Source organism: Pseudomonas sp. MN1F (assembly GCF_009391885.1).
Classification (GTDB): domain Bacteria; phylum Pseudomonadota; class Gammaproteobacteria; order Pseudomonadales; family Pseudomonadaceae; genus Aquipseudomonas.
Genome location: NZ_VZII01000058.1, coordinates 1 through 219,760 on the forward strand (window position 1 = coordinate 1; position 219,760 = coordinate 219,760).

A 219,760-nucleotide genomic window follows, 5' to 3' on the forward strand; every position below is an offset into this window, starting at 1 on the left:
CTCACAGGCATGGCCACGTTGCAACAAATGTAGGAGCGAGCTTGCTCGCGATGCGCCGCGCGGGCGGCGCTCGATCTCACAGCCGCAGAAGATGTAAAGGCGTACACCTGCAAGCCCTCATACCCTCTCACACCCTTACTTGCAATTCCCCGCCTTGCGATACCCCGCCGCCAACGCCTCGGCCTCACTGCCAAACGCCACCTGGTTCTTCTGCGAAACCTGGCTGTACCCTGGGCAACCGCTGGCCAAATGATACACATGGCTATTGCGGTTACCGACCACCGCACCGCTCGCCGCAGTACTGGCCAGCGTCGGCTTGGCCGTCTCTTTCACCGCCGTCGTCGGCACCGCGGCAGCACCCTGCGGCGTATACCCCAGCGCCCACTTGCGCTCGCCGGTCACGAACGGGTTGTTGTGCCCCATGATCGCGGCAATGCGCTGGTCACGCTGCTTCTCCCAGGCCGTCACCGGATGCTGCTTGTCCCAGGCCATCAGCACCTGCTGCTGCTGGCGCGACATGCTCAGCTTGTAGCGATCGAACATGTAGAACGTGGTGCGTGCCACCAGCCCCTTGACCTCGTCGCGTGGCTCGGCGGTTTTCTGCTGGAAGTCGATCTTGGTAGCGCACTGGCCGTACTGCGGGGCACCGCCAGAAACCATGCCGTAGTTGAAGTTGCTGCGGTCACCGTTAACTTCGCCCACGGACGGGTAGAGGTTGAACAGGTCGGCTTCCATCGAACGGAAAGTCGGGTCGGTATCCACGCATTGTTCACGCCCGCCGTTCTGCCAGCACTGGCGCTGGTGGCCGAAGGTCCAGGCCGGGACGATGTGCTCCCACTCGGTACGCTCGGCGCGGGTCTGCAGCTTGCGGGTTTCGTAACCACAGGATTTCAGGTCGGCCCGGCCGCCGGACTTGCCGACCCAGGTCCACTTGCAGCCACAGTACAACTCGCCCATGGCGCTGTTGCCCTGGTCAAGGTAGATCTTCTGTTTGGCAACCACCTTGGCTTCGGTGAAGGTGGCGGGTGGGGTGGCGAAGGCAGCGGGGATGGCGGCGAAGGCGAGGGCGACGGCGCAAAGCAGTTTCTTCATGAAAATACGTCTTAGGCTTACAAAAAAACGCGATTATACGGCTTGAGCGATTCGATAGAAGAGATGAAAGGCTTGCGCTTGAGCGTTGCAGCGCTATCGTTTGCGGGTCAGGATTTTTATCGAGCGCGTTGTCATGCAAATTGCCCCGTCGCCTCTCAACGAGGCAGCCCGCCTGTGTTTCCTCGAGAGCCTGAACATTCTCGATACCCCAGCCGAGGAAACCTTCGACCGCATCACCCGGTTGGCCAGCGTGCTGCTCGATGTGCCCATGGCCCTGGTGTCGCTGGTCGACATGAATCGCCAGTGGTTCAAGTCGCGCCAGGGCATCGATGTGGCCGAGACCACGCGCGATATGGCGTTCTGTGCCCATGCCCTGCATGCCGAAGACATCCTGGTGATCCCGGATGCCAGCGCCGATCCGCGTTTCGAGGACAACCCGCTGGTGACCGCTGGGCCGCGCATCCGCTTCTATGCCGGTGTGCCGCTACGCTTTGCCGGCGAGCTGACCGTGGGCACCTTGTGTGTGCTGGACAGCCGGCCCCGCCAGGTGTCGGAAACCGAGTTGGCGCACCTGCGCGACCTGGCGCGAATCGTCGAGCGCGAGATGCTGCACCGCAGCCTGGCCATCGACTCGGGCAGCGCGGTGCAGCAGGCGGAGCAGGGCGCATTGGTGTCTTCCGAGGCGCGTTTTCACCGGGTGTTCGACAGTAGCCCGACGAGCAAGGCGCTGGTGGCTCTTGACGGGCGTATCCTCGAGCCCAACCGGGAATTTTGCCAGTTGCTGGGCAGGGCCAAGGAGTGGCTGGTGCTGACCCGGCTGGGCGAGCTGATCGACCCGCAGGACCTGGCCAAACTGGACGAGCCTTGGCAGCGAATCGTTGCCGGTGAGCAGGATTCGCTGGTCATCGAAGTACGGCTGGTCACCCCCGGCAATGGCGCGCTGTGGAGCGAGTTGAGCGTGTCGGCGCTGCGCAATGCGCGCGGTGTTACCGAGCAACTGGTCGTGTTCGTGCGCGATATCAGCGAACGCAAGCGCCGCCAGCAGCAACTGCAGCGCTACCAGGCGACCCTGGAGCAGCAGGTGGCGCAGCGCACCGAAGAGCTGGCACGCAGCCAGGAAACCCTGCAGGCCATTGCCGACAATATCCCGGTGCTGATCGCGCAGATCGGCACCAACCTCGAATACCGCTTCAATAATGCCGTGTACCGGCAGGTCTTCGGCGTCGAGCCGATCCAGCTCAAAGGCCGCAAGGTGCAGGATGTGCTGCCGGCGGACGTGTACCAGCAGCTGCTGCCTTGCTTCCACAAGGCGTTGGCTGGCGAGCGGGTGGAGGCTGACAACGTGCGTTACAGCCCCGATGACACGCGGATCTGGCACGCCTCCTATGTGCCTGATATCCGCAACGGCAAGGTGGAGGGCTTTTTCGTCATGTCGCTGGATGTGACCGAACGCAAGCGCAAGGAAAAGACCCTGCTCGACCAGGCCACGCTCGACCCGCTGACCGGGCTGCCCAACCGCGCGGCGTTGTATGGAGAGTTGGATTGCGCCCTGCAGCAGCGGGCTGCGTTTGCCTTGTTCTTCATCGACCTGGATGGCTTCAAGCAAGTCAACGACCAGCATGGCCACGAGGTGGGCGATGCCGTGCTGCAGGTTGCTGCGGGGCGCATGCTGGCGATCATGCGTGCGGACGACACGGTGGCCAGGCTGGCCGGTGACGAGTTTGTGGTCATCGCCCAGGCCGTGGCCAACCAGGCGTCAGCCCGGGATATCGCGCGCAAGCTGTGTGATGAGCTGTCGGCGCCGATTGCGGTGGAGGGTGTTGAAGTGGCCGTTGGCGCCAGTATCGGTGTCTACCTCAACCATTCCGGGCATGATCCGCAAACTGCCGAGGACGCCTTGGCGCTGGCCGACAAGGCCATGTACCAGGCCAAGCGCAGTGGGCGCAACCGCTTCAGTGTGGTGCCCGACCGCTAGAACCCCCAATACTGCAACCCCCACAACACCCCCATGCCAACCGCGAGGGTCAGCAGCGTACTGCGCGAGCGCCAGGCGACCAGCCCGGCGACAATCGCGGCCGGTATCTGCGGGTTGCTCCAGTCGACCCCAGGCTGGCCGGCCTTGAACACCACGGCCGGCAGCACCAGCGCGGCCAATACACTGGCCGGCACGTAGACCAGCGCACGGCGCAACAGCGGCGGAATGCGCAATGCACCGTAGAACTCGATGAACGACAGCCGTATCGCAAAGGTGCCCAGGCCAATCAGGGCGAAGGTGATCCAGGGGTTCAGGTCTATCATGGCGCCTCCGCTGTCACGCGTGCGCCCTTGCGCAGCTGTTCGATGCTCAGCCCGCTGACCACGCCGCCCAGCGAGGCGACCAGCAAGCCAAGGTTGTAGGGCAGGTCGTGTGCCAGCACGGCCAGCGCGCCGCCAACCACCGCTGCGCCCAGCATCGCCGGGTTACGAATGCTCGGCACCAGCAGCGCCAGGAACGACAGTGGAATGGCAAAGCCCAGCGACCAGGACTCCGGAATGCCGGCCCCCAGGTACACGCCGGCCAGCACCGCCAGGTTCCAGCCGAACCACATCGGCAAGGCGGTGCCCAGGTAGTAGGGAAAGGCAAATCGACCGAGGCCGCCGGCGCCGAATTTCAGGCTGCACAGGGCGAACGACTGGTCGGAAAGCAGGAAGGACAATGGCCAGGTCTTGCGCCGTGGCAGATCGCTCAGGTGCGGGGCCAGGGCTGCGCTGTACATCAGGAAGCGCAGGTTGATCACCAACGCGGTGACCACCATGGTCAGCGGTAACGCGCCGCTCTGCATCAGCTGCAGCACCACCATCTGCGCGGAGCCGGAATAGAACAGCAGGGTCATGCCCATCGCGTCGAGCGGCGACATGCCCACGCCGATGGCCGTAACCCCGGTAATCAGGCCGAACGGCAGCATGCCGGTGGTGAGTGGCAGAACTGCGCGGACACCCTCGGTGAATGCGTGCATCGCGCTTTTATAGTGCATGTGGGTTCCTTGAACATTCATCAGGCCCGCTCAGGGTAAAACCCGCCGGGCTGGGTAACAACGCAGATTTCCGAAATAACCCACGCGTGGCGGTTCATAGCGAAGCCTGTGCCAGCCGTGCAGGCCACAAAAATAGGACGTTGGGGCTATTCCGGTCGTCGGCCGCCAGGCATATGCTTGCCTGTCAGAGCAAGCACGTTGCCGCCTGCGGCAAACACAAGCACTGTCGGCAGCACCTTCATCGGGGCGCAGTTGCTGGACACCAGGGAGAGCGTCCATGAGTCAGGAAGCAATGCCGGCAGCTGCCGGCTTCAGTGAACAGCAGTTGGCCACGTTGTTCGGCTTGATCAGCGATGGTATCTGGGATTGGAATGCCAATACCGGCTACGTCTACCGCAATCCGGGCTGGTACGCCATGCTCGGCTACGAAAGCCATTCCATGGCCAACACCGTACTGACCTGGGAAAGCGTGATCCACCCCGAGGACTACCCACGGGTGATGGCGCACTTCGAGGCCTACATCAGCCAGCGCAACGAGCGCTATCTCATCGAGTACCGCTGCCGCTGCCACGATGGCAGTTACCTGTGGGTCGAGGACAGCGGCCATATCATCGACCGCAACGAAGACGGCTCGGTGGCGCGCATGCTCGGTGCGCACCGCAATATCGATGCGGGCAAGCGCCTGGTCGAGCAGCTGGAGCAGAAGAATCATTCGCTGGAAGCCCAGGTGGCCGAGCGCACCCGCGAGCTGTCGTGGGTCAACCAGCAGCTGCAGCGCCAGCTTGACGAGAACCGCATCCTCGCCGAACGCGACGCGCTCACGCGCATAGCCAATCGCTACCAGCTGGAGAAGACCTTGCAGCAGGAGTGCGAACGGGCCAAGCGCTTCCGCCAGCCGCTGGCGCTGATTGCCATGGACCTGGATGATTTCAAACCGATCAATGACCGCTATGGCCACGCTCGTGGCGATGCGGCGTTGATCCGGGTGGTCGAGAACCTGAGCACCAGCCTGCGTGAACTTGACTTGCTGGCGCGCTGGGGCGGCGACGAGTTCGTCATGGTGCTGCCGCAGACCACGCTGGGCGAGGCACTGGAGCTGGCGGGGCAGTTGCGCCGGGTGATGGAGCGCATGGAGCCGGTGGGCGATTGCCGCCTGACCATGAGCTATGGCGTGGTGCAGTGGCAGGCAGGAGAGGGCCAGGAGGATCTGCTGGCCCGGGCCGACCAGGCCTTGTACCGGGCAAAGGGCTCGGGGAAAAATGCTATTGCCGAGTGAATCGTTGCCTTGCGCCCGTCCGTAGGGGCGGCCTTGTGCCGTGAAGGGGATTTGGCGATCATGCCTGCGGCATGCTGACGTCTTCTAAAATTCACAGTCATGCCTGGAAGATTGCGGCCGATACAGCGGTTGCTGCAGTACGTCCCGATGATCCCTTCGAAGCGAGCACCATGCCCCCCATCTACTTGAATCTAGGTTGCGCCGATCACCCACGCCAGGGTTTTATCAATATCGACCTGGATGCCGTGGGCGCTGACGTGCAGTGGGCGCCGGGTCAGGCATTGCCGTGGGAACACGGTACGCTGGCAGGAATCTACAGCGCCCATTTTCTCCAGCGGCTGGGGCGCAACCAGGCTATCCGCCTGCTGCATGAATGCCGCCGGGCGCTGCAACCGGGTGGGGTAATCCGCCTGGTCTGCACTGACCTCGAAGCGTTGATCGACGATTACCTGAGCAACCGCGGCCACCCCGAGGCCCCGGGCATCGGTCGTGGCGAATGGCTGAACATGGGTATCCGCCAGCACGCCTGGACCTTCGACGCCGAAGAGCTGACGCGGATCTGCACGATGGTCGGCCTGGAACCGGTGGCCATCACCGAAGCGGGCGCCAGCAGCGATCCGCAACTGAGCGGGTTGGACGCTCCCATGCCGGGGCAACTGGTGCTGGAGTTCCGCAAGACGCCGCGCCAGCTGGCGGCGGATGCGCAGCCACTGGTCAGCATCGTCATGCCGACCTACAAGACCGAGCACCTGTACGACGCCTTGGGCAGCGCGCTGAACCAGACCTACCGCAACCTGGAAATCCTGGTGTGCGACGACTGCCCGACCGATGAAATCGAACGGATATGCGCCGACCTGAGCCAGCACGACCCGCGTGTGCGTTATGTGCGCAACCCGGATGCCGGCAAGGACATCGGCCGCCTGAACCACGTGCTCTGCCTGAACGAAGCGCGGGGCGAGTTCGTCAAGTTCCTCAACGACGACGACCTGCTGGACCTCGAGTGCGTGGAGCGGATGCTCGACAGCTTCCGCCGCTACCCGGACGTTACCCTGGTGACCTCCAAGCGCCAGCGCATCGACCAGTACGGTGAACCACTGGCCGATATCGCTGCGACCCAGGCCCCGGTGGCGGATGATTCGCTGATTGAAGGCCTGTCGCTGGGCACCGCGCTGATGCAGTCGCAGATCAACTTCGTCGGCGAACCAAGCACGGTGATGTTCCGTCGCGCCGACATGCTGGGCATTACCCCTGACTTCATGTCGGTCGACCAGCAACCCATTGCCTGGGCCTCGGACGTGGCGATCTTCCTCAACCTCGCCCTGCGCGGCAACACGGTCTACCTGATTCAGCCGCTGAGCAGTTTCCGCATCCACGGCGAGCAGTGCCAGGTGCTTTATGGCGCCGCTGCCCAAGGTGAATCCCGGCGCTGCTGGGCGATCATGCGCGACTTCTGGGCGCGGCATGAGTTCGACAAGGCAATCTAGACATGGCCAAGCATGCCCAAGCCCGTACGACATGGGAGCAGCCATCGGCAGCGTCCGCGCAAGCATTGCCAGCCAGCGACCGGCAAGCGGTTTACGTGACCCAGCCAGCGCTGCCTGAGCTGGACGCGTTCCTGCCCTACCTGCAGGAAATCTGGGACAGCCGCATGCTGACCAATGGCGGCACCATGCACCAGCGGCTCGAGGCGGCGCTGTGCGCGTACCTGGGCGTCGAACACATTTCGCTGTTCTGCAATGGCACCCAGGCATTGATCACCGCGCTGCAGGCGGCCGGGCTCAGCGGCGAGGTGATCACCACGCCGTACTCCTTCGTCGCCACTGCGCATTCATTGCTGTGGAACAACCTGACGCCGGTGTTCGTCGATATCGATCCGCACACCCTTAACCTCGACCCGGCGCGCATCGAAGCGGCCATCACCGAGAAGACCACGGCGATCCTGCCGGTACATTGCTACGGCCACCCGTGTGATGTCGAAGCGATACGCGCGATCGCCGAGCGCCACGGCCTGCAGGTGATCTACGACGCTGCCCATGCCTTCGGCGCACAGGATGCCGGCGGTAGCCTGCTGCGTCATGGCGACCTGGCGACCCTGAGTTTCCATGCGACCAAGGTGTTCAGCACTTTCGAGGGCGGCGCCATTGTCTGTCGCGACGCGGCGAGCAAACGGCGCATCGACCAGTTGAAGAACTTCGGCCTGTCTGCCGACGGCACCACCGTGGAGCTGACCGGCACCAATGGCAAACTCAGCGAAATTCATGCGGCGTTCGGCCTGCTGCAACTGCAAGGCCTGGACCAAGCACTGGAGAAACGCCGGCGCATCGACCAGCGTTACCGTGCCGGCCTTGCCGGCATTGCTGGCATCCGCTGCATTAGCGGGGTGGGCGAGGCGGTCGCCAACCATGCGTACTTCCCGATACTGGTGGGGCCCGAGTTCGGGCTCGGCCGCGACGCGCTGTTCGCCCACCTGGCAGCCCACAACATCCACGGCCGGCGGTATTTCCAGCCACTGATCAGCGGCCTGCCGATGTACCGCGAGTATCCGTCGGCCAGCCCGGCCAACCTGCCGGTGGCGCATCAGGTGGTGGAGCAGGTGATCTGCCTGCCGATCTATCCTGACCTCGACAATGCCACCGTCGACTTCATCATCGGCCTGATCGCCGGGGCCGCTGCATGAGCACAGTGGCGGTCATGCAGCCTTACCTGTTCCCCTACATTGGCTACTGGCAACTGTTGCAGGCCGCAGACCGCTTCGTGGTCTACGACGATGTGAACTACATCGTCCGCGGCTGGGTAAACCGCAACCGCATCCTGATCAACAAGGCGCCGGGCCTGATTACCTTGCCGTTGTTGCAGGCCTCGCAGAACCGCAAGATCAACCAGATCGACATTGCCCCCGCTGCCCAGTGGCAGCGGCGCATGCTGCGCTGTGTGGAGATGGCCTACCGCAAGGCGCCCTGTTTCGATCAGGTGTTCCCTGTCGTCGAGCGTATCCTGACGCATCAGGACACCAACCTGGCGGGTTTTCTGACTCATCAGATTCAGGTGCTGGCTGGCTTCATGGGCCAGAAGGTGCAGATCGTCAGTAGCAGCGAGGGCTATGGCAACGCCCAGCTCGCGGCTCAGGAGCGGATTGTGGACATCTGCCGCCAGGAAGGCGCGACCCGCTACATTAACGCCCAGGGTGGGCGTTCGCTGTACGAGCCAGCTGCGTTCGCCGAAGCCGGCATCGAGCTGCGCTTCATCGGCATGCGCCCGCTGCCCTATCAACAGCGCGGCGAAGGCTTCACCCCCTACCTGTCGATCATCGACGCCCTGATGGAAGTCGGCGCCGAGGGTGTCGGGCCGCACCTGGCGGCCTACGATTACCTCTGAGGTTCAGGCCTCGCAGACGACGTAGACGCTCGCGGTGAGGTCGGGGTACTTCATGCCCATCTTGTAGCAGCCGTCGAAGAACGCCTGGTCGATGATGCCGGCGCGCAAGGCGGCATCGAACTGGAAGTTGGCCATTGGCTTGAACAGGATGCCGCCACGCTGGGTTACCTGAAAGCCGGCCTGCAACGCTTCGTGCTCCAGCGTGTCGAGGCTGTAGGTACAGCGGTGGCCATGCTTGCGCTCGCCCTCGGTAACCGCTGCGTTGAAGTCGATCAGCCCCATGCCTACTGCAATTTGCCGTGACGCCGCATTGGCGTTGGGCACGACAATGAACAACCGGCCACCTGGCGCCAGCCACTCACGGACTTTCTGCAGCACCGGCAGTGGCTCGCTGAGGTGTTCGAGGGTGTGAATCAGGAAGATGTTGTCGAAATGCCGCTCAAGGTTGGCGTCCTCGAACTGCCCGAGGATGAAGGTTGCCCGTGTATCGGCCACGTTGCGGCGGGCGATCTCGATCAGGTCGGAGGCACCTTCGAGCACCGTCACATCATCGAAGACCTGCAGCAGCTTGCGGGTGAACTCACCGTGGTAGCAACCCATTTCCAGGGCATTGCCCGGGCGAAACTGCCCGCTCAGCGCCTTGATCATGTAGTCGCGGTGGATGTAGTCGAAATCATAGGCGTACAGGCGGTTTTCCGTGTCCTGGTACTCGGTGTTCAGGTCGCGTGACATGGTTAACCCTGGTTGGAGTGGTACATGCGCCTGGCCGGTGGCTGGTACCACTCGTCCAGGGTTGCGGGTACCCGTGCGTTGTAGCCGATGACCTGGCGCATCATCGGGTCCAGCTCAGGCCCCAGGTCATAACCCAGGGCGCGCGGGTAATCGAATTGCTGCTTCATGAATGGCTTGGAGAACATCGGCGTGACCGAGCGGCGTACCTGATCGGTCACGTTGCTGCCGCCAGCATGCCAGACATTGGAGTTGAACATCAGGATGCTGCCGGCCGGGGCGATTGCCTGTTCGGCATGTGCCTTGAAATAGTCGTCGGTCGGCTTGGCTTCGGCCTTGTGCGAGCCGGACAGCATCCAGGTCGCACCATTGTCGGCGGTGAAGTCGTCGAGCATCACCAACGTGTTCAGCAGCAGCGGCATGTCCCCGGAATAAGAGCGGATATCCCGGTGAACGCGCTGGGCGTAAGACTGGCTGGCGCGGGTATTGATGGCACCGCCATAGGAGTTGAGGATGAACTGGCCGGCGAAATAGCGCTCGATGAAGGCATAGATCGGGTAAGCCTTCAGGCACTCGAGAAAGCTGTCGAACTGCCCGATCAGGTGGTGCACCGTGTAGCTGGTGTCCTGATCGATGCCGTTCTTCACCTGGTAGTCGCGGCAGATGGCATAGGCCTTGTGAATGTCTTCGCGCATCTGCTCGACGATGGCCCGGGGGATGGCGTTCTCGAAAATCACCCAACCCTGTTCCGCCATGCGCAGGTCGAACGCCTCGGTGGAAATCATCGCTGCCTTACCTGATTGTGACGATGCATTTGGAAGGATACAGCTCGCATTTTTCCAGGGTGTATTCGGCAGGGCTGAACACTTCCTTGAAGGCCAGCGCCTCGCCTGGCGATTCGGCCCAGGTCAGTTCATCCATCAGCAGCACGCTGCCGCTGACCAAATGCGCCTTGATCGCCTTGAGTGCCGCCAGGGTTGGCTCGTACAGGCCCATGTCGAAGTAGGCGAAGGCGACGATGGCCGAGCCATTGGTCTTGAAGAATTCCGGTGCGGTCTGGCAGACGTCACCTGCTACCAGCTGATGCACACCGCGCTTGTGCCCGAGCACGTTGTTGCCTTCATGTACCTGCAGCAGTTCGTTCAGGTAGTCCTTGTAGCTGGCCTTGGTCGAGTATGAGTTTTCAACCCACACGCCGCTTTCCTTGCGGTCCTTGTCGCCCGGCGCGGAATAGCCTTCGAAGGTGTCGAAACCGACGATCTTGCGCTGCTTGTTGAACGGCTCGTACATGGCCCGCAGGTTTTCCAGCAACACCAGGTTGTGGCCGTACCAGGTACCGAATTCGCAGATCATGCCGGGGATATGCTTGAAGCGCTTGTACAGGTCGCTCAAGACGATGAACTTCACCAACACCGAGCTGCGGGTATACAGGCCGAGGTTGAACAGCACGTCATCGTCCGACAGCGGGCTGTTCAGGTACAGGTCGCGCAACTTGTCACGGAAGGCGTACTGCAGGTCCGATGCGGTGGATTCGAGTTTGTAGACGTCGTCTTGCAGTTGTTCGTTACTCATCATCACTCCACTGGGCCAGGCCGAAGCCGCTGGTCCCGAATCGGTTGCCGTTGTACAGCATGTAGGTATGCCCGTTGCTCTGGAAGATGAACGGATAGCAGGTCATCAGCGAGTCCCAGCCTTCGGCCGACGGGGCGATGCCCTCATCGTCATGGCGGGTCCAGGCGCGGCCGTCGGGCGACTCGGCGTAGCGGATACGGTAGGCGCCGGCGCCGTTGCGGTAGTCTTGCGATGCACGCGAGCAGTACCACATCTTGTAGACCCCGTTTTCCTTGATCACGCAAGGGCGGGAAAACGCTTCGGTGTCGAAACGCGATGGCAGGCATTGCTGCGGGAAGCGGGTGTATTCGAAGCCATCCCGGGATTCGGCGTACTTGATCACGTACAACGGCTCGTACTTGCCATCCACCTCCAGCCAGCGGGTGCCGGAGACGTACCACATCTTCCACAGGCCTTCATCGAACAGCACGGTGGGCGTCACGGCCAGGTAGGGCTCGGTGGCGGTGCGGTCCATGATCGGGCCTTCGAACAGTTTCTCGAAGTGCAGGCCGTCATCGTCCGAGACCGCCACGCCCATGGCATTGTGGTAGGGGACGGTCAGCCGCTGGTTCCAGCCGCTGTAGTACAGGTAGGTGCGGCCGTCTTTCTTCACCGCGTAGCTGGGCATCACGCCTTCGTCGTCGAAGGTGCCGGGGGCGCCGAAGCCCAGGCACGGCTCGCGGTGGCGGGCGACGACGATGCGCGGGTCGTGTTTGTCCAGGTCTACCGCGTAGCACAGGCTCTTGCCGGCGCTGTCACGGGTGGAGATGAACACCCGAATCACATCGTCCAGCACCAGCGCGGTGGGCACCTGGGCGTGGGAGCCGACCCAGTCGTGGTCGGGGTCGAAGGTTCTGCCGAGTTTTTTCCAGGCCATGCTCTACCTAAAAATCCAGTTCCTGGCTGCTTTTCACGGCGCGCGCGGGGGCGCCGACATAGAGCTGCCAAGGTTGAGTATCTTTCGAAATCAGCGCACCCATGGCGACGCAGGTACCTTCGCCGAGGGTGCAATTGTTGGTAATGGTGGCATTGACGCCGACCCAGACGTAGGGCTCGACCAGGCAATGCCCGGACAGCACCACGTGGGAGGCGAAGAACACATGGTCGCGAATTTCGCCATGGTGGCCGATATGGTTGCCGCTCCACAGCACCACGTTGTTGCCGATGGTGGTGAACGGCTGCAGCGTGTTGTCTTCGAGAATGAAGCAGTTTTCGCCGATGACGTTATCGTTCACCGTGGCATGCGGGCTGACATAGGAAATGAAGTCATAGCCCTTTTCCTTGCCCTGCAGGTACACCGACTCACGCAGGCGGTTCATCCTGCGCCCGGTCATGGGCGCGAACAGCCTGTAGCCGCTGCTTGGGAAGTAGTCCTGAAGGGTTTCGAACGGCACCACCGGCAGCCCTTCGAACATTCTCGACTCGGGCAGGTAGCGCTCGTTCACGGTAAAACCGACCACCTGCACCGAAGGGTCTTTCTTCAGGTAGTAGTGCGCCAGTTGGGCGGTGTCCAGCACCCCGAAAATGACAACTTTTTGCATCATGGCATCCAGGAGGTTCGAGGCTGAGTCAGGTCAAGCCGAGCCAAAGGTACGCTGTGTATACTGCCGCCCACGATAGCACCTCCGCTGGCGTAACTAAAAAGGGCACCGGGCCGATGGGAAAAATTCTTGACCGAAATCAAATCCGCTTTTACCGGGAGCAGGGTTACCTGGTCGCCGAGGATATTTTCGACCCGCTGCATCTGGATGAAACCCTTGCCCACTTCAACCTGGCCTTCGCCCAGCAGCTTGAGCGCCTGGCGCTGCCTGTCGCCGATGGCCCGCTCGTCGAAGCCCTGCACTGCAACATGGCCGTATTGCTGGGCGCGAATGTCGCGCTCTACCTGGCAACGCTGCGCATGTGCTCCAAACTGTATGGTGTCTACCGGTTGATGACCGCCGAGCGCCTGCGCGACGCGGCTGCCGACCTGGGTATTGTCACCCCGTTGTTCCAGACCACTCCTGTATTGCACCTGATGTCGAAGAAGCTGGTGATCCCGGGGGGCTACCAGGGCTTCGACGTGCACCAGGACTGGACCTCGGTGCAGGGCAGCCTGGACACCATCACCACCTGGATCCCGTTCATGGACATCGATCCGCAGTTGTTCACCATGGAAGTGATGCCCGGCAGTCATCTGCTGGGCCTGCTTAGCGGCGACCAGCAACAGCATGTGCTGCGGGTCGACCAAAAGCACTTCAAGGAAGATGACTTCGTTCCTGTCTGTGTCGGCAAGGGTGGCGTTTGCTTGATGTCGAACTTCACCATTCATCGGTCTTCTCGCGAAGGCGATGATCGACTGCGGATTTCCATCAGCGGGCGCTATGAAAATGCCAGCGAACCGACGTTCATCGAACGCGAGTACCCGTTCACCCAGCAGAAGAGCATGCAGCGCGGCCTGATCACCGAAAACTTCCCCAGCGTGGAGCAGGTGCGTGACGTGTATGCCGTTGCAGGCGAGGGATTCTGATCGTCGGTACGCGCGGGCTTTAAAGTTTCCTGCCGGCATGCCGATCACCAAGTCGCATGGGGCTGAACGAGTTCTGAAGGGGCAAGTATGAATCTTTATGTCAACCAGGTGAAAAACAAGCCGGACTACCGGGGCGCGCTGTTCAAGGGCGACATCTTCCTCGAGACCGGCCTTGGCAACGCACATCAACTGTGCGCCCTGGCCCGGCAGAGCATCACCGCCGCATTCGAAGGCGAAACCGAGCACCAGTCGCTGCACAAGATGATGCCGGTGGAGACCTTCGTCGAGCGCGTCACCGCGCTCAAGCGCCAGTTCACCAATGGCCCGGAGGCCAAGGCACTGATCCGCGATTTCATCCGCGAGATCGGCGCCGACCCGAAAGACTACATCTTCGACGTGCCGCGGGTGCGCGTGGTACCGAACTACGACTACCTGCATGCGGGCGTGAGCTATGCCTACAAACCGCACCGTGATACCTGGTATGGCAGCGTCGAAAGCCAGGTGAACACCTGGATGCCGGTGTACAGCATCGAGCCGGAACAGACCATGATGATCAACCCGGCGTATTTCGAGCGGCCGGTGCAGAACAGTTCGGCCCAGTGGAGCCTGAACGACTGGATCAACGTGCAGCGGCACAAGGCCTCGCAGAACATCACCGAGGAGACCCGGGTGCACCCGGTGCCGCTGGAAGACATCGACACCAGCGCCGAGCTGCGCGTGGCGGCCAACAGTGGCGAGATGCTGATCTTCTCCGGTGCCCACCTGCACGGCACCGTGGCCAACTTTACCGACAAGGTGCGCTTCAGCGTGGACTTCCGCCTGATCCACCTGCAAGACTTGCTGCACAAGCGCGGCGCGCCGAACGTCGACAACGGTTGTTTGGACGCAGAGGCCGGCTTCAAAGACTTTTTCAATGCCAGCGACTTTTCGCAATTCCAGGGAGTTAACCCATGACCAAGCGTCGTCTGACCGCTGCCGAGGTCGAGTACAACGAAAAGCGCGCCAGCGTGCTGAGCCGTGTCGATGCCCAATACGTGGCTGATGCACCGTTCCTGTTCGCCAACCGTATCGCCGTGACCGCTGCGCTGTCGCGCATCGAACTGTTCAAGATGGTCCAGGACATTCCCGGCGCCATCGTCGAGTGCGGTGTGTACAAAGGCAACTCGTTGATGCTGTACATGCAGCTGTCGATGATTCTCGAGCCTTATGCGATCAACCGTTCGATCATCGGTTTCGATACCTTCGGCGGCTTTGCCAGCATCGATGCCGAGCAGGACCCAGCCGACATCAACGAAAGCATGTTCTCCGACACCGACGAGACGCTGATCCAGGACATGATCGATGCCAACGACCTGATCCGTCCGGTCAACCGCATCCCGCGCTGCGAGATCGTCAAGGGCGATATCCTGGAAACCGTACCGGCCTTCGTCAAGACCCGTCCGGACCTGGTGGTGGCGATGCTGATTCTCGACACCGACCTGTACAAATCGACCAAGGTGGCGCTGGAAACCTTCCTGCCATACATGCCCAAGGGTGCGATCGTGGTGCTGGACGAAGTGGCCTACCGCAACTTCCCGGGCGAGACCCAGGCGCTGCGTGACGTGCTGGACCTGAACAAGGTCGAGCTCAAGCGCCTGCCGTTCGATTCGTCGGTGGGTTACTTCCGCGTCTGACGTGGCATAGCACCGAACGAAAAAAGACCCGCGGCGCCTGAGGCGCAGCGGGTCAAGTCGGCCTTGGCCGCTTCAGTGTCAGATATGCAGTGCGTGGCCCAGCGCGCGCAGTGCCGCCTCCTGCACCGCCTCGCCCAGCGTTGGGTGAGCGTGGATGGTGCCCGCCACATCTTCCAGCCGTGCGCCCATCTCCAGCGACTGGGCAAACGCCGTGGACAGTTCCGATACCGCCACGCCCACCGCCTGCCAGCCCACGATCAGGTGGTTGTCCCGCCGCGCCACCACCCGCACGAAACCGCTTTTCGATTCCAGGCTCATGGCCCGGCCATTGGCGGCGAACGGGAACTGCGCGACGATGCAGTCCAGCCCTTGCTGGCTGGCTTGCTCCGGCGTCTTGCCAGCGACCACGACCTCCGGGTCGGTGAAGCACACGGCGGCAATCGCCGCGGGTTCGAAGCGTCGGCTCTTGCCAGCGATGATTTCGGCCACCATCTCGCCCTGCGCCATGGCGCGGTGGGCAAGCATCGGTTCGCCCGCCACGTCACCGATGGCCCAGACATTGCGCATGCTGGTCTGGCAGCGCTCGTCAATGGCAATGGCGGCGCCGTTCATCTTCAGGTCCAGGCATTCCAGGTTGAAGCCGGTGGTGCGAGGCCGGCGGCCCACGGCCACCAGCACCCGGTCGGCTTCCAGGCGCAGCTGCCCACCCTGGCCATCGTTGGCCAGCAGGCAGCCGTTCTCGTAGCCTTCAACGCTGTGGCCTAGGTGCAGGGCGATGCCCAGCTTCTTCAGCGATTCGGCCACGGGCGCGGTCAGTTCGCTGTCATAGGTCGGCAGAATGCGCTCGCGCGCTTCCACCACGCTGACCTGCGCACCCAGCTTGCGGTAGGCGATGCCCAGTTCCAGGCCGATGTAACCGCCGCCCACCACTACCAGGTGCTTGGGCAGGGCCTTGGGCGCCAGGGCTTCGGTGGAGGAAATGACCGGCCCGCCGAGCGGCAGCATCGGCAGTTCGACGCTGCTCGAACCGGTGGCCAGCAGCAGGTGTTCGCACTGGATGCGCTGGCCGTCGACCTCGACCTGTTTGCCGTCGAGGACCTTCGCCCAGCCGTGGATGACCTTGACCCCGTGCTTCTTCAGCAAGGCGCCAACGCCGGTGGTCAGGCGGTCGACGATGCCGTCCTTCCAGGCCACGCTCTGGCCGATGTCCAGGCGCGGGGTGTCGACGCTGATGCCCAGTGGCGACTGCCCGGCGAAGCGTGCGGTCTGGTGGAACTGTTCGGCCACATGGATCAGCGCCTTGGACGGGATGCAGCCGATGTTCAGGCAGGTGCCGCCCAGCGCCTGGCCTTCGACCAGCACGGTGGGGATGCCCAGTTGCCCGGCGCGGATGGCGGCGACGTAGCCGCCAGGCCCGCCGCCGATGATCAGCAGGGTGGTGTCGATGGTCTGGGACATGCTCACTCCAGGAACAGGCAGGCAGGTTGTTCGAGCAGGCCACGCACGGCCTGGATGAACTGCGCGGCATCCATGCCATCGACCACCCGGTGGTCGAACGAGCTGGACAGGTTCATCATCTTGCGCACGACGATCTGGCCGTCGATCACCACCGGCCGCTCGACGATGCGGTTGACGCCGACGATCGCCACTTCCGGGGTGTTGACCACCGGGGTGCTGACGATGCCGCCCAAGGCGCCGAGGCTGGTCAGGGTGATGGTCGAGCCGCTCAGTTCTTCACGGCTGGCCTTGTTGGTCCGTGCGGCATTGGCCAGGCGCGCGATCTCGCTGGCATTGGCCCACAGGCTGGCGGCCTCGGCATGGCGCAGCACCGGCACCATCAGGCCGTTGTCACCCTGGGTGGCGATGCCCACGTGTACCGCGCCGTGGCGGGTGATGACCTGGGCTTCGTCGTCGTAGGTGGCGTTGATCTGCGGGAAGTCGCGCAAGGCCACGACCAGGGCGCGGACCAGGAACGGCAGCAGGGTCAACTTGCCACGCGTGTTGCCGTGCTTGGCATTGAGCTGCTGGCGCAGGGCCTCAACGGCGGTGACGTCGATCTCTTCCACGTAGCTGAAGTGCGCCACACGGCGCTTGGCGTCCTGCATGCGCTGGGCGATCTTGCGGCGCAGGCCGATCACCTGCACCTGCTCGCTGTCGGTGCGCTTGGCATAGCCACTCGGCACCTGGCCGGCAGGGCTGTGCGGCTTGCTCATGAAGGCGTCGAGGTCTTCATGCAGGATGCGCCCGGCCGGGCCGCTGCCATGCACGTAGCGCAGCTCGATGCCGGCATCCAGGGCGCGCTTGCGCACCGCCGGCGAGGCCAGCGGCTTGTCGCCCGGCTGGCGCGGCACGATCGGGGCTTCGGCGTGCTGCTCGGGGGCCTGGTAGGCCACCGGCTGTGGCGCTGGCGCTTCGGGCTTGGGCGCGACGGGCGCGCTGTGTACTTCCACGGGTTTGGCCTGTGTCACATCCACGTGGTTGCCGCTGCCTTCGACTTCGATGCGGATCAGCTCGCTGCCGACCGCCATCACTTCACCTGGCTGGCCACCCAGGGCCAGTACCTTGCCGCTGACCGGCGAAGGGATTTCCACGGTGGCCTTGTCGGTCATGACATCGGCCACCACCTGGTCCTCGGCGATCACGTCGCCGACCTTGACGAACCATTCCACCAACTCGACCTGCGCGATGCCTTCGCCAATGTCCGGCATCTTGATGACGTGCGTGCCCATTCAGACCTCCATGACCCGTTTCAATGCCGCGCCTACCCGCGAAGGGCCTGGGAAGTAAGCCCATTCCTGCGCGTGGGGGTAGGGGGTGTCCCAGCCGGTGACGCGCTCTATCGGCGCTTCGAGGTGATGGAAACAGTGCTCCTGCACCAGCGCCACCAGTTCGGCGCCGAAGCCGCAGGTGCGGGTGGCTTCATGCACGACCACGCAGCGGCCGGTCTTTTTCACCGAGGCGACGATGGTCTCCAGGTCCAGCGGCCAGAGGCTGCGCAGGTCGATCACTTCGGCGTCGACACCGCTCTCTTCGGCGGCCACCTGGGCCACGTAGACCGTGGTGCCGTAGGTCAGCACGGTGACATCGTTGCCCGGGCGGGTGATCGCGGCCTTGTCCAGCGGCACGGTGTAGTAACCGTCCGGCACGGCGCTTTGCGGGTGTTTCGACCAAGGCGTGACAGGGCGGTCGTGGTGGCCGTCGAACGGGCCGTTGTACAGGCGCTTGGGCTCAAGGAAGATCACCGGGTCGTCGCATTCGATCGAGGCGATCAGCAGGCCCTTGGCGTCATACGGGTTGGACGGCATCACCGTGCGCAGGCCGCAGACCTGGGTGAACATCGCCTCCGGGCTCTGGCTGTGGGTCTGGCCGCCGTAGATGCCGCCGCCGCAGGGCATGCGCAGGGTCAGCGGGGCGATGAACTCGCCGGCCGAGCGATAGCGCAGGCGGGCCATTTCCGAGACGATCTGGTCGGAGGCCGGGTAGAAGTAGTCGGCGAACTGGATTTCCACCACCGGGCGCAGGCCGTAGGCACCCATGCCCACGGCGGTGCCGACGATGCCGCTTTCCGAGATCGGGGCGTCGAACACCCGCGACTTGCCGTACTTGGTCTGCAGGCCCTCGGTGCAACGGAACACGCCGCCGAAGTAACCGACGTCCTGGCCGTAGATCACCACATTCTCGTCGCGCTCGAGCATGACATCCATGGCCGAGCGCAGGGCCTGGATCATGGTCAGTGTGCTGGTGGCCATGGCGGTTTCCGGATTGATGCTGTTGTTGTGATCGTTCATCTCAGACCCCCAGTTCCTGGCGCTGACGGCGCAGGTGGTCAGGCATTTCCTTGTACACATCCTCGAACATCGAGGCCGCGCTCGGGATGTGGCCGTTGGCCAGGGTGCCGTACTGTTCCGCTTCCTTCTGCGCGGCGATGACCGCGGCCTCGAACTCGGCGGTAGTGGCCTGGTGTTCTTCCTCGGACCAGTGGCCGATCTTGATCAGGTGCTGCTTCAGGCGGGCGATCGGGTCACCGAGCGGGAAGTGGCTCCAGTCATCGGCCGGGCGGTACTTGGACGGGTCGTCCGAAGTCGAGTGCGGGCCGGCGCGGTAGGTGACCCACTCGATCAGCGACGGGCCCAGGCCGCGACGGGCGCGTTCGGCGGCCCAGCGCGAGGCGGCGTACACGGCGACGAAGTCGTTGCCATCGACCCGCAACGAGGCGATGCCGCAACCCACGCCACGGCCGGCGAAGGTGGTCTGCTCACCACCGGCGATGGCCTGGAAGGTGGAGATCGCCCACTGGTTGTTGACCACGTTGAGGATCACCGGGGCGCGGTAGACGTGGGCGAAGGTGAGGGCGGTGTGGAAGTCCGACTCGGCGGTGGCACCGTCACCGATCCAGGCCGAGGCGATCTTGGTATCGCCCTTGATCGCCGAGGCCATGGCCCAGCCGACCGCCTGCACGAACTGGGTTGCCAGGTTGCCACTGATGGTGAAGAAACCAGCTTCGCGCACCGAATACATGATCGGCAGCTGGCGGCCCTTGAGCGGGTCGCGCTCGTTGGACAGCAGCTGGCAGATCATCTCGACCAGCGATACGTCGCGGGCCATCAGGATGCTCTGCTGGCGATAGGTGGGGAAGCACATGTCGGTGCGGTTGAGCGCCAGCGCCTGGGCGCTGCCGATGGCTTCCTCGCCCAGGCTCTGCATGTAGAAGGACATCTTCTTCTGGCGCTGGGCAACCACCATGCGGCTGTCGAAGATGCGCGTCTTGAGCATCGCGCGCATGCCTTGGCGGAGGATCTGCGGGTCGATGTCCTCGGCCCATGGGCCTTGGGCGTTGCCTTGCTCGTCGAGCACGCGGACCAGGCTGTAGGACAGGTCGGCGGTGTCGGCAGCGTCGACATCGATCGGGGGTTTACGGACTTGCCCAGCGTCGTTCAGGCGCAGGTAGGAAAAATCGGTCTGGCAGCCTGGCCGGCCGGTGGGCTCGGGCACATGCAAACGCAGGGGGGCGTACTCGTTCATGCTTTTTACGCTCGCTCGGATGTTGTTTTTGTGAGCTCTGAAGCGGCCGCCGCTGAGTACCGGCTTGTGACTGGTAGGTCAGCGTCATCTACATCTTAGTGGGAGGGCAGGAGAATTTTTCTCTCAAGTTGATTGCCTTTGTCTGACGGGGGAGATAAACATTCCGGATAAACACAAAAAACCGGTGAATTTGTCTCATGCGCAAGCTCGATCGTACCGATATCGGCATTCTCAATAGCCTCCAGGACAACGCCCGCATCACCAATGCGGAACTGGCGAGGTCGGTAAACCTGTCGCCGACGCCTTGCTTCAACCGGGTCAAGGCCATGGAGGAGTTGGGCGTGATCCGTCAGCAGGTGACCTTGCTGTCGCCGCAGGTGCTGGGGCTGGATGTGAATGTGTTCATCCATGTCAGCCTGGAGAAGCAGGTCGAGCAGGCGCTGCACCGCTTCGAGGAGGAGATCGCCGAGCGGCCTGAGGTGATGGAGTGCTACCTGATGACCGGTGACCCGGATTACCTGTTGCGGGTGCTGTTGCCGAGCATCCAGGCGCTGGAGCGGTTCCTCGATTACCTGACGCGGTTGCCGGGGGTGGCCAACATTCGGTCAAGCTTTGCCCTCAAGCAGGTGAGGTACAAGACCGCGTTGCCGTTGCCTGCCAACGGCATGACCTTGCGCGAATAGTTTTTACCCGCGAAGAGGCCGGCACAGGCAAAAACGAGGGTGCTTGATATTTTAAACACCCCAAGCCTATGTTGTTGTCAGCCTATAACAACAAGGACAAGCGTCATGACCACCGCCGCCCATCGCTCGCTGGCCGAGCTCCTCCAGGGCATCGACCAGATCGAATGCGTCACCCCCGACCTCAACGGCGTCCCGCGCGGCAAGGTGATGACCGCCGAAGGCTTCCTCGAAGGCCGCCGCCTGCAGATGGCCCGAGGGGTGTTGCTGCAATGCATCATGGGCGGCTACCCGCCGGCGCGTTTCTACGGCAGTGACGACGGGGACCTGGCGCTGGTCGCGGAGCCCGCGCAGATCCACCGCCTGCCGTGGAGCGAGGAGGGCCTGGCGCTGGCCATCTGTGACGCCAACGAGCTCGATGGGCGGCCTTCGGGGCTGTCCACGCGGGGGCAGCTCAAGGCCGTGATCGCCCGCTACGCTGCCCTTGGCCTGGCGCCGGTGGTGGCCACAGAGCTGGAGTTCTTCGTTTTTGCCCCCAACACCGACCCGCAGCAACCCTTCCTGCCCCCCGTTGGCAAGGATGGCCGCCGCGAGCTTGGCCATTCGGCATTCAGTGTCAGTTCCAACAATGGCCTGCGCCCGTTCTTCCAGGAGGTGTACCAGTGCATGGCAGCCTTGGGCCTGCCGCGTGACACCTTCATGCACGAAATGGGCGTGAGCCAGTTCGAGATCAATCTATTGCACGGCGACCCGCTGCTGCTGGCCGACCAGACCTTCCTGTTCAAGCACCTGCTCAAGGAAGTGGCGCTCAAACATGGCCTGAGCGTGGTGTGCATGGCCAAGCCGTTGGCGCACACCCCGGGCAGCTCCATGCACATTCACCAGAGCCTGGTGGACATCGCCAGCGGGCGCAACGTGTTCAGTGATGAACAAGGCCAGCCGACCGACACCTTCTACCACTTCATCGGTGGCCAGCAGGCGTGCATGGCCGACTTCACCGCGCTGTTCGCACCCAACGTCAACTCCTACCAGCGCCTGTGCCACCCTTACGCCTCACCGAACAATGCCTGCTGGTCCGAGGACAACCGCGCGGCCGGCCTGCGCATTCCGGCCAGTGCCCCGGTGGCGCGGCGGGTCGAGAACCGCCTGCCGGGTGCCGACGCCAACCCTTACCTGGCCATCGCTGCCAGCCTGGCCGCCGGCCTGCACGGTATCGCGCAGCGCCTGCAGCCCGCTCCGGCGATCCAGGGCGAATTCGAGGTGCCGGAACACCTGAGCCTGCCGTGCACCTTGCATGCGGCCCTCGAACGCCTCAAGCGCAGCGCCTTGGCGCGGGAACTGTTCGGCAGCGAGTTCATCGATGGCTACCTGGCCAGCAAGACCCTGGAACTGACGGACTTCTTCAACGAAATCACCCCCTGGGAGCGCCGCGTGCTGGCCGCACAGGCCTGATCGCGACACAATCGGCACTGGACGCGCCCCTGTCCGGCTATTTGTCTGGCAGGGGACTGCGCCGTGGCCATTTTGCTTTTATGCTTGCCAGCAAGCCAACGCCACCTGACCTGGGAGTTCGACGGGACGTATGCGAAACATCTGGAAGCCCTTTCAGTCGTTATATTTCGCCGCCTTGATGATGTTGATCGGCTCGGGCCTGCTCAGTACCTATCTGGCGCTGCGCCTGGCGGCCGATCATGTGGACAGTCTCTGGGTGGGTGCCCTGATGGCAGCCAACTATTTCGGCCTGGCGGTGGGCGGCAAGATCGGCCACCGGCTGATCGGTCGGGTCGGGCACATCCGGGCCTACGCCACGTGCGCCGGCATTGTCTGCGCGGCTGTGCTGGGGCATGGAATGACCAGTTGGCTGCCCGTATGGGTCGGGTTACGGATGATCGTCGGCCTGGGCATGATGTGCCAGTACATGGTCATCGAGAGCTGGCTCAACGAACAGGCCGAGGCGAAGTATCGGGGGGCGGTGTTCAGTGGCTACATGATCGCGTCCTACCTTGGCCTGGTACTCGGCCAACTGATTCTGGTAGTGCATCCGCAACTGGGTCCGGAACTGCTGATGCTGGTGGCCATGTGCTTCGCCCTGTGCCTGGTGCCGGTGGCGATGACCCGGCGCATCCACCCGGCGCCCCTGCGCCCGGCACCCATGGAGCCGAAGTTCTTCATCAAGCGGGTACCGCAGTCGCTCAGCACGGTGCTGGGTTCAGGCTTGATCGTCGGTTCGTTCTACGGCCTGGCGCCGCTGTACGCCTCCAGCCAGGGCATGTCGACCGAGCAGATCGGTCTGTTCATGGGCTGTTGCATCTTTGCCGGGCTGCTGGTGCAGTGGCCATTGGGCTGGTTGTCCGACCGCTACGACCGGGCGGTGCTGATCCGCAGCGTTGCGATAGGTCTGGCGCTGGCTTCGGCGCCACTGGCGATCCTGCCAAGTGTGCCGCTGGAGGTGCTGTTCGGTATCGGCTTCGTGATTTCGCTGCTGCAGTTCTGCCTCTACCCGCTGGCGGTGGCGTTTTCCAATGACCACGTAGAGAGCGAGCGGCGGGTGTCACTGACCGCCATGCTGCTGGTCACCTATGGCGTGGGTGCCTGTATCGGGCCGTTGGCGGCGGGGGTGCTGATGAAGGTGTTGGGCGCGCAGATGCTCTATGCCTTCTTTGCGTTCTTTGCCCTGGTGCTGGTGTGGCGCATCCGGCCGAAGGCGGTTACCGGGCTGCACCAGGTGCAGGATGCACCGTTGGGGCACGTGGCCATGCCGGCCGCCGGTTCGCCATTGTCGGCGGCGCTTGACCCGCGGGTGGATGAGCAGACCGTGCAGGAGGTCATGCAGGCGCCGGTGGCGGCTGAGGATACCGAGGATGATCAGAAGGCTGAGCCAGCCGCGGAGGCTCGGGCTGAGGATGAGGTCAGCAAGTCAGTTTGAGTCTGTGCCGGCCTCTTCGCGGGTTTACCCGCGAAGAGGCCGGCACAGGTTAACCACAAACAAAAACGCCACCCGATGGGTGGCGTTTTTTTTTGCAGGCGACTCAATAGTCGTCCTTGTCGAACCGCCGCGCTTCACGCTGCAGCTGGTAGACGAAGCTTTCGATCTTGCGTTGTGCCTGGCCATTGAGGTTATGAAAACGCACGCCGGCGAAGGTGGTGTTGATCCGCTCTTCATAGTGCAGGTGGCGCAGCTCGACCATGGTATCGACCAGGCCCAGCGGGTTGCTGGCCTTGAAGCGATCGTACACTTGGCCCAGTTGCAGGCGGTCCTCGACATTACCTTCAAAGCGCAGCTTGCAGCCGGTGGCGGAGATGTCCAGCAGCTTGCCGCGCAGGGCGCCGTTACCCTTGAGGTAGCCGCCGTCAAGAATGATGTCGACCAGTTGCGACAGCTTCAGCGCGGCGCGGAAGGCATTGCGGCGCTGGTGGTAGGTCATCTCTTCGGGCATCGCGCCACGGTAGCAGCGGTGGCCGTCGACTTCGCTGATCTTCAGTTCGTGGTTGCATTCCCAGGCGATGCGCACGCCGTCATGGAAGCCTTCGACGCGGAACGGTTCGCCGTTCTCGATGAATTTTTCGCCATCGCGCGGGATCATTTCGTCCAGCGCCAGGACATTGCTGTCACGGTCCACATGCACCACATAGCTCTGGAACCGCTGGCTGCGCTCATGGAAGGTGATGATCAGCGGATCATGGCTGTCTTGCAGCTGGCGCAGGTTGGCCGCGATCTCCAAGGGCGTGTTCAGCACCTTCGGCGGTTGCGGGGCATCGGTTTCATTGAACACGGGTTTTCAATCTCCAGGCAAAAACGACACACGCAAGTAACGGCATTTTGCCAGTATGTTCTGTGCCTTGATAGAAGTAATCACACTTGGCTGAGCGCCCGGGGCTTGGCAAGTGGAGAAGTGGTGCCACGGCTGTCATAGAGCGACGGTGCTTCACCGCCCTGGAGGATTCTGATCTGGTTGGCCGTGACGTGTTGTTGTACCTGGATGATCCGGCCATTGGTCTCGTTGACCCTCTGGCAGTCATTCATCAACTGGTTCAGTACATCCAGCTGCTGCAGGATCAGCTCGCCGTTGTCCGACTGCGCCGCCAATGCCTGCACCCCGGCGCGGTTGGCGCTGAGGCCAAGGCTGGTGAGCAGGTTGTTGCGGCGCATGCCTTGCTGCTCGAGCAGGACGATCAGCGACTGCTTGCGGGCCAGGATGCCCTCCAGCGGCGCCATGTCGCGACTGTGCAGGGCCATCGACTCCTGCTGGAGCAGGTCGAGCAGTTCCTGGGTCGGAGCGATGTCGTCTTCGATCAGTTGCAGCAAAGTGATGTCGTGCATGGCTAACTCTTGGCTTTACATAGCGTCCGTGAAGTCAGCGCGCCGAACGGTCAGCGCTGGGCTTCGAAATCGAGCAGTTTGCTGGCGACCCGGCCGGCATCGACCTGGTAGCTGCCGTCGGCGATCGCCTGCTTCAACTGCGCCACGCGGGCACTGTTGACGACGGGCTGGTCGCGCAGCTTGTCGCTGACCTGTTGCAACTGCTGAGCCTCTTGGCTGAGGTGTACCGTTTCTCCGCTGGTGCTGGCGCTGGCGCTTTTTGGCGCTTCTTGGGTTTCGCCGGTTTTCTCGGCGTTGCCGGACGTGGCGTTGCCACGAACGCCGCCCGTGATGGACGGAGAGTTATTCAAACGACTGAAGTCGATGACCATGATCAGAAACCTCTGGGTATTTGGACGCTTGCCTTGTTTTCGGCCAACCCGAAAGAAACTTTAGGCGTAAATGCATCGCTGCCTGTCAGCAAGCTCGCGAACCCGTGTTCTGACACAGTTTAGGAAAAGCGGTTCCTCACCGCCAGCGCAATCTACATGGCCACCTCGACCTGACCGGGGCCGGTCACCCGGGCTTTCACTACCCGCTGCGAATTGAGGTTGCGCACACGGATCTGTTCGCCCTGGCCACCCTTGGCCAAGGCTTCGCCAGGCATGCGCACGCTCAAGGGGCCGCTGCGCGCGGTGATCACCACATGGTCGCCCTTGCGCACCACTTCAGCTTGCTCCAGATGCTGCGGCGTGAGGACCTGGTCGAGCACCGTCGGGCGCAGCATCTTCATGCCTACCGCCTGGTCGAGGTCGGTGAGAAACCCCTGGGGCAGCGTGCCAACATCACGCTCGCGCAGGGCCACGTCGCCTTCGCCAACGACGTTTTCGCGCTTGAGCGGGCGGGTCACCACCACCACGTCGCGAAACAGCTTTACCGTCGCCGGCACGAAGATGGTCCACGGCGCGCTGCCGTCACAGCGTACCCGTACCGTCACCCGGCCCAGCGGTTGTGCCGGGCTTTCCAGCGAGGCATCCAGCGCCTGGCTGCACAGCGGCATGCGCAGGCGCGGGTCGAGCGGGTTGACCTGGATTTCGTAGCGCCCGGGGGTCTGGGTGGTGGCCAGGTAGTCCTCGACACTGAATTCAAGAAACCCTTGGGTGACACCGATAAGCTGTTCAGGCAAGGTAACCGCGTCCGCCAGCGTGCGAACGCCGGGTGCCAGCAGGCACAGCACGGCGAGCGTGCCGCTCAGCAGGTGTGTCAGTCGTCGGAAATTTGTCGTTTTCGTGTACATGGCGCTCAAAAAAGCAAAGCCCGTGCCGACTTGGTGACCACGTAGCACCAAAAAGGCAGAAAGCATAAGGAGTCAGGCATGGCGGGGGTAATGGATTCAGTCAACCAGCGCACACAGCTGGTTGGGCAGAATCGCCTGGAATTGCTGCTGTTCCGTCTCAACGGGGCGCAGCTTTACGGCATCAACGTGTTCAAGGTTCGCGAAGTGCTGCAGTGCCCGGAGCTGACCGTGCTGCCCAAGTCGCACCCGGTGGTGCGAGGCGTGGCCAACATTCGCGGGGCGACCATCCCGATTCTTGACCTGTCGATGGCGACCGGCCTGCCGGGGTTGCAGGAAGACACGCGCAACAGCTTCGTGATCATCACCGAGTACAACACCAAGACTCAGGGTTTTCTGGTGCACTCGGTGGAGCGCATCGTCAACATGAACTGGGAAGAGATTCATCCGCCACCCAAGGGTACGGGGCGCGACCATTACCTGACCGCCGTTACCCGGGTCGACAACCGCATGGTCGAGATCATCGACGTGGAGAAGGTGCTGGCCGAAGTGGCGCCGTCGTCCGAAACGGTGTCTGCCGGCGTGGTCGATGCCGAAGTGCAGGACAAGGCCACGCTGCTGCGGGTGCTGACCGTCGACGATTCGTCGGTGGCGCGCAAGCAGGTCAGCCGTTGCCTGCAGACGGTGGGGGTGGACGTGGTGGCGCTCAACGATGGTCGTCAGGCCCTGGACTACCTGCGCAAGCTGGTTGACGAGGGCAAGAAGCCGGAAGAAGAGTTCCTGATGATGATCTCCGACATTGAAATGCCGGAAATGGACGGCTATACGCTTACCGCAGAGATCCGCAGCGACCCGCGTATGCAAAAATTGCACATCTGCCTGCATACTTCGTTGTCCGGGGTATTCAACCAGGCGATGGTCAAGAAGGTCGGGGCAGATGATTTCCTGGCCAAGTTCAAACCGGACGATCTGGCCCAGCGCGTGGTCGACCGGATCAAGGCAACGCATTGAAGCAGCCGGGGGCATGCTCCCGGCACCAGCGATTTAAAAGAGGCGGCAGTAGTGTCTACGGGTAATTTGGAGTTCGAACAGTTCAGGGTCTTCCTGGAAAAAGCCTGTGGCATCCTGCTGGGCGAGAATAAGCAGTACCTGGTTTCCAGCCGTCTCAACAAGCTGATGGAGCAGCAGGGCATCAAGAGCCTGGGTGAGTTGGTGCAGCGCATCCAGACCCAGCCGCGGGGCGGCCTGCGCGAGCTGGTGGTGGATGCGATGACCACCAACGAGACCCTGTGGTTTCGCGATACCTACCCGTTTGAAGTGCTGAAGAACAAGGTCATTCCCGAGTTCATCAGGAACAACCCCGGGCAGCGCCTGCGCATGTGGTCGGCGGCCTGCTCGTCGGGTCAGGAACCGTATTCGATCTCGATGGCCATCGACGAGTTCGAGCGCAGCAACCTGGGCCAGTTGAAGATGGGTGCGCAGATCGTTGCCACCGACCTGTCCGGCTCGATGCTGACCAATTGCAAGACCGGTGAGTACGACAGCCTGGCGATTGCCCGTGGCCTGTCCCAGGAGCGCCTGCAGCGCTACTTCGACCCCAAGGCGCCGGGGCGCTGGGCGGTCAAGCCGGCAATCCGCAGCCGCGTCGAGTTCCGCTCGTTCAACCTGCTCGACAGCTATGCGAGCCTGGGCAAGTTCGACATCGTGTTCTGCCGCAATGTGCTGATCTACTTCTCGGCGCAGGTGAAGAAGGACATCCTGATGCGTATTCACAGCACCCTGAAGCCCGGGGGCTACCTGTTCCTCGGCGCTTCGGAAGCGCTGAACGGGTTGCCGGACCATTACCAGATGGTCCAGTGCAGCCCGGGGATCATCTACCAGGCCAAATGACCCGAGAGGCCGGCAGCGCAAGTTGCCGGCCTCTCTGTTTGCTGACGTCAATTTTTTGTTTTGCCGCTTTTGCCACCCGGCAATTGCCGCTTTCGCTTCGCCAGGCGGAAGCACTTTGCCGCTTTTCTGGCATCACGCCATCAGTCACCAGCGTCGCAGCCCAGTGTTTCCGGGCTTTCGGGAAAGTGGCACAGCCCTTGCTATACCTTGCTCAACGAAATTCCGGCCAACCTTCGAAGGTTTCCCTGACATGAGCATCAGTTTCGACAAGGCGCTTGGCATTCACGAAAAGGCACTGGGCTTCCGCGCCCAGCGCGCCGAAGTGCTGGCCAACAACATCGCCAACGCCGACACGCCCAACTACAAGGCGCGTGACATGGACTTCTCTTCGGTGCTCGCCGCCGAGAGCCAGAAGCAGCAAAGCGGCCGCTTCGCCATGGACCGCACCAACAGCCGGCACATCGAGGCCGAAGGCCTGGCGATGGCTGACGACACCGTGCAATACCGCGTGCCGACCCAGCCGTCGATCGACCAGAACACCGTGGACGCCCAGATCGAGCAATCGAACTACACGGAAAACGCCATCGGTTTCCAGGCCAGCTTCACCTTGCTCAACAGTAAATTCAAAGGGCTGGTTTCAGCCCTGCGCGGAGAGTAATTCATGTCCCTTTCCAGTGTTTTCAACATTGCCGGCAGCGGCATGAGCGCGCAGAACACCCGCCTCAACACCGTCGCCTCGAACATCGCCAACGCCGAAACCGTGTCGTCGAGCATCGACCAGACCTACCGTGCGCGCCACCCGGTGTTCGCCACCACCTTCCAGAACGCGCAAAGCGGCGTCAGCCAGTCGCTGTTCGAGGACCAGGGCGAAGCAGGGCAGGGCGTGCAGGTCAAGGGCATCGTCGAAGACCAGAGCAACCTGGAAGCGCGCTACGAGCCCAATCACCCGGCGGCGAACAAGGACGGCTACGTCTATTACCCGAACGTCAATGTGGTCGAGGAGATGGCTGACATGATCTCCGCCAGCCGTGCGTTCCAGACCAACGCCGAGCTGATGAACACCGCCAAGAACATGATGCAGAAAGTACTGACCCTGGGTCAGTGATAAGGAATCCAGACCATGGCAGTCGATAGCACCAGCGGTGTGAACCTCAACGACGTCATCGCGGCGTCAGGTGTCAGCTCCAGCACCAAGAAAGCCTCCACGACCAGCTCCGCGACCGGTGGCCAGGCCCTCGGCAAGGATGCGTTCCTGCAGTTGCTGGTCACCCAGATGCAGAACCAGAACCCGCTGGATCCGCAGGACAACAGCGAATTCGTTGCCCAGCTGGCGCAGTTCAGCAGCCTCGAAGGCATCACGTCGCTGAACGAATCGGTCAGTTCGATCACCAGCGCCATGGCTTCGTCGCAAGCGCTGCAGGCGTCTTCGCTGGTCGGTCGCTCAGTGATCGTGCAGAACGACAAGGCTGTGGTCGATACCACCAGCAGCTTCAACGCGCAGTTCGTCGTGCCTCAGGCCATCAGCGAAGCGAAGATCACCATCACCGACAAGGATGGCAACACCGTCAAGACCATCGAGTTGGGCGAGCAAGCGGCCGGTTACGGCGACTTCATCTGGGATGGCACCAATAACAAGGGCGAGAAAGTCGACCCGGGTACCTACACCTTCACTGCCACCAGCACGGTGGACGGCAAGGCGGTGCAGATGAATACCTTGCTGCCAGCCAAGGTCACCAGTGTCAGCTTCAACACCACCGGCGAGATGGTGCTGAACCTGGCGGGTGTGGGCAAGGTTTCGCTGTCCGACGTACAAACCATCGGTATCTAAGGCCGACAGAACGGCAAAAAGGAGCAACAGCATGTCTTTCAATATCGGCCTTAGCGGTCTGTACGCAGCCAACAAACAGCTGGACGTTACCGGCAACAACATTGCCAACGTCAATACCACGGGCTTCAAGTCCTCGCGCGCCGAATTCGCCGACGTGTACGCCGGTGCCAACCGTCTGGGCGTGGGCAAGAACCAGGTCGGCAACGGTGTGCGCCTGGCGGCGATCTCCCAGCAGTTCAGTCAGGGTGACGTCAACAACACCGGCAACGTGCTGGACATGGGCATCCAGGGCCAGGGCTTCTTCGTGCTGTCTGACAACGGCGCGCGCGTGTATACCCGTGCCGGCGCCTTCCAGAACAGCAAGGACAACTACGTGGTCACCTCGGACGGCCTGCGTCTGCAGGGCTATGCCGCCGACGAAAACGGCAACATCAAGCGCGGCGTGTTGACCGACCTGAAGATCGATACCTCGTCGCTCGCGCCGAAGGCCACCACCCTGATCGACCAGGGCATCAACCTGAACTCCGAAGCGACCATTATCCCGCTGCCAAGCGCCACGCCTGCCGGCCCGACCTTTGACCCGGCGGATGACACCACCTACACCAAGTCCTTCCCGACCAAGGTGTACGACAGCCAGGGCAACGAGCACACCATGGAGCAGTTCTACCGCAAGACCGGTACGAACCAGTGGACCATGTATACCCTGATCGATGGTCGCAACCCGATGGATCCGACTTCCACTGCGCCGCTGGAAGCGTCCATGACGTTCAACTCCGACGGTAGCGTGGCGTCCATGGCCACCGACCCGGCCAGCATCCCGGTAGGTGCCCCGGCAGGTGCCCAGTGGGATGTGACCAACAACACCTTCACCCTCAAGGGCTGGATCCCGGCCGCCAAGGATGCATCGGGCAACTGGGCCTCCAACGGTTCGGCGGAAAACACCGCCGGCATGCGCCTGTCGATGAACAGCACCAGCTCGTACAACACCGAGACTGCGCGCATGTCGCAGTCCCAGGACGGCTACGCCACCGGTATTCTGTCGAGCCTGTCGATCGACTCCACCGGCGTGATGTTCGCCAGCTTCAGCAACCAGCAGTCCCGCGCTATCGGTCAGGTGGCGCTGGCCAGCTTTGCCAACGAGCAAGGGCTGCAGCAGGTCGGTGGCACGCGCTGGACCGAGACCTATTCGTCGGGCATTCCGGGTATCGACTCGCCGAAAACCGGCACCCTGGGCAGCGTCGAGTCCAACTCGCTGGAGGCTTCGAACGTCAACCTGACCCAGGAGCTGGTCGAGCTGATCAAGGCGCAGAGCAACTACCAGGCCAACGCCAAGACCATCTCCACCGAAAGCACCATCATGCAGACCATCATCCAGATGACCTGATGGTCGCTGGCTGAGCGTGCGTGGACAGGCCCCTTTGCAGTGAAGGGGTCTGTCGTATCTGCAGGAGGGGTCATGAAAAGGCTGGTCATCACATTGCTTGCCGCTTTGTGCCTGTACCAGGCCCAGGCCGGCACTGCGCCCTGGTGGCGCTGGGAAAGCCAGGCGGATGGCCGGCTGGTGTGCTCGCAGTGGTCGCCGGGGGAGGGCTGGAGAAAGTTTGCCGGTCCGTTCAGCAATGGCGGTTGCCGCGAACCTTGATGGCCGGTACAGGATTGCCGCGATCGGCAAGCCAGCGCCGGATAACCGGCGGCACCTCAATGGCAAAACCCCGAAAAAGCCCGTATTCACGGGCTTTTTCATGAATTGAAAAAGTTGGTTCGGAACTTGCTTTAGAGCCTGCACAGCAACGGCGAGCGGCAAACGATCGTCAGTGCAGCGGAGGATGACTGTGGACAAGATGCTTTACGTGGCCATGACCGGCGCCAGCCAGAACGCGCTGGCGCAGAAGGCCCACGCCAACAACCTGGCGAACGTTTCCACCAATGGCTTCCAGCGCGACCTGGAGCAGGCGCGCTCGATGCCGGTGTTCGGTGACAGCTTTCCGTCACGGGCATTTGCCATGACCGAACGCCCGGCCACCGACTTCAGCGAAGGGCCGATGGTCGAGACCGGGCGTGACCTGGACGTGGCCGTCAGCGGCAAGGGCTTTATCGCCGTGCAGGCACCCGATGGCAGCGAAGCCTACGTGCGCACCGGCAGCCTGAACATCGACGCCCTCGGCGTGCTGCGTGCCGGCAACGGCATGCCGGTGATCGGCAACGGTGGCCCGATCGCCATTCCGCCAGAGCAGAAAGTCGAAGTCGGTGCCGACGGCACCATCAGCATCCGCTCGATGGGCGAAGACCCGCGGGTGATGGCCGAGGTCGACCGCATCAAGCTGGTCAACCCGGACATCAAGAGCATGACCAAGGGCCTGGACGGGCTGATCCACACCCAGAACGGCCAGCCGGCTGCCGCCGACGTCAATGTGCGGGTGGTGTCGGGCTTCCTTGAAGGCAGCAACGTCAACGCCGTGGAAGAAATGACTTCGGTGCTGGCGCTGTCTCGCCAGTTCGAGCTGCACGTGAAAATGATGAACGCGGCCAAGGAAGGCGATGAAGCCATGGCGCGTGTTTTGCAAATCGGCTAACCAACTTTGAACGGGTGCCGTAAAACAGGCGCACGAGGAGAATACTGATGCTTCCGGCTCTTTGGGTCGCTAAAACCGGCCTGTCCGCCCAGGACACCAACCTGACCGTCATTTCCAACAACCTGGCCAACGTCTCGACCACCGGCTTCAAGCGTGATCGTGCCGAGTTCGCCGACCTGCTGTACCAGATCAAGCGTCAGCCAGGCGCGCAGTCGACCCAGGACAGCGAGCTGCCGTCGGGCCTGCAGGTCGGTACCGGTGTGCGCATTGTCGGCACCCAGAAGAGCTTCCAGACCGGCAGCCTGCAGACCACCGAAAACCCGCTGGACATGGCGGTCAACGGCCGTGGCTTCTTCCAGGTGCTGCAGCCGGACGGCACCGTCTCGTACACCCGTGACGGTACCTTCCACCTGAACTCCGATGGCCAGATCGTCACTGCCCAGGGCTTTGCCCTGGAGCCGGCGATCGTGGTGCCGAACGACGCCCAGACCTTCACCGTCGGCCAGGACGGCACCGTGTCGATCACCACCGCCGGCAACCCGGCTGCACAGGTGATCGGTAACCTGCAGACCGCCGACTTCATCAACCCGGCCGGCCTGCAGGCGATCGGTGACAACCTGTTCCTGGAAACCGCTGCCAGTGGCGCGCCACAGGTCGGTACCCCAGGCCTGAACGGCTTCGGCACCACCCTGCAGCAGACCCTGGAAAACTCCAACGTCAGCACTGTTGAAGAGCTGGTGAACATGATCACCACCCAGCGTGCCTACGAGATGAACTCCAAGGTCATCTCCACCGCCGACCAGATGCTGTCGTTCGTCACTCAACAGCTCTGAAAGCCCTAGTGCAGGTTCTACTCCCGTTACACCGTGAGGTAAGTGTCATGAAACGTCTGTTGTCTGTATTCGCCCTGGGGGGGGCGGTTGTGTTGGCAGGTTGCGTCGCACCGACGCCCAAGCCGAACGACCCGTATTACGCGCCGGTTTTGCCGCGCACCCCGCTGCCGGCGGCAGCCAACAACGGTTCCATTTACCAGGCCGGTTTCGAGCAGGGCCTGTACACCGACCGCAAAGCGTTCCGCGTGGGTGACATCATCACCATCACCCTCAACGAACGCACTTCGGCGAGCAAGAACGCAGGTTCGCAGATCCAGAAGAACAGCAAGGCCGACATCGGCCTGACCTCGCTGTTCGGCTCCAACCCGAACACCAACAACCCGTTCGGCAGTGGCGACCTCTCGCTGGAAGCAGGTTACAGCGGTGACCGCACCACCAAGGGCGACAGCAAGGCCACCCAGGGCAACACCCTGACCGGCTCGGTCACCGTCACCGTGGCCGAGGTGCTGCCCAACGGCATCATCGCCGTGCGTGGCGAGAAGTGGATGACCCTGAACACCGGTGAAGAGCTGGTGCGTATCGCCGGCCTGATCCGTGCCGACGACATCGCCACCGACAACACCGTGCCGTCTACCCGCGTGGCCGACGCGCGCATCACCTATTCGGGCACCGGCTCGTTCGCCGATGCCAGCCAGCCAGGTTGGTTCGACCGCTTCTTCCTGAGCCCGCTTTGGCCCTTCTGAGTACGGATGAACATGTTCAACCTTAGGCAGCTGATTGCCGCGACCCTGCTCCTGTCCTGCGCGTTCGGTGCCCACGCCGAGCGCCTGAAGGACATTGCCAGCATCTCCGGCGTGCGTTCCAACCAGTTGATCGGCTATGGCCTGGTGGTGGGGCTCAACGGTACGGGTGACCAGACCACCCAGACCCCGTTCACCCTGCAGACCTTCAACAACATGCTGTCGCAGTTCGGCATCAAGGTGCCGGCCGGCTCCGGCAACGTGCAGTTGAAGAACGTCGCTGCGGTGTCGGTACATGCCGACCTGCCGGCGTTCGCCAAGCCGGGCCAGGTGGTGGACATCACCGTTTCGTCGATCGGCAACTCCAAGAGCCTGCGTGGCGGCAGCCTGCTGATGACCCCGCTCAAGGGTATCGACGGCAACGTCTACGCCATCGCCCAGGGTAACCTGGTGGTCGGCGGCTTCGATGCCGAAGGCCGTGACGGTTCCAAGATCACCGTCAACGTTCCGTCGGCAGGCCGTATTCCCGGCGGTGCCTCGGTCGAGCGCGCCGTGCCGAGCGGCTTCAACCAGGGCAACAGCCTGACCCTGAACCTCAACCGCCCGGACTTCACCACCGCCAAGCGCATCGTCGACAAGGTCAACGACCTGCTCGGCCCGGGTGTGGCCCAGGCCGTGGACGGCGGCTCGGTGCGGGTCACCGCGCCGATGGACCCAAGCCAGCGGGTCGATTACCTGTCGATCCTCGAGAACCTCGAGATCGACCCGGGCCAGGCCGTGGCCAAGGTCATCATCAACTCGCGTACCGGCACCATCGTCATCGGCCAGAACGTCAAGGTCTCGCCAGCGGCGGTGACCCACGGCAGCCTGACCGTGACCATCACCGAAGACCCGATCGTCAGCCAGCCGGGGCCATTCTCCAATGGCCAGACGGCGGTGGTTCCGCGTTCGCGGGTCAATGCCGAGCAGGAAGCCAAGCCGATGTTCAAGTTCGGCCCGGGGACTACGCTGGATGAGATCGTCCGCGCAGTGAACCAGGTGGGCGCGGCACCCGGCGACCTGATGGCCATCCTCGAAGCACTGAAGCAGGCCGGCGCCTTGCAAGCCGACCTGATCGTGATCTGAGGACGCTGCGGATGAATTCGAAAAGCCTGGTCTCCAGCCACGCCGACAGCGGTGCCTACACCGACCTCAATCGCCTGAGTTCGCTCAAGCACGGTGATCGCGACAGCGACGCCAACGTGCGCAAGGTGGCCCAGGAGTTCGAGTCGCTGTTCATCAGCGAGATGCTCAAGGCCTCGCGCAAGGCCAGCGACGTGCTGGCCGACGACAACCCGATGAACAGCGAGACGGTCAAGCAGTACCGCGACATGTACGACCAGCAGCTGGCCGTGAGCATGTCCCGCGAGGGGGGCGGTATCGGCCTGCAGGACGTGCTGGTGCGCCAGCTGTCGAAGAACAAGAGCACCCCGGTCAACACCAGCCCGTTCCCGCGTGTCGACGGCAACGCGCCGACGCTGTGGGGCAACAAGGTAGCCGACCCGGTGCAGGCCACCCAGGCCACGGCCACGCGCAACGACGTTGCCGCGCTCAACTCGCGGCGCCTGGCGCTGCCGGGCAAGCTCACCGACCGCTTGCTGGCCGGTATCGTGCCTTCGGCCACCAGCCCGGCCGCGGCCACCAATACCGCCGCCGTGCCGGCCCGTGACGGGCAGCAGGTGGCCAAGGCCATCGCCATCCCGGACAACGGCCTGCGCATCACCGGCCGCGCCGTGGCGCAGCCGCCGCTGGCGCCGAAGAAGGCCTTTGCCGACAGCGACGAATTCGTCGCCACCATGCTGCCGATGGCCGAACAGGCCGCCAAGCGCATTGGTGTCGACCCGCGTTACCTGGTGGCCCAGGCCGCCCTGGAAACCGGCTGGGGCAAGTCGGTCATGCGCAACAGTGATGGCAGCAGCAGCCACAACCTGTTCGGCATCAAGGCCAGCGGTAACTGGGACGGCGATTCGGCGCGGGCGATCACCAGCGAGTTCCGTGACGGCCAGTTCGTCAAGGAGACGGCGGCGTTCCGTTCCTACGATTCGTACCAGGACAGTTTCCACGACCTGGTAAGCCTGCTGCAGAGCAATTCGCGCTATCAAGATGCGGTGAAGTCGGCCGATAACCCAGAACAATTCGTGCGAGAACTGCAAAAGGCCGGGTACGCCACCGACCCGAACTACGCCAGCAAGATCTCGCAGATCGCAAGACAGATGAAGTCGTACGAGAGCTACGCAATGCTCGGTACCACAACGAAACTTTAAGGGTATGGAACCATGGCGAGTCTGATCAATATTGGCATGTCGGGACTGTCGGCCTCCCAGGCGGGGCTGCATACCACCGGCAACAACATCGCCAACGCCGATGTCGCCGGCTATTCCCGCCAGCAGAACGTCCAGCGAGCCAAGGGTTCGCTTCAGGAAGGCCAGGTGTTCATGGGCACCGGCACCACCCTGGGCGATGTGCGCCGGGTGTACAACGCCTTCCTGGATGCCCAGTTGCAGACCGCCACCTCGCTCAACAGCGACAGCACCGCCTACCTGAACCAGGTCACGCCGCTCAACAACTTGCTGTCCGACAGCAACACCGGTATCACCGGTGCGCTGACCAACTTCTTCTCCGCCCTGCAGAGCGCCGCCAACAAGCCGACCGAAGACGCTTCCCGTCAGCTGTTGCTGAGCAACGCCGAGGCCCTGGCCAGCCGCTTCAACAGCCTGTCTGCCCAGTTCAAGGAGCAGAACAGCAACATCAACGGCAACCTCAGCTCGATGACCTCGCGGATCAACGAGCTGACCTCCAGCATTGCGAAGTACAACGATCAGATTTCCAAGGTCTCGGCCAACAGCGGCCAGCCCAACGACCTGCTCGACCAGCGTAACGAGGCGGTGCGCCAGCTCAACGAGCTGGTGGGTGTGCAGACCGTCGAGCGTGACGGCAGTATTGACGTCTACCTGAAGAACGGCCAGTCGCTGGTGCTGGGCAAGACCACCAACAAGATGAGCGCCGAGCCAAGCGCCACCGACCCGACCCAGTTCTCGGTCAAGCTCGACCGTGGCAGCACCACCATGGATGTCACCAGCAGCATCAGCGGTGGCGAAATGGGCGGTCTGCTGCGTTACCGCAGCGACACGCTGGCACCTGCGATGAACGAGCTGGGGCGTATCGCGCTGGTGGTGTCGCAGCAGCTGAATTCGCAGCTCGGTCAGGGCATCGACAAGAACGGTGAGTTCGGTGCGGCGCTGTTTGGCGATATCAACAGCGCCAGCGCCATGTCCGCGCGCAGCACGCCGAAGGTTGGCAACACCGGCAGCGCCGCGCTGAACGTGGTCATCCGCGACACTGGCAAGCTGAGCACCAGCGACTACCAGGTGACCTTCGTCGGCCCTGGCACTGACAAGTACCAGGTCAAGAAGCTGCCAGACGGCACCGACATGGGCACCTACAGCACCAACGACGACCCGGCGCCGGTCATCGACGGTTTCAGCCTCGACCTCAAGAGCGGCACTGCGGCGGTGGGCGACAGTTTCAAGATCACCCCGACCCGCAATGCCTCGGCAGAGATCGGCGTGGTGCTCACCGACGCCAAGCGCCTGGCGCTGGCTGCGCCGCTGACCGCTACCTCGGGTGGCGGCAATATCGGTACCGGTGTGATCACCCAGCCCGTGCTGACCTCGGTACTGGATATCGCCGACCCGGCTCAACGCCAGGACCTGCAGACCGGCATCAAGTACTCCACGCCGGTGCGTCTGGTGTTTGGTGACGAAACCACCTCGCCGCAGAGCTACGAAGCCTTCGATGCCAAGGGCAACAGCATTGGCACAGGCACCTTCGTCCCGGGGCAGAGCAACACCCTGAAGTTCGATGTGCCGATGATCGACTCCGCGGGCAACCCGATCAATGACGCCAGTGGCAACCAGAAGTCGTTCAGCTTCGAGATGGACGTTGCCGGTGCACCCAAGGATGGCGACAGCTTCACCGTGTCGCTGACCGGCGCCGGTTCTTCGGACAACCGCAACGCGCTGTCCCTGCAGGAGCTGCAGACCAAGCAGACCATGGACATTGGTTCGACCAAGGGCATCAGCATCACCGATGCCTACGGCAAGCTGGTGGAAAACGTCGGGGCCCAGGCCAAGCAGGGCCAGATGGACACCCAGGCAACCGGCGTCATCCTGACCCAGGCAACCGGTGCCCGTGATTCGGTGTCCGGTGTGCAGCTGGATGAAGAAGCCGGCAACCTGGTCAAGTACCAGCAGTACTACACGGCGTCGTCGCAGATCATCAAGGCGGCGCAGGAAATCTTCAACACCCTGATCGCCGCGCTTTAAGGAGTCCTGACCCATGCGTATTTCCACGGCCCAGTTCTATGCTTCCAGCGCGGCAAACTACCAGCGCAACTATTCCAACGTGGTCAAGACCAACGAGGAAGCCAGTTCCTTCGTACGGGTCAACACTGCTGCCGACGACCCGGTAGGGGCAGCGCGCCTGTTGCAGCTGGGCAACCAGGCGGACATGCTGGCGCAGTACAAGACCAACGCCACCAACATCACCAACTCGCTGAACCAGACCGAGACCACGCTCAACTCGATCAACACGATCCTGACGCGGGTGAACGAGCTGGCGCTCGAATCGGGTAACGCCGGCTATACCGACACCGAGCGCAAGGCCAAGGCGGCCGAGCTGGGCCAGCTGGAAGACCAGTTGCTGAGCCTGATGAACAGCCGTGACGAGAACGGCCAGTACCTGTTCGCCGGCTCCAAGACCGACACGGCGCCATTCGTGCGCAATGCCGATGGCACTTATTCCTACCAGGGCGACCAGACCCAGCAGGAACTGCAGGTCGGTGACATGCTCAAGATGGCCGGCAACAGCTCCGGCTACAGCGTATTCGAGCAAGCCCTGAACACCAGCCGCACGTCCACGACCATGACCGCTCCACCGGTGGATGATGGCCGGGTGAAGCTGTCCAACGGCCAGGTGTCAGGCAGCGTCACCTACAACGACCGCTTCAGAAGTGGCCAGCCGTACACCATCACCATGCTCAGCAGCACCAAGTTCAGCATCACCGACAGCCTGGGCAACGACGTCACCGCCGAGGCTACCCAGGGTGGCAGCTTCGACCCCAATACTGCGGGTGGTTCGATGGTCAGCTTCCGTGGCGTAGACCTGCGCCTGAACATCAACCTGCAGGATGGCGACAACGCCGACGCCGTGGTGGCTGGCCATACCTTCACCCTGCAGAGCAAGCCGGACACCATCACTGCTACTCGCAGCCCGGGCAACCCGTCGAGCGCCCAGGTGTCGTCGATCAGTGTCACCGACCCGAGCAAGTACAAGGCCATGTTCCCGAGCGGGGGGGCGGTGATCAAGTTCACCAGCGCCACCGACTTCGAGCTGTACGCCCAGCCGCTGACCGCCGACAGCCGGCCGGTGGCCAGTGGCACCATGGCTGGCAACGTCGCCTCGGCCGCGGGCGTAGACTTCACCTTCAGCACCACCCCCCCGCAGCAGTCCGGTGACCAGTACATGGTCAATGTCGACAATCACCAGACCCAGAACGTGCTGGACAGCGTGGCCAAGCTGCGCACGGCCCTGAGTCAGCCGATCGATGGCGACAATGCTGCCTACCAGCAGCTGCGCGCCGACCTGGATTCGGCCATTGCCAACATTCAGAGCGGTCAGGACACCCTCAGCCGCGCCGTCACCGATATCGGTGCGCGAGGCAAGGCGCTGGAGATCCAGCAGAACACCAACGAAAGCCTTAGCATTGCCAACAGCACCACGCAGTCGTCGATCCGTGATTCCGACCCGGCCGAGGTGCTGATCCGCCTTACCCAGCAGAAGACCACGCTCGAAGCTTCCCAGCAAGCGTTCGCGCGCATCAGCCAACTGAGCCTGTTCAACGCATTGTGAGTGCGCCTGTTGCCGTCATCCTCCTCCTGACCGGGGGGAGGGGGCGGTGCGTTGTTTCAATCTGGTAGCGACTGTTCTGAATTCTCCGCGGGCAGTCACCTGTCGAGAGATTTCCTCGTGAGCCAAGCCCCCCTAGTCAGCCTCGTCATCCCCGCCTGCAACCCCGAGTTCTTCCGTGCCGCCCTGGTCGGTGCCCTGGCGCAGGATTACGACAACCTTGAAGTCATCGTCTGCGACGACAGTCGGGGCCCGCAGATCGAGGCGGTGGTCGAGGAGCTGCGCAGCCTTGCCCGCCACCCGCTGGTCTACGTGCGCAACCCGCAACCGCTGGGGTTTGCCGGCAATCTGCAGCAGGGGCTTGAGCAGAGCCAGGGGCAGTACATCAAGTTCCTCTGCGACGATGATCGCCTGATGGCCGATTGCGTTTCCAACCAGGTCCGACTGTTCGAAGCCCATGGCGATGTCAGCCTGGTCGCGGCCAGGCGCCAGCTGGTGGATGCCGAGGACCATATCCTGCCGCAGCGCCTTGAGACCAGCCCGGTCACCTTTGGCGACACCGTGTTCAATGGCGACGACCTGCTGGATTTCTTCGAGACCCGCCAGCTCAACTTCATCGGCGGGCTCAGCAGCGTGCTGCTGCGCGCCAGCGACCTGCGCGAGTTGCTGCCGGCGCTGGCGCCAGGCTTTGTGGCGCTGCTCGATTTCGTGCTGTTCGTGTGCCTGCTGCGTCGCGGGCACCTGGGGGTGACGGCCGGCGTGCACTGCATGGAACGGGTTCATCCCGACCAGTTGCGTCGCCAGAGCGACGTCAAGGCGGCAGCGGTCGGCGAGGCACAACACCTGCGCGACATGTTCGCGGCCCGCGTCGCCGAGCGCGAGCCATTCTCCGGCTGGGTGCGGGTGCAGATCCTTCGGGGGAATGAGGGGGACGCCCGGCGCAATTGGGAGAACATGTTCCTGGTCCACACCCTGCGCTGCCTGCAGGCGATCCAGGAATCCCATGTTGGTAGCGACAGCGACAGTTTCGCCGAGCTGTACGCCAAGTGGCTGGCCTGTCGCCAGGACCCCTTGGTGCTGGCGCGGCTGATGCGGCTGAGCGAGCACTGGCCGCGTCGCCCGCGCATCGTCCCCGTGGTGATCGACAGCGAAGGCGATGCCCTGGCCCTGCAAATGACACTGGACAGCATCGCCGGCCAGGCCTATGGCGCCGAGGCAACCCTGGTGCTCTCCACTGCGCGCCTTGCGGCTGACCCGGGCAGCCGGGTCGACAGCCAGCCGTTGCAGGCTGACTGGGCCATGCAATTGAACACGCTGGTCGCGCAGCGGGGCGCCGAGGATTGGGTCTACCTGCTGCGTGCCGGCGACCGGCTCAATGCCTTCAGCCTGATGCTGCTGGCCGAGCGGATCGTGTCACGGCCACAGATTGCCTGCTGTTATGGCGATGAAGGCGGCCTGCGCAACGAAGCGTCGGTGGAGCCGGTGTTCAAACCGGACTTCAACCTCGACCTGATGCGCGGCTACCCCTATACCGGTCGCATGCTGGCGTTTTCCTGCGAGGCTTTGCGCACGTTGGGTGGTTTTGCTGCCGGCTACCGCGAACTGGCGCCCCACGACCTGCTCTGGCGCCTGGTTGAAAGCCGCGGCCCGCAGACCATCGAGCACATTCCGGAAGTGCTGGGTGAAAGTGCGTTCAGTTACGCCGCCTGGCTGTCTTCGCCGGCAGTGATCGAGGAAAATCCACAGGTACTGGCGGCGCACCTGAAGCGTCTGGGTGTGGCCTATCGTCTGCACAACAGCGGCGGTGCGATCAATCAGATTCGCTACTTGCACGCCTCGCAGCCACTGGTAAGCCTGGTGCTCAGCGCCCAGGATCAATTGCCGGCGCTGGAGCGCTGCCTGGAAAGCGTGCTGCAGAACACTGCCTACGCACATTACGAAGTGCTCGTCGTCGACAATGCCAGCCAGGGCGCGGATACCCATGCCTGGCTGGCCGCACTGGAGCAGTTGGGCGGCGACAAGTTGCGGGTGCTGAGGCTGAACGAGGAAAGCAGCTTCGCTGCCGTGCAGAACCTGGCCGCGCACCATGCCCGGGGTGAATACTTGCTGATGCTGAGCCCGTTCACCATGGCTACCGAGCCGGACTGGCTCGACGCCTTGCTCAGCCATGGTCAGCGCCATGAAGTTGGCGCGGTTGGCGCCAAGTTGTGCAATGGCCACGGCCTGGTCGTCCATGCTGGTGGCGTGCTGGGCCTGCGTGGCGCGGTGGGCTCGCCGTTCGTCGGTGAGCCGATGGAGGCGGGTGGCTACATGCAGCGTCTGCAGGTGGCGCAGAACTACTCGGTGGTCGGTGCTGACTGCCTGCTGATACGCAAGCAGCTGTTCTTGGAACTGGGCGGTCTCAACGACAGTGTCTTCAGCCTTGCCTTCAGCGATGTCGACCTGGGGCTGCGCCTGGGGCAGGCAGGTTACCTCGTGGTCTGGGCGCCCGATGCGCGACTGATCCTTGATCCTCCAGCAGCGCCAGCGCCCGATCCGCAGCGCGAGGCTGAGCGTCAGGCACGGCTGGTGGAGCAGCATGATGCCTTCTTCCGAGCCTGGATGCCGGTTGTGGCGCGTGACCCGGCCTATAACGTGAATCTGTCGCTCAACGGCTCCAGCTTCTGTCTGGACCCTGGCCTCAAGGCCGCCTGGACGCCCTTTGTCAGCCGCCCGTTGCCGCATGTGCTGGCCTTGCCGATGAACAAGACCGCCGTCGGCCATTACCGGGTGATCCAGCCGGTGATGGAGTTGGAAAAGGCTGGCTGGGTGACCCAGCAACAGTACTTCGAGATTCCCACCAGCATCGAACTGGAGCGTTGCTCTCCGGACGTGGCGATTGTGCAGGGGCGTTATACCGAAGGCTTCGTCAAGGAGATCGAGCGGCTGAAGACGTTCTCCAAGGGCTTCTGCATCTACGAACTGGACGATTACGTGATTGATGTGCCGAAGAAGAACGGCCATCTCAAGCACACGCCAAAAGATCTGGAAAAATCGCTGCGCCGGGGGATCGAGCGTTGTGATCGGCTTGTGGTCTCGACCCAGGCCCTGGCTGATGCCTTGCATGACGCCCACAGTGATATCCGGGTGATGCCGAACATGCTTGCCGAGGAGCTCTGGACCCACTTGCGCAGCCAGCGCCGGACCTCGCGCAAACCGCGGGTGGGTTGGGGAGGGGGTACCAGCCACACCGGCGACCTGGAAGTGATTAGCGATGTGGTCAAGACCTTGGCGAACGAGGTCGAATGGGTGTTCTTCGGCATGTGCCCGCCGGCCTTGCGGCCCTACATCAGCGAGTTCCATCCGCCGGTGCCACTGGAGCTGTACCCGGCCAAGCTCGCCAGCCTGAACCTGGACCTGGCCTTGGCGCCGCTGGAGTATCACATCTTCAACGACTGCAAGAGCAACCTGCGCTTGCTGGAGTATGGGGCGTGCGGGTACCCGGTGATCGTCACCGACACCCGTGCCTACGAGGGCTACCTGCCGTGCACGCGAATCAAGACCAACTCGACGGCGGAGTGGCTGGATGCGATTCGCATGCATCTGGCCGACCCGGATGAAAGCTACCGCCTCGGTGACCGCTTGAAGCAGGAGGTGCTACGTGACTATGTGCTGCGCGAAGAGCATGTGCAGCATTGGTACAGCGGCTGGATGCCGAACTGAGCCAAGCTCGCGACGAAAAATGCCAGCTGGCGCGTTTCCTGCAAGCCCCCTGTCATATCGCCATAAATCGTGCAGTCACACGATGGGTGGCCGGTGACGAACAAGAGGGGACAACATGAAGGCGGTAATTCTGGCCGGTGGACTGGGCACACGTATAAGCGAAGAGTCCCATCTCAAGCCCAAGCCCATGATCGAGATTGGTGGAAAGCCAATTCTCTGGCACATCATGAAGCAGTACTCGGCCCACGGTATCCATGACTTCGTGATCTGCCTGGGCTACAAGGGCTATGCGATCAAGGATTTCTTCGCCAACTACTTCCTGCACACCTCGGACGTCACCTTCGACATGCGCGCCAACCGCATGGACGTGCACCAGAACTACAGCGAGCCATGGCGCGTCACCCTGGTCGACACCGGTGAAGAGACCATGACCGGTGGCCGCCTGCGCCGTGCCGCACGCTACCTGGAGGGCGAAAAAGCCTTCTGCTTCACCTATGGCGACGGCGTCTCGGACCTGAACATCGGCGCCCTGGTGGATTTCCATATGGCCCATGGCAAGCTCGCCACGGTGACCGCCGTGCAGCCCCCAGGGCGCTACGGCGCGCTGGAGCGCGACGGTGAGCAGGTGCGCGGGTTCGTCGAGAAACCCCGTGGCGATGGCGGCTGGATCAACGGCGGCTTCTTCGTGCTGTCGCCCAAGGTGATCGACTACATCGACGACGATCAGACGTCCTGGGAGTTCGAGCCGCTCGCCCGGCTGGCCGCAGCGGCGCAGCTCAATGCCTTCCAGCATGACGGCTTCTGGCACCCGATGGACACGCTGCGCGACAAGAACCACCTGGAGCAGCTCTGGCTAAGCGGGGAGGCACCATGGAAGCAGTGGGACTGAGCCCGGCATTCTGGCAGGGCAAGCGTGTCCTGCTGACCGGCCACACCGGCTTCAAGGGCAGCTGGCTGGCCCTTTGGCTGCGTGAACTGGGGGCGCAGGTCACAGGCTTTGCCCTGGACCCGGGAACCGAACCCAGCCTGTTCGAGCTGGCCCAGGTGGGCCGCGAGATCACCGATGTACGCGGTGACCTGCGCGACCTGGGCGCGCTGCTCGAAGCCGTGGCCGACGCGCAGCCTGAAATCGTCCTGCACCTGGCGGCGCAGCCGCTGGTGCGTGAGGCCTATCGCGACCCGCTGGGCACCTACTCCAGCAATGTCATGGGCACCCTCAACCTGCTGGAAGCCATACGCCAGGTCGGTGGCGTGCGCGCCTGCGTGCTGGTGACCACCGACAAGGTCTATGCCAACCAGGAATGGCCTTGGCCCTACCGCGAGAACGAAGCCCTTGGCGGGCACGACCCGTACAGCAGCAGCAAGGCCTGCTGCGAGTTGCTGGCGCAATCCTATGCCGCTTCGTTCTTCCCGGCAGTCAAACATGCCGAACACGGCCTGGCGATGGCGACCGCACGCGCCGGCAATGTGCTGGGCGGTGGCGACTTTGCTGCCGACCGGCTGATCCCGGACGTACTCAAGGCTTGGTCGGCGGGTACGCCTGTGACCCTGCGCTATCCGCAGGCCGTGCGCCCCTGGCAGCACGCCCTGGAGCCGCTGGCCGGTTACCTGCAACTGGCCGAGCGCCTGTATCGCCAAGGCCCGGCTTATGCGGGTGCCTGGAACTTCGGGCCCGGTGAACAGGACATGTGCAGCGTCGGCGAGGTGGTGGCGCATCTCGCCCGCCAGTGGCCGGCGGCGCCGGGCATGCAGGTCGAGCCGAGCGAGCTGCACGAAGCCGGCCTGCTGCGCCTGGACAGCTCGCGTGCGCGACAGCTGCTGGGCTGGCGCACGCGCTGGTCGCTGCACGATTGCCTCAAGCACACCCTGGACTGGCACCTGGCCTGGCAGCGCGGCGACAACATGCACGCGTTCACCCTTGGCCAGCTGAACCTGTACGCGGAGTTGTCGTGACTGATCTGCTGCTGCATGCCTTGCCCCTCGACGGTCTGTTCAGTGTCCAGCACAAGCGCCACGGCGATGCCCGCGGCCAGTTCGCCCGGCTGTTCTGCGAAACCAGCCTGGGGGCATTGGCGGCGCCGTTCCATGTGCGCCAGATCAACCATTCGCATACCGTCGGCCAAGGCAGCGTGCGCGGCCTGCACTACCAGCTCGGTGATGCGCCGGAAGCCAAGCTGATCACCTGCCTGCGCGGTGAGGTCTGGGATGTGGCAGTGGACCTGCGCCAGGGCTCGCCGACTTTTCTGCACTGGCACGCCGAGCACCTGCGGGCCGGCGACGGCCGCAGCCTGCTGATTCCGGCCGGCTTTGCCCACGGTTTTCAGGTGTTGAGCGACGAGGCCGAACTGCTCTACCTGCACAGCGCCGACTATGCCCCGGGTCGCGAGGGCGGGTTGTCGGTGCACGATCCAAGGCTGGCCATCACCTGGCCGCTGGCTGTCAAGAATCTGTCAGCCCGGGATGCCGAACATCCCTGGTTGGCCCCATCGTTCACCGGAGTCTGTCCATGAATTGCCGTGGCTGTGGTACCTGCCTGAGCCTGCCCCTGATCGACCTTGGCACCGCGCCGCCGTCCAACGCCTATCTGCGCGCCGAGCAACTGGCCGCGGCTGAAGCCTGGGTGCCGCTTAAGGTCGCGGTGTGCGAGCAGTGCTGGTTGGTGCAGACCGAGGACTACACCCGCGCCGATGCGCTGTTCGATGCCGACTACGCCTATTTCAGCTCCTACTCCAGCTCTTGGCTGGCCCATGCCCGCGAGTACGTGGCGCAGATGGTCGAGCGCTTCGGCCTGACCCCGCAAAGCCGGGTAGTGGAGATCGCCGCCAACGATGGTTACCTGCTGCAGTACGTGGCCGAACGCGGTATCCCCTGCCTGGGCGTGGAGCCCACCCGCAGCACCGCCCAGGCGGCGCGCGAAAAAGGGCTCGAAATCCGCGAGGTGTTCTTTGGCCAACAGGCTGCCGAGGCGCTTGCGGCCGAGGGCTGGTCGGCCGACCTGATGGCGGCCAACAACGTGCTGGCCCATGTACCGGACATCAACGACTTCCTGCGCGGTTTCGCCACCTTGCTCAAGGCCGATGGTGTCGCCACGTTCGAGTTCCCGCACTTGCTCTGCCTGATGGCCGAGCATCAGTTCGATACCCTGTACCACGAGCATTACTCCTACCTGTCGCTGACGGCGGTGAACACCCTGTGCCTGCGCAACGGCCTGGAAATCTTCGATGTCACCGAACTGCCGACCCATGGCGGCTCGCTGCGGGTGTTCGCACAGCGCGCTGGCGGCCCGCAGGTTCGACGCGCCAGTGTCGATGACCTGCTCGGCATCGAGGCGGGGGTGGGGGTGACCACGGCAGCGTTCTACAACACCCTGGCGCCGGCCGCCGAACGCATCAAGCACCAGCTGCTGCGCTTCCTGCTGCAGGCCAAGGCCGAAGGCAAGCGTGTGGTCGGCTACGGCGCGGCGGCCAAGGGCAACACGTTGTTCAACTATGCCGGGGTCAAGCCTGACCTGCTGGCCTGGGTGGCCGACGCCAACCCGCACAAACAAGGCAAGTTTCTGCCGGGCAGCCGCATTCCAGTGGTGGCCCCCGAGCGGCTGGCCATCGAGCAACCGGACTACGTGCTGGTGTTGCCCTGGAACCTGCTCAAGGAAGTCAGCGAGCAGCAGGCGCAGGTCCGTGAATGGGGCGGGCGCTTCGTCATCGCCGTGCCGGAGCTGACCGTCCTGTGAGCCGCATGAACGTGCTGGTTACCGGCGCCAGCGGTTTTGTTGGCCGGCACCTGGTCGGTGCGCTTCTGGCGCGCGGCCATCAGGTGCGTGCCGTTGCGCGCCACGTGGAAGCTGCCCAGGCGCTGCCGTGGTTCGATCAGGTCGAGTTCATCTGCGCCGATGTCCATGACCCGCAGCTGGACGTCGCTGCGCTGTGTGAAGGTATCGATGCGCTGGTGCACCTGGCCTGGCCCGGCTTGCCGAATTACCAGGGGTTGTTCCACTTCGAGCACAACCTGATGGCCGACTACCGGTTCATCCAGCGTGTGGTGCACGCGGGCGTTGCCCAGGTGCAGGTCACCGGCACCTGCCTGGAATACGGCCTGCAGGACGGCGCGCTGGGCGAGTCACTGGTCTGCCAGCCGGGCAACCCCTATGGCCTGGCCAAGCACAGCCTGCGCCTGTTCCTCGAAAGCCTGGCCCGGCAGCAGCCGTTTACCTTGCAATGGGTGCGGCTGTTCTACCTGTTCGGCGAAGGCCAGAACCGCAACAGCCTGCTGGCGGCGCTGGACGGCGCCATCGACGCCGGCCTGCCGCGTTTCGACATGTCGGGCGGTGAACAGCTGCGCGATTTCCTGCCCATCGAAACGGCCGCGGGTTACCTGGCCGGGCTGCTCGATCAGCGTGATTTCAGCGGCGTGGTCAATTGCTGCAGCGGTCAGCCGATAGCCGTACGCACCCTGGTCGAAGCGCATATCGCCAAGCGCGGCGCGCAGATCGCGTTGAACCTGGGGCATTACCCCTATCCGGCCCACGAACCCATGGCGTTCTGGGGCGATGCCCGCCGGCTGCGGGCGCTCTTGGGAGTAGCTTGTGATGAAGCATGAGTTGTACCGCGCCACCGGCTTGCCGGTGTTGCAGAACCGCACCTTTGCCGATGCGGCCTCGGCCCGCGCCTCGGCCAGTGCCGACATGCGCCTGGTGCAGGATGCTCGCACCGGCCTGGTCTACAACGACGCCTTCGACGCCGACCAGCTCAGCTATGACAGCGACTACCAGAACGAGCAGGGCCACTCGGCGCGCTTCCAGCGCCACCTGGACGACGTCGAAGGTGTGATCGCCCGGCATTTCAAAGGGCGCAGCCTGATCGAGGTGGGCTGCGGCAAAGGCTGGTTCTTCGAGCTGCTGCGCGAGCGTGGCTATGCCGTCACCGGCATCGACCCGGCGTACGAGGGCGACAACCCGGACGTGGTCAAGGCGCCGTTCACCCGTGAGCTCGATCGCCGGGCCGAGGGCATCGTGCTGCGCCATGTGCTTGAGCACATCCAGGACCCGGTCGCGTTCCTGGCCGCCATCGCCGACGCCAATGGCGGGGCCGGGCAGATCTACATCGAGGTGCCATGCCTGGACTGGATCATCGAGCACAAGGCCTGGTTCGACCTGTTCTACGAGCACGTCAACTACTTCCGCCTGGACGACCTGCGCCGCCTGTTCGGCACGGTCGCCGAGGCCGGGCACCTGTTCGATGGCCAGTACCTGTACGTCGTCGCCGACCTCGCCAGCCTGCGTACCACGCTGGAACCGGGGCCAACCCTGACCCTGCCGGCCGATTTCAGCGCCAGCCTGGAGCACGCCGTGGGCATCGTCCAGCGCGACGCCGGGCGCGGCTCGGCGATCTGGGGCGCGTCGTCCAAGGGCGTGATCTATTCGCTGTTCCTGCAACGCGCCGGCGCGCCGGTGGACCGGGTGATCGACATCAACCCGGCCAAGCAGGGCCGTTACCTGCCGCTCAGCGGCGCCCGGGTGAGCTCGCCGCAGGAGGCGCTGGACGCCTTGCCTGACGGTGCGCACCTGTTCGTGATGAATTCCAACTACCTCGATGAAATCCGCCGCATGACCGCTGGGCGCTTCACCTACCACGCCGTCGACAGCGCTGATTTCACACACCTGCCAACCGAGACCGCACAATGACCGACTCGCCGATCAAGGCCTTCGAAGCCGAATGCACCGCGCAAATCGCCGCCCAGGGTGAAGACCAGGCGCTGCAGCAAGTATCCCGTGACTTCTTCAACAAGTCCGCTGCGCACAAGTACACCTACCACTTCTCCTGGATGGGCCGGCCGATCATCCAGCTGCCCCAGGACATGATGGCCATGCAGGAGATCGTCTGGCAGGTCAAGCCGGACCTGATCATCGAGTGCGGCATCGCCCACGGCGGTTCGATCCTGTACTACGCATCCTTGCTGGAACTGCAGGGCCATGGCGAAGTGCTGGGCATCGACATCGACATCCGCCCGCACAACCGTGAGGCCATCGAGGCGCACCCGATGAGCAAGCGCGTGCGCATGATCGAAGGTTCGAGCATCGACGCCGGCATCGCCGCGCAGGTCAGGGCGCTTGCCGAAGGCAAGAAGGTCATCCTGGTGCTCGATTCCAACCACACCCACGACCACGTACTCAAGGAGTTGGAGCTGTACGCGCCGCTGGTGGCCGTGGGCAGCTACTGCGTGGTGATGGACACCGTGGTCGAAGACATGCCGGCCGATTTCTTCCCCGACCGCCCGTGGGGCCATGGCGACAACCCCAAGACCGCGGTCTGGGAATACCTCAAGGGCAACGACAGCTTCGAGATCGACTACCAGCTGCAGAACAAGCTGCTGGTCACCGTGGCACCGGACGGCTACCTGCGCCGGGTTCGCTGAGACACTCAACAACGGTTCGATTTCTTCGGCGGCAACGCCAATGGTGGTGAAGACTATGCAAGGCAATTTCTCGGCAGACCAGGCAGCCACGCTGCGCGAGCGGTTCACGCTGGTACTGATGACGCACAACCGGCCGGCGTTCCTGCAGCGCACGCTGCAGTACTACAGCGACTACCCGTGCTCGATCCTCGTGCTGGATTCCTCGACCGAATCGGCCGCGGCGATGGCAGCCGGGTACCCGGGCGTCGAGTACCTGCACCTGCCACAGTTTTCCTACCTGGGCTTCCAGGCCAAGCTGACCTATGGCGTGAACCGGGTGAGCACGCCGTTCATGGCCTTCGCCGCCGATGACGACTTCCTGCTGTTCGACGGGCTGAACCAGTCGCTGGACTTCCTTGAGGCCAACCCTGACTACGGCATATGCCATGGCTACTGCCTGAACTACCTGGCCGAAGCCACCCGGGTGAACTATTACCGGCGCAACAAGAAGGTCCGTGAAGACTACGACGCCCCGCGCGCCGAGCAGCGCCTGCTGGATTACATGGGCGAGTTCCTCCCGCCGTTTTTCGCCGTCACCCGTACTGCGCTGTTGCGCCAGTGGTTCGAGTTACTGCCCGAGGGCACCAGCTTCGAGTGGCAGGAAATCGGCCATGTGTATTTCCTGCTGACCAACGCCAAGGCGCGGGTGCTGCCGATCGCCTATGCCGTGCGTGAAACCAACTACGGTGTTTCCGAGCACAAGACCGAGGTCATTCATGTGCTGGCCTTCACCGACCCCAAGTCGGTGGCAGAGCGCGAACAGTTCGCCGACTTCCTCGCCGGCCTGCCGACCGCTATCGAGGGGCTGGACCATGCAGCACGGCGTCAGCTTGCCCTGGACAGCTTTGCCGCCATGGCCGAGGGCCTGTTCAAGGGCCGCGCGGTGACCCTGGACCTGGTCTGGGGGTCTGCCTGGAACGACCCGCTGAAGCCGCCGGTACGCACCTTCGAACCGAGCCAGTATGTCGAGATGCCGTTCTACAACCAGGCGTTCTTCGATCAGCTCACAGCGTTCGAATTCCTGATCCATGCCATGCCGGCTGGTCGCTTGCAGTTGCAGCAACTGGAACCGCTGCTGCTGCGCCAGGAGCAACTGTTGCAGGCGCATGTCAGCGACACCCCGGGCACCGTCGGCAGCCGCCTTTGGGCTGCCTTGGAGCACAACGCCTTCAACCGCGAGGTAGTGCGTCGCCTGGCCGTGCACCTGCGCGAGACCAATGAGATCGAACAGAGCGAGGCGCTGTTTGCCTGGCTGGCGCGCCTGGAAGGCGTGCTGAAGCAGAGCGGCCGCGAACTGCTCGGTAGCATGCAGTCGGGCCGCCTGCTCGACTGGCTGGAGGCGCGCAAGCCGGATGGCGCGGCAATGGCCGCGATCGACGAACACCTGGCGTTGCACCAGGGCGGCCCTCAGTTTGGCATCCTGCTGCTGGACCTGGACAACAACCAGGTCGCGCTGCAGGACACCTTCGACAGCCTGCTGGCCGGCCTTAGCAAGGCGTTCCGGATCATGGTCTTCACCACCGGTGAACCACCGATGGTCACTTCGTTGCACAACACCCTGCATTTCATCAAGGTCAGCCGCGAGGATTATGTCGAGCGTATCAACCAGCTCGCCCGGCAGTCTTCGTGCGAATGGCTGCTGCTGGCCGAGGCCGGTGACCGTTTCACCGCGACCGGTCTGTTGCGCGCCAGCCTCGAACTGCTCAACGCGCCGGATTGCCGTGCGGTCGCGGTCGACGAGATCCAGCAGCAGGCTGATGGCGCCTGGCGTGAACTGCTGCGTCCGGGGGTCAACCTGGACCTGCTGCAGACCAACCCCGCGCTGATGGCCCGCCATTGGTTGCTGCGTCGGGAGGTGCTGGTGGAGGCGGGTGGCTTCGACAAACAGTACGGCCAGGCGCTGGAGTTCGACCTGCTGCTGCGTCTGATCGAGCGTGGCGGCCTCAACGGCCTGGCCCACCTGGACGAGCCATTGCTGATTACCCCGGCACCGCAAGCCTCGGCCAGCGAGCATGCCCGCCAGGCCCTGATCCGGCACCTGACGAGCCGTGGCTACAAGGCCCAGGTCAGTACCCCGGTGGCAGGGACGTTGCGTATCGACTATCGGCATGTCGAGCGGCCGCTGGTGAGCATCCTGCTGCGCAGTCAGGACAACCTGGACGCGCTGCAGCGTTGCCTGAAGAGCATCCTGCAGCGCACCCGCTATGCCCGCTACGAGGTGCTGATCGCCGACAACGCCAGCCAGTCGCCGCAGCTGCTCGAATGGCTGGCGCAACAGCCGCAAGAGGGTGGCAAAGTGCGCGTGCTGCAAAGCGCCGAGCGCCTGAGCCCGGCGGCACTGTGCAACGCTGCCAGCGGCGAGGCCAAGGGCGACTACCTGGTATTGCTGGCATCGGATGCCGAAGTGGTCAATGCCAACTGGATCGAGGCACTGCTGAACCAGGCGCAGCGCCCGGAAGTTGGCGTGGTCGGTGCCAAGCTGCTGGATGCTGACGGCAAGCTCGCCCAGGCCGGCTTGCTGCTGGATGCCGATGCTGGCGTCACGCCTGCGTGCGCCGGTGAGGCGGGCAATGCGCCGGGCTACCTGAACTGCCTGGCCGTCGAGCAGAACCGCCCGGCAGTCTCGGCGAGCTGCCTGATGGTCCGCCGCGAGGTGTACCAGGCCCTGGAAGGCCTGGATGAAACCACCTTCGCCGAGGCCTTTGGCGATGTCGACCTGTGCCTGAAAGCAGCCGCAGCCGGTCTGCTGACGGTCTGGACCCCGCAGGTGCAGGTGATTCACTCCGGCCAGGTGGCCACGGACCCGGCGGCGCTGGCGGCGCTGCGCGCCAAATGGTCGGCGCAGTGGCCGGGTGCTGCTCTGGGCCAGGTACTGGCGCCGAGCAAGGCGGCGCTGGACTGGGTCGGGCTGATCGGCTGAAGCGGCGGGTTGCGGGGCTGGCCTGTATCTTGCTTCGAGCTGGGATACAACGCGCGCGAGTCAGAAATTTGTAGGCTGCGCGCCCGCCTGACCCTGCAACCGGGTGCCGTCGCCAGTCGATGGCGCTGCCCCTAGGATCGACGTATGTTCGACGACAAGTCCATTTTCACCTTCCGCACCAAGGGCCAGCCACCCGTCCTGCACACAGGGATGCTGGCGTGATTCCATATGCCCGACAGAGCATCGACCAGTCTGATATCAGTGCGGTCGTCGAGGTGTTGCAGTCCGACTGGTTGACCCAGGGGCCGCTGGTCGAGCGTTTCGAGCAGGCCATTGCCCAGCGCTGCGGTGCAGGCTACGCAGTGGCGGTGTGCAATGCTACCGCGGGTTTGCACCTGGCTTGCCTGGCTGCGGGGCTGGGGAGTGGTGACTGGCTGTGGACGTCTCCCATCAGTTTCGTCGCCTCGGCAAACTGTGGCCGTTACTGCGGGGCCAGCGTCGATTTCGTCGACATCGACCCGCGTACCTGGACCCTTGACGCCGAAGCGCTTGCGCTGAAACTCGAACAGGCCGCCCGACAAGGTCGCCTGCCCAAGGTAGTGGTCGCGGTGGCGTTCGCCGGGCAAAGCGCCGACATGCGTTCGATCAAGGCGTTGTCCCGCCAGTATGGTTTCACCTTGATCGAGGACGCTGCCCACGCGATCGGCGCGCGCTACGCAGGGGTGGAGGTCGGCAGTGGCGAGTTCGCCGACATGACGGTGTTCAGCTTTCACCCGGTGAAAATCATTACCTCGGCCGAAGGCGGCATGGTCCTCACCCACCGTGCCGACCTGGCCCAGCGCCTGCGCTTACTGCGCAGTCACGGGGTGACCCGCGACTCCGGCCAGATGACCGAAGAGAGCCATGGAGCCTGGTACTACCAGCAACTCGAACTGGGGTTCAACTACCGTATCACCGATCTGCAGGCAGCCTTGGGGCTTTCCCAGCTGGCGCGGTTGGATGATTTTCTTGATCGTCGTCGCGCGTTGGCGGCCCGCTACCGGACATTGCTCGCCGACCTGCCGTTAAGTCTTCAGGCACCTCAGCCGGAGGCAGAATCCGCCTGGCACCTGTTCGTGGTACGCCTGCAGGTCGATCGCATACGGCGCTCGCACCGGGAGGTCTTCGACGGGATGCGGACTGCTGGGGTCGGGGTCAATCTGCATTACATTCCCATCCACTTGCAGCCCTATTATCGCGAGCTGGGATTCAAGCCAGGGGACTTCCCGCTGGCCGAGGGCTATTACGCAGGCGCCTTGAGCCTGCCGATGTATCCGGGCCTGAGCGAGGCACAGCAGGATCATGTGGTCGACAGCCTGCGCGGGTTGCTGACATGACTGAGCGCAGGGAAAACAACGTCGCGATCATTCCGGCCCGTGGTGGCAGCAAACGGATCCCGAGCAAGAACCTCAAGAACTTTGCCGGGCTGCCGATCATTGTCCACTCGATTCGTGCGGCACTCGCCAGTGGCTTGTTCGATCAGGTGGTGGTCAGCACGGACGATGCGGATATCGAAGCGGTGGCTCGGGAGCATGGTGCGCAGGTGCCGTTTCGTCGCCCCGCGCACCTGGCTGACGACCATGCGACCACCCATGCGGTGGTCAGCCACGCCCTGGAGGTGCTGACCCGCCAGGGCCAGGTGCTGACCCATGCCTGTTGCATCTATGCCACTGCGCCTTTCCTGCAGCAGCGTTTCCTGCACGAGGGGCTGGCGCTGCTGCGCCAGCACCCTGAGCGCGCTTTCGCCTTTTCGGTGAGCGGTTTCGGCTTCCCTGTCCAGCGGGCGCTGACCCTGGATGCCGAGGGGGCGTTAGTGCCCCTGAATCCGCAGTTCCGCGAGACCCGCTCGCAGGACCTGGCGCCGGCCTACCAGGATGCCGGCCAGTTCTACTGGGGGCGGGTGGAGGCCTGGTTGCAGAACGAGGTCCTTTATTCCGAGCGCAGCTTGCCAGTGATCATCCCCCGGCACCTGGTGCAGGACATCGACACCGAGGACGACTGGCTGCGCGCGCAGTACCTGTACGCAGCGCTCAAGGCCGGAGGGGAGCTGGACTCATGAAGGTGCTGATCCGGGCTGACGCGTCCTCGTCCATCGGGATTGGTCACACGGCGCGTTGCCTGACATTGGCACAGGCGCTGCGTGCACAGGGGGCGCAGGTCAGTTTTGCCTGTTGCCTGCTTGACGGCCACCGCCGGGTTGCCATCGAGCAGGCGGGGTTCGAGGTCTTTGCCTGGCGGCAACCCAAGCATTTGCCGGGCATCGAGCACTGGGCGGCGGACATCGCCGCGCTGCGCGCCGTGTTGCCGGCGAATGCCGGGTTCGACTGGGTGATCGTCGATCATTACGCCCTGGATGCGCGCTGGGAGCAGGCTGCCCGGGCATTCGCCCGGCGTATCGCAGTGATCGATGACCTGGCCGACCGTGATCACGCGGCCGACCTGCTGCTGGATCAGAATTTCGGCGCCAGCGAGGCGCGTTACGCAACCCGCCTGACAGCGGCCTGTCGGCGTTTGCTGGGGCCACGCTATGCGCTGGTCCGGCCTGCCTTCCAGGGCCCGGCAATTACCCCGCCGCCGCAGGCGCGACGGGTGCTGGTCAGCTTTGGTGGTTTCGACGTGGCAGGCATGCTGCCGCGCACCTTGCAGGCGCTGGCCGGGCTGGAGGGGCTGCAGGTGACCTGCATCGCCGGGCTCGGCAGCGCCCAGGGCGAAGAGTTGGTCCGGCTGTGCGCCGGGCGGGAGGGCTGGGAGCTGCATGACTATGTCGATGACATGCCGGCGCGGATGGCGGCGGCAGACCTGTTCATCGGCGCCGCCGGCGGCACCACCTGGGAGCGCGCCGCGCTGGGCTTGCCGAGCCTGTGCGTGAGCGTGGCGGACAACCAGCGGGGCGCTGCCGAAGCCATGGCCCGGGCGGGCATGCACCTCTACCTGGGCGATGCCGAACAGGTCGACGTGCCGGCGCTGCGCCAGGCGATCGCCTTGCTGCTGGGTAATCAGGGGCTGCGCCAGAGTTTCGCCGAGCGCAGTCGTTCTCTCGTCGATGGCCGCGGTGCGCAGCGCGTGGCGGTGGCCCTGCTGGGCGAGCACCTGGTGCTGCGCCCGGCCCGTACTGAAGATGCACGGCTGTTGTTCGACGGGCGTGACGCGCCGGAAGTACGGCGTCGTTCGCAGCAGGGGCAAGCGCTGCACTGGCCCGAACATCAAGCCTGGCTGGCTGCGACCCTGGCCGACCGGCAGCGGCTGCTGTTGATCGCCGAGAGCGCCGACGGGCCGGTCGGCAGCGTGCGCTACGACCGCTTGCCGGGGCAGCGTGCACGGGTGTCGCTGTACCTCTTCGCGGGGCGTTTCGGGCTGGGCTGGGGCAGGGCGCTGCTCGCCCGGGGCGAGGCTTGTGCACGCCAGCGATGGCCGGACCTGCTGGCGATCGAGGCCCAGGTGCTACCGGACAATCAGGCGTCATTGCAATTATTCGCGGGTGCCGGTTTCGTGCAGTCGCCGTGCTCGTTCGAGCGGGTTTTCCAGGAGTAGCCCATGCACAGTTTCAACATCGGCCATCGCCTTGTCGGCGCGGACCAGCCACCGCTGGTGATCGCGGAGATGAGCGGCAATCACAACCAATCGCTGGCGCGCGCCCTGGAGATCGTCGAGGCTGCCGCTGCTGCCGGTGCCCATGCACTGAAGTTGCAGACCTACACCGCCGACACCATGACCCTGGATCTCGCCCATGGCGAGTTCTTCATCGCCGACCCGGACAGCCTCTGGCAGGGGTCGTCGCTCTACGCGCTTTACCAGAAGGCCCATACCCCCTGGGAATGGCATCGACCGATCTTCGAGCGGGCCCGTGAACTGGGCATGCTGGCGTTTTCCACGCCCTTTGACGAAACCTCGGTGGACTTCCTGGAAAGCCTGGATGTGCCGGCCTACAAGATCGCCAGCTTCGAGAACACCGACCTGCCGCTGATCCGCAAAGTGGCGGCCACCGGCAAGCCACTGATCATCTCCACGGGCATGGCCAGCCTGGCGGAACTCGAGCGCACCGTTCAGGCGGCGCGGGAGGCGGGGTGTCGCGACCTGGTGCTGCTCAAGTGCACCAGCACCTACCCGGCGAGCCCGCACAACAGCAACGTGCTGACCATCCCGCACATGCGCGAACTGTTCGGTTGCCAGGTCGGGTTGTCCGATCACTCGCTGGGTGTCGGTGTGGCCGTGGCAGCGGTGGCCCTGGGGGCTACGGTCGTGGAAAAGCACTTCACGCTCGACCGTAGCGAAGGTGGCGTGGATGCGGCGTTCTCCCTGGAGCCGGGGGAAATGGCCGCGCTGGTGCAGGAAACCGAGCGCGGTTGGCAGGCGCTGGGGCAGGTGCACTACGGCGCAACCCAGGCCGAGCAGGCTTCGCGACGCTTCCGTCGCTCGCTGTACGTGGTGCGCGACATGGCTGCCGGCGAGGTCTTCGACCGCAGCAATGTGCGCGCCATCCGTCCGGGCCTGGGGCTGGCGCCACGGCATCTCGATGCGGTACTAGGGCGCAAGGCCCGCCAGCCGCTCAAGCGTGGTACGGCACTGGACTGGTCGCTGCTCGACTGAGGCACGCCCCGATCGGGGTTTGCTTCCCAGAACGCGGGGCTACCAGCGCAAAGTCGAGGTGACGCATCTGGGCAAAATGTGCGATTGTCTCGAAATATTCGTGACCTATCGGTCAGAGCGGGCATCTCCCTCTGTAACCGTTAATGGGGCTGGCGCGCAAACCGTCGCTTGCCTGCTCCGCCTGCTGCCCGGTCCACCCGGCAGCAGATCCCGTTATTCTGGCGCTGCTCGAGTCATCCGGGCGGCGGTATCGAGCTGTTTTTTTTTGGGAAGCCATGATGATCGGCATTAAAAGCATCGCGAGCTATGTGCCCGCTTCCGGCCTGGACAACTATGTGCAAGGCGCGAAATTCGGCAAGGACGAAGAGTTCATGTTCGGCAAGATCGGCGCGAGCTTCCTGCCGCGCAAGGATGCTGAGCAGGAAACTTCCGATCTGTGCGTGGAGGCGGTCAACAACCTGTTCGCTGCCAACCCGCAACTCAAGCGCGAGTCGATCGATGCGCTGATCGTGGTTACCCAGAATGGCGACGAGGAAGGCCTGCCGCACACCGCAGCCATCGTCCAGCACAAGCTCGGCCTGCCGACCCACGTCGCGGCTTTCGACATTTCCCTGGGTTGCTCCGGCTACGTCTATGGCATCTATGCGCTCAAGGGCTTCATGGAGGCCACGGGCCTGAAGAACGGCCTGCTGGTGACGGCTGACCCGTATTCCAAGATCGTCAACCCCGAAGACCGCAATACCACCATGCTGTTCGGCGATGCCGCCACCGCCACCTGGATGGGTGAAGATGCCACCTGGCAGCTGGGCAAGTCGAAGTTCGGCACCGATGGCGCTGGCGCACCGCACCTCAAGGTGACCGATGGCGAGTTCTACATGAACGGCCGTCAGGTGTTCAATTTCGCCCTGATCAAGGTGCCGGCGCACCTGCATGAGCTGCTGGGCGAGTCGGGCCTGGAGAACAAGGATATCGATGCCTTCTGCATCCACCAGGGCAGCGCGGCGATCGTCGATGCCGTGGCGCGGCGCTTCGAGGAAGACCCGGAAAAATCCCAGGCCGACAAATTCGTCAAGGACATGCTGGAGACTGGCAATACCGTATCGTCCAGTGTTCCGCTGCTGTTGCAGAAGCACATGTTCGACGGCAGCTGGAAGCGTGTGGCCATCAGCGGCTTCGGCGTCGGCCTGTCGTGGGGCTCGGCGATTCTCTACAAGGCTGAATAACTGCCGCCATTAGGTTAACCTTCGGCGTTTCGCAGGTAAGGGAAGCTCAACCCATGAGCGAGTTTTTCCAGCGTAACGCGCAAGTGCTGCAGCGCCGCTGGCCGGCGCTGCTGGAGCGCCTGCAGGGCGAGGCAGGCGAGGCCCTCGAGGTCGATCTGGTGGAAGGCCTGGGGTCGACCCTGAGCGTCTCCGGCATCCAGCTCACCAGCCGCCACGACCGTCTCGCAGAAGCGCGCCTGCAGGCGCAGAGCCTGCCTGCAGACAGTTCCACACTTCACCTCTATGGCGCCGGCCTGGGCGATCTGCAGCGCGTGCTGCTGGAGCGGCCAGGGCTTGTACGGCTTCGCGTGTACCTGCTCAATGGCGCCCTGTTTCAGCTGGTGCTGCAACTGCTCGATCAGTCCGACTGGCTGGCCGACCCCCGGGTCGAGCTGGCCTACGCTGGCGACAGTGGGGAAATCGCCCTGCCGTTCTTCGCCTTGCCGTCGGAGCTGGTGCTGGCCGATGACTTCAATGCGAAGATTCGCGATCGGCTGATCAGCGAAGCTCACCTGGCAGACAACAACCGTGCCTTCGATGTGGCCGACCCGCGCCTGCAGCAGCTGCTTGAAGACAGCTTGCCGCTGCTGCGACAGGATCCTGATGTGGCTGGGCTGTTCGCGACCCAGGCGGGGCGTGACTGCTACGTGATTGCCACGGGGCCGAGCCTGGCCGGGCACCTGCCGGCCCTGGCAAGGGTTCGTGCGCAGGCCGAGCGGCCGCTGTTCATCTGCGTCGACACCGCATACCTGCCACTGCTGCGCGCTGGCATCCAGCCGGACATCGTGGTCAGCGTCGACCACAAGATCCGCATCCATCACTTGCCGCCGGATGATTCGGCGGCAACCACCCTGGTGTACATGCCGATGCTGGATGTCGAGTTGCTCGGCAGCTGGCGCGGGCCGCGCTACAGCGCCTATTCCGGCAGTGCGCTGTATGCCCAGGTGCGTGAAGCGATACCGCGTGCCGAACTGTTCGTGGGCGGCAGCGTGATTCACCCGGCGACGGACCTGGCGGTGAAGATGGGGGCCGGCACAATCACGCTGTTCGGTGCCGATTTCGCCTTTCCTGGCGACCGCACCCACACCGGCTGGGATGATGGGGTGCTCGGCCCGGTGGTCTCGGCAGCACGTCACTGGGTGCTGGATGGCAATGGCCAGCGTGTGCGTACCCAATTGAACTTCCGTGGTTATCTGATCGAACTGGAGCGCTTTATCGCGCAGCATCCCGAGGTGCGCTTCCATAACACCAGCCGGGCCGGCGCGCTGATCGCTGGCACCACCTACGACCCGGAGTTCTGCCCATGAATGCTGCCAGGCACTGTGCTGCGGCCCGCGAGTGCGCCGCGCTGTTCCGTCTGGGGCGGGATGTGCAGGGGGCGCTGCGCATGGTCGAGCTGTTCGACGGTGTGTTGTCGCTGGTCGAACCCCAGGCGGGGGCGGTGGTCCTTCAGGCCATGCTTGATGCGCAGCAACGCCAGGACTGGTTGGCACTGGCCGACTACCTCGAATACGAACTGCTGCACCTGATCGAACAGGCCCCTTTGCCCTGAAGTGTGACGAGCGTCACATTCCGCTTGCGGCTGTCGCGCCGCAGGGCAGGGCTGCAAGGCCCGGTTTGCAAGGGGTGGCGCGGTGATGGCATTTTTTTTTGGAAAACCCCTAAAGCAACTTGCAAACCTGACGATAACCATTACGAAGGTTCTCTAGGCCACACCCGGCGGACGCCAGGGCCGGAAGCCGCAGTATCCATCCAACGAGGAATTCGTCATGGCATTAACCGTAAACACCAACACCACTTCGCTGGGCGTGCAGAAGAACCTGAACAAAGCTTCCGACTCGCTGAGCACCTCGATGACCCGTCTGTCTTCCGGCCTGCGTATCAACAGCGCCAAAGACGACGCCGCCGGCCAGCAGATCGCCAACAAGCTGCAGACCATGGTCACCGGTACCACCGTTGCGATCAAGAACGCCAACGACGGTAACTCGATCACCCAGACCGCTGAAGGCGCGCTGTCGGAAATCACCAACATCCTGCAGCGTATGCGTGAACTGGCCCTGCAGGCACGTAACGACTCCAACGGCACCACTGAACGCGCAGCGCTGAACAAAGAATTCGCGGCCAAGTCGGACGAGATCACTCGTATCGCTTCGTCCACCACCTACGGCACCAGCAAGCAGCTGCTGAACGGTTCCGCTGGCACCATGGAGTTCCAGGTTGGCGCGATGACTGGCACCAGCCAGATCCTGAGCGTTACCATGACTTCGTCGTTCGCCGCTTCGACCCTGGCTGTCGGCACCGGCACCCTGGCGATCTCGGGTACTTCGGACTCCGCCGTTCACACCGCTGTTGACGGTGCCATCACCGCGATCGACGCCGCCCTGCAAACCGTTGACAACAAGAAGTCGGACCTGGGTGCCATCCAGAACCGCTTCCAGTCGACCATCAACAACCTGCAGAGCATGAACGAGAACTCGGCTGCCGCCATGGGCCGTGTTCAGGACACCGACTTCGCCGCAGAAACCGCTCAGCTGACCAAGCAGCAGACCCTGCAGCAAGCTTCGACCGCAGTTCTGGCCCAGGCCAACCAGCTGCCATCCGCCGTACTGAAGCTGCTTCAGTAATAGTGCGATGAAGTTCGGCGAGGGGGTGCATGCGCACTCTCTCGCTTTTTACTTTCAGAGGTGAAGTGCGATGGACATAAGCGTCAAGTCGAGCCCGTCGTATCAGATGTCATCGGTAGTCGCCAGCATCCAGAAGGATGACTCGGCTGACAAGGCCTCCGGGCAAGCCCGCAAGGCATCGCAGGAAGACGCTCCCAAGAGCGAGGTCGAGTTGCATTCGGCCGTCAAGGAAATACAGGATTTTGTCCAGTCGTTGCAGCGCAACCTGGAATTTTCGGTGGATGATTCCACCGGTACGTGGGTCGTCAAGGTCGTTGCCCGCGACAGCGGGGAAGTGATCCGACAGATTCCGTCGGAAACCGCGCTGGAGCTGGCTCGCAGCCTGCATGACGTCAATAGTCTGCTCTTCGATGAGAAAGCCTGACGGCCCGCAGGTCATTTGAACGGTTGCGCGGGTGTCGCTGAGGCATCCCGGTTTTTCGGCGTCAACCAGAAAAGGAGGATGTAATGGCAAGTCCAATTCTACCGAGTTTGGGGCTGGGTTCCGGTCTCGATACTACGGCCATTGTGAAGGCCCTGGTTAATGCTGAGAAAACCCCCAAGCAGGGGCAGCTCGATCGTCGCACGTCGGCAAACACGGCCTCGATCTCGGCGGTAGGTAGCCTGAAAAGTGCGCTGGCTGCCTACAAGACTGCGATGGACAAGCTCAATGACAGCGCCAACCCTGCGTTCATCGGTTCTGTGGCTGCCACTTCCAATGACAAGTATGTCAAGGCCACTGCCGGCAGCACGGCAGTCAACGGCAACTACTCGGTTCAGGTTTCGCAGCTGGCAACGGCCTCGCGTGTGGCCAGCCAGCGCTATACCGACAGCAGTTCGGTGGTATCCGCCAGTGGCGGTACGCTGACGCTTACCCAGAATGGTACCAGCCTCGATGTCACCATCCCGGCCAACGCCACGCTGCAGCAGACCCGCGACGCGATCAACGCCCAGGCCACGTCCAAGGGCTTTACTGCCAACATCGTCAACGACGGTACCGGTTCGCGCCTGGTGCTGAGCTCCGAGACCATGGGCAAGGATTCGGACATCACCGTTTCGGGCGTGTTGACCATCGATCCTTCGACACAGATGACCGATGCCGGAGGTGCTGGCCGCATCGGTGACCTGGCCATGGATGCCGAGTTCGACATCGACGGCATGAAGCTCACCAGCAAATCGAACAAGGTCGATAATGCTATCAGCGGCATGACCTTCGAGTTGCTGTCCAAGACCGAAGCCCTGTCGCCGGTGTCCATCACCGTCACAGCGAACACCGACGGCCTGAAGAAGTCGGTGCAGTCTTTCGTCGATGCCTACAACGCCCTGGTCGGCACCATCAACAACGTCAGTGTGTCGACCAAGGCTGCAGATGGCACCTGGAACACCCCGGCGCTGTCGGGTGACCCTGCAGTGCGCAGCATGCTGACGGCGCTGCGCAACGAGCTGGTGGTGCCGGGTAGCAATGGCTCAGGGCAGCTCAGCGTGCTCTCGCAGCTGGGTATCAACACCGTCCAGGGAACTGGCCTGCTGGAGTTCGACAGCACCAAGTTCACCAAGGCGATCAATGATCAGAAGCTGGGTGGCGAAGTCCAGAACCTGTTCAATGGTGATGGCGGCCTGCTCGATCGCATGAGCAAGGCCATGGAGCCGTTCTCTGCGACCGGTGGTGTGCTGGATGAGCGTAGCAAGTCGCTCGAAGCGACCAAGAAGAGCCTGAGCCTGGAGCAGAGCTCCCTGGATGCGCGCATCAAGGACCTGGAAGCCTCGCTGACCAAGAAGTACAACACCATGGACACCCTGGTGGGGCAGTTGAACTCGCAGCGAGACAGTGTGCTGTCGATCTTCGAAGCCATGTCCGCCCAGCAGAAGAACTCCTGACGGGGCGTGATGCATAGTGCGGGCACAGCCATGGCGCTGTGCTCCAGTGCCAAAAGCCCGACAGCGCGTGACGCTCTGTCGGGCTTTTTGTATTCTCCCTAAAGTTTTTTGACGCCGCGCCGATAGCCCGGTCATACAGCAACCCCGTAGTGACGAGGTACCCCATGAATCCAATGTTAGCCCTTCGGCAGTACCAGAAGATTGGCGCCCAGGCGCAGACCTCCGAGGCGAGCCCTTATCGTCTGGTGCAGATGTTGATGGAAGGCGGCCTGGACCGCATTGCGCAGGCCCATGGTGCGATGCAGCGCAAGGACATCGCCGGCAAGGGTATCGCCATCGGCAAGGCCATCGGCATCATCGGCGGGCTGCGTGAAGGCCTGGACCGCGACAACATGACCGACGAGCTCAACCGTCTCGACAGCCTCTATCTGTACATGACGCGCCGCCTGAGCGAGGCCAACATGCAGAACGATCCGGCAATCCTCGACGAGGTCAGGGACCTGCTGATCACTGTCAAGGAAGGCTGGGACGCGATCGGCGCGCAGTAGGGGGGTGTATGAGCAAGGTAATCGAGCGTATCGAGCAGACCCGTGACGAGTTGCTGGCGGCGTTGGCCAGTCGCGACTGGCAGGCGGTCGGCGAGCTTGACCTTGCGTGCCGTGTCTGTGTCGAGGATGTGCTGGCCGAAGCGCTCAGCAATGAGGCTGCGGTGCGTTCGAGTCTTGAGGGGTTGCTGGTGGTCTACGGGCAATTGATTGATGTTGCAAGCGGCGAGCGTCAATCAATAGTCGACGAGATGACACAAATCCGTCAGGCGAAAAGCGCGGCCAAGGTATACCATCTGTTCACTTGACCACAGATTCGCAAAAAGCCGTGCGCCATTAATTTGACTGCATGGGTTTTTTTGACTTTACTAGTGGCTGTTTTCGAAATTCAGACGTCCGAACACTGACCATTCAGTCGGAGATGTCGAGCATGCCCTGTGAGGGGCGCCGATATGACTAGGGAAGTTGCTATTGCATGTGGCGTGAAACCAAGATTCTCCTGATCGATGACGACAGCGCCCGCCGCCGCGATCTGGCGGTGGTTCTGAACTTTCTCGGCGAAGAAAACCTCCCATGCTCCAGCCAGGACTGGCAGCAGGCAGTAGGGAGCCTGTCTTCGAGTCGCGAAGTGCTCTGCGTGTTGATCGGTACCGTCAATGCTCCAGGCACTGTGCTTGGGTTGCTTAAGACAGTGGCTGGGTGGGATGAGTTCCTTCCGGTTCTGCTGATTGGCGAAATTTCTTCTGCGGACTTCCCGGAAGAGCTGCGCCGTCGGGTTCTGTCCAACCTCGAGATGCCGCCGAGCTACAGCCAGCTGCTCGATTCGCTGCACCGTGCCCAGGTCTACCGTGAAATGTACGACCAGGCCCGCGAGCGCGGTCGTCAGCGCGAGCCCAACCTGTTCCGCAGCCTGGTCGGCACCAGCCGTGCCATCCAGCACGTGCGGCAGATGATGCAGCAGGTGGCCGATACCGACGCCAGCGTGCTGATCCTCGGTGAGTCCGGCACTGGCAAGGAAGTGGTGGCGCGCAACCTGCACTACCATTCCAAGCGCCGCGAAGCGCCGTTCGTGCCGGTCAACTGCGGGGCGATCCCGGCCGAATTGCTGGAAAGCGAATTGTTCGGCCATGAGAAGGGCGCCTTTACCGGCGCGATCACCAGCCGTGCCGGGCGCTTCGAGCTGGCCAACGGCGGTACCCTGTTCCTCGACGAAATCGGCGACATGCCGCTGCCGATGCAGGTCAAGCTGCTGCGCGTGCTGCAGGAGCGCACCTTCGAGCGCGTGGGCAGCAACAAGACCCAGAGCATCGACGTGCGCATCATTGCGGCGACCCACAAGAACCTCGAAACCATGATCGAGGACGGGACGTTCCGCGAAGACCTGTATTACCGCCTCAATGTGTTCCCGATCGAGATGGCGCCATTGCGCGAGCGGGTGGAAGACATTCCGCTGCTGATGAACGAGCTGATCTCGCGCATGGAGCACGAGAAGCGCGGTTCGATCCGCTTCAACTCGGCGGCGATCATGTCGCTGTGCCGCCACGGCTGGCCGGGCAACGTCCGCGAGCTGGCCAACCTGGTCGAGCGCATGGCGATCATGCATCCGTACGGCGTGATCGGGGTGTCGGAGCTGCCGAAGAAGTTCCGCTACATCGATGATGAAGACGAGCATCTGGTCGACAGCCTGCGCAGCGACCTCGAAGAGCGCGTGGCAATCAATGGTCACACCCCGAACTTCAGCAACCATGCGATGTTGCCGCCAGAGGGGCTGGACCTCAAGGACTACCTGGGCAGCCTCGAGCAGGGCCTGATCCAGCAGGCGCTGGACGATGCCAACGGTATCGTTGCGCGCGCGGCTGAACGTTTGCGCATACGCCGGACCACCCTGGTCGAGAAGATGCGCAAGTACGGCATGAGTCGCCAGGGTGGTGAGGACCAGGCGGAAGACTGATTCCGCCTGTGCCGGCCTCTTCGCGCCGAACCGCCGCGAAGAGGCCGGGCTTGTAGAAGCAAATCCCCATCCCCGGCACGGCTATTGCTACACCGCTGGCACCACACCGTTTTTATGACGGTCAGCCACGCGAGAGAGCACGATGCCCCAGGCCGCCCACTTTTCCCGAGTCCCTGATCCGCAGGGGCGTACCCCGGTCGAACAGGAGAGTCGACAGGGGCTGGAGCAGGCATTCGCCCTGTTCGATCAGGTATCCAGCCAGCTCAACCAGTCCTACGGCATGCTCGAAGCCCGTGTCAGCGAGCTCAAGGGCGAGCTGGCGGTGGTCGGCCAGCAGCGCATGGTCGAGCTGAACGAGAAGGAGCGCCTGGCCAACCGCCTGCAGAACCTGCTCGACCTGTTGCCGGGCGGAGTGATCGTGATCGACGACCAAGGCCTGGTGCGTGAAGCCAATCCGGCAGCCTGCGAATTGCTCGGCGAGCCTCTGGTCGGCCAGCTGTGGCGCCAGGTCATCGCCCGCAGCTTCGCCCCGCGCAAGGACGACGGCCATGAAGTCTCGCTGCGTGATGGCCGACGCCTGTCCATTGCTACCCGCTCGCTGGACGCCGAACCTGGCCAGCTGGTGTTGCTCAACGACCTGACTGAAACCCGTCGCCTGCAGGATCAGCTGGCCCGGCATGAGCGCCTGTCTTCGCTGGGGCGCATGGTCGCCTCGCTGGCGCATCAGATCCGCACGCCGCTGTCGGCGGCCATGCTCTATGCCAGCCACCTGGCCGACAGCGAGCGTGAGCTTGCGCCAGAAACCCGCCAGCGCTTTGCCGCTAGCCTCAAGGAGCGCCTGCACGAACTGGAACACCAGGTGCGCGACATGCTGGTGTTTGCCCGTGGCGAGCTGCCGCTGGGGGATCGGCTGACCCCGAAGGGCCTGTTCCAGGCCCTCCAGCAAGCTGCCCAGCCCCATGTGCAAGGGCATGCGGTGCGCTGGCAGTGCGACAGCCATCTGGGTGAGTTGCTGTGCAATCGCGACACCCTGGTCGGTGCCTTGCTCAACCTGATCGAGAACGCCTTGCAGGCCAGTGACAGCCCGGCGCGGCTCAAGGTGCACCTGTTCCGTCGTGAATACACCCTGCACCTGAATATCAGCGATGCCGGCAGCGGTATCGATGCCGATCTGCTGGGACGCTTGGGTGAACCCTTCCTGACCACCAAGGCCACTGGCACCGGGCTTGGGCTGGCGGTGGTCAAGGCCGTGGTGCGTGCGCACCAGGGCAAGCTTCAGCTGCGCTCGAAAGTCGGGCGTGGCACCTGTGTAAAGGTTGAGCTGCCGCTGATCGACGGGCAGGCAGCGGAGGTCGTGTAATGGCAATCAAGGTGCTGCTGGTCGAGGATGACCGCGTTTTGCGCCAGGCGCTGGGCGATACCCTGGAGATCGGCGGGTTTGCCTTCGATGCGGTCGGCAGTGCCGAGGAGGCGCTGGAGGCAGTGCTGGGCGAGGCTTACAGCCTGGTGGTCAGCGACGTGAACATGCCGGGTATGGATGGGCATGAATTGCTGGCCCAACTGCGACGGCACCATCCACAGTTGCCGGTGTTGCTGATGACCGCCCACGCGGCCGTCGAGCGCGCCGTGGAGGCCATGCGCCAGGGGGCTGCGGATTACCTGGTCAAGCCGTTCGAGCCCAAGGCGTTGCTGAGCCTGGTCGAGCGCCACGCCGCCGGGCGCCTGACAGCGACCGACAACGAGGGGCCGGTGGCATGCGAGGCCGCCAGCCGGCACCTGCTGGAGTTGGCTGCGCGCGTGGCTCGCAGCGACTCGACCGTGCTCATCTCTGGTGAGTCGGGGACCGGCAAGGAAGTGCTGGCGCGCTATATCCATCAGCAGTCGCCGCGGGCGGCGCAGCCATTCGTGGCGATCAACTGTGCGGCGATTCCGGACAACATGCTCGAGGCCACGCTGTTCGGCCACGAAAAGGGGGCCTTCACCGGTGCCATCGCTGCCCAGGCCGGCAAGTTCGAGCAGGCTGAGGGCGGCACCTTGCTGCTCGACGAGATCTCCGAGATGCCCCTTGGCCTGCAGGCCAAGTTGTTGCGCGTGTTGCAGGAGCGTGAAGTGGAGCGGGTGGGTGGGCGTAAGCCGATCGCCCTGGACATCCGGGTGCTGGCTACCAGCAACCGCGACATGGCAGGTGAAGTGGCGGCGGGGCGCTTCCGTGAAGACCTGTACTACCGCCTTTCGGTATTCCCGCTGGCCTGGCAGCCGTTGCGCGAGCGTGCTGGCGATATCCTGCCGCTGGCCGAGCGCTTGCTGGCGCGCCACGTGGCGAAGATGAAGCACGCGCCGGTACGGCTGTCTGCCGAGGCGCGTGCCTGCCTGCAGGCGCATGCCTGGCCGGGCAACGTGCGCGAGCTGGACAACGCCTTGCAGCGGGCGTTGATCCTGCAGCAGGGCGGAGTGATTGAAGCGGCGGATTTCTGTCTGGCAGGCGCCATTCCATTGTCGGCAGGCGTGGTGGCCACTGTATCGCCACTGCCGGCGGATGTGGCGATGAACTCAGGTGGCTTGGGCGACGACATGCGTCGCCATGAGTTCCAGATGATCATCGACACCCTGCGCGCCGAGCGCGGTCGGCGCAAGGAAGCGGCCGAAAAACTGGGCATCAGCCCGCGTACCTTGCGCTATAAGCTCGCGCAGATGCGTGATGCCGGGCTCGATGTTGAAGCCAGCCTGTTCGGCTGAAACAGTCATTTATATCTTTGCGCTGCGTGCTGGCACATGAGTTGCTAGTTCAGGGCTATCCGCCGCATGAGTGTCAAAAAAATGCGGCCGCCGGAGAGAGAAGGTCATGAGCCAAGGTGTTGAATTCAATCGTCTGATGTTGGACATGCGGGCCATGCAGGCCGATGCCATGTCACTGCCCAAAACCACCGCTGCCCCCGAGCTGGCGCCTGGTCAAAGCAGCTTCGCCGACATGCTTGGCCAGGCCATCGGCAAGGTCAACCAGACCCAGCAGGCGTCGACCCAGCTCGCCAATGCCTTCGAGATCGGCAAGAGCGGCGTCGACCTGACTGACGTGATGATCGCCTCGCAGAAAGCCAGCGTGTCCATGCAGGCGTTGACTCAGGTACGCAACAAGCTGGTCCAGGCGTACCAGGACATCATGCAGATGCCGGTTTGAGGACGGAAGTAAGTCATGGCTGAAGCAGTCGTCGATAACGCCCCCGCCAAGAGCGGTGCGCCAGGTTCCAAGCCAGCGCGTTTCAACATGGCGTTCCTGGAAAACATCTCGCAGATGCCCATGCTGCGTCAGGTCGGCCTGCTGGTCGGGTTGGCGGCGAGCGTGGCGATCGGCTTCGCCGTGGTGCTGTGGTCGCAGCAGCCGGATTACCGGCCGCTGTACGGCAGCCTGGCCGGCATGGACACCAAGCAGGTCATGGACACCCTGGCCTCTGCCGATATTCCCTATCACGTCGAGCCCAACTCCGGTGCTCTGCTGGTCAAGGCCGACGACCTCTCCCGTGCGCGCCTGAAACTGGCGGCTGCCGGCGTGGCGCCGAGCGATGGCAATGTCGGCTTCGAACTGCTCGATAAGGAACAGGGGCTGGGCACCAGCCAGTTCATGGAAGCCACCCGTTATCGCCGCAGCCTGGAAGGCGAGCTGGCGCGAACCGTTTCCAGCCTGAACAACGTCAAGGCTGCGCGCGTGCACCTGGCGATCCCGAAAAGCTCGGTGTTCGTGCGTGACGAGCGCAAGCCAAGCGCTTCGGTGCTGGTCGAGCTGTACCCGGGCCGTTCGCTGGAAGCGGGCCAGGTCATGGCCATCGTCAACCTGGTCGCCACCAGTGTGCCCGAGCTGGACAAGTCGCAAGTCACCGTGGTCGACCAGCGCGGCAACCTGCTCTCCGAGCAGTTGCAGGACACCGCGCTGACCATGGCCGGCAAGCAGTTCGACTACAGCCGCCGCATGGAAGGCATGCTCACCCAGCGTGTGCATAACATCCTGCAGCCGGTGCTGGGCAATGATCGCTACAAGGCCGAGGTGTCCGCCGATCTGGACTTCAGTGCGGTCGAGTCGACCTCCGAGCAGTTCAACCCGGACCAGCCGGCGCTGCGCAGCGAGCAGGCGGTCAATGAGCAGCGCGCCAGCAGCCAGGGCCCGCAAGGTGTACCGGGTGCGCTGAGCAACCAGCCGCCAGGCCCGGCGTCGGCGCCGCAAACCACCGGGGGCGCAGCCGGGGCGGCCGCTGCCATCCAGCCTGGTCAGCCGCTGGTGGATGCCAATGGCCAGCAGATCATGGACCCGGCCACTGGCCAGCCGATGCTGGCGCCATACCCGTCGGACAAGCGTGAGCAGACCACCAAGAACTTCGAACTGGACCGCTCGATCAGCCACACCCGCCAGCAGCAAGGTCGCCTGACCCGCCTGTCGGTGGCGGTAGTGGTCGACGACCAGGTCAAGGTGGATGCCAATGGTGAAACCAGCCGTGCCCCATGGGGTGCCGAAGACCTGGCGCGCTTCACTCGCCTGGTGCAGGACGCTGTGGGCTTCGATGCCAGCCGTGGCGACAGTGTGACCGTGATCAACGTGCCGTTCGCCGCCGACCGTGGCGAAGAGATCGCCGATATCGCGTTCTACCAGCAACCGTGGTTCTGGGACATCGTCAAGCAGGTGCTGGGCGTGCTGTTCATCCTGGTGCTGGTGTTCGGTGTGCTGCGTCCGGTCCTCAACAACATCACCGGTGGCGGCAAGCAGGCTGCTACGGACAGCGACATGGAACTGGGCGGGATGATCGGTCTGGATGGCGAACTGGCCAGCGACCGTGTCAGCCTCGGTGGCCCGTCAAGCATTCTGTTGCCGAGCCCGACCGAGGGTTACGAAGCACAGCTCAACGCAATCAAAGGCCTGGTGGCCGAAGACCCGGGCCGCGTAGCCCAGGTCGTCAAAGAGTGGATCAACGCCGATGAGTGACAATCGAGCCATTACCGCCAAGCTGAGCCGTGTCGACAAGGCCGCGATCCTGCTGCTGTCGCTCGGTGAGACCGATGCTGCGCAAGTGCTGCGGCACATGGGCCCGAAGGAAGTGCAGCGGGTGGGTGTGGCGATGGCGCAGATGGGCACCGTGCACCGCGAGCAGGTCGAGCAGGTGATGAGCGAGTTCGTCGAGATTGTCGGCGACCAGACCAGCCTGGGCGTGGGCTCTGACGCCTACATCCGCAAGATGCTCAACCAGGCCCTGGGCGAGGACAAGGCCAACGGCCTGGTCGACCGCATCCTGCTCGGTGGCAACACCAGCGGCCTGGACAGCCTCAAGTGGATGGAGCCACGTGCCGTGGCCGATGTGATCCGTTACGAGCACCCGCAGATCCAGGCCATCGTGGTCGCCTACCTCGATCCCGACCAGGCCGGTGAAGTGCTGAGCAACTTCGACCACAAGGTGCGCCTGGACATCGTCCTGCGCGTGTCGTCGCTCAATACCGTGCAGCCGGCGGCGCTCAAGGAGCTGAACCAGATTCTCGAGAAGCAGTTCTCGGGCAACTCCAACGCCGCGCGCACCACCCTGGGCGGCATCAAGCGCGCCGCCGACATCATGAACTTCCTCGACAGCTCGGTGGAAGGTGCGCTGATGGACGCGATTCGCGAAATCGACAGCGACCTGTCGGAGCAGATCGAAGACTTGATGTTCGTCTTCAACAACCTGGCCGATGTCGACGACCGCGGCATCCAGGCGCTGCTGCGCGAAGTTTCATCCGACGTGCTGGTGGTGTCGCTCAAGGGCGCCGACGAGCGGGTCAAGGACAAGATCTTCAAGAACATGTCCAAGCGTGCGTCCGAACTGCTGCGTGATGACCTTGAGGCCAAGGGCCCGGTTCGCGTCAGCGACGTGGAGACGGCGCAGAAGGAAATCCTCACCATCGCCCGCCGCATGGCCGAGGCCGGCGAGATCGTGCTCGGCGGCAAGGGTGCCGAGGAAATGATTTAAGCGGCAAGCTTCAAGCTACAAGCGACAAGAAAAAGCAGCCCTTGCTTGGCCTGCTTTTTCTTGAGGCTTGCAGCTTGAAGCTTGCAGCTAGTCCAGCTTTCAACTGTAGGCTTGCTGATGCCCACCAAAGAATCCCATCCCAGCGACCTGATCCGTGCCCGCGACCTCGAGGGTGTCGATGTCTGGGCGCTGCCCAGCTTCGACCCGGAGCCTGAGCCAGAACCCGAGCCAGAGCCGCAAGTCATCGAGGAAGAAGTCGAGGAGGTGCCGCTGGAAGAAGTCCAGCCGCTGACCCTCGAAGAGCTCGAAGCGATCCGCCAGGAGGCCTACAACGAAGGCTTCGCCACCGGCGAGCGTGAGGGCTTCCACAGCACCCAGCTGAAGGTGCGCCAGGAGGCCGAAGAAGCGCTCGCTGTCAAGCTGGCCAGCCTGGAGCAGCTGATGGGGCATTTGCTGGAGCCGATCGCCGAGCAGGACACGCAGATCGAACGAAGCATGGTGCATCTGGTTGCGCACATGGCGCGCCAGGTTATCGGCCGTGAACTGCGCAGCGACTCCAGCCAGATCACCCAGGTGCTGCGCGAGGCGCTGAAGCTGCTGCCGATGGGCGCCGACAACATCCGCATCCACCTCAACCCGCAGGACTTCGAGCTGGCCAAGGCCCTGCGCGAACGCCATGAGGAGAGCTGGAAGCTGCTCGAAGACGAAGCCCTGCTGCCAGGCGGCTGCCGCATCGAGACGCTGCACAGCCGCATCGACGCGACCATGGAAACCCGCATCGAGAAAGCCGTGGCGCAACTGTTCGACCAACTGCACGATCAGGCCCTGCACCCGGCGGCAGCGGACCTGTCGGTTGAACTGGACGCCCGCGATGCGCCTTGACCGCACCAGCTTCGGCAAGCGCCTGGGCGGCTACGCCCAGGCGATCGAGCTGCCGGTGCAGCCGGTGGTCGAAGGCCGCCTGTTGCGCATGGTCGGCCTCACCCTTGAAGCCGAAGGTTTGCGCGCCGCAGTAGGCGGGCGTTGCCTGGTGATCAACGACGACAGCTACCACCCGGTGCAGGTCGAGGCCGAGGTGATGGGCTTTGCCGGCAACAAGGTCTTCCTGATGCCGGTGGGCAGCATTGCCGGCATCGCGCCGGGTGCGCGCGTGGTGCCGCTGGATGACAGTGGCCGCCTGCCCATGGGCATGAGCATGCTTGGCCGGGTGCTCGATGGTGCCGGGCGCGCCCTCGACGGCAAGGGCGGCATGCGTGCCGAAGACTGGGTGCCGATGGATGGCCCGGTCATCAACCCGCTCAACCGTGACCCGATCAGCAAGCCGCTGGACGTGGGCATTCGCAGCATCAACGGCCTGCTCACCGTCGGCCGCGGCCAGCGCCTGGGCCTGTTCGCCGGTACCGGTGTGGGTAAATCGGTGTTGCTGGGCATGATGACCCGCTTTACCGAAGCGGACATCATCGTGGTCGGCCTGATTGGTGAGCGGGGCCGCGAAGTCAAGGAATTCATCGAGCACATCCTCGGCGAAGAGGGGCTCAAGCGCTCGGTGGTGGTGGCATCGCCCGCTGACGATGCGCCACTGATGCGCTTGCGCGCCGCCATGTATTGCACGCGCATTGCCGAGTACTTCCGCGACAAGGGCAAGAACGTCCTGCTGCTGATGGACTCGCTGACCCGTTTCGCCCAGGCCCAGCGCGAAATTGCCCTGGCCATCGGCGAGCCGCCGGCCACGCGCGGCTACCCGCCTTCGGTGTTCGCCAAGCTGCCCAAGCTGGTGGAGCGCGCCGGTAACGGCGAGCCTGGCGGTGGCTCGATCACCGCGTTCTACACCGTGCTGTCCGAGGGCGACGACCAGCAGGACCCGATCGCCGACTCGGCGCGGGGCGTGCTTGACGGTCACTTCGTGCTGTCGCGGCGCCTGGCCGAGGAAGGCCATTATCCGGCCATCGACATCGAGGCCTCGATCAGCCGGGTCATGCCGCAGGTGGTGGATGCCGATCATCTGCGTCAGGCGCAGAAATTCAAGCAACTGTGGTCGCGCCTGTCGCAGAGCCGTGACCTGATCAGCGTTGGCGCCTATGTCGCCGGCGGCGATCCGGAAACCGACCTGGCCATTGCCTTGCAGCCGAGGCTGGTGGACTTCCTGCGCCAGGGCCTGGACGAGAATGTCGGCATGGGCCAGAGCCGCGACGAGCTGGGGGCGATCTTCACGCCTCCGGCCAAGGGCTGATATGCCATGAGCCAGCCCGGACGCGCCGCGCGCCTGGCCCCTGTGGTCAACATGGCCGAAGAGGCTGAGCGCAAGGCCGCGCAGCGTGTGGGGCACTTCCAGCAGCAGGTGGTTCAGGCCCAGGCCAAGCTGGCCGAGCTGGAATCGTTCCGCGAAGGGTACCAGGCGCAGTGGATCAATCGCGGCGGGCAGGGCGTGAATGGCAGCTGGCTGCTCAACTACCAGCGCTTCCTGGCCCAGCTGGAAACGGCCATGACCCAGCAGCGGCAAAGCCTGCTCTGGCATGAAAACAACCTGAAAAATGCCCGTGGTACCTGGCAGCAGGCCTATGCTCGGGTGGAAGGGCTGCGCAAGCTGGTGCAGCGCTACATGGACGAGGCGCGGCGGGCCGAAGACAAGCGCGAGCAGCGGTTGCTGGACGAATTGTCGCAGCGCTTGCCGCGGCAGGGGCATTTGTAGCCAGTGCTGGCCTTGATAGTCCTGCCACGGGCTGCTAAACCTTGAAGAGTTGCATTCGCCATCATCGAAGGAATCGCTAGCATGGCAGTCGAGACTGATTTTTCGCAGGACGGGAAAAAGCTCACGATCAAGGTCAAGGGGCGCTTCGATTTCGGCAAGCATCAGGAATTCCGTGATGCCTACGAACGCCAGCCTGACAGGCCCGACTCGGTGGTGGTCGACTTGAAGGAAGCCACCTATCTGGACAGCTCTGCGCTGGGCATGCTGCTGTTGCTGCGTGACCATGCCGGCGGTGACGACTCGGACGTGCGTGTGGTACATGCCAGCTCCGACGTGCGCAAGATCCTGGCCATTTCCAATTTCGAAAAACTGTTCGACATCAGTTGAGTGCCCCGATGCCGGCCGAACAGGCATTGACCGTACTGGTGGCCGAGGACAGTGCAGTCGACCGCATGCTGCTGGCGCAGATCGTCCGCCGCCAGGGCCATCATGTGTACACCGCAGAAAATGGCGAGCAGGCCGTGGCGCTGTTCGCCGAGAAGCGTCCGCAGCTGGTGTTGCTCGATGCCTTGATGCCGGTGATGGATGGATTCGAGGCGGCGCGGCAGATCAAGATACTGGCTGGCGAGGCGCTGGTGCCGATCATCTTCCTGACCTCGCTGAACGAGGAGGATGCCCTGGTGCGTTGCCTGGAGGCCGGGGGTGACGACTTCATGGCCAAGCCCTACAGTGCGGTGATCCTCGCTGCCAAGATCCGCGCCATGGACCGCCTGCGCCGCTTGCAGGCGACCGTGCTCGAGCAGCGGGACCAGATCACCCGTCACCATCACCACTTGCTCAACGAGCAACGAGTGGCCAAGGCGGTGTTCGACAAGGTCGCGCATTCCGGTTGCATCACGGCGCCGAACATCCGTTACTTGCAGTCACCCTATGCGCTGTTCAATGGCGACCTGCTGCTGGCAGCCTTCACGCCGTCCGGCGATATGCATGTGCTGCTGGGCGATTTCACCGGCCATGGCTTGCCAGCCGCAGTCGGCGCGATGCCGCTGGCGGAAGTGTTCTATGGCATGACCGCGAAGGGCTACGGCCTGGCACAGATGCTCCGCGAGATGAACGCCAAGCTCAAACGCATCCTGCCGGTGGACATGTTCTGCTGCGCGCTGCTGCTCAACCTGAGTGTGCAGCGCGGCGCGGTGGAAGTGTGGAATGGTGGCATGCCGGACGGCTACCGGCTGTCGGCCGACGGCGACGTGCTTGACTGCCTGGGTTCGCGTCACCTGCCGCTGGGGATCCTGGCGCCGGAGCGCTTCGATGACAGCACCGAAGTGTTGCCGCTGGCGGCGGGGGAGCGCCTGTTGCTGCTGTCCGATGGCGTGGTCGATACCGCGGACGAGCAGGAGCGCCTGTTCGGTGTCGAGCGCTTGCGCGAGGTGCTGGCCGCCAATCGTGACCCGGTGCAGCTGTTCGATGAGGTGATGCAGGCCCTGGCGCGTTTTGGCGGGCGACCTCGGGATGACATCAGTCTGTGCGACATTCGCATGTTCAGTGGCGAAGAGCGGGTGCCTGCGCCGACGCTGTATTCCGACAGTGGGCGCTCCAGCCCGCTGGACTGGGCGCTGGGGTTCGAATTGCGTGGCGAAAGCCTCAAGCGATTCAACCCGGTGCCTTATCTGGTGCAGTTGTTGCAGGAAATCCATGGTCTGCGGCCGCGCACTGGCGCCTTGCACAGCGTGCTCAGTGAGCTGTATTCCAATGCCCTGGAGCATGGTGTGCTGGGCCTTGATTCACAGCTCAAACGTGATGTGCAGGGTTTTGCCGACTACTATCAGGAACGGGCCCGGCGCCTGGTGACGTTGGTCGAAGGCTTCGTGCGCATCGACCTGAAGGTGGAACCCTTGGCGGCGGGCGGGCGTCTTACCATCGAGGTCCGCGACAGTGGCGCAGGGTTCGATGTGCAGCGTGTGTTGTCGCGTCCGTCCGTGGAGCAGGCGTTGAGCGGGCGCGGGTTGCACCTGGTGCAGCGGCTTGGCAGCCAGGCCCAGTGGTGCGAAGGCGGCCGCTGCGCGCGGGTGCTGTTCGATTGGTGATGTGTCTGGAGGGCCGCAGGGCGGCTCAGGCATAATCCGGCTTGATCAAGGAGTGAGCAAGTGACTGACATGCATATTGACCACAAGGTACTCAGCGACTTGCAGGAGGTCATGGAAGATGGCTACCTGCAACTGCTGGAAACCTTTCTGGAAGACTCCGAGCGGCGCCTGAGCCAGCTGCATGAGGCCAAGAGCGCCGATGAGCTCGGCATGGCCGCGCACAGCTTCAAGGGCAGCAGCAGCAACATGGGTGCTGTCGGCCTTGCGCAGTTGTGCCAGCAGCTGGAAGAGCGGGTGAGGGTGCGACCGCTGTATGGCATTGAAGACCTGATCAACCGCATCGACCAGGAATATCTGGAAGTGCAGTGCTTCTATCGTGGCGAGCATGAGCGCGTTTCGGCGAGCTGATGGCAAGTTGGCGCAACTTTTGCAGCTCTCTGGCCAGATGATATTCCAGTTTCTGGCGCGGAGACCGCTCAATGCCTGTCGCACCCAACCCTTTGTTGCAAGCCAACACCCTGAGCAAGCCGTCGAGCGCGGGTTCCTCGCGGGTGGACAAGCCACTGCAGCCGGCGGGTGGGCAGGGCGGCGGCTTCGATCAGGTCATGGCCGGGCAGGGGCGGGACAAGGCGCCCGTGCGCAACGACAAGGTGGCTCAGCCCGACCCGAAGGACAAACCCGAGGTAGCCCAGGGCGGCAAGAAGCAGGCTGCCGATAAACCGGCGGTTGCCGATGACGGCAACAAATTGCCAGCAGACGATACGGCGTCGGCCACTGCCGATACGGCGCCGCCCAGTGACTCGGGGTCGCTCGACGCCAGCCTGGTGGCGGGCCAGGTGACCGACGCGCAGCCTGGCGCGCAATTGCTGCAGGCCCAGGCCGAAGCGGTGGCGCCGGTGTTGCAAGCGGCTATCCAGCAGCCGCCGGTGGCAGCGGTTGCCGCGCCATTGCCGGGGCAGTCCGAGACTGACGCCGAGGCCTTCGATCCGGATGCCGATCCCTTGGCCAACCTGCCAACGTTGCGTCTGGCCCTGGAGCAGAGCGCCCAGGCCAAAGGCACGACGTCGGCGCATGCAGTGGAACCTGGCAAAGCCCAAGCCGATGATGGGCAGGCGGCCGTCAATCCGTTGGCGACCCTGGTCGACAGGGTCGAGGGCGAGGCAGGCAAGTCCGAGACCGGCGACAAGGCTTTCGGTGCCTTGCTCGAAGACGGGCTCAAGGACACCAAGAGCGCCAGCAGCGATACCCGTGTCGACGATTTCGCCAACCGCCTGGCCAGCCTGACCCAGGCCGTTACCGCCAAGACCGCCAATGCGTTGCCGGTCAGTGCCAATCCCTTGCATCAGCCATTGCAGATGAATCAGGGCGCCTGGGCCGAAGGCTTGGTCAACCGGGTCATGTACCTGTCCAGTCAGAACCTGAAGTCGGCGGATATCCAGTTGGAGCCGGCTGAGCTTGGGCGCCTTGATATCCGTGTCAATGTGGCGACCGACCAGTCCACCCAGATCACCTTCGTCAGTGGCCATGCTGGCGTGCGTGATGCGCTGGATAGCCAGGTGTATCGCCTGCGCGAGCTGTTCGCCCAGCAGGGGTTGGCACAGCCGGACGTGAATGTCGCCGACCAGTCGCGTCAGCAACAGCAGCAGGCGCAGCAGGAGGCCTCGCAGCTGTCCGGGGTAGCCGCGCGCCGGGCTCAAGGTGGTGAGGGCGAGCAGGGCGGGTCGGGCGACGTCTCCCGGGCTGTCGAGCAGCAGGTGGTTGTTGGCGACAGTGCCGTCGATTATTACGCCTGATGGGCCTGCCATGGGATTTTCAGCGCCTGTGAGGTCGAGCGCCGCGCGGGCGGCGCGCTATCTCACGGGCGGCACACCTCTCAAGCCAAACATGGCATAACACTTGCTCAAGCCACGTCATCCTCCTTTGAAACCCCGATGGACGACGGATTATTGGCATGGCGAAGAGCGACGCAGTGAAAGACCCCGCCGCAAAAGGCAAACTCAAGCTGATCCTGCTGCTGGTGCTGGCCCTGTTGCTGGCAGTCGGCCTGTCGGTGGGTGCCACCTGGTTCATCATGCACAAAAGTGAATCGGCACCCGCCCCCGAAGCGGCCGCAACCAACGTCAAGGCCCCAGCCATCTACGTGCCGCTGGCGCCCGCTTTCGTGGTCAACTTCAACCAGAACGGCCGCCAGCGCTACATGCAACTGAGCATCACCCTGCAAGGCCGCAGTCAGGCCGACCTGGACGCACTCTCGGTGCACATGCCGGTGATCCGCAACAACCTGGTGATGATGTTCTCCGGGCAGGGCTTCGACACCCTGACGGCCAGCTCGGTGGGCCAGGAAATGCTGCGTCAGAAAGCCACCGCGGTGGTTCAGGAAGTGGCGCAGAAGGAAGTCGGCAGGCCGGTGGTCGACCAGCTGCTGTTCACCAATTTCGTATTGCAGTAGGAGTCCGCAATGGCCGTACAGGACCTGCTGTCCCAGGATGAGATCGATGCCCTGTTGCATGGCGTCGACGATGGGCTGGTACAGACCGAGAGCGTTGCCGAGCCCGGCAGCATCAAAAGCTACGACCTGACCAGCCAGGATCGGATCGTGCGGGGTCGCATGCCGACCCTGGAAATGATCAACGAGCGTTTCGCCCGCTACACCCGCATCAGCATGTTCAACCTGCTGCGCCGCTCTGCGGACGTGGCGGTAGGTGGCGTGCAGGTGATGAAGTTCGGCGAGTACGTGCATTCGCTGTACGTACCGACCAGCCTCAACCTGGTCAAGATCAAGCCCCTGCGTGGCACTGCGCTGTTCATTCTCGATGCCAAGCTGGTGTTCAAGCTGGTGGACAACTTCTTTGGCGGTGACGGTCGTCACGCCAAGATCGAGGGCCGCGAATTCACCCCCACCGAGCTGCGCGTGGTGCGCATGGTGCTGGACCAGTGCTTCGTCGACCTCAAGGAAGCCTGGCAGGCGATCATGCCGGTCAACTTCGAGTACATGAACTCCGAGGTCAACCCGGCCATGGCCAACATCGTCGGCCCGAGCGAGGCGGTGGTGGTCTCCACCTTCCATATCGAACTGGACGGCGGTGGCGGCGACCTGCATGTGACCATGCCGTACTCGATGATCGAGCCGGTGCGGGAAATGCTCGATGCCGGCTTCCAGTCCGACCTCGACGACCAGGATGAGCGCTGGGTCAAGGCCCTGCGCGAGGACGTGCTGGACGTCTCCGTGCCGGTGACCGCCACCGTTGCCCGTCGCCAGCTGAAGCTGCGCGACATCCTGCACATGCAGGCCGGCGACGTGATCCCGGTGGAGCTGCCCGAGCACCTGGTACTGCGCGCCAATGGCGTGCCGTCGTTCAAGGCGCGCCTGGGCTCGCACAAGGGCAACCTGGCCCTGCAGATCATCGACCCGATCGAACGCCGCTGAACGCGTGCCGGTCGCTCTTTACGAATTGAATGCCTGTCGAGGACATCATGGCTAACGAAAACGAGATCACTTCCGCTGAAGACCAGGCCTTGGCCGATGAGTGGGCTGCGGCCCTGGAAGAAACCGGTGATGCCGGCCAGTCCGATATCGACGCACTGCTTGCCGGTGATAGCGGCAAGCCCGGTGCCGGTCGCCTGCCGATGGAAGAGTTCGCCAGCTCCCCGCGGCCGAACGAGATCGTCAGCCTTGAAGGCCCGAACCTGGATGTGATCCTGGACATTCCGGTGAGTATTTCCATGGAAGTGGGCAGTACCGAAATCAACATCCGCAACCTGCTGCAGCTCAACCAGGGCTCGGTGATCGAACTCGACCGCCTGGCCGGTGAACCGCTCGATGTGCTGGTCAACGGCACGCTGATCGCCCATGGCGAAGTGGTGGTGGTCAACGAGAAGTTCGGCATCCGCCTGACCGACGTGATCAGCCCCAGCGAACGTATCAAGAAGCTGCGCTGAGTGAAGGGTTTGATGCGGGCCGTGATGGCCCTGGCCACGCTGCTGGTCAGCGACCTGGCCATTGCCGCCGCCACGCCTGCAGCCAGCCCGGCTGCGGCGCCGACCGCTGCGCCCGGTAGCCTGGGCGGGCAGTTGGCGCAAATGGTGTTCGGCCTGTTGCTGGTGGTGGGCCTGATTTTCTTCCTGGCCTGGGCGCTGCGCCGCATGCAGGGCGCCACGCCCAAGGGCGGGCAGGTGATCGAGATCGTCGGCAGCCGCGCCATCGGCCCGCGTGACCGGCTGCTGCTGGTGCAGGTCGGCAAGGAGCAGATCCTCATCGGTCATACCCCAGGCAGCATCGAAACCCTGCATGTCATGGCCGAGCCCGTCGAAGTACCCGCCAACGCCCGCCAGGCGACGCCAGAATTTGCCCAGCGGCTGATGGAGCTGATGGGCAAGGATCAGAAGGACAAGAAGTGATGAGTGGCGCGCTGCGCATTTTGTTGAGCACCTTGTTGCCAATCGCGCTGCTGCTGGCTGCGCCGCTGGCCTTGGCCGCCGACCCGCTGTCGATCCCGGCGATTACCCTGTCCAACACCGCGGACGGGCAGCAGGAGTATTCGGTCAGCCTGCAAATTCTGCTGATCATGACGGCGCTGAGCTTCATCCCGGCGTTCGTCATCCTGATGACCAGCTTCACCCGCATCATCATCGTGTTCTCGATCCTGCGTCAGGCCCTGGGCCTGCAGCAGACACCCTCGAACCAGGTGCTGACCGGCATGGCGCTGTTCCTGACCCTGTTCATCATGGCGCCGGTGTTCGACCGGGTGAACCAGGATGCCCTGCAGCCGTACCTGAGCGAGAAGATGACCGCCCAGCAAGCCATCGAGAAGGCCCAGGGCCCGCTCAAGGACTTCATGCTAGCACAGACCCGGCAGAGCGACCTCGACCTGTTCATGCGCCTGTCCAAGCGCACCGACATCGCCAGCCCCGACCAGGTGCCGCTGACGATCCTGGTGCCGGCGTTCGTCACCTCGGAGTTGAAAACCGCGTTCCAGATCGGCTTCATGATCTTCATCCCGTTCCTGATCATCGACATGGTGGTGGCCAGTGTGCTGATGGCCATGGGTATGATGATGCTGTCGCCGCTGATCATCTCGCTGCCATTCAAGATCATGCTGTTCGTCCTGGTCGATGGCTGGGCTCTGATCATGGGCACCTTGGCCAGCAGTTTCGGCGGCGTCTGACGCCGCCTGGGAGAGCCCTCGCATGACACCTGAAGTCGCTGTCGACCTGTTCCGAGACGCGCTGTGGCTGACCACCCTGATGGTGGCCGTGCTGGTGGTGCCGAGCCTGCTGGTCGGGCTGATCGTGGCGATGTTCCAGGCCGCCACGCAGATCAACGAACAGACCTTGAGCTTCCTGCCGCGCCTGCTGGTGATGCTGGTCACGCTGATCGTCGCCGGGCCCTGGCTGGTGCAGAAGTTCATGGAGTACATCACCGGCCTGTACACCAGCATCCCGCAGCTGATCGGTTGAGCCTGCCATGCTGGAGCTGACCGACGCGCAGATCGGCACCTGGGTCGCCACCTTCATCCTGCCGCTGTTCCGGGTGACCGCAGTGCTGATGACCATGCCGATCTTCGGCACGCGCATGCTGCCGGCGCGCATCCGCCTGTACGTGGCGGTGGCCATCACCGTGGTGATCGTGCCGGCACTGCCGCCATTGCCTGAATTCGACCCGCTGAGCCTGCGTGGCCTGCTGCTGTGTGGCGAGCAGGTGATCGTCGGCGCATTGTTCGGTTTCTCCCTGCAGTTGCTGTTCCAGGCCTTCGTCATCGCCGGGCAGATCATTGCCGTGCAGATGGGCATGGCCTTCGCTTCGATGGTCGACCCGGCCAACGGGGTCAACGTGGCGGTCGTCAGCCAGTTCATGACCATGCTGGTGAGTGTGTTGTTCTTGCTGATGAACGGCCATCTGGTGGTGTTCGAGGTCATGACCGAGAGCTTCACCACGTTGCCGGTGGGCCACGCCCTGGTGGTCAATCACTTCTGGGAAATGGCTGGCCGCCTGGGGTGGGTGTTCGGTGCCGGCCTGTTGCTGATCCTGCCGGCGATCACCGCGCTGCTGGTGGTGAACATCGCCTTCGGCGTGATGACCCGCGCCGCGCCGCAACTGAACATCTTTTCCATCGGTTTCCCGCTGACCCTGGTGCTGGGCATGGGCATCTTCTGGATAGGCCTGGCCGATGTGCTTTCCCATTACCAGGCGTTGGCCAGTGAAGCGCTGCAATGGCTGCGTGAGCTGGCGAGGGCGCCCTGAGCATGGCAGAAAGCGAGAGCGGTCAGGACAAGACGGAAGACCCCACCGACAAGCGCAAGCGCGATGCGCGCGAAAAAGGTGAGATCGCCCGCTCCAAGGAGCTCAACACCGTTGCCTCGACCCTGGCCGGTGCCGGCGCGCTGCTGGCCTTCGGCGGCAACCTGGCGGAAACGTTGATGGCGCTGATGCGCATGAACTTCTCCCTGACTCGCGAAGTGCTGGTCGACGAGCGCTCGATGGGCATGTTCCTGCTGGCGTCGGGCAAGATGGCGATCTGGGCGGTGCAGCCGATTCTCATGCTGCTGTTCGTCATCGCCTTCGTGTCCCCCATTGCCCTTGGCGGGTTCATTTTCTCGGGCAGCCTGTTGCAACCAAAATTCAGCCGCATGAACCCATTGTCGGGTATCAAGCGGATGTTTTCGCTGAACTCGCTGACCGAATTGCTCAAGGCGATGGCCAAGTTCATGGTGATCCTAGTCGTGGCGCTGGTGGTGTTGGGCAATGATCGTCAGGCGCTGCTGGCCATTGCCAACGAGCCGCTGGAACAGGCGATCATCCACAGTGTTCAGGTGGTTGGCTGGAGTGCGTTGTGGATGGCTGCCGGGTTGCTGTTGATTGCTGCCGCGGACGTGCCGTTCCAGCTGTGGCAGACGCACAAGAAGTTGAAGATGACCAAGCAGGAGATCAAGGACGAATACAAGGACAGCGAAGGCAAGCCCGAGGTCAAGCAGCGCATTCGCCAGCTGCAGCGCGAGGTGTCGCAGCGGCGCATGATGGCTGCGGTGCCCGAGGCTGACGTGATCATCACCAACCCGACGCATTATGCCGTGGCCCTGCAATACGACCCGGAGAAGGGAGGCGTGGCGCCGTTGCTGGTGGCCAAGGGGACCGACTTCATTGCCTTGAAAATTCGCGAGATCGGCGTCGAGCACAAGATCCAGATCCTCGAATCGCCGGCCCTGGCGCGGGCGATCTACTACTCCACCGAGGTGGAAGGGGAGATCCCGGCGGGGCTTTACCTGGCCGTGGCGCAGGTGCTGGCCTACGTGTTCCAGATCCGCCAGTACCGCTCGGGTAAGGGCAAGCGGCCTGAGCCGCTCAAGGAAGACCTGCCGATTCCGCCTGATCTGCGCCGCGACAACTGATTCCAGCCTGTGCCGGCCTCTTCGCGGGTACAGGCAACATAAATCCTTAGCCGAGCAAAGTTGGAAGGCTTCTTGCAAAGCCACGCCCAAGCGCCCCTTGGGCGTCAAAGTTTTGCATCAAGAGGACTCGCGGTGGATCGCACTCAGTTAATCAGCAACGCCCGCAACAACCTGGCCGGGCTCGGCCGGGGCAACCTGGGCGTGCCGTTGCTGCTGCTGGTGATGTTGGCAATGATGATGTTGCCGATACCGCCGTTTCTGCTCGACGTGTTCTTCACCTTCAACATCGCCCTGTCGATCGTGGTCCTGCTGGTCTGCGTGTACGCCCTGCGCCCGCTCGACTTCGCCGCGTTCCCCACCATCCTGCTGGTGGCGACCTTGCTGCGCCTGGCGCTGAACGTGGCCTCCACGCGGGTGGTCATGCTCCATGGCCAGGAAGGTCACGGCGCTGCCGGTAAAGTGATCCAGGCCTTCGGTGAGGTGGTGATCGGCGGCAACTACGTCGTGGGTGCGGTGGTGTTCGCCATCCTCATGATCATCAACTTCGTGGTGGTCACCAAGGGCGCCGGGCGGATTTCCGAGGTGAGCGCGCGCTTCACCCTCGACGCCATGCCCGGCAAGCAGATGGCCATCGACGCCGACCTCAATGCCGGCCTGATCGACCAGGCCCAAGCCAAGGCGCGCCGCGCCGAGGTAGCCCAGGAGGCCGAGTTCTACGGTTCCATGGACGGTGCCAGCAAGTTCGTCCGCGGTGACGCCATCGCCGGCCTGCTGATCCTCTTCATCAACCTGATCGGCGGCATGCTGATCGGTATGCTGCAACACAACATGTCGTTCAGCGATGCGGGCAAGGTTTACGCCTTGCTGACCATCGGTGACGGTTTGGTGGCGCAATTGCCATCACTGCTGTTGTCCACTGCTGCCGCGATCATGGTCACCCGTGCCTCGGGCTCCGAGGACATGGGCAAGCTGATCAATCGCCAGATGTTCGACTCGCCCAAGGCGCTGGGTGTGTCTGCGGCGCTGATGATCATCATGGGCCTGGTGCCGGGCATGCCGCACTTTGCCTTCCTCAGCCTCGGCCTGCTGGCCGGTGGCGGTGCCTACCTGGTGTGGAAGAAGCAACAGAAGGCCAAGATCGAAGCGCAGAAGGAAGTGCAGCGCCAGCAGGACCTGCTGCCGTCGCCTCAGCGTGCGCAGGAAACCAAGGAGCTGGGCTGGGACGACGTCACACCGATCGACATGATCGGCCTGGAAGTCGGCTACCGGTTGATTCCGCTGGTCGACCGCAACCAGGGTGGCCAGCTGCTGGCGCGGATCAAGGGGGTGCGCAAGAAGCTGTCCCAGGACCTGGGCTTCCTCATGCCGACCGTGCATATCCGCGACAACCTCGACCTGCAGCCCAGCGCCTATCGCCTGACGCTGATGGGGGTGATCCTCGCCGAGGCCGATATCTACCCGGATCGCGAGCTTGCGATCAACCCTGGCCAGGTGTTCGGTGTGCTCAACGGCATCGCCGCGCGCGACCCGGCATTCGGCCTTGAGGCGGTGTGGATCGACGTCGGGCAGCGCGCTCAGGCGCAGTCGCTGGGTTACACCGTGGTCGACGCCAGTACCGTGGTTGCCACCCACCTCAACCAGATCCTGCAAAAGCACTGCCACGAGCTGATCGGCCACGAAGAGGTGCAGCAGCTGTTGCAGGTATTGTCCAAGGCTTCGCCTAAACTTGCAGAAGAACTGGTGCCCGGTGTCATTTCCTTGTCGGGGCTGCTCAAGGTCCTGCAAGCATTGTTGTCCGAGCAAGTGCCGGTGCGTGACATCCGCAGTATTGCCGAGGCCATCGCCAACAATGCCGGCAAGAGTCAAGATACCGCCGCGCTGGTGGCAGCAGTGCGCGTCGGATTGTGTCGTGCCATCGTCCAAAGCATTGTCGGCGTTGAGCCCGAGCTGCCTGTGATCACCCTTGAGCCAAGGTTGGAACAGATCTTGCTCAATAGTTTGCAAAGGGCCGGGCAAGGTCAGGAAGACGGTGTTCTTCTGGAACCGAGCATGGCCGAAAAGCTGCAGCGTTCGCTGATCGACGCCTGCCAGCGCCAGGAAATGCAAGGCCAGCCGGCCATTCTCCTGGTAGCTGGCCCGATCCGTGCCATGCTGTCGCGCTTCGGCCGCCTGGCTGTACCGAATTTGCATGTTCTGGCGTATCAGGAAATACCGGATAACAAGCAAGTCACCATCGTTGCCACAGTGGGCCCCAACGGCTGAGGTAGTGGGTTATGCAAGTCAAGCGTTTTTTCGCCGCCGATATGCGTCAGGCCATGAAGCTGGTTCGTGATGAGCTGGGCTCCGATGCCGCCATCATCGGCAACCGCCGCATCGCCGGCGGTGTCGAACTGACCGCCGCGCTGGACTACAAGCTGTCTGCGCTGGCCCCGCGGGTGCCCAACGCCGAACTGGAAGAAGAGCTGCGCAAGACCCAGTCGCGCATCGCCACTGCCCAGGCCGAGTTGGACAACCGCGCCGAGGCCAGCGAAGGCAACCGCCAATTGTTCGCCGGCCAGTCGTTGACCGCGGCCGAGCCATTGGTCGAGCCGCACGTCGACTTGCCGCCTCCAGCGCCTGCGCCTGCGCAGCCGGCTGTTGACCCGCGCCTGTTCGATGCCATGCGTTCGGAACTGTCGGGCCTGCGCGAGCTGCTTGAAGTGCAGCTCGGCTCGCTGGCCTGGAACCAGCTGCAGGGCAGCAAGCCGGCGCAGGCCAACCTCTGGCGTCGCCTGCAACGTATCGGCCTGTCCGGCCCGATCGCCCGCGAGCTGCTCGACCTGACCAGTGAAATCCAGGAGCCGCGCCAGGCCTGGCGCATGCTGCTGGCGCACCTGGCGCGAATGATCGACGTGCCACAGATCGAACCGATCGAAGAGGGCGGCGTGATCGCCATGGTCGGCCCGGCCGGCATGGGCAAGACCACCACCCTGGCCAAGCTGGCGGCACGCTATGTGCTCAAGTACGGCCCGCAGAACCTGGCCCTGGTGAGCATGGACAGTTTCCGCATCGGTGCCCAGGAGCAGCTCAAGACCTTGGGGCGCATCCTCAATGTGCCGGTTACCTATGTCGACCCGGGCCAGTCGCTGGCAGCAGCGCTGGAGCCGCTGCTGCGCAAGCGCGTGGTGCTGATCGATACTGCCGGCCTGCAGGCCAGTGACCCGGCCCTGCGCATGCAACTGGAAACCCTGGCCGGGCGTGGCATTGCCGCGAAGAACTACCTGGTGCTGGCCACCACCAGCCAGAAGCAGGTGCTGACGGCTGCCTATCACAGCTACAAGCGCTGCGGCCTGGCCGGCTGCATCCTGACCAAACTTGATGAAACGGCGAGCCTCGGCGATGTGCTGAGCCTGGCCATCAGTCATGAACTGCCCGTGGCCTACCTCACCGACGGCCCGCGCATTCCTGACGACCTGCACCTGCCGCGCCCGCACCAGCTGGTGACTCGCGCAGTCAACGTGCAGTTGCAGGACGAGCCCAGCGAAGAGGCGATGGCCGACATGTTCGCTGATCTCTACCACAATCCGCGACGTGCGGGTTGAGGGGCAAGCGTATGCAAAGTACCTACATTCCGGAGCTGGCTGTCGTGCGCTGCGCGTGGTCTGGGTCCAAGCGAGACAAGGTAAACAACGAACATGGGTAGCATGCATCCCGTACAGGTGATCGCCGTAACCGGTGGCAAAGGTGGCGTCGGCAAGACTAACGTTTCAGTGAACCTGTCACTGGCCTTGGCCGAACTTGGCCGCCGGGTGATGCTGCTGGACGCCGACCTCGGCTTGGCCAACGTCGATGTTTTGCTCGGGCTGACGCCCAAGCGCACCCTGGCCGATGTCATCGAGGGCCGCTGCGAACTGCGTGACGTGCTGTTGCAGGGGCCTGGCGGTGTGCGCATCGTGCCGGCCGCCTCCGGCACCCAGAGCATGGTGCACCTGGCCCCGGCCCAGCATGCCGGGCTGATCCAGGCCTTCAGCGAAATCGGCGACAACCTCGACGTGTTGGTGATCGACACGGCTGCGGGTATCGGTGACTCGGTAGTCAGTTTTGTCCGCGCCGCCCAGGAAGTGCTGCTGGTGGTGTGTGACGAGCCGACCTCGATCACCGACGCCTACGCGTTGATCAAGCTGCTCAACCGCGACTACGGCATGAACCGCTTCCGCGTGCTGGCCAACATGGCGCAGAGCCCGCAGGAAGGGCGCAACCTGTTCGCCAAGTTGACCAAGGTCACCGACCGCTTCCTTGACGTCGCCCTGCAATACGTCGGCGCTGTGCCCTACGACGAGAGCGTGCGCAAGGCGGTGCAGAAGCAGCGCGCAGTTTACGAAGCCTTCCCTCGCTCCAAGTGTGCCCTGGCCTTCAAGGCCATCGCACAGAAGGTCGACAGCTGGCCGCTGCCAGCCAACCCGCGCGGGCACCTTGAGTTCTTCGTCGAGCGCCTGGTGCAACCCACCAGCGCAGGACCCGTGCTATGAATGCGAGCGGTTTCAAGATGTACAGCAAGGCGTCGAAAGACGCCCAGTTCGAGCTGGTGGATCGCTACGCGCCGCTGGTCAAGCGCATTGCCTACCACCTGCTGGCACGCCTGCCGGCCAACATCCAGGTCGAAGACCTGATCCAGGCCGGCATGATCGGCCTGCTGGAAGTGGCCAACAAGTACGACGCCAGCAAGGGTGCCAGCTTCGAAACCTACGCCGGCATCCGCATCCGCGGGGCGATGCTCGACGAGGTCCGCAAGGGCGATTGGGCACCGCGTTCGGTGCACCGCAATACGCGCATGGTCAGTGATGCGATGCGCGCCGTGGAAGCAAGAACTGGCCGCGACGCTAAAGATCATGAAGTTGCTGCCGAACTCCAATTGAGTCTCGATGATTACTACGGGATCTTGAACGATACCTTGGGTAGCCGCCTGTTCAGTTTCGACGACCTGTTGCAGGACGGCGAACACGAAGGGCTGCACGAGGACGGCGCCAGTGGCCAGGTCGAGCCGTCGCGCGATCTGGAGGACGAGCGCTTCCAGGCTGCCCTGACCGATGCGATCGCCAACCTGCCGGAGCGTGAGCGCCTGGTGCTGGCGCTGTACTACGACGAAGAGCTGAACCTCAAGGAAATCGGTGAGGTGCTGGGGGTCAGCGAATCGCGTGTCAGCCAGTTGCACAGCCAGTGTGCCGCGCGCCTGCGCAGCCGCCTGGGGGAATGGCGGGCACGTTGAGCCCGGGGTCGTTGCAGTCGTTTTCCACGTTGTACCGAATTTGAATACGCGTGCTCGGGGCCGAGCGCGTTTGAGACTGCTTGGAGGTCTACTTGAACAAAGACATGAAAATCCTCATCGTTGACGACTTTTCGACGATGCGGCGGATCATCAAGAACCTGTTGCGTGACCTGGGCTTCACCAACACCGATGAAGCCGACGATGGCACCACCGCGCTGCCGATGCTCGAAAGCGGCCATTACGACTTCCTGGTGACCGACTGGAACATGCCGGGCATGTCCGGTATCGATTTGCTGCGCAAGGTGCGTGCCCACGATCGTCTGAAGACCATGCCGGTGCTGATGGTGACCGCCGAAGCCAAGCGCGACCAGATCATCGAAGCGGCCCAGGCCGGCGTCAATGGCTATGTGGTCAAGCCGTTCACCGCCCAGGTGCTCAAAGAAAAGATCGAGAAGATCTTCGAACGCGTCAACGGCTGAGTCACGTCAGGGGGGCGCCATGGAATCAACACAGACGTCTTTGGGGGAGTTCGAGTCGACCCTGAAGAAACATGCCGAGGAACTGGTCGAGAGCCTGGAACGGGGGCGTTTCGGTGAGGCGGTGCAGCTGATTCATCAGCTCAACCAGACCCGCGACCGTGGCCTGTACCAGGAAGTCGGCAAGCTCACGCGTGAACTGCACAGCGCGATCGTCAGCTTCCAGATCGACCCGCAGATGCCGCAGGCCGAGGAAGTCTCGCAGATTACCGATGCCACCGAGCGCCTGTCCTACGTGGTCAAGCTCACCGAGGGTGCCGCCAACCGCACCATGGACCTGGTGGAGGAGAGCACCCCGGTGCTCAACGACCTGGCAGCCGAGGCGCAAGGCCTGAGCGTCGACTGGCAGCGCTTCATGCGCCGCGAAGTCGCAGCGCCGGAGTTTCGCGAGCTGGTCAAGCGCGTCGACAGTTTCCTGACGCACAGCGCCGAGGGTAACCGCAAGGTCGCCGGCCACCTCAATGACATTTTGCTGGCTCAGGACTATCAGGACCTGACCGGCCAGGTGATCAAGCGCGTCACTGCGTTGGTCACCGAAGTAGAAAGCAATCTGCTCAAGCTCGTGCTGATGGCCAGTCAGGTCGACCGTTTTGCCGGTATCGAACATGACCACCAGCAGCTGCGCGCTGAAAAAGATCAAGAAAAACATCCGACTCGGGGTGAAGGTCCGCAGATTCATGCCGATAAGCGTGAAGACGTTGTGTCCGGTCAGGACGACGTCGACGATCTGCTGTCCAGCCTGGGTTTTTAAGGAGCACGTTTAATGAGCTTCGGCGCCGATGAAGAAATCCTTCAGGATTTCCTGGTAGAAGCCGGCGAAATTCTTGAGCAACTGTCCGAGCAACTGGTCGAGCTGGAAAGCCGGCCCGACGATGCCGACCTGCTCAATGCGATCTTTCGCGGTTTCCACACTGTAAAAGGGGGCGCCGGCTTCCTTCAGCTGAACGAGCTGGTGGAGTGCTGCCACATCGCCGAGAACGTGTTCGACATCCTGCGCAAAGGTGAGCGCCGGGTCGACGCGGAACTGATGGACGTGGTGCTTGAGGCACTGGATACGGTCAACAGCATGTTCGGCCAGGTGCGTGAGCGCACTGAAGTGACCGCGGCTACGCCGGAGCTGCTGGCAGCCCTGTCGCGCCTGGCGGAACCTGCCAGCGCCGATGCCCCGGCAGCCGTTGTCGAGGCCGCGCCGGAGCCTGTGGCCGCCGAGGCGGACATCACCGACACCGAGTTCGAACAGCTGCTCGACTCACTCGATGCAGTCAAGGCCGAAGCGGCCGCTGCCCAAGCGCAGATGCAGGGCGAGACCCTGGGCGGCGCGGGTGACGACATCACCGACGCCGAGTTCGAATCGCTGCTCGACCAGCTGCATGGCAAGGGCCAGTTCTCGCCCGAAGTGGCCGCCGTCGAAGCGCTGGCCGATGCCAGCGCGCCGGTGAGCGACGAGATCACCGACGAAGAATTCGAGTCGTTGCTGGACCAGTTGCACGGCAAGGGCACCTTCCAGGCCGATGCCTTGCCGGCGGCCAGCGCTGCAGTGCAAAGCGTTGTCGCACCCGCCAGCAGTGACGAGATCTCTGAGCACGAGTTTGAAGCGTTGCTCGACCAGTTGCACGGCAAGGGCAAGTTCACTGGTGAAGCCGTTGCTGGCGAAGCACCTGCCGCCGTGGCAGCGCCGGTTGCGGCCGTGGCTGAGAGCAAACCGGTCGCCAGGCCCGCAGCAGCCCCGGCTGCCGCTGTGCCGGCCGCCGCCAAGCCCGCAGCGCCAGCCCGTACTCCGGCCCCGGCCGCGGAAAAGCATGCCAGCGAAGCGGAAACCACCGTGCGCGTCGACACTGCGCGCCTGGACGAGATCATGAACATGGTCGGCGAACTGGTGCTGGTGCGTAACCGCCTGGTGCGCCTGGGCCTGAACAGCGGCGACGAGGCCATGTCCAAGGCCGTGTCCAACCTCGACGTGGTCACCGCCGACTTGCAGACTGCGGTGATGAAAACCCGCATGCAGCCGATCAAGAAGGTCTTCGGCCGCTTCCCGCGCCTGGTCCGCGACCTGGCTCGGCAGTTGAAGAAAGAGATCAACCTGGAGTTGGTCGGTGAAGAGACCGACCTCGACAAGAACCTCGTCGAGGCCCTGGCCGACCCGTTGGTGCACCTGGTGCGCAATGCCGTCGACCACGGTGTCGAGATGCCGGACGAGCGTGAAGCTTCCGGCAAGGCCCGCACCGGCCGCGTGGTGCTGTCGGCCGAGCAGGAAGGTGACCACATCCTGCTGTCGATCTCCGACGACGGCAAGGGCATGGACCCGAGCATCCTGCGCGCCAAGGCCGTGGAAAAGGGCCTGATGGACAAGGACGCAGCCGACCGCCTGAGCGAGTCGGACTGTTACAACCTGATCTTCGCCCCGGGCTTCTCGACCAAGACCGAGATTTCCGACGTGTCCGGCCGCGGCGTCGGCATGGACGTGGTGAAGACCAAGATTTCCCAGCTCAACGGCTCGATCAACATCTTCTCGGCCAAGGGCCAGGGTTCGAAGATCGTCATCAAGGTGCCGCTGACCCTGGCGATCATGCCGACCCTGATGGTGATGCTGGGCAACCAGGCATTCGCTTTCCCGCTGGTCAACGTCAACGAGATCTTCCACCTCGACCTGTCGCGCACCAACGTGGTCGACGGCCAGGAAGTGGTGATCGTGCGCGACAAGGCGCTGCCGCTGTTCTACCTCAAGCGCTGGCTGGTTCAGGGCCAGGTGCACGAGGAGCAGCATGAGGGCCATGTGGTGATCCTTTCGGTCGGTACCCAGCGTATCGGTTTCGTGGTCGACCAGCTGGTGGGCCAGGAAGAGGTGGTGATCAAGCCGCTGGGCAAGATGCTGCAGGGCACCCCGGGCATGTCTGGCGCCACCATCACCGGTGACGGCCGCATCGCGCTGATTCTCGACGTGCCGAGCATGCTCAAGCGTTACGCGGCACGGCGTATCTGATTTTCGGCGGCGCACCCTGGTGGGTTGCGTCGCCTAATGGAGTGTTTATGGCAGTCAAGGTCCTGGTGGTGGATGATTCCGGTTTCTTCCGCCGCCGCGTTTCGGAAATCCTCTCGGCGGACCCGACGATCCAGGTGGTCGGCACCGCGACCAACGGCAGGGAAGCGATCGACCAGGCACTGGCGCTCAAACCCGATGTCATCACCATGGACTACGAAATGCCCATGATGGATGGCATCACTGCCGTGCGGCACATCATGCAGCGCTGCCCGACGCCGGTATTGATGTTCTCCTCGCTGACCCATGAAGGCGCCCGTGTCACCCTCGACGCGCTGGATGCCGGTGCGGTGGATTACCTGCCGAAGAACTTCGAAGACATCTCGCGCAACCCGGAGAAGGTCAAGCAGCTGCTGTGCGAGAAGGTGCACACCATCTCGCGCAGCAACCGCCGTTTCGGCGGCTACACCAGCCACGCGCCGGTCACCGCACCTGCGCCGGCCAGCAGCCATGCAGCCGCCAGCAGCCTGGCCAGCACCGCGCCGGTACGCCCTGCCGCGCCTGCCCGCGCGGCGGCACCGGCCGCAACGCATGCCCCGGCGCCCAAGCGCAAGCCTTACAAGCTGGTGGCGATCGGTACCTCCACCGGCGGCCCGGTGGCCCTGCAGCGGGTGCTGACCCAACTGCCGGCGAGCTTCCCGGCGCCGATCGTGCTGATCCAGCACATGCCCGCCGCCTTCACCAAGGCCTTTGCCGAACGCCTCGACAAGCTGTGCAAGATCAGCGTCAAGGAAGCCGAGGACGGCGACATGCTGCGCCCGGGCCTGGCGCTGCTGGCCCCTGGCGGCAAGCAGATGATGATCGACGGCCGTGGCACGGTGAAGATCCTGCCGGGCGACGAGCGCCTGAACTACAAGCCGTGCGTGGATATCACCTTCGGCTCGGCGGCCAAGTCCTACGGTGACAAGGTGCTGTCGGTGGTGCTCACCGGCATGGGCGCCGACGGCCGTGAAGGCGCGCGCCTGCTCAAGCAGGGCGGCAGTACCGTGTGGGCCCAGGATGAGGCCAGCTGTGTGATCTACGGCATGCCCATGGCCATCGTCAAAGCCAACCTGGCTGACGCGGTGTACAGCCTGGATGAAATCGGCAAACACCTGGTCGAGGCGTGTGTCTGATGGATGTGCTCAGCCTGATTGGCCTGATCCTGGCGTTCGTCGCCATCGTTGGCGGCAACTTCCTTGAAGGTGGCCACGTCGGTGCCTTGCTCAATGGGCCGGCCGGCTTGATCGTGCTCGGTGGCACCCTGGCGGCGGCATTGCTGCAGTCGCCGCTGTCGGCCTTCAAGCGTGCGCTGCAGATCCTGCGCTGGATTTTCTTCCCGCCGCGGGTCGACCTGGCCGGGGGTATCGATCGGGTGGTCAACTGGAGCCTGACGGCGCGCAAGGAAGGCCTGCTTGGCCTGGAAGGCGTGGCCGATGCCGAACCCGACCCATACGCCCGCAAGGGCCTGCAACTGCTGGTCGATGGCGCCGAACCGGAATCGATCCGCAGCATCCTCGAAGTCGATTTCCTGACCCAGGAAAGCCGCGACATCCAGGCCGCCAAGGTGTTCGAGAGCATGGGCGGCTACGCCCCGACCATCGGTATCATTGGTGCGGTCATGGGCCTGATCCACGTCATGGGCAACCTGGCCGACCCGTCGCAGCTGGGCAACGGCATTGCCGTGGCCTTCGTCGCTACCATCTACGGTGTGGCCAGTGCCAACCTGATCCTGCTGCCGATCGCCAACAAGCTCAAGGCCATCGTCCTGCGCCAGTCGCGCTACCGCGAGATGCTGCTCGAAGGCCTGCTGTCGATAGCCGAGGGTGAGAACCCGCGCTCGATCGAGTTGAAGCTGCAAGGCTTCATGGAGTAAGCCATGCGCCGTCGCCGTCATACCGAGGAGCACGAGAATCACGAACGCTGGCTGGTGTCGTACGCCGACTTCATCACCTTGCTGTTCGCCTTCTTCGTGGTCATGTATTCGATCTCCTCGATCAACGAGGGCAAGTACAAGGTCATCTCGCAAGCGCTGCTCGGGGTGTTCAACGACCCTGAGCGGAGCATGAAGCCGATCCCGATCGGCGATGAGCAGCCGCTCAGCGTGAAACCGGCAGAGCCCTTGATCAAGGACAGCGAGCAGATCGATGCGGGCCTGGCGCAGACCAGCGTCGACCCGCTGAAGACCATCAGCGACGACGTGCGCGATGCCTTCGGCGACCTGATCAAGTCTGACCAGATGACCGTGCGCGGCAACGAGCTGTGGGTGGAGATCGAGCTGAACTCGTCCTTGCTGTTTGGCAGTGGCGATGCCATGCCCAGCGACCAGGCGTTCGCCATCATCGAGAAAGTCGGCAACATCCTCAAGCCGTTCGCCAACCCGGTGCATGTCGAAGGCTTCACCGACAACCTGCCGATCCGCACGGCGCAGTACCCGACCAACTGGGAGCTGTCGGCGGCGCGGGCGGCGAGCATCGTGCGCCTGCTGGCCATGGAAGGGGTAAATCCGGCGCGCATGGCCTCGGTGGGCTATGGCGAGTACCAACCGTTGGTCAGCAACGACACGGCCGAAGGGCGTGCGCGCAATCGTCGGGTGGTGCTGGTGATTTCCCGCAACCTCGAAGTGCGCCGCAGCCTGACCGGCTCGGGCAGTGCCAATGCCACCCCGGATGCAGCGCTGCGTCGTGCTGGCACACAAAGTGCACCGCCAACCCCAGCAGCGACGACGGCCAAGTGAGCCGTCAATTCTCCGTCACCGCATGCCCTGTGGGTGCCGGCGACACCAATGAGACAAGAGTTGTCCTATGAGAGTCTGGGCAGTAGCCAATCAAAAAGGTGGCGTGGGCAAGACCACGACCACCATCGCCCTGGCCGGCCTGCTGGCCGAGGCGGGCAAGCGCGTGGTCGTCGTCGACCTCGACCCGCATGGCTCGATGACCAGCTATTTCGGGCACAACCCGGATGCCCTGGAGCACAGCTGCTACGACCTGTTCCTGCACAAGGGCAGCGTGCCCGAGGGCCTGCCGGGGCAACTGCTGTTGCCGACCAGCGATGAGCGTATCTCGCTGCTGCCTTCGAGCACTGCGCTGGCGGTACTGGAGCGCCAGTCGCCAGGGCAGAGTGGCCTGGGGCTGGTGATCGCCAAGAGTCTGGCGCAGTTGTGGCAGGATTTCGACTTTGCCCTGATCGATAGCCCGCCATTGCTTGGCGTGCTGATGGTCAACGCCCTGGCGGCCAGCCAGCAGTTGGTGATTCCGGTGCAAACCGAGTTTCTTGCAGTGAAGGGCCTGGAGCGCATGATCGGCACCCTGGCCATGGTCAATCGTTCGCGCAAGCAGGCCTTGCCTTACCAGATCGTGCCGACCCTGTTCGACCGCCGTACCCAGGCCTCACTGGGCACGCTGAAGGTGCTGCGCGATACCTATGAACACCAGGTGTGGCAGGGTTACATCCCGGTCGACACGCGCCTGCGCGATGCCAGCCGCAACGGCGTCACGCCGTCGCAGTTCGATGGCAAGAGCCGTGGGGTGATTGCCTACCGGGCACTGCTCAAGCATATGCTGACCTACAAGCCGGTCGCGCAGGTGGCGTCATGAACCGGCCTGTCGGCACCAAGCCGCAACTGGCCCTGCAGTCGTACCTTGATGGGTTGTTGCAGGAGGCTACCGAGGCCGAGGACATCCTCGACCTGCATGCGCCGGCCATGGCATCCACGCCGAACGACGAATTTGCCGCAGCCGTGCGTGAAGAGCAGGCGCGCGACGCTCACCAGCCGGCACCCGCAGCCAGGCCTTTCGCCGAGCCGCAGGTGAAGGTGCTGCCCGCCGTGCTGCCGGTCGAGCCACCGGTGGTGGCGGTGGTCGAGACTGAAGTGGTGGCCGAAGCCAGCATCCCGGTCCTGACCCAAGTACCGACGCCGGAACCGGTTGCACCGTTGGTGGAGGTACACCTGCCAGCGGCCAGCATGGCTGACGTTCCGACACCGCCGGCCAGCGTCGATGGCCGCCCGGCCTGGGCTGCCGAGCCGTTCGAGTGCCTGCTGTTCGACGTTGCCGGGCTGACCCTGGCAGTGCCGCTGGTGTGCCTGGGTTCGATCTACAGCCTGGAAGGCCAGGAACTGACGCCGCTGTTCGGCCAGCCGGACTGGTTCCTCGGCATCCTGACCTGCCAGGCCGGCAACCTCAAGGTGCTGGATACCGCGCGCTGGGTCATGCCCGACCGCTACCGCGACGACTTCCGCCAGGGCCTGAATTACGTAATTTCCGTGCAAGGCTACGAATGGGGCCTGGCGGTGCATCAGGTCAGCCGCTCGCTGCGCCTGGACCCGGCCGAGATCAAGTGGCGCAGCCAGCGTGGCCAGCGCCCGTGGTTGGCCGGTACGGTCATCGAACACATGTGTGCACTGCTCGACGTCGCCGAACTGGCCGAGCTGATCGCCAGCGGCGCAGTCAAGCAGTTGCATGCCAAACAGAAATGACACCGAACACAACCGCCAACAGCGGATTTAGAGGGCTAGGGGAATGAAAAAGTCGTCTGCGCAAGGTTCTGAAGATCCGATCCTGCAGTGGGTAACCTTCCGTCTGGACAACGAGTCCTACGGCATCAACGTCATGCAGGTGCAGGAAGTGCTGCGCTACACCGAGATCGCTCCGGTGCCGGGCGCGCCAAGCTACGTGCTGGGCATCATCAACCTGCGTGGCAACGTGGTGACGGTGATCGACACCCGCCAGCGCTTCGGCCTGATGCCGTCGGACGTGACCGACAACACCCGTATCGTCATCATCGAGGCGGACAAGCAAGTGGTCGGCATCCTGGTCGACAGCGTCGCCGAGGTGGTGTACCTGCGTCAGTCGGAAATCGAAACGGCGCCGAACGTGGGTAACGAAGAGTCGGCCAAGTTCATCCAGGGCGTGTGCAACAAGAACGGCGAACTGCTGATCCTGGTCGAGCTGGACAAGATGATGACCGAGGAAGAATGGTCTGAGCTGGAGAACATCTGAGTTGATCTTCGAGGTGGCGGTAATCTTGCTGGCGCTGCTGTGGGCCCTGAGCCTGTGGTTCTTCCTCAACTACAGCAAGCGCCAGCGCGAACTGGCGGCGCAGCAGGCCGTGGGCGATGCCCTGCGCGACCAGCGCATCAAGGACCTGGCCAAGCGCCTGGACGACTACCAGAACGGTACCGTGCGCATGGGTGAGGCCATCCATGAGCTGCGTGCAACCGTGGCGCCGCTACCGGAAAAGCTCCAGCAGCTGGAGCAGCGCGACCCCAACAGCGTGACCTTCACCCAGGCCGCCAAGCTGGTGGGCATGGGCGCCAGCGTGGCCGAGCTCACCGAAACCTGCGGCCTGACCCAGGCCGAGGCAGAATTGATGAGCAAGCTGCATCGCGGCGAGTGACGAAGAAGGCGACCCCAGGGTCGCCTTTTTTCATCCCGGGGGTCAGGGGCGCGCCCACGAGTTGAAGCTGCCGACCCGGGCGAAGCGGTTCAGCGGCAGCAGGTCATGCAGCGCCGTCTGGTAATGCTCCAGGTTGATGAACTGCCAGGAGTTGATGCGCGGTAGGGAATAGAGGTTGGTGACCTGGCGCAAGGTGCGCAAGGCCGGCAGGTGCTGGTCGACCACCGCAGTGAGCAGCGCGGGCCCGGTGAGCCGGCTGAGGCGGCTGGCATAGTGGTAGAAGCCTTGCGGATCCTCGCGCCGGCTCGGCCGGTGGTCGTAGAAGTCCGCCTCGTTCAGGTAGCGGGTACGCATTTCCTCGGAGATCGCCAGCAATGTCGGGTTGCCAGGGTGGCTGCCGATGAAGCTGGTGTTGTAGAGGCAATTCATGCTGAGCGCTTCATTGGACTGGGGCGGTGCCAACAGCAGGCCATCCGGCATGGCGAGCAGAGGCACCTGATCGATGTGCTCGCCGGGCTCGCCGGGTGCCAGCAAGGTATCGTCGACATCCATGTACAACCCCCCTTCATGGTGCAACATCGGATAGCGCAGCACGTCCGACGCCGAGGAGAAGTTGCTGGCCACCCCGCCGTTGCCGTCCAGGGCTGCCTGGTACTGCGTGTGGTAGGGACCTTGGCGGAATTCGCGGAAGAACGGCTGTTCCTCAAGCGGCAGTACCTGCAGGGCTGGCGCCTGCTCGGTGAGCAAGCGCAGGTTCTCGGCGTAGGCGGTGGGCGCTGCGTTGGACAGGAACAGGCGTATGCCGTAGTCACTGTCGGCCAGGCGCGCGGCATTGTTGGCCAGGTTATTGATCAGGCTCTGGCTGATCACCCGGTCGCCCACCCACAGGCAGCTGATCTGCCTGGGTATCGGCGTGCTCTGCGGCGTCAGGCCAGGCAGTTCGACCGGTAACGGCAACTCGACGCCCAGGGCGCGCAGGCTGCTAATACGCATGGCATCGTCGACTGCACGCGGGGTAGCCAGGGGATGCAGGTGAGCGCTCCCTGGGCGGGCAACGTAACCCACGGGATCGACCTCATTGATATCGCGATCGTTGATGAATACGTCCGCCTCCATGTCGTAGATCACTTGGGCTTGGTAGCCGTCGATGGCTGTGTTGAGCAAGTCCGGGCCGCCGTCGTAACGAGGGACGCGGATCACCGAATCGGCAATCGCCTGGTCACCGCCTGGCAAGGGCGCGATTGGGTCATGGATGTGGAAGTAAGGCGCCACATCGATGTCCGGCAGGTGCGGTGCCATCAGCGGGCTCAACGGGTAGCCGTACTGCTCGTTGATGCGGCTGGGCGTTACGAAACGCTCGCTTTTGGTGGTGAAGAGCACTTTGCCCCTGGCTGCGCCATGCACGATCAGGGGCAGGGCGTTGAGCAGGCCCCAGGTGATATTGGCGACACCGTCCTGTTTGTCCTGCAGGTGCTTGCCGTTGATTGCCTGGTCCAGGCCAAGGCCGAGCTGGGCAATGCCACCCAGGGCAAGCAGCGGTGCCAGGCCCGGCACCACCAGGCTCAGCGGTGCCACCAGATTGAGTGTGGTGGCCAGGTAGCCGCGCCAGCGTGCCTTGGTGATCTCGCTGTCGGCGGTGATGATGAAGTCGGCATCGTCGTAGCTGCGCTGGCGTTGCCGCTCGGCCAGCGCCTGGAACAGGTCACCGGTAATCCTGGGGTTGTACTTGCCAGGCCGGTAGTTCACATAAGTCTGGGGTGACCAGACGCCATCGTCGTTGAAAAAGCCGTGTTCCGGCGGCAGGCGATGGCTGTGCGGGTATTCGGCCAAACCCTCCAGTGCGGTGTCCAGGCCACTGAAGTCCAGGCCCTGAGGGCCATCGGCCAATCTGAAGTGCTGCCTGAGTGCCTGGCGCCGGGCGGGGTCCTTGCATTGCTGGCCGACCCAGTCCTTGAGCAGCGTTTCGCTGGTGAACTCCAGTAGCGGTGCGCTGTTGCCCGGGGCGTAGAGCAGCGTCAGGTCGGTGCTGGCGTCGTTGATGTACAGCAGGTCGCTTGCCGCGTAGCCATAGATGCTCAGGGTGCTCAGGCGCAGGCCTTTGCCTCTGGGCAGCAGATCGGCGGCGCGCCAGGCCAGTTGGCGCCCGGCATCGCTGAGGCTGCCTTGCTCGACCTGAAGGTTGCAGGCGGTGACGAAACTGAGCTTGCAGGACAACCGATAGCTCTTTAGATGATTGTCCCAGTAGCTGTCGAGCATGGTCCTGAACGGCGCCTGGAAGTCCAGTTGCTCGATGAACTGCTGGAATGCCTCGGCGCTGATCGGCAGGTGTGTCGAGGTGTCATAACGGGTCGGCTCGGTGCGCCTGAACAAGCCGTTGAACACGGAATGCTCGGCACCATAGTGATTGAACCCGGGGGCGGGGAGGGTTTCGACGAGTCGAATCGACCCTGTGGGCAGGGTGCCGGCCCAAGGCGCGGCAATCAGCGCACCGAACAGATCGTTGTTCGACTCGCCCTGCCAGTTGCCCAGCAGGGCCTGGACCAGGTCTTGTCGTTGGGTGACGGCGGCCAGGTGGCCACCCTCGCCATCGGCGCGGTAGTGCAGCGTCACCACGTCGATCTGTCGCGGGTCCAGGTCGAAGCCACGTTGCGCGAGCCATGCGCGGATCAGGCGGTTGGCTTCGCGATCCGGGCGCGGGAGGTTGCTCAGATGGTCGCGGACGTACTGCACGCCGCTGGCATTGATGTTACCGGACATAGGTATGGCCTTGCTTGCGGAGGAGCTGGCAAGGCTGCTACGTGGTGACCGGCTAACGGTGGTAGATATCTAGCGAACCCGGCCAGGCGGCAGGTGCAGCAGGTCGGGGGTGATATCACGTTCGCCAGGTGGCTCGTCGTTGAAGCCGACCGGCACCTTGCCGCGCAATTGCCAGGCAAAGGCGATGATTTCGGCAATGGTCAGGTACAGCGCTTCGGGGATCTGCTCACCCAGTTCAAGTCGCGCCAGCAACCGCACCAGCTCGGCGTTTTCGTAGATCGGCACTTCGTGCTCGCGGGCCAGGGCCAGAATCGCCTCGGCCAGCTCGTCGTCACCCTTGGCGGTCAGCGTGGGGGCCTGCTGGCCGTCGTAGTTCAGGGCGATGGCCTGGCGCGGTTGCTTGTCGATCATGCGGTTTCATCCACCCAACGTTGTTCCACCCGCGTGCGCGGGCCCTGTGGCGGGATGCCGAGGTGGCATTCCAGGTCGCCGACTTCCAGGCCACGGGCAAGCAGGCGCTCGCGCAGTTCGCCGAGCTGGCTGCCGATCAGCCGGGCGGTCTGTTCGCGCTCGGCCCACAGTTGGCCGGACAAGCGCTCCTGGTTCAGTTGTGCCTGGACCTGCAAAGGGCCCAGTGGCGCCAGGTCGAACGCCAGGTCGATCCGCCACAGGGCCTGCAAGGGGGCTTGCTGTTCGCGCTGCTGGCGCTCGGCCTGCTGCTCCGGGGTTTCTTCGCGCTGCAGCTTCACTTGCAAGGGAATGAACTCCTGGCCATGGCGGATCGGCACTTCGGTTTGCCAGGTGGTCTGCAGGTTGCCGTTATCCAGCGTGCCGGATTGCTGCAGGCTGCTCAGGGCGTGGCTCTGCAGGCGCGAGATGGCGGCGGCGGCCAGGCGCAGCAGTTGTTGCAGATCGCCTTCGTTCTCCATTGCTTGCAACAGCCGGGAGGGCAGCGGGAATGCGCCGGGTAGCGTCCTCGGGCTGACCCGGTCGAGCATGCCCAATGCACCACGGGCCATGGCCGGCAGCACTTGCACCAGGGGCGTGGTGGCGATCACCGGGCTGTTTGGCGCGGCCATCGAAGCCTGCGCCACCAACCTCACCAGCTGCGCCTTGAGGTCGGTGACCACGCTGGCGCCAAGGCCGCCGAGCAGTTTGGCCTCCAGGAAGGCACCGCTGTTGTTCAGGGCCTGGGCGAGGGTTTTGCCGTCACTGAGCTGGCGGGCATCCGGCAGGTTGGCCAGCAGGCTGTTGGCGGTGCTGCGCAGTTCGCCGTCGCTGCTCGGGCTGTTGGCAAGCTGCTGCAACGCACTGAGCAGGCCAGGCAAGGAGGCCTGACGGCCTTGCTGGGCAAGCAACTGCTGGGCGATGTTCAATTGCTCCTGGCGCCCGCTGAGCGGCACGAAACGCAGCGACTGATCGCCTTGCACCAGGGCGCTGAGCAGGCTGCCGATCGGCAGCGGGCGCGGGCTGTCGACGGCCAGCGTGGCGCCGGCCTGGGCGGTGTTGAGCAGGCTGACCAGTGAGCGGAAGCTGGCCGCTTCGCCCGCCGCTTGGGGCAGAGGCTGGTTGGTCAGGACCTTGCCCTGCAGCAGGGTGCCGACCGGCACCTTGCTGGTGTCCAGTTGGGTGAGGGTGGCGATATTGCTGGCGCTGGCTTGCTGCACCATCACGGCCAGCCGATTGCTTTCCGGCTGGCTGACGGTGAACTGGCTGCCTTGCGGGATCGGCTGGTTGGCAGTGGCCTGGACCTGGGTCTGGCTGCCGCTGGCCTGAATCACTTGCAGCACCAGCTGGAAGGTACTGCCGCTCTGGCGCATCGTCAGCACTTCGGCCTGAGCGGTCTCGCCCGGTTTGAGCAGGCCCGGCTGCGCCTGGGTCAGGTTGAGCAGTTCACCGGTCAGCTGTGCCTTGAGCGCCTGGGGATTGATGGCGGTTTGTGCGCCGAGACTATTGATTTCAGTCATGATTGTATACAACCTGTGGAACCCGCCCTCTTGGCAGCGTGGCAGCACATGTAATAATGCCTGCCGCCTGTCACTGCCAGTATAACGGCAGCGAGGTGGGCGACTTGAGAAGCATCTAGATAAGGCGAATCCGTGACCCTTCACCTCCAAGCCGTGGGCCTGGCCTGCGAGCGCGACTGGCGCCTGTTGTTCGAGCACCTCGATTTCGAGCTGCGCCCCGGCGACATGCTGCAGATCAGCGGCCCCAACGGCAGTGGCAAAACCAGCCTGCTGCGCCTGTTGGCCGGGCTGATGCAGCCTACTGCCGGGCGGATCCTGCTGGGTGGCCAGCCGCTTGGCGAACAGCGCCATGCCCTGGCCAGCATCCTGCTGTGGATCGGCCACGCGGCTGGCATCAAGGACCTGCTCACGGCGCAGGAGAACCTCACCTGGCTCTGTGCCCTGCACCAACCGGCTACCCCTGAAGCCATCTGGTCGGCACTCGAAGCGGTCGGTTTGCGCGGCTTCGAAGATGTCCCCTGCCATACCCTGTCCGCCGGCCAGCAGCGCCGCGTGGCCCTGGCCCGGCTGCACCTGGACAGCCCGCCGCTGTGGATCCTCGACGAACCCTTCACCGCCCTCGACAAGCAAGGCGTGGCCCAGCTCGAAGCGCATTTGGCCACCCACTGCGAACAAGGCGGCACGGTGGTGCTGACCACGCACCACACGCTGGAGCGCAAGCCGTCCGGCTACCGGGAACTCAATCTGGGGCAATGGGCGGCATGAGCGTATTCATTCTGTTGCTGCGCCGTGAAGCGCGCCTGCTGTTCCGCCGCCCGGCGGAGCTGGCCAACCCGCTGGTGTTCTTCGCCATCGTCGTGGCGCTGTTCCCGCTGGCGGTTGGGCCGGAAAGCCAATTGTTGCAAACCTTGTCGCCTGGACTGGTCTGGGTCGCGGCCTTGCTGGCCGTGCTGCTGTCGCTCGACGGCCTGTTCCGCAGCGATTTCGAGGACGGTTCGCTGGAGCAGTGGGTGCTGTCACCGCACCCGCTGGCCATGCTGGTGCTGGCCAAGGTGCTGGCACACTGGATCTTTTCCGGGCTGGCGCTGGTATTGTTGGCGCCATTGCTGGCGCTGATGCTGGGCTTGCCCAGCCACTGCCTGCCGGTGCTGCTCGGCTCACTGCTGCTGGGCACGCCGGTGTTGAGCTTGCTGGGCGCGGTTGGCGCTGCGCTGACGGTCGGTCTCAAGCGCGGTGGTTTGTTACTGGCGCTGCTGATTCTGCCGTTGTATATCCCTGTATTGATCCTGGGCAGTGGTGCGTTGCAGGCGGCATTGCAGAATATGCCTGCGACCGGCCATCTGCTCTGGCTCGCCAGCCTGACAGCCCTGGCCGTCACCCTGGCGCCCTTTGCGATAGCGGCCGGCCTGAAGATCAGCGTCGGTGAATAACGAGTCCCGGGCTTTCAAGCCCGGCTAATACCCTGGATGTACCTGATGAAAATTAGCTGGACGTGGTTCCACAAACTGGGTTCGCCGAAATGGTTCTATGCCATCAGCGGCCGCATGCTGCCATGGCTGGCCGTTTCCGCCGTGCTGCTGCTGGTCACCGGCGTGGTCTGGGGCCTGGCTTTCGCCCCCGAGGACTACCAGCAGGGCAATAGCTTCCGCATCATCTATATCCATGTGCCGGCGGCGATGCTGGCGCAGTCCTGCTATGTACTGCTGGCGGTGGCCGGCGTGGTGGGGTTGGTGTGGAAGATGAAACTGGCCGATGTCGCCCTGCAATGCGCAGCGCCCATCGGCGCCTGGATGACCGCCGTGGCGCTGGTCACCGGGGCCATCTGGGGCAAGCCGACCTGGGGCAGCTGGTGGGTCTGGGACGCACGGCTGACCTCGATGCTGATCCTGCTGTTCCTGTACTTCGGCATCATTGCCCTGGGCCAGGCCATCAGCAACCGCGACAGCGCGGCCAAGGCCTGCGCGGTGCTGGCCATCGTCGGCGTGATCAACATCCCGATCATCAAGTACTCGGTGGAGTGGTGGAATACCCTGCACCAGGGCGCCACCTTCACCCTCACCGAAAAACCGGCGATGCCGGCCGAGATGTGGCTGCCGCTGTTGTGCACGGCGCTGGGCTTCTACTGCTTCTTCGGTGCCGTGCTGCTGCTGCGCATGCGCCTTGAGGTACTCAAGCGCGAGGCCCGCGCCAGTTGGGTCAAGGATGAAGTGATGAACAGCCTGGGGCGGAGGGCCGTGCGATGAGTTTCGCTTCCTTCGGCGATTTTCTCGCCATGGGCCACCATGCCCTGTATGTCTGGTCGGCTTATGGCATCTGCCTGGCGGTGTTGGCGCTGAATGTCGCCACACCGTTGTTGGCCCGCCGTCGCTACCTGCAAGATGAGGCGCGCCGTTTGCGCCGGGAGAACAACCAGTGAATCCGCAGCGCAAGAAACGCCTGTTCATTATCCTCGGCCTGCTGGCCGGGGTTGCGGTTGCCGTCGGCTTTGCCTTGAGCGCCCTGCAGCAGAACATCAACCTGTTCTACACACCGACCCAGATCGCCAACGGCGAAGCGCCGCTGGACACGCGCATCCGCGCCGGTGGCATGGTCGAGAAGGGCTCGGTGCAGCGTTCCTCCGATTCGCTCGATGTGCGTTTCGTGGTCACCGACTTCAACAAGTCCGTGCCCATCACCTACCGCGGCATCCTGCCGGACCTGTTCCGTGAAGGGCAGGGCATCGTTGCCCTCGGCAAGCTCAACGGCGATGGCGTGGTGGTGGCCGACGAAGTGCTGGCCAAGCACGACGAGAAGTACATGCCACCGGAGGTCACCAAGGCCCTGAAGGAAAGCGGCCAGGCGGCCCGCGGTGCGGAGGCCAAGCCATGAACGCGGCACTGGTGATCCCCGAACTCGGCCAGCTGGCGATGATCCTGGCGATCTGCTTCGCTGCCGTGCAGGCCACGGTGCCGCTGCTTGGTGCCTGGCGTGGTGACAGCCTGTGGATGAGCCTGGCGCGCCCGGCAGCGTGGGGCCAGTTCACCTTTCTGGCCTTCGCCTTTGCCTGCCTGACCCACGCCTTCATGACCGACAATTTCTCGGTCGCCTACGTGGCCAGCAACTCCAACAGCGCCTTGCCGTGGTACTACAAGTTCAGTGCAGTGTGGGGCGCCCACGAAGGTTCGTTGCTGTTGTGGGCACTGATCCTCGGCGGCTGGACCTTCGCCGTGTCGATCTTCTCGCGCCAGTTGCCGCAGGTGATGCTGGCCCGTGTGCTGGCGGTGATGGGCATGATCAGCGTCGGCTTCCTGAGCTTCCTGATCATCACCTCCAACCCGTTCCAGCGCCTGCTGCCGCAGGTGCCAACCGACGGCCGTGACCTCAATCCATTGCTGCAGGACTTCGGCCTGATCGTCCACCCACCGATGCTGTACATGGGCTATGTGGGCTTCTCGGTGGCCTTCGCCTTTGCCATTGCCGCGCTGCTTGGCGGGCGCCTGGACGCGGCCTGGGCGCGCTGGTCGCGGCCCTGGACCATCGTCGCCTGGGCCTTCCTCGGCGTGGGTATCACCCTGGGCTCGTGGTGGGCCTACTACGAACTGGGCTGGGGCGGCTGGTGGTTCTGGGACCCGGTGGAGAACGCCTCGTTCATGCCGTGGCTGGTGGGTACCGCGCTGATCCACTCGCTGGCGGTGACGGAAAAACGCGGGGTGTTCAAGAGCTGGACCGTGCTGCTGGCGATTGCCGCGTTCTCGTTGAGCCTGCTGGGCACCTTCCTGGTCCGCTCCGGTGTGCTGACCTCGGTGCACGCGTTCGCTGCCGACCCTGCGCGTGGCGTGTTCATCCTGATCTTCCTGCTGTTCGTGGTCGGTGGCTCGCTGACCCTGTTCGCCCTGCGCGCCCCGGTGGTCAAGAGCCAGGTCGGCTTCGCCCTGTGGTCGCGTGAAACCCTGCTGCTGGCCAACAACCTGATCCTGGTGGTGGCGGCTTCGATGATCCTGCTGGGTACGTTGTACCCGCTGGTGCTCGATGCCCTGACCGGGGCCAAGCTGTCGGTCGGCCCACCTTACTTCGATGCCCTGTTCCTGCCGCTGATGGCGCTGCTGATGGTGGTGCTGAGCGTGGGTGTGGTGGTGCGCTGGAAAGACACCCCCGGCAAGTGGCTGGCGAACATGATGACCCCGGTGCTGATCGGCAGCGCGGTGCTGGCGCCGGTTGCCGGCTTCATCGTCGACGATCTCGACTGGCCGGTGCTGAGCGCCTTCGCCCTGGCGGCCTGGGTGGTGCTCGGCGGCCTGCGCGACATCGTCGACAAGACCCGCCACAAAGGCCTGGCCAAGGGCGTGCGCGGCCTGACCCGCAGCTACTGGGGCATGCAGCTGGCGCACCTGGGCCTGGCGGTGTGTGCCCTGGGCGTGGTGCTGTCGAGCAACAACAGCGCCGAGCGCGACCTGCGCATGGCGCCGGGCGAGAGCGTCGAGCTGGGCGGTTATCACTTCCTGTTCGAGGGCGCCAAGCACTTCGAGGGGCCGAACTTCATCTCCGACAAGGGCACCATCGTGGTCACCCGTGACGGCCGTGAAGTGACCACCCTGCATCCGGAAAAACGCCTGTACACCGTGCAGCAGTCGATGATGACCGAGGCCGGCATCGATGCCGGTTTCACCCGCGACCTGTACGTTGCCCTGGGTGAGCCGCTGGAAAACGGCGCCTGGGCGGTGCGCGTGCATATCAAGCCTTACGTCCGCTGGATCTGGCTGGGCGGTCTGCTGACCGGCCTGGGCGGGTTGCTGGCGGCGTTCGACCGGCGTTATCGCGTCAAGGTCAAGACCCGGGTGCGCGAGGCCCTGGGCGTGTCTGGAGCTGTTGCATGAAGCGTTGGATCATGGTCGTGCCACTGGCGGTATTCCTGCTGATGGCGGTTTTCCTCTACAAGGGGCTGTTCCTCAAGCCCGACGAGCTGCCATCGGCGATGATCGGCAAGCCGTTCCCGGCGTTCGCCCTGGCATCGACCCAGGGTGACCGCAACCTGACCCAGGCCGACCTGCACGGCCGGCCAGCGTTGGTCAACGTGTGGGCCACCTGGTGCCCGTCGTGCAAGGTCGAGCACCCGTACCTGAACCAGCTGGCCCAGCAGGGCGTGGTGATCCACGGCATCAACTACAAGGACGACAACGCTGCCGCGCAGAAGTGGCTGGCCGAGTTCCACAACCCGTACCAGCTGGATATCCGTGACGAGCAGGGCAGCCTGGGGCTGGACCTGGGCGTGTATGGCGCGCCGGAAACCTTCCTCATCGACGCCAAGGGCATCATCCGCTACAAGCATGTCGGCATCGTCGATGCCGACGTCTGGCGCGAGCAACTGGCGCCGCTGTACCAGGGCCTGGTTGACGAGGCCAAGCCATGAGGCGCTGGCTGGCAGCCGCCGTGTTGGGCATGAGCCTGGCCGGTGTGGCCAAGGCGGCCATCGATACCTACCAGTTCCGCGATGACGCCGAGCGCGAGCGTTACCAGCAACTGACCAAGGAACTGCGCTGCCCCAAGTGCCAGAACCAGGACATCGCCGACTCCAACGCGCCGATCGCCGCCGACCTGCGCCGCGAGATTTTCCGCATGCTCGGCGAAGGCAAGAGCAACCAGCAGATCGTCGACTTCATGGTCGATCGCTATGGCGACTTCGTGCGCTACAAACCGGCGCTCAGCAGCCGCACCTGGCTGCTGTGGTTCGGCCCGGGCATCCTGCTGGCCGGTGGCTTCGTGGTATTGGCGGTGATTGTCCGCCGCCGCCGTGGCCCGGCGACCCAGGTTGCACAGGAACTGTCCGTCGAAGAACGCGAGCGTCTCGCCAAACTGCTGGAAAAAGAACAGACCCATGACTGAATTCTGGCTTAGCGCGGGCCTGCTGCTGCTCGCCGCCCTCGGCTTTCTGCTGATCCCGATCCTGCGTGGCCGTCGCCAGCAGCAGGAAGAAGACCGCACCGCCCTGAACGTCGCCCTGTACCAGGAGCGCGTCGCCGAACTGGCCGCCCAGCAGGCCGCTGGCGTGCTCGACGAGGCGCAAATGGCCAAGGGCCGCGATGAGGCGGCCCGTGAGCTGCTGGCTGACACCGAAGGCGCGGAACCCGCGCGCCAGGGGCACCTGGGCAAGGCCCTGCCATTGCTGGCGGCAGTGCTTGTGCCAGCCCTTGCACTGGGGCTGTACCTGCACTTCGGCGCGGCGGACAAGGTCGAGCTGACCCAGGAATTCGCCGCCGCACCGAAGACCATGGACGAAATGACCACGCGCCTGGAGCGTGCCGTGGAGGCTCAGCCGGACTCGGCCGAAGGCCTGTACTTCCTTGGCCGGGCCTACATGGCCCAGCAGCGCCCAGCTGATGCGGCACGGGCGTACGAGCGCGCCGTCGCCCTGGCCGGTCGCCAGCCCGAGCTGCTGGGCCAGTGGGCCCAGGCGCTGTACTTCGCGGCAGACAAGAAATGGAGCCCGCAGGTGCAGGCGCTGACCGACGAAGCGCTCAAGGCCGACCCGAACGAGGTCACCAGCCTGGGCCTGAGGGGCATCGCTGCCTTCGAGGGCGAGCGCTACCAGGAAGCCATCGACTACTGGAACCGCCTGCTGGCGCAACTGCCCGAAGGTGATGCCTCGCGGGCGGCGCTGCAAGGCGGCATCGACCGCGCGGCAGAGCGCCTGGGCAGCGGCGCGAAACCGCAGGCTACTGCGGCAGCCCGGCTGAAGGTGCGGGTGGAGCTGGCGGCGGCGCTCAAGGACAAGGTCAAGCCTGACGACACCGTGTTCATCTTTGCCCGAGCCAGCAACGGCCCGCCCATGCCGCTGGCGGCCAAGCGGGTCACCGTGGCGCAATTGCCGTTGGAAGTGGAATTGTCCGACGCTGACGCTATGCTGCCGCAGATGAAACTGTCCCAGTTCGCCGAAGTCCAACTGGTTGCACGTGTATCCCGCGCCGGCCAGCCGACCCGCGGCGAATGGATCGGCCAGGGCGCGCCTTTGGCCAATACCACCCAGGCCACCCAGCACCTGACCATCGACAGCCCAGACCAGTAAGAGAGCAACGCCATGCATAGCGCCGTCCGCCTGACCCTGATTACCCTGGCCCTGGGTTTGTCCGCCTGTACCTCGCAGCAGCCGTATGAGCAGCCGTCGCCTCCGATCGAGACCGTGCCACCGCACCAGGGGCCTGCGGTAAAGCCGTTGCCGGGCGGGCAGCCATCGACGCAGCCGAGCAAGCCAGCGGCCATTCCCAAGCCGATGCCACGCACCTCCGCCAGCTTCGCGCCACCGCCGGGTGGCGCCAGCCATTGGGATCCGAAGCTCGGGGTGTATGTGTTGGAGAACAAGACCAATGTCTTTTACCGGCAGCGTACCTATTACCGTTATGACAACGGCTGGAGCTGGTCGCTGAACCCGGATGGGCCATGGCAGGAGACCGACAGCAGTGGTGTGCCGGGTGGGTTGGGGCGCGCCTACGGGCAGTAATCCTTGTGCCGGTACAGTACAGTTTTAGCTGGATATTTCAGTTGACTGTACTGGCTGGTGACTCCGCATAATGCCCCTCTGATAATCAAGGAGGTGGCATGAGCAAGACAGTCCTGGTACTGGTAGAAACCGTCGACGATTATCTGCCATTACTCGAACAGGCCGGCTACCGCCTGATCCGTGCCCCATCCCCACAAATGCGCGCCGACGCCATCCTTCGCCATGCTGGCGAGATCGATGCCGTGCTGACCCGTGGCCCGTTGGGCCTGACCGCCGCTGAAATCGCCGCCTTGCCCAAGCTGCAGATCATCTGCGTGATCGGTGCTGGCTACGAGCAGGTCGACCTGGCCGCCGCTGCCGCCCGTGGCATCACTGTCACCAATGGCGCCGGCGCCAATGCTGCGGCAGTTGCCGACCACACCCTGGCCATGCTGCTGGCGCTGCTGCGCGACATTCCTCGCGCAGACGCCAGCACCCGTCGTGGCGAGTGGAACCGGGTGATCAGCCCGTCGGTCAGTGGCAAGCGCCTGGGCCTGCTGGGCCTCGGCGCGGTTGGCCAGGCCATCGCCAAGCGTGCCAGCCTGGGCTTCGACATGAACATCAGCTATCACAGCCGCACCCCGCGAACGGACGTGCCTTACACCTGGTACGACAGCCCGTTGCAGCTGGCCGCTGCCGTCGACATCCTGGTCGTTGCCACCCCTGGTGGCGCCAATACCCGCCATCTGGTCGATGCCCAGGTGCTTGAGGCGCTGGGCGCGGAGGGTTACCTGGTGAATATCGCCCGGGCCAGCGTGGTCGACACCCAGGCGCTGGTATCAGCCCTTGAACAAGGCCGGCTTGCCGGCGCCGCGCTCGATGTGTTCGACGACGAACCCGCCGTGCCAGATGCCCTCAAGGCCCTCGGCAACACGGTGCTCACGCCTCATGTGGCCGGCCAGTCGCCCGAGGCCGCACGTGACACCGTGACCCTGGTGCTGGGTAACCTGCAAGCCTTCTTCGCCGGCCAGCCGGTGCTCACCCCGGTCCGCGCATAACCCTTTCAATACCCCCGGCATTGCCCGGATCACAAGGAGCGTTTGATGCAACTCGAAATCTTCCAGGTCGATGCCTTCTCCGCCGAACCCTTTGGTGGCAACCCGGCAGCGGTGATCCCCCTGCAAAGCTGGCTGCCAGACGATGTGCTGCAACGCATCGCCGAAGAGAACAACCTGTCGGAAACAGCCTACTGCGTACGCAATGGCGAAACCTTCGACCTGCGCTGGTTCACCCCCACCGTCGAAGTCGACCTGTGCGGCCACGCCACACTGGCCTCGGCCTACGTGCTGTTCGAACAGCTGGGCGAGCAAGCCGAAGTGCTGCGCTTCAACACCCGCAGTGGCGAACTGCGGGTCAGCCGTGGCACGGACGGCCTGCTGGCCATGGATTTCCCGGCCAAGCAACCGCGAGCCGTGGACGTGCCGGCCGGGTTGCTGGAAGCGCTGGGCCTTAACGCTGCCAGGGCGGTCTACCGCTCCGACGACTATGTGGTGATGGTCGATGATGTAGCACTGCTGGCCCCGCTGAAGCCCGATTTTGTCGCCTTGTCGGCATTCGACGTGCGTGGCATCGCGGTTACCGCTGCTGGCCGTGGCTTCGACTTCGTCACCCGCTGGTTCGGCCCTCGGGTTGGCGTCAATGAAGACCCGGTTACCGGCTCTGCGCATACCTCTCTGGCGCCGTTGTGGGCCGAGCGGCTGGGCAAGTCGTCGCTGAGCTGCGAGCAGGGCGGGGCGCGCAAGGGGCAACTGCACTGTGAAGTGCCTGGCAATGGCCGGGTGATCATCAGTGGGCGTGCGGCGCTGTACCTGCGCGGCAGCGTGTTCATCTGATCGCGCGGGTGGGGCTGCGGGCTCAGTGGCATGGAGCCCGATCTATACTTGCTGGCCCAACCTGCAAGGAGCCCCACCATGACTCTGGAAAAAAGCGGCAGCTGCCTCTGCGGTGAATCCCGCCTGCGCGCCACAGTCGACAATACCCACATCAGCGCCTGCCATTGCAGCATGTGCCGTAAATGGACCGGCGGCCCGCTGCTGGTCGTGGATTGCAGCCAGGCACCGGTCTTCGAGGGGCGGGCGCCGGCAGTCTACGACTCGTCCGAGTGGGCCCAGCGTGGATTTTGCAGCCGTTGCGGCACGCACCTGTATTACCGGCTCAAGGACAAGGACCACTATGCGGTCCCGGTAGGCCTGCTGGACGGCGACGAGGCCTGGGATTTCGACCTGCAGATCTTCGTCGAGCAGAAACCTGCCTGGTACTGCTTCGCCAATCAGACCAAGGAGCTGACCGGCGAGCAGGCGTTCGAACAGTTCGGCTGAGCCACTTTCGACGGGAATGCTCGCATGCGCAAAGATCCTTTGCCGCCAGCCCCGTACAGCGGTAGCCTGCGCGCATCCACGAACAGGAGCGAAAAGCGTGAAGCGCGGTGTGATGTATGCCTGTGGGGCCGGTGCCTTGTGGGGCATGGTACTGATGGTTCCGGAGCTGTTGCCGGAGTTCAACCCGATGCTGCTGAGCAGCGTGCGCTATGCAATGGTCGGCCTGATCTCGTTGCTGCTGGCCGTGCCGATGGCCCGGCAGCTGCGTCAGCTGACCTTGGCGGACGGCTGGATGCTGCTGCGCCTGGCAGTGGTCGGCAACCTGGTGTACTTCATCTGCCTGGTGGCGGCGATCCAACGCCTGGGCGTGGCACCGGCCTCGCTGATCGTCGGTGTGCTGCCGTTGACCATCACCCTGTATGGCCGCAACGACAGTGGCGCTGTGCCGATCCGGCGGCTGATCGGCCCGCTGGCGCTGATCCTTGCCGGCATGCTGTGCATCAATCTGGAGACCTTCGCCTTTGCCCCAGGCGATATCGGCGACAAGCTCCTTGGGCTGTTCTACGCCCTGGCCGCGCTGGCCTGCTGGACCTGGTACGCGGTGCAGAACAGCCGTTACCTCAAGCAGAGCGGGCATTTCGACAGCCACCAGTGGTCGGTGCTGATCGGCGTGCTGACCGGCCTGAGCAGCCTGGTGATGGTGGCTGCCCTGGCGATGTGGCAGCCGCAGCAGCTGCAGGTCGAGGCACCGATGGCGCGTTGGTGGCTGTTCTGGGCCGCGTGCCTGGGTTGCGCCGTCCTGGGTTCGTGGTTGGCCACGGCGCTGTGGAACGCGGCGTCCAAACGCCTGCCGTTGACCTTGAGCGGGCAGCTGATCGTGTTCGAGACCCTGTTCGCGTTGTTGTATGCCTTCCTCTGGCGGCAGGCCGGGCCGAGCCTGCTGGAAGCGGCGGCAATCATTCTGGTGATCGGCGGCGTGCTGTGGTCGATGCGTCAGCACGGCACGCCACGCGAACTTGCCAAACCGGTGCATTCCTGAGAAAAGGGCGCCCTTGAATTTCAGCGTTGGAGCATGCCCATGAGCAGCGAACTGCAGATCACCGACCTCGTCGAAGGCGACGGCAAGGCCGCCGTCAAAGGCGCCCTGATCACCACCCAGTACACCGGCTGGCTGGCCGACGGCAGCGAGTTCGACTCGTCGTGGTCGCGCGGCAAACCCTTCCAGTGTGTGATTGGCACCGGGCGTGTCATCAAAGGTTGGGACCAGGGGCTGATGGGCATGCGTGTGGGAGGCAAGCGCAAGCTGCAGGTTCCGGCGCACCTGGGGTATGGCGAGCGCAGCGTGGGGGCGATTCCGCCGAATTCGGACCTTACGTTCGAGATTGAATTGCTGGAAGTGCTGACGCGGGATGATTGACTGGTTCGCGTCCTACAGGGGGCAGAAAAGGACTACACGTTCTGTAGGCTTACATCTGATTGTGGTGCTTTCGGCAGACGGCTACCCTTGCAGCTCTTAACGAGTCAAGAGGGTGGCATGCCCATGAAATCGCATTTTTCCTCGAAGGTTATCCGCGAAGCGAACGCTCTGCTGGTGGCCTCGGGCGGCCGAATGGAAATCCCTTTGCCACGGGAGCTTACAGGCATCATAACCAGCACCAGAAAAACCCGTTCGGAGCTGAATGCTGCATTTGAAAGCGCACATGGTCGCTTACGCAAGGAGTAACAGCCCCATGGCCGATGGCTGTTACAACCACATTTACTCGGTCCTAGTTGAGAGTGACCAGGATACCCTCGGGATCATTGCTTACTCGTTATACAAACGACAGAAAATTGAGTTCATCCAGTCCTTCAAAGTCAAGCATGACAGAGAGCCAAAAGACATTGATCTGGCTCCGTTTCATGATGTCAGTAACAGCCCCACACAGCTGGAAAGCTATCGCAATCAGGCGAGCCAGCTTGTTCAGGGGTTCCTGGACGCATCGATTGCCACCCAGGCTGCTGAACTCGATCGCTACTACTCCGAAAAGGCCAGCAACGAAATCAGAAATGCCAAGCCTGGATTTTGGTTGGGCGTTGCTCAGAGTCTCGTGGGCTCGGTTCTCTTCGTCTTCTTGCTCGGGTTTCTTGTGTTCTTTACCTGGAGTCTGAACCAGGGGCCAAAACAGGTGATCGAGCAGGTCTTCGATGTGGTCATCACCGATTCGCACTCGACATAATTGCGCAACACGCCTGCTCTAACGTAATCCTTGCCTAGGGAACGGCATCCACACTCAGGGAGGAACCAAACGGGTTGAGGACACTCTGAGTCCTGCTCGTTGCCAAGGATGGCAATCACTAACACGGATGCCCTGCGGCATGGGCCGCGGGGCAATGTGGCGGGTACCCAGATACCTTTTGCCACAAGAGCCTGCCCACATGAAGTTGCCATCTTTCATTCGACGTCGCCGCCACCTGATGCTCAGCCTGGCCCTCGTCGCCGCGGCTGTGCCGCTGGCATTGGAAGTGGTCGAAAGCCGCGCTCAACCGGTCGACGGCACCCAGACGCTGGTATTCCTGCGCCATGCCGAAAAGCCCGGTGAAGGCTTGGGGCAACTGAATTGCCAGGGGCTCAATCGCGCTCTGGACCTGGCCACCTTGCTGCCGGAGCGCTTCGGCAAGGCGGATTACGTGTTCGCGGCCAGCCCCTCGCGGCATGTCGAGGAAGGCAGCCAGGACCAGAGCTACAGCTACATCCGTCCGCTGATGACCATCACCCCCAGCGCCATTCGCCTGGGTTTGCCGGTCAACATCGACTTTGCTGCCAACGACACCGACGAACTCGCCGATGAACTGGTCAGCGAGAAGTACCGCAATGCCACGGTCTATACCGCCTGGTCCCACGGCTATCTGCCCGAATTGATCAACTCCGTCGCCGGCAAGGCGTTGGGCGATGAGCGGGTGATCACCGAAGACTGGAGCGGCGACGATTTCGACACCCTCTACGTCCTCACCCTGACCTGGCACGACGGCAAGGCCAGCCTGCTCAGCCGCAACGTCCGCCAAGGCCTCAACGGCGGTGCCCATAGCTGCCCGACCTGATCCGCTGTTACCAATGGCGGGCCAGGCGAGCCCGTGTTACCGCCCGAACTTCATCGGCCAGCCCAGCACTTTTTTCTCCCGCGGAGTCGCATAGGTGCGCACCTTGGAGGTGCTAAGCCCCATCCGCACCAGCGACTCGGCAATGGTCACCGCCGCGCTCACCCCATCGACCACCGGCACCCCGGTGCGCTGGCGGATCTGCTCATCCAGCCCGGCCATGCCGCCACAGCCCAGGCAGATCACCTCGGCCTTGTCATCGCGCACGGCACGCTCGGCCTGCTCGACGATCGCCTCCACGGCGCGTTGCGGGTCCTCTTCCAGTTCCAGCACAGCCAGGCCACTGGCCCGCACCGAGGCACAACGGTCATACAAGCCAGACAGCTTCAGGCGGTCTTCGATCAGCGGCACGGTGCGGTCCAGGGTGGTCACCACCGAATAGGCGTGGCCCAGGTACATGGCGGTGCTGGCGGCGGCATCGGTGATGTCCACCACCGGCACGTTGAGCAGCTCCCGCAGGCCTTCGCGGCCATGTTCACCATAGCCGGCCTGGATCACCGCATCGTAAGGGCCGTCGTAGGTCAGTACGCGGTCCATCACGGCGATGGCGGCCAGGTAACTCTCGAAATTGCCCTCCACCGACTCGGCGCCGAACCAGGGGGTCAGGCCGATGATTTGCGTGCCGGGCGCGGCGACGCTGCGCGCCTGCTCGGCGATGGCTTGGGTGATGGCTTCGGTGGTGTTGACGTTGGCGATCAGAATACGCATGGGCAGTCCTCCTTGATCAATGGCTGCTGTGGTCGACGGCGATGCACTCGCCGCTGACATCGTGGTATTGGCGGTTACGCGGGGCGATCAGCAGGTACACCGCGGCAGCGATGCCGGCGCCGATCAGCCAGGAAAACGGCGCGATGCCGTGGAAGTTCGGCACCAGCGCCAGGATGATGGCCAGCAGTGCCGCCGGTACGAAGGCGGCCATGGCGCGCAGGTTGACGCCTTTGCTGTAGTGGTAGGCGCCAGTCGGGTGCTCGGTGTACAGCTCCGGCACGTTGATGCGGCCTTTGCGCAGCAACCAGTAGTCGGCCATGATCACCCCGTACAGCGGGCCAAGCAGGGCGCCCAGGCCGGACAGGAAGTACACGATCACCAGCGGGCTGTTGTAGAGGTTCCACGGCAGGATCAGCACCGCCAGGGTTGCGCTGATCAGCCCGGCGCGGCGGAAATTGAGGTGGCGTGGCGCCAGGTTGCTCAGCACGAAGGCGGGAGCGACGAAGTTGGCCATGATGTTCACCGCCACGGTGACGATCAGGAAGGCCAGGCAGCCGAGCACCAGGAACGGTGTGCTGGGGATGCTGGCGACGATCTGGGTCGGGCTGTCGATGATCTGGCCGTTGATCTGGAACTGCGCGCCGCACAGCACCACGGTGATCATGGCGAACACCAGGATGTTCACCGGCAGGCCCCAGAAGTTGCCGACGCGGATGGTCTTGCGGCACGGCGAGGAGCGGGCGAAGTCACAGAAGTTCAGCACCAGGGTGCCGTAGATCGCCAGCCACAGGGCGCCGCCGGCGAAGATGTTGCGCCACATCTCATAGCCGCTCAGCGGCTCGGCTACCGACCAGGCGATGCGCGCATCGGCCTTGAAGTACATGAACACTGCCAGGCTGGCCACGGTCAGCAGGATCACCGGGCCGGCGAAGGCCTCGTAGCGGCGCACCATCTCCATGCCGTAGGCGAGGATCACCAGCTGCACCAGCCAGATCGCCACGAAGCACACCCAGCCCAGGCTCGACAGGCCGAGGATGCTGTCGTGGTCATAAGCGGCCACTTGCGGCCACACGGCGCTGAGCAGCACGCGCAGCACCACCGATGCCAGGTAGGTCTGGATGCCGAACCAGGCGATGGCGATCACCGCACGGATCAGCGCCGGGATCTGTGCACCGTGGATGCCAAAGGCGATACGGCTGATTACCGGGAACGGCACGCCGGTCTTCTGCCCCATGTAGCCGGACAGGTTCATGAAGAAGTACACCAGGGCTGCGCCGATCGCCAGCGACAGCAGGATCTGCCAGCCACCCAGGCCAAGGGCGAACAAGCCCATGGCGAAGGAGTAGTTGGCAATGTTGTGCACATCGTTGGTCCACAGCGCAAAGATGCTGTAGCGGCCCCAGCGGCGGCCTTCGATACGGGTGGGCGCGAGGTCGCGGTTATGCAGGCGTGGGCTCAGGCCCAGGGGCGGCATGTCGCCGGCAAGGGTGGAAGAGGGGCTGGTGCTGGCGACGGATAGTTCAGGGGCAAGGTCGAGGCTGGTACTCATTCCGGCAGGCTCCTGATGCACGTGGACTGCGATGAGCGGGCATGCGCACGGGCTCGCCATCTCGTCGGTGCAGCTTGGCATCACTGGGTTCTGGGCGCGGCGGCCGGTATTGGGCCGGCGTCGCGGGTTCTTGTGTATTTATGTTTCGTAGGATTTGTATACAAAACACGAACACACAAAAGCGAGTTCCATGCCAGCGGCAAACGAGTTTCAGATGGTCACTAATTTGAATCTAAGCAATTGAAAATTAAGTTGATGAAATGAAGGGAATATAAGTTGACCAAATGAACAGGTTTAAATTTTTAGTTGGCTTATTAGTTGATCATTTGGTCAGAATTAGTGGCGCGGGATGTGTAACGTATTGGGGCGTTACTTGGAAAAGTGCACACAAAAATGGCACATAAAGTGACATTCTTGTGTACAAAAAATAGCCAGTTAGCCTGTCGAGTGGATACACTCAGTCCATCGGCGGCAACCGCCGCTTCACCGGGCTCTTCTTGATGATCGCGGTGTTGGTTTCGGCCAGCACATTGATCCGGTCGAGCAGGGTGTCGAGCTGCTCCATCGAGCGCACATGCAACCGCGCGATGAAACAGTCCTCGCCAGTCACCTTGTCGCACTCGGTGAACTCGGGGATGGCGATGATCTGCCGCTCCACTTCCTGCAACTGGCCCGGCAGCGGGCGGATGCGCACGATCGCCTGCAGCTGGTAGCCGAAGCTGCGCGGGTCGATATCCACCGTGTAGCCGCGCAACACGCCGCGTTCCTCCAGGCGGCGCAGGCGCTCGCTGACGCTGGGGGCGGAGAGCCCACTGATCTGCGCCAGCGCCTTGAGCGAGCGGCGTGAGTCTTCCATCAGGGCATTGATCAACTGTTGGTCGATGGCGTCGGTCATGCGTACCTCATCAGGCAAATCAGGAAAGTTGCCTTGATAGTAAAGGTGAACTGGCTGATATGCCTTGGATATCCGCTGGAAGGCATACTGCGACCCTCCACATACTATGGCCATCATCCAAGGGAGGTGTGAGATGGACAGTTCATTACGCCGTGGCTCGCTGGAAATGGTTGCCGCCATGCTGATTTCCGGGACCATCGGCTGGTTCGTGCTGGTGTCGGGGCAGCCGGTGCTGGAAGTGGTGTTCTGGCGCTGCGTGTTCGGTACCGGCACCTTGCTGGTGATCTGCGCGGCATTGGGTTTTCTCAAACCGGGGGTGATAACCCGTACCGCGTTCCTGCTGGCCATCGCCAGCGGCGTGGCCATTGTCGGCAACTGGGTGTTGTTGTTCGCCTCCTACTCGAGGGCGTCGATCGCCATCGGCACGGCGGTGTACAACGTGCAGCCGTTCATGCTGGTGGGGTTGGCGGCGCTGTTCCTCGGCGAGAAGATCACTGCTGCCAAGGTCACCTGGCTGAGCGTGGCGTTCCTGGGCATGCTGGCGATCGTCAGCGCCCATGGCGCGGGGCAGGCCAGTGGTGAGGATTACTTGCAGGGCATTGCCCTGGCGCTGGGCGCGGCGTTTCTCTATGCGATCGCCGCGTTGATCATCAAACGCCTGAAAGGCACGCCACCGCACCTGATCGCGTTGATCCAGGTCGCCACCGGGGTGCTGCTGCTGGCGCCCTGGGTGAAGCTGGGCGGGCTGCCGGGCGAACCGTCGGCGCTGGCCAGCCTGGTGACCTTGGGCATGGTCCACACCGGGTTGATGTATGTGCTGCTGTACAGCGCCATCCAGCGCCTGCCCACGGCGTTGACGGGGGCGCTGTCGTTCATCTACCCGATTGCCGCGATCCTGGTCGACTGGGTGGCCTTTGGGCACCGCCTGGCGCCGTTGCAGTGGCTGGGGGTGGCGTTGATTCTGCTGGCGGCAGCGGGCATGCAGCAGGGCTGGTGGTTCCGTTCTGCACAAGTGCCGGCCAAGGGGTAGAATGGCGGCCTTTTCACTTGCTTGCGACCCGCCATGACTTCGCCGATCCACACCCTCGAACAGCACCTGCTCGCTGCCCTTGACCCTGCTCCCGCCGAAACCCGTCGCCTGTTCCATGGCCGCGGCCGTTGCTGGGAGGGCCTGGAGCAGGTCACGGTGGACTGGCTGCAGGGTGTGCTGTCGGTGGCGCTGTTCCGCGAACCGCCCGAGGGCCAGCTGGCTGAGCTGGAAGCCATGCTGCGCAAGCTGGCCGAACGCCCGCAATGGACCGGCCAGGCGATCCTCATCCAGCACCGTTACCTGCCCGACAGCCCGGGCCAGTGGCTGCTGGGCGAGCCCTGCCAGCAGCGCGAGGTGGTCGAGGATGGCCTGACCTATCTGCTCGACCTGGGTGTGCGGCAGAACAACGGCCTGTTCCTCGACATGCGCTACGGCCGGCGCTGGGTACGCGAGCAGTCTGCGGGCAAGCGGGTATTGAACCTGTTCGCCTACACCTGCGGCTTCTCGGTGGCGGCGATTGCTGGCGGTGCCGAGCAGGTGGTGAACCTGGACATGGCCAAGTCGGCGCTGTCGCGCGGGCGCGATAATCATCGCCTGAACGGGCACGATGCGTCGCGGGTCGCCTACCTGGGGCATGAACTGTTCAAGTCGTGGGGCAAGGTGCGCAAATACGGGCCTTATGACTTGATCATCATCGACCCGCCGACCTTCCAGCGCGGCAGCTTTGTGCTGACCCAGGATTACGCCAAGATCCTGCGGCGCTTGCCGGAGTTGCTCAATGAAGGCGGGACGGTGCTGGCCTGCGTCAACGACCCGGGGATCGGGCCAGAGTTTCTGATTGAAGGGATGGCCGAGCAGGCGCCTGCGTTGGCGTTTGTCGAGCGGCTGGAGAATCCGCCGGAGTTTCCTGATGTGGACCCGGCGGGAGGGCTGAAGGCCCTGGTATTCCGCCAGCTGTGATGTTGCCTGTGCCGGCCTCTTCGCGGCTGTAGGAGCGGATTCATCCGCGAGAGGCCAGCCCTGGCTACCTCAATTACTGATTGGTGTAGATCTGGTCGAACACGCCACCGTCGTTGAAGTGGGTCTTCTGCACGGTGCGCCAGTCACCGAAGGTCTTCTCCACCGACAGGAAGTCGACTTTCGGGAAGCGGTCGGTGTACTTGGCCAGCACCGTCGCATCCCGCGGACGCAGGTAGTTCTGTGCGGCGATTTCCTGGGCCGCCGGTGACCACAGGTACTTCAGGTATTCTTCAGCCACGGCCTGGGTGCCTTTCTTCGCCACCACCTTGTCGACCACGCTCACCGGTGGCTCGGCCTCGGCCGACACACTCGGGTAGACCACTTCAAACTGATCGCGGCCGAACTCGCGGGCGATCATCTCGGCTTCGTTCTCGAAGGTGACCAGCACGTCGCCGATCTGGTTGGTCATGAAGGTGGTGGTGGCGGCACGGCCACCGGTGTCGAGCACCGGCGCCTGCTTGAACAGCTTGCCTACGAATTCGCGGGCCTTGGTTTCATCGCCACCTTGCTTGAGCACATAGCCCCACGCCGACAGGTAGGTGTAGCGGCCGTTACCCGAGGTCTTGGGGTTGGGCACGATCACCTGCACGCCGTCCTTGAGCAGGTCAGGCCAGTCCTTCAGGGCCTTGGGGTTGCCCTTGCGCACGATGAACACGGTGGCCGAGGTGAACGGCGCGCTGTTGTTCGGCAGGCGGGTCACCCAGTTGTCCGGCACCAGCTTGCCGTTGTCGGCCAGGGCATTGATGTCGGTGGCCATGTTCATGGTGATGACATCGGCCGGCAGGCCATCGATCACCGCACGCGCCTGCTTGCTCGAGCCGCCGAAGGACATCTGCACATTGACCTTCTCGTTGTGCTCGGCTTCCCAGTGCTTCTGGAACGCCGGGTTGTAGTCCTTGTAGAAATCGCGCATCACGTCATAGGAAACGTTCAGCAGGGTCGGGGCAGCCTGGGCCAGGTTGCCCAGGGCCAGGCCGGCGGCGAGCAGCGAGGCGGTGAAGAGTTTTTTCACGTTGCGTCCTTGTTATGGTTCAAATGTTTGGCCATGTGCCAGCGACTATAACGTTTGGCTATTGGCCGATTAAAGACCGAATGGCACTTTGCTTATTCGGTTTTGGCAAACAGCGCATTGCCGCAGCGCGAGCAGAATGCGGCGCCATGCTCATGAGTTTTCTTGTGGCAGGTCGGGCAGTCATGTTGCAGCTGCTCGCCGCGCATTGCATTGGCCAGTTCGGCGGTGAAGATACCGGTCGGCACGGCGATGATCGAATAACCCGTGATCATCACCAGCGACGACAGCACCTGCCCCAGCGGCGTCTTTGGCACGATGTCGCCGAAGCCTACCGTGGTCAGCGTGACAATCGCCCAGTAGATGCCTTTGGGGATGCTGGTAAAGCCATGCTCCGGCCCTTCGATCACATACATCAGGGTGCCGAACACGGTGACCAGGGTCGACACGCTGACCAGGAACACGATGATCTTCTGCTTGCTGCCGCGCAGTGCGTCCAGCAGGTAATGCGCTTGCTTGAGGTAGGGGCTGAGCTTGAGCACGCGGAAGATCCGCAGCATCCGGATCACCCGGATCATCAGCAGGTACTGAGCGTCGCTGTAGTACAGGGCGATGATCCCCGGCACGATCGCCAGCAGGTCGACCAGGCCGTAGAAGCTGAAGGCATAGCGCAACGGCCTGGGCGAGCAGTACAGGCGGGTGAGGTACTCGGCCAAAAAGATCGCGGTGAAGCCCCACTCGATGGCGGCCAGCAGGCCCGCGTAGCCCTGGTGCACATCGTCGATGCTGTCGAGGATCACTGTGACCAGGCTGGCCAGGATGATCAGCAGGAGGATCTTGTCGAAGCGTCTTCCAGCCACGGTGTCGGTCTGGAAGACGATGACGTAGAGCCGCTCGCGCAGGCTCGCAAGGTTGTTCATTGGCTCGTTCCACAGTTGCGATGGGCAGAGCCTAGGGGCTGCGTTTCAGCTGTGCAAGCGGCTGGCGTCGCGTTGCCGGGGCTGGGCGAGGTGGCTGCCCAGATGCATCAGCCAGCAAGCGGCGACGAAGGGCGCAGTCAGCCCGGCGACAGGCAATAGCTTGAACAACGGTTGCAACAGCAAAGCCAGGGCAATGGCCAGCAACGTCACCCAAGGTTTTTCACCCTGGCGACTGAACGCCAATGCCGCCAGTGCCGCATTGAAACCGTACAGCCCCAGCCATGCCGCTTGCGCCTGGTCGGCGAGCAGTGCCACCCCGCCGCCAATGGCCGAACCGAGCACGGCCCACATCGCCGCATAGGGGTTGGCAATGAACATCCCGATGATGATCAGCAACCCGGCCAGCGGCTGGTCGAGCAGGAAGATCTGCCCTACGCCACGCGCCAGGGCATACGCAGGTTCTGCCTCGACGAAACCGCTGGGCGCCGGGCTTGCGAACAGCAGGGCAACCCAGCCAAGCAGCACGAATGGCGCGGTATAGGCAACCAGCAGCTTGCCGCCGCGCTTGCGCCATTGGTGGGTGATGATGCTCGACAGGCCGCCGGCTGCGATGATCAGCGGCGGGAGAATGGCCGACCAGGGCAGCACGGCGCTGATCAGGATGCCGATCAGCACGCCGTTGTAGCAGTACAGCCCGGCTTGGCGGTCGGCGCGGTCGTAGCCGCGGCGTTGGGCGGTGAGCAGGCCGGCGAGGGCGCCGAGCAGGGCGCCGCCGACCAGGTTGGGCGCGGTCAGCAGGATGGCCAGCAGGCAGCACAGGCCGCACAGGGGGTTGCGCAGCAGCAGCACCTGGCTGAAGCCGTTGAGCAGCGCCGTGGCCCAGTCGGGGCACGGGTTGACGAAATTCTTGGTGTACATGGGCAGTCAGCAAGGTTGATGGGGGAGCGGTGGGCCTCTTTGGGCCTCGGTTTTCCGCCGGTCGGAACGGGGGCGCAAAGCGCCCCCGGCGTCTCAGGCCAAGGTCTCGATGCGCAAGGTGTTAGTCGAACCCGGCTTGCCGAAAGGCACGCCGGCAGTCACCAGCAGCGTGTCACCACGGCTGGCCATGCCTTGCGCCTGGGCGATTTCCAGCGCGGTGGAAACCACCTCGTCGACCTGGCGCAGGCGGTCGTTGACCACCGAGTGCACCCCCCAGGCCACGCTCAGGCGGCGTGCGGTGGCCAGGTTTGGCGTCAGGTTGAGGATCGGCGCCCGTGGCCGTTCGCGCGCGGCACGCAGGGTCGAGGCCCCCGACTCGCTGTAGTTGACCAGCACCGCCACCGGCAGGATGCCGCTGATACGGCGGATCGCGCAGCTGATGGCGTCCGACACGGTGGCCTCGGCCTTCGGCCGGCCAACGTCCAGTTGGGCCTGGTAGTCCGGGCCGTTCTCCACCTGGCGGATGATCTTGCTCATCATCTGCACGGCTTCCTGCGGGTAGTCGCCGGAGGCGGTTTCAGCCGACAGCATCACCGCGTCGGCGCCTTCGGCCACGGCGTTGGCCACGTCGGTGACTTCCGCTCGGGTCGGCGCTGGCGAGAAACGCATGGATTCGAGCATCTGGGTCGCCACCACCACCGGTTTGCCCAGCTGGCGGCAGGTGCCGATGATGCGCTTCTGGATCTGCGGCACGCTTTCGGCCGGCACTTCCACGCCCAGGTCGCCACGGGCCACCATGATCGCATCTGCCAGTTCTGCGATGGCTTGCAGTTGTTCGACTGCCGAAGGCTTTTCGATCTTGGCCATCAGGTAGGCGCGGTCGCCGATCAGCTGGCGCGCTTCGACGATGTCTTCCGGTCGCTGCACGAACGACAGGGCCACCCAGTCCACACCCAGCTCCAGGCCGAAGGCCAGGTCGCGGCGGTCTTTCTCGGTGAGCGGGGAGAGGTCGAGTACCGCTTGCGGCACGTTGACGCCCTTGCGGTCCGACAGCTCGCCACCGTTCAGCACTTCGGTGTCGATCGCGTCAGTGTGCTTGGCAGTCACCCGCAGGCGCAGCTTGCCGTCGTCGAGCAGCAGGTCCATGCCTGGCTCCAGCGCAGCGATGATTTCCGGGTGTGGCAGGTTGACCCGGCGGCTGTCGCCCGGGGTCTTGTCCAGGTCCAGGCGCAGGGCCTGGCCGCGTTGCAGCTGGACCTTGCCTTCAGCGAAGCGGCCGACGCGCAGCTTCGGCCCTTGCAGGTCCATGAGGATGCCCAGCGGGTAGTTCAACTGTTGCTCGACTTCGCGGATCCACTGGTAGCGCAGGGCGTGGTCGGCGTGCTCGCCGTGGCTGAAGTTGAGGCGGAAGATGTTCACCCCGGCTTCGACCAACTGGCGGATGTCGTCGATGCCTTTGATCGCAGGGCCGAGGGTGGCAAGGATCTTTACTTTTTTATCAGGCGTCATGATTGGGCAGTCTCAAGGATCAGGATGGCGCGGAAGTCGTTGACGTTGGTACGGGTCGGCTCGGTGACGATCAGGGCATCGAGCGCGGCGAAGTAGCCATAGCCGTTGTTGTTGTCCAGCTCATCGCTGGCCGACAGGCCCAGGGCTTCGGCGCGGGCATAACTGCTCGGGTTCATGAAGGCGCCAGCGTTCTCTTCCGAGCCGTCGATGCCATCGGTGTCACCGGCCAGGGCATACACGCCCGGCAGGCCTTTGAGGCTTTCGGTGAGGCTGAGCAGGAACTCGGCGTTGCGCCCGCCACGGCCATTGCCGCGCACGGTGACGGTGGTTTCACCGCCGGAGAGGATCACGCAAGGCGCCTTCAGTGGCTGGCCGTGCAGCACGATCTGCCGGGCAATGCCGGCGTGTACCTTGGCCACTTCGCGCGATTCACCTTCCAGGTCACCGAGGATCAGCGGGCTGAAACCGGCCTGGCGGGCTTTGACCGCAGCGGCTTCGAGCGACTGCTGCGGTTTGGCGATCAGTTGGAAGTGGCTGCGGGCCAAGGCCGGGTCATCGGCCTTGACGGTTTCCGAAGCAGGGTTGTTGAGCCAGTCGATGACGGCTTTCGGCGCTTCGATGTTGTAGCGCTTGAGGATTGCCAGGGCATCGGCCGAGGTGCTCGGGTCGGCCACGGTCGGGCCGGAAGCGATGACGGTGGCCAGGTCGCCAGGCACGTCGGAAATGGCATAGGTGTAGACGGTGGCTGGCCAGCAGGCCTTGGCCAGGCGGCCGCCCTTGATCGCCGAGAGGTGCTTGCGTACGCAGTTCATCTCGCCGATGGTGGCGCCGGATTTGAGCAGCGCCTTGTTGATCTGTTGCTTGTCAGCCAGGGTCAGGCCTTCTGCTGGCAGTGCCAGCAGGGCGGAACCACCACCCGACAGCAGGAAGATGACGCGGTCTTCTTCATTGAGGTTGCTGACCAGTTCCAGCACACGCTTGGCCACGGCCAGGCCGGCGGCGTCGGGGACCGGGTGAGCGGCTTCGACCACCTCGATCTTCTGGCAGTTGGCGCCGTGACCGTAACGGGTCACGACCAGCCCGGAGACTTCGCCCTGCCAGCTTTTTTCAACCACTTCGGCCATGGCGGCTGCGGCTTTGCCGGCGCCGATGACGATGACCCGGCCGCTACGGTCGGCGGGCAGGTAGGGTTCGAGCACTTGGCGTGGGTGGGCGGCGGCGATGGCTGTGTCGAACAGGTCGCGGAGAAGTTTTTGCGGATCGACCGACATGGCAGGCTCCCATTTATTGTTGTTCTGCAGAATCAAAAACGCCCCTGGAACTGCCTCCGTGCAGGCCGAACCAGGGGCGGGTGTTGCTCGGGGTCACGCTCGAGCCTGTGGTCGCAGGCTCAAGGGTGTGGACGTCTTACTTGTCGTCGCGGATCGAGAAGTTGGCCATGTGCTCCAGGCCTTTGATCAGCGCCGAGTGGTCCCAGTTGCCGCCGCCCAGGGCCTGGCAGGTGTTGAACACTTGCTGGGCATTGGAAGTGTTGGGCAGGTTGATGCCCAGTTCCTTGGCGCCTTGCAGGGCCAGGTTGAGGTCCTTCTGGTGCAGGTTGATGCGGAAGCCTGGGTCGAAGGTGCCTTTGATCATGCGCTCGGCGTGCACTTCGAGGATCTTCGACGATGCGAAGCCGCCCATCAGCGCTTCACGTACCTTGGCTGGGTCGGCGCCGTTCTTGGCGGCGAACAGCAGAGCTTCGGCAACGGCCTGGATGTTCAGGGCGACGATGATCTGGTTGGCGACCTTGGCGGTCTGGCCATCACCGTTGCCACCGACGCGGGTGATGTTCTTGCCCATGGCTTCGAACAGCGGCAGGGTGCGTTCGAAGGCTTTCGGGCAGCCACCGACCATGATGCTCAGGGTCGCGGCCTTGGCACCGACTTCACCGCCGGACACCGGGGCGTCCAGGTAGGCAGCGCCAGTGGCCTTGATCTTCTCGGCGAAGGCTTTGGTGGCGGTAGGGGAGATCGAGCTCATGTCGATCACTACCTTGTTCGGGCCCACGCCTTCGGCGACGCCGTTTTCACCGAACAGGACGCTTTCGACCTGTGGGGTGTCCGGCACCATGACGATGATGAACTCGGCTTCCTGGGCCACTTCCTTCGGGTTGGCCAGGGCCACTGCGCCCGCGGCGATCAGGTCGGCCGGTGCAGCGTCGTGGTGGGTGGAAACGAAGATGCTGTGACCTGCTTTTTGCAGGTTCTGCGCCATGGGCTTGCCCATGATGCCAGTGCCGAGGAAACCGATTTTAGCCATGAGAAATTACCTCTTTTATAGTTGTTCGCGGTCCCGATGGGAGCAGTGATTCAGATCGCGTTGTGCGTTTTCAGCCAGCCCAGGCCCGCTTCGGTGGTGGTCAGCGGCTTGTATTCCGCGCCCACCCAGCCCTGGTAGCCGATGCGGTCCAGGTGCTCGAACAGGAAGCGGTAGTTGATCTCGCCGGTGCCTGGTTCGTTGCGGCCTGGGTTGTCGGCCAGCTGGATGTGGTTGATCAGGTTCAGGTTGGCTTCCATGGTGCGAGCCAGGTCACCTTCCATGATCTGCATGTGGTAGATGTCGTACTGCAGGAACAGATTGTCGCTGCCGACTTCGGCCTGGATTTCCAACGCCTGTTGGGTGGTGTTCAGGTAGAAGCCTGGGATGTCGCGGGTGTTGATCATTTCCATGACCAGGCGGATCCCGGCGGCTTTCAGCTTGTCGGCGGCATACTTGAGGTTGTCGACGAAGGTCTTGCGCACGTCGGCGCACTGCAGGCCTTGTGGGCGAATACCCGCCAGGGCGTTGACCTGGGTGTTGCCCAGCACCTTGGCGTATTCGATGGCCTTGTCCACGCCAGCGCGGAACTCTTCGACGCGGTCGGGGTGGCAGGTGATACCGCGCTCACCTTTGGCCCAGTCGCCCGCCGGCAGGTTGAACAGCACCTGGGTCAGGCCGTTGGCATCCAGCTGCTGCTTGATTTCGGCTGCGCTGAAGTCGTACGGGAAGAGGTATTCGACGCCGCTGAAACCAGCGTCGGCGGCAGCCTTGAAGCGGGCCAGGAAGTCCTGTTCGGTGAACAGCATGGACAGGTTGGCAGCGAAGCGAGGCATGGGTTGTCTCCTTGCGATGAAGGCCCCCAGTAAAGCCTGGGGGCGTCAGGCGATCAGTCCAGCAGCGAGATGGCGGTTGGCGCGTCGTTGCCGACCAGAGCCAGGTCTTCGAACTCGTTGACCGCGTTGATCTCGGTGCCCATGGAAATGTTGGTCACACGCTCGAGGATCACTTCGACCACGACCGGCACGCGGAACTCTTCGGCCATCTTCTGTGCCTTGAGCAGGGCAGGGGCGATCTCGGCCGGCTCGAATACACGGATGGCCTTGCAGCCCAGGCCTTCGACCACGGCGACGTGGTCGACACCGTAGGTGGCAGCGTCGGTCGAGTTGATGTTCTCGAACGCCAGTTGTACACAGTAATCCATGTCGAAGCCACGCTGTGCCTGACGGATCAGGCCCAGGTAAGCGTTGTTCACCAGCACGTGGACGTACGGCAGGTTGAACTGCGCGCCCACCGCCAGCTCTTCGATCATGAACTGGAAGTCGTAGTCACCCGACAGCGCAACGACCTTGCGCTTCGGATCGGCTTTGACCACGCCCAGCGCGGCAGGAATGGTCCAGCCCAGCGGGCCGGCCTGGCCGCAGTTGATCCAGTGGCGTGGCTTGTACACGTGCAGGAACTGCGCGCCAGCGATCTGCGACAGGCCGATGGTGCTGACGTAGCAGGTGTCCTTGCCGAACACCTGGTTCATTTCTTCGTACACGCGCTGCGGCTTGACCGGCACGTTGTCGAAGTGGGTCTTGCGCTGCAGGCTCGCCTTGCGCTGTTGGCAGTCTTCCAGCCAGGCCTTGCGGCACTTCAGCTTGCCGGCGGCTTTCCACTCGCGGGCCACTTCGAGGAACACGTCCAGTGCCTTGCCAGCATCGGAAACGATACCCAGGTCCGGGGTGAACACGCGGCCGATCTGGGTCGGTTCGATGTCCACGTGCACGAACTTGCGGCCTTCGGTGTAGACGTCGACGGAACCGGTGTGGCGGTTGGCCCAACGGTTACCGATACCGAACACCAGGTCGGATTTCAGCAGGGTGGCGTTGCCGTAGCGGTGCGAAGTCTGCAGGCCGACCATACCGACCATCTGGGCGTGGTCGTCCGGGATGGTGCCCCAGCCCATCAGGGTCGGGATTACCGGTACGCCGGTCAGTTCGGCGAACTCGACCAGCTTGTCGCTGGCGTCGGCGTTGATGATGCCGCCACCGGCTACCAGCAGTGGGCGCTCGGCGTCATTGAGCAGGGCCAGGGCTTTTTCGGCCTGTACGCGGGTAGCGGACGGCTTGTTGATTGCCAGTGGCTCGTAGGCGTCGATGTCGAATTCGATTTCGGCCATCTGCACGTCGAACGGCAGGTCGATCAGCACAGGGCCTGGGCGGCCGGTGCGCATTTCATAGAAGGCCTTCTGGAAGGCGTAAGGCACCTGGCCTGGTTCCAGAACGGTGGTGGCCCACTTGGTGACTGGCTTGACGATGCTGGTGATATCGACAGCCTGGAAGTCTTCCTTGTGCAGGCGGGCACGGGGTGCCTGGCCGGTGATGCAGAGGATCGGGATGGAGTCGGCCGAGGCGCTGTACAGGCCGGTGACCATGTCGGTGCCGGCTGGGCCGGAGGTACCGATGCACACGCCGATGTTGCCTGGGTTGGCGCGGGTGTAGCCCTCGGCCATGTGCGAGGCGCCTTCGACGTGACGAGCGAGGACGTGATCGATGCCACCGACTTTCTTCAGGGCCGAGTACAGCGGGTTGATGGCAGCCCCCGGGATGCCGAACGCGGTATCTACACCTTCACGGCGCATGACCAGAACGGCTGCATCGATTGCTCTCATTTTGCTCATGGTTTGTGCCTCATTGATTTTGTAATTGTATACAACTTGCTTTGTGCCAGAGTGTATTCACGGCTGGCCGCTCAGGTCAACGGGTTTTCGTCGGACAAGACCGCTTTCGTTCGAGCGCCCGTGAAAACGGCGGTTTGCGATCTCGCATACGATCGTTTCAATTTATTGTATACAAAAATAGATTCAGTTGTGTTCTATTGGCTTATCGGTTTTTCACCTGCCCTCAGGGCTTCTCACAACAAGAAGAGGACCTTTCCATGAACGCTTTGAACCTGAAAGTCGCTGTCAGCCTGGTGAACGCCGCGCTGGCGGCGGGCCGCAAGATCAATGCAGCGCCGCTGACCGTGGCCGTGCTTGATGCCGGCGGGCACCTGCTGGCCTTGCAGCGCGAGGACGGCGCCAGCCTGATTCGCCCGCAAGTGGCCACCGGCAAGGCCTGGGGTGCGATTGCCCTGGGCAAGGGCTCGCGTCTGCTGGCGCTGGATGCACAGCAACGGCCGGCGTTTTTCGCGGCGTTGAACGGTTTGGGTGAGCAGCCGGTGGTGCCTGCGCCGGGCGGCGTGCTGATTCGTGATCAGGACGGCAAGGTGCTGGGAGCGGTGGGGATCAGCGGCGATACGTCGGATATCGACGAGCAATGCGCGATCAGTGCGATCGAAGAGGCGGGGTTGAAGGCGGATGCGGGTGTAGCGGCTTAATTCTTTGCTGCCTGATCTGGCGTGATCGCGGATAAATCCGCTCCTACAAGGATTACCACAGGCCTGTAGGAGCGGATTTTTCCGCGATGAATCCAGCGCCGATTGTCAGGCCACTTCAGGCTCACAGCCCTTGAGCACCATGCGTATGATGGTGTCGGCCGCAGCATCGTAATCGCTGTCGGCCAGCTTGGCCTTGCCGGTCACCGCCGAAATCTGCCAGTCGAAGTCGGCATAGGTCTGGGTCGCGGCCCAGATGCTGAACATCAGGTGATGAGCATCGACATGGGCGATCTGCCCGCGGTCGATCCAACGCTGGATGCACTCGATGTTGTGCCGGGCCTGCTCATTCAACTGCTCCACCTGGTTCGGCGACAGGTGCGGTGCGCCATGCATGATTTCGCTGGCGAACACCTTCGAGGCATGGGGCAGGTCACGCGAGATGCGGATCTTCGAGCGGATGTACGCACTCAACACTTCTTTCGGATCACCGTCGGCATTGAACGGCGTCGATGCCTGCATGATCGGCGCGATGATGCTCTCCAGGACCTCGCGATAGAGGTTGTCCTTGGATTTGAAGTAGTAATACACGTTCGGCTTGGGCAGGCCGGCCTTGGCAGCGATGTCGCTGGTCTTGGTGGCGGCGAAGCCCTTGTCGGCAAACTCTTCACTGGCTGCGCGCAGGATCAGCTCCTTGTTGCGCTCGCGAATAGTGCTCATGGTCAGGGATCTTCCTCGATAATGGCCACCTCTAAGAGGGATCGGGCATGGTAGCACCGCGCCCGACGGACGCTCAAGGCAGCGGCTTTGGGCTAGAATCCGGCACATTGTCTAATTTGGATACAAGCAAACATGGCAGGAAGCAGTCTATTGGTACTGATCGACGACATCGCCACGGTGCTCGACGATGTTTCGGTGATGACCAAGGTCGCGGCAAAGAAGACCGCAGGCGTGTTGGGTGACGACCTGGCGCTCAATGCCCAGCAGGTCACCGGCGTGCGCGCTGAGCGCGAGATTCCGGTGGTGTGGGCGGTGGCCAAGGGCTCGCTGGTGAACAAGGCGATCCTGGTGCCGGCGGCGCTGTTGATCAGCGCGTTCATCCCTTGGGCAGTGACGCCGCTGCTGATGCTGGGTGGCGCCTACCTGTGCTTTGAAGGCTTCGAGAAGCTGGCGCACAAGTTTCTGCACAGCAAGGAAGAGGACGAAGTGCAGCACGAGGCGCGCAAGGAGGCCGTGGCCGATGCCACTGTCGACCTGGTGGCGTTCGAGAAAGCCAAGATCAAGGGTGCAGTGCGTACCGACTTCATCCTCTCCGCCGAAATCATCGCCATTACCTTGGGCATCGTCGCCGACTCGCCGCTGACGCAGCAGATCATCGTGCTGTCGGGCATCGCGGTGGTCATGACCATCGGTGTGTACGGGCTGGTGGGCGGTATCGTCAAGCTTGACGACCTGGGGCTGTGGATGACCCAGAAGTCGTCGCAGCTGGCCCGTTCGATCGGCAACGGCATCCTGCGGGCCGCACCCTACATGATGAAGAGCCTCTCAGTGATCGGCACCGCGGCGATGTTCCTGGTCGGTGGCGGGATTCTGGTACACGGGGTGGCGCCCCTGCATCACGCGGTCGAGGCGTTCAGCGAGGGGCGCGGAGGGGCACTGACCAGCGGCCTGCTCAATGGCCTGGCCGGTGTGCTGGCCGGGGCCGTGGTGCTGGCGGTGGTGGCTGCTGCGGGGAAACTGTGGCGGGCGCTGCGGCCCGCCACATGAGGGCTCACTTGCCGGTTGCGATGCCTTGCTCCTCGGGCTTCCAGGCCAGCAGGCCCTGGCTGAAGCCGTGGGCCGCACTCTGGTAGTAGGCGATTGCCCGGCGGATCAGTGGGTTGTCGCTGGTGACCGTGGTTTCCCGGCTTTTGCCCAAGGCGTCTTCATGCACACGCATGCCGCCACGTGGGCTGAGAATGGCCAGGTTGTTGCCGTCGAACAGCCCCAGGTGCTGGTAGTTGCCGATCAGCACGCGTGGCGGCAGGTCGTCTTCCTTGAGCAGGTCGCGGCCGAAGAAGGTCGAGGTGTAGTCGAAGTTGAGCAAGCCCAGCAGGGTAGGTGCCAGGTCGATCTGGCTGGCCAGCTTGCTGTCTTCGCGGGGCTCGACCATTTTCGGTGCGTAGATCCACAGCGGGATCTGGTAGTTGTTCACCGGCAGGTCCTCGACCCCGGCGCTACCGGCCGTGTGGTCGGCGACAAAGACGAACAGGGTGTTGTCGAACCACGGCTTGCCCTTGGCTTCCTTGAGGAACTGGGCGATGGCATGGTCGGTGTACTTCACCGCGCCTTCGCGGCCGTCGCCTGACGGGATGTCGATGCGGCCGTCCGGGTAGGTGTAGGGACGGTGGTTCGAGGTGGTCATCAGTTGCAGGAAGAACGGCTTTTGCTGGGCGAAATCGGCATCGGCCAGCTTGAGGGTCTGCCGGTACAGGTCCTCGTCAGCCATGCCCCAGGCGTTCTTGAAGCTGATTTCGCTTTCATCGACGCTGCTCTGGTCGACAATGCGGTAGCCGTTGCCGCTGAAGAAGGCATTCATGTTGTCGAAGTAGCCGCGCCCGCCGTAGACGAAGACGGCGTCGTAGCCTTTGGCGGTCAGTTGCTGGCCAAGGCTGGCGTAACCGCTTTCGCGGCCGATGCGCTTGACGATCGAGCGGCCCGGGGTGGGCGGGATCGACAGGGTGATGGCTTCCAGGCCGCGGTCGGTACGGGTGCCGGTGGCGTAGAAGTTGTTGAAGTACAGGCTCTCGCGGCGCAGGGCGTCGAGGTTCGGCGTGAGGTTGCGCGCATCGCCGTTGCTGCCCATGTACTTGGCGCTGAAGCTTTCGATGGTCACCAGGATGATGTTCGGGGTGCGCTGCTCGCCGTTGGCACTGATGTGGCGGCGGATGTCCTGAGGCTCCTGGCCCTGGAAGCTGGCATTGGGTTCGGCCAGTTCCTGGTGCATCTGCGCGCCGACTTCACCGGCGCCGAGGCTGGCGTAGAACTGGGTGTAGTCCAGTTCGTTGTTACGGAAGGCGGCGAAGAACTGGTAAGGGCCGTTGCTGGCCAGTTCGCGCTGGTAGGCGTTGCCGCCCTGGCCGCGTGGGAACTGCTGGTCGATGACCACGATGTTCAGGCCGACCAGCACGGCCAGCACGCCCAGCCCGGAGAAGCGCTGGCGTGAGGTGGCGGCGGGGCCGGCGAGGGCCTGGGCCAGCGGTTTGCGCAACAGCAGAGCGAGCAGGGCTGCGGCCACCGCGATGCCGCTGAGCAGTGCCGGCAGTGGGTAGGACTCGCGGATGTTGTCCAGCACTTCCTTGGAATACACCAGGTAGTCGACAGCGATAAAGTTGAAGCGTACGCCGAATTCATCCCAGAACAGCCACTCGGCCACGGCGACGAACAGCATCACGAACAGGCTGACCACCAGCAAACCGCCGAGCAGCCAGCGGTTGGCAGGCGAGCGCCACAGCCTGTTCGGGCACAGCGCCAGGTACACACCCAGCGGCAGGGCCGTGTAGATGAGGAAGCTCAGGTCGTAGATGGCCCCGTCGAAGAAGATCGAGAAATAATTGCCGCTGACCTCATCCAGATGAGTCACCAGCAATAGGATTCGTGTCAGCAGGAATATGCCGAACCAGGTTGAGCAAAGCAGCAGCAGATAGCGCCATGGCGCGGCGAGGGAAGTACGCATCAAGTTGGCCTGTTTTCTTTCTTGGTTGTGCGAGGGCAACGAGTCTAGTCGAAAATTTGCAAAAATATTGTCAAAAAATCGCCGTACAGGCGAAGGCGATGGCTTTATAGTCGTAACTAGCTTTTTCAGACTTGATCGGGAGGAAAAACCCACATGTCGGTGTGCTGACTTACGACGCCTATCACCTGGCGCTCTACCTGCTCACAGCACTGGCGTGGGGGGCTTTGGGCTTTGGCTTCCTGCTGCGCAGCGCTGACACTCAGGCCCTTTACAAGTGCTGTGGGATGTTTGGCCTGGCATTGGCGATCAATTCGGTCATGCTGGTGCTGGATATCTTCCGGGTGATCCCGCACCACCAAGTAGAGTGGGTATTGCTGGTGTTTGGCATGTTACTGCCAGTGGTCATGTTTTTGACTCACAAGGCAATATTTGTAGTAAGTAAGATAAAGTCTTAAAACGCTGTAAGCGTAAACTTACAAAGTGGTTGAATGACGGCGCCGTCAAATAACGGCGCTGTCACGATTGCGCCGATCAGAAGTGCACTTTTACCAAGAGACTCATGGTGTTCTGGTCGGTGGTGAAGCCATCGCTGTCCTTGATGCCGTACTTGTCCTTCCAGTAGTCGTACTCGACACCCACATACAGCTGCTTCTCGCCCAGGTGCAGGGCTTTGCCCAGGTCGTACTTGATCTGCGGGTTGAAGTGCAGGTTGGCGTGGTAGGTGCCGTGACGGTTCTCGTCATTGTCGACGACCCAGTCCATGAAGCCATCGATCAGCACATCCGAGTCACCGACCGGAATGGTGTAGGACCAGACCGGGGTGATCTGCCAGACATTGTTGCCCGCGCGGCTGCCTTCAGGCATGCGGTTGTAGAAGTTCAGCTGGAAGTAGTCGAAGCCCGGAATGTTCAGGTCGAAGCCTGGGCCGATCAGGTACGACTCGACGTCACCCTCGCCAAACTCGTAGGTCGCGGCCAGCAGCACGTCCTTGACCGGGCCGAACTCGAGCTTCTGGTCGAAGATCTTGCCGAACGACAGGCGCGGGCTGAATTCGCCGTAGTAGCTGTTGGGGCCGTTATTGGCGTCCTTCTTGCCCTGGTAGAAGATCTTGTCGACGAAGAAGAAGTTGTCGCCGTACTTCCAGCCATCGGCGTGCTCGAAGGTGAAGGTTTGCTGAGTATCGGGGTTGACCTTGAAGTTCTTGCCCCACAGGTAGGTCAGGCTGTTGTTCTGCCACTGCAGCAGGTCGCCGGCGAAGGTGGTGCCGCAGGCCAGCAGGCCGCCCGCGAGAATCAGGCTGTTGATGGTACGCATTGCGAGTGTCGCTCCCTTGATTGATCTGTTGTCAGCGCTCGTTACCGGCGCTTTTTTGTCTTTTGAGTCAGCTTTTTTCGATTGGCCACACTTGTTTGGCAAGAGCTGCGCCAACTTTCGGGGTTAGCTGCTACCTTCCTGCTCGACTCGTTCTGAACGGATGAAAATGGGTGTTTCAGGCTGGCAACACGTTGGCCAACCGCCCGAATTCATTGACTGAGCGGTCAGTAAACGCAGGCAGAATCCATCCTGCCCTGATCGAGGGGGCGCGCAGATTACTGGCTTGCGCGCCGCGCCTCAAGTGCTCCGTCCTGGAGCACGGTGATTCAAACCTGTGCGTTTGGTCAGATTTTCAGAAGTGCACTTTGATCAGGGCACTGGCGACACTCTGATTGCTGTCCAGGTTGCCGCGGCTGTCGATGCCGTACTTGTCTTTCCAGTAGCTGTACTCGAAGCCGACGTACAGCTGCTTGGCGCCGATGTTCAGGGCCTTGCCCAGGTCGTATTTGACCTGCGGGTTGAAGTGCAGGTTGGCGTGGTAGGTGCCACGGTTGTTCTGGTCGTTGTCGGTGACCCAGTCCATGTAGCCATCGATCAGAATGTCGGATTTGCCCACAGGGATGGTGTAGGACCAGCCGGGGGTGATCTGCCAGACGTTGTCACCGGGGCGGTCACCCTCGGTGTTGCGCACGTAGAAGTTCAGGGTGAAATAGTTGAAGCCGGGAATGTCCAGGTCGAAGCCGGGGCCGATCAGGTAGGCCTCGTTGTCGCCTTCGCCACGTTCATAGGTCATCGCCAGCAGCACGTCCTTGATCGGGCCGAAGGCGAGCTTCTGGTCGAAGATCTTGCCAAACGACAGGCGTGGGCTGAACTCACCGTAGTAGGTGTCCTCGCCTTTGCTGCGGTCAGCCTTGCCGTTGTAGAAGATCTTGTCGACGAAGAAGAACGTGTCGCCGTACTTCCATTTGTTGGCGTGCTCGAAAGTGATGGTCTGCTGGATATCGGGGTTGATCTTGAAGTCCTTGCCGTACAGGTACGTCAGGCTTTCGCCGTGCCACAGCAGCCAATCGCCTGCATGGGCGGGGAGGGTGGCCAGCAGGCTGCTGCCCAGCAGCAGGGACGAGGTGATGCGCTTCATGTTGTGATTCCCGGACTTATTGTTTTTGTTGGCGGTTTTTTCGGCGCGCAGGCGCCCCGAGCGGCCCATTCCGGCGGGCCGACGGTGAAGCGGTTACGGCGGATAGTGAACAGGGGCGGCACACTGCGCCGCCCCGCTCAGGGCTCAATGTTGGTGGCAGGCGTCGTTATGCACGGCGCGCTCGGCACCACCGAGGATGTTGAACAGCACGTTGAGCACCAGGGCACTGACCGTGGCCATGGCAATCCCGCTGTGGGTGATGGGTTCCATCCACTGCGGCATCTGCGCGAAGAACTCCGGCTTGACCACAGGGATCAGGCCGAAGCCGACGCTTACCGCCACCAGCAGCTGGTTGCGGCGGTCGCCGATGTCGGCTTCCTGGAGGATCTTGATCCCGGTGGCGGTGACCATGCCGAACATGGCGATGGACGCGCCGCCCAGTACCGCGGGCGGGATCGAGGCAATCAGGAAGGCTGCCTTGGGCAGCAGGCTGAGCATGATCAGCAGTGCGCCTGCGGTTATCGTGACGTAGCGGCAACGCACGCCAGTCATCTGCACCAGGCCGATGTTCTGGGCGAACGAGGAGTGGGTGAAGGTGTTGAAGAAACCGGCGATGAACGACGCGCCGGCATCGCACAACAGGCCGCGACGCAGCATCCCTGGTGTCACTTCACGGTCTGTCACCTTGCCCAGGGCGAGGAACATGCCCGTCGACTCGACGAAGATGATCACCACTACCAGGCACATCGACAGGATCGGCGCCAGGCTGAAGGTCGGCATGCCGAAGTGCAGTGGGGTGACCACTTGCAGCCACGGCGTGTCGCTCAGGCCCGACAGGTCGACCATGCCGATGGAACCGGCGAGGATGTAGCCAAGGCCCATGCCCACCAGCACCGACACGTTGACCCAGAAGCCGCGCATGAAGCGGTTGATCAACAGGATGACGGCCAGCACCAGGCCAGCCACCAGCAGGTAGATCGGCGAGCCGAAGGTCGTGGCGTCCTGGCCACCACCGGCCCAGTTGACTGCGACCGGGAACAGCGACAGGCCAATCGAGGTGATCACCGTGCCGGTGACCAGTGGTGGGAAGAAGCGTACGACCTTGGACATGAACGGCGCGATCAGCATGCCGAAGAACCCGGCAGCGATGGTCGCGCCGAAGATCCCCTGCAGGCCCACGCCCGGCATGCCGGCCATGGCCACCATGCTGCCGACGGCAGCGAAGCTGGCACCCATCATCACCGGCATGCGGATCCCGACCGGGCCGATCCCGAACGACTGGATGATGGTGGCGACACCGGCGACCAGCAGGTCGGCGTTGATCAGGAAAGCGACTTCTTCACGGGACAAACCAGCGGCCTGGCCGATGATCAGAGGGACGGCAATCGCCCCCCCGTACATCAGCAGTACATGTTGCAGGCCAACCAGGAACAGTTGGAACAGGGGCAGAGGCTGTCGCGGCGGCGCAACTGGAATGTACGCCTTGCGTGACTCGGACATGCAGCACCTCGAGTTTTGTTTTTATTCTCGGATCCAAGCGCCGGTCGCAAGCGGCGGGCCAAGGCAGCCCGGGTTTCCCGCCAGCAGTCGAACGCTCGATGCTTGCTTGTTGCGTATGTCTTGAAACAGAGGCCGGATTTACCGGCCTCTTCGCGGGCAAGCCCGCTCCCACAGGGAGAGCGGTGCGCCCGGTGGATCAGTTGACCTGAGCGCCTTTGGCGATCCAGTCACCGACGAGCTTGCGCTCTTCGGCAGTCATCTGGGTGATGTTGCCCAGCGGCATGATCTGGCTGGCAACCGCTTGCGCCTGAATGCGCGCGGCCTGGGCCTGGATCTGCTGCGGGGTGTCGAACATCACGCCGGCAGGTGCTGCGCTGAACAGTGGGCTGGTCGGTTTCGACGAGTGGCACACGCTGCAGCGTTCCTGGATGACTTTGTGGATCTTGTCGAAGTCGCCACCCGCGGCCTGTGCAGTTGCCTGGGCCGGGGCCTCGGCTGGTGCGGCTGGTGCTTCGGCGGCCTTGGCGGCTTCCTCGGCGCGCAGCTCGGCGGCGGTCTTGCCACCGACGGCGGTGGCGGGCAGTGGCTGGTACTCGACCTTCGCTGCGGCCTGCTCAGGGCTGACTGCCATCGGCTTGGGGCCGGTGACATAGGCCAGGCAGATCATCGCCAGGGCACCGACCGGCAAGGTCCAGGCGTACTTGTTGCTGTCGTGGCGGGTGTTGAAGTAGTGGCGGATCAGAACCGCGGCTACTGCAATGCCGGCCAGGATCAGCCAGTTGTACTGGCTACCGTAGGTGCTCGGGAAGTGGTTGCTGATCATGATGAACAGCACCGGCAGGGTGAAGTAGTTGTTGTGACGCGAGCGCAGCAGGCCCTTGGCCGGCAGTACCGGGTCCGGGGTCTGGTTGTTCTCGATCGCCGCCACCAGCTGGCGCTGGGCCGGCATGATGATGCGGAACACGTTACCGACCATGATGGTGCCGATGATCGCGCCGGTGTGCAGGTACGCACCACGGCCGCTGAACACCAGGCTGAAGCCGAAGCAGGCGGCAATGATCAGGACGAACAGCACGGCGCCGAGCAGGGCAGGGTGCTTGCCCAGTGGCGAGTCGCACAGGAAGTCGTAGATGAACCAGCCGGCAACCAGCGAACCGATACCGATGGCCACGCCTTCGGCACCGCTCAGGGTGCTGCCGGGGGCCAGCAGGTAGAGGCTCGGGTTCCAGTAGAACACCACGCACAGCAGGGCGATACCGGACATCCAGGTGAAGTAGGCTTCCCATTTGAACCAGTGCAGGTTCTCGGGCATTTTCGGGGGTGCGAGCTTGTATTTCTCCAGGTGGTAGATACCACCGCCGTGAATCGCCCAGAGATCACCCGACAACCCATCGCGCGGGTTGCTTCGGTTCAGGTGGTTCTCCAGCCAGACGAAGTAGAACGATGCACCGATCCAGGCCACGCCGGTGATCATGTGAACCCAGCGAATGCTCAGGTTCAGCCATTCGTGAAGGTGTGCTTCCACAGTATGTACCTCTGCCGATCACCGTGAACGATGACCGACCTTTTCTTATTGGTGGGGATTGAGGATCAGCATCTGTTCCTCGGTGAAGTAATGCTCATCGCAGTTGTTGCCAGAACCACTGCGATCAACCACCAGGAAGTCATCCCGCTTTTCGATCGTCAGCACCGGGTGGTGCCAGACGCCGCGATGGTAATTAACGCCCTGCCTGCCGTTACTACGGAAGGCACGGACCAAACCTGATACAGGTGCATCGCCAACGGGCGCGACCACGATCAGAAAGGGGTTGCCGAGCAGCGGGATGAAAGCCTGGCTGCCCAGCGGATGGCGCTCCAGCATGCGCACGGTCAGCGGCATGTCCTGCGCGTCGGCGCGGAAGATGCTGATGATCGCCTTGTCTTCAGGCTCGGCGGTCTCGACCGTGGCGAGCTTGTGGAAGCGCATGGTCGAGCCGTTGTTGATCATGAAGTGGTCGCTGCCATCGGTTTCGATCACGTCTCCGAATTCGGCGAAGGCTTCTTTGGTCAGGGGCTCGATCGTCAGGGTGCGCATGCGGATTCTCTTCTATTGTTCGTTTTTCAAATAAGGTTCGGCTGTTGCTTACAGCTGCAGCAGGCGGAACAGGGCGATCAGGTTGATCTGCGCCAGGGCTTCCTTGAATTCGGCATCGGCATCGTTGTGGATGCGTTTTTCAAAGGAGGCGAGGATCTGGTGCCGGTTGCTACCTTTTACCGCCATGATGAACGGGAACTGGAACTTGGCCTTGTAGGCGTCGTTCAGTTCGGTGAAACGGGCGAACTCTTCGGCGGTGCACTGGTGGATACCGGCGCCGGCCTGCTCGTTGGTGCTCGATTCGGTCAGCTCGCCCTGGATGGCGGCCTTGCCGGCCAGGTCCGGGTGAGCGTTGATCAGCGCCAGTTGGTCGGCGTGGTTGGCGCTGAGCAGGATGTCGCTCATGCGCTGGTGCAGCGCCTCGATCTCGTCCAGTTCGTCCAGCTGGCCCAGGTCGTAGGCTTTTTCGGCGACCCATGGCGAGTGCTCATAGATGTCGGCGAACGCCGCGACGAAGGCGTCACGGGACAGGGTGGAGGGCTTGAGGGTTTTGAAGGCGGTCATCAGGCGTTCTCTTTCTTGTACGGGTGGGTGGCGTACCAGTGGCGGGCAATGTCCACGCGACGGGCGAACCAGACCTGATCGTGGCTTTTGGCGTAGTCGACGAAACGCTTGAGCGCGGCCAGGCGCGCCGGGCGGCCGACCAGGCGGCAGTGCAGGCCGATGGACAGCATCTTCGGGGCGTCGCTGCCTTCGGCGTACAGCACATCGAAGGCGTCTTTCAGGTACTGGAAGAACTGCTCGCCACAGTTGAAGCCCTGCACCTGGGTGAAGCGCATGTCGTTGGTGTCGAGGGTGTACGGGATCACCAGGTGTGGCTTGCCGGTCGGGTTGTTCGGTTCCCAGTAGGGCAGGTCGTCGTCGTAGGTGTCGCTGTCATAGAGGAAGCCACCTTCCTCCATCACCAGGCGGCGGGTGTTCGGGCCGGTGCGGCCGGTGTACCAGCCCACCGGGCGTTCGCCGGTGAGTTCGGTGAGGATGCGGATGGCTTCGAGCATGTGCTCGCGCTCCTGGGCCTCGTCCATGTTCTGGTAGTCGATCCAGCGGTACCCGTGGCTGCAGATCTCGTGGCCGGCTTCGGCCATGGCGCGGATCACATCGGGGTGGCGCTGGGCGGCCATGGCCACGGCGAAGACGGTCAGGGGTACCCCGCTGTCCTTGAACAGCTTGAGCAGGCGCCAGACGCCGGCGCGGCTGCCGTACTCGTACAGCGATTCCATGCTCATGTTGCGCTGGCCCTGCAGCGGCTGGGCAGCGACCATTTCGGAGAGGAAGGCTTCGGACTCTTTGTCACCGTGCAGGATGTTGCGTTCGCCGCCTTCTTCGTAGTTGAGGACGAAAGACAGCGCGATGCGAGCGTTGCCCGGCCATTGCGGGTGAGGAGGGTTGTTGCCGTAACCGATCAGGTCGCGAGGGTAGTCAGCGCTCACTGCAGTCTTCCTTCTTGTGTGTTAGTGCGGGGTGGGCGGGCCGCGTCGGGATGTCGCACCACCGGATGGGCTGATTGTATACAACTTCTGAAATCTTTTGTAAGCCTGTTTTTCCGCATTTCTTCCCTTTTGTCGCATGAGAATCCGTTGCAAGAAACCTGCCTGTTTGGTCAGTTAATGGCGTTAGGCTCTGCACAGCGCCTGTATTTGTGACTGATGGCTGGTTGGCGGGGCTCGCGACGCAAGGGCTTAAAAAATTGTGTACAATCTAGCGCTGAAATGTCTTAATGGCCTCATTCCCGCACATCGCAGGCCCCATGCTGGGGCATTCGCTGTGTATTTTTTGCCCATAGATTGAACAAGAGGCGACAAGCAGATGGGACGTTTGACCACACACGTACTGGATGCCGCGCATGGCTGCCCAGGCAGCTCGATCAAGGTCGAGCTGTACCGCGTCGAAGGCCAGCAACTGGAGCTGGTGAACACTGCCCTGACCAACAGCGATGGCCGCGTCGACGCCCCGCTGCTGCAGGGTGACGATTACCGTACCGGCGTCTACCAGCTGCAGTTCAGTGCTGGCGCCTACTACCGTGCCCGCGGCGTGCAGCTGCCGGACACGGCGTTTTTGGATGTTGTCGTGCTGCGTTTCGGCATCGATGAAAAGCAGGAGCACTACCACGTGCCGCTGCTGATCTCGCCGTACAGCTATTCGACCTACCGCGGAAGCTAGTTGGTCGCTAGAAGAATCTTCGTAGGTCCTTTGGCCCGCTCTCACACTGGCGGGCTTTTTTTCGTCTGCTGTTTTTGTGTGGCCGGTACAGGTTGAATGAATAAAGAAAGGGCGCCGAAGCGCCCTTGGTTGGTGCGGTGAGGCTCAGAGGAACACGAACTTGGCAATGAAGATCACGCACAGTACCCACAGGCTGGCGGAGATTTCCTTGTATTTGCCGGTACCCGCCTTCAACGCCACATAGCTGATGAAGCCCAGGGCAATACCATCGGCGACCGAGAAGGTCAGCGGCATCATGATCACCGTGACGATCGCCGGAATGCTGTCGGTGGCTTCGTCCCAGTGGATATGCGCCATGCTGCCCATCATCAGCATCGCCACGTAGATCAGCGCGCCGGCAGTGGCATAGGCGGGAATCATCCCGGCCAGCGGGGCGAAGAACATTGCTGCGATGAACAACAGGCCGACTACCACCGCCGTCAGGCCAGTACGACCACCTGCGGCTACACCGGCAGCACTTTCCACGTAGCTGGTCACCGGTGGTACGCCGACCACCGCACCGAACACGCTCGACGCGCTGTCGGCCTTCAATGCCCGCGACAGGTTTTCGATGCGCCCGTCCGGTGCCACCAGGTTGGCCCGCTGGGCCACGCCCATCAGGGTGCCGGCGGTGTCGAACATGTGCACGAACAGGAACGCCAGCACCACGCTGATCATGCTGACGTTGAACACGCCGGCCACGTCCATGGCCATCCAGGTCGGTGCCAGGCTCGGCGGCATCGACATCACCCCGCCGAACTTGACCAGCCCCAGGCCCCAGCCGGCCAGGGTGACGCCGATGATGCTGATCAGGATCGCACCAAACACACGCTTGTAGCTGAGGATGGCAATCAGCAGGAAGCACAGCGCCGCCAGCAGCGGCCCTGGTTCATGCAGCGAACCCAGCTTGATCAGGGTGGCCGGGCTGGCAACGATGATGCCGGCAGTCTTCAGGCCGATCAGCCCGAGAAACAATCCGACGCCGGCCCCCATGGCATGGCGCAGGCTCACCGGGATGCTGTTGAGCAGCCACTCGCGCACGCGTGACAGGGTCAGGAACATGAACAGCACACCCGAGACGAATACCGCCCCCAGCGCCGTTTCCCAGTTGTAGCCCATGGTGCCGACCACGGTGTAGGTAAAGAAGGCATTGAGCCCCATGCCCGGCGCCAGGCCCACCGGCCAGTTGGCGTACAGGCCCATCAGCAGGCAGCCCAGCGCGGCAGCGATGCAGGTGGCGACGAAGGCGGCACCATGGTCGATGCCGGCGTCGGCCATGATGTTGGGGTTGACGAAGATGATGTAGGCCATGGTGATGAAGGTGGTCACCCCGGCGATCAGTTCGGTTCTGACAGTGCTGCCGTGTTGCTTGAGTTTGAAAATCCGCTCCAGCCAACTCGTTTCGAGCGGCGGCGCGAGATCCAGCGTAGGGGCTTCCGATTTGCGGCTTTCCACAGCATGTACTCCTCAAGTCTTTCTTGTTGTTGTGGGAGCCAGGGTCCTGAGCTATGCACTTGGTGGCTCCGCGAGGGGAAGGCAGACGTCTGACGCGTTTTGTTGACTTACGGGTCAAGATGTTGCTCGGTGGATTATGCTTTTGTGTACAAAGAATGCAAATAATGTTTTATGTTTTGTGTGCGCAATGCGTCGTACAACGGCTATATAGGTAAAACGCCCCCTGCGGAATCGCCTCAGCCTGTGTACAATGGCGCCATACTTTCTCTTCGTGCCTCGAGAGCCCATGAACGAACAGCTGCAACCTCTGAAAAAACCTGCGCGTACTGGCAAGGCCGGCCGCAGTGGTACCCAGGACGACATCGTCTACGCGCATATCTTCGAGGCGATCCTCGAGCAGCGATTGGCGCCGGGTACCAAGTTGAGCGAGGAAGCGCTGGGCGAGATCTTTGGCGTCAGCCGTACCATCATCCGCCGCGCCCTGTCGCGCCTGGCCCACGAAAGCGTGGTGCTGCTGCGGCCCAATCGCGGTGCGGTAGTGGCCAGCCCGACGGTTGAAGAGGCGCGCCAGGTGTTCTTCTCGCGGCGCATGGTCGAACGTGCCATCACCGAACTGGCAGTCCAGCACGCGACGCTTGAGCAGCTCAACGAGCTGCGCCAGATGGTGCGTGAGGAACGCGACAGCTTCTCCCGTGGTGACCGTGGTGCGGGTATCCGCCTTTCCGGCGAGTTTCACCTCAAGCTGGCTGAAGCCGCCGGCAATGCCCCGCTGGTCAGCTTCCAGCGCAGCCTGGTGTCGCAGACTTCGCTGATCATCGCCCAGTACGAGACCGGCACCCGCTCGCACTGCTCGTATGACGAGCACATGCAATTGATCGATGCCATCGAGGCGCGTGATGCCGAGCAGGCAGTGAGCCTGATGATGCACCACATGGACCATATCGACAGCAAACTGAACCTGGACGAGGAGAGCGCCTCGGACGACCTGCACGCCGTGTTCTCGCACCTGCTGAAAAAGCCCAAGGTGTCGGCCAAGGGTTGATCGTTTGCCTGATGTGACCGAAGGGCTGCTTTTGCAGCCCTTCGTCATTACTGGCCATTAGCCAAACGTCTGCTAAATTCTTGTGAGCAAACCTTCATCAAGCAGTTGGGCTTGCGCATCCATTGCGTTCCACTTCTTGAGGATAGGTCGATGACCATGTCTCTGGGTACACGGATGGGGGCCGAGCTGGTCGGCACCTTCTGGTTGGTTCTTGGTGGTTGTGGCAGTGCCGTACTCGCAGCCAGTTCTCCCGTCGGCATCGGTGTGCTCGGTGTCGCTTTCGCCTTCGGCCTTACCGTGCTGACCATGGCCTTCGCCATCGGCCATATCTCCGGTTGTCATCTCAACCCCGCCGTGTCGTTCGGGCTGGTGGTCGGTGGGCGCTTCCCGGCCAAAGAGCTGCTGCCCTATGTGATCGCCCAGGTGATCGGTGCCATTCTGGCGGCTGGCGTGATATACCTCATCGCCAGTGGCAAGGCCGGTTTCGAACTGTCCTCGGGCCTGGCGTCCAACGGCTACGCCGAGCATTCGCCCGGCGGCTACACGCTCGGCGCGGGTTTCATCAGTGAAGTGGTGATGACCGCCATGTTCCTGGTGGTGATCATGGGCGCCACCGACGCCCGTGCCCCGGCAGGCTTTGCGCCGATCGCCATCGGCCTGGCCCTGACCCTGATCCACCTGATCTCGATCCCGGTGACCAATACCTCGGTCAACCCCGCGCGCAGCACGGGGCCGGCATTGTTCGTCGGCGGCTGGGCACTGCAGCAGCTGTGGCTGTTCTGGGTGGCGCCGCTGATCGGGGCTGCGATCGGCGGCGCGCTGTACCGGGGCCTGGCGAAAGAACCTTAGCGCTGATGCACGCAACGCCCGGCGGCGTAGGTTTCACGCACGGTGCGGTCGTCGCCCAGGGTGGTTAGCACGAACAAGGTTTCTTCAATGCTGCTGGACTGCTGAATGCGGTAGTCCAGCAGTGGCGTGGCCTTGTAGTCGAGTACCACGAAGTCGGCATCGTTGCCTGGGCGCAGGCTGCCGATACGGTCGTCCAGGCGCAAGGCGCGAGCGCCACCGAGGGTGGCCAGGTACAGCGACTTGTACGGGTGCAGGCGTGCGCCTTGCAACTGCATCACCTTGTACGCCTCGTTCAGGGTGTTGAGCAGCGAGAAGCTGGTGCCGGCACCGACATCGGTGCCCAGGCCCACGTTGACCTTGAAGCGCTCAGCCTGGGGCAGGTTGAACAGGCCGCTGCCGAGGAACAGGTTGGAGGTCGGGCAGAACGCCACGGCCGAACCGGTTTCGGCCAGGCGCTGGCATTCGCTGTCGCACAGGTGCACGCCGTGGGCGAACACCGAGCGTTCGCTGAGCAGCTCGAAGTGGTCGTAGACGTCCAGGTAGCCTTTCTGCTCGGGGAACAACTCCTTGACCCAGTCGATTTCCTTGAGGTTCTCGGACAGGTGGGTGTGCATGTACAGGCCTGGGTATTCCTTCAGCAGCTGACCGGCCAGGGTCAGCTGTTCCGGCGTGCTGGTCGGGGCGAAGCGTGGGGTCACGGCGTAGTGCAGGCGGCCCTTGCCGTGCCAGCGCTCGATCAGCTGTTTGCTCTCGGTGTAGCCGGACTCGGCGGTGTCGGTCAGGTAGTCCGGGGCGTTGCGGTCCATCATCACCTTGCCGGCAATCATCCGCAGGTCCAGGCGCTCGGCTTCTTCGAACAGGGCATTGACCGACTGCGGGTGCACGCTGCCGAACACCAGGGCAGTGGTGGTGCCGTTGCGCAGCAGTTCCTGGAGGAAGATCTTCGCCACCTTGTCGGCGTGATCCTTGTCGGCGAACTGTTTTTCGCAAGGGAAGGTGTAGGTATTGAGCCAGTCCAGCAGTTGCTCGCCGTAGGAGCCGATCATGCCGGTCTGCGGGAAGTGGATATGCGTGTCGATGAAACCCGGGGTGATCAGTGCGTCCTGGTAATGCACCACTTCGATGTCGGCCGCCAGGCTCGGCAGCAGGTCGCTGGCAGGGCCGACGGCACTGATGCGGCCATCGTCGATCACCAGCAGGCCGTCCTCGAAATACTCATGGGAAGCGTCCAGGCCTACCTCGGCCGGGTCGGCGATGCTGTGCAGGATGGCGGCACGGTAGGCTTTGCGGGTAACGGTCATAACACACTCGTCAAATGGCTTGGCTGCGCCGGGAGGGCGGCAGCAACTGGGCAATGGGGCCAGCATTGGCGGCAGCATCGTGCTGGCCGAAGCAGGCGTTGTAGGTGGCAATGATTTCGCCGGCGATGGACACGGCAATCTCGATCGGCAGCTTGCCCTTGACCTCGGGCAGGCCCATCGGGCAGCGCATGCGCGCCAGCACGACATCGTCGTAGCCGCGTTCGCGCAGGCGGTGCTCGAACTTGACCCGTTTGGTCTTCGAGCCGATCAGGCCGAACCAGGTGAAATCGTTGCGCTTGAGAATGGCGGCGGTCAGCTCCAGGTCGAGCTGGTGGTTGTGGGTCATGACGATGCAGTAGCTGCCTGGCGGCAGGTCGGCAACTTCGTCGACCGGTTCTTCACTGACGACCTTGGTCACCCCGTTGGGGATGAACTGGGGGAATTCCTGTTCACGCGAGTCGATCCAGCGCACCCGGCAGGGCAGCGCGGCGAGCAAGGGTACCAGAGCGCGGCCGACATGGCCCGCGCCGAACACGGCGATCTCTGCCTGCACCGCGGCCATTGGCTCGAACAGCAGCACAGTGGCGCCGCCGCAGCACTGGCCCAGGCTGGCGCCGAGGCTGAAGCGCTCCAGGTGCGGGGTGTTGCGGTGCTCTTCAAGCATCTGCCGGGCGATGTGCAGGGCCTTGTATTCCAGGTGGCCGCCGCCGATGGTGTCGAACAGGCCGGTGCTGCTGACGACCATTTTCGAGCCGGCGTTGCGTGGGGTCGAACCGCGCTCCTCGATGATGGTCACCAGCACGCAGGCTTCGCCGCGGGACTGGTGGTCGGCGAGGGCGTTGATCCATTGGTGCATGATTCAGCCTCTCTCGGCCCCTGAGGGAGTGGGTAAACCCGCTCCCACAGGGGCCTGCGTTGTCAGTGGGTGACGATTTCCAGTTCCTGTTCAGTCGGTTGCTGCTGGGCCACCGCCTTGCGCATCTGCTCGCAACCCCACAACACCCGCTCCGGCGTCGCCGGCGCATCCACCTGTGGCTGCACGCGGTAGTCGGCGATGCTGGCCACGGCGTCCTTGAGCGCGCACCAGGCGGCGATGCCGAGCATGAACGGCGGTTCGCCCACGGCCTTGGAGTGGAACACGGTGTCTTCCGGGTTCTTGCGGTTCTCCACCAGCTTCACCCGCAGGTCCAGCGGCATGTCGGCCACCGCCGGGATCTTGTAGCTGGCCGGGCCGTTGGTCATCAGCTTGCCCTTGGCGTTCCACACCAGCTCTTCGGTGGTCAGCCAGCCCATGCCCTGGATGAAGCCGCCTTCGACCTGGCCGATGTCGATGGCCGGGTTCAACGAATCACCCACGTCATGCAGGATGTCGGCGCGCAGCATCTTGTACTCGCCGGTCAGGGTGTCGACGATCACCTCCACGCAGGCAGCGCCGAAGGCGAAGTAGTAGAACGGCCGGCCGCGTGCCTGGCTGCGGTCGTAGTAGATCTTCGGCGTGCGGTAGAAGCCGGTGGTCGACAGCGATACCTGGGCGAAGTACGCCTGCTGTACCAGCTGCTCGAAGCTGACGATCTGGTCGCGCACGCGCACATGGCCATTGCGGAACTCGACGTCTTCCTCGGTCACCTGGTAGTGCCGCGCGGCAAACTCGGTGAGGCGCTTCTTGAGGATTTCGGCAGCGTTCTGCGCGGCCTTGCCGTTCAGGTCGGCGCCACTCGAAGCCGCGGTCGGCGAAGTGTTGGGCACCTTGTCGGTGTTGGTGGCGGTGATCTGGATGCGGCTGAAATCGACCTGGAAGACCTGCGCCACCACCTGTGCCACCTTGGTGTTCAGGCCCTGGCCCATCTCGGTGCCGCCGTGGTTCAGGTGAATGCTGCCGTCGGTGTAGATGTGGATCAGCGCACCGGCCTGGTTGAGGAAAGTGGCGGTGAACGAGATACCGAACTTGACCGGGGTCAGCGCCAGGCCCTTCTTCAGGACCGGGCTGTTGGCGTTGAAGCGGCGGATCGATTCGCGGCGTTCGGCGTAGTCGCTGCTGGCTTCCAGTTCCGCGGTCATCTCCTCGAGCATGTTGTGCTCGACGGTCTGGTAGTAGTGGGTGACGTTGCGTTCGGTCTTGCCGTAATAGTTGGCCTTGCGCACGGCCAGTGGGTCGCGGCCCAGGTGACGGGCGATGTGGTCCATCACCTGCTCGATGGCGACCATCCCCTGCGGGCCGCCGAAGCCGCGGTAGGCGGTGTTGGAGGCGGTGTTGGTCTTGCAGCGGTGGCCGTGTACGGTGGCATCGCCCAGGTAGTAGGCGTTGTCGGAGTGGAACATCGCGCGGTCGACGATCGAACCGGACAGGTCGGGCGAGTAGCCGCAGTTGCCGGCCAGCTCGAGGTTGATGCCGTGCAGGCGGCCGTCATCGTCGAAGCCGACGTCGTACTCCACGTAGAACGGGTGGCGCTTGCCGGTCATGGTCATGTCTTCGACCCGCGGCAGGCGCATCTTGGTCGGTTGGCCGGTCAGGCGTGCGATCACCGCGCACAGGCAGGCCGGGCTGGCTGCCTGGGTTTCCTTGCCGCCGAAGCCGCCGCCCATGCGGCGCATGTCCAGCACCACCTTGTTCATCGGCACGTCGAGCACTTCGGCGACCAGCTTCTGCACTTCAGTAGGGTTCTGCGTGGAGCAGTAGACGATCATGCCGCCATCCTCGGTGGGCATCACCGAGGAGATCTGGGTTTCCAGGTAGAAGTGCTCCTGGCCACCGATGTGCAGGGTGCCTTGCAGGCGGTGCGGGGCGCTGGCCAGGGCGGCGGCCGAATCGCCGCGCTGGTGGGTGTGGCTGTCGAGCACGAAATGTTTCTTGCGCAGCGCCTCGACCACGTCCAGCACCGGCTCCAGGTCTTCGTACTCGACGATGGCGGCCATCGCCGCACGGCGGGCGGTGTCGAGGTCGCGGGCCGCCACGGCGAGCACCGGCTGGCCGAAGAACTCGACCTTGTCGATGGCCAGCAGCGGGTCGCCGGCGGCCACCGGGCCGATGTCCTTCAGGCCCGGGATGTCTTCGTGGGTGATGGCGATGCGCACGCCTTCGAAGGCGTAGCAGGGCGTGGTGTCGATGCGCAGGATGCGCGCATGGGCGCGGTCTGCGGTGCGCGCATAGACGTGCAGCTGGTTGGGGAATTCCAGGCGGTCGTCGATGTACAGCGCTTCGCCCGACACATGCTTGTCGGCACTGTCGTGTTTGACGCTGCGGCCGACCCCGGTGGTCAGGTCCTGGCTGAACAGTTCGGCCATCTCGGCCTGGCTCTTGGCTACGTGATGGTTAGACATAGTCGGTCACCCGGGTCTCGATGTAGGGCGTTTGCTGTTCGATGAAGTACTTGCGCAGCAGGTTCTGCGCGGTCAGCAGGCGGTATTCCTTGCTGGCGCGGAAGTCGCTGAGCGGGGTGAAGTCTTCGGCCAGGGCCTGGCAGGCACGCTCGATGCTGGCCTGGTTCCACGGCTTGCCGCGCAAGGCGGCTTCGCAGGCGCGGGCGCGCTTGGGGATGGCTGCCATGCCGCCGAAGGCGATGCGCACGCCGCTGACCACGCCGTCTTCGATGCTCAGGTTGAAGGCACCGCATACGGCGGAAATGTCGTCGTCCAGGCGTTTGGACACTTTATAGGCGCGGAAGGCCCAGTCGTTGCTGGCGCGTGGCACGATGATCTTCTCGATGAACTCGCTGTCCTGGCGGGCAGTGATGCGGTAGTCGATGAAGTAGTCTTCCAGCGGCATCACCCGCTGGCGCTCGCCCTGGCGCAGGACCACCTGCGCATCCAGGGCGATCAGCAGGGGTGGCGAGTCGCCGATTGGCGAGGCGTTGCCGATGTTGCCGCCGAGGGTGCCCTGGTTGCGGATCTGCAGCGAGGCGAAGCGGTGCAGCAGGTCGCCGAAGTCCGGGTATTCCTCGTTGAGGGCGCCGTAGCAATCGGTGAGCGAGGTGGCGGCGCCGATTTCCAGGTGGCTGGCGGTCTTGTCGATGCGCTTGAGTTCGGCGACGTGGCCAACGTAGATCATCACCGGCAGGGTCTTGTGGAACTGGGTGACTTCCAGCGCCAGGTCGGTACCACCGGCCAGCAGCCGGGCTTCAGGGTGCGAGCTGTACAGGTCGGCCAGGTCGGCGACGGTCAGCGGCACCAGGCAGCGCTTGTCGCCACTGTTGAGTTCGCCGGTCTGGGTTGGGGCGATGGCCTTGAGGCGGGCGATGGTCTGCCCCTGCTGGGCGTCGAACTGGTCGCGGCAGGGCTGGCGGCAGCTCTGCTCGGCGGCGTCGAGGATCGGGCGATAGCCAGTGCAGCGGCACAGGTTGCCGGCCAGGGCTTCCTGGGCCTGATGCAGGTCGGCGCCCTGGCTGTTCTTCTGCAAGGCGAACAGCGACATGACGAAACCCGGGGTGCAGAAGCCGCATTGCGAGCCATGGCAATCGGCCATGGCCTGCTGCACGCTGTGCAGTTGGCCGTTGTGCTTGAGGCCTTCGACGCTGATCAGCTGCTTGCCGTGCAAGGAGGAGACGAAGGTCAGGCAGGCGTTCAGGCTGCGGTAGCGCAGGCTGTCCTCGCCCTGGTCGTCCTGTACAAGTTCGCCGACCACCACGGTGCAGGCACCACAGTCGCCACTGGCACAGCCTTCTTTGGTGCCGGGTTTGCCCAGGTGCTCGCGCAGGTACTGCAGCACCGTCATGTTCGGGTCCAGGGCATGCTCACTACGCAGCTCCTGGTTGACGAGAAACTGGATCACGGGGATGGCCTCGCAATGGTTTTATTGTTGTTGGGCGGACAATAAGCAGACCTGTTGCAGTGGTCAATATTTTTCTGACTCAAAGGTCAGGAAAATGCGCATGCCGACGCCCAGCCGAATGCAGTGCCTATATCACAAGCATAGATCGCGCCGTGTCGCTGGCAGCCCGGCAGGTCAAATAAAGCGCCGCGTCCCTCTGCGCGCGCGCTGGGCAAGTGCGCTACAATCGCTCCCTTGTGCCCAGTTCAATGATTTTGAAGGAAAACCATGACGTTCAAGGCGCCGGACAGCCTCTCCGAGCAGATTGCCGACTACCTGGCCGAACGCATTATCCGCGGCGAGCTTGCGCCGGGTGAGCGTATCCAGGAACAGAAGGTGACCCAGGCCCTCAGTGTCAGCCGCGGTTCGGTGCGCGAAGCGTTGTTGATCCTCGAACGTCGCCATCTGGTCGCGATCCTGCCGCGACGTGGCGCCCATGTCACCGAACTGGACGAGCGCAGCGTGCGCAGCCTGTGCACCCTGATGGGCGAGTTCTACATCCTGCTGGGCAACGCCGTTGCCCAGAAATGGCGCCTGGAAGCCGACCTGCGCCCGTTTCTGGACATCCAGCAGCGCCTGCAGCAGGCTCGCGATCGCCAGGACATCAAGGAGTTCGTCGCCGAGAGCTTCGCGGTGATGCGCGCTGCCTACCCCTTCGCTGACAACCCCTATCTGCAGGAAACCGTGGAAAACCTGCAGCCGGCCATGAGCCGCGCCTACTACCTGGCCCTGGATCAGCGCCAGGCCAACATGGACGACTACCTCGACCTGTTCGCCCGCCTGCTTGAAGCCGTGGTTGCCCGTGACCTGTCGCGCATCCGCGAGGTGCTCACCGCCTATGGCCAGCGCAGCTGCGAACTGGTGCTGGCGGCGCTGGCCCGGGGCTGACCGATGCGCCTGAAGTGCATTCGCCTGGCCGGGTTCAAGTCGTTCGTCGACCCGACCACGGTCAATTTCCCCAGCAACATGGCGGCGGTGGTCGGCCCCAACGGCTGCGGCAAGTCCAACATCATCGACGCGGTGCGCTGGGTGATGGGCGAGAGTTCGGCGAAAAACCTGCGCGGCGAGTCGATGACCGACGTTATCTTCAACGGCTCCACCAGTCGCAAGCCGGTGAGCCAGGCCAGCATCGAGCTGGTGTTCGACAACAGCGAAACCACCTTGCTGGGTGAATATGCCGCCTATGCCGAGATTTCCATCCGCCGCAAGGTCACCCGCGACGGGCAGAACAGCTATTACCTGAACGGCACCAAATGCCGCCGTCGGGACATCACCGACATCTTCCTCGGCACCGGCCTGGGCCCGCGCAGCTACTCGATCATCGAGCAGGGCATGATCTCCAAGCTGATCGAGGCCAAGCCCGAGGAACTGCGCAACTTCATCGAAGAAGCGGCCGGCATCTCCAAGTACAAGGAGCGCCGCCGCGAGACCGAAAGCCGCATCCGTCGCACCCAGGAGAACCTGGCGCGCCTGACCGACCTGCGCGAAGAGCTGGAGCGCCAGCTCGAACGCCTGCACCGCCAGGCTCAGGCCGCCGAGAAGTACCGCGAATACAAGGCCCTTGAGCGCCAGCTCAAGGCGCGCCTGTCGGCCCTGCGCTGGCGCGACCTGGACGAGCGTGTGCGCCAGCGCGAGAGCGCGATCGGCGACCAGGACATCGCCCACGAGGCGCTGGTTGCCGAGCAGCGCAATGCCGATGCCAGCATCGAGCGCCTGCGCGACGGTCACCATGAATTGTCAGAGCGCTTCAACCAGGTGCAGGGCCGCTTCTATTCGGTGGCCGGTGACATCGCCCGGGTAGAACAGAGCATCCAGCACGGCCAGCAGCGCCTGCGCCAGTTGCAGGACGACTTCAAGGAGGCCGAGCGCACCCGCCAGGAAACCGAATCGCACCTGGGCCATGACCGCACCCTGCTGGCCACCCTGGGTGAAGAGCTGGCCATGCTTGAGCCGGAGCAGGAAATGACCCTGGCCGCCGCCGAAGAGGCTGCCGCCACCCTTGAAGAGGCCGAGCTGGGCATGCACGCCTGGCAGGAGCAATGGGACGGTTTCAATACCCGCTCTGCCGAGCCGCGGCGCCAGGCCGAAGTGCAGCAGGCGCGCCTGCAGCAGCTGGAGGCCAGCCTGGAACGCATTGCCGAGCGCCAGCGCAAGCTGGTCGAGGAGGGCGAGCAGCTGGGTGCTGAACCACAGGATGGCTCATTGCTTGAACTCGCCGAGCAACTGGCCAGCAGCGAGATGCTGCTGGAGGAGTTGCAGTTGTCGGAGGAGCAGGTGGTCGAGCGCCTTGAAAGCGTGCGCGAGCAACTGCAGCAAGCGACCAGTGCCCAGCAACAGCAGCAGGGCGACCTGCAGCGCCTCGGCGGCCGCCTGGCCTCGTTGGAGGCGCTGCAGCAGGCCGCGCTGGAGCCTGGCGTCGGCGCCGCCGACTGGCTGCGCGAGCAAGGCCTGGAGCAGCGCCCGCGCCTGGCTGAGGGGCTGCGCGTAGAGCCGGGTTGGGAGCTGGCGGTGGAAACTGTGCTCGGTGCCGACTTGCAGGCCGTGCTGCTGGACGATTTTGCCGGGCTGGATTTCCACGGCCTGGAGCAGGGCGAGCTACGCCTGTTGCTGGCAGCGGGGGGCGGCGAGCGTCAGCCCGGCAGCCTGCTCGACAAGGTTGAAGGGCGCATCGATCTGGCCCCATGGCTGGGCCAGGTGCAGCCGGTCGAAGACCTTGCCGAGGCCCTGGCACGGCGTGCAGCCCTGGGCGAAGGGCAGAGCCTGGTGAGCCGCGATGGCTACTGGGTCGGTCGCCATTTCCTGCGCGTCAGCCGGGGTGGCGAGGCCCAGGGCGGCGTGCTCGCCCGTGGCCAGGAAATCGAACGCCTGGGGCAGGAGCAGTTGGAGTTTGAAGACGCGCTGGGGCAGCTGGAGCAGCAGCTTCAGGCGGCCCGCGAGCAGCAGCTGGACCTGGAAGAACAGCGTGAGCAACTGCGCCGCCGCACCCAGGAAGAAAGCCGCCAGCACGGTGAACTCAAGGCCAGCCTGTCCGCCGGCCGTGCCCGTGCCGAGCAGGTAGAGCTACGCCGCCGCCGCCTGCAGGAAGAGCTGACCGAGCTTCAGGAGCAGCGTGCCCTGGAGCAGGAGCAGTTGGGCGAGGCGCGCCTGGTGCTGCAAGAAGCTCTGGACCTGATGGCCCAGGACACCGAGCAGCGCGAACAGTTGATGGCGCGCCGCGACACCCTGCGCGAAGGCCTTGATCGCATTCGCCAGGAAGCCCGCCAGCACAAGGATCATGCCCACCAACTGGCCGTGCGTCTGGGCTCGCTGCGTGCGCAGCACGACTCCACCCGTCAGGCTCTGGAGCGCCTGGAGCAGCAGGCCGTACGCCTGAGCGAGCGCCAGGAGCAGTTGAGCCTGAACCTGGAAGAAGGTGAGGCTCCGCTCGAAGAACTGCGCCTGAAGCTCGAAGAGTTGCTGGAGCGGCGCATGAGCGTCGACGAAGAAATGCGCCTGGCGCGCCTGCACATGGATGAAGCCGACCGCGCACTGCGCGATGCCGAAAAGCGCCGCACCCAGGCCGAGCAGCAAGCCCAGCTGCTGCGTGGCCAGCTGGAGCAGATGCGCCTGGAAAACCAGGGCCTGGATATCCGTCGAAAAACCCTACAGGAACAATTGCTGGCCGACGGCTACGATTTGCAGGGCGTGCTCGCCACCGTCGAGGCCGATGCCAGCGAGCAGGGCACCGAGCAGGAGCTGGAGCAGATCGAAGGCCGCATCCAGCGCCTGGGTGCGATCAACCTGGCGGCCATCGAGGAGTACGAGCAGCAGTCCGAGCGCAAGAGTTACCTGGACGCCCAGGACGCCGACCTGGTCGAGGCCCTGGACACCCTGGAAAACGTCATCCGCAAGATCGACAAGGAAACCCGCAACCGCTTCAAGGATACCTTTGATCAGATAAATGCCGGATTACAGGCACTTTTTCCAAAAGTTTTCGGTGGTGGCAGCGCTTATCTGGAACTGACGGGCGAAGATCTACTCGATACAGGGGTGACGATCATGGCGCGTCCGCCGGGCAAGAAGAACAGCACCATCCATCTGCTGTCCGGCGGCGAGAAGGCACTGACTGCATTGGCGCTGGTGTTTGCCATCTTCAAGTTGAACCCCGCACCGTTCTGCATGCTCGACGAAGTCGATGCGCCGCTGGACGATGCCAACGTCGGGCGGTACGCCCGGCTGGTCAAGGAAATGAGTGAAAGCGTGCAGTTCATCTACATCACCCATAACAAGATTGCCATGGAGATGGCGGATCAATTGATGGGGGTGACCATGCATGAGCCCGGTTGTTCACGTCTTGTTGCAGTTGATGTGGAGGAGGCCCTGGCCATGGTGGACGCCTGATGAGCGAAGATAGGGCGAAAAGCGTAGGCAAATGCCCCTGTCATGTGCGACAGACGGTGTAAAGTTGTCTTTGGTCGTGCTAGCTTAATGTCACTCGTTTTTTTGCGTGGGTAAAACGCCTGTCAGAACATAGAGTTGGCGCCACGTGTTAAAGGGCTTTGAACCCTTTGTTTTCAAGCATATTTTTATAGAGGCACGGGATTACATGGAAATCGGTCTGCGCGAGTGGCTGATCGTCATCGGCGTCATAGTCATCGCCGGTATTCTTTTCGACGGCTGGCGCCGCATGCGCGGCGGGAAAGGCAAGCTGAAATTCCGTCTGGATCGCAGTTATTCCAACCTGCCGGACGAGGAGGGTAGCGCTGAGGTGCTTGGCCCGTCGCGGGTGCTGGATGCCCAGAAGGAGCCTGAACTGGACGAGACCGACCTGCCCTCGGTCAGTGCACCAGCGCGCGAACGTGAGCGCGAGCCGAAGCCGGCCAAGGCCAGCAAGCGCGGCAAGCGTGTGGCCGAAGCGCAGCAGCAGGGCGACCTGAACCTGGCCGCCGAGCCGCGCGAGCCCGACCTGTTCGCCGATGCCGACGAAGATTTCACTGCCGACAACACCCGCAGCAGCGGCTTTGCGGCCACTGGCAATGCAGCCAAGGAGTTGCCACCGGTCGAGGAAGTGCTGGTGATCAGCGTGATTTCCCGCGACGAAGGTGGCTTCAAGGGCCCGGCCCTGCTGCAGAACATTCTCGAAAGCGGCCTGCGTTTTGGCGAGATGGATATCTTCCACCGCCACGAAAGCATGGCCGGTCACGGTGAAGTGCTGTTCTCCATGGCCAACGCGGTCAAGCCTGGCATCTTCGACCTGGACGACATCGACCACTTCAGCACCCGTGCGGTGAGCTTCTTCCTTGGCCTGCCAGGCCCGCGTCATCCTAAGCAGGCCTTCGACGTGATGGTGGCGGCAGCGCGCAAGCTGGCCCACGAGCTCAATGGCGAACTGAAGGACGACCAGCGCAGCGTGCTGACCGCCCAGACCATCGAGCACTACCGCCAGCGCATCGTCGAATTCGAGCGCCGTGCGCTGACCCAGAAGCGCTGATTTGCCCAAGTGGGCGGACCTGGCCTCGGTCTCGCCCACCCTGTTTCAAGCGCAAGAGCAGCCCTGGGCTGCTCTTTTGCTTTGCAAGAGAACCTGAAGAATGACCGCCGAAACCCGAATCCACGAACTGCGCGCCGAGCTTGATCAGCACAACTACCGCTACTACGTGCTCGACGAGCCGAGCGTGCCCGATGCCGAGTACGACCGCCTGTTCAATGAGCTCAAGGCGCTCGAAGCCGAGCACCCGCACCTGGTGACCCCTGACTCGCCTACCCAGCGTGTCGGTGGTGCTGCCCTGGCGGCCTTCAGCCAGGTTCGCCACGAAGTGCCGATGCTCAGCCTGGGCAACGCCTTCGAGGAGGCCGACCTGCGTGAGTTCGGCCGCCGCGTGGTCGATGGGCTCGACCAGCCCGGCACGGTGGACTTCAGTTGCGAGCCGAAGCTCGATGGCCTGGCGGTGAGCCTGCTCTATCGTAACGGCCAGCTGGTGCAGGGCGCCACTCGGGGCGACGGCACCACCGGCGAGGACATCAGCGCCAACGTGCGTACCGTGCGCAACATCCCGCTGAAGCTGCACGGTGAAGGTTGGCCCGCCGTGCTCGAAGTGCGTGGTGAGGTGTACATGAGCAAGGCCGGCTTCGACCGCCTCAATGCCGCCCAGGCTGAAGCCGGTGGCAAGACTTTTGCCAACCCGCGCAACGCCGCTGCCGGCAGCCTGCGCCAGCTGGATTCGAAGATCACCGCCAGCCGCCCGCTGGAATTCTGCTGCTACGGCGTCGGGCAGGTCTCCGCGAGCATCGGCGAAAGCCACATTGGCATCCTTGAGCAGCTCAAGCAGTGGGGCCTGCCGATCAGTCGAGAGCTCAGGCATGCGGCCGGTATCGAAGAGTGCCTGGCCTATTACCGCGACATCGGCGAACGGCGCAACAGCCTGCCGTACGAGATCGACGGCGTGGTATTCAAGGTCAATAGCCTGGCGGCCCAGCGTGAGCTGGGCTTCCGCGCCCGTGAACCGCGGTGGGCCATTGCCCATAAGTTCCCGGCCATGGAAGAGCTCACCGAAGTGCTGGACGTGGAATTCCAGGTCGGCCGTACCGGCGCGGTCACGCCGGTGGCGCGCCTGAAACCGGTCAAGGTGGCGGGCGTGACGGTGTCCAACGCTACCCTGCACAACATGGACGAAATCGCCCGGCTGGGGCTGCGCATCGGTGACACGGTGATCATCCGCCGTGCCGGTGACGTGATCCCGCAGGTCATGCAAGTGGTGCTCGAGCGCCGCCCCGAAGGTGCCCGTCCGGTACACGTGCCGAGCGAATGCCCGGTCTGTGGCTCCCAGGTCGAACGTACCCAGCTGGTCAAGCGCAGCAAGGGCAAGGAAACTACCAGTGAAGGTGCGGTGTACCGCTGCGTCGGCCGCCTGGCCTGCGCTGCCCAGCTCAAGCAGGCAATCATTCACTATGTGTCTCGCCGCGCCATGGACATTGATGGCCTGGGCGAGAAAAGCGTCGAGCAGCTGGTGGATGAAGGGCTGATCAGCTCGCCCGCCGACTTGTACAAGCTGGAGTTCGATCAGATCGTCGGCCTGGAGGGCTTTGCCGAGGTTTCCAGCAAGAAGCTGCTGGACGCCATCGAGGCCAGCAAGCGCCCGAGCCTGGCGCGTTTCATCTATGCCTTGGGCATTCCCGATGTCGGCGAGGAGACCGCCAAGGTCCTGGCCCGTTCGCTGGGCAGCCTGGCCCGCGTGCAGCAGGCGCTGCCACAGGTGCTGACCTACTTGCCGGACATCGGCCTGGAGGTCGCCTACGAGATCCACAACTTCTTCGAGGACGAGCACAACCGTAAGGTCATCGAGCAGTTGCTGGCCAGCGGCATGCAGTTGCAGGACGAAGGTGAGCTGGCCGCCGAATTCGCCGCCAGCACGACCCTTGCCGGCATGATCGCCAAGCTGGACATCGCTTCGGTCGGCCCGACCGGCGCCGAGAAGCTGGCAGCCAAGCTCGATAGCCTGGACAAGATCATCGCCGCTGACGGCATCGACCTGCGTCAGGCGCTGGCGGCGAAGCAGGCCGACGCGGTGCGCGAATTCTTCAAGGATGAGGCCAACCAGAAGCTGGCCCGTGATATCGAGGCCCAGTTGTTGGCTTTCGGCATGCACTGGAGCAGCGAGAAGAAGGTGGCTGAAGGCCTGCCGCTCGCCGGCCAGACGTGGGTGCTGACGGGGTCCCTGGAGCGTTTCAGTCGCGACATCGCCAAAGAGAAGCTGGAGGGCTTGGGCGCCAAGGTGGCCGGCTCGGTGTCTGGCAAGACCCACTGCGTGGTCGCCGGCCCTGGTGCTGGCTCCAAACTGGCCAAGGCCAGTGAGTTGGGGGTGAAGGTGCTGGACGAGGATGCCTTCGTTGCCTTCCTGGCGGGGCATGGCATCACTGTCTAAAGGTGAAGGTCGCCGTGCAACCCGGACAAGTCATTGAGAAATGATGACTTTTTCGTGCGTAGAGGTTGTATCTTCGCCCCAGACCGGTACAATGGCGCGGCTCGCTGCTTGGCGAGCCGCGTAGTGGTGGCCCCATCGGTCCCCCCGCATTGATTACCCGTTAACCTGGTCAGGCCCGGAAGGGAGCAGCCATAGCGGGAACATCGAGTGCCGGGGTGTGGCTGGTGGGGCCGCCTCCATTTCCGGGGTCGGAAAACTTCATTTGGCCCTGCTTTTAGTTTCATCCCCCTCTGTATCACTTGGCTACAGGTGTCGCATGATCAATGTGCCGACAACTATCAAGGTCAAAGTGAATCCTGCGCCCAGGCAGAAAGGCAGCACCTCTTGCCATATGGATACGTTCCTGGCTCTGCGCATGTCCTCTTCCATTGCCTCGAGATCATGGTGGAATTGCTCGCGAATTTCCTGGATCGACCGATGCATGAGCTTCCTCTTGTAGCTGGTTAGCTGGTAGTTATCTGGTCAGGAGGCTGATGATTGTGCCTATCGCCCCCAGTGCGGCGGAGCCGACTACGTACGGATACCAGAATGTCTCCCGTTTGAGTTTGCTCGCTTCAGCCAGAAATTTACTGGCTTCGGCTCTGAGTTTGTGGTTCTCGATCAGAAGCCTGTCGAGTTCAAGATTGTCACGGTCGTCCTGACGCATGAGGCTTCCTTGTTCGATAGCGAGCGCGCCTGTACAGCTATTTTGTTCTGTTTCCTTTCTTGGGGAAATCGTTCGCTTCGGATGTGGTTGTAGTCTCGGGGGCTTTGATTTTCCGATATTTCAAGGGCTGCAGCGTGTGCCTGGAATTCTCCTTGGTTAAAAAGAGAAATCTCCTACACGCATTCATTTGCTGAAGAATTATCCTACGCAACCTGTCGCCACCCGTCTGATTGTCCCTGGGAAGCCTGCCCTTTAGCATTTTGTGGTCGCTGTCGGTTCAGCGATCGGGTGTGGAAGCCCAGCAAGTACACTGGCGGTTGTCGTTATGGCAGCTGTGCGCGGGAGGTATTCGTACCTGCCGGGTTTGCCGTGTACCTGGTCTTCCACCCCGTGTACAGCTGCCACCCTTATGCGTGGAAGCAAGAGGAGCGCAGCACAATCAACACGGAGCTGTTATGAAAAAGATTGTTCCTGATCCACCCCATAATCTCGATCCGCAGCCAGGCAAGGTCCTGTCTCGCGCCATCAGCGAGGGCATTGTCCCGATGGAATACGTGCTGATGAATGTTTCCCACTACTTGATGTTCGCCTACAGCGACAGTCGGCGGGCGCTGGAGCGCATTGAGGACGAAGAAACTAGGCAATTGCTTCAGCATGGCTTGCGAGCGATGCAGATTGCCTGTGGGCAGGCGGATGCGCTGGTGACGGCTATGGAGCGGAAGTGATCGTGTAAGGGCTGGCAGGCGCTCGCCACGACAGCTTCAGCGCCTGTGAGATCGAGCGCCGCCTGTGCGGCGCTGTCCGGCTGATACCTTTACAGGTTGTATTTCTCATCGATTCTGCGTTTGTCGAGCGCATAGCGCTTGATGTCGATCGCTTCAGTCTCCAGTTGGGCATCCAGTTCGTCCATCTCGCGTTTTTTCAGTGTTGCGATATGAGCCTTGGTGGCTTGATAGTTGATCATCTCTGCAGCGTCATGCCCGCTGACAGGGTCCCAGAGGATGGAGAGCGGCCAGCACAGCAGGTTCACCACACCAAAGCCGTAAGCGCGACCGTAGAACGATCCGCCACCTGGAAGCAGGCCGAGGCCGGCGGCAAGCCCGGGTTTTTTCTCTTCTACCGAGAGGTTTCTGGCGCGGTAGCCAGCGAGTTCCGACTCCTGGACCGAATTGAGGCCGGTGGCACAGCCAGTGGTCAGCGCTATCAATGCGGCAGCGGTCAGATTTCGAACGGTGGACATGCAACTTTCCTTAGTGTGGATACGGTACTCGCCCGTCGCTGGGCGTCGGGGGTGCGTAACTCTACACTGGGTAGTGGCACATTGATATTGTGTCGTTGCTAGCGTTTCGGGGTGCTGTCAGGCGGTCGTTTTCCAATTCGGCTCAAGGCTGGACCACCGAGATCTCCCCTGAATACCCTGTCGCCCCATACCGCTGCACAATCCGCTCAATTTCCCCCGACTGCCTCATCCGCACCAAGGCCCGTAAAACCCCCTGGGTCGGTATCGCCGGGTCATTCCTCACCATGCACCCCAGCGCCTGTTCCTCCAGCACCGCCTGCACCTGCAGGCGCTGCCCGGCTGGCAGGCCCTGGTTGAACCACTGCAGCGACAGCTCATTGCTCACCGCATGCTGATACCGCCCAACCTGCAGCTTCTGCAGCGCCAGTTGCTGGCTGCGGCTGTCTTCGCGCAGCAGGCGCCCCTGGGCAAACAGCGGCTCCAGCGTGCCGTAGGCATACCCCAGCACCGTGCCGATCGCCTGGGGGGCAGTTGTTCGGGGAGGGCAAAGGCGGCGTCGCCCGGTCGCCCGACCAGCACATCACGTTGCAGAATCAACGGAATGCTCCAGACAAAATTCCCCGGCCGATCATTGAACCACTGGCTGCTTACATAACAGCGCACATCGATATCGCCAGCGTCCATCGCCTGTTGCATGCGCAGGCGGGCCATCACGTGATACTCCGGGCGCACGCCGGCCTCCCGGGCCAATGCCTGGATAAGGTCGAGCACCAGGCCCTCCACCGGCTGGCCGCCTTCGACCCGCACCAGCGGCATGCTCCAGCTCTCGGCAACGGAAAAGCGCAGCACCGGCAGGTCCGCCAAGCTGTGAGTGCTCCAGAGCAAGAGCAGGGCCAGCAGTCGTCGCAATGCACATCCTCCTTGAACAGCGCGCCAGTTGCTTAGCTTAGACGAACCGCGCAGGGTGCAATTTTGCCCCCGCTCCGCTAGCATTAGCGATCTTCCGCTCGATCAGGCTGCGATGGTTTTTCGATGAGTTATCAGGTTCTTGCACGTAAATGGCGTCCGCGCTCGTTCCGCGAAATGGTCGGCCAGGCCCATGTGCTCAAGGCCTTGATCAATGCCTTGGACAACCAGCGCCTGCACCACGCCTACCTGTTCACCGGTACCCGGGGTGTGGGCAAGACTACCATTGCGCGGATCATCGCCAAATGCCTCAACTGCGAGACCGGCATTACGTCCACGCCTTGTGGCACTTGCTCGGTATGCCGGGAGATCGACGAGGGCCGCTTCGTCGACCTGATCGAGATCGATGCGGCGAGCCGCACCAAGGTCGAAGACACCCGTGAGCTGCTCGATAACGTGCAGTACGCACCGAGCCGTGGGCGCTTCAAGGTCTACCTGATCGACGAAGTGCACATGCTCTCTACTCACTCGTTCAACGCCTTGCTCAAGACGCTGGAAGAGCCGCCGCCCTACGTCAAGTTCATCCTTGCCACCACCGACCCGCAGAAGCTGCCGGCCACCATCCTGTCGCGCTGCCTGCAGTTCTCGCTGAAGAACATGAGCCCGGAGCGGGTGGTCGAGCACCTGAGCCACGTGCTGCAGGCCGAAAATGTGCCGTTCGAGCCGGATGCCCTGTGGCTGCTCGGCCGTGCTGCCGACGGTTCGATGCGTGATGCCATGAGCCTGACTGACCAGGCCATCGCCTTCGGCGAGGGCAAGGTATTGGCGGCCGATGTGCGCGCCATGCTCGGCAGCCTCGATCATGGCCAGGTCTATGGCGTGCTGCAGGCGCTGCTCGAAGGGGATGCGCGGGCGCTGCTCGAAGCGGTGCGCAACCTTGCCGAACAGGGGCCGGACTGGAGCGGTGTGCTGGCCGAAATGCTCAACGTCCTGCACCGCGTGGCCATCGCCCAGGCACTGCCCGAGGCGGTGGACAACGGCCAGGGCGATCGCGACCGGGTGCTGGCGCTGGCCTCGGCGTTGCCGGCCGAAGATGTGCAGTTCTACTACCAGATGGGCTTGATCGGCCGCCGCGACCTGCCGTTGGCGCCAGACCCGCGGGGCGGTTTCGAAATGGTCCTGCTGCGCATGTTGGCGTTCCGCCCGGCAGATACCGACGATGCGCCGAAGCCGGTGCTAAAGCCAGTGGGGATCAGCCAGGCCACAGCTGATCCGGCAACCCCGGTGGCAGCACCAGCCGTTGCTGCCGAGGCGCCTGCCGCTGCGCCGGCGCAACCTGCACCCGTGGCACCGGCCCCGCAGGCCGAGGTCGCGCCGGTTATGGCACCGGCTCCTGAGCCAGAGCCTGAACCAGAGCCTGAACCAGAGCCTGAGCCAGAGCCCGAAGTTGTCGCGCCTGAGCCGGTGGCGGTGGAGGAGGTCATCGACCTGCCCTGGGAGGAGCCAGCTGCGCCGCCCGCGCCCGAGCCTGTAACTGCGCCAGCCCCAGCCCCGGTAGCTGCCGCGCAAAGCGCCCAGCCCGTCTACGACGAGCCACCCTTCGACCCGTCCGCCTACGCTTCGGCTGGTATGGATCGCGATGACGAGCCGCCAATGGATGAGGACTATTATGGTGGCGAAAGCGACCCGGTAGGCTTCAGTTATCTTGACGAGCTGGCCGAACACGTTGAGGAAGAAACCCCTGTCGCCGCGCCCGAGCCGCTGCCAGCTGCCCAGCCGGCGACCGGCCTTGCCCTGCAATGGCTGGAATTATTCCCACAGTTGCCTGTGTCCGGCATGACGGGCAACATCGCTGCAAACTGTACGTTGATGGCCGCTGATGGTGATGACTGGCTGCTGCACCTGGACCCAGGCCAGGGCGCGCTGTTCAACTCCACCCAGCAGCGCCGGCTGAACGAGGCGCTCAACCAGCACCTGGGGCGCACCTTGAACCTGCGGATCGAGCTGATTCGCCCCGAGCAGGAAACCCCGGCCCAGGCAGCGTCGCGCAAGCGTGCCGAGCGCCAGCAGGGCGCCGTACTGTCGATCGAGCAGGATCCGTTGATCCAGCAGATGATCAAGCAGTTCGGTGCCACGGTGCGACAGGATACTATTGAGCCTGTAGACGCCCTGGTCAGCCAGGGCCAGTAATCGATAACCATGCGGCCGGCCCCTCGCCGGGCCGCATCACATGACCCAATCGAGGTATACCCCATGATGAAAGGTGGCATGGCTGGCCTGATGAAGCAGGCCCAGCAAATGCAGGAAAAGATGCAGAAGATGCAGGAAGAGCTGGCCAACGCCGAAGTCACCGGCCAGTCTGGTGGCGGCCTGGTGAGCGTGGTGATGACCGGTCGTCACGACGTCAAGCGTGTCAGCATCGACCAGAGCCTGATGTCGACCGACGAAGACGACAAGGAAGTGCTGGAAGACCTGATCGCCGCTGCGCTGAACGATGCCGTACGCAAGATCGAGCAGAATAGCCAGGACAAGATGGGCAACATGACCGCTGGCATGCAATTGCCACCGGGCTTCAAGATGCCGTTCTAAGGCATCGGCACGTTCAAGAGGCCGCCGCTGGGTATCCAGCGGCGGCTTTTTTATTTGAATGATTGAATAATTAAAAGTTGCTCTCTCAAGCGCCTTTTGACAGTTCCACCGAGCGTCGATGCGCGGCAGAAGTTGCCTGCTCCAGTAATGCCCGCAGCTTGCGCTGGCTTTCAAATACTTCAATGGCCGCAGCGGTAGTGCCATTGGGTGAAGTTACCGCGACGCGCAGTTCGATGAAATCGGCATGTGCCTGATGTTGCAAAGTTGCTGCGCCGAACGCAGTTTGCGCCGCCAGGTTGCGTGCCAGTTCAGGGTTCAGCCCCAACTTCACACCTGCCTCGGCAAGTGCCTCGCTGAACAAGTGGTAATACGCCGGGCCGCTGCCGCTGATGGCTGTGACCGCATCCAGTTGCTGTTCCTCATCCACCCAGTATGCCGCGCCAACTGCCTCGAACAGGCGGCCAATCACCGCCTTGCGCGCGGCATCGAGCTGCGCACCTGCATACAGCCCGGTGCAACCGGCTCCCAGCAGTACCGGAGTATTAGGCATGGCCCGCACCACCGGGCAGCGCTGGCCGACGGCGTCGCTCAGGCTGGCCTGGGTGACGCCCGCAGCCACCGAAACCACGGTCGCCTGGCTGCACTGTCGATCACTTAGTCCGGCCAGCGCGCTGCTGGCGTAAGCGGGCTTGACCGCGAGCACGATCAGTTCGAATGCCTGGTCAGTGGGTACATCCTGCAGTCGGGCGTAGCGGCCTGCTGCGGCGTCGGCGCTCAGCCCAGGGTCGACGATGCTTAACCGTTCGACCAGCCCGCCCTTGAGCCAGGCATCGCCCAGCGCGCCGCCCATGCGCCCATAACCGATGAAAAGCACGTTCATTGAATGCCTCGCGTTGTGTTTGTTGTTTTCTCGTTTTTTAGAGTAAGGGCTTTTTCGATAAAGGTGCAACCGGGTGCAACTCAAAAAACACCACGAAGTGGCGTGTACCGACAAGCGACTCTGTGACTAATGAGTCATCAATGCACCCTTTTGGTGATTTAGGGTATTTCTGCGGTTTGATTGAATCAAAACAGGGCATTTTCGTATTTATTTCTTAATCTTTAAAGATTAATCGTTTAATCACGGTTGCACCTTTTTTGAAAGTTTGAATAAGATTCGCTCGCAACGGTGCAACCCGGTTGCTCTTTTGCGCCAATTCACACGGTGCTCGCCGACATAACATCAAAAAAACGGAGACTCGAATGACGCCTTCCAGTGCAACCCCCTCTGCAACCCAGGGGCGTGGCCGAGCCTTGGTCGCCAGCCTTACCGGCAGCTCCATCGAATGGTTCGACTATTTCCTCTACGGCACCGCCGCCGCCCTGGTATTCAACAAGCTGTTCTTCCCCAGCTTCGACCCGGTAGTCGGGCTGCTGCTGGCTTACCTGTCGTTTTCCCTGACCTTCTTCGTGCGGCCCATCGGTGGTGTGCTGTTTGCCCACATCGGCGACCGCATCGGGCGCAAGAAGACCCTGGTCATCACCTTGTCGCTGATGGGGGGCGCAACCGTGCTGATCGGCTGCCTGCCCACCTATGAACACATCGGTGTGTGGGCGCCGGTGCTGCTGATCACCCTGCGCGTGATCCAGGGCCTGGGTATCGGTGGTGAATGGGGTGGTGCGCTGCTGCTGGCCTATGAATATGCGCCGGCCAATCGTAAAGGCCTGTTCGGTAGCGTGCCGCAGGTCGGCGTGACCGTCGGCATGTTGCTGGCGACCATGGCCGTGAGCCTGATGGCCATGCTGCCGGACGAGCAGTTCATGAGCTGGGGCTGGCGCGTGCCGTTCGTGCTCAGCGCCGGGCTGGTGTTCCTGGGCTTGTGGATCCGCCACGGTCTGGACGAAACGCCGGCGTTCAAAGAAGCCAAGGCTTCCGGCAACGTGGCGAAAATGCCACTGGTCGAAACCTTGCGTGACCACTGGCGCGAAGTGCTGATTGCCGCTGGCCTGAAAGTGGTGGAAACGGCGCCGTTCTATATTTTCTCGACCTTCGTGGTCAGCTACGCGGTCACCACGCTGGGCTACGACAAGGTCAGCACCCTCAACGCAGTGATGGTCGGCGCGGCGGTTGCCTCGCTGATGATCCCGGCCATGGGCTGGCTGTCGGACAAGGTCGGGCGCAAGGCGGTGTACATTGCCGGCATCCTGCTGATCGCCGCGTTCATCGTGCCGTACTTCAAATTGCTCGACACTCGTACCACCTGGGGCCTGATGCTGGCGACGGTGATCGCCTTCGGCGTGCTGTGGGCGCCGGTTACCGCGGTGCTTGGCACCATGAGTTCGGAAATCTTCTCCACCCGGGTGCGCTACACCGGCATCACCCTGGGCTATCAGCTGGGCGCTGCCCTGGCCGGCGGTACCGCGCCGTTGATTGCCACCTTCCTGCTCAGCCGCTACAACGGCAGCTGGCAACCGGTGGCGTTGTACCTGCTGGCGACGGTGGCCATCTCACTGGTGGCGGTGCTGGCCGTGCGTTCGGGCAAGGGTGAAAAGCCTGGCAATCCCGCGTTGATTTGACGCAACAGGCACTGGTGGGTATAAACCGGCTCTTATTGATTTGTCAGGCCTTACCCATGAGCTTCAGCCCCCTGATCCGCCAACTGATCGACGCCCTGCGCACCCTCCCGGGCGTCGGCCAGAAAACCGCCCAGCGCATGGCCCTGCAGCTGCTCGAGCGTGACCGCAGCGGCGGCCTGCGCCTGGCCCAGGCGTTGAGCCAGGCCATGGAAGGGGTAGGGCATTGCCGCCAGTGCCGGACCCTGACCGAGCAGGAGCTGTGCCCGCAGTGCAGCGACCCGCGCCGTGACGACACGCAGCTGTGCGTGGTGGAAGGGCCGATGGATGTGTATGCGGTGGAGCAGACCGGCTATCGCGGGCGTTACTTCGTGCTCAAGGGGCACTTGTCGCCGCTCGATGGCCTGGGGCCTGAGGCAATCGGTGTGCCGCAGCTGATGGCACGGATCGAGGAGCAGGGCAGCTTCACCGAGGTGATCCTGGCGACCAACCCGACCGTGGAAGGTGAAGCGACGGCGCATTACATCGCCCAGTTGCTGAACGAGAAAGGGCTGGTGGCGTCGCGGATTGCCCATGGCGTGCCGCTGGGCGGCGAGCTGGAGCTGGTCGATGGCGGCACCCTGGCCCATGCCTTTGCCGGGCGCAAGCCGATCTCGCTGTAATTGGCTGGGGCTGCACAGCGGCCCCAGCCAGCAACTCAGTATTCGCTCAGGGTAAACTCGGTCAGGCAGAAGGTCGGCACTCCGGCTGCCTGCAGCCGGCGCGAGCCATCCAGCTCCGGCAGGTCGATGATCGCCGCCGCCTCGAACACCTGTGCCCCGGTGCGACGCACCAGGTTGGCAGCGGCCAGCAGGGTGCCGCCGGTGGCAATCAGGTCATCGAAGATCAATACCGAATCGCCTTCGCACAGGCTGTCGGCATGCACTTCCAGGAAGGCTTCGCCGTATTCGGTCTGGTAGCCCTCGCTCAATACGTCAGCCGGCAGCTTGCCCTGCTTGCGGAACAGGATCAGCGGCTTGTTCAGCTGGTGGGCGATGATCGAGCCAATCAGGAAACCACGCGCGTCCATGGCGCCGATGTGGCTGAACTCAGCCTCGACGTAACGTTCGATGAACTGGTCGGCCACATAGCGCAGCCCGCGCGGCGACTGGAACAGCGGGGTGATGTCGCGGAAGATCACGCCGGGCTTGGGGAAGTCCACTACCGGGCGGATCAGGGCTTTGAGGTCGAAGGCGTCGCTGTGCATTGTTGCGGGTATCCTGGGAAAACGAATGCCCAAGTATACCCGCTAAACGTCGGCCTCAGGCCTCGATTGCACCACCGGCCAGCGCGCATAGCTGGATCGGGTCGAGGATGTGCACTTCCTTGCCTTCGGCGCGGATCAGGCCGTTCTGCTGGAAGCGGGTGAACACCCGCGACACGGTTTCCACCGCCAGGCCCAGGTAGTTGCCGATCTCATTGCGCGACATGCTCAGGCGGAACTGGTTGGCCGAGTAACCACGGGCGCGGAAGCGTGCGGACAGGTTGACCAGGAAGGTGGCGATGCGTTCGTCGGCGGTCTTCTTCGACAGCAGCAGCATCATCTGCTGATCGTCGCGAATTTCGCGGCTCATCACCCGCATCAGCTGGCGCCGCAACTGTGGCAGTTGGACCGAGAGCTCATCGAGGCGCTCGAAGGGGATTTCACAGACCGAGGTGGTTTCCTGGGCCTGGGCCGACACCGGGTAGGCTTCGGTGTCCATGCCGGACAGGCCGACCAGCTCGCTGGGCAGGTGGAAGCCGGTGATCTGCTCTTCACCGCTGTCGCTCAGGCTGAAGGTCTTGAGGGCGCCGGAACGTACGGCATAAACCGAGCCGAAATTGTCACCCTGGCGGAACAGGAACTCGCCTTTTTTCAGCGGGCGCCCGCGTTTGACGATTTCATCCAGTGCATCCATGTCTTCCAGGTTGAGCGAAAGAGGCAGGCACAGGGGGGCCAGGCTGCAGTCCTTGCAATGGGCCTGGTTGTGGGCGCGCAGTTTGACTGGCTCGGACATTTGAATCGATCCTTGTGGGAAAGCACACATAAGTCGTAAGGGTAACTCACGACGAGGGTGTAGGCCAGTCTGCGCTACTTTGAAGCGAACTGGCGAAACCCCGGCGGGAAAATGCCGGGAGTCCTTGTCAGCCCATAGTGTGCCAGCCCCAGGGGGCATGTCCATGTGGTCGATTGACTCCGTAATCAGATAACCCGCGAGAAGCGCTGGCGGTTATGCATCGCCAGGTAGGCATCGAACACCATGCACACCGAGCGCGCCAGCAGGCGCCCGGCCGGGAGGATGCGGATGCCCTTGTCGTCCAGGCTGATCAGGCCATCGCGCTGCATGGTCTGCAGTTCTGGCCAGAGATCGTTGAAATAGCCACGAAAATCGACGGTGAAAGCCTCCTCGATCGGCTCGAAGTCCAGTTCGAAATGGCAGATGAGCTGCTGGATCACGGCCCGCCGCAGGCGGTCGTCGTGGTTGCAGACCAGCCCACGCTGGGTCGCCAGCTGGGCGTTGGACAGGGTGTCCTGGTAGGTAGTGAGGTCGCTGCTGTTCTGGCAGTAGAGGTCGCCGATCTGGCTGATCGCCGATACCCCCAGGCCGATCAGGTCGCAATGACCGTGGGTGGTGTAACCCTGGAAGTTGCGCTGCAGAGTGCCTTCTTCCTGGGCGATCGCCAGTTCGTCGTCGGGCAGGGCGAAATGGTCCATGCCGATGTAGCGGTAGCCGGCGGCAGTCAGCTGTTCGATGGTGTTGTGCAGCATCTCGAGCTTCGCCGCCGGCGCCGGCAGGTCATTGCTGTCGATGCGCCGCTGGGGCATGAAGCGCTCGGGCAGGTGGGCGTAGTTGAACACCGAGAGGCGGTCGGGTTGCAGGCGGATCACTTCGTCGACGGTGCGGGCAAAACCTTCCACGGTCTGTTTGGGCAGGCCGTAGATCAGGTCGAGGTTGATCGAGCGGAACTGCAGGGTGCGCGCGGCCTCGATCAGGGTGCGGGTCTGCTCCAGGCTCTGCAGGCGGTTGACTGCACGCTGCACGGCCGGGTCGAGGTCCTGCACGCCGAGGCTGACGCGGTTGAAGCCCAGCTCACGGAGCAGGCCCATGGTCGACCAGTCGGCTTCGCGCGGGTCGATCTCGATGCCGTAGTCGCCGGAATCGTCATCCAGCAGGTTGAAGTGCTGGCGCAGGGTGGCCATCAGCTGGCGCAGTTCGACATGGCTGAGGAAGGTCGGTGTGCCGCCGCCAAAATGCAGCTGCTCAACGCGCTGTTTAGGGTCCAGGTGGCAGGCGATCAGCTGGATCTCCTGCTCCAGGCGCTGCAGGTAAGGTGCGGCGCGGCCGCGGTCCTTGGTGATGACCTTGTTGCAGGCGCAGTAGTAGCAGATGTTGGCGCAGAACGGCACGTGCACGTACAGCGACAGCGGGCGCACGGCCCGGCGGCTCTCGCGCAGGGCGTGGAGCAGGTCGAACGAGCCTACCTCGCTGTGCAGTTGCACGGCGGTCGGGTAGGAGGTGTAGCGTGGGCCGGCGAGATCGTAACGGCGGATCAGGTCGGCATCCCAACGTAGGTCGGCGAGCATGTGGGCGGTCCCCGGATGATGCAGCAGTGTCCGGAGTCTATGGCCGTCTGTAGGAAACTGTGTTGATTTGTATCAAGGCATGCAGGGGGGGCAAGGCGGCCTCTCTGTCAGTGGCCCATGAGCCAGTGCTGGTGCGGGCCGGGCAAGGTCCAGATGCCAAACAGGATCACCAGTACCCCGCCGGCCATGCGCACGCTGCGCCGTCTCAACAAAGCGTTTACCCGCTCTGCCGCCAGCCCCGTGGCCAGCAAGATCGGCCAGGTGCCCAACCCGAATGCCAGCATCAATGCCGCGCTGTAGCCGGCATTGCCCTGGCTGGCCGCCCACAGCAACGTGCTGTAGACCAGGCCGCACGGCAACCAGCCCCACAGTGCCCCCAACAGCAGGGCACGGGGCAGGCTGGAGACCGGCATCAGGCGCGAGGCAGCCGGCTGGATATGCCGCCACAGCCCTCGGCCCAGAGCTTCGATGCGGGTCAGCCCGCTCCACCAGCCGGCCAGGTACAGCCCCATGGCGATCAGTAGCAGCGCGGCCACCACGCGCAAGGCCATCGCCGCCGGGCTGCTGGCCAGCGCCCAGCCAGCCAGGCCCAGCAGCAGGCCGGCGCAGGCATAGCTGAGGATGCGCCCCAGGTTGTAGGCCATTAGCAGGCGCAGGCGCCGGCCGCGTTGTTCGGGGGGGATGGCCAGGGTCAGCGCGCCCATCAGGCCACCGCACATGCCCAGGCAGTGGCCGCCGCCGAGCAGGCCTAGGACCAGTGCCGAGCCGAGCAGGGGAAGCAGGTCAGGCACGGGGTGGCGCTGCCTTGTCGTCTGGTGCTGCGGTTTCTTCGGGTTTGACGGCTGCCTGGTGGCGCGGGTCCTGATCGTCGAACAGGATGCTGTGGGCCGGGCCTTCGAGGTCGTCGTACTGGCCGCTGTCCACTGCCCAGAAGAAGATGTAGACGGCCACGCCAACCAACAGCAGTGCGGCAGGGATCATCACATAGAGGGCGGGCATGGCGACTTCCTTCCGTAAGCGGCTGTGTCGTTCGCCGGTAAGCCAGCTGATGCAGGCAAGCGGGTTAGACGCAGCGCATTGAGCACCACGATCAGCGAACTGACCGACATGCCGATGGCCGCCCATACCGGGGTGATCCAGCCAAGCGCGGCGAACGGCAACATGAGGCCATTATACAGGGTTGCCCAGAGCAGGTTCTCGAGGATGTTGCGGCGGGTGCGGCGGGCCAGGTCGAAGGCCAGTACCAGTGCCTGCAGGCGGTTGGACAGCAGCACTGCGTCGGCGCAGGTCTTGGCCAGGTCGGTGGCGCTGCCCATGGCGATGCTGATGTCGGCGGCGGCCAGCACGGGCACGTCGTTGACCCCATCGCCGAGCATCAGCACCTTGCGCCCGGCGGCCTGCAGTGCCTTGAGGCGGTCGAGCTTGTCATCCGGGCGCAGGCCGCCGATGGCCTGGTCGATGCCCAGTTGCGCGGCCACCTCGGCGACCATCGGCGAGCTGTCGCCGGACAGCAGCAAGGTACGCCAGCCGCGTGCCTGGCAGGCAGCGAGCAGGGCTGGGGCATCCTCGCGCAGGCGATCATCGAGGCCGAACCAGGCTAGCGGGCCCTGGCGATCGCCCAGCAGCAGCCACTGGCCACGCGGTTCCGGCACGGCGGGGATTTCGGCGCCGCTGAGGGCGCAGACGAATGTGGCTTGGCCGATGCGCAGCGGCTGGCCGTCCACCTTGCCTTCAAGGCCGAGCCCCGGGACTGTCTGCACGTCGTCGGCAGCGGCGGCGGTGCGGCCAAAGGCACGCGCGATCGGGTGCTCGGAGCGGTTCTCGAGGGCGGCGGCAAGGGCCAGGCAACGGTCGGCCGGCAGTGCCGCCAGTGGGCGGATGCTGCGCAGGGTCAGGCGGCCTTCGGTGAGGGTGCCGGTCTTGTCGAAAATCACCGTGTCGATCTGGTTCAGGCCCTCAAGTACATGGCCACGGGTCACCAGCAGGCCGAGCTTGTGCAGGGTGCCGGTGGCGGCCGTGAGCGCGGTCGGGGTGGCCAGCGAGAGGGCGCACGGGCAGGTCGCCACCAGCATGGCCAGGACGATCCAGAAGGCCCGTGCCGGGTCCAGGTACCACCACCACAGGCCAATGGCTACGGCGGCCAGCAGCGAGAACAGCAGGAAATATTGCGAGGCGCGGTCGGCGATTTCCGCCAGCCGTGGCTTTTCTGTCTGCGCGCGCTCAAGCAGGCGGACGATGGCCGACAGGCGTGAGTCATGGCCGAGGGCTTCGACTTCCACGTTCAGTGTGCTCTCCACGTTCAGCGTGCCGCCGGTGACGCGCTCGCCGGCCCGCCGTGGTAGCGGCAGGTACTCGCCGGTCAGCAGCGATTCGTCGACGCTGGAACGCCCTTCGACGATGCGCCCGTCCGCCGGGATCACCGCGCCGGGCAGCACCTGCACGATGTCGCCACGCTGCAGTTCGCCAAGCAGGATGCGTTCGGCCCGCCCGTAGCTGTCCAGGCGCAGGCACGAGGCCGGTAGCAGGTTGACCAGCTGCGCGGTGGCTGCGGCCGTGCGTTCGCGGGCGCGGCGTTCGAGGTAGCGGCCAGTGAGCAGGAACAGGGCGAACATGCCGACGGTATCGAAATACAACTCGCCGCTGCCGGTCACGGCGGTCCAGATGCCAGCACCGAAGGCCAGGCCGATGGCCAGCGACACCGACACGTCCATGGTCAGGTGGCGGGTGCGCAGGTCGCGCGCGGCGCCCTTGAAGAACGGCGCGCAGCTGTAGAAGACGATGGGAATGGTCAGGAACAGCGCGACCCAGCGCAGAATGGTGTGCATTTCCGGCGACAGGTCGATGTTGAATTCTGGCCAGGTGGCCATGGTCGCCATCATCGCCTGGAACCACAGCAGGCCGGCCACGCCCAGGCGGCGCAGGGCGCTGCGGTTCTCCCGGGCCAGCTGCTCGGCGGCCTGGTCGGGTTGATACGGGTGGGCGGCATAGCCGATCTGGCGCAGTTCGGCGAGCAGCCGGGACAGCGGTAGCTGGTGGTCGTCCCAGTTGAGCAGCAGGCGGTGGTTGGACAGGTTCAGGCGGGCTTCGGCGACGCCCGGCAGATTGCGGAGGTGCTTTTCGATCAGCCAGCCGCAGGCGGCGCAGCTGATGCCTTCGACCAGCAAGGTCGCCTCGGCCAGGTCGCCGGCATGGCGGACGAAGTTCTGCTGGACATCACTGCGGTCGTACAGCGCCAGTTCGTCTTGCAGTTGTTTCGGCAGCGCCTCGGGGTTGGCACTGCGGTCGCTGCGGTGCTGGTAGTAGTGCTCAAGGCCACCGGCGACGATGGATTCGGCCACCGCCTGGCAGCCGGGACAGCAAAATTGCCGGGGCTCGCCGAGCACCACGGCAGTGAAGCGGCTGCCGGCGGGGACGGGCAGGGCGCAGTGGTAGCAAGGGGTGGGCTGGGTCATAAGGCAGGCACGGCTGGTGGGGCAGATGACAATCCCTGAGGGGGCGGGCTTGCCTGCCCCCTCAGGGAATGATGATGTGGCTACTGTTGGTGTTCGGCGCCCTGGAGCGCTTCATCGCCCAGCTGCAAGGTCACGCCATGTTCGACCTTCTCTTCCTCGAACAACCGCCATACATGCTCGTCCTGGCTACCCAACAGCTCCACGAACCGACGCCCGTCGACCTTGTCCTCCAGTTGCCCGACATAACGCCCGGCCTCCACCCGGCTGAGCAGCACCTTGCGGTCCTTGTCCGGCTGGGTGGGCGAAATCAGGTTCAGCTCCAGGCTCTGCGGGTCGCTGTTGCCGCTCAGGCGCACGTCCACCTCGCCAGTCAGCTCATCCAGGTGCACGCTGGCCTTGAGGTTGAGGGTCTGGGCCAGCAGCTCACGGTCCAGCGAACGGTTGATGCCTTTGCCGGCCTCGTAGTAGTTGTCGTTGACCAGGTTGTCCGGGTTGCGCACGGCAATGCTGACCATGGTCAGGCTCAGGCACACCGAAGTGGTCAGGATGCCGATGATGATCCAGGGCCAGAGGTGCTTGTACCAAGGGCTGGCGGCGGTGGCGGCAGGCATTGTCAGGGTTCTCTCTGTCAGCGGATCTGTGGGCCGATGAAGCGGCTCTTGGCTTCAACCTTGGCGGCGCTGTCGTCGGCGCTCTTGAGGATGAAGGTGATTTCGTTGGTGGTCGAGGGCAGCTTCTCGGGGGCGATCGACAGCTGTACCGGCAGGCTGACGATATCGCCGGCGGCTACGCGGATTTCGCGCTGGCCTTCCAGGCGCAGGTCGGGCAGGCCGGCGGCGTCCAGCACGTAGACGTGGTCGCGCTGGTCCTTGTTCATGACCTTGAGGCTGTATACGTTCTCGATCCGGCCCTGGGCGTTTTCGCGGTACAGCACGCGGTCCTTGCTGACGTCGAAGCCCACCAGCGAGCGGGTGGCGAAGGCGGTGCCCAGGGCGACGATCATCACCAGCAGCACCACGGCATAGCCAATCAGGCGCGGGCGCAGCATGTGGGTCTTCTGCCCCGAGAGGTTGTGCTCGGTGGTGTAGCTGATCAGCCCTTTGGGGTAGTTCATCTTGTCCATGATGCTGTCGCAGGCGTCGATGCACGCTGCGCAGCCGATGCACTCGATCTGCAGGCCATCGCGGATGTCGATGCCGGTGGGGCAGACCTGCACGCACATGGTGCAGTCGATGCAGTCACCCAGGCCCATGGCCTTGTAGTCGGCGTCTTTCTTGCGCGGGCCACGGGTTTCGCCGCGGCGCGGGTCGTACGAGACGATCAGGGTGTCCTTGTCGAACATCACACTCTGGAAGCGCGCATAGGGGCACATGTACACGCACACCTGCTCGCGCAGCCAGCCGGCGTTGCCGTAGGTGGCCAGGGTGAAGAAGCCGACCCAGAAGTAGGCCCAGCCATCGGCATCGCCTGTGAAGAACTCAGTGAGCAGTTCGCGGATCGGCGAGAAGTAGCCGACGAAGGTCATGCCGGTGACGAAGCCGATCAGCAGCCACAGGCTGTGCTTGGCGAACTTGCGCAGGAACTTGTTGCCGCTCATGGGCGAGCGGTCGAGTTTCATGCGCTGGTTGCGGTCACCCTCGGTGACTTTCTCGCACCACATGAAGATCCACGTCCACACGCTTTGCGGGCAGGTGTAGCCGCACCACACGCGGCCGGCGAACACAGTGATGAAGAACAGGCCGAAGGCGGCGACGATAAGGATGCCTGAAAGCAGGATGAAGTCCTGGGGCCAGATGGTGGCGCCGAAAATGTAGAATTTGCGCTCAGGCAGGTTCCACCACACGGCCTGGTGGCCACCCCAGTTCAGCCACACGGTGCCGAAATAGAGCAGGAACAGCGCGGCCCCGCCGACCATCCGCAGCCTGCGGAAGATGCCGGTGAAGGCGCGGGTGTAGATTTTCTCGCGAGAGGCGTAGAGGTCGACGGAATCCTTCCCTTTGTTGGCAGGCGGGGTGACGTCATGTACCGGAATTTGCTTGCTCATCATCAAGTCCCACGGCAGTGGAGAAACGCCGCGGCCAGTGCGTGCCGGCCACAGTCTCGCGCATGCTGCTAGCGCTCTGCGATCAATGATACGCCGCTGGTGGCGATATGGGATCGCGCTGCGACCTTTAGTCGCGTTGGGTTCGTGGTATGAATCGTGTTATGGCGGGTGTCAATTGATCCAGGTCATCTTGTGCTGCATTTGCCGGCCTCATCGCGGATAAATCCGCGAGAGGCCAGGCCTGCCTTACTCAGCCTGCTGGGCCGGTTCAGCCTGGTGCGACAGGCTGTACACATAAGCCGCCAGCAAGTGCACCTTGTCATTGCCCTGCAACTGTTCCTGCGCCGGCATCTGCCCTTGGCGGCCATAGCGAATGGTCTGCTGCAGCTGGGCAAAGCTCGAACCGTAGATGAACGCCTGCGGGTGGGTCAGGTTCGGCGCACCCATGGCCGGGGTGCCCTTGCCCTCAGGGCCGTGGCAGGCCACACAGTTGGCGGCGAACAGCTTCTGGCCGTTCTCGGCATCGGCCTTGGCACCTTCCGGCAGGCTGCGGCCATCGAGCTTGCTGGTGACGAACGCGGCGACATCGGCCACGCCCTGTTCGCCAAGCACTTCCCCCCAGGCCGGCATCACGCCATGGCGGCCGCCCATGATGGTGGTCTTGATGGTTTCCGGCTCGCCGCCCCAGCGCCAGTCCTGGTCGGTCAGGTTGGGGAAGCCATAGGCGCCCTTGGCATCGGAACCGTGGCACACCGAGCAGTTCGAGGCGAACAGGCGTGCGCCCATTTTCAGCGCTTGCGGGTCCTTGGCAACCTCTTCGATCGGCATCGCCGCGAACTTGGCGAAGATCGGCCCGAAGCGTGCGTTGGCCTTGGCCATTTCCTTTTCCCACTCGTGCACGCCGGTCCAGCCCGGCTGGCCGTTGGAGAACTCGGTCTGCTTGTCGTTATCCAGGTACGAATAGCCCGGCAGGATGCCTTTCCAGTTGCCCAGGCCTGGGTACAGCACCAGGTAGCCGAGGGCGAAGATGATGGTGCCGACAAACAGCCAGAACCACCATTTCGGCAGCGGGTTGTCGTATTCCTCGATGCCATCGAAGGCATGCCCGACGGTCTCGTCGGTGACCTCTTCGCGCTGGCCCTTGCGGGTCGACAGCAGCAGCCAGGTCAGCGAGAAGATGGTGCCCAGGGTCAGGACGGTAACGTACAGACTCCAGAAGGTTGTCATTGTTGTTTGCTCCCAGAAGCTTTTGCTTGCTCGACGTGCCGGCTGGCCTCGGGGTCATCCGCGAAGGGCAGTTGCGTCGCCTCGTCGAAGTCCTTCTTGCGCCTTGGGTTGAACACCCACAGGGCCAGGCCCACGAAGGCCACCATCACCACGACGGTGCCCAGGCCGCGAATCATCCCGATATCCATCAGCGTCACCGTTTGCTTTTGATGATGGTGCCAAGACCCTGCAGGTACGCGACCAGTGCGTCCATTTCGGTCTTGCCCTTGACCGCGTCGCGGGCGCCGGCGATGTCGGCGTCGCTGTACGGCGTGCCCAAGGTACGCAGCACTTCCAGTTTCTTCGCGGTGTCCTTGCCGTCGAGCTTGTTCTCGACCAGCCACGGGTAGGCCGGCATCTTCGATTCCGGCACCACGTTGCGCGGGTTGTACAGGTGCGCGCGGTGCCAGTCATCGGAGTAGCGGCCACCCACGCGGGCCAGGTCCGGGCCGGTGCGCTTGGAGCCCCACAGGAACGGGTGGTCCCAGACGCTTTCGCCAGCGACCGAGTAGTGGCCGTAGCGCTCGGTTTCGGCGCGGAACGGGCGAATCATCTGCGAGTGGCAGCCCACGCAGCCTTCACGGATGTAGATGTCGCGGCCTTCGACTTCCAGCGCGGTGCGCGGCTTCATGCCTTCGACCGGCTTGTTGGTGACGTCCTGGAAAAACAGCGGGACGATCTGGGTCAGGCCACCGACGCTCACGGCGATGACCATGAAGAAGGCCAGCAGGCCTATGTTCTTCTCGACGGCTTCATGCTTCATCAGTGCGCTCCCACGACGACGATCTTGGCGGCTTCCTCGGCCTGTGCCGGGTTGGCGGCACGCACGGTACGGAACACGTTGTAGGCCATCAGCAGCATGCCGGTGGCGAAGAACGCACCGCCCAGGGCGCGGACGATATAGCCAGGGTGGCTGGCCTGCAGGGCTTCGACGAAGGAGTAGGTGAGCGTGCCGTCATCGTTGATGGCGCGCCACATCAGGCCCTGGGTGATGCCGTTGACCCACATCGAGGCGATGTACAGCACGGTGCCGATGGTCGCCAGCCAGAAGTGCGCGTTGATCAGGCCGACGCTGTGCATCTGCTCGCGGCCGTAGAGTTTCGGGATCATGTGGTAGACCGCGCCGATCGAGATCATCGCCACCCAGCCGAGGGCACCGGCGTGCACGTGGCCGATGGTCCAGTCGGTGTAGTGCGACAGCGAGTTGACGGTCTTGATGGCCATCATCGGGCCTTCGAAGGTGGACATGCCGTAGAACGCCAGCGACACCACCAGGAAGCGCAGGATCGGGTCGGTACGCAGTTTGTGCCAGGCGCCCGACAGGGTCATCATGCCGTTGATCATGCCGCCCCAGCTCGGTGCCAGCAGGATGATCGACATCACCATGCCCAGCGATTGCGCCCAGTCCGGCAGCGCGGTGTAGTGCAGGTGGTGCGGGCCGGCCCAGATGTACAGGGTGATCAGTGCCCAGAAGTGCACGATCGACAGGCGATAGGAGTAGATCGGCCGTTCAGCCTGCTTGGGTACGAAGTAGTACATCATCCCCAGGAAGCCGGTGGTGAGGAAGAAGCCCACCGCGTTGTGGCCGTACCACCACTGGATCATCGCGTCGGTGGCGCCAGCGTAGGCCGAGTACGACTTGAACAGGCTCACCGGCAGCGAGATGTGGTTGACGATGTGCAGCATCGCGGTGACCACGATGAAGGCGCCGTAGAACCAGTTGCCGACATAGATGTGCTTGGTCTTGCGCTTGACGATGGTGCCGAAGAACACCAACCCGTAGGTCACCCAGACAATGGCCAGGAGGATCGCCAGCGGCCACTCGAGCTCGGCGTATTCCTTGGTGGTGGTGAAGCCCATCGGCAGGGTGATCAGCGCGCCGACGATCACCGCCTGCCAGCCCCAGAAGGTGAAGGCGGCCATGCTGTCGGAGATCAGCCGGGTCTGGCAGGTCCGCTGCACCACGTAGTAGCTGGTGCCGAACAGCGCACAGCCACCGAAGGCGAAGATGACCAGGTTGGTGTGCAGCGGGCGCAGGCGGCCGAAGCTGGTCCAGGGCAGGTCCAGGTTCAGTTGCGGCCACACCAGCTGCGAGGCGATGAAGACGCCCAGGCCCATGCCAAGGATCCCCCAGACCACCGTCATGATGGCGAACTGGCGGACGACCTTATAGTTATAAGCAGTCGGACTGATTGCTGTGCTCATTCTAAGGTTCCACGGTTTTGGTGTTCTTGTTGGTCGAAAAATCGGCGCCAGTATCGATAACCACTTGGGTTATGGCAACGCAAGGATCCTTGCGCCGACCCGTGTCCGGGCCCTTTCGCCGGTGTCCCACGGCGATAGGGTCGGGACGATTGTACACAAATAAATATTTGTAATGTGTACCGTTTTTCAACTTTTTCTGATCGATCGGTCAGGCTTTTTCGGGGGCGGCATCAGGCTGTGCGCCGCGTCTGCTTCGGTCCTTGCGGAGCGAAGCCCACTGAGGCAACAAGCTTAGTTCTGTTCGGAGGGGGTGCAAGGGCGGAGGTAGAGCGGGGAGGGGGGCCGCAAGGCGGCCCCAAGGGTATTACTGGGCGGTCAGGTTCTCGGCGGTGCCGTTCTGCGACAGGCTGTACACATAGGCAGCCAGCAGATGCACCTTGTCATTGCCCTGGATTTCCGCCTGGGCCGGCATCTGCCCCTGGCGCCCATAGCGAATGGTCTGCTGCAACTGGGCAAAGCTCGAACCATAGATGAACGCCTGCGGATGGGTCAGGTTCGGTGCGCCCATGGCCGGGGTGCCTTTACCTTCAGGCCCGTGGCAGGCCACGCAGTTGCCGGCGAAGATTTCCTTGCCCTTGACCGGGTCGGCCTTGACCCCTTCCGGCAGGCTGCGGCCGTCGAGGTTGGTCAACACGAACGCGGCGACATCCGCCACACCCTGTTCCCCGATCACCTCGGCCCACGCCGGCATCACGCCGTGGCGGCCATTCATGATCGACGCCTTGATGGTCTCCGGCTCGCCGCCCCAGCGCCAGTCCTGGTCGGTCAGGTTGGGGAACCCGTAGGCGCCCTTGGCATCCGAACCGTGGCACACCGAGCAGTTGGAGGCGAACAGGCGGCTACCCATTTTCAGTGCCTGTGGGTCCTTGGCCACTTCCTCGACGGGCATGGCGGCATACTTGGCGAAGATCGGGCCGAACTTGGCGTCGGCCTTCTCCATCTCCTTCTGCCACTCGTTGGCACCGGTCCAGCCATTCTCGTAGCCGGGCAGGATGCCTTTCCAGTTGCCCAGGCCCGGGTACAGCACCAGGTAGCCGGCACCGAACACCAGGGTGCCGACGAACAGCCAGAACCACCACTTGGGCAGCGGGTTGTCGTACTCCTCGATGCCATCGAAGCTGTGCCCCATGGTCTGGTCGGTGGTGCTGTTGCTCTGGCCCTTGCGGGTCGACAGCAACAGCCACGCCAGGCCGATCAGGCTGCCGATGGTCAGTACGCTGATGTAGGTACTCCAGAAGGTCGTCATTGCGCTTTGCTCCTCACAGCCGCAGTCATGGCAGCAGGTTCCTGCCCGGCAGGGGGCAGGCGGTCGTCGACGAAGGGCAGCAGGCGCGCTTCGGCGAAATCATGGTCGCGGCGACGGTTGAACACCCATAGCGAGAGGCCGATGAAGGCGACCATCACCACCAGGGTGCCCAGGCCACGGATCATGCCGATGTCCATTTCCATGCGGGTTACCTCTTGTTCTTGATGGCGGTGCCGAGCACCTGCAGGTAGGCGACCAGGGCGTCCATCTCGGTCTTGCCCTTGACCGCATCACGGGCACCGGCGATGTCCTCGTCGGTGTACGGCACGCCCAGGGTGCGCAGGGTGCGCATCTTGGTGTCGGTGTGGCTGTTGTCGACCTTTTCGGCGACCAGCCACGGGTAGGACGGCATCTTCGACTCCGGTACCACGTTGCGCGGGTTGTACAGGTGCGCGCGGTGCCAGTCGTCCGAATAGCGGCCACCCACGCGGGCCAGGTCCGGCCCGGTGCGCTTGGAGCCCCACAGGAACGGGTGGTCCCAGACGCTTTCGCCCGCGACCGAGTAGTGGCCGTAGCGTTCGGTTTCGGCGCGGAACGGGCGGATCATCTGCGAGTGGCAGCCGACGCAGCCTTCGCGGATGTAGATGTCGCGGCCTTCCAGTTGCAGCGCGGTGTAGGGCTTCATGCCTTCGACCGGCTTGTTGGTGACGTCCTGGAAGAACAGCGGGACGATCTGGGTCAGGCCGCCGATGCTCACGGCAAACACCATCAGCAGGGCCAGCAGGCCGACGTTTTTCTCGATGACTTCATGTTTCATCAGGCAGGTCTCCTCAAGCCAGCTGGGCGTTCGCAGGGGCGGCGTCGAGCGCCGGCGAACGCACGGTGCGCCAGGTGTTCCAGGCCATCAGGAACATGCCGCTGAGGAATATCGCGCCGCCAACGAAGCGCACGATGAAGCCTGGGTGGCTGGCCACCAGGGTTTCCACGAACGAGTAGGTGAGCGTGCCGTCGCTGTTGACCGCGCGCCACATCAGGCCCTGGGCGATGCCGTTGACCCACATCGAGGCGATGTACAGCACGGTGCCGATGGTTGCCAGCCAGAAGTGCGCGTTGATCAGGCCGATGCTGTGCATCTGCTGCTTGCCGAACACTTTCGGGATGGTGTGGTACAGCGCGCCGATCGAGATCATCGCTACCCAGCCGAGGGCACCGGCGTGCACGTGGCCGATGGTCCAGTCGGTGTAGTGGGACAGGGCGTTGACCGTCTTGATGGCCATCATCGGGCCTTCGAAGGTGGACATGCCGTAGAACGCCAGCGACACCACCAAAAAGCGCAGGATCGGGTCGCTGCGCAGTTTGTGCCAGGCGCCCGAGAGGGTCATCATGCCGTTGATCATGCCGCCCCAGCTTGGCGCCAGCAGGATCAGCGACATCACCATGCCCAGCGATTGCGCCCAGTCCGGCAGCGCGGTGTAGTGCAAGTGGTGCGGGCCGGCCCAGATGTACAGGGTGATCAGTGCCCAGAAGTGGACGATCGACAGGCGATAGGAATACACCGGGCGCTCGGCCTGCTTGGGCACGTAGTAGTACATCATCCCGAGGAAGCCGGCGGTGAGGAAGAAACCTACCGCGTTGTGGCCGTACCACCATTGCACCATGGCGTCGGTGGCGCCGGCGTAGACCGAGTACGACTTGGTCAGGCTGACCGGCAGTTCCAGGTTGTTGACGATGTGCAGCAGCGCCACGGTGAGGATGAAGGCGCCGAAGAACCAGTTGCCCACGTAGATGTGCTTGGTGGTGCGTTTCATCAGCGTGCCGAAGAACACGATGGCGTAGCTCACCCAGACGATGGTGATCAGGATGTCGATCGGCCATTCCAGCTCGGCGTATTCCTTGGAGCTGGTGTAGCCCAGCGGCAGGGTGATGGCCGCCAGCAGGATCACCAGTTGCCAGCCCCAGAAGCTGAACGCGGCCAGTTTGGGCGCGAACAGGGTGGTCTGGCAGGTGCGTTGCACCGAATAATAGGAGGTGGCGAACAGCGCGCAGCCGCCGAAGGCAAAGATCACCGCATTGGTATGCAGGGGTCGCAGGCGGCCGAAGCTGGTCCAGGGGAGGTCGAAGTTGAGGGAAGGCCAGGCGAGCTGGGCGGCGATGAAGACACCGAGCCCCATCCCGACGATTCCCCACACCACCGTCATGATGGCGAATTGGCGGACCACCTTGTAGTTATAGGCGGTACTGCTGGTTGTGTTCATGTATGGGTTCCCATCCACGGTTATTTTGGCAGGCTTTACAGCGAGGCAAGCATGAGTAATGGGCAAAGTGCCGGTATTGACGGGGATCAATGGGCGCAAGTCGGAAATGTCCCAGGCTTGCGCTGCGATCCTCCGCGAATGGGCGGCGAGGGCAGTGCGTGCGCGTGCCTGATCCTGGCCCATGGCGCGGGTGCGCCGATGGACAGCGAGTTCATGGACGAAATGGCGCAAAGGCTCGCGGCGCTTGGGGTCGGGGTGGTTCGCTTCGAGTTCCCCTACATGGCCGAGCGGCGCAACGGCGGCGGCAAGCGGCCGCCCAATCCGCAGAAGGTGCTGCTGGAATGCTGGCGCGAGGTGTACCGGCAGGTGCGACCTTTGGTCACGGGCAGGCTGGCCATTGGCGGCAAGTCGATGGGCGGGCGCATGGCCAGCCTGCTGGCCGATGAACTGGGGGCGGATGCGCTGGTGTGCCTGGGCTATCCGTTCTATGCGGTGGGCAAGCCGGAGAAGCCACGGGTCGAGCACCTGGCCGAGCTGAAGACGCGCACGCTGATCGTGCAGGGCGAGCGCGATGCGCTGGGCAATCGGGAGGCGGTGGAAGGGTATGCGCTGTCACCGGCTATCGACGTGAACTGGCTGGTGGCGGGGGATCATGACCTGAAGCCGCTGAAGGCTTCGGGGTTCAGCCATGAGCAGCACTTGCAGGCTGCGGCCGAAAAAGTGGCGGGTTTTCTGAAGGATTAATGCTGGCTTCTTCGCGGCGGCTCGACGCCGCGAAGAAGCCGGTGCGGGCTAACGCTTAGTCGCGGTACTCGCACAGGTAAGCGGTATCCACTTTCACCTGCAGCTGGAACTTGCTGTCGGCCGGCACGTTGAACGTGTCGCCAGCGTTGAAGGTTTCCCAGTTGTCGCTACCCGGCAGCTTCACGGTCAGGGCGCCGGACACCACGTGCATGATCTCGCGCTTGGCAGTGCCGAACTCGTATTCGCCCGGGGCCATCACGCCCACAGTGGCAGGGCCTTCGTCACCGGCGAAGGCGATCGACTTGACGGTGCCGTTGAAGTACTCGTTGACCTGGAACATGGGCGACTCCTGAAAGAATGGGGGGTGAAAAAGGGCTGGCCAGTATGCCCAAGCCCATTGGCCCCGTCATCTGCTTTCAGGTGCCGTTCGCAGGCAGGCTCAAGGGCAGCAGGCGTGCGGTGTTGCGCGCATCTTCCAGGGCCCGGTGCTGCTGCCCGCAGAAGTGCATGCCCGCCAGTTGCAGCGCGCCATTGAGCCCGGCCGGGCGCTGCAGGTGGCGAGCCTTGGCGAAGCGCTGCTTGAGGTTGATGTGCGGCAGCTCGCGCAGCAGGCTGTCGACTTCATGCTGGCGCCATTCCTGCAACAGCTGCTGGCGGTCATAGTCGCCCCAGCTGACCCAGGCTTGCAGCTGCCCGCGGTGGTGCCCCAGCCAGCGCTCGAAACGCTCCCAGACCTCGGGGAAGGCCGCGGCACTGTCGACACTGGCCTGGCTGATGTGCGTCAGCTCGCGGCAGAACGGTGTCAGCTGCGGCCGCCGCCGGGGCCGCACGAAGCGCTGGAAGTGGTCCACTTCACGGCCTTCGCGGGTCACCAGGCTGGCGCCGATTTCAATGATTTCCATCTCCGTGACCGGCCAGCCACCGTCATCGGTGGTGGCTTCCAGGTCGATCACCAACCAGTGGCCCATACCAGGCTCCCTCGCCAAACATGCCAAAGCAGCGTAGCCAATGTCTGGCCTTACGGCATCCCCTGGCAAAATGCCCTTACTTTGGCATAACCAGCAGTTGTGCAGTGCCGGGAAAACGCCTAGCTTAAGCGCATCCAGGTATGAACCGTGATGAGCGTCCGCTTTGACTCCAGCGCCCGGCCTGAAGCTAATCTCCACTCTGATGCTGCTGGCTGCGGCCTGGCTGGCGCTGCCAGCGTGGGCCGTCGAGGCCATCGAGGTGAAGATCGGCGCTGCGCATTTCCCGCCTTATACCGTGCGCCCGGAGCAGGGCGCCGACACCGGTTTGCTGCCCCAGCTGGTCGAGGCATTGAACCGCATGCAATCGGACTACCGCTTCATCCTGGTGCCGACCTCCATCCAGCGGCGCTTTGGTGATTTCCAGCAAGGCCGCACGGACATGGCGATCTTCGAGAACCCCGAGTGGGGCTGGCAGCAGATTACCCACCAGGCGGTGGACATGGGCCTGGAGGATGCCGAAGTGTTCGTTGCCAGGAAAACCAGCGGTCGCGATCAGCATTATTTCGACAGTTTGAGCGGTAAGCGTCTGGCGCTGTTCAACGGCTATCACTATGCCTTTGCCAACTTCAACTCCGACCCCAACTACCTGCGCAAGACCTACAACGCAACGCTGACCTACTCCCACGACAGCAACCTGCTGATGGTCCAGGCCGGTCGCTCCGACATTGCCCTGGTGACGCGCTCCTACCTGAGCGACTTCCTGGCCCGCAACCCCGACAGCCTCAGCCAGCTGATCGCCTCGCAGCGCATCGACCAGGTTTATCACCACTATGCCTTGCTGCGTCCCGGTGCCCCGATCACCGACCATAAGTTCGCCGAGCTGCTGCGCCACCTGCGCGACACGGGCGAACTGACGCGCATCTTCCAGCCCTACCGGATCACCGTCGCCGCGCCGAACGACTAAATTCCCCAGGCATGGGCACGTCATCAGAAGTGAGCCTTTCTTTATGACTTCGTGAGCCAAGACCATGCCGTTCGATGCCGCTTCGCAGCCTCTGTCCTTACCCCGCTGGCGCAGCCTCGATGCCGAGGAGGATGACCGCCGGCTGAGCCTGACCCTTGAAGGGCAGCCATTGATTCAGCTGCGACTGGAGCCGGGCGATACGCTGCAAGTGCATGTGCAAAGCCTGTGTTCGGAGCGCCCGCAGCAGGCGCTGTGGGCTGCCTGCTATTGGCTGCTGTCACGTGATCCGGCTCGCCAGCGCCTGGCCGTGCACCTGCCGTCCAGCGTGCCGCAGGCTTTGGCCAGCGGTTTGTTGCTGGCCGGCGAAGTCGCCGGGGTCTACCTGTGTGAGCGCGCGCTGTTCTGGCAGTTGCCGCAGCCGTGGCTGGTGGCTTCGAACAGCGGTGCCTATCCGCAGCAGATGCAGTTCAGCAACGGCAAGCGCCACCCGCGCCGGGCACCCAAGCCGCGTGGCGAGGTGTATCGCCGGTTCGATGCGCGGCTGGGCGCCTGGGTGTCGTTGCGTACCCTGGAAGTCGACCAGGATCTGGAGCGCTTCAACCGCTGGCAGAACCACCCCCGGGTCGAGAAATTCTGGCAGGAGGCGGGCTCGCTGGAGCAGCACCGCGCGTACCTGACCAAGCTCGAAGCCGACCCGCACACCCTGACCCTGATCGGCTGTTTCGATGATCAGCCGTTCGCCTACTTCGAAGCGTACTGGGCCAAGGAGGATCGCATTGCGCCGTTCTATCCAGCCGATGATTATGACCGTGGCATCCACATGCTGGTGGGGGAGGAGGCACACCGGGGCCCGCATAAGGTCGCCAGCTGGCTGTCGGCGCTGGTGCACTATCTGTTCCTGGACGACCCACGCACCCAGCGAGTGGTGGCTGAGCCCCGTGCCGACAACGGCAAGATGATCGGCTACATGCACGACCAGTGTTTCCATTGCGACAAGGAATTCGACTTCCCGCACAAGCGCGCGGCATTGATGATTCTGGGGCGGGAGCGGTTCTTCGAGCGCTGCAAGCTGGCGTAGCTGCAAGCCTCAAGCTGCAAGTGTGATTGGCGGTAGACCGCTGTTTCTTGCAGCTTGCAGCTTAGCGCTTGCAGCTTCTGTCAGGCCTGCCGGTTGGCAGTCTTGCGACAATGCACCAGGGCATCGCGAATCATGAAGTTGACCAGGGTCGGCGAAACCCCCAGTTCCTTGGCGATGTCCTTCTGCGGCACGCCATGCAGGCGATACATCTCGAAGGCATAGCGGGTGCGCTGGGGCAGTTCGTTGAGCGCCTCGGCGATGTGTTCGAGCGCCGCCAGGTTGATGTGCGTGGCTTCGGGCGAGGCGTTCGGGATGACCACGTTCAGGCCTTCCTCTTCGCTGCCGGAATACTTCAGCTCCATGGCCTGCTTGCGGTAATGGTCGATGGCCAGGTTGCGCACGATCTGGAACAGGTAGCTGAGCTGCGCCTTGAACGACGAGGTGATCTGCGGGGCGGCGCTGAGCCGGAAGAAGGCATCCTGCACCACGTCCTCGGCGCGCGAGCGGCAGCCGGTGATGCGGGCTGCGATCTTGACCAGGATGCTGCGGTTGTCGACGAATGCCTGGAGTAATGGTGAATCGCACTTACTTGTGGATAGTTGTTCCGCCATGGAAATCACCTTGTCTCGAACGGGGAAGGGAGCACCCCTTGAAGGGAAGCTGCCTACGACGTGCGACAAACTATTCAGAATGATAATGATTGTCAAATACGAAAGTTAATGAGTTTCTATTAGATTCAGTTCTAAGGCGAACCGCGTGATGCAGTTCACCTTGCGCCCCTGCTTACACGGCTAATTTCCCGCCGCGCCCATCCGTTCCCCTGTGTACATCCGGCCGCTGCCGCTGCCCGCCGACCTTGTGCGGGGCAGCCAGCCCGACTTAACCAGACACTGGCAGGAACCCCCCATGACGGACGCCTTCGAACTCCCGCTCTCGCTGGTCCAGGCCCTGGCGCAACGCGCCGCGCAGACCCCGGACCGCATCGCCCTGCGCTTTCTGGCCGATGCCCCCGGCGAGCAGGCCGTGCTCAGCTACCGCGACCTGGATGCGCGTGCGCGCACCATCGCCGCGGCGTTGCAGGCCCGCGCCAGCTTCGGCGAGCGGGCCGTGCTGCTGTTCCCCAGCGGCCCGGACTACGTGGCGGCGTTCTTCGGTTGCCTGTACGCCGGGGTCATTGCCGTGCCGGCCTATCCACCGGAGTCGTCACGCCGCCATCACCAGGAGCGCCTGCTGTCGATCATCGACGATGCCGAACCGCGCCTGCTGCTGACCGTCGGTGCGCTGCACGACAGCCTGCAGGGTCTCGAAGCCCTGGCCGGCGACCACGCGCCTGAACTGCTGGCAGTGGATGCGCTTGATCCGGCATTGGCCGAGCGCTGGCGCGAGCCGGTGTTGAATGCGCACGACATCGCCTTCCTGCAGTACACCTCCGGCTCCACCGCACTGCCCAAGGGCGTGCAGGTCAGCCACGGCAACCTGGTGGCCAACGAGCAACTGATCCGCACCGGCTTTGGCATCGACCTCAACCCGGACGATGTGATCGTCAGCTGGCTGCCGCTGTACCACGACATGGGCCTGATCGGCGGGCTGCTGCAGCCGATCTTCAGTGGCGTGCCGTGCGTGCTGATGTCGCCGGGCTACTTCCTCGCCCGGCCGCTGCGCTGGTTGCAGGCAATCAGCGAGTACGGCGGCACCATCAGCGGCGGGCCGGACTTCGCCTACCGGCTGTGCAGCGAACGGGTCAGCGACGCCGCCTTGGCCGGCCTCGACCTGAGCCGTTGGCGTGTGGCCTATTCCGGCTCCGAGCCGATCCGCCAGGACAGCCTCGCCACCTTCGCCGACACGTTCGCTGCCTGCGGCTTCCAGCCGGGCAGCTTCTTTGCCAGCTATGGCCTGGCCGAAGCCACCTTGTTTGTCAGTGGCAGCCGCCGTGGCCAGGGCATCGGCGCGCTGGAACTGGACAGCGATGCGTTCGCCGCCAACCGTGCCGAAACCGGCAAGGGCAGTGTGCTGATGAGCTGCGGCTACCCGCAGCCCGGCCACGCGGTGCGCATTGTCGAGCCGCAGCAACTTGAAGTGCTGGGCGACAACCAGGTCGGCGAGATCTGGGCCGGCGGCCCGAGCATCGCCCGGGGTTACTGGCGCAACCCTGAAGCCACGGCGCGCACCTTCGTCGAAAGGGATGGCCAGACCTGGTTGCGGACCGGCGACCTCGGCTTCATGCGTGACGGCGAAGTGTTCGTCACCGGTCGCTTGAAGGACATGCTGATCGTCCGCGGCCAGAACCTTTACCCGCAAGACCTGGAAAAGACCCTGGAGCGTGAGGTCGAAGTGCTGCGCAAGGGCCGGGTGGCCGTGTTCGCCGTCGACGACCAAGGCGAGGAGGGCATCGGCGTGGCGGTGGAAATCAGCCGCAACGTGCAGAAGGCGGTCAAACCCGAGGCCCTGATCAAGGCCCTGCGCCAAGTGATCGCCGATGCCTGTCGCCAGGCACCGGCGGTGGTCCTGCTGCTCAACCCGGGTGCATTGCCCAAGACCTCCAGCGGCAAGCTGCAGCGTTCGGCCTGCCGCCTGCGCATGAATGATGGCAGCCTGGATTGCTATGCACGCTTCCCCGTGGCTGCCGGGCCGGTTGCAGAGACAGCAACCGGCGACGACCTGCAAGCGCGCATTGCGGGTATCTGGCGCGAAGTCCTCAAGGTCGAGGCGGTTGCCGTTGACGACCACTTCCTGCTGCTGGGTGGCAACTCCATCGCCGCTACCCAGGTCACTGCGCGCCTGGCTGATGAGCTGGGTATCGCGCTGAGCCTGCGGGCTTTGTTCGAGGCGCCGACACTGGCCGAGTACAGCGCTGCGGTGGCCGCCATCCTTGCTGAAGGGGCTGGTGAGCCCACCGCTATCACGGCGCTGCACCGTGGCCAAGCCTTGCCGCAGTCGCTGGCACAGAACCGCCTGTGGCTGACCTGGCAGCTTGAGCCGCAGTCTGCGGCCTATAACATTCCTGCCGGCCTGCACCTGCGCGGCGAGCTGGATGAGCCCGCGCTTGAAGCAGCGTTCCAGGCGTTGGTAGCGCGCCACGAGTCGCTGCGTACGGTGTTCAGCGAAGAGGACGGACAGGCGTTGCAGCGTGTCCTGCCGGAGCAGCCGTTCAGCCTTCAGCGCCTGGACCTGGAAGGGCTGACGCCCGAGCAGGTGGCCTTGCGCCGCGAGCAAGAGGCGCAACAGCCCTTCGACCTGACCCAGGGCCCGCTGCTGCGCGTGACCCTGGTGCGCCTGGATGACGAAGACCATCAGCTGTGGGTGACCTTGCACCACATCGTCGCCGATGGCTGGTCGCTGAACATCCTGCTCGACGAGTTCGCCAAGCTGTATGCCGCCCGTTGCCAGGGCCAGGACGCCAAGTTGCCGGCGCTGACCCTGGGTTACGCTGACTACGGCAGCTGGCAGCGCCAGTGGCTGGCCGAGGGCGAAAGCGCCCGTCAGCTGGCGTACTGGAAAAGTGCATTGGGCGATGCCTTGCCGGTGCTCGACCTGTACCCGGACCAGCCGCGCTCCAGCCAGCACCAGAACCGCGCCGCGCGCTTGAAAGTAAAAGTGCCGGCCAGGCTGGCCGATGCCCTCAAGGGCCTGGCCCGCGAACAGCAGGCCAGCCTGTTCATGGTCTTGCTGGCCGCCTGGCAAGGCCTGCTGCACCGCTACACCGGCCAGGGCGACATCCGTGTCGGCGTGCCCAATGCCAACCGCCCACGCCAGGAAACCCAGGGTATGGTCGGCTTCTTCATCAACACCCAGGTGCTGCGTGCGCAGCTGGATGGCCGCCTGCCGTTCGCCCAGCTGCTGGCCCAGGTGCGCGGCGCGACCCTCGACGCCCAGGCCAACCAGGACCTGCCCTTCGAGCAATTGCTCGAAGCCCTGCCCGACGCGCGTGAGCAGGGCCTGTTCCAGGTCATGTTCAACCACCAGCAGCGTGATCTTTCGGCGCTGCGCCGCCTGCCGGGCCTGCTCGCCGAAGAGCTGCCATGGCACAGCCGCGAAGCCAAGTTCGACCTGCAACTGCACAGCGAAGAGGACCACCAGGGCCGCCTGAGCCTGGCCTTCGACTACGCTGCCGAGCTGTTCGACGTCAGCACCGTCAAGCGCTTGGCCCAGCACCTGCTGGCGCTGCTTGAGCAAGTCTGCGCGCAACCGTTACTGCCGCTGGGCGACGTGCAACTGCTGGATGAGCAGGGGCGTCAGCAACTGCTCGCGTGGGGTGAGGCACCTGCGCCTGCCCCGCAGCGCCTGCTGGTCGAGCAGCTTAACGAACAGGCGCGCCTGACCCCGGAGCGCACCGCCCTGGTCTGGGAGGGTGGCAGCCTCGACTACGCCGAACTGCATCAGCAGGCCAACCGCCTGGCGCACTATCTGCGCGACAAAGGCGTCGGCCCCGACACTTGCGTGGCCATCGCGGTCGAGCGTTCGCCGCAACTGCTGGTTGGCTTGCTGGCGATCCTCAAGGCCGGCGGCGCCTATGTGCCGCTGGACGTCGACTACCCGGCCGAGCGCCTGGCCTACATGCTTGGCGACTGCCAGGCCAGCCTGCTGCTCAGCCATAGCAGCCGGCTCGGCACGCTGGCGCAGGTCGACGGCGTCAGCGCCATCGCCCTCGACCAGCTGCACCTGGACAGCTGGCCAAGCCAGGCGCCGGGCCTGCACTTGCACGGCGACAACCTGGCCTACGTGATCTACACCTCCGGCTCCACCGGCCAGCCGAAGGGCGTGGGCAACACCCATGCCGCCCTGGCCGAGCGCCTGCAGTGGATGCAGGCCCGCTATGCGCTGGATGAAAGTGACGTGCTGATGCAGAAGGCGCCGATCAGCTTCGACGTGTCGGTGTGGGAGTGCTTCTGGCCGTTGGTCACCGGCTGCAAGTTGGTGCTGGCCGGCCCCGGCGAGCACCGCGACCCGCAGCGCATCGCCGCGCTGGTGCAGCAGCATGGCGTGACCACGCTGCACTTCGTACCACCGCTGCTGCAGGTGTTCGTGCAGGAGCCGCTGGCCGCTGGTTGCAACAGCCTGCGCCGGCTGTTTTCGGGCGGCGAGGCGCTGCCATCGAACCTGCGTGACCGTGTGCTGCAGCTGCTGCCACAGGTGCAGTTGCACAATCGCTACGGCCCGACCGAAACCGCCATCAACGTTACCCACTGGCATTGCCAGGCAGACGATGGCGAGCGTTCGCCGATCGGTCGCCCGCTGGGCAACGTGCTCTGTCGGGTACTGGACGATGAGCTTGAACTGACCGCGCCTGGCGTACCGGGCGAGCTGTATCTTGGCGGTGCCGGCCTGGCCCGTGGCTACCTTGGCCGCCCCGGCCTGACCGCCGAACGTTTCGTGCCCCAGGCTGACGGCAACGGCGCACGCCTGTACCGCAGTGGCGACCGCGCCCGCTGGCAGGTGCAGAGTGAAGCCCTGGAATACCTCGGTCGCCTCGATCAGCAGGTCAAGGTGCGGGGTTTCCGCGTAGAGCCGGAAGAAGTGCAGGCGCGCCTGCTGGCTCAGCCGGGTGTCGAACAGGCACTGGTGCTGATTCACCAGGACGCGGTCGGTGCACAGCTGGTCGGTTACTACAGCGGCAGCGCACCTTCCGAAGTCTTGCTGGCCGCCTTGGCCAAGCAATTACCGGCGTACATGGTGCCGGCCCAACTGATCGGCCTGGAGCACGTGCCGCTGGGCCCGAGTGGCAAGGTCGACCGCAAGGCGCTGCCCGCACCGGTCTGGCAGCAGCGTGCCCATGTCGAGCCACAGACCGCGCTGCAGCAGCAGGTCGCGGCCATCTGGCGCGAAGTGCTGAACCTGCCGCAGGTCGGCTTGCACGACGACTTCTTCGCCCTCGGTGGCCACTCGCTGCTGGCCACCCAGATCGTCTCGCGCACCCGCCTGGCCTGTGATGTCGAGCTGCCGCTCAAGGTGCTGTTCGAGGCCAGCGAACTGGCCGCGTTCTGTGAGGAAATCGCCCGTATCCGCGCTGCCGGCGAGCGCAACCAGCAAGGTGAAATCGCCCGGGTTGACCGCCGCCAGGCCGTACCGCTGTCGTACTCGCAGCAGCGCATGTGGTTCCTCTGGCAGATGGAGCCGGGCAGCCCGGCCTACAACGTTGGCGGCATGGCGCGTTTACGTGGAACGCTGCATGTGGATGCCTTCGAACGCGCCCTGCAGGCGCTGATCGTGCGCCACGAGACCCTGCGTACCACCTTCCCCAGCATCGATGGCGTGCCGTACCAGTGCGTGGCCGACGACAGCGGGCTGCAACTGGACTGGCAGGACTTCACGGCCCTGCCGGCCGATCGCCGTCAGCAGCACTTGCAGCAACTGGCTGACGACCAGGCCCACCAGCCATTCGACCTGGAGCGCGGCCCGCTGCTGCGCGCCTGCCTGGTCAAGACCGAGGACCGTGAACACTACTTCGTGCTGACCCTGCACCACATCGTCACCGAAGGCTGGGCCATGGACATCTTCGCCCGCGAGCTGGGCGAGCTGTACGAAGCCTTCGTCGATGACCGCGAGTCGCCACTGGCGCCGCTGCCAGTGCAATACCTGGACTACAGCGTGTGGCAGCGGCAATGGCTGGAGAGCGGCGAGGGTGCACGCCAGCTGGCCTACTGGAAAGACCGCCTCGGCGATGAGCACCCGGTGCTGGCGCTGCCCGCCGACCGCCCGCGCCCGGCCGTGCAGAGCCACCGTGGCGAGCTCTACCGCTTCGACCTCGACCCGGCCCTGGTTGCCCGCGTGCATGCCTTCAACCACCAGCGTGGGCTGACCCTGTTCATGACCATGACCGCCACGCTGGCCGCCTTGCTGCACCGCTACAGCGGCCAGCGTGACCTGCGCATCGGCGCGCCGGTGGCCAACCGTATCCGCCCGGAAAGCGAAGGCCTGATCGGCGCCTTCCTCAACACCCAGGTGCTGCGTTGCGAGCTGGACGGGCAAATGACCGCCGCCGCCTTGCTCGACCAGGTACGCCAGGCCGCCATCGAAGGCCAGTCGCACCAGGACCTGCCGTTCGACCAACTGGTCGAGGCCCTGCAACCGCCACGCAGCAGCGCCTACAACCCGCTGTTTCAGGTGATGTGCAACGTGCAGCGCTGGGCCTTCCAGCAAAGCCGCCTATTGGCCGGCATGCAGGTGGATTACCTGGTCAACGACGCCAGCGCCACCAAGTTCGACCTGTACCTGGAGGTCACCGACCTCGACGGCCGCCTGGGCTGCTGCCTGACCTACAGCCGCGACCTGTTCGACGAGCCGCGCATCGCGCGCATGGCCGAGCACTGGCAGCAGCTGTTGGTCGGCCTGCTCGACAACCCGCAGCTGCGCCTGTGCGAACTGCCGATGCTGGCCGATGCCGAGCAGCAGGTGCTGATCGGCCAATTGCAGGGCGAGCGGGACTTCGCCCTCGACCAGACGCTACATGGCTTGTTCGCCGCCCAGGCGGCACGCACGCCGACTGCAGGTGCGCTGACCTTTGCCGGCCAGCACATGAGCTACGCCGAGCTCGACCGGCAGGCCAACCGCCTGGCCCGTGCCCTGCGTGAGCGCGGGGTCGGCCCGCAGGTGCGGGTGGGCCTGGCGCTGGAGCGCTCGCTGGAGATGGTGGTCGGCCTGCTGGCCATTCTCAAGGCCGGTGGCGCCTATGTGCCGCTCGACCCGGAATACCCGCTCGACCGCCTGCGCTACATGATCGAGGATAGCCGCATCGGCCTGCTGCTCAGCCAGCGTGTGTTGCTCGAAACCCTCGGTGAATTGCCTGACGGGGTGGCACGCTGGAGCCTGGAAGACGATGCCGCGAGCCTGTCGGCCTACAGCGATGCGCCGCTGGACAACCTCAACCTGCCGCAGCATCAGGCTTACCTGATCTACACCTCCGGCTCTACCGGCAAGCCCAAGGGCGTGGTGGTCAGCCACGGTGAAATCGCCATGCACTGCCAGGCCGTGATCGACGCCTTCGGCATGCGCAGCGATGACTGCGAGCTGCACTTCTATTCGATCAACTTCGATGCCGCCAGCGAACGCTTGCTGGTACCGCTGCTGTGCGGCGCCCGTGTGGTGCTGCGTGCCCAGGGCCAATGGGGCGCCGAGGACATCTGCCAGCTGGTGCGCGAGCAGCAGGTCAGCGTGCTCGGCTTCACCCCTAGCTATGGCAGCCAGCTGGCCCAGTACCTGGCCGGGCAGGGGGAGCAGCTGCCGGTGCGGCTGGTGATCACCGGCGGCGAAGCGCTGACCGGCGAGCACCTGCAGCGTATTCGCCAGGCCTTTGCCCCGCAGCAGTTGTTCAACGCCTATGGCCCCACCGAAACCGTGGTAATGCCGCTGGCCTGCCTGGCGCCGCAGGTGATGCCTGCCGACGCTGGCAGCGTGCCGATCGGCCGGGTGATCGGTGCTCGCACCGCCTACATTCTTGGCGAGGACCTGGCCCTGCTGCCGCAAGGCGGGATTGGTGAGCTCTACGTCGGCGGCGCCGGCCTGGCCCAGGGTTACCATGACCGCCCAGGCCTGAGCGCCGAGCGGTTTGTCGCCGATCCGTTCAGCCGCGATGGTGGGCGCCTGTACCGTACAGGTGACCTGGTGCGCCTGCGTGCCGATGGCCTGGTGGAATACGTCGGCCGTGCCGACCAGCAGGTTAAGATCCGCGGCTTTCGCATCGAGCTGGGCGAAATCGAAAGCCGCTTGCAGGAACATGCCGATGTCGACGAGGCGGTGGTGCTGGCCCTCGACCTGCCGGGTGGCAAGCAGCTGGTCGGTTACCTTGTTTGCCGGCAGGCCACTGCCGACAGCGAGGCTCAGTCCAGGCTGCGTGAAGCGGTCAAGGCCGATGCCCGTCAGCATTTGCCCGACTACATGGTGCCTGCGCACCTGGTACTGCTCGACCGCCTGCCGCTGATGGGCAACGGCAAGCTCGACCGCCGCGCACTGCCAGCGCCGGACCTGGAGCAGGCGCGCCAGCATTACCAGGCCCCGGCCAATGAGCTGGAGGCGCAGTTGGCGCAAGTCTGGCGTGAAGTGCTCAACACGTCCCGCGTGGGTGTACAGGACAACTTCTTCGAACTGGGCGGCGACTCGATCCTGTCGATTCAGGTGGTCAGCCGTGCGCGCCAGCTGGGCTTGCAGTTCACCCCGCGCGACCTGTTCCAGCACCAGACCATCCAGACCCTGGCTGCCGTGGTCAGCCGCAGCGTGGCGCCGAGCAGCATCGAGCAGGGCCCGCGCGAGGGGCGCAGCGGCCTCACGCCGATTCAGCACTGGTTCTTCGACAGTGGCGTGGTCCAGCCGCAGCACTGGAACCAGGCAGTACTGCTGGAGGCGCGTCAGCCCCTGGACCGTGCCCCCCTTGAGCAGGCCCTGGCCGGGCTGGTGGCGCACCACGACAGCCTGCGCCTGCGCTTCACTCAAGGGCAGGCGGCCTTCGCTACGGTATCTGCCGAGCAACTGTTGTGGACTGCCACGGTCGCCGATTTCGACGGCTGCCAGGCGCTGTATACCGACGTACAACGCAGCCTTGACCTGGAGCGCGGCCCACTGCTGCGTGCCTTGCTGGTCAGTGACGGGCAAGGTGCCCAGCGCCTGTTGCTGGCGATCCACCACCTGGTGGTCGATGGCGTGTCCTGGCGCGTGCTGCTCGAAGACCTGCAGGCGCTGTATCGCGGCCAGCCACTGGCGGCCAAGACCCACGCCATGGCCGACTGGGCCGCGCGCCTGGCCAGCTACGCCGGCAGCGATTCGCTGCGCGACGAACTGGGCTGGTGGCAAGGCCAGCTCGGCAGCGTGCGTCACGAGCTGCCATGCGATCACCCGCAAGGTGGCAACCTGCACCGGCATGCCGACACCCTGGCCATCGCCCTGGACGCGGAGCAGACCCGGCAGTTGCTGCAACAGGCACCGGCGGCCTACCACACCCAGGTCAACGACCTGCTGCTGACCGCGCTGGCCCGCACCCTGTGCCGCTGGAGCGGTGATCAGGAAGTGCTGGTGCAGCTCGAAGGCCACGGCCGCGACGGCCTGTTCGAAGACATGGACCTGACCCGCAGCGTCGGCTGGTTCACCAATGCCTACCCGCTGCGCCTGAACCCGCAGGCTGGCGACGACGATGCTGCGCGTGCCACCTCGATCAAGCACATCAAGGAACAACTGCGTCAGGTGCCGCACAAGGGGCTGGGCTACGGCGTGCTGCGTTACCTGGGCGATGCTGCCAGCCGCGAAAGCATGGCGGCGCTGCCCCAGGCGCGCATCACCTTCAACTACCTGGGCCAGTTCGACCAGCAGTTCGACGAGGCCGCCTTGTTCCAGCCGCTGGATGCACCGGCAGGCCTGGCTCACGATCTGGATGCGCCGCTGCCGAACTGGCTCAGTATCGACGGCCAGGTCTTTGGCGGTGCCTTGCAACTGCGCTGGACCTACAGCCGTGAACGCTACGACACGCGGACCATCGCGCAGTTGGCCGAAGCCTATCGCCAGGAACTCCTGGCACTGGTCAGCCACTGCCTGGTCGATGGCAACGGCAGCTTCACGCCCTCGGACTTCCCGCTGGCGCACCTGAGCCAGCAGCAGATCGACGCGCTGCCGGTTCCCGCCGCTCAGATCGAAGACGTCTACCCGCTGACGCCGATGCAGGAGGGCATGCTCTTGCACACCCTGCTGGAGCCGGGCACCGGCCTGTACTACATGCAGGACCGCTACCGCATCAACAGCGCCCTCGACCCGCAACGTTTCGCCCAGGCCTGGCAGGCCGTGGTGGCGCGTCACGAAGCGCTGCGCGCCTCGTTCAGCTGGAACGCAGGCCAGACCATGCTGCAGATCATCCACAAGCCGGGCAACACGCCGCTGGACTATCAGGACTGGCGCGGCCTTGATGAAGCGGCCCAGGAGGCGCGCCTGCAAGCCCTGCACAAAGTGGAGCGGGAGGCAGGCTTTGCCCTGCTGCAGGAGGCGCCGTTCCACCTGCGCCTGGTGCGGGTTGATGACCAACGCTACTGGTTCATGATGAGCAACCACCACATCCTCATCGATGCCTGGTGCCGTTCGTTGCTGATGCACGATTTCTTCGAGATCTACCAGGCCCTCGGCGAAGGCCGCCAGGCCCAGTTGCCGGTGCCGCCGCGCTACCGCGACTACATCGGTTGGCTGCAACGCCAGGACATGGACGAAGCGCGCAGTTGGTGGCAGGCCAACCTGGCCGGCTTCGAACGCGCCACGGCACTCCCCAGCGACCGCCCGCTGCGCAACGACCACACCGGTGACGGCATGGTGGTGGGCGACTGCTACACCCGCCTGGAGGTGAGCGACGGGGTGCGCCTGCGCGAACTGGCCCAGGCCCACCAGCTGACCATCAACACCTTCGCCCAGGCGGCCTGGGCGCTGGTGCTGGCGCGCTACAGCGGCGACCGCGACGTGGCCTTCGGCGTGACCGTGGCCGGGCGCCCGGTGAGCCTGCCGCAGATGCAACGCACCGTCGGCCTGTTCATCAACAGCATCGCCCTGCGCGTGCAATTGCCTGAGCCGGGCCAGCGCCGCAGCGTGCGCCAGTGGCTACAAGGCGTGCTGGAACGCAACATGGAGCTGCGCGAGTACGAGTACCTGCCGCTGGTGGCGATCCAGGAATGCAGCGAACTGCCCAAGGGCCAGCCACTGTTCAACAGCCTGTTCGTGTTCGAGAACGCCCCGGTGGAAACGGCGGTGCTCGACCATGCCCAGCACCTGAATGCCACTTCCGACTCGGGCCGTACCCACACCAACTTCCCGCTGACGGCGGTGTGCTATCCGGGCGATGACCTGGGCCTGCACCTGTCATTCGACCAACGTTACTTCGACTACCCGACCGTCGAGCGCCTGCTGGCCGAGTTCAAGCGCCTGCTGCTGGCGCTGGTGCAAGGCTTTGCAGGGGAGGTGCGCGAGTTGCCGTTGCTGGGCGAGGACGAACAGCGCTTCCTGCTCGACGACTGCAACCGCACCGAGCACGCCTACCCGCTGGAGCAGAGCTATGTGTCGCTGTTCGAAGCGCAGGTGGCTGCGCACCCTGAGCGAACCGTCGCCCGCTGCCTCGGCGCGTCTTATGACTACGCCGGGCTGAACTTGGCGGCCAACCGTCTGGGCCATGCTTTGGTCGCCGCGGGCGTGGTCATCGACCAGCCGGTCGCCTTGCTGGCCGAACGGGGCTTGCCGTTGCTGGGCATGATCGTCGGCAGCTTCAAGGCGGGCGCCGGCTACCTGCCGCTGGACCCGGGGCTGCCGTCGGCGCGGCTGCAGCGCATCGTCGAACTCAGCCGCACGCCGGTACTGGTGTGCAGCGCGGCCTGTGCCGAGCAGGCGCGTCAGTTGCTGGATGAATTGGCAGGTGTGGCGCGGCCGCAGTTGCTGGTGTGGGAAGAGGTGCAGGGCAGCAGCATCGCCAGCCACAACCCAGGCATTCACAGTGGGCCGGACAACCTGGCCTACGTGATCTACACCTCCGGCTCCACCGGGCTGCCCAAGGGCGTGATGGTCGAGCAGCGCGGGATGCTCAACAATCAGCTGAGCAAGGTGCCGTACCTGGCCTTGAGCGAGCACGACGTGATCGCCCAGACCGCCTCGCAGAGCTTCGACATTTCGGTCTGGCAGTTCCTTGCCGCGCCGTTGTTCGGCGCCCGGCTGGAGATCGTGCCGAACGCCATCGCCCACGACCCGCAAGGCTTGCTGGCGCATGTGCAGGCCACTGGCATCACGGTGCTGGAAAGCGTGCCATCGCTGATCCAGGGCATGCTGGCCAACGATCATCAGGCGCTCGATGGCCTGCGCTGGATGTTGCCGACTGGCGAAGCGATGCCGCCGGAGCTGGCTGCGCAGTGGCTGCAGCGTTATCCGCAGATCGGCCTGGTCAATGCCTACGGGCCGGCGGAGTGCTCGGATGACGTGGCCTTCTTCCGCGTCGACATGGCCTCGACCCGCGGCAGCTACCTGCCGATTGGCACGCCGACCGACAACAATCGGCTGTACCTGTATGGCGAGGACCAGGCCCTGGTACCGCTGGGGGCGGTGGGTGAGGTGTGTGTGGCCGGCACTGGTGTCGGTCGCGGTTATGTCGGCGACCCGGTGCGCACGGCACTGGCCTTCATCCCGCACCCGCACGGGGCACCGGGCGAACGCCTGTACCGTACCGGTGACCTGGCGCGGCAGCGCCCGGACGGGGTGCTTGAGTATGTCGGGCGCATTGACCACCAGGTGAAGATCCGCGGTTACCGTATCGAGCTGGGCGAGATCGAGGCGCGCCTGCACGAGCAGGCCGAGATTCGCGATGCGGCGGTGGGGGTGCAGGAGGGGGCCAATGGCAAGCATCTGGTTGGCTACCTGGTGGCACACCAAGATGTGGTTGCCGACGCCGCGCTGCTGGAGCTGGTCAAGCAGCGCCTGCGTGCGGAGCTTCCGGAGTACATGGTGCCGCTGCACTGGGGCTGGTTCGCCAGCCTGCCGCACAACGCCAACGGCAAGCTTGATCGCAAGGCGTTGCCGGCCATCGAGATTGGTGGGCAGCACAGCCAGGACTACCTGGCGCCGCGAGATGAGCTGGAGGAGGTGCTGGCCGGTATCTGGGCCGATGTGCTCAAGGCCGAACGGGTCGGGGTGCATGACAACTTCTTCGAGCTGGGCGGGCATTCGCTGCTGGCCACGCAGATCGCCTCGCGGGTGCAGAAGCAGTTGCAGCTGAACGTGCCGCTGCGGGCGATGTTCGAGTGCAGCACGGTGGAGGCGTTGGCCGAGTATGTGCGCGGGTTGCAGGGCAGCGAGGTGGATGAGGCGAAGGCTCATCGGCTTAGTGATCTGATGGCTGAGCTGGAAGGGCTTTAAGTTGATTGGCTAGCCTGTTCCGGCCCTTTCGCGGGTAAACCCGCGAAAGGGCCGGAACAGGCAACCGAGGTATCAGCGCTTGCCTAGAATCTTGCCAAGAAACTCCCGCCGCGGCGCCCCATGCTGGCAATGCAGTTTGCCCTGTCAATCCTCATGGGAGGACGCTTTGATGAATGCCTCATCGAGTGATGAAGCATTGTAACGCGACATAAATTCCCCGCCGCTATCAAACGCCTCAAGCCGCTGGTTTGCAAGCATGTAGAAGCGGTCACAATTTGCCGCGATCTCTTCGGTGTAATGGGATGATACCAGCACGCTTGCACCTTCTTGGCGCGCACTGTTAATGGCAAGCCAGATGTAATACCTGAACTCCGCGTCCACACCTGCAGTCGGTTCGTCGAGGATGATCAAATCACTCTCTAGCAGTAATAGCGTAAGCGTGAAGTAGCTGCGGATCTCGCCGTAGCTGCAGCGGGCGACTTTTTTTTGGGATATTGAGGTGTACCGCTTGTAAAGTGACGGCGACCATTTGGCCAAGCGGGCCATGATTTCGCTTTGAGACAGCGGCACAGTTGAGCTCAAGTGCCTGATCAGTTCGCCCGTTTCACTCATGCGTAATAATGGAGGTGGCGTCAGAATTTGCGTTAGATAGGCTTGACTCCTTGCTGAGTTGACGACCTGTCCGCTCGAAGGCTTCTTTATTTTGCAGATAAGGTCGAATAGTGTTGTTTTGCCGGCACCATTGCTGCCCAGAATGCCTACCCGTTCACCTGCATTGAGGTTGAGAGCGACATTTTTAATGAGTGGCAGGTTTTCATAACTGAAACTCAAATCTGTCAGGTTGAGTATGTTCACTAGTATCTGCTCCAGACAGGTTGGGTTCTAAAGTGTCGCCCGGTAATGTAAAGGCCGGTGAGCAACGCCGCGAGCGCGATGCAGAAGGCCGCCGGCAAAGGTATTTCATTGTTGAAGATTTTGCTGTTCAGTTGCAGGGGGTTTAATGCAAGCACGCTATGAGGTACAGGGTAAGCCTGCAGTGTGCTCAAATAGCCTGAGAGCAGCATGAGATACGAAAGGATTGAAAACAAAGTGCTGGCGGTATTGAATTTGATGGGGAGTGCAGCGACCACCAGACCCATACAGCTAAAAATCAGAAAGCTGGTGTAAAAGCCTGCAGTCAGGTATGCCCACTCAGTAATCCGGTAGTCGCCGTAGAACGGTTTGGTAGTCAAGTAAAATAACACAGCGTAGAACACGCTTACTGCGGAGTAGCTAAGGAAATGCGATGCCAGGAAACGCCCGATGGCGCTGTGTTGGTAGATAAAGGACCTTGTAAAGCCGCTCTCTCTTCTTCCGATCAGGTAAAAGCTGAAACCAAAAAATGCAACGCTTGCTGAAATGTATGAGTAGAACCACGATGCGGACGCAATGTAGGCGTCATTGCGGGTGGGCTGTGCTTCCGCATAATCCTGGGTCAACAGGAACAGCAGGCAGGGTGCGACGGCTGACCATATAAGGGCAGTGGGCTCTCTAAGGTGCTCCAGGGTCAAGATTCGCGCAATGCACAAGATTTTTTTGGTATTTATGATTATGGAGGTTAGGTGGTTGGGCATGTGAAATGGACCATTTGTGATAGTGGCTATGTATTGGCGTGAGTGTCGGTAGGCGTGTAATGGTTTTAGTGTTGTATTGAGCTTTCATGAAGGTTCCTTGATTGTGCGGCGCTCTATCGCCGCTTGCGGGTGTCTACAGGTTTAGAGGTTTGACTTTTAATTGTCAATGCGGCGACGAGGCTTGCGTGGATGTGCAGGCGTAATAGTTATGTTTGGTTTGAAGAGGTGAGTGTAGGAGCGTTCCTATGGAAAATTCCTACTTAGGGGGCTGTTTCTAGCTACTTGTGCGGTGGGCTAAATTTTTTGTAGGTTTTATAATCGTCTCGCGTAAGAAAATTTTCTTTTTGATGTTAGATGATTCTTTTTCTTCACGTCTCTCGGTTGTTGGGTGCCAGAAGGGTCGGCGCGATGTTTAACAAATAATCATTGCGGCAGATTGTTTCAAGATATTTGGTCTCGCTCTCATGCACGATTGCATTTTATTGGGAGTGGATGGAACGGCTTCTTTTCGCAGATCGCTTCGCGGGTGCAGAAGCAGTTGCAACTGAACGCGCCGCTGCGGGTGATGTTCGAGTGCAGCACGGTGGAAGAGTTGACCGAGTATGTGCGCGGGTTGCAGGGCAGCGACGTGGATGAGGCGAAGGCTGATCGGCTTAGTGAACTGATGGCTGAGTTGGAAGGGCTGTAGGGCTGTCTTGAGTTTTGCGGGGCGGCGGAAATCGCGCCGCGCGGGCGGCGCTCGATCTACGCATCACCGCAAAACCCAAGCCGTGCACTACCGCTTGCCGAGAATCTTGCCAAGCAGCTCTGGCCGCGGCGCGCCTTGCTGGCTCTGCAGGTTGCCCTGCTCATCCTGATAGAAGATTGCCGGGGTCGCTTGCAGCCCCATCTCCTCCATCAACGCCATGTTCGCCGCCAGCTTCTGCTGCACGGCATCGGGCACCTTGTCCAGTGGCTTCAGGTTGCTCGCCTTGCCCGCTTTCTCATGCTCATGCAGGGCTTTGGCCGGGTCCTTGGCTGCCAACAGGGCTGCCGACTTGCCCGGGCTGTCCTCGCGGATGATGCCGACCATGATATGGCGCAGCTGCACCTTGCCCGACTCCACCCACGGCCGCGCCTGTTCCCAGAACATGTTGCAGTAGGGGCAGTTGGGGTCGCTGAACAGGTACACCTTGCGCGGCGCACTGTCCTTGCCGTCGGCGATCCAGGCGGTTTTCTCCATCTTCGCCCAGATCTCCTTGCTCATCGGCGCGTACACCAACTTCTGCAGCGGCTCGGCGCTGAGGTCCTTGCCTTGTTCGTCGAACAGGCTGCCGACCAGCACGTGCTTGCCGTCCGGGGTCAGGTACAAGGCCAGGGCATTGTTCTGGTACTCGGCGGCATAGCCGCGCAGGCCGTTGGGCGCATCGAAGCTGCCCTTGATCTCGGCGCCTTTGGCTTGCAGTTGCTGGATCGCCTTGGGCAGGTCTTCGGCCTGCACCAGCGGGGCGGCCAGCAGGGCCAGGGACAGGGGCAACAGGGCAGTCAATCGCATGTCAGTTTCCTTGTGCGGCAGGGGCGGGCGCCTTGGCCCGCTCGAAAGGTTCCAGCGCATGGCGCAGGCTGGCCCGCGACAGCTCGCCGAGGTGGCTGCCGATCAGGCGGCCGTCGGCGTCGTAGAACAGAGTGGTGGGCAGGGCCATCGAGCCGACCCGCTGGGCCAGCACGCCGGTGCCGTCGAACAGCACATGGGTCAGGCTCAGCCCGGTGGTGGCGAGGAAGGTCGTGACGTTTTCCGGCGTCTCGCCCTGGTTGACGAATATGAAGGTCACGTGGGGGTATTCGCCCTGGGCCTGCTGCAGCACCGGCATTTCCCGGCGGCAGGGCGGGCACCAGGTGGCCCAGATATTGATCACCAGCGGCTTGCCACGGTAGCTGTGCAGGGCCACCGACTGGCCAGCGGCATTGCGCAGGCTCAGTTCGGGCAGTGCGGTGCCCTTGCTGTACAGGTGGCTGCCCAGGCTGGTCAGGCCCCAGAACAACGCACCGCTGAACAGTGCCCAGCCCAGCGGGCGCCGCAGGCCAGGCTGGCGCCAGCCCTGCCAGAGGGTGGCGAGGACAATGCCGACCAGGCCCGACCAGAGCAGGAAGCCGCCGTCACGGATATCGATGACTTGCACCAGGTCGTCGCGGTACATCGGCCAGTAGGCCAGCACGAAACCCAGGCGGGCGCACAGCAGGCCGACCAGGAACAGGTTGAACAGCGCCGACTCCGGGCTTTCGCCGCCACGCCGGGCGACCCACCAGCCGACCAGGCAGGCCACGCCGAGGGCGGCGAGCATCAGCAGGTGGTTGAGGGCCATGGTCAGCGGCCCGAGGGTTACCGTGAGCATCAGCCTTGGCTCCGGGTCTGGGTCCAGTGTTGCAGGAACGCGGCGGCATCCACCTCACCGGTGATGCGCCGTGCGCGGCGCTCTTCGCCTTCCGGGCCGAGCCAGATGATGCTGGGCGGGCCTGGCACCTGGTAGCGCTGCAGCAGGGCCCGGCTGGCGGCAGAGTCGGCGGTCACGTCCAGGCGCAGCAGGTGCACGCCGGCCAGGCTGGTTTGTACGTCGGGGCGGGTGAACACCTGTTTTTCCATGACCTTGCACGACACGCACCAGTCGGCATAGTAATCGACCATGACCCACTGGCCGCGGGCCTTGGCGGCGTCCAGCTCGCGTTGCAGGGCTTCAGGGCTGCTGACCGTGACGAAGTGCTCGTCGGCTTTTTGTACGGTGGCGGCTGCGCTGCCGCCGGCGAACGGCCGCAGCGGTTGCCACAGGTCGTCGCCCCCCGCAGCAGCGCCGACCAGCAGCAGGCCACCCCACAAAGCGCCCAGCAGTGGGACCGCACGCAGCGCTGGCAAGCGCTGCAGGGCCGGCCACATGGCCCAGCCCAGGGCAATCAGCCAGGCCCCGCTCAGGGCCAGCATCACTGGGGCGGCAAGCAGGCTGCGCACGGTGTACAGGGCCATGGCCAGGAACACGAAGCCGAACACGCCCTTGACCCGGTTCATCCACGCCCCCGGGCGCGGCAGGTAGCGGTTGCCCAGGGTCACCAGCAACAGCAGCGGCACGCCCATGCCCAGGCCGAGGCTGAACAGCACCAGCGCACCTTGCAGCACATCGCCGCTTTGCGCGATGAACAGCAGCGCACCGGCCAGCGGCGCGGTCATGCAGGGGCCGAGCAGCAGGCCGGAGAGGGCGCCCAGCAGCGCCGCACCGTACAGGTTGCCACCACGGGTGCCCTGGCCGGCGCGGTCGAGGCGATCACGCAGGGCGGCCGGCAGTTGCAGCTCGAAAGCGCCGAACATCGGCAGGGCGAGAAGGATGAACAAGCCGGCCAGGCTGCCCAGCAGCCAGGGTTGCTGCAGCCACGCCTGCAGGCTGGCCCCCAGCAGCGCCGCGACCACGCCCAGGGCCGCATACACCAGCGCCATGCTCAGCACATACACCCCGGCCAGCAGCCAGCCGCGCCGGGCGCTGGCGCCGTTGCCCAGGACCAGGCCGGCGAGAATCGGCAGCATCGGCAGCGAGCAGGGGGTGAACGCCAGCAGCAGGCCGAGGCCGAAGAATGCCAGCAGGCTCCAGGCCAGGCTGGCGCTTTGCAGGCCGCTGGCCAGAGCCTGGTCGCTGGCTTGTTCGGCGGCCGGCGGCGCGTTGCCGCCCAGGTCGATGGCGGTGGTCTGCGGTGGGTAGCACAGGCCGGCATCGGCACAGCCTTGCCAGCCCAGGCGCAACTGGCCCTGGGCATTGGCCGGGATCAGCAGTTCGAGCTGGTCGCGGTACACCGCGCTGTCACCAAAGAACTCGTCGTGGTGATTCAGGGCGGGTGGGAGTTGCGGCTGCTGTTCGGCAGGCAAGCCGTCGAATTTCAGGCGCTTCTGGTACAGGTAGTAACCCTGCTTGATCTGGAAGTACAGGCGCATCTGGCCATCGGCCTGGCGGTCGTGAGTCAGCACGAACGCCTGGTTGACCGGCAGGAAGTCGGGCTTGGCGTCGAACGGGTTGGCCTGCAACGGGCCGGCCAGAAGGAACGTCAGGAAGAGCAGAAGGATGCGCATGTCTTCGCCTTGGCAGTACGGAATGGTGGCCATGCTGGCTGGGGTCGATTAACCCAAGGTTAACCGTTCCTGCCGAAGCTGTTGCGGCGCTGCCGCATGTCGGCCTTTGACACAGCGCGACATATTGTCGGCTTGACTTTGCTTATGCCCATATTCTTGTTGTAAAGTTGACGCAGAAGTCAGTTTTTCCGTCCCGCGTGACAAGGTTTTTACCCTTCCGAGTCCCCCGCACAAGAATCAAAAAACATGGGCAGAAATTCTTCTGCCCAGAGGATCAAGCATGTCCAACCGTGATATATCCCGGCGCGCCTTCTTGCAAGGCGGCCTGATTGCTGGTGTCGGCGTGACCATGGCGCCACTCGGCAGCCAGGCGTTCGCCGCCCTGATGGAGGAGCGCGTTACCACCTCGCCGCAAAAGTGGATGAACCATGACGGCAAGGCGCGTTTCCGTAACGACGCGCTGTCCAAGGTCTGTGGCAACAAGGTTTTCGCCCGCGACATCCGCGCCAAGGACATGCCCGGCTGGCCGACCCAGCAAGGCCACGCGCTGCTGCTCAAGGTGACCAAGGTCGACCGGATCTATGACGGCCATGACCTCAGCCTGCTCGGCGCCGACCTGCAGCCGGACCGTATCGTCACCGCCGCCGACCTGGCGCGAGATGGCATTGCCTGGCCCGAGGCCCACTCGCCCGACCCACTGTTGCCGCCCGGCCAGGTGCCGATGTTCATCGGCCATCCGGTGGCGATCCTGATCTGGCACGACTTCGAGCGTTTCCGTCAGGCCAAGCGCAAGTTGCAGTTCAACGACAAGGCGATCAAATACGGCGCCCAGGCCCCGCTGTACCAGCGCGACCCCTATGGCAGCTTCCGCTTCGTGCGCGTGGGCGGCGCCACGCCGTTCGACGACGATGAGTTCTCCAGCCTGAAGAACTCCATGCTGTTCCCGACCATCCTCAACCGCAAACCGGTGTGGTCGAAGCAGCCTGACCAGCACGGCGACCTGACCGAACAGGGCCTGTTCTACGCCAAGCGCATGGGTGAGCAACTGGACAACCCGCCCGAGGACTGGCTGGTGTTCGACGAGCGCTACAAGACGCCGTCGATCGAGCCTGCGGCACTGGAGCCGGACAACGGCAACGGCTGGTACGACCCGGCGACTGGCACGCTGCACTTCGTGGTCGCGACCCAATGCCCGTTCGAAGTGGCGCAGGAATGCGTGCACATGATCAAGCCGTCGCGCTTCACCTTGAACACGCTGAACATGCACCCGGGCTACACCGTGGGCTACGGTTCCAAAGACAACAACATCTTCGTCTTCTACGCTGCCGTGGCCGCGCTGTATGGCGCTGGTGTACCGATCCGCCTGGCCAACGACCGCTACGAGCAGTTCCAGAGCGGTATCAAGCGTCATGCCTTCGACATCCGCTACCAGCTGGCCGTGGACAAGAAGGACAACCGCTTCAAGATCTTCCGCGCCGACATGAGCTGCGACGGCGGCGGGCGCATCAACTACAGCCCGTCGGTGGCTGCAGTGGGCGCCACCGCGGCGCAGTCGATCTACTACATGCCGCAGAACGACCTGTCGGTGACCGCCTACTTCTCCCGCGGTGTCGAGGCCGGCTCCATGCGCGGTTACGGCACCCTGCAGTCCATGGCCGCCACCGAGATGATGGTGGATGAAGTCGCCGGTCGCCTGGGCGTCGATGCCATCGACCTGCGCCGTGCCAACGCCTTGAAGTCGGGCATGAAGAACACCCAGGGCGCGGTCCCGGCCGGTGCCCTGCGCCTGTACGAGATCCTCGACAAGGCTGCAGTGCACGACGGGTGGCGCAACCGCGATGCACGCAAGCAGCAGATGGACGCCAAGGACCCGGACCACTGGTATGGCGTCGGCTTCGCCATCTGCCAGAAGGACTTCGGCACCGGCTCTGAAGCGCCGATGGCGAGCATCGAGTTCAGCGCTGATGGGCGCATCAGCCTGCGCCACATCGGCACCGAGCTGGGGACTGGCATGTCCACTTCCCAGGCCCTGGTGGTCAGCGACTTCCTTGGCCGCTCGGCCGACGAGGTGAAGACGGCGGTCACCGAATGGCCGGAATTGCAACTGACCACCAGCGGCAACCCGTACCTGATCAGCCAGCCTGAGCAGGACACCGCGCTGCGCAACCCGCGCTGGGTCGGCAAGCTCGCCTCGCCGTCGTCGGCGACCAACTCGGCGTTCTACTTCAGCCACGCCACCCGCGAAGCGGCCCGTGTGCTGTTCAACCACGGCCTGTGGCCGGCAGCCATGGCACTCTGGAGCCAGGGCCCGCACGGTGGCCAGGCCAACCCGCTGGTGGTGCGCCGCGAGAACGCGGTGTGGGTCAACGGCGAGCTGACCGGTAACGGCCTGGCGCCGATCCCGTTCGCCCAACTGGCGCAGAAGGCCCATGAGATGGGCCTGGTCACTGGCGTCAGCGTGCACGGTTTCAACCGCTGGAGCTGGGCCGAGGCCGACTTCGTCATCGACGGCGTGCGCGAGCGCTTCCCGCTCGATGCCGTGGCGGTGAAGTACGGCGATGGCGCGGTGAATGCCAAGAAGGCGCAGATGAGCAGCCATGGCTACCACCTGCTCGACCGGCAGAACGCCGCCTACCCGGATACCCAGCTGAACAACGCCATGGTCACCTACTACAGCCCGGTGGCGACCATCGTCGAGGTCAAGGTCAACAAGGGCACCTTTGAGACGCAGGTGCTCAACCACCACAGTTGGGTCGAGTGCGGCCGCGTGCTGGTGCCGGAACTGGTCAAGGGCCAGCTCGAAGGCGGTATCGCCATGGGCATCGGCCATGCGCTGACCGAAGAAATGCCGTTGTACGAGGGCGGGCCCGGGGAGGGCGACTGGAACTTCAACCGCTACCGCCTGCCGCATGCACGCGATGTGGCGGTGTGGAAGCAGACCAGCGAAATCCTCCCGCCGCTGTCACCGACCGACCCGTCCAAGGGCATCGCCGAAGTGGTGATGATCCCGGTCGTCGGTGCCATCGGCAACGCCGTGGCACATGCCATTGGCAAGCGCGTGCGCGATCTCCCCATCACTCCAGCCCGTATCAAGGAGGCCCTCAATGGCTAACCGTCCACTGCAACTGACCCTCAACGGTCAACCGGTCGGCCCGGTCGAGGTCCCTGACGACCTGGCGATGATCGACTACCTGCACGAACACCAGAACCTCACCGGTTCCCGTCTGGGCTGCGGCCAGGGCATCTGCCACGCCTGCGTGGTGATCGTCGACAACCCCGACGGCACCAGCGAGGAAGTGCGCACCTGCATCACCGGCGCGCATTACTTCGAAGGCAAGAAGGTGCGCACCATCGAAGGCCACGCCAAGCAGGACGAGGCCGGCAACCTGACGCTTAACCCGATCCAGCAGAAGTTCGTCGACCTGTTCGCCTTCCAGTGCAGCTACTGCGCGCCGGGCTTCGTCAACGCCGCCACGGTGCTGGTGGAAACCGCCCAGCGCCAGCCGCTCAAGAAGAGCGAAGTGGAAGACCGTATCGAAGCCAGCCTCGGCCACCACATCTGTCGCTGCACCGGCTACGTGCGTTACTACGACGCCACCCGCACGGTGCTCAACGACCTCGGCCTGGTCAAGGAGGGTTGAGCATGGGCTTCGTTCGCAACACACTCGCGCTGGCCCTCGGCCTTGCCGTTGTTTCGCTGGCCCAGGCGGCCGACGAGGCGCAGGTCAAGCGCGGTGAATACCTGGCCCGTGCGGCCGACTGCATGGCCTGCCACACCGCCGAAGGCGGCGCGCCGTTCGCCGGTGGCCTGCCGATCCATTCGCCATTCGGCACCATCTATGGCAGCAACATCACCCCGGACAAGCAGTACGGCATCGGCAACTACACGGCTGACGAGTTCTTCGCCGCGGTCACCGAGGGCAAGCGCAAGGACGGCGCCAACCTCTACCCGGCGATGCCCTACACCTCGTACCACCTGATCAAGCGCGAGGATTCCGATGCGATTCTTGCTTACCTGATGACCGTGCCGCCGATCAACCGCCCGGCACCGCAGACGGCGTTGAGCTTCCCGTTCAACGTGCGCCTGGGGCTGACCGGCTGGAACATGCTGTATGGCAAGAGCGTGCAACTGCAGCCAACCGAAGGCAAAAGCCCGGCCTGGCAGCGCGGGCAGTACATGGTCGAGGTGATGGGCCATTGCGGCGAATGCCACACCCCACGCAACGCCATCGGTGCCCTGCAACAGGACCAGCGCTTCAGCGGCGGCTTGCTCGGTGGCTACCTGGCGCCGAGCCTGCTGGCCCAGGACCTGGCCGACCGCGGCTGGACCCAGCCGGACCTGACCACCTTCCTCAAGCACGGCATCAGTGCCCAGGGCAGCATGTTCAACGAGATGTTCCCGGTGGTGCACCACAGCACCCAGCACCTGGAAGACGCCGACCTGGCGGCCATGGCCACCTACCTGCTCGGCGACCAGCCGCCGCCGGCCAAGGCGATCCAGGCCGTTGCCCTGGAGCAGATGAGCGACAGTGCCAAGCGCGGCCAGCAGCAGTACCTCAACGTCTGCGCCGGTTGCCATGGCGTCGATGGCGAGGGCAAGCCGCACATCGCGGTGGCCATGCGCGGCAACACGGTGCTGCGCCAGGGCGACTCGCGCAACCTGGTCAAGGCCATCCGCGACGGCATCCGTGAGCAGCAGTTCACCGGCTTCGAGCGCATGCAGCCGATGCCGGGCTTCGCCGACAAGCTCGACGACCAACAAGTGACAGACATGGTCAACTACCTGCGCCAGGCCTGGGGTGGATTGCCCGGCGACCTGACCGTACAGCAGCTTGCCGAGCTGAAGGCGGAGTAAACCGTGCAGCATCTCGATCTTCAGGTGATCAGCCAGGCGCTTCAGTGGTCGTGCAGCGGCCAGCGGGTGTGGTTGTGCACGGTGCTCGCCACCTACGGCTCGGCGCCGCGTGCGCCGGGCTCGCTGCTGGCGGTCAACGCCAGCGGGCAGTGGCTGGGTTCACTGTCCGGTGGCTGTGTCGAGGAAGATTTCCTCGAACGTGTGGGGCGGGGTGAGTTTCCCGAACCGATCGCCATCGTGCGCTATGGCGATGGCAGCGACCCGCGTTCAAGCATCCGCCTGCCCTGCGGTGGCGTGCTCGAGGTGCTGGTGGAAAACCTGCCGGCCGACTGTGACGTGCAGGCCCACCTGCGTGAGCTGGAAGGCGCGCTGCGCGGCCAGCGACGGCTGCTGCGCGAGGTGAGCTTGCCACAAGGGGATCGTCAGCTGCTCGACGACCACAGCCAGGGGCCGCGCGTGGAGCTTGCAAGCGACCGGGTGCGTTTGCGCGTCGGGGCTGCCCAGCGCCTGCTGCTGGCTGGGTACTCCAGCGTCGCGCATTTCTGCGCCGAGTTCGGCAAAGCCATGGGCTTTGAAGTCATCCTCTGCGACCCGCGTGACGAGGTGCTCGAAGGCGTGGTGCTGGAGGGCATCGAGGTGCGTCGTGAACTGCCGTCGGAGTTTATCGCCAAGGGTGGTTGCCATGCCGACACAGCGGTGGTTGCATTGACCCATGATCCGAAAATCGATGACCTGGCCATGCTTGAAGCGGTGCGTACCGAAGCGTTCTACATTGGCGTGATGGGCTCGAAGGCGACCTCCGACAAGCGTCGCGAACGCTTGCAGCGCATAGGCGGCCTGGGCTACGACGAGCTGGCGCGGATCCACGCGCCGATCGGCCTCAACCTGGGTAGCAAGACCCCGGCCGAGATCGCCTTGGCGGTGCTCGCCGATATCCTGCGCCTGCGCAATGGCATCGGGCGGGCAGCGCTGTGAGTGTGGTGGCGTTGGTATTGGCGGCCGGCAGCAGCATGCGCTTCGGTGCTGACAAGCGTCGGGCGCTGATGGCGGATGGTCGCAGCTTGCTGGTGCACAGCGTCGAACATGCCTGTGCAGTGTTTGATGACGTACGGGTGGTGCTGCGTGATGGCGAGCGGGGCGAGGAGCTGGGGTTGCCAGCGGCGTGCCGCGTCATCTGCAGTGCGGATTTCGCGCAGGGAATGGGTCATAGTCTGGCGGCTGGCGCCGCTTCGCTGGTCGACAGCGAGGCGCAGGCGGTGGCGATTCTGCTGGGTGACATGCCCTGGGTGGGACTCGGGACCCTTGGTTTGCTTGCACGCGAGGCCAGTGGGTCGACGATAGTGTTGCCTTGTCATGCCGGGCAGCAGGGCCATCCGGTGCTGTTCGGGCGTGATTTCTGGCCAGCGCTTGCGCGGCTGACGGGCGATGAAGGGGCGCGTTCGGTGGTGAAGGACCATCCGGACCGTTGCGTCAGGCTGGCCGTCGAGGATGCCGGCGTGCTGCGGGATGTCGATACGCCCGATGCGCTGCGCGAATGAGCGTCGGTTTTACTCATCTTCTTCCTCATCGAATGCATAAGGTTCCAGTTCGCTCAGCTGGGAAAGTAAAATCAGATGCACGTTGGCCTTGAGCCGCTGGAGATTGGCCAGGCTTGCAGGCCCGCCCAGCATCAGCGCCGGAACGAAGCCATACATCTCGTCTGGCGCCAACGTCCCCAGTGTTTCCCTGGCCGATTCGAACAGGTCCAGGTCGATGCCTTCAGTCATGACCCACATGAGCAGCCCCTGGATCTTCGCGTCACGCTCTTCGTCGGTCGAGCTGCAGGCGCCATCGATGTATTGGGATGCGTAGGCAGTGATGGTCAGGACTGACCCGGTTTCTTCGCCCCAGAGGTACAACTCGCCGAAAGCGCTGCGGGCGATGAGGTGGTAGGTGTCGCGGGTTTCGAAGGGCGTACCTGTCAGCCAGTAGGCCACGACGTCTTCGTATTCCTGCGGGTTGACCATCCAGAACAGGCCACCGCCGTAGCCGCACCAGCCGTGGTCTTTCCAGTAGGTCAGGAGTTGGTTGGGGAGTTTGCCTTGGTAGTGGTCCAGAGCGGCAGGCGGGACGGGCTGGTGGCCGATGGGGTCGTTGAAGGTTTCGAGGAAGATGGAGAAGAGTGCGTTCATTTTTTAGATCCTTTTATTACTGTTGGGTAAGGGCTTCAAAAATCAGAAAAGCTATAGGGCTCGATTGTGCAAAGCTGAGACAGCAGTACCAAGTGTTCAATGGCTTTCAGCTTCTCAAGATTATCGAGTCGAATGGGGCCGCCGAACACCAAGGCTGGAACAAAGCCGTACATCTCGTCCGGACCAAGTATGCCGAGGCTATTTTTTGCAGTTTCAAACAGGTCATCAAAATCATTTGAATCCAAATCTCTACAGGCGAAAAAACTCTGCACTAGTCTGTCCATGTCGGACGGCGTTACTTCTCGTTTGCTGCCAATATACCGACCTATATGTGGTGCGATTTTCAGTGAAAATCCGGTTCTCTCACCAAATAGATAAAGGTCGCCAAAGGCTCCGCGGGCGATGAGATGAAACTTGTCGTAAGTTTCCAGGTTTGCACTCTCAAGCATAGATGCCACCACGCCCTCGTACTCTAGAGGGTTTACGGTCCAAAACAAACCATCTCCGTATCCACACCATCCGTGCTCAATCCAATATTGCAGAAGTTTATCCGGGAGCTTCCCCTTGTAACGCTCGATGGTCGATGTGGGTACCTCCTGCCTGTGCGTAGGCTCACCGACCTCTTCAATAAAAACAGAAAATGCTTCATCCATTTGATGACCTCCAGTCAGTTAGCATTTGTGTAATTTCACGTTTAAAAGGCCGGTCTTGCCTCCCATTCCGGCCGTTTCTTCGGCTGCTCGTCGAAGCCCTCCTATTCTACTTTTCCATTGAGGGCCAATACTTGAATTCACCTGTCTGTCGCCAAAGTCAGCAATAGCGTCTCGTCCACCTGCACTAAGGTCAGGGTTATGCAAGGCGGCGAGTGTTGACATCGTCTCCCTAGCTTGCACTTCTGAAAGTCTTCTCGCTTCTCGCGGCCCCATCGTTTTGGATAAATCCTCCTGGATTCTATCTCTCAGACTTACATAAAGGTCCTTGCGTGCCTTTTTAGCAAGTTTCGGATCACGTTTGACTGGATTGGCAACATTTTCCAGGAATTCTTCCACCGTAAGCCGGTTTAACCCATCCTGCTGTCCTTTTAGCTGCCGTTCAAACTCGCCATGCTTCGATGGCGGCAATTTGTCCGCCTTGAAGCACGCCACCGTATGCACCGGCATGCTACCGGGCTTGCCTTTGGATGGCTCCTTGTCTTTCCCCGCCGGCCGGTTAGGCTGCGCAGGCTGTGGCTCACCCACCGCGCCCTTGCGCCGCTCCGGCACCTGCAGGTCCGGCCGTTTCTTCAAAGCATCTTCGTGCTTGAGCATCCACTGCCCAATCCGCGCGCCTTTCTTGCTGGCGGCCATTTCCTGGGCCAGCACACCTGCGTTGCCACCCCCACGGGTGAGGTAGGACACCATGGCGCCCAACAGCAGCATCACCACTTCCACATGCCCGGTGGCAATGAAATGCGCCGCCTGATTGATGGCATACGGGTTGTCCTGGCTGAACGCGTTCAGCCCGTCTTCACCGCGTGTGCCTTCCCAGGCGAGGCCGATGCCGTCCAGGTAGTACTCGCCAATGCGCGGCAGGCCGTCGACGAAGAACTCGGCGAGGGAGGCGATGCCCAGCACGCCGAGGATCCAGCCGCTGACCTTGAAGCCGATGGCGGTACCCGCGACACCACCGGGAATGGCACCGGCGCCCCCGGCAAAGGCACCGATGCCGGCACCGAGCAGGCCGCCGGTGAGGGCGGTACCAGCGACGATCATCGCCATCTGCTCGGCGACGCCGAGCAGGTCGTTGAGGATGCTTTTGATGTCGAGGTCGGCGAAGCGCTGGCGCAGCAGCTGGCCGGCTACCGATTCGGCCTTGTAGAACGCGCGCCGCACGTTGTCGACGCGGCGCAGGTTGAGGGCCAGTGACGGCACTGCTTCGTTGAGGTAAGTACGGAAATGGGCGCCTCCTTGATAGCCCATTTCATCGGTGATGCGGGTCTCGATATCGCGCCAGGTTGGCACGATTTGCCAGAACAGCATGAGGCGTCTCCCTGCCAGTTTTGTGCAGGGGAAATCACATCATGGAGTGGGCGTAGGACGTTCCTGAGTCGCTTGTAGGAAAAGTCTATTTCGTTGTTGGTGGGGGTAGAGGGGGCGGGATTGAGGTGTTGCTGCGATGGGTAAGGCTGGAGGGATTTGTCGCCTGTGAGATCGAGCGCCGCCCGCCCGGCGCTCGATCTCACAGGCGCTGAAAACACCAAGGCGAGCCCCCCTCAGGCGCTGAAAGCATCAAGGCGAACACAAAAAGGTCCATAATCCCCCCTTAATCCCCCCATAGTGCAATGCCAGCCACACCACTCCGGGAGCCTCACCATGCACGTTCTGCTCTGCGAGGACGATGACCTGATCGCCAGCGGCATCTGCGCCGGCCTCACCGCCCAGGGCCTGACCGTCGACCGCGTGGCCAATGCCGCCAGCGCCCGGGCCCTGCTGCAGGCGGCGCAGTTCGACGTGATGATCCTCGACCTCGGCCTGCCCGACGAAGATGGCCTGAAACTCTTGCGCCGCCTGCGCCAGCAAGGTGTGGACCTGCCCGTGCTGGTGCTCACCGCCCGCGATGCGGTCACCGACCGGGTTGACGGTCTGCAGGCCGGTGCCGACGACTACCTGCTCAAACCTTTCGACCTGCGCGAACTGGCGGCGCGCCTGCATACCCTGTTGCGCCGGGTGGCGGGGCGGGCGGTCAACGTGATCGAGCATGGCCCGCTGCGCTACGACCCGAGCAGCTGCGAGGCGACCCTCGCCGGCCAGCCTGTCGACCTGTCGCGGCGCGAGCAGGCGTTGCTCCAGGCGTTAATGCAGAACCCCGGCCGGGTGCTGTCCAGCGAACAACTCAAGGACTGCGTGTACGGCTTCAGCGATGAGGTCGAAAGCAACGCGCTGAACGTCCATATCCACCACCTGCGGCGCAAGCTCGGCAACAGCATCGTCGAGACCGTGCGTGGCCTGGGTTATCGCCTGGGCCCGGCGCAGGCCCCTGAGAGAAGCGCTTCATGAGCCTGCGGGTACGCCTCAGCCTGATCCTCGGTACCGCCTTCATCATCATCTGGGCGCTGGCAGCCGCGTGGATGCTGCGCGACCTGCGCCAGCAGATGATGTTCTCCCTCGACCAGCGCCTGGTGGCTTCGGCGCGCATGGTAGCGGGGCTGATCGACCAGCTGCCGCAACCGCTGGCGGCCAAGGGCGAGGACGCGCACTTTTCCGCCGACCAGTTGAGCGTGCCCGACGGCATGGCCTGCCAGGTGAGTTCCCTGCGCGGCGAGATCCTCGCCAGCAACCACAAGCATGACGGCGCCATGGACGACCAGCGCAGCGGCTTCCGCGACCAGACCATCGATGGCGCGTTGTGGCGCACCTTCACCTATAGCCACAATGACGTGCGCATCACCACCGCCGACCGGCACATGGAGCGCGAGGCGCTGAACCAGTCGATTCTGCTGGCTGCCTCGGCACCGGTGCTGATGGCCTTGCTCGGCAGCCTCGGGCTGTTGTGGATCGGCCTGGGCAAAGGCCTGGAGCCGCTCAATCGCATGCGCGATGCCCTGCGACGAAGGCGTGCCGACAGTGTCGAACCGTTGCAGGTGGCCGGCTTGCCCAGCGAGCTGCAACCCTTGCTCGACACCCAGAACCAGCTGTTCCTGCGCATTGCTCAGACCATCGAGCGCGAACGGCGCCTGACCGACGATGCCGCCCACGAACTGCGCAGCCCGCTGACCGCGATCAAGACCCACCTGCAGGTGGCGCGCATGACCGACGGCGCGGTGCGCGAGCAGGCGCTGGAGCATGCCGAGCAAGGCGCCGACCGCATGCATCGGACCCTGGAGCAGCTGCTGATGCTGGCGCGGGTCGAGGGCAGCCTGTCGTTCGAGGACGGTGTGCAGTGCAGTGCCGAGCAGGTCGCCCGCCAGGCGGTGCAGGATGCTGGCGGCGGTGACAACCGGCGTATCGTTTTGCGCCTGCCGCAGGAGGCGACGCAGATCTATCTGGGCATGCCTGCGCCGCTGGCGGTGGCGGCCTTGCGCAACCTGCTGGACAACGCCCTGCGCCACGGCGGCGATACCGAGGTGGAGCTGGAAGTGCAAATGGCCGATGGGCAGGTAGGGTTCATGGTGCGCGACCATGGTCCGGGCATTGCCGAAGCCGATTTGCAGCACCTGACCGAGCGCTTCTGGCGCAACGGGCAGAGTGGTGGATGTGGGTTGGGTTTGGCGATCGTTCAGGCGATCGTGCAGCGTTGTGCTGGCAGCCTGAGGTTTGACAGCCGCAATGATGGGTTGCGAGTGCTGCTGCAGGTGCCGGC

Annotated in this window: 201 protein-coding genes, 1 other RNA gene and 2 pseudogenes; 129 read left to right on the forward strand and 75 right to left on the reverse strand. The window is 63.6% G+C overall.

Annotated elements, in window-relative coordinates:
• Window positions 1-135 precede the first annotated feature (135 nt).
• Complete coding sequence (locus F6X59_RS24965; protein WP_152958790.1) at window positions 136-1,092, reverse strand: endonuclease; 957 nt, start codon at window positions 1,090-1,092, stop codon at window positions 136-138.
• A 133-nt stretch (window positions 1,093-1,225) separates the two neighbouring features.
• On the opposite strand from F6X59_RS24965, the gene F6X59_RS24970 reads away from it, so the two are divergent.
• Window positions 1,226-3,067 (forward strand): diguanylate cyclase domain-containing protein, encoded by a 1,842-nt coding sequence (locus F6X59_RS24970; protein WP_152958791.1) that lies wholly within the window; start codon window positions 1,226-1,228, stop codon window positions 3,065-3,067.
• Here the strand turns inward: F6X59_RS24970 and F6X59_RS24975 are convergent.
• Together F6X59_RS24975 and F6X59_RS24980 are read right to left on the reverse strand one after the other, a co-directional pair.
• Complete coding sequence (locus F6X59_RS24975) at window positions 3,064-3,390, reverse strand: AzlD domain-containing protein (RefSeq protein WP_152958792.1); 327 nt, start codon at window positions 3,388-3,390, stop codon at window positions 3,064-3,066. The two genes, F6X59_RS24970 and F6X59_RS24975, sit on opposite strands and share 4 nt — an antisense overlap.
• Entirely contained in the window at window positions 3,387-4,106 is a 720-nt protein-coding gene (locus tag F6X59_RS24980; protein WP_152958793.1) for an AzlC family ABC transporter permease, read from the reverse strand. Before F6X59_RS24980 ends, F6X59_RS24975 begins: the two co-directional genes overlap by 4 nt.
• 277 nt (window positions 4,107-4,383) lie before the next feature.
• Between F6X59_RS24980 and F6X59_RS24985 the strand changes: the two genes are divergently transcribed.
• The 4 genes from F6X59_RS24985 to F6X59_RS25000 all read left to right on the forward strand — a co-directional run bounded on the left by F6X59_RS24985 (window position 4,384) and on the right by F6X59_RS25000 (window position 8,757).
• Window positions 4,384-5,382: a sensor domain-containing diguanylate cyclase gene (locus F6X59_RS24985; RefSeq protein ID WP_152958794.1), complete on the forward strand. Its 999-nt coding sequence runs from the start codon at window positions 4,384-4,386 to the stop codon at window positions 5,380-5,382.
• 170 nt (window positions 5,383-5,552) lie between these two features.
• A complete protein-coding gene (locus F6X59_RS24990) occupies window positions 5,553-6,866 on the forward strand; it encodes a glycosyltransferase (RefSeq protein ID WP_256669414.1) in 1,314 nt (437 codons plus the stop codon).
• 2 nt (window positions 6,867-6,868) lie between these two features.
• Window positions 6,869-8,059, forward strand: a complete 1,191-nt coding sequence (locus F6X59_RS24995) for a DegT/DnrJ/EryC1/StrS aminotransferase family protein (RefSeq protein WP_256669415.1) — start codon at window positions 6,869-6,871, stop codon at window positions 8,057-8,059.
• The gene (locus F6X59_RS25000; protein WP_152958795.1) at window positions 8,056-8,757 is read left to right on the forward strand and encodes a WbqC family protein; all 702 of its coding nucleotides are present in this window, start codon (window positions 8,056-8,058) and stop codon (window positions 8,755-8,757) included. The genes F6X59_RS24995 and F6X59_RS25000 overlap by 4 nt, the downstream gene beginning before the upstream one ends.
• 3 nt (window positions 8,758-8,760) lie before the next feature.
• On the opposite strand, the gene F6X59_RS25005 is transcribed toward F6X59_RS25000, so the two are convergent.
• Genes F6X59_RS25005 through F6X59_RS25025 form a run of 5 tightly spaced genes read right to left on the reverse strand, consistent with a single transcriptional unit; the run spans window position 8,761 to window position 12,638 of the window.
• Window positions 8,761-9,489 carry a bifunctional 2-polyprenyl-6-hydroxyphenol methylase/3-demethylubiquinol 3-O-methyltransferase UbiG gene (locus tag F6X59_RS25005; RefSeq protein WP_152958796.1) on the reverse strand — a complete coding sequence of 243 codons (729 nt, stop codon included), beginning with the start codon at window positions 9,487-9,489 and terminating at the stop codon, window positions 8,761-8,763.
• A 2-nt stretch (window positions 9,490-9,491) separates the two neighbouring features.
• Window positions 9,492-10,271, reverse strand: coding sequence for a phytanoyl-CoA dioxygenase family protein (locus F6X59_RS25010; RefSeq protein WP_152958797.1), 780 nt, complete (start codon window positions 10,269-10,271; stop codon window positions 9,492-9,494).
• 7 nt (window positions 10,272-10,278) lie between these two features.
• A complete protein-coding gene (locus F6X59_RS25015; protein ID WP_152958798.1) occupies window positions 10,279-11,058 on the reverse strand; it encodes a class I SAM-dependent methyltransferase in 780 nt (259 codons plus the stop codon).
• Window positions 11,051-11,974 (reverse strand): hypothetical protein, encoded by a 924-nt coding sequence (locus F6X59_RS25020; protein WP_152958799.1) that lies wholly within the window; start codon window positions 11,972-11,974, stop codon window positions 11,051-11,053. The genes F6X59_RS25015 and F6X59_RS25020 overlap by 8 nt, the downstream gene beginning before the upstream one ends.
• Before the next feature lie 7 nt (window positions 11,975-11,981).
• On the reverse strand, window positions 11,982-12,638 hold the full coding sequence (locus tag F6X59_RS25025) for an acetyltransferase (protein ID WP_152958800.1): 657 nt from the start codon (window positions 12,636-12,638) through the stop codon (window positions 11,982-11,984).
• A 116-nt stretch (window positions 12,639-12,754) separates the two neighbouring features.
• On the opposite strand from F6X59_RS25025, the gene F6X59_RS25030 reads away from it, so the two are divergent.
• The 3 genes from F6X59_RS25030 (at window position 12,755) to F6X59_RS25040 (ending at window position 15,279) form a co-directional block, all read left to right on the forward strand.
• Window positions 12,755-13,606, forward strand: coding sequence for a phytanoyl-CoA dioxygenase family protein (locus tag F6X59_RS25030; protein WP_152958801.1), 852 nt, complete (start codon window positions 12,755-12,757; stop codon window positions 13,604-13,606).
• An 87-nt stretch (window positions 13,607-13,693) separates the two neighbouring features.
• Window positions 13,694-14,560 carry a hypothetical protein gene (locus F6X59_RS25035; protein ID WP_152958802.1) on the forward strand — a complete coding sequence of 289 codons (867 nt, stop codon included), beginning with the start codon at window positions 13,694-13,696 and terminating at the stop codon, window positions 14,558-14,560.
• Window positions 14,557-15,279 (forward strand): TylF/MycF/NovP-related O-methyltransferase, encoded by a 723-nt coding sequence (locus F6X59_RS25040; RefSeq protein WP_152958803.1) that lies wholly within the window; start codon window positions 14,557-14,559, stop codon window positions 15,277-15,279. Before F6X59_RS25035 ends, F6X59_RS25040 begins: the two co-directional genes overlap by 4 nt.
• Before the next feature lie 78 nt (window positions 15,280-15,357).
• Here the strand turns inward: F6X59_RS25040 and lpdA are convergent, their stop codons facing one another.
• Genes lpdA through F6X59_RS25060 form a run of 4 tightly spaced genes read right to left on the reverse strand, consistent with a single transcriptional unit; the run spans window position 15,358 to window position 20,301 of the window.
• On the reverse strand, window positions 15,358-16,737 hold the full coding sequence (gene lpdA, locus F6X59_RS25045) for a dihydrolipoyl dehydrogenase (protein WP_152958804.1): 1,380 nt from the start codon (window positions 16,735-16,737) through the stop codon (window positions 15,358-15,360).
• A 2-nt stretch (window positions 16,738-16,739) separates the two neighbouring features.
• Window positions 16,740-18,008 carry a dihydrolipoamide acetyltransferase family protein gene (locus F6X59_RS25050; RefSeq protein WP_152958805.1) on the reverse strand — a complete coding sequence of 423 codons (1,269 nt, stop codon included), beginning with the start codon at window positions 18,006-18,008 and terminating at the stop codon, window positions 16,740-16,742.
• Window positions 18,009-19,067: an alpha-ketoacid dehydrogenase subunit beta gene (locus F6X59_RS25055; protein ID WP_152958806.1), complete on the reverse strand. Its 1,059-nt coding sequence runs from the start codon at window positions 19,065-19,067 to the stop codon at window positions 18,009-18,011.
• A gap of 1 nt (window position 19,068) precedes the next feature.
• The gene (locus tag F6X59_RS25060) at window positions 19,069-20,301 is read right to left on the reverse strand and encodes a 3-methyl-2-oxobutanoate dehydrogenase (2-methylpropanoyl-transferring) subunit alpha (RefSeq protein WP_054886333.1); all 1,233 of its coding nucleotides are present in this window, start codon (window positions 20,299-20,301) and stop codon (window positions 19,069-19,071) included.
• 197 nt (window positions 20,302-20,498) lie between these two features.
• On the opposite strand from F6X59_RS25060, the gene bkdR reads away from it, so the two are divergent.
• From bkdR to F6X59_RS25075, 3 genes are all read left to right on the forward strand, one after another.
• Window positions 20,499-20,984, forward strand: a complete 486-nt coding sequence (gene bkdR / locus F6X59_RS25065; RefSeq protein WP_060476959.1) for a Bkd operon transcriptional regulator BkdR — start codon at window positions 20,499-20,501, stop codon at window positions 20,982-20,984.
• A 207-nt stretch (window positions 20,985-21,191) separates the two neighbouring features.
• Window positions 21,192-22,433: a glutamine synthetase family protein gene (locus F6X59_RS25070; protein ID WP_178120129.1), complete on the forward strand. Its 1,242-nt coding sequence runs from the start codon at window positions 21,192-21,194 to the stop codon at window positions 22,431-22,433.
• Window positions 22,434-22,563: 130 nt separating this feature from the next.
• Window positions 22,564-23,907, forward strand: a complete 1,344-nt coding sequence (locus F6X59_RS25075) for an MFS transporter (RefSeq protein ID WP_152958808.1) — start codon at window positions 22,564-22,566, stop codon at window positions 23,905-23,907.
• A 103-nt stretch (window positions 23,908-24,010) separates the two neighbouring features.
• Here the strand turns inward: F6X59_RS25075 and F6X59_RS25080 are convergent, their stop codons facing one another.
• The 4 genes from F6X59_RS25080 to flgA all read right to left on the reverse strand — a co-directional run bounded on the left by F6X59_RS25080 (window position 24,011) and on the right by flgA (window position 26,578).
• Entirely contained in the window at window positions 24,011-24,754 is a 744-nt protein-coding gene (locus tag F6X59_RS25080; protein ID WP_346652288.1) for a flagellar regulator YcgR PilZN domain-containing protein, read from the reverse strand.
• 80 nt (window positions 24,755-24,834) lie between these two features.
• Window positions 24,835-25,302, reverse strand: coding sequence for a flagella synthesis protein FlgN (locus F6X59_RS25085; RefSeq protein WP_152958809.1), 468 nt, complete (start codon window positions 25,300-25,302; stop codon window positions 24,835-24,837).
• Between the two features lie 50 nt (window positions 25,303-25,352).
• A complete protein-coding gene (flgM, locus tag F6X59_RS25090) occupies window positions 25,353-25,673 on the reverse strand; it encodes a flagellar biosynthesis anti-sigma factor FlgM (protein ID WP_152958810.1) in 321 nt (106 codons plus the stop codon).
• A gap of 152 nt (window positions 25,674-25,825) precedes the next feature.
• Window positions 25,826-26,578 (reverse strand): flagellar basal body P-ring formation chaperone FlgA, encoded by a 753-nt coding sequence (gene flgA / locus F6X59_RS25095; protein WP_152958811.1) that lies wholly within the window; start codon window positions 26,576-26,578, stop codon window positions 25,826-25,828.
• A 78-nt stretch (window positions 26,579-26,656) separates the two neighbouring features.
• Between flgA and F6X59_RS25100 the strand changes: the two genes are divergently transcribed.
• The 70 genes from F6X59_RS25100 to F6X59_RS25445 all read left to right on the forward strand — a co-directional run bounded on the left by F6X59_RS25100 (window position 26,657) and on the right by F6X59_RS25445 (window position 98,716).
• Complete coding sequence (locus F6X59_RS25100; RefSeq protein WP_152958812.1) at window positions 26,657-27,586, forward strand: chemotaxis protein CheV; 930 nt, start codon at window positions 26,657-26,659, stop codon at window positions 27,584-27,586.
• 51 nt (window positions 27,587-27,637) lie between these two features.
• Window positions 27,638-28,465, forward strand: a complete 828-nt coding sequence (gene cheR / locus F6X59_RS25105; RefSeq protein WP_346652289.1) for a protein-glutamate O-methyltransferase CheR — start codon at window positions 27,638-27,640, stop codon at window positions 28,463-28,465.
• A gap of 250 nt (window positions 28,466-28,715) precedes the next feature.
• The gene (gene flgB, locus F6X59_RS25110; RefSeq protein WP_079229156.1) at window positions 28,716-29,123 is read left to right on the forward strand and encodes a flagellar basal body rod protein FlgB; all 408 of its coding nucleotides are present in this window, start codon (window positions 28,716-28,718) and stop codon (window positions 29,121-29,123) included.
• Window positions 29,124-29,126: 3 nt separating this feature from the next.
• Entirely contained in the window at window positions 29,127-29,570 is a 444-nt protein-coding gene (gene flgC, locus F6X59_RS25115) for a flagellar basal body rod protein FlgC (RefSeq protein ID WP_027921143.1), read from the forward strand.
• A 15-nt stretch (window positions 29,571-29,585) separates the two neighbouring features.
• Window positions 29,586-30,293 (forward strand): flagellar hook assembly protein FlgD, encoded by a 708-nt coding sequence (gene flgD, locus F6X59_RS25120; RefSeq protein ID WP_152958813.1) that lies wholly within the window; start codon window positions 29,586-29,588, stop codon window positions 30,291-30,293.
• 31 nt (window positions 30,294-30,324) lie between these two features.
• Window positions 30,325-31,677: a flagellar hook protein FlgE gene (gene flgE, locus F6X59_RS25125; RefSeq protein ID WP_152958814.1), complete on the forward strand. Its 1,353-nt coding sequence runs from the start codon at window positions 30,325-30,327 to the stop codon at window positions 31,675-31,677.
• A gap of 72 nt (window positions 31,678-31,749) precedes the next feature.
• Window positions 31,750-31,935, forward strand: a complete 186-nt coding sequence (locus tag F6X59_RS25130; protein WP_152958815.1) for a hypothetical protein — start codon at window positions 31,750-31,752, stop codon at window positions 31,933-31,935.
• Between the two features lie 190 nt (window positions 31,936-32,125).
• Window positions 32,126-32,866 (forward strand): flagellar basal-body rod protein FlgF, encoded by a 741-nt coding sequence (gene flgF / locus F6X59_RS25135; RefSeq protein ID WP_346652290.1) that lies wholly within the window; start codon window positions 32,126-32,128, stop codon window positions 32,864-32,866.
• Window positions 32,867-32,913: 47 nt separating this feature from the next.
• On the forward strand, window positions 32,914-33,699 hold the full coding sequence (gene flgG, locus F6X59_RS25140; protein ID WP_079229153.1) for a flagellar basal-body rod protein FlgG: 786 nt from the start codon (window positions 32,914-32,916) through the stop codon (window positions 33,697-33,699).
• 47 nt (window positions 33,700-33,746) lie between these two features.
• Window positions 33,747-34,442, forward strand: coding sequence for a flagellar basal body L-ring protein FlgH (gene flgH / locus F6X59_RS25145; protein WP_152958817.1), 696 nt, complete (start codon window positions 33,747-33,749; stop codon window positions 34,440-34,442).
• A 12-nt stretch (window positions 34,443-34,454) separates the two neighbouring features.
• Complete coding sequence (locus F6X59_RS25150; RefSeq protein ID WP_110636808.1) at window positions 34,455-35,564, forward strand: flagellar basal body P-ring protein FlgI; 1,110 nt, start codon at window positions 34,455-34,457, stop codon at window positions 35,562-35,564.
• 11 nt (window positions 35,565-35,575) lie between these two features.
• Window positions 35,576-36,742 carry a flagellar assembly peptidoglycan hydrolase FlgJ gene (flgJ, locus tag F6X59_RS25155; RefSeq protein WP_152958818.1) on the forward strand — a complete coding sequence of 389 codons (1,167 nt, stop codon included), beginning with the start codon at window positions 35,576-35,578 and terminating at the stop codon, window positions 36,740-36,742.
• 12 nt (window positions 36,743-36,754) lie between these two features.
• Window positions 36,755-38,803, forward strand: coding sequence for a flagellar hook-associated protein FlgK (gene flgK, locus F6X59_RS25160; RefSeq protein ID WP_152958819.1), 2,049 nt, complete (start codon window positions 36,755-36,757; stop codon window positions 38,801-38,803).
• A 13-nt stretch (window positions 38,804-38,816) separates the two neighbouring features.
• A complete protein-coding gene (locus F6X59_RS25165) occupies window positions 38,817-40,388 on the forward strand; it encodes a flagellar hook-associated protein 3 (protein ID WP_152958820.1) in 1,572 nt (523 codons plus the stop codon).
• Between the two features lie 117 nt (window positions 40,389-40,505).
• Window positions 40,506-44,087 carry a glycosyltransferase gene (locus tag F6X59_RS25170; RefSeq protein WP_372240528.1) on the forward strand — a complete coding sequence of 1,194 codons (3,582 nt, stop codon included), beginning with the start codon at window positions 40,506-40,508 and terminating at the stop codon, window positions 44,085-44,087.
• A gap of 115 nt (window positions 44,088-44,202) precedes the next feature.
• The gene (rfbF, locus tag F6X59_RS25175) at window positions 44,203-44,976 is read left to right on the forward strand and encodes a glucose-1-phosphate cytidylyltransferase (RefSeq protein WP_152958821.1); all 774 of its coding nucleotides are present in this window, start codon (window positions 44,203-44,205) and stop codon (window positions 44,974-44,976) included.
• Window positions 44,958-46,040 (forward strand): CDP-glucose 4,6-dehydratase, encoded by a 1,083-nt coding sequence (gene rfbG / locus F6X59_RS25180; protein ID WP_152958822.1) that lies wholly within the window; start codon window positions 44,958-44,960, stop codon window positions 46,038-46,040. Before rfbF ends, rfbG begins: the two co-directional genes overlap by 19 nt.
• Complete coding sequence (locus F6X59_RS25185) at window positions 46,037-46,597, forward strand: dTDP-4-dehydrorhamnose 3,5-epimerase family protein (protein WP_372240529.1); 561 nt, start codon at window positions 46,037-46,039, stop codon at window positions 46,595-46,597. The genes rfbG and F6X59_RS25185 overlap by 4 nt, the downstream gene beginning before the upstream one ends.
• The gene (locus F6X59_RS25190; RefSeq protein WP_152958823.1) at window positions 46,594-47,817 is read left to right on the forward strand and encodes a class I SAM-dependent methyltransferase; all 1,224 of its coding nucleotides are present in this window, start codon (window positions 46,594-46,596) and stop codon (window positions 47,815-47,817) included. The genes F6X59_RS25185 and F6X59_RS25190 overlap by 4 nt, the downstream gene beginning before the upstream one ends.
• Window positions 47,818-47,822: 5 nt before the next feature.
• The gene (locus F6X59_RS25195) at window positions 47,823-48,683 is read left to right on the forward strand and encodes an NAD(P)-dependent oxidoreductase (RefSeq protein ID WP_152958949.1); all 861 of its coding nucleotides are present in this window, start codon (window positions 47,823-47,825) and stop codon (window positions 48,681-48,683) included.
• On the forward strand, window positions 48,673-49,767 hold the full coding sequence (locus F6X59_RS25200; RefSeq protein ID WP_152958824.1) for a class I SAM-dependent methyltransferase: 1,095 nt from the start codon (window positions 48,673-48,675) through the stop codon (window positions 49,765-49,767). The genes F6X59_RS25195 and F6X59_RS25200 overlap by 11 nt, the downstream gene beginning before the upstream one ends.
• Entirely contained in the window at window positions 49,764-50,498 is a 735-nt protein-coding gene (locus tag F6X59_RS25205) for a cephalosporin hydroxylase family protein (RefSeq protein WP_152958825.1), read from the forward strand. Before F6X59_RS25200 ends, F6X59_RS25205 begins: the two co-directional genes overlap by 4 nt.
• 55 nt (window positions 50,499-50,553) lie before the next feature.
• Window positions 50,554-53,457 carry a TIGR00180 family glycosyltransferase gene (locus F6X59_RS25210; RefSeq protein ID WP_152958826.1) on the forward strand — a complete coding sequence of 968 codons (2,904 nt, stop codon included), beginning with the start codon at window positions 50,554-50,556 and terminating at the stop codon, window positions 53,455-53,457.
• Between the two features lie 218 nt (window positions 53,458-53,675).
• Window positions 53,676-54,833 carry a UDP-4-amino-4,6-dideoxy-N-acetyl-beta-L-altrosamine transaminase gene (gene pseC, locus F6X59_RS25215; RefSeq protein WP_372240530.1) on the forward strand — a complete coding sequence of 386 codons (1,158 nt, stop codon included), beginning with the start codon at window positions 53,676-53,678 and terminating at the stop codon, window positions 54,831-54,833.
• On the forward strand, window positions 54,830-55,555 hold the full coding sequence (gene pseF, locus F6X59_RS25220) for a pseudaminic acid cytidylyltransferase (protein WP_152958828.1): 726 nt from the start codon (window positions 54,830-54,832) through the stop codon (window positions 55,553-55,555). Before pseC ends, pseF begins: the two co-directional genes overlap by 4 nt.
• Entirely contained in the window at window positions 55,552-57,027 is a 1,476-nt protein-coding gene (gene pseG / locus F6X59_RS25225; protein ID WP_152958829.1) for a UDP-2,4-diacetamido-2,4,6-trideoxy-beta-L-altropyranose hydrolase, read from the forward strand. Before pseF ends, pseG begins: the two co-directional genes overlap by 4 nt.
• Before the next feature lie 3 nt (window positions 57,028-57,030).
• Entirely contained in the window at window positions 57,031-58,083 is a 1,053-nt protein-coding gene (gene pseI, locus F6X59_RS25230) for a pseudaminic acid synthase (RefSeq protein WP_152958830.1), read from the forward strand.
• A 278-nt stretch (window positions 58,084-58,361) separates the two neighbouring features.
• Window positions 58,362-59,306 (forward strand): ketoacyl-ACP synthase III, encoded by a 945-nt coding sequence (locus tag F6X59_RS25235; protein ID WP_152958831.1) that lies wholly within the window; start codon window positions 58,362-58,364, stop codon window positions 59,304-59,306.
• Between the two features lie 53 nt (window positions 59,307-59,359).
• Entirely contained in the window at window positions 59,360-60,652 is a 1,293-nt protein-coding gene (locus F6X59_RS25240; RefSeq protein ID WP_152958832.1) for a motility associated factor glycosyltransferase family protein, read from the forward strand.
• Window positions 60,649-60,897, forward strand: a complete 249-nt coding sequence (locus F6X59_RS25245) for a hypothetical protein (RefSeq protein WP_152958833.1) — start codon at window positions 60,649-60,651, stop codon at window positions 60,895-60,897. Before F6X59_RS25240 ends, F6X59_RS25245 begins: the two co-directional genes overlap by 4 nt.
• A gap of 217 nt (window positions 60,898-61,114) precedes the next feature.
• Complete coding sequence (locus tag F6X59_RS25250; RefSeq protein ID WP_152958834.1) at window positions 61,115-61,969, forward strand: flagellin domain-containing protein; 855 nt, start codon at window positions 61,115-61,117, stop codon at window positions 61,967-61,969.
• Window positions 61,970-62,039: 70 nt separating this feature from the next.
• A complete protein-coding gene (locus tag F6X59_RS25255; RefSeq protein WP_152958835.1) occupies window positions 62,040-62,393 on the forward strand; it encodes a flagellar protein FlaG in 354 nt (117 codons plus the stop codon).
• Window positions 62,394-62,476: 83 nt separating this feature from the next.
• The gene (fliD, locus tag F6X59_RS25260) at window positions 62,477-63,886 is read left to right on the forward strand and encodes a flagellar filament capping protein FliD (protein WP_152958836.1); all 1,410 of its coding nucleotides are present in this window, start codon (window positions 62,477-62,479) and stop codon (window positions 63,884-63,886) included.
• 164 nt (window positions 63,887-64,050) lie between these two features.
• Complete coding sequence (fliS, locus tag F6X59_RS25265) at window positions 64,051-64,434, forward strand: flagellar export chaperone FliS (RefSeq protein ID WP_152958837.1); 384 nt, start codon at window positions 64,051-64,053, stop codon at window positions 64,432-64,434.
• An 8-nt stretch (window positions 64,435-64,442) separates the two neighbouring features.
• On the forward strand, window positions 64,443-64,739 hold the full coding sequence (locus F6X59_RS25270) for a flagellar protein FliT (RefSeq protein ID WP_152958838.1): 297 nt from the start codon (window positions 64,443-64,445) through the stop codon (window positions 64,737-64,739).
• A gap of 167 nt (window positions 64,740-64,906) precedes the next feature.
• Window positions 64,907-66,382, forward strand: coding sequence for a transcriptional regulator FleQ (fleQ, locus tag F6X59_RS25275; protein WP_152958839.1), 1,476 nt, complete (start codon window positions 64,907-64,909; stop codon window positions 66,380-66,382).
• Window positions 66,383-66,524: 142 nt separating this feature from the next.
• Window positions 66,525-67,742 carry a PAS domain-containing sensor histidine kinase gene (locus F6X59_RS25280; protein WP_152958840.1) on the forward strand — a complete coding sequence of 406 codons (1,218 nt, stop codon included), beginning with the start codon at window positions 66,525-66,527 and terminating at the stop codon, window positions 67,740-67,742.
• Window positions 67,742-69,118: a sigma-54 dependent transcriptional regulator gene (locus tag F6X59_RS25285; RefSeq protein WP_152958841.1), complete on the forward strand. Its 1,377-nt coding sequence runs from the start codon at window positions 67,742-67,744 to the stop codon at window positions 69,116-69,118. The genes F6X59_RS25280 and F6X59_RS25285 overlap by 1 nt, the downstream gene beginning before the upstream one ends.
• A gap of 106 nt (window positions 69,119-69,224) precedes the next feature.
• Window positions 69,225-69,557: a flagellar hook-basal body complex protein FliE gene (gene fliE / locus F6X59_RS25290; protein WP_152958842.1), complete on the forward strand. Its 333-nt coding sequence runs from the start codon at window positions 69,225-69,227 to the stop codon at window positions 69,555-69,557.
• A 15-nt stretch (window positions 69,558-69,572) separates the two neighbouring features.
• Window positions 69,573-71,348, forward strand: coding sequence for a flagellar basal-body MS-ring/collar protein FliF (gene fliF / locus F6X59_RS25295; protein WP_152958843.1), 1,776 nt, complete (start codon window positions 69,573-69,575; stop codon window positions 71,346-71,348).
• Window positions 71,341-72,360, forward strand: a complete 1,020-nt coding sequence (gene fliG / locus F6X59_RS25300) for a flagellar motor switch protein FliG (RefSeq protein ID WP_054887156.1) — start codon at window positions 71,341-71,343, stop codon at window positions 72,358-72,360. Before fliF ends, fliG begins: the two co-directional genes overlap by 8 nt.
• A 117-nt stretch (window positions 72,361-72,477) precedes the next feature.
• Entirely contained in the window at window positions 72,478-73,242 is a 765-nt protein-coding gene (fliH, locus tag F6X59_RS25305) for a flagellar assembly protein FliH (protein ID WP_152958844.1), read from the forward strand.
• The gene (gene fliI, locus F6X59_RS25310) at window positions 73,232-74,590 is read left to right on the forward strand and encodes a flagellar protein export ATPase FliI (RefSeq protein ID WP_152958845.1); all 1,359 of its coding nucleotides are present in this window, start codon (window positions 73,232-73,234) and stop codon (window positions 74,588-74,590) included. Before fliH ends, fliI begins: the two co-directional genes overlap by 11 nt.
• A 6-nt stretch (window positions 74,591-74,596) precedes the next feature.
• Window positions 74,597-75,049: a flagellar export protein FliJ gene (gene fliJ / locus F6X59_RS25315; protein ID WP_152958846.1), complete on the forward strand. Its 453-nt coding sequence runs from the start codon at window positions 74,597-74,599 to the stop codon at window positions 75,047-75,049.
• An 81-nt stretch (window positions 75,050-75,130) separates the two neighbouring features.
• Window positions 75,131-75,436: an STAS domain-containing protein gene (locus tag F6X59_RS25320; protein ID WP_152958847.1), complete on the forward strand. Its 306-nt coding sequence runs from the start codon at window positions 75,131-75,133 to the stop codon at window positions 75,434-75,436.
• 8 nt (window positions 75,437-75,444) lie between these two features.
• A complete protein-coding gene (locus tag F6X59_RS25325; protein ID WP_152958848.1) occupies window positions 75,445-77,136 on the forward strand; it encodes a fused response regulator/phosphatase in 1,692 nt (563 codons plus the stop codon).
• Window positions 77,137-77,196: 60 nt separating this feature from the next.
• Window positions 77,197-77,544, forward strand: coding sequence for an Hpt domain-containing protein (locus tag F6X59_RS25330; protein ID WP_346652306.1), 348 nt, complete (start codon window positions 77,197-77,199; stop codon window positions 77,542-77,544).
• 71 nt (window positions 77,545-77,615) lie between these two features.
• Window positions 77,616-78,929: a flagellar hook-length control protein FliK gene (locus F6X59_RS25335; protein ID WP_152958849.1), complete on the forward strand. Its 1,314-nt coding sequence runs from the start codon at window positions 77,616-77,618 to the stop codon at window positions 78,927-78,929.
• A gap of 158 nt (window positions 78,930-79,087) precedes the next feature.
• The gene (gene fliL, locus F6X59_RS25340; protein ID WP_152958850.1) at window positions 79,088-79,585 is read left to right on the forward strand and encodes a flagellar basal body-associated protein FliL; all 498 of its coding nucleotides are present in this window, start codon (window positions 79,088-79,090) and stop codon (window positions 79,583-79,585) included.
• A 9-nt stretch (window positions 79,586-79,594) separates the two neighbouring features.
• Window positions 79,595-80,563 carry a flagellar motor switch protein FliM gene (gene fliM, locus F6X59_RS25345; RefSeq protein WP_110636537.1) on the forward strand — a complete coding sequence of 323 codons (969 nt, stop codon included), beginning with the start codon at window positions 79,595-79,597 and terminating at the stop codon, window positions 80,561-80,563.
• A 47-nt stretch (window positions 80,564-80,610) separates the two neighbouring features.
• Window positions 80,611-81,075, forward strand: coding sequence for a flagellar motor switch protein FliN (gene fliN / locus F6X59_RS25350; protein ID WP_152958851.1), 465 nt, complete (start codon window positions 80,611-80,613; stop codon window positions 81,073-81,075).
• 12 nt (window positions 81,076-81,087) lie between these two features.
• On the forward strand, window positions 81,088-81,534 hold the full coding sequence (fliO, locus tag F6X59_RS25355; RefSeq protein WP_152958852.1) for a flagellar biosynthetic protein FliO: 447 nt from the start codon (window positions 81,088-81,090) through the stop codon (window positions 81,532-81,534).
• Window positions 81,534-82,301, forward strand: a complete 768-nt coding sequence (gene fliP / locus F6X59_RS25360; protein WP_152958853.1) for a flagellar type III secretion system pore protein FliP — start codon at window positions 81,534-81,536, stop codon at window positions 82,299-82,301. The genes fliO and fliP overlap by 1 nt, the downstream gene beginning before the upstream one ends.
• 22 nt (window positions 82,302-82,323) lie before the next feature.
• Window positions 82,324-82,593: a flagellar biosynthesis protein FliQ gene (gene fliQ / locus F6X59_RS25365; protein WP_027921194.1), complete on the forward strand. Its 270-nt coding sequence runs from the start codon at window positions 82,324-82,326 to the stop codon at window positions 82,591-82,593.
• Between the two features lie 7 nt (window positions 82,594-82,600).
• Window positions 82,601-83,377: a flagellar biosynthetic protein FliR gene (gene fliR, locus F6X59_RS25370; RefSeq protein ID WP_152958854.1), complete on the forward strand. Its 777-nt coding sequence runs from the start codon at window positions 82,601-82,603 to the stop codon at window positions 83,375-83,377.
• Between the two features lie 2 nt (window positions 83,378-83,379).
• Window positions 83,380-84,522 carry a flagellar biosynthesis protein FlhB gene (flhB, locus tag F6X59_RS25375; RefSeq protein ID WP_152958855.1) on the forward strand — a complete coding sequence of 381 codons (1,143 nt, stop codon included), beginning with the start codon at window positions 83,380-83,382 and terminating at the stop codon, window positions 84,520-84,522.
• Window positions 84,523-84,654: 132 nt separating this feature from the next.
• On the forward strand, window positions 84,655-86,784 hold the full coding sequence (gene flhA / locus F6X59_RS25380) for a flagellar biosynthesis protein FlhA (protein ID WP_346652310.1): 2,130 nt from the start codon (window positions 84,655-84,657) through the stop codon (window positions 86,782-86,784).
• 11 nt (window positions 86,785-86,795) lie between these two features.
• The gene (flhF, locus tag F6X59_RS25385; protein WP_152958857.1) at window positions 86,796-88,103 is read left to right on the forward strand and encodes a flagellar biosynthesis protein FlhF; all 1,308 of its coding nucleotides are present in this window, start codon (window positions 86,796-86,798) and stop codon (window positions 88,101-88,103) included.
• A gap of 93 nt (window positions 88,104-88,196) precedes the next feature.
• A complete protein-coding gene (gene fleN, locus F6X59_RS25390) occupies window positions 88,197-89,030 on the forward strand; it encodes a flagellar synthesis regulator FleN (protein WP_054884183.1) in 834 nt (277 codons plus the stop codon).
• A complete protein-coding gene (gene fliA / locus F6X59_RS25395) occupies window positions 89,027-89,767 on the forward strand; it encodes an RNA polymerase sigma factor FliA (protein ID WP_152958858.1) in 741 nt (246 codons plus the stop codon). Before fleN ends, fliA begins: the two co-directional genes overlap by 4 nt.
• Before the next feature lie 104 nt (window positions 89,768-89,871).
• A complete protein-coding gene (locus F6X59_RS25400) occupies window positions 89,872-90,246 on the forward strand; it encodes a chemotaxis response regulator CheY (RefSeq protein WP_103446503.1) in 375 nt (124 codons plus the stop codon).
• A 19-nt stretch (window positions 90,247-90,265) separates the two neighbouring features.
• The gene (locus F6X59_RS25405) at window positions 90,266-91,054 is read left to right on the forward strand and encodes a protein phosphatase CheZ (RefSeq protein ID WP_152958859.1); all 789 of its coding nucleotides are present in this window, start codon (window positions 90,266-90,268) and stop codon (window positions 91,052-91,054) included.
• A 12-nt stretch (window positions 91,055-91,066) separates the two neighbouring features.
• Complete coding sequence (locus F6X59_RS25410) at window positions 91,067-93,283, forward strand: chemotaxis protein CheA (RefSeq protein ID WP_152958860.1); 2,217 nt, start codon at window positions 91,067-91,069, stop codon at window positions 93,281-93,283.
• 47 nt (window positions 93,284-93,330) lie between these two features.
• A complete protein-coding gene (locus tag F6X59_RS25415; RefSeq protein WP_152958861.1) occupies window positions 93,331-94,455 on the forward strand; it encodes a chemotaxis response regulator protein-glutamate methylesterase in 1,125 nt (374 codons plus the stop codon).
• Window positions 94,455-95,195 carry a flagellar motor protein gene (locus F6X59_RS25420; RefSeq protein WP_152958862.1) on the forward strand — a complete coding sequence of 247 codons (741 nt, stop codon included), beginning with the start codon at window positions 94,455-94,457 and terminating at the stop codon, window positions 95,193-95,195. Before F6X59_RS25415 ends, F6X59_RS25420 begins: the two co-directional genes overlap by 1 nt.
• Window positions 95,196-95,198: 3 nt before the next feature.
• Window positions 95,199-96,056 carry a flagellar motor protein MotD gene (gene motD / locus F6X59_RS25425; RefSeq protein ID WP_152958863.1) on the forward strand — a complete coding sequence of 286 codons (858 nt, stop codon included), beginning with the start codon at window positions 95,199-95,201 and terminating at the stop codon, window positions 96,054-96,056.
• Window positions 96,057-96,123: 67 nt separating this feature from the next.
• A complete protein-coding gene (locus F6X59_RS25430) occupies window positions 96,124-96,915 on the forward strand; it encodes a ParA family protein (RefSeq protein ID WP_110636578.1) in 792 nt (263 codons plus the stop codon).
• Window positions 96,912-97,796 (forward strand): CheW domain-containing protein, encoded by an 885-nt coding sequence (locus F6X59_RS25435; protein ID WP_152958864.1) that lies wholly within the window; start codon window positions 96,912-96,914, stop codon window positions 97,794-97,796. The genes F6X59_RS25430 and F6X59_RS25435 overlap by 4 nt, the downstream gene beginning before the upstream one ends.
• 43 nt (window positions 97,797-97,839) lie before the next feature.
• Window positions 97,840-98,319: a chemotaxis protein CheW gene (locus F6X59_RS25440; protein WP_016393802.1), complete on the forward strand. Its 480-nt coding sequence runs from the start codon at window positions 97,840-97,842 to the stop codon at window positions 98,317-98,319.
• Window position 98,320: 1 nt separating this feature from the next.
• The gene (locus F6X59_RS25445) at window positions 98,321-98,716 is read left to right on the forward strand and encodes a DUF2802 domain-containing protein (RefSeq protein ID WP_103446511.1); all 396 of its coding nucleotides are present in this window, start codon (window positions 98,321-98,323) and stop codon (window positions 98,714-98,716) included.
• A gap of 42 nt (window positions 98,717-98,758) precedes the next feature.
• Here the strand turns inward: F6X59_RS25445 and F6X59_RS25450 are convergent, their stop codons facing one another.
• From F6X59_RS25450 to F6X59_RS25460, 3 genes are all read right to left on the reverse strand, one after another.
• The gene (locus tag F6X59_RS25450) at window positions 98,759-101,473 is read right to left on the reverse strand and encodes a dermonecrotic toxin domain-containing protein (protein ID WP_152958865.1); all 2,715 of its coding nucleotides are present in this window, start codon (window positions 101,471-101,473) and stop codon (window positions 98,759-98,761) included.
• Window positions 101,474-101,542: 69 nt separating this feature from the next.
• Window positions 101,543-101,884: an EscU/YscU/HrcU family type III secretion system export apparatus switch protein gene (locus F6X59_RS25455; protein WP_152958866.1), complete on the reverse strand. Its 342-nt coding sequence runs from the start codon at window positions 101,882-101,884 to the stop codon at window positions 101,543-101,545.
• Window positions 101,881-103,440 carry a flagellar hook-length control protein FliK gene (locus tag F6X59_RS25460; protein ID WP_152958867.1) on the reverse strand — a complete coding sequence of 520 codons (1,560 nt, stop codon included), beginning with the start codon at window positions 103,438-103,440 and terminating at the stop codon, window positions 101,881-101,883. The genes F6X59_RS25455 and F6X59_RS25460 overlap by 4 nt, the downstream gene beginning before the upstream one ends.
• Before the next feature lie 132 nt (window positions 103,441-103,572).
• Here F6X59_RS25460 and ccmA point away from each other — a divergent pair, with 132 nt between their 5' ends.
• The 18 genes from ccmA (at window position 103,573) to F6X59_RS25550 (ending at window position 116,346) form a co-directional block, all read left to right on the forward strand.
• Entirely contained in the window at window positions 103,573-104,205 is a 633-nt protein-coding gene (ccmA, locus tag F6X59_RS25465) for a cytochrome c biogenesis heme-transporting ATPase CcmA (RefSeq protein ID WP_372240533.1), read from the forward strand.
• The gene (gene ccmB / locus F6X59_RS25470) at window positions 104,193-104,870 is read left to right on the forward strand and encodes a heme exporter protein CcmB (RefSeq protein ID WP_371263234.1); all 678 of its coding nucleotides are present in this window, start codon (window positions 104,193-104,195) and stop codon (window positions 104,868-104,870) included. Before ccmA ends, ccmB begins: the two co-directional genes overlap by 13 nt.
• Before the next feature lie 45 nt (window positions 104,871-104,915).
• The gene (locus F6X59_RS25475) at window positions 104,916-105,683 is read left to right on the forward strand and encodes a heme ABC transporter permease (protein WP_152958868.1); all 768 of its coding nucleotides are present in this window, start codon (window positions 104,916-104,918) and stop codon (window positions 105,681-105,683) included.
• Complete coding sequence (ccmD, locus tag F6X59_RS25480) at window positions 105,680-105,856, forward strand: heme exporter protein CcmD (RefSeq protein WP_152958869.1); 177 nt, start codon at window positions 105,680-105,682, stop codon at window positions 105,854-105,856. The genes F6X59_RS25475 and ccmD overlap by 4 nt, the downstream gene beginning before the upstream one ends.
• Entirely contained in the window at window positions 105,853-106,308 is a 456-nt protein-coding gene (ccmE, locus tag F6X59_RS25485) for a cytochrome c maturation protein CcmE (protein WP_346652317.1), read from the forward strand. Before ccmD ends, ccmE begins: the two co-directional genes overlap by 4 nt.
• Window positions 106,309-106,319: 11 nt before the next feature.
• A complete protein-coding gene (locus F6X59_RS25490; protein WP_372240544.1) occupies window positions 106,320-108,293 on the forward strand; it encodes a heme lyase CcmF/NrfE family subunit in 1,974 nt (657 codons plus the stop codon).
• Complete coding sequence (locus F6X59_RS25495; RefSeq protein ID WP_152958871.1) at window positions 108,290-108,826, forward strand: DsbE family thiol:disulfide interchange protein; 537 nt, start codon at window positions 108,290-108,292, stop codon at window positions 108,824-108,826. Before F6X59_RS25490 ends, F6X59_RS25495 begins: the two co-directional genes overlap by 4 nt.
• Window positions 108,823-109,299 carry a cytochrome c-type biogenesis protein gene (locus F6X59_RS25500; RefSeq protein WP_152958872.1) on the forward strand — a complete coding sequence of 159 codons (477 nt, stop codon included), beginning with the start codon at window positions 108,823-108,825 and terminating at the stop codon, window positions 109,297-109,299. The genes F6X59_RS25495 and F6X59_RS25500 overlap by 4 nt, the downstream gene beginning before the upstream one ends.
• The gene (gene ccmI / locus F6X59_RS25505) at window positions 109,292-110,479 is read left to right on the forward strand and encodes a c-type cytochrome biogenesis protein CcmI (protein ID WP_152958873.1); all 1,188 of its coding nucleotides are present in this window, start codon (window positions 109,292-109,294) and stop codon (window positions 110,477-110,479) included. Before F6X59_RS25500 ends, ccmI begins: the two co-directional genes overlap by 8 nt.
• Before the next feature lie 12 nt (window positions 110,480-110,491).
• Window positions 110,492-110,911 (forward strand): hypothetical protein, encoded by a 420-nt coding sequence (locus tag F6X59_RS25510; protein ID WP_152958874.1) that lies wholly within the window; start codon window positions 110,492-110,494, stop codon window positions 110,909-110,911.
• 98 nt (window positions 110,912-111,009) lie between these two features.
• A complete protein-coding gene (locus F6X59_RS25515; RefSeq protein WP_152958875.1) occupies window positions 111,010-111,948 on the forward strand; it encodes a 2-hydroxyacid dehydrogenase in 939 nt (312 codons plus the stop codon).
• 45 nt (window positions 111,949-111,993) lie between these two features.
• Complete coding sequence (locus tag F6X59_RS25520; protein WP_152958876.1) at window positions 111,994-112,782, forward strand: PhzF family phenazine biosynthesis protein; 789 nt, start codon at window positions 111,994-111,996, stop codon at window positions 112,780-112,782.
• Window positions 112,783-112,860: 78 nt separating this feature from the next.
• A complete protein-coding gene (locus F6X59_RS25525) occupies window positions 112,861-113,268 on the forward strand; it encodes a GFA family protein (protein WP_152958877.1) in 408 nt (135 codons plus the stop codon).
• A 97-nt stretch (window positions 113,269-113,365) separates the two neighbouring features.
• Complete coding sequence (locus tag F6X59_RS25530; RefSeq protein WP_372240534.1) at window positions 113,366-114,307, forward strand: DMT family transporter; 942 nt, start codon at window positions 113,366-113,368, stop codon at window positions 114,305-114,307.
• Between the two features lie 39 nt (window positions 114,308-114,346).
• Window positions 114,347-114,685 (forward strand): FKBP-type peptidyl-prolyl cis-trans isomerase, encoded by a 339-nt coding sequence (locus F6X59_RS25535; protein WP_012315472.1) that lies wholly within the window; start codon window positions 114,347-114,349, stop codon window positions 114,683-114,685.
• 117 nt (window positions 114,686-114,802) lie between these two features.
• Window positions 114,803-114,991, forward strand: coding sequence for a hypothetical protein (locus F6X59_RS25540; protein ID WP_152958878.1), 189 nt, complete (start codon window positions 114,803-114,805; stop codon window positions 114,989-114,991).
• A 7-nt stretch (window positions 114,992-114,998) separates the two neighbouring features.
• Window positions 114,999-115,484 carry a hypothetical protein gene (locus F6X59_RS25545; protein ID WP_152958879.1) on the forward strand — a complete coding sequence of 162 codons (486 nt, stop codon included), beginning with the start codon at window positions 114,999-115,001 and terminating at the stop codon, window positions 115,482-115,484.
• Window positions 115,485-115,683: 199 nt separating this feature from the next.
• The gene (locus F6X59_RS25550; protein ID WP_152958880.1) at window positions 115,684-116,346 is read left to right on the forward strand and encodes a histidine phosphatase family protein; all 663 of its coding nucleotides are present in this window, start codon (window positions 115,684-115,686) and stop codon (window positions 116,344-116,346) included.
• Window positions 116,347-116,382: 36 nt separating this feature from the next.
• Here the strand turns inward: F6X59_RS25550 and F6X59_RS25555 are convergent, their stop codons facing one another.
• The 3 genes from F6X59_RS25555 to F6X59_RS25565 form a co-directional block, all read right to left on the reverse strand.
• Window positions 116,383-117,111 (reverse strand): aspartate/glutamate racemase family protein, encoded by a 729-nt coding sequence (locus F6X59_RS25555; protein WP_152958881.1) that lies wholly within the window; start codon window positions 117,109-117,111, stop codon window positions 116,383-116,385.
• A gap of 16 nt (window positions 117,112-117,127) precedes the next feature.
• On the reverse strand, window positions 117,128-118,660 hold the full coding sequence (locus F6X59_RS25560) for an NCS1 family nucleobase:cation symporter-1 (RefSeq protein ID WP_152958882.1): 1,533 nt from the start codon (window positions 118,658-118,660) through the stop codon (window positions 117,128-117,130).
• Between the two features lie 457 nt (window positions 118,661-119,117).
• Window positions 119,118-119,555: an Lrp/AsnC family transcriptional regulator gene (locus F6X59_RS25565; protein ID WP_152958883.1), complete on the reverse strand. Its 438-nt coding sequence runs from the start codon at window positions 119,553-119,555 to the stop codon at window positions 119,118-119,120.
• A 133-nt stretch (window positions 119,556-119,688) separates the two neighbouring features.
• On the opposite strand from F6X59_RS25565, the gene F6X59_RS25570 reads away from it, so the two are divergent.
• Together F6X59_RS25570 and F6X59_RS25575 are read left to right on the forward strand one after the other, a co-directional pair.
• The gene (locus F6X59_RS25570; protein WP_152958884.1) at window positions 119,689-120,585 is read left to right on the forward strand and encodes a DMT family transporter; all 897 of its coding nucleotides are present in this window, start codon (window positions 119,689-119,691) and stop codon (window positions 120,583-120,585) included.
• A 33-nt stretch (window positions 120,586-120,618) separates the two neighbouring features.
• Window positions 120,619-121,545: a class I SAM-dependent methyltransferase gene (locus F6X59_RS25575; RefSeq protein WP_152958885.1), complete on the forward strand. Its 927-nt coding sequence runs from the start codon at window positions 120,619-120,621 to the stop codon at window positions 121,543-121,545.
• Between the two features lie 73 nt (window positions 121,546-121,618).
• Here the strand turns inward: F6X59_RS25575 and F6X59_RS25580 are convergent, their stop codons facing one another.
• From F6X59_RS25580 to gcl, 8 genes are all read right to left on the reverse strand, one after another.
• Window positions 121,619-122,617 carry a sulfate ABC transporter substrate-binding protein gene (locus F6X59_RS25580; protein WP_313202104.1) on the reverse strand — a complete coding sequence of 333 codons (999 nt, stop codon included), beginning with the start codon at window positions 122,615-122,617 and terminating at the stop codon, window positions 121,619-121,621.
• Between the two features lie 92 nt (window positions 122,618-122,709).
• Complete coding sequence (locus tag F6X59_RS25585; RefSeq protein ID WP_152958886.1) at window positions 122,710-123,534, reverse strand: ion transporter; 825 nt, start codon at window positions 123,532-123,534, stop codon at window positions 122,710-122,712.
• Window positions 123,535-123,579: 45 nt separating this feature from the next.
• The gene (locus F6X59_RS25590; protein WP_152958887.1) at window positions 123,580-124,452 is read right to left on the reverse strand and encodes an urea transporter; all 873 of its coding nucleotides are present in this window, start codon (window positions 124,450-124,452) and stop codon (window positions 123,580-123,582) included.
• Between the two features lie 93 nt (window positions 124,453-124,545).
• Complete coding sequence (gene pyk, locus F6X59_RS25595) at window positions 124,546-125,961, reverse strand: pyruvate kinase (protein WP_152958888.1); 1,416 nt, start codon at window positions 125,959-125,961, stop codon at window positions 124,546-124,548.
• Entirely contained in the window at window positions 125,958-127,232 is a 1,275-nt protein-coding gene (locus F6X59_RS25600) for a glycerate kinase (protein ID WP_152958889.1), read from the reverse strand. The genes pyk and F6X59_RS25600 overlap by 4 nt, the downstream gene beginning before the upstream one ends.
• Before the next feature lie 136 nt (window positions 127,233-127,368).
• Window positions 127,369-128,262: a 2-hydroxy-3-oxopropionate reductase gene (locus F6X59_RS25605; RefSeq protein ID WP_008091658.1), complete on the reverse strand. Its 894-nt coding sequence runs from the start codon at window positions 128,260-128,262 to the stop codon at window positions 127,369-127,371.
• Window positions 128,263-128,312: 50 nt separating this feature from the next.
• Window positions 128,313-129,095, reverse strand: a complete 783-nt coding sequence (hyi, locus tag F6X59_RS25610; RefSeq protein WP_152958890.1) for a hydroxypyruvate isomerase — start codon at window positions 129,093-129,095, stop codon at window positions 128,313-128,315.
• A gap of 53 nt (window positions 129,096-129,148) precedes the next feature.
• Entirely contained in the window at window positions 129,149-130,924 is a 1,776-nt protein-coding gene (gene gcl, locus F6X59_RS25615; protein ID WP_152958891.1) for a glyoxylate carboligase, read from the reverse strand.
• A gap of 257 nt (window positions 130,925-131,181) precedes the next feature.
• Between gcl and F6X59_RS25620 the strand changes: the two genes are divergently transcribed.
• Window positions 131,182-131,622: a heme-binding protein gene (locus tag F6X59_RS25620; protein ID WP_152958892.1), complete on the forward strand. Its 441-nt coding sequence runs from the start codon at window positions 131,182-131,184 to the stop codon at window positions 131,620-131,622.
• A gap of 105 nt (window positions 131,623-131,727) precedes the next feature.
• Here F6X59_RS25620 and F6X59_RS25625 read toward each other — a convergent pair whose 3' ends face one another.
• Complete coding sequence (locus F6X59_RS25625; protein ID WP_103446543.1) at window positions 131,728-132,339, reverse strand: TetR/AcrR family transcriptional regulator; 612 nt, start codon at window positions 132,337-132,339, stop codon at window positions 131,728-131,730.
• A gap of 132 nt (window positions 132,340-132,471) precedes the next feature.
• Between F6X59_RS25625 and F6X59_RS25630 the strand changes: the two genes are divergently transcribed.
• A complete protein-coding gene (locus F6X59_RS25630; RefSeq protein ID WP_152958893.1) occupies window positions 132,472-133,386 on the forward strand; it encodes a DUF808 domain-containing protein in 915 nt (304 codons plus the stop codon).
• Window positions 133,387-133,390: 4 nt separating this feature from the next.
• Here the strand turns inward: F6X59_RS25630 and F6X59_RS25635 are convergent, their stop codons facing one another.
• A complete protein-coding gene (locus F6X59_RS25635; RefSeq protein ID WP_152958894.1) occupies window positions 133,391-135,334 on the reverse strand; it encodes an LTA synthase family protein in 1,944 nt (647 codons plus the stop codon).
• 161 nt (window positions 135,335-135,495) lie between these two features.
• Between F6X59_RS25635 and F6X59_RS25640 the strand changes: the two genes are divergently transcribed.
• Window positions 135,496-135,789, forward strand: coding sequence for a hypothetical protein (locus tag F6X59_RS25640; protein WP_372240537.1), 294 nt, complete (start codon window positions 135,496-135,498; stop codon window positions 135,787-135,789).
• Between the two features lie 76 nt (window positions 135,790-135,865).
• On the opposite strand, the gene F6X59_RS25645 is transcribed toward F6X59_RS25640, so the two are convergent.
• The 7 genes from F6X59_RS25645 to puuE all read right to left on the reverse strand — a co-directional run bounded on the left by F6X59_RS25645 (window position 135,866) and on the right by puuE (window position 142,850).
• Window positions 135,866-136,648 (reverse strand): outer membrane protein OmpK, encoded by a 783-nt coding sequence (locus F6X59_RS25645; RefSeq protein WP_103446549.1) that lies wholly within the window; start codon window positions 136,646-136,648, stop codon window positions 135,866-135,868.
• A 352-nt stretch (window positions 136,649-137,000) separates the two neighbouring features.
• A complete protein-coding gene (locus F6X59_RS25650) occupies window positions 137,001-137,786 on the reverse strand; it encodes an outer membrane protein OmpK (protein WP_152958896.1) in 786 nt (261 codons plus the stop codon).
• Between the two features lie 144 nt (window positions 137,787-137,930).
• Window positions 137,931-139,286, reverse strand: a complete 1,356-nt coding sequence (locus F6X59_RS25655; protein WP_152958897.1) for a nucleobase:cation symporter-2 family protein — start codon at window positions 139,284-139,286, stop codon at window positions 137,931-137,933.
• Window positions 139,287-139,482: 196 nt separating this feature from the next.
• On the reverse strand, window positions 139,483-140,811 hold the full coding sequence (locus F6X59_RS25660) for a urate hydroxylase PuuD (protein ID WP_027921247.1): 1,329 nt from the start codon (window positions 140,809-140,811) through the stop codon (window positions 139,483-139,485).
• A gap of 45 nt (window positions 140,812-140,856) precedes the next feature.
• On the reverse strand, window positions 140,857-141,360 hold the full coding sequence (locus tag F6X59_RS25665) for an ureidoglycolate lyase (protein ID WP_152958898.1): 504 nt from the start codon (window positions 141,358-141,360) through the stop codon (window positions 140,857-140,859).
• Between the two features lie 48 nt (window positions 141,361-141,408).
• Window positions 141,409-141,924 (reverse strand): 2-oxo-4-hydroxy-4-carboxy-5-ureidoimidazoline decarboxylase, encoded by a 516-nt coding sequence (gene uraD, locus F6X59_RS25670; protein WP_152958899.1) that lies wholly within the window; start codon window positions 141,922-141,924, stop codon window positions 141,409-141,411.
• Entirely contained in the window at window positions 141,924-142,850 is a 927-nt protein-coding gene (puuE, locus tag F6X59_RS25675) for an allantoinase PuuE (protein ID WP_346652329.1), read from the reverse strand. The genes uraD and puuE overlap by 1 nt, the downstream gene beginning before the upstream one ends.
• Before the next feature lie 376 nt (window positions 142,851-143,226).
• Here puuE and uraH point away from each other — a divergent pair, with 376 nt between their 5' ends.
• Window positions 143,227-143,580: a hydroxyisourate hydrolase gene (gene uraH, locus F6X59_RS25680; protein WP_054884130.1), complete on the forward strand. Its 354-nt coding sequence runs from the start codon at window positions 143,227-143,229 to the stop codon at window positions 143,578-143,580.
• Between the two features lie 144 nt (window positions 143,581-143,724).
• Here the strand turns inward: uraH and F6X59_RS25685 are convergent, their stop codons facing one another.
• Entirely contained in the window at window positions 143,725-145,074 is a 1,350-nt protein-coding gene (locus F6X59_RS25685; protein WP_372240539.1) for an NCS2 family permease, read from the reverse strand.
• Window positions 145,075-145,360: 286 nt separating this feature from the next.
• Here F6X59_RS25685 and F6X59_RS25690 point away from each other — a divergent pair, with 286 nt between their 5' ends.
• Together F6X59_RS25690 and aqpZ are read left to right on the forward strand one after the other, a co-directional pair.
• Window positions 145,361-146,116: a GntR family transcriptional regulator gene (locus F6X59_RS25690; RefSeq protein ID WP_110636686.1), complete on the forward strand. Its 756-nt coding sequence runs from the start codon at window positions 145,361-145,363 to the stop codon at window positions 146,114-146,116.
• 150 nt (window positions 146,117-146,266) lie between these two features.
• Window positions 146,267-146,965: an aquaporin Z gene (gene aqpZ, locus F6X59_RS25695; protein ID WP_152958900.1), complete on the forward strand. Its 699-nt coding sequence runs from the start codon at window positions 146,267-146,269 to the stop codon at window positions 146,963-146,965.
• On the opposite strand, the gene guaD is transcribed toward aqpZ, so the two are convergent.
• The 4 genes from guaD to xdhA all read right to left on the reverse strand — a co-directional run bounded on the left by guaD (window position 146,962) and on the right by xdhA (window position 153,031).
• Window positions 146,962-148,266 (reverse strand): guanine deaminase, encoded by a 1,305-nt coding sequence (guaD, locus tag F6X59_RS25700; RefSeq protein ID WP_152958901.1) that lies wholly within the window; start codon window positions 148,264-148,266, stop codon window positions 146,962-146,964. The genes aqpZ and guaD overlap by 4 nt on opposite strands.
• 10 nt (window positions 148,267-148,276) lie before the next feature.
• The gene (xdhC, locus tag F6X59_RS25705; protein ID WP_152958902.1) at window positions 148,277-149,122 is read right to left on the reverse strand and encodes a xanthine dehydrogenase accessory protein XdhC; all 846 of its coding nucleotides are present in this window, start codon (window positions 149,120-149,122) and stop codon (window positions 148,277-148,279) included.
• 62 nt (window positions 149,123-149,184) lie between these two features.
• Window positions 149,185-151,584, reverse strand: coding sequence for a xanthine dehydrogenase molybdopterin binding subunit (xdhB, locus tag F6X59_RS25710; RefSeq protein WP_152958903.1), 2,400 nt, complete (start codon window positions 151,582-151,584; stop codon window positions 149,185-149,187).
• Complete coding sequence (gene xdhA, locus F6X59_RS25715; protein WP_372240540.1) at window positions 151,577-153,031, reverse strand: xanthine dehydrogenase small subunit; 1,455 nt, start codon at window positions 153,029-153,031, stop codon at window positions 151,577-151,579. The genes xdhB and xdhA overlap by 8 nt, the downstream gene beginning before the upstream one ends.
• A 267-nt stretch (window positions 153,032-153,298) precedes the next feature.
• Here xdhA and F6X59_RS25720 point away from each other — a divergent pair, with 267 nt between their 5' ends.
• The 5 genes from F6X59_RS25720 to ffs all read left to right on the forward strand — a co-directional run bounded on the left by F6X59_RS25720 (window position 153,299) and on the right by ffs (window position 161,201).
• Window positions 153,299-153,958 carry a GntR family transcriptional regulator gene (locus F6X59_RS25720; RefSeq protein ID WP_152958904.1) on the forward strand — a complete coding sequence of 220 codons (660 nt, stop codon included), beginning with the start codon at window positions 153,299-153,301 and terminating at the stop codon, window positions 153,956-153,958.
• Window positions 153,959-153,961: 3 nt separating this feature from the next.
• A complete protein-coding gene (gene smc, locus F6X59_RS25725; protein WP_152958905.1) occupies window positions 153,962-157,450 on the forward strand; it encodes a chromosome segregation protein SMC in 3,489 nt (1,162 codons plus the stop codon).
• Between the two features lie 205 nt (window positions 157,451-157,655).
• Window positions 157,656-158,540: a cell division protein ZipA gene (gene zipA / locus F6X59_RS25730; RefSeq protein WP_152958906.1), complete on the forward strand. Its 885-nt coding sequence runs from the start codon at window positions 157,656-157,658 to the stop codon at window positions 158,538-158,540.
• A gap of 100 nt (window positions 158,541-158,640) precedes the next feature.
• Window positions 158,641-160,971, forward strand: coding sequence for an NAD-dependent DNA ligase LigA (ligA, locus tag F6X59_RS25735; RefSeq protein WP_152958907.1), 2,331 nt, complete (start codon window positions 158,641-158,643; stop codon window positions 160,969-160,971).
• A gap of 133 nt (window positions 160,972-161,104) precedes the next feature.
• Window positions 161,105-161,201, forward strand: an RNA gene (gene ffs, locus F6X59_RS25740) — signal recognition particle sRNA small type.
• 284 nt (window positions 161,202-161,485) lie between these two features.
• Here the strand turns inward: ffs and F6X59_RS25745 are convergent.
• Window positions 161,486-161,677: a hypothetical protein gene (locus tag F6X59_RS25745; protein WP_152958908.1), complete on the reverse strand. Its 192-nt coding sequence runs from the start codon at window positions 161,675-161,677 to the stop codon at window positions 161,486-161,488.
• A 455-nt stretch (window positions 161,678-162,132) separates the two neighbouring features.
• Between F6X59_RS25745 and F6X59_RS25750 the strand changes: the two genes are divergently transcribed.
• Window positions 162,133-162,402 (forward strand): hypothetical protein, encoded by a 270-nt coding sequence (locus tag F6X59_RS25750; RefSeq protein WP_152958909.1) that lies wholly within the window; start codon window positions 162,133-162,135, stop codon window positions 162,400-162,402.
• A gap of 89 nt (window positions 162,403-162,491) precedes the next feature.
• Here F6X59_RS25750 and F6X59_RS25755 read toward each other — a convergent pair whose 3' ends face one another.
• Together F6X59_RS25755 and F6X59_RS25760 are read right to left on the reverse strand one after the other, a co-directional pair.
• A complete protein-coding gene (locus tag F6X59_RS25755) occupies window positions 162,492-162,917 on the reverse strand; it encodes a hypothetical protein (protein ID WP_152958910.1) in 426 nt (141 codons plus the stop codon).
• A 142-nt stretch (window positions 162,918-163,059) separates the two neighbouring features.
• A pseudogene (locus tag F6X59_RS25760) lies at window positions 163,060-163,826 on the reverse strand (substrate-binding periplasmic protein).
• 123 nt (window positions 163,827-163,949) lie between these two features.
• On the opposite strand from F6X59_RS25760, the gene dnaX reads away from it, so the two are divergent.
• Together dnaX and F6X59_RS25770 are read left to right on the forward strand one after the other, a co-directional pair.
• Entirely contained in the window at window positions 163,950-166,013 is a 2,064-nt protein-coding gene (gene dnaX, locus F6X59_RS25765) for a DNA polymerase III subunit gamma/tau (protein ID WP_152958911.1), read from the forward strand.
• A 63-nt stretch (window positions 166,014-166,076) separates the two neighbouring features.
• Window positions 166,077-166,412: a YbaB/EbfC family nucleoid-associated protein gene (locus tag F6X59_RS25770; RefSeq protein WP_027921266.1), complete on the forward strand. Its 336-nt coding sequence runs from the start codon at window positions 166,077-166,079 to the stop codon at window positions 166,410-166,412.
• Window positions 166,413-166,497: 85 nt separating this feature from the next.
• On the opposite strand, the gene proC is transcribed toward F6X59_RS25770, so the two are convergent.
• On the reverse strand, window positions 166,498-167,292 hold the full coding sequence (gene proC / locus F6X59_RS25775; RefSeq protein WP_152958912.1) for a pyrroline-5-carboxylate reductase: 795 nt from the start codon (window positions 167,290-167,292) through the stop codon (window positions 166,498-166,500).
• A 362-nt stretch (window positions 167,293-167,654) separates the two neighbouring features.
• On the opposite strand from proC, the gene F6X59_RS25780 reads away from it, so the two are divergent.
• Both F6X59_RS25780 and recR read left to right on the forward strand, forming a co-directional pair.
• Window positions 167,655-168,968, forward strand: coding sequence for an MFS transporter (locus tag F6X59_RS25780; protein ID WP_152958913.1), 1,314 nt, complete (start codon window positions 167,655-167,657; stop codon window positions 168,966-168,968).
• Window positions 168,969-169,024: 56 nt separating this feature from the next.
• A complete protein-coding gene (gene recR, locus F6X59_RS25785; protein ID WP_054884114.1) occupies window positions 169,025-169,627 on the forward strand; it encodes a recombination mediator RecR in 603 nt (200 codons plus the stop codon).
• A 35-nt stretch (window positions 169,628-169,662) separates the two neighbouring features.
• On the opposite strand, the gene F6X59_RS25790 is transcribed toward recR, so the two are convergent.
• From F6X59_RS25790 to ccoN (F6X59_RS25865), 16 genes are all read right to left on the reverse strand, one after another.
• A complete protein-coding gene (locus tag F6X59_RS25790) occupies window positions 169,663-170,211 on the reverse strand; it encodes an adenine phosphoribosyltransferase (protein ID WP_016498637.1) in 549 nt (182 codons plus the stop codon).
• A gap of 55 nt (window positions 170,212-170,266) precedes the next feature.
• Entirely contained in the window at window positions 170,267-171,001 is a 735-nt protein-coding gene (fnrA, locus tag F6X59_RS25795; RefSeq protein WP_060508220.1) for a Crp/Fnr family transcriptional regulator FnrA, read from the reverse strand.
• Window positions 171,002-171,186: 185 nt separating this feature from the next.
• The gene (gene hemN, locus F6X59_RS25800) at window positions 171,187-172,569 is read right to left on the reverse strand and encodes an oxygen-independent coproporphyrinogen III oxidase (RefSeq protein ID WP_152958914.1); all 1,383 of its coding nucleotides are present in this window, start codon (window positions 172,567-172,569) and stop codon (window positions 171,187-171,189) included.
• A gap of 107 nt (window positions 172,570-172,676) precedes the next feature.
• Window positions 172,677-173,360: a sulfite exporter TauE/SafE family protein gene (locus tag F6X59_RS25805; RefSeq protein ID WP_372240541.1), complete on the reverse strand. Its 684-nt coding sequence runs from the start codon at window positions 173,358-173,360 to the stop codon at window positions 172,677-172,679.
• A complete protein-coding gene (gene ccoS / locus F6X59_RS25810; RefSeq protein WP_152958915.1) occupies window positions 173,353-173,568 on the reverse strand; it encodes a cbb3-type cytochrome oxidase assembly protein CcoS in 216 nt (71 codons plus the stop codon). The genes F6X59_RS25805 and ccoS overlap by 8 nt, the downstream gene beginning before the upstream one ends.
• Window positions 173,550-176,021: a heavy metal translocating P-type ATPase gene (locus F6X59_RS25815; protein WP_152958916.1), complete on the reverse strand. Its 2,472-nt coding sequence runs from the start codon at window positions 176,019-176,021 to the stop codon at window positions 173,550-173,552. The genes ccoS and F6X59_RS25815 overlap by 19 nt, the downstream gene beginning before the upstream one ends.
• A gap of 80 nt (window positions 176,022-176,101) precedes the next feature.
• Entirely contained in the window at window positions 176,102-176,632 is a 531-nt protein-coding gene (locus tag F6X59_RS25820) for a FixH family protein (protein WP_152958917.1), read from the reverse strand.
• A 17-nt stretch (window positions 176,633-176,649) separates the two neighbouring features.
• Complete coding sequence (gene ccoG / locus F6X59_RS25825) at window positions 176,650-178,065, reverse strand: cytochrome c oxidase accessory protein CcoG (protein WP_152958918.1); 1,416 nt, start codon at window positions 178,063-178,065, stop codon at window positions 176,650-176,652.
• Between the two features lie 246 nt (window positions 178,066-178,311).
• Entirely contained in the window at window positions 178,312-179,292 is a 981-nt protein-coding gene (ccoP, locus tag F6X59_RS25830; protein WP_152958919.1) for a cytochrome-c oxidase, cbb3-type subunit III, read from the reverse strand.
• A complete protein-coding gene (locus F6X59_RS25835; protein ID WP_056801413.1) occupies window positions 179,289-179,480 on the reverse strand; it encodes a CcoQ/FixQ family Cbb3-type cytochrome c oxidase assembly chaperone in 192 nt (63 codons plus the stop codon). The genes ccoP (F6X59_RS25830) and F6X59_RS25835 overlap by 4 nt, the downstream gene beginning before the upstream one ends.
• 5 nt (window positions 179,481-179,485) lie before the next feature.
• Window positions 179,486-180,094: a cytochrome-c oxidase, cbb3-type subunit II gene (ccoO, locus tag F6X59_RS25840; RefSeq protein WP_054884105.1), complete on the reverse strand. Its 609-nt coding sequence runs from the start codon at window positions 180,092-180,094 to the stop codon at window positions 179,486-179,488.
• On the reverse strand, window positions 180,094-181,536 hold the full coding sequence (gene ccoN, locus F6X59_RS25845) for a cytochrome-c oxidase, cbb3-type subunit I (protein WP_085677877.1): 1,443 nt from the start codon (window positions 181,534-181,536) through the stop codon (window positions 180,094-180,096). The genes ccoO (F6X59_RS25840) and ccoN (F6X59_RS25845) overlap by 1 nt, the downstream gene beginning before the upstream one ends.
• A gap of 364 nt (window positions 181,537-181,900) precedes the next feature.
• Window positions 181,901-182,842: a cytochrome-c oxidase, cbb3-type subunit III gene (gene ccoP / locus F6X59_RS25850; RefSeq protein WP_152958920.1), complete on the reverse strand. Its 942-nt coding sequence runs from the start codon at window positions 182,840-182,842 to the stop codon at window positions 181,901-181,903.
• A complete protein-coding gene (locus F6X59_RS25855) occupies window positions 182,839-183,045 on the reverse strand; it encodes a cbb3-type cytochrome c oxidase subunit 3 (protein ID WP_152958921.1) in 207 nt (68 codons plus the stop codon). Before F6X59_RS25855 ends, ccoP (F6X59_RS25850) begins: the two co-directional genes overlap by 4 nt.
• Before the next feature lie 5 nt (window positions 183,046-183,050).
• Window positions 183,051-183,659, reverse strand: coding sequence for a cytochrome-c oxidase, cbb3-type subunit II (gene ccoO / locus F6X59_RS25860; RefSeq protein ID WP_054884101.1), 609 nt, complete (start codon window positions 183,657-183,659; stop codon window positions 183,051-183,053).
• A gap of 13 nt (window positions 183,660-183,672) precedes the next feature.
• On the reverse strand, window positions 183,673-185,097 hold the full coding sequence (gene ccoN / locus F6X59_RS25865) for a cytochrome-c oxidase, cbb3-type subunit I (RefSeq protein ID WP_152958922.1): 1,425 nt from the start codon (window positions 185,095-185,097) through the stop codon (window positions 183,673-183,675).
• Window positions 185,098-185,148: 51 nt separating this feature from the next.
• On the opposite strand from ccoN (F6X59_RS25865), the gene F6X59_RS25870 reads away from it, so the two are divergent.
• Window positions 185,149-185,841: an alpha/beta family hydrolase gene (locus F6X59_RS25870; RefSeq protein ID WP_152958923.1), complete on the forward strand. Its 693-nt coding sequence runs from the start codon at window positions 185,149-185,151 to the stop codon at window positions 185,839-185,841.
• Between the two features lie 55 nt (window positions 185,842-185,896).
• On the opposite strand, the gene F6X59_RS25875 is transcribed toward F6X59_RS25870, so the two are convergent.
• Window positions 185,897-186,181: a pyrimidine/purine nucleoside phosphorylase gene (locus tag F6X59_RS25875; protein ID WP_152958924.1), complete on the reverse strand. Its 285-nt coding sequence runs from the start codon at window positions 186,179-186,181 to the stop codon at window positions 185,897-185,899.
• Between the two features lie 76 nt (window positions 186,182-186,257).
• Window positions 186,258-186,809 (reverse strand): exonuclease domain-containing protein, encoded by a 552-nt coding sequence (locus F6X59_RS25880; protein WP_152958925.1) that lies wholly within the window; start codon window positions 186,807-186,809, stop codon window positions 186,258-186,260.
• A 163-nt stretch (window positions 186,810-186,972) separates the two neighbouring features.
• Here F6X59_RS25880 and F6X59_RS25885 point away from each other — a divergent pair, with 163 nt between their 5' ends.
• Together F6X59_RS25885 and F6X59_RS25890 are read left to right on the forward strand one after the other, a co-directional pair.
• The gene (locus tag F6X59_RS25885; RefSeq protein ID WP_152958926.1) at window positions 186,973-187,773 is read left to right on the forward strand and encodes an ABC transporter substrate-binding protein; all 801 of its coding nucleotides are present in this window, start codon (window positions 186,973-186,975) and stop codon (window positions 187,771-187,773) included.
• Window positions 187,774-187,837: 64 nt separating this feature from the next.
• The gene (locus F6X59_RS25890) at window positions 187,838-188,851 is read left to right on the forward strand and encodes a GNAT family N-acetyltransferase (RefSeq protein WP_152958927.1); all 1,014 of its coding nucleotides are present in this window, start codon (window positions 187,838-187,840) and stop codon (window positions 188,849-188,851) included.
• Between the two features lie 80 nt (window positions 188,852-188,931).
• Here F6X59_RS25890 and F6X59_RS25895 read toward each other — a convergent pair whose 3' ends face one another.
• On the reverse strand, window positions 188,932-189,462 hold the full coding sequence (locus F6X59_RS25895; protein ID WP_079229034.1) for an RNA polymerase factor sigma-70: 531 nt from the start codon (window positions 189,460-189,462) through the stop codon (window positions 188,932-188,934).
• A gap of 295 nt (window positions 189,463-189,757) precedes the next feature.
• Here F6X59_RS25895 and F6X59_RS25900 point away from each other — a divergent pair, with 295 nt between their 5' ends.
• Complete coding sequence (locus F6X59_RS25900; protein ID WP_152958928.1) at window positions 189,758-202,699, forward strand: non-ribosomal peptide synthetase; 12,942 nt, start codon at window positions 189,758-189,760, stop codon at window positions 202,697-202,699.
• A 144-nt stretch (window positions 202,700-202,843) separates the two neighbouring features.
• On the opposite strand, the gene F6X59_RS25905 is transcribed toward F6X59_RS25900, so the two are convergent.
• Window positions 202,844-203,554 (reverse strand): ATP-binding cassette domain-containing protein, encoded by a 711-nt coding sequence (locus F6X59_RS25905; protein ID WP_372240542.1) that lies wholly within the window; start codon window positions 203,552-203,554, stop codon window positions 202,844-202,846.
• Window positions 203,554-204,312, reverse strand: coding sequence for a hypothetical protein (locus F6X59_RS25910; protein ID WP_152958930.1), 759 nt, complete (start codon window positions 204,310-204,312; stop codon window positions 203,554-203,556). The genes F6X59_RS25905 and F6X59_RS25910 overlap by 1 nt, the downstream gene beginning before the upstream one ends.
• A gap of 508 nt (window positions 204,313-204,820) precedes the next feature.
• On the opposite strand from F6X59_RS25910, the pseudogene F6X59_RS25915 reads away from it, so the two are divergent.
• A pseudogene (locus F6X59_RS25915) lies at window positions 204,821-205,000 on the forward strand (phosphopantetheine-binding protein); the annotation flags it as partial.
• 87 nt (window positions 205,001-205,087) lie between these two features.
• On the opposite strand, the gene dsbG reads toward F6X59_RS25915, so the two are convergent.
• From dsbG to dsbD, 3 genes are read right to left on the reverse strand one after another with little or no spacing between them, the layout of a single operon-like run.
• Window positions 205,088-205,846 carry a thiol:disulfide interchange protein DsbG gene (dsbG, locus tag F6X59_RS25920; RefSeq protein WP_152958932.1) on the reverse strand — a complete coding sequence of 253 codons (759 nt, stop codon included), beginning with the start codon at window positions 205,844-205,846 and terminating at the stop codon, window positions 205,088-205,090.
• A gap of 1 nt (window position 205,847) precedes the next feature.
• On the reverse strand, window positions 205,848-206,684 hold the full coding sequence (locus F6X59_RS25925) for a TlpA family protein disulfide reductase (protein WP_152958933.1): 837 nt from the start codon (window positions 206,682-206,684) through the stop codon (window positions 205,848-205,850).
• Window positions 206,684-208,396, reverse strand: a complete 1,713-nt coding sequence (gene dsbD, locus F6X59_RS25930) for a protein-disulfide reductase DsbD (RefSeq protein WP_152958934.1) — start codon at window positions 208,394-208,396, stop codon at window positions 206,684-206,686. Before dsbD ends, F6X59_RS25925 begins: the two co-directional genes overlap by 1 nt.
• Window positions 208,397-208,676: 280 nt before the next feature.
• Here dsbD and F6X59_RS25935 point away from each other — a divergent pair, with 280 nt between their 5' ends.
• Genes F6X59_RS25935 through F6X59_RS25955 form a run of 5 tightly spaced genes read left to right on the forward strand, consistent with a single transcriptional unit; the run spans window position 208,677 to window position 214,789 of the window.
• On the forward strand, window positions 208,677-211,508 hold the full coding sequence (locus F6X59_RS25935; RefSeq protein WP_152958935.1) for a xanthine dehydrogenase family protein molybdopterin-binding subunit: 2,832 nt from the start codon (window positions 208,677-208,679) through the stop codon (window positions 211,506-211,508).
• On the forward strand, window positions 211,501-212,037 hold the full coding sequence (locus F6X59_RS25940) for a (2Fe-2S)-binding protein (RefSeq protein ID WP_013973477.1): 537 nt from the start codon (window positions 211,501-211,503) through the stop codon (window positions 212,035-212,037). Before F6X59_RS25935 ends, F6X59_RS25940 begins: the two co-directional genes overlap by 8 nt.
• 2 nt (window positions 212,038-212,039) lie before the next feature.
• Window positions 212,040-213,251 carry a cytochrome c gene (locus F6X59_RS25945; protein ID WP_152958936.1) on the forward strand — a complete coding sequence of 404 codons (1,212 nt, stop codon included), beginning with the start codon at window positions 212,040-212,042 and terminating at the stop codon, window positions 213,249-213,251.
• Window positions 213,252-213,254: 3 nt separating this feature from the next.
• Window positions 213,255-214,226 carry an XdhC family protein gene (locus F6X59_RS25950; protein WP_372240543.1) on the forward strand — a complete coding sequence of 324 codons (972 nt, stop codon included), beginning with the start codon at window positions 213,255-213,257 and terminating at the stop codon, window positions 214,224-214,226.
• Complete coding sequence (locus tag F6X59_RS25955) at window positions 214,223-214,789, forward strand: nucleotidyltransferase family protein (RefSeq protein ID WP_346652356.1); 567 nt, start codon at window positions 214,223-214,225, stop codon at window positions 214,787-214,789. Before F6X59_RS25950 ends, F6X59_RS25955 begins: the two co-directional genes overlap by 4 nt.
• Window positions 214,790-214,798: 9 nt before the next feature.
• Here the strand turns inward: F6X59_RS25955 and F6X59_RS25960 are convergent, their stop codons facing one another.
• From F6X59_RS25960 to F6X59_RS25970, 3 genes are read right to left on the reverse strand one after another with little or no spacing between them, the layout of a single operon-like run.
• Window positions 214,799-215,422: a GAD-like domain-containing protein gene (locus F6X59_RS25960; RefSeq protein ID WP_152958938.1), complete on the reverse strand. Its 624-nt coding sequence runs from the start codon at window positions 215,420-215,422 to the stop codon at window positions 214,799-214,801.
• A 35-nt stretch (window positions 215,423-215,457) separates the two neighbouring features.
• The gene (locus F6X59_RS25965; RefSeq protein WP_152958939.1) at window positions 215,458-216,075 is read right to left on the reverse strand and encodes a GAD-like domain-containing protein; all 618 of its coding nucleotides are present in this window, start codon (window positions 216,073-216,075) and stop codon (window positions 215,458-215,460) included.
• A gap of 18 nt (window positions 216,076-216,093) precedes the next feature.
• The gene (locus tag F6X59_RS25970) at window positions 216,094-217,440 is read right to left on the reverse strand and encodes a DUF6861 domain-containing protein (protein ID WP_152958940.1); all 1,347 of its coding nucleotides are present in this window, start codon (window positions 217,438-217,440) and stop codon (window positions 216,094-216,096) included.
• Window positions 217,441-217,773: 333 nt separating this feature from the next.
• Between F6X59_RS25970 and F6X59_RS25975 the strand changes: the two genes are divergently transcribed.
• Both F6X59_RS25975 and F6X59_RS25980 read left to right on the forward strand, forming a co-directional pair.
• Entirely contained in the window at window positions 217,774-218,457 is a 684-nt protein-coding gene (locus F6X59_RS25975) for a response regulator transcription factor (RefSeq protein ID WP_152958941.1), read from the forward strand.
• Window positions 218,454-219,760: ATP-binding protein (locus F6X59_RS25980; protein WP_152958942.1), on the forward strand; the 1,307-nt coding region annotated here is incomplete at its 3' end. The genes F6X59_RS25975 and F6X59_RS25980, both read left to right, overlap by 4 nt.

Excerpts from the sequence above, each read along its gene's own strand:
- F6X59_RS25890 (WP_152958927.1), top strand. The coding sequence starts at position 187,838 with ATGCCGTTCGATGCCGCTTCGCAGCCTCTGTCCTTACCCCGCTGGCGC.
- xdhB (WP_152958903.1), bottom strand. The coding sequence starts at position 151,584 with ATGTCTAACCATCACGTAGCCAAGAGCCAGGCCGAGATGGCCGAACTG.
- ccmD (WP_152958869.1), top strand. The coding sequence starts at position 105,680 with ATGAGTTTCGCTTCCTTCGGCGATTTTCTCGCCATGGGCCACCATGCC.
- uraH (WP_054884130.1), top strand. The coding sequence starts at position 143,227 with ATGGGACGTTTGACCACACACGTACTGGATGCCGCGCATGGCTGCCCA.
- F6X59_RS25250 (WP_152958834.1), top strand. The coding sequence starts at position 61,115 with ATGGCATTAACCGTAAACACCAACACCACTTCGCTGGGCGTGCAGAAG.
- F6X59_RS24965 (WP_152958790.1), bottom strand. The coding sequence starts at position 1,092 with ATGAAGAAACTGCTTTGCGCCGTCGCCCTCGCCTTCGCCGCCATCCCC.
- dsbD (WP_152958934.1), bottom strand. The coding sequence starts at position 208,396 with ATGCGCATCCTTCTGCTCTTCCTGACGTTCCTTCTGGCCGGCCCGTTG.
- F6X59_RS25625 (WP_103446543.1), bottom strand. The coding sequence starts at position 132,339 with ATGAGCACTATTCGCGAGCGCAACAAGGAGCTGATCCTGCGCGCAGCC.
- F6X59_RS25975 (WP_152958941.1), top strand. The coding sequence starts at position 217,774 with ATGCACGTTCTGCTCTGCGAGGACGATGACCTGATCGCCAGCGGCATC.
- F6X59_RS24970 (WP_152958791.1), top strand. The coding sequence starts at position 1,226 with ATGCAAATTGCCCCGTCGCCTCTCAACGAGGCAGCCCGCCTGTGTTTC.
- rfbF (WP_152958821.1), top strand. The coding sequence starts at position 44,203 with ATGAAGGCGGTAATTCTGGCCGGTGGACTGGGCACACGTATAAGCGAA.
- pseG (WP_152958829.1), top strand. The coding sequence starts at position 55,552 with ATGAAGGTGCTGATCCGGGCTGACGCGTCCTCGTCCATCGGGATTGGT.
- F6X59_RS25630 (WP_152958893.1), top strand. The coding sequence starts at position 132,472 with ATGGCAGGAAGCAGTCTATTGGTACTGATCGACGACATCGCCACGGTG.
- gcl (WP_152958891.1), bottom strand. The coding sequence starts at position 130,924 with ATGAGCAAAATGAGAGCAATCGATGCAGCCGTTCTGGTCATGCGCCGT.
- F6X59_RS25545 (WP_152958879.1), top strand. The coding sequence starts at position 114,999 with ATGGCCGATGGCTGTTACAACCACATTTACTCGGTCCTAGTTGAGAGT.
- F6X59_RS25895 (WP_079229034.1), bottom strand. The coding sequence starts at position 189,462 with ATGGCGGAACAACTATCCACAAGTAAGTGCGATTCACCATTACTCCAG.
- F6X59_RS25665 (WP_152958898.1), bottom strand. The coding sequence starts at position 141,360 with ATGCGCACCCTGACGATCGAGCCCCTGACCAAAGAAGCCTTCGCCGAA.
- F6X59_RS25280 (WP_152958840.1), top strand. The coding sequence starts at position 66,525 with ATGCCCCAGGCCGCCCACTTTTCCCGAGTCCCTGATCCGCAGGGGCGT.
- F6X59_RS25940 (WP_013973477.1), top strand. The coding sequence starts at position 211,501 with ATGGCTAACCGTCCACTGCAACTGACCCTCAACGGTCAACCGGTCGGC.
- F6X59_RS24975 (WP_152958792.1), bottom strand. The coding sequence starts at position 3,390 with ATGATAGACCTGAACCCCTGGATCACCTTCGCCCTGATTGGCCTGGGC.
- fliR (WP_152958854.1), top strand. The coding sequence starts at position 82,601 with ATGCTGGAGCTGACCGACGCGCAGATCGGCACCTGGGTCGCCACCTTC.
- F6X59_RS25285 (WP_152958841.1), top strand. The coding sequence starts at position 67,742 with ATGGCAATCAAGGTGCTGCTGGTCGAGGATGACCGCGTTTTGCGCCAG.
- ccoP (WP_152958919.1), bottom strand. The coding sequence starts at position 179,292 with ATGACAACCTTCTGGAGTCTGTACGTTACCGTCCTGACCCTGGGCACC.
- flgJ (WP_152958818.1), top strand. The coding sequence starts at position 35,576 with ATGAATTCGAAAAGCCTGGTCTCCAGCCACGCCGACAGCGGTGCCTAC.
- dnaX (WP_152958911.1), top strand. The coding sequence starts at position 163,950 with ATGAGTTATCAGGTTCTTGCACGTAAATGGCGTCCGCGCTCGTTCCGC.
- F6X59_RS25635 (WP_152958894.1), bottom strand. The coding sequence starts at position 135,334 with ATGCGTACTTCCCTCGCCGCGCCATGGCGCTATCTGCTGCTGCTTTGC.
- F6X59_RS25900 (WP_152958928.1), top strand. The coding sequence starts at position 189,758 with ATGACGGACGCCTTCGAACTCCCGCTCTCGCTGGTCCAGGCCCTGGCG.
- F6X59_RS25205 (WP_152958825.1), top strand. The coding sequence starts at position 49,764 with ATGACCGACTCGCCGATCAAGGCCTTCGAAGCCGAATGCACCGCGCAA.
- F6X59_RS25855 (WP_152958921.1), bottom strand. The coding sequence starts at position 183,045 with ATGGAAATGGACATCGGCATGATCCGTGGCCTGGGCACCCTGGTGGTG.
- F6X59_RS25655 (WP_152958897.1), bottom strand. The coding sequence starts at position 139,286 with ATGTCCGAGTCACGCAAGGCGTACATTCCAGTTGCGCCGCCGCGACAG.
- flgM (WP_152958810.1), bottom strand. The coding sequence starts at position 25,673 with ATGGTCATCGACTTCAGTCGTTTGAATAACTCTCCGTCCATCACGGGC.
- fliD (WP_152958836.1), top strand. The coding sequence starts at position 62,477 with ATGGCAAGTCCAATTCTACCGAGTTTGGGGCTGGGTTCCGGTCTCGAT.
- uraD (WP_152958899.1), bottom strand. The coding sequence starts at position 141,924 with ATGACCGCCTTCAAAACCCTCAAGCCCTCCACCCTGTCCCGTGACGCC.
- lpdA (WP_152958804.1), bottom strand. The coding sequence starts at position 16,737 with ATGTCCCAGACCATCGACACCACCCTGCTGATCATCGGCGGCGGGCCT.
- F6X59_RS25960 (WP_152958938.1), bottom strand. The coding sequence starts at position 215,422 with ATGAACGCACTCTTCTCCATCTTCCTCGAAACCTTCAACGACCCCATC.
- F6X59_RS24995 (WP_256669415.1), top strand. The coding sequence starts at position 6,869 with ATGGCCAAGCATGCCCAAGCCCGTACGACATGGGAGCAGCCATCGGCA.
- F6X59_RS25025 (WP_152958800.1), bottom strand. The coding sequence starts at position 12,638 with ATGCAAAAAGTTGTCATTTTCGGGGTGCTGGACACCGCCCAACTGGCG.
- F6X59_RS25460 (WP_152958867.1), bottom strand. The coding sequence starts at position 103,440 with ATGACTGAAATCAATAGTCTCGGCGCACAAACCGCCATCAATCCCCAG.
- ccoO (WP_054884105.1), bottom strand. The coding sequence starts at position 180,094 with ATGAAGCATGAAGCCGTCGAGAAGAACATAGGCCTGCTGGCCTTCTTC.
- ligA (WP_152958907.1), top strand. The coding sequence starts at position 158,641 with ATGACCGCCGAAACCCGAATCCACGAACTGCGCGCCGAGCTTGATCAG.
- F6X59_RS25005 (WP_152958796.1), bottom strand. The coding sequence starts at position 9,489 with ATGTCACGCGACCTGAACACCGAGTACCAGGACACGGAAAACCGCCTG.
- F6X59_RS25870 (WP_152958923.1), top strand. The coding sequence starts at position 185,149 with ATGAGTAATGGGCAAAGTGCCGGTATTGACGGGGATCAATGGGCGCAA.
- F6X59_RS25515 (WP_152958875.1), top strand. The coding sequence starts at position 111,010 with ATGAGCAAGACAGTCCTGGTACTGGTAGAAACCGTCGACGATTATCTG.
- F6X59_RS24980 (WP_152958793.1), bottom strand. The coding sequence starts at position 4,106 with ATGCACTATAAAAGCGCGATGCACGCATTCACCGAGGGTGTCCGCGCA.
- F6X59_RS25965 (WP_152958939.1), bottom strand. The coding sequence starts at position 216,075 with ATGGATGAAGCATTTTCTGTTTTTATTGAAGAGGTCGGTGAGCCTACG.
- F6X59_RS25150 (WP_110636808.1), top strand. The coding sequence starts at position 34,455 with ATGTTCAACCTTAGGCAGCTGATTGCCGCGACCCTGCTCCTGTCCTGC.
- F6X59_RS25755 (WP_152958910.1), bottom strand. The coding sequence starts at position 162,917 with ATGTCCACCGTTCGAAATCTGACCGCTGCCGCATTGATAGCGCTGACC.
- F6X59_RS25060 (WP_054886333.1), bottom strand. The coding sequence starts at position 20,301 with ATGAACGAGTACGCCCCCCTGCGTTTGCATGTGCCCGAGCCCACCGGC.
- F6X59_RS25000 (WP_152958795.1), top strand. The coding sequence starts at position 8,056 with ATGAGCACAGTGGCGGTCATGCAGCCTTACCTGTTCCCCTACATTGGC.
- ccoN (WP_152958922.1), bottom strand. The coding sequence starts at position 185,097 with ATGAACACAACCAGCAGTACCGCCTATAACTACAAGGTGGTCCGCCAA.
- F6X59_RS25510 (WP_152958874.1), top strand. The coding sequence starts at position 110,492 with ATGCATAGCGCCGTCCGCCTGACCCTGATTACCCTGGCCCTGGGTTTG.
- F6X59_RS25010 (WP_152958797.1), bottom strand. The coding sequence starts at position 10,271 with ATGATTTCCACCGAGGCGTTCGACCTGCGCATGGCGGAACAGGGTTGG.
- F6X59_RS25405 (WP_152958859.1), top strand. The coding sequence starts at position 90,266 with ATGGAATCAACACAGACGTCTTTGGGGGAGTTCGAGTCGACCCTGAAG.
- proC (WP_152958912.1), bottom strand. The coding sequence starts at position 167,292 with ATGAACGTGCTTTTCATCGGTTATGGGCGCATGGGCGGCGCGCTGGGC.
- F6X59_RS25770 (WP_027921266.1), top strand. The coding sequence starts at position 166,077 with ATGATGAAAGGTGGCATGGCTGGCCTGATGAAGCAGGCCCAGCAAATG.
- F6X59_RS25790 (WP_016498637.1), bottom strand. The coding sequence starts at position 170,211 with ATGCACAGCGACGCCTTCGACCTCAAAGCCCTGATCCGCCCGGTAGTG.
- fleN (WP_054884183.1), top strand. The coding sequence starts at position 88,197 with ATGGGTAGCATGCATCCCGTACAGGTGATCGCCGTAACCGGTGGCAAA.
- F6X59_RS25500 (WP_152958872.1), top strand. The coding sequence starts at position 108,823 with ATGAGGCGCTGGCTGGCAGCCGCCGTGTTGGGCATGAGCCTGGCCGGT.
- aqpZ (WP_152958900.1), top strand. The coding sequence starts at position 146,267 with ATGACCATGTCTCTGGGTACACGGATGGGGGCCGAGCTGGTCGGCACC.
- F6X59_RS25195 (WP_152958949.1), top strand. The coding sequence starts at position 47,823 with ATGAACGTGCTGGTTACCGGCGCCAGCGGTTTTGTTGGCCGGCACCTG.
- flgK (WP_152958819.1), top strand. The coding sequence starts at position 36,755 with ATGGCGAGTCTGATCAATATTGGCATGTCGGGACTGTCGGCCTCCCAG.
- fliF (WP_152958843.1), top strand. The coding sequence starts at position 69,573 with ATGGCTGAAGCAGTCGTCGATAACGCCCCCGCCAAGAGCGGTGCGCCA.
- F6X59_RS25970 (WP_152958940.1), bottom strand. The coding sequence starts at position 217,440 with ATGCTGTTCTGGCAAATCGTGCCAACCTGGCGCGATATCGAGACCCGC.
- F6X59_RS24985 (WP_152958794.1), top strand. The coding sequence starts at position 4,384 with ATGAGTCAGGAAGCAATGCCGGCAGCTGCCGGCTTCAGTGAACAGCAG.
- F6X59_RS25910 (WP_152958930.1), bottom strand. The coding sequence starts at position 204,312 with ATGCCCAACCACCTAACCTCCATAATCATAAATACCAAAAAAATCTTG.
- F6X59_RS25600 (WP_152958889.1), bottom strand. The coding sequence starts at position 127,232 with ATGTCGGTCGATCCGCAAAAACTTCTCCGCGACCTGTTCGACACAGCC.
- F6X59_RS25750 (WP_152958909.1), top strand. The coding sequence starts at position 162,133 with ATGAAAAAGATTGTTCCTGATCCACCCCATAATCTCGATCCGCAGCCA.
- F6X59_RS25015 (WP_152958798.1), bottom strand. The coding sequence starts at position 11,058 with ATGAGTAACGAACAACTGCAAGACGACGTCTACAAACTCGAATCCACC.
- F6X59_RS25525 (WP_152958877.1), top strand. The coding sequence starts at position 112,861 with ATGACTCTGGAAAAAAGCGGCAGCTGCCTCTGCGGTGAATCCCGCCTG.
- fliA (WP_152958858.1), top strand. The coding sequence starts at position 89,027 with ATGAATGCGAGCGGTTTCAAGATGTACAGCAAGGCGTCGAAAGACGCC.
- flgD (WP_152958813.1), top strand. The coding sequence starts at position 29,586 with ATGGCAGTCGATAGCACCAGCGGTGTGAACCTCAACGACGTCATCGCG.
- bkdR (WP_060476959.1), top strand. The coding sequence starts at position 20,499 with ATGCGCAAGCTCGATCGTACCGATATCGGCATTCTCAATAGCCTCCAG.
- F6X59_RS25645 (WP_103446549.1), bottom strand. The coding sequence starts at position 136,648 with ATGCGTACCATCAACAGCCTGATTCTCGCGGGCGGCCTGCTGGCCTGC.
- flgB (WP_079229156.1), top strand. The coding sequence starts at position 28,716 with ATGAGCATCAGTTTCGACAAGGCGCTTGGCATTCACGAAAAGGCACTG.
- F6X59_RS25085 (WP_152958809.1), bottom strand. The coding sequence starts at position 25,302 with ATGCACGACATCACTTTGCTGCAACTGATCGAAGACGACATCGCTCCG.
- ccoG (WP_152958918.1), bottom strand. The coding sequence starts at position 178,065 with ATGAGCAAGCAAATTCCGGTACATGACGTCACCCCGCCTGCCAACAAA.
- fliG (WP_054887156.1), top strand. The coding sequence starts at position 71,341 with ATGAGTGACAATCGAGCCATTACCGCCAAGCTGAGCCGTGTCGACAAG.
- F6X59_RS25455 (WP_152958866.1), bottom strand. The coding sequence starts at position 101,884 with ATGATCGACAAGCAACCGCGCCAGGCCATCGCCCTGAACTACGACGGC.
- fliN (WP_152958851.1), top strand. The coding sequence starts at position 80,611 with ATGGCTAACGAAAACGAGATCACTTCCGCTGAAGACCAGGCCTTGGCC.
- F6X59_RS25585 (WP_152958886.1), bottom strand. The coding sequence starts at position 123,534 with ATGAACAACCTTGCGAGCCTGCGCGAGCGGCTCTACGTCATCGTCTTC.
- hemN (WP_152958914.1), bottom strand. The coding sequence starts at position 172,569 with ATGCTCGCCGACCTACGTTGGGATGCCGACCTGATCCGCCGTTACGAT.
- pseI (WP_152958830.1), top strand. The coding sequence starts at position 57,031 with ATGCACAGTTTCAACATCGGCCATCGCCTTGTCGGCGCGGACCAGCCA.
- fliJ (WP_152958846.1), top strand. The coding sequence starts at position 74,597 with ATGAGCCAGCCCGGACGCGCCGCGCGCCTGGCCCCTGTGGTCAACATG.
- ccmB (WP_371263234.1), top strand. The coding sequence starts at position 104,193 with ATGGGCGGCATGAGCGTATTCATTCTGTTGCTGCGCCGTGAAGCGCGC.
- F6X59_RS25075 (WP_152958808.1), top strand. The coding sequence starts at position 22,564 with ATGCGAAACATCTGGAAGCCCTTTCAGTCGTTATATTTCGCCGCCTTG.
- F6X59_RS25430 (WP_110636578.1), top strand. The coding sequence starts at position 96,124 with ATGAGAGTCTGGGCAGTAGCCAATCAAAAAGGTGGCGTGGGCAAGACC.
- pseF (WP_152958828.1), top strand. The coding sequence starts at position 54,830 with ATGACTGAGCGCAGGGAAAACAACGTCGCGATCATTCCGGCCCGTGGT.
- F6X59_RS25020 (WP_152958799.1), bottom strand. The coding sequence starts at position 11,974 with ATGGCCTGGAAAAAACTCGGCAGAACCTTCGACCCCGACCACGACTGG.
- F6X59_RS24990 (WP_256669414.1), top strand. The coding sequence starts at position 5,553 with ATGCCCCCCATCTACTTGAATCTAGGTTGCGCCGATCACCCACGCCAG.
- F6X59_RS25925 (WP_152958933.1), bottom strand. The coding sequence starts at position 206,684 with ATGCTCACGGTAACCCTCGGGCCGCTGACCATGGCCCTCAACCACCTG.
- F6X59_RS25575 (WP_152958885.1), top strand. The coding sequence starts at position 120,619 with ATGACTTCGCCGATCCACACCCTCGAACAGCACCTGCTCGCTGCCCTT.
- F6X59_RS25475 (WP_152958868.1), top strand. The coding sequence starts at position 104,916 with ATGAAAATTAGCTGGACGTGGTTCCACAAACTGGGTTCGCCGAAATGG.
- F6X59_RS25620 (WP_152958892.1), top strand. The coding sequence starts at position 131,182 with ATGAACGCTTTGAACCTGAAAGTCGCTGTCAGCCTGGTGAACGCCGCG.
- ccoP (WP_152958920.1), bottom strand. The coding sequence starts at position 182,842 with ATGACGACCTTCTGGAGTACCTACATCAGCGTACTGACCATCGGCAGC.
- F6X59_RS25590 (WP_152958887.1), bottom strand. The coding sequence starts at position 124,452 with ATGTACACCAAGAATTTCGTCAACCCGTGCCCCGACTGGGCCACGGCG.
- hyi (WP_152958890.1), bottom strand. The coding sequence starts at position 129,095 with ATGCCTCGCTTCGCTGCCAACCTGTCCATGCTGTTCACCGAACAGGAC.
- F6X59_RS25540 (WP_152958878.1), top strand. The coding sequence starts at position 114,803 with ATGCCCATGAAATCGCATTTTTCCTCGAAGGTTATCCGCGAAGCGAAC.
- F6X59_RS25550 (WP_152958880.1), top strand. The coding sequence starts at position 115,684 with ATGAAGTTGCCATCTTTCATTCGACGTCGCCGCCACCTGATGCTCAGC.
- F6X59_RS25875 (WP_152958924.1), bottom strand. The coding sequence starts at position 186,181 with ATGTTCCAGGTCAACGAGTACTTCAACGGCACCGTCAAGTCGATCGCC.
- F6X59_RS25835 (WP_056801413.1), bottom strand. The coding sequence starts at position 179,480 with ATGGATATCGGGATGATTCGCGGCCTGGGCACCGTCGTGGTGATGGTG.
- flgE (WP_152958814.1), top strand. The coding sequence starts at position 30,325 with ATGTCTTTCAATATCGGCCTTAGCGGTCTGTACGCAGCCAACAAACAG.
- motD (WP_152958863.1), top strand. The coding sequence starts at position 95,199 with ATGCGCCGTCGCCGTCATACCGAGGAGCACGAGAATCACGAACGCTGG.
- fliO (WP_152958852.1), top strand. The coding sequence starts at position 81,088 with ATGCGGGCCGTGATGGCCCTGGCCACGCTGCTGGTCAGCGACCTGGCC.
- fliI (WP_152958845.1), top strand. The coding sequence starts at position 73,232 with ATGCGCCTTGACCGCACCAGCTTCGGCAAGCGCCTGGGCGGCTACGCC.
- fleQ (WP_152958839.1), top strand. The coding sequence starts at position 64,907 with ATGTGGCGTGAAACCAAGATTCTCCTGATCGATGACGACAGCGCCCGC.
- F6X59_RS25745 (WP_152958908.1), bottom strand. The coding sequence starts at position 161,677 with ATGCGTCAGGACGACCGTGACAATCTTGAACTCGACAGGCTTCTGATC.
- F6X59_RS25030 (WP_152958801.1), top strand. The coding sequence starts at position 12,755 with ATGGGAAAAATTCTTGACCGAAATCAAATCCGCTTTTACCGGGAGCAG.
- fliQ (WP_027921194.1), top strand. The coding sequence starts at position 82,324 with ATGACACCTGAAGTCGCTGTCGACCTGTTCCGAGACGCGCTGTGGCTG.
- F6X59_RS25565 (WP_152958883.1), bottom strand. The coding sequence starts at position 119,555 with ATGACCGACGCCATCGACCAACAGTTGATCAATGCCCTGATGGAAGAC.
- fliE (WP_152958842.1), top strand. The coding sequence starts at position 69,225 with ATGAGCCAAGGTGTTGAATTCAATCGTCTGATGTTGGACATGCGGGCC.
- F6X59_RS25165 (WP_152958820.1), top strand. The coding sequence starts at position 38,817 with ATGCGTATTTCCACGGCCCAGTTCTATGCTTCCAGCGCGGCAAACTAC.
- F6X59_RS25235 (WP_152958831.1), top strand. The coding sequence starts at position 58,362 with ATGATCGGCATTAAAAGCATCGCGAGCTATGTGCCCGCTTCCGGCCTG.
- F6X59_RS25945 (WP_152958936.1), top strand. The coding sequence starts at position 212,040 with ATGGGCTTCGTTCGCAACACACTCGCGCTGGCCCTCGGCCTTGCCGTT.
- fliS (WP_152958837.1), top strand. The coding sequence starts at position 64,051 with ATGAATCCAATGTTAGCCCTTCGGCAGTACCAGAAGATTGGCGCCCAG.
- F6X59_RS25555 (WP_152958881.1), bottom strand. The coding sequence starts at position 117,111 with ATGCGTATTCTGATCGCCAACGTCAACACCACCGAAGCCATCACCCAA.
- F6X59_RS25410 (WP_152958860.1), top strand. The coding sequence starts at position 91,067 with ATGAGCTTCGGCGCCGATGAAGAAATCCTTCAGGATTTCCTGGTAGAA.
- fliP (WP_152958853.1), top strand. The coding sequence starts at position 81,534 with ATGAGTGGCGCGCTGCGCATTTTGTTGAGCACCTTGTTGCCAATCGCG.
- F6X59_RS25325 (WP_152958848.1), top strand. The coding sequence starts at position 75,445 with ATGCCGGCCGAACAGGCATTGACCGTACTGGTGGCCGAGGACAGTGCA.
- F6X59_RS25200 (WP_152958824.1), top strand. The coding sequence starts at position 48,673 with ATGAAGCATGAGTTGTACCGCGCCACCGGCTTGCCGGTGTTGCAGAAC.
- dsbG (WP_152958932.1), bottom strand. The coding sequence starts at position 205,846 with ATGCGATTGACTGCCCTGTTGCCCCTGTCCCTGGCCCTGCTGGCCGCC.
- flhB (WP_152958855.1), top strand. The coding sequence starts at position 83,380 with ATGGCAGAAAGCGAGAGCGGTCAGGACAAGACGGAAGACCCCACCGAC.
- F6X59_RS25815 (WP_152958916.1), bottom strand. The coding sequence starts at position 176,021 with ATGACCCAGCCCACCCCTTGCTACCACTGCGCCCTGCCCGTCCCCGCC.
- flgA (WP_152958811.1), bottom strand. The coding sequence starts at position 26,578 with ATGTACACGAAAACGACAAATTTCCGACGACTGACACACCTGCTGAGC.
- F6X59_RS25450 (WP_152958865.1), bottom strand. The coding sequence starts at position 101,473 with ATGTCCGGTAACATCAATGCCAGCGGCGTGCAGTACGTCCGCGACCAT.
- zipA (WP_152958906.1), top strand. The coding sequence starts at position 157,656 with ATGGAAATCGGTCTGCGCGAGTGGCTGATCGTCATCGGCGTCATAGTC.
- ccoO (WP_054884101.1), bottom strand. The coding sequence starts at position 183,659 with ATGAAACATGAAGTCATCGAGAAAAACGTCGGCCTGCTGGCCCTGCTG.
- F6X59_RS25210 (WP_152958826.1), top strand. The coding sequence starts at position 50,554 with ATGCAAGGCAATTTCTCGGCAGACCAGGCAGCCACGCTGCGCGAGCGG.
- F6X59_RS25100 (WP_152958812.1), top strand. The coding sequence starts at position 26,657 with ATGGCGGGGGTAATGGATTCAGTCAACCAGCGCACACAGCTGGTTGGG.
- flgG (WP_079229153.1), top strand. The coding sequence starts at position 32,914 with ATGCTTCCGGCTCTTTGGGTCGCTAAAACCGGCCTGTCCGCCCAGGAC.
- F6X59_RS25400 (WP_103446503.1), top strand. The coding sequence starts at position 89,872 with ATGAAAATCCTCATCGTTGACGACTTTTCGACGATGCGGCGGATCATC.
- F6X59_RS25335 (WP_152958849.1), top strand. The coding sequence starts at position 77,616 with ATGCCTGTCGCACCCAACCCTTTGTTGCAAGCCAACACCCTGAGCAAG.
- ccoN (WP_085677877.1), bottom strand. The coding sequence starts at position 181,536 with ATGAGCACAGCAATCAGTCCGACTGCTTATAACTATAAGGTCGTCCGC.
- F6X59_RS25420 (WP_152958862.1), top strand. The coding sequence starts at position 94,455 with ATGGATGTGCTCAGCCTGATTGGCCTGATCCTGGCGTTCGTCGCCATC.
- F6X59_RS25035 (WP_152958802.1), top strand. The coding sequence starts at position 13,694 with ATGAATCTTTATGTCAACCAGGTGAAAAACAAGCCGGACTACCGGGGC.
- fliH (WP_152958844.1), top strand. The coding sequence starts at position 72,478 with ATGCCCACCAAAGAATCCCATCCCAGCGACCTGATCCGTGCCCGCGAC.
- fnrA (WP_060508220.1), bottom strand. The coding sequence starts at position 171,001 with ATGTCCGAGCCAGTCAAACTGCGCGCCCACAACCAGGCCCATTGCAAG.
- F6X59_RS25570 (WP_152958884.1), top strand. The coding sequence starts at position 119,689 with ATGGACAGTTCATTACGCCGTGGCTCGCTGGAAATGGTTGCCGCCATG.
- flgH (WP_152958817.1), top strand. The coding sequence starts at position 33,747 with ATGAAACGTCTGTTGTCTGTATTCGCCCTGGGGGGGGCGGTTGTGTTG.
- F6X59_RS25190 (WP_152958823.1), top strand. The coding sequence starts at position 46,594 with ATGAATTGCCGTGGCTGTGGTACCTGCCTGAGCCTGCCCCTGATCGAC.
- F6X59_RS25040 (WP_152958803.1), top strand. The coding sequence starts at position 14,557 with ATGACCAAGCGTCGTCTGACCGCTGCCGAGGTCGAGTACAACGAAAAG.
- F6X59_RS25270 (WP_152958838.1), top strand. The coding sequence starts at position 64,443 with ATGAGCAAGGTAATCGAGCGTATCGAGCAGACCCGTGACGAGTTGCTG.
- F6X59_RS25605 (WP_008091658.1), bottom strand. The coding sequence starts at position 128,262 with ATGGCTAAAATCGGTTTCCTCGGCACTGGCATCATGGGCAAGCCCATG.
- F6X59_RS25440 (WP_016393802.1), top strand. The coding sequence starts at position 97,840 with ATGAAAAAGTCGTCTGCGCAAGGTTCTGAAGATCCGATCCTGCAGTGG.
- F6X59_RS25935 (WP_152958935.1), top strand. The coding sequence starts at position 208,677 with ATGTCCAACCGTGATATATCCCGGCGCGCCTTCTTGCAAGGCGGCCTG.
- F6X59_RS25880 (WP_152958925.1), bottom strand. The coding sequence starts at position 186,809 with ATGGGCCACTGGTTGGTGATCGACCTGGAAGCCACCACCGATGACGGT.
- F6X59_RS25415 (WP_152958861.1), top strand. The coding sequence starts at position 93,331 with ATGGCAGTCAAGGTCCTGGTGGTGGATGATTCCGGTTTCTTCCGCCGC.
- F6X59_RS25520 (WP_152958876.1), top strand. The coding sequence starts at position 111,994 with ATGCAACTCGAAATCTTCCAGGTCGATGCCTTCTCCGCCGAACCCTTT.
- ccmI (WP_152958873.1), top strand. The coding sequence starts at position 109,292 with ATGACTGAATTCTGGCTTAGCGCGGGCCTGCTGCTGCTCGCCGCCCTC.
- F6X59_RS25055 (WP_152958806.1), bottom strand. The coding sequence starts at position 19,067 with ATGAACGATCACAACAACAGCATCAATCCGGAAACCGCCATGGCCACC.
- flgC (WP_027921143.1), top strand. The coding sequence starts at position 29,127 with ATGTCCCTTTCCAGTGTTTTCAACATTGCCGGCAGCGGCATGAGCGCG.
- F6X59_RS25650 (WP_152958896.1), bottom strand. The coding sequence starts at position 137,786 with ATGAAGCGCATCACCTCGTCCCTGCTGCTGGGCAGCAGCCTGCTGGCC.
- F6X59_RS25245 (WP_152958833.1), top strand. The coding sequence starts at position 60,649 with ATGAATGCTGCCAGGCACTGTGCTGCGGCCCGCGAGTGCGCCGCGCTG.
- guaD (WP_152958901.1), bottom strand. The coding sequence starts at position 148,266 with ATGACCGTTACCCGCAAAGCCTACCGTGCCGCCATCCTGCACAGCATC.
- F6X59_RS25535 (WP_012315472.1), top strand. The coding sequence starts at position 114,347 with ATGAGCAGCGAACTGCAGATCACCGACCTCGTCGAAGGCGACGGCAAG.
- rfbG (WP_152958822.1), top strand. The coding sequence starts at position 44,958 with ATGGAAGCAGTGGGACTGAGCCCGGCATTCTGGCAGGGCAAGCGTGTC.
- F6X59_RS25320 (WP_152958847.1), top strand. The coding sequence starts at position 75,131 with ATGGCAGTCGAGACTGATTTTTCGCAGGACGGGAAAAAGCTCACGATC.
- F6X59_RS25780 (WP_152958913.1), top strand. The coding sequence starts at position 167,655 with ATGACGCCTTCCAGTGCAACCCCCTCTGCAACCCAGGGGCGTGGCCGA.
- F6X59_RS25560 (WP_152958882.1), bottom strand. The coding sequence starts at position 118,660 with ATGAGTACCAGCCTCGACCTTGCCCCTGAACTATCCGTCGCCAGCACC.
- recR (WP_054884114.1), top strand. The coding sequence starts at position 169,025 with ATGAGCTTCAGCCCCCTGATCCGCCAACTGATCGACGCCCTGCGCACC.
- F6X59_RS25255 (WP_152958835.1), top strand. The coding sequence starts at position 62,040 with ATGGACATAAGCGTCAAGTCGAGCCCGTCGTATCAGATGTCATCGGTA.
- fliM (WP_110636537.1), top strand. The coding sequence starts at position 79,595 with ATGGCCGTACAGGACCTGCTGTCCCAGGATGAGATCGATGCCCTGTTG.
- pyk (WP_152958888.1), bottom strand. The coding sequence starts at position 125,961 with ATGACGCCTGATAAAAAAGTAAAGATCCTTGCCACCCTCGGCCCTGCG.
- smc (WP_152958905.1), top strand. The coding sequence starts at position 153,962 with ATGCGCCTGAAGTGCATTCGCCTGGCCGGGTTCAAGTCGTTCGTCGAC.
- F6X59_RS25240 (WP_152958832.1), top strand. The coding sequence starts at position 59,360 with ATGAGCGAGTTTTTCCAGCGTAACGCGCAAGTGCTGCAGCGCCGCTGG.
- F6X59_RS25720 (WP_152958904.1), top strand. The coding sequence starts at position 153,299 with ATGACGTTCAAGGCGCCGGACAGCCTCTCCGAGCAGATTGCCGACTAC.
- F6X59_RS25495 (WP_152958871.1), top strand. The coding sequence starts at position 108,290 with ATGAAGCGTTGGATCATGGTCGTGCCACTGGCGGTATTCCTGCTGATG.
- xdhC (WP_152958902.1), bottom strand. The coding sequence starts at position 149,122 with ATGCACCAATGGATCAACGCCCTCGCCGACCACCAGTCCCGCGGCGAA.
- F6X59_RS25435 (WP_152958864.1), top strand. The coding sequence starts at position 96,912 with ATGAACCGGCCTGTCGGCACCAAGCCGCAACTGGCCCTGCAGTCGTAC.
- ccoS (WP_152958915.1), bottom strand. The coding sequence starts at position 173,568 with ATGCCCGCCCTCTATGTGATGATCCCTGCCGCACTGCTGTTGGTTGGC.
- F6X59_RS25690 (WP_110636686.1), top strand. The coding sequence starts at position 145,361 with ATGAACGAACAGCTGCAACCTCTGAAAAAACCTGCGCGTACTGGCAAG.
- F6X59_RS25050 (WP_152958805.1), bottom strand. The coding sequence starts at position 18,008 with ATGGGCACGCACGTCATCAAGATGCCGGACATTGGCGAAGGCATCGCG.
- flhF (WP_152958857.1), top strand. The coding sequence starts at position 86,796 with ATGCAAGTCAAGCGTTTTTTCGCCGCCGATATGCGTCAGGCCATGAAG.
- F6X59_RS25130 (WP_152958815.1), top strand. The coding sequence starts at position 31,750 with ATGAAAAGGCTGGTCATCACATTGCTTGCCGCTTTGTGCCTGTACCAG.
- F6X59_RS25820 (WP_152958917.1), bottom strand. The coding sequence starts at position 176,632 with ATGCCTGCCGCCACCGCCGCCAGCCCTTGGTACAAGCACCTCTGGCCC.
- F6X59_RS25070 (WP_178120129.1), top strand. The coding sequence starts at position 21,192 with ATGACCGCCGAAGGCTTCCTCGAAGGCCGCCGCCTGCAGATGGCCCGA.
- fliL (WP_152958850.1), top strand. The coding sequence starts at position 79,088 with ATGGCGAAGAGCGACGCAGTGAAAGACCCCGCCGCAAAAGGCAAACTC.